This window comes from Pseudomonas sp. NIBRBAC000502773, assembly GCF_006517195.1.
Taxonomy (GTDB): Bacteria; Pseudomonadota; Gammaproteobacteria; order Pseudomonadales; family Pseudomonadaceae; genus Aquipseudomonas; species Aquipseudomonas marginalis.
In genome coordinates this window covers 1,822,591-2,048,288 of record NZ_CP041189.1, presented here as the reverse complement: position 1 = coordinate 2,048,288, position 225,698 = coordinate 1,822,591, and the positions used below count along the sequence as shown (strand labels likewise).

The window sequence follows — 225,698 nt, the reverse complement described above, 5'->3', positions numbered from 1 at the left end:
CCCACCACGAAGCCGTTTCCGCCGTAGTACCGGGTGAAGGGGGCTACAGCGCCGCCGTCGCCGTCAAGGCACTGGATGGCATGGGCGCCCCGCAGTTTCACAAGATCCTGGATGGACAGACGTTCAAGACCGCCTCCGACGCCGATGATGCAGCCACCGTGCAGCTTGAGCGGTTGATCGGTGTGGATGAAGAGGGTCAACTGACCTGGGCGAGCGCCGCCAGTTGAACAACGCCGACCCTCTAATGTGGGAGGGGGCTTGCTCCCGATAGCAGTGTGTCAGTCAACAATGATGTTGGATGTGCCATTGCCATCGGGGGCAAGCCCCCTCCCACTTTTTTGGTGTATTTCAGTCAGGGTTTGCTGGCGCCTGGGCGATACATCTTGAACAACGCCTCCGGGCCCAACTGGAAGTAATCCGCCGGGCCACCGCCGCGCAGGATCGGTTCGGCGGCGGCAGTGTCGTACACCCCATCCTTGAGCAGCCACTTGGCAATGTGCACCGCGACCACCTCGCCCAGTACCAGCCAGCTGGGCACCAACTGCTGGTCGGCGCGCTGCAGTTGGATGATCTGCGTCACCTTGCACTCGAACGACACCGGGCTCTCGCCCACTCGCGGCACGCCGACGATTTTCGACGCCACCGGTGTCAGGCCGGACAACTCGAACTCATTCACCTCCGGCGAGACGGCCGCGCAGCTCTGGTTCATCTGCTCGGCCAGCGGGCGGGTGGCCAGGTTCCACACAAACTCGCCGGTCTGTTCGATGTTGTTCAGGCTGTCTTTGCGCCCGACGCTGGAAAACCCAATGATCGGTGGAATGTAGTTGAACGCATTGAAAAAACTGTAGGGCGCCAGGTTCAGGCGCCCGCTACTGTCGTGGGATGAAATCCAGCCAATCGGCCGTGGCCCGACAATGGCATTGAACGGGTCGTGTGGCAGGCCGTGGCCGTTGGCCGGTTCGTAGAAGTGGATATCGTCAGGCATGGCCGGGTTCCTGCTGCGGGGGTCTGGGAGGCCGTCATAGTGCAATCCACGGCGACGAATTTCCATCGGCCCTATGGAATTTTCATTCAGCGGCCACCTATTTTTCACAGCGGCCCGTTCAGTCTGCGCCCAAGGTCGATACCCCCTATAAGACTGAGCCTCGGAGCCTTCTACCGCATGAATAAACTTCCTCAGATCACGCTGGCGTTCTGGGTCATGAAAATCTGCGCAACCACCCTGGGCGAAACCGCCGGGGACTTGTTGTCGATGACCCTGAACGTCGGTTACGCCATCAGCTCGATGATCCTCATCAGCGTGTTCCTGGTCACTCTGGTGACACAACTCTGGTCGAAAACCTACAACCCGGTGCTGTACTGGATCGTGATCCTGTCCACCAGCACCGCCGGCACCACCATGTCGGACTTCATGGACCGCACCCTGGGCCTGGGCTACGCCACCGGGTCGATGATCCTGATCGTGATCCTGATGATCATCTTTGCCTTGTGGCACCTCAGTGGTGACTCGCTGAACGTGAACAAGGTGCAGACTTTCCGAGGCGAGCTGTTCTACTGGATGGCGATCCTGTTCTCCAACACCTTGGGCACTGCGTTGGGCGACTTCCTGGCGGACGATTCGGGGCTCGGCTTTGCCGGTGGCGCCTTGTTGATTGGCTCGACCATTGCCGCGGTGGTGGCGCTCAAGTACTTCACCCAAATCTCGTCGGTGCTGTTGTTCTGGGTGGCGTTTGTACTGACCCGGCCGTTTGGTGCAACCCTGGGCGACTTCCTGACCAAGCCCCATGAAAAGGGCGGGTTGGATTTCGGCACCATTGGATCATCGGCGGTATTGGCGGCGGTGCTGGTGGTGATGATTGCCGGAGCGTCGTATGCACAGCGACGGTATGGCCGGAGCCCGGTAGCAGAGGTGTCCTGATTCAACAGGTGGGAGGGGGCAAGCCCGCTCCCACATTTGTTACTGCATCCAACCGTCAGTCCGTGGTGATGCGCGAATGCTTGCGTGTGTCCTTCATGGTCACATAGACCGCCAGCGACACGGCAATACACGCGGTCACATACCAGTAGTAACCGGTTTCCATCCCGATGCTCTTGAACCACAGCGCGATGTATTCAGCGGTACCGCCGAAGATCGACACGGTCAGTGCATAGGGCAGGCCCACGCCCAGGGCGCGGATTTCGGTCGGGAACAGTTCAGCCTTGACTACGGCGTTGATCGAGGTATAGCCGCTGACGATGATCAGCGCGGCCATGATCAGGAAGAACGCGCCCCACCAGGTCTGGATAGTGTGCAGGGTGGTGAGGATCGGTACGGTGAACAGGGTACCGAGGATGCCGAAGGCGATCAGGATCGGCCGACGCCCGACTTTGTCCGACAGCCCACCGACGATCGGTTGCAGGCACATGAACAGGAACAGCGTTGCCGCCGAGATCGTGGTGGAGTCGGAAATACTCATGCCGACGGTGTTCACCAGGTACTTCTGCATGTAGGTGGTGTAGGTGTAGAAAGCCAGGGTGCCGCCCATGGTCAGGCCGACCACGGTCATCAGTTCCTTGGGGTGGCGCATCAAGGTGCGCATGGCGCTTTCCTTGGCTTTTTCCTTCTTGGTGAACGACTCGGTTTCTTCCATGCCGCGACGCAGGTACAGCGCGACCACTGCGCACAGGGCGCCGATGGCGAACGGGATACGCCAGCCCCAGTCGTACAGTTGCTCGGTGGTAAGGATCTGCTGCAGCACGATCAGCACGGCCAGGGCGATAAGCTGGCCGGAGATCAGGGTCACGTACTGGAAGCTGGAGAAGAAACCGCGACGTTCCTTGGTGGCCATTTCACTCAGGTAGGTGGCCGAGGTGCCGTATTCGCCACCGACCGACAAGCCTTGCAGCAGGCGGGCGAACACCAGCAGGATCGGTGCGCCGACGCCGATGGTTTCGTAACCGGGGCTCAGGGCGATGATCAACGAGCCGAAGCACATCAGCAGGACCGACGCCATCAATGCTGCTTTGCGACCCGCACGGTCGGCGTACAGGCCCATCAGCCAGCCACCGATGGGGCGCATCAGGAAGCCTACGGCGAAGATCGCGGCGGTGTTGAGCAATTGGGCGGTGGTGTCGCCTTTCGGGAAAAAGGCTTTGGCGAAGTACAGCGAGAACGCGGCGTAGACGTACCAGTCGTACCACTCGACCATGTTGCCGACCGATCCGCTGAAGATCGATTTGATGCGGCTTGTGGTGGTACGTTCCTTGGCCGGCGCGGCCGCCGACCCCAGGGGCAAGGTGTTGGAGTTATCCATTGAAGGATCCTTCATCTAGTTGTTTTTATGGAGCGGCGCGAGCGCAGCCTGGCTGGGGCTATAGCAGGAGCTGTGCCAGGTAGATGAAGGCCCGGTCTAGAAGGGGCTGGGGTTTATTTTGAGCGGAAAGTCGCTGATGTTTTTGAGGGTGATGAGCGGAAATCCGCTCATTCATCTTTCAGGAACATGTCCCTGGCCAACCCATGGCGCTGCATCTTTTCGTTGAAGGTGCGCCGTGGCAGTTGCAACTCCGCCAGCACCGCCTTGATATCGCCTTTATGCCGGGTCAATGCAGCCTTCAGGCAATGGGCCTCGAACGCCTCCTGCTGCGCGGCCAGCGATTGCCCGGCTTCGATCCCTTCCGGCTCCGGCTCGCCAAGGCCCAGCACCTGGCGTTCGGCGACGTTGGCCAGCTCACGCACGTTGCCCGGCCAGTCATGGCTGAGCAGGCGGCCCAACTGCGCGCCGCTCAGCGGTTCCACGTTGCGGCCCAAGCGCTCGGCGGCGCTTTGGGCAAAGTGATCGAACAGCAGCGGGATGTCTTCGCGGCGCTCGCGCAGAGGCGGCAGGCGCAGTTGTGCAACGTTCAGCCGATAGGCCAGGTCTTCGCGAAAGCGCCCGGCGCGGGCTTCTTCCAGCAGGTCCGGCTTGGTCGCGGCAATGATGCGTAAATCCACATGAATGCTTTGATTGGAGCCCAGGCGTTCCAGCTTCTGATCCTGCAACACCCGCAACAGCTTCACTTGCTGGGCCAGGGGCATGCTTTCGATTTCATCGAGGAACAGCGTGCCGCCATGGGCGTACTCCAGTTTGCCGATGCGCTTGCCCTGGGCACCGGTGAAGGCGCCGCTTTCGTGGCCGAACAGTTCAGCCTCGAACAGCTGCTCGGGAATCGCCGCGCAATTGAGCGCCACAAACGGTTTTTTCGCACGGGGGCCGAAGTCATGCAGGCAGCGGGCGACCAGCTCCTTGCCGCTGCCGGTCTCGCCACGGATCAGCACGTTGACCGGCAAGGTCGCCAGGTCGAGTACCTGTCGGCGCAGGTTCTGCAAGCCACGGGACACGCCGAGCAGGCTGGACTCCAACTGCGCCCGATGATCGGCCTGTTGGTGCAGGCGGCGGTTTTCGAGGATCAGCCCGCGCTTGTCCAACGCGCGGCGCAGGCTGTTGAGCAAGGCATCGGGGCTGAAGGGTTTTTCCAGGAAGTCGTACGCACCGTCGCGCATGGCTTCGACGGCCATCGGTACATCGCCATGTCCGGTCAGCAGGATAACGGGCAGGTCGGCGTCACGGCGCTGCACTTCGGCCAGCAGCTCCAGGCCGCTGAGCCCGGGCATGCGCACGTCGCTCAGGATCACTCCGGGAAAGTCCTTGGGCAGTTGCGCCAGGCAGGCTTCGGCGCGGCTGAACAACTGCACCTCGAACCCCGACAAGCTCAGCCATTGCTCGACGGCCGTACGAATGCTGGCTTCGTCATCGACCACAATCACCGCGTTCAACATAAGTCGGGTGTCTCCAGCGCGATAGGCAAGGTCAGGGTGAATACCGCGCCGTCGCCACGGTTACTGGCGCTCAGGCGTCCGCCCAATTCGTGCACGATAGCGTAGGAAACCGCCAGGCCCAAGCCGAGCCCGTCGCCCACCGGCTTGGTGGTGAAGAACGGATCGAACACGCTGTTGAGGTGCTCCTCGGCAATCCCGCCGCCGCTGTCGCTGACCGTGAGTTGCCACAGTTGCTGGTCGGCATGCAGGCGGATTTCCAGGCGTTTGCGGGGTTTGTCGGCCATGGCGTCGAGGGCGTTGCGCAGCAGGTTGATCAGCACCTGTTCGAGGCGGATCGCGTCGCCGCGTACCCAGGCGGGGCGGGTCAGGTCCAGCACGCTGCCGATGGCTTCATCACGCAGGCGCGCGTCGAGCAGGTGCGGGGACTGGTCGACCACGGTGGCCAGGTCGAGGCGTTCGCGCAGGCCACTGGGGCTTTTGCGCGCAAAGGTCTTGAGATGGCCGGTCAGCGCGGCCATGCGTGTGAGCATGTCGTCCAGCGGGGTCAGGGCCTTGTAGGCGTCGTCCACCCGACCGTGGTCCAGCAGCAACCGCAGGGTCGCCAACTGCATGCGCTGGGCGGTCAGGGGCTGGTTGATCTCATGGGCGAGGGCGGCGGACATCTGCCCCAACGCCGCTAATTTCGCCGATTGCACCAGGCCATCCTGGGCCGTGCGCAGGGCCTGGGTGCGCTCTTCCACAAGCTGTTCGAGTTCTTCGCGGCTGCGCTGGCGCAAACGGGCCAGGCGCCAGCGTTGGCTGAGGAACAGCACCAGGAACACCAGCGCCAGCCAGGAACCGGCGGCGGCAAGGCCGGCGTTGCGCTGGTCTTCAAAGGCGAACTGGGGTTTGCGCAGCAGGTGCAGGGTCCAGCCCTCGGCTTTCAGCGGCAGGGACTCCCAGATGTAATTGGCGTTGCCATCGGGGCCGTTGACGCGCATCAGGTGGCTGTTTTCGTCGAAGCGTTGCAACGTTTGGGTGTCCAGCGGCTGCAGTTGTTTCTTGTCGTATTGGCGGGTGGCCTTGAGTTCGACCAGGTCGCTGGCCGACAACGGGTGCAGGTTGCGATAACGCCAGCCCGGTTGGTTGGCGATAAACACGATGCCGCGTGCGTCGCTGACCAGCAACAGGTCATCGCCCTGGGCCCATTCGCGCTCCAGCTCAGGGAATTCCAGTTTCACCACCATGGCGCCAAGGAACTGCTCGTGTTCATCCAGCACCGCGCTGGAGAGGAAATACCCCGGGATCCCGGTGGTTACGCCGACCGCGTAAAAGCGCCCGGTGCCCTGGCTCTTGGTCTGGCTGAAATACGGCCGAAACGCGTAGTTGTGCCCGACATAACTGCTTGGCAAGTTCCAGTTGCTGGCGGCCACAGCCAGGCCGGTGCGGTCCATCAACTCCAGGGTGGAGGACTGCGCCGCCCCATTGATGCGTTCGAGCTTGCGGTTGAGCAGGTCCTGGGTGCTGGCGTCCAACGGGCCTTTGAGCGCGTTGATCATTTCCGAGTCCAGCGCCAGCACGGCGGGCAGGGCGCGGTAGCGTTCGATCAGGGTGTGCAGGGAATTGGCGTACAGCGCCAACTGCTGGTTGGCGCGGGCCGCATCGTCCACCAATGCCTGGCGTTCGGCATGGCGCGTGGCCAAGGCCGCGGCCAGCAGCGCACCGGCGATGATCAGTAGGGAGTAGAAGGTCAGGCGCAGCGGGCGAGGGATCACGATCATACGGTGATGGGCAGGCACGGTAAGGGGAGTGCACCATAACATGAGCGGCTTGGGTCTTGTGGTGAGGGGCTGTCGTGGCTGAAGGGGAGAGTGGGCTTCTTGTGGTGAGCGGGCTTGCCATAGGTGAATCAGCAGGCAATAAAAAAGCGACCGGGCCATGGGCCGCGGTCGCCTCAGTCTTGGGGGAGGGTGCTTACTGCACTTCTACCGCCAGGCTTTCACTGATCTTTTTCTGCCAGATGGCAGGACCGGTGATGTGCACGGATTCGCCCTTGCTGTCCACCGCAACGGTGACCGGCATGTCTTTCACGTCGAACTCGTAGATCGCTTCCATGCCCAGTTCGGCGAAGGCCACCACACGCGACTTCTTGATGGCCTGCGCCACCAGGTAAGCGGCGCCGCCCACCGCCATCAGGTACACGGCCTTGTGGTCCTTGATCGCTTCGATCGCGGTAGGGCCGCGCTCGGATTTACCGATCATGCCCAGCAGGCCGGTTTGCTCGAGGATCTGGCGGGTGAACTTGTCCATCCGCGTCGCGGTGGTCGGACCGGCAGGGCCAACCACTTCTTCGCGCACCGGATCAACCGGGCCGACGTAGTAGATAAAGCGACCCTTGAGGTCCACCGGCAGGCTTTCGCCCTTGTTCAGCATCTCGACCATGCGCTTGTGCGCGGCGTCGCGACCGGTGAGCATCTTGCCGTTGAGCAGCACGGTTTCGCCCGGCTTCCAGCTCTGTACTTCTTCCGGGGTCAGGGTGTCGAGGTTGACGCGACGGGCCGATGGGCCGGCTTCCCAGACGATTTCCGGGTAGGCGTCCAGCGGTGGCGCTTCCAGCGACGCCGGGCCCGAACCGTCGAGCACGAAGTGCGCGTGACGGGTGGCGGCGCAGTTGGGGATCATGCACACCGGCAGCGAAGCGGCGTGGGTCGGGTAGTCCATGATCTTTACGTCGAGCACGGTGGTCAGGCCACCCAGGCCCTGGGCGCCGATGCCCAGTTGGTTGACCTTCTCGAACAACTCCAGGCGCATCTCTTCGATACGGTTCTGCGGGCCGCGCTTTTTCAGCTCGTGGATGTCGATGGATTCCATCAACACTTCCTTGGCCATCACCGCGGCTTTTTCGGCGGTGCCGCCGATGCCGATGCCGAGCATGCCCGGCGGGCACCAGCCGGCGCCCATGGTCGGAACGGTCTTGAGCACCCAGTCGACGATCGAGTCGGACGGGTTGAGCATGGCCATTTTCGACTTGTTCTCGGATCCGCCGCCCTTGGCCGCCACATCCACTTCCACGGTGTTACCCGGGACGATGGAGTAGTGGATCACGGCCGGGGTGTTGTCCTTGGTGTTTTTACGCGCACCGGCCGGGTCGGCCAGGATGGAGGCGCGCAGGACGTTTTCCGGCAGGTTGTAGGCGCGACGCACGCCTTCGTTGATCATGTCGTCCAGGCCCATGGTGGCGCCATCCCAACGAACGTCCATGCCCACGCGCACGAACACGGTGACGATACCGGTGTCCTGGCAGATCGGGCGATGGCCGGTGGCGCACATGCGCGAGTTGATCAGGATCTGCGCGATGGAGTCACGGGCTGCCGGCGATTCTTCGCGCAGGTAGGCCTCGTGCATCGCCTGGATGAAATCAACGGGGTGGTAGTAGGAAATGAATTGCAGGGCGTCGGCAACGCTCTGAATCAGGTCGTCTTGCTTGATCACGGTCATGAGTCGCGCTCCTCTATAAGGGAACATTCAATAAAGGTGGGCTCAGTGGGGTGCATCGGTCGGCTGAGTCCACCTTTCCAAGGCACGCCAAGTGGTGCAGGCGCGACGCTAAAAAGGCGCGGCAGTATAACCCGGCACGGTGGCCGATACACCCGACTATGGTCAAACTGTCGCAGGCATGATTCCCTGTGCGCACCCCTTGTGATTGAGTCCTTCCATGCCTGAACTGTACGTCGGCGAACGCCATTGGTCGGTAGCCACCGGCAGCAACCTGCTGGATGCCTTGAACCAGGCGGGTGTGGCCGTGCCCTACAGTTGCCGTGCCGGCAGTTGCCATGCGTGCCTGGTGCGGTGCCAGGGCGAGGTCGAGGACCGTCAGCCCGCTGCCTTGAGCCCGGCACAACGCCAGGAGGGCTGGCGCCTGGCGTGCCAGTGCCAGGTGATCGGCGATCTGCAGGTCGAGGCGTTCGACCCGCTGCGGGACGGCCTGCCGGCCCTGGTGGTGGGGGCCGATTGGTTGAATGCCTCGGTGCTGCGCCTGCGGCTGCAAGCGGAGCGTGGACTGCGGTATCGCGCCGGGCAGCACCTGGTGTTGTGGGCCGGGCAGGTGGCACGGCCTTATTCCCTGGCCAGCCTGCCTCAGGAGGATGCCTTCCTGGAGTTTCATATCGATTGCCGTCAGCCCGGCGCATTCAGTGATGCCGCGCGCGCGTTGTCGGTGGGTGATCGCCTGCGCCTGGGAGAACTGCGTGGCGGCGCACTGCAATACGATCCCGACTGGCAATCCCGGCCGCTGTGGCTGCTGGCTTCCGGTACCGGCCTGGGCCCTTTGTGGGGTGTGCTGCGCGAGGCGTTGCGCCAGGATCACCAGGGCGCCATCCGTATGATTCACCTGGCCCATGATGCCGACGGTCATTACCTGGCCGAGCCCCTGGCCGAACTGGCTGCGCGTCATCCGAACCTGACGGTGGAGCTGTGGACTGCGGCCGAGTCGGCCCAGGCATTGGCGCAACTGCGGCTTGTTTCCCGGCAAACCCTGGCCTTACTCTGCGGGCATCCTGTCAGCGTCGAGGCCTTCTCCAAGCGCCTGTTCCTGGCGGGGCTGCCGCGCAATCAACTGCTGGCCGATGTGTTCCTGCCCCGTGGTTGAGTGCTGAATTCCACTGCCGTGAGATTCGCCATGACCGACGCCATCCTGCTGCAACGCGAGCGCGGGCTGCTGACCCTGCAGCTCAATCGCCCGGATAAGAAAAACGCCCTGACCCGAGCCATGTACAGCCAATTGGCCGAGGCGTTGGAGCAGGCCGATGCGGACCCGCAGATCAATGCCGTGCTGATCCAGGGCAGCAGCGAGTGTTTTACCGCGGGCAACGACATCGGCGATTTTCTTGAACAGCCGCCCGGCGACCTCGACAGCCCACCGTTTCACTTTATGAAAAGCCTGCTCAACTGCCGCAAGCCGGTGATTGCAGCCGTAGCGGGTGCGGCGGTGGGGATCGGCACCACCCTGCTGCTGCATTGCGACCTGGTGTACATCAGCCGCGATGCACGTTTGCGCATGCCGTTCGTCAATTTGGGGCTGTGCCCGGAGTTTGGGTCGAGCCTGATCCTCCCCCGTTTGCTGGGACACGCGAAGGCGGCTGAACTGCTGTTGCTGGGTGAGGGCTTCAGCGGCGAACAAGCGGCCGCGTGGGGGATTGCGACCGAAGCGTTGGGCAGTGGCGAAGCGGCGTTGGCCAAGGCGCGGGAAATGGCCGAGCGCTTTGAAACCCTGGCGCCGGGAGCGGTGCAGGTCTGCAAGCAGTTGATGAAGAGCGTGGACCGTGAGCAGTTGCGGCAAGTGATCGAGGAAGAGGGGGCGTTGTTTGTGCAGCGCTTGAAGTCGCCGGAAGCGATTGCGGCGTTGTCGGGGTTTATGGATAGGCGCTAACCCCATGTGGGTGCGACGATTCGACATGCTCCCTGCCACACGGAAAGCAAAAAGCCCCGCCATTCACATGGCAGGGCTTTTGTTTTTCAGCCTGTCACTCAGACCATTGGGTCGCCAACGTGCAGGATCTTCATGCCGTTGGTGCCGCCGATGGTGTGGTAGCTGTCGCCTTTGGTCAGGATGACCCAGTCGCCTTTCTCCACTACGCCGCGCTTGATCAACTCGTCGATGGCCGCCTGGCTGACTTCATGGGGCGGCAACGACGCCGGGTCGAACGGCACGGTGTATACGCCACGGAACATGGCCGCACGGGCCTGGGTTTCGCGGTGCGGGGAGAACGCGTAGATCGGTACCGAAGAACGGATACGCGACATGATCAACGGCGTATAGCCACTTTCGGTAAGGGCAATGATCGCTTTCACGCCCGGGAAGTGGTTGGCGGTGTACATGGCTGCCAGGGCAATGCTCTGGTCGCAGCTTTCGAAGACTTTGCCGATGCGGTGGCTGGAGGTCTTGCTGGTCGGGTGCTTTTCGGCACCGACGCAGATACGCGCCATGGCCTGCACGGCTTCCAGTGGGTACGGGCCGGCGGCGCTTTCGGCCGAGAGCATCACGGCGTCGGTGTAGTCGAGCACGGCGTTGGCCACGTCGGACACTTCGGCGCGGGTCGGCATCGGGTTCTGGATCATCGACTCCATCATCTGGGTCGCGACGATCACCGCTTTGTTGTGGCGGCGCGCGTGCAGGATGATCTTTTTCTGGATGCCGATCAGCTCGGCGTCGCCGATTTCCACACCCAGGTCGCCACGGGCAACCATCACGGCGTCGGACGCCTTGATCAGGCCGTCGAGGGTTTCGTCATCGGCCACGGCTTCGGCGCGTTCGATCTTCGCCACCAGCCAGGCGGTACCGCCGGCTTCGTCGCGCAGTTTACGGGCGTATTCCATGTCGGCGGCATCGCGCGGGAAGGACACGGCGAGGTAGTCCACTTCCATTTCAGCGGCGAGCTTGATGTCGGCCTTGTCTTTTTCAGTCAGGGCTGGGGCGGTCAAGCCACCGCCGCGACGGTTGATGCCTTTGTGATCGGACAGCGGACCGCCGATGATCACGGTGCAATTCAGTTCGGTCGGGGTCGCGGTGTCGACGCGCATCACCACGCGACCGTCGTCCAGCAGCAGCTCGTCACCGACGCCGCAATCCTTGACCAGGTCCGGGTAGTCGATACCCACGACGTCCTGGGTGCCTTCGGTCAGCGGGTGGCTGGTGGAGAAGGTGAATTTGTCACCGATCTTCAGCTCGATACGCTTGTTGGCGAATTTGGCGATACGGATTTTCGGGCCTTGCAGGTCACCCAGCAGTGCGACGAAGCGGCCATGTTTGGCGGCCAGGTCACGCACCAGCTTGGCGCGAGCCTTGTGCTCGTCCGGGGTGCCGTGGGAGAAGTTCAGACGGGCAACGTCCAAACCAGCCAGAATCAGCTGTTCGAGGACTTCCGGCGAGTTGCTGGCCGGGCCAAGGGTGGCGACGATTTTGGTACGACGGACGGACATGCACAGACTCCTGAGTTCAAGCGCTGAGGAAGGCTACTATGCTCTTTGGTTGTAGTCATTGTTCGTTTGCACTACTTATCGACGATTCGCTTGTTTTCGCGCCGGTTGAATAGATGAACATCCTTGAAGATTTTTGACGAGGGGTCGATACACTGCACAAGACAGGAGAACCTTCATGCGAATTTTGCTCATTGCTGCCCTGGCCGTCAGTGTTGTCGGCTGCACCCGTTGGTCGATGGACCACCATTTGAACAATGCCTACCGTGCATACAAGGTCGGTGATTGCGAGCGCGTCACCTTGGAGCTATCCCAGGTCGACCGCGAGAGCCGTACACGGCGTTATGTACAACCGGAAGTTTCGATGTTGCGCGGGCAATGCCTGGAACGCCAGAAACTGTTCGTCGACGCCGTGCAAACCTATCAATTCATCATTAATCAGTACCCGTCGAGCGAGTATGCCTACCGTGCCCGCGCGAGGCTGGATACCCTGCAGCAACTGGGCCATTACCCCGGTGCGAGCGTGGCACAGCCGCGGCCCGCTTCTTTGTAATGGCATTCGTCATTTAATAACTGGCCCGTTGCCAGTCTTGGGCTATTCTTTCAACGTTCGTTTGTACAAGTTTCTATTCGAACGGATGCAGGGCCCGGATTCGGCAGCTGTCGAGTGACAAAATGTTGTCCGTTGTCACACCGAGATCCAGGGAGAGCGAGCAATTGCGCTCGTTCCGAATCACTGGCACGGCCAGAGTCATGGCCACTGGATGGCGATCTCACCATGTTTACCGACCGACGGATCGAGCGGCATCAACTACCGTATTTCCTGCAAGTGTTTAACCGTGTCACCGACAAGCCCATAGGTTTTCTGGGTAACGTCTCTGACGACGGGCTGATGTTGGTCAGCCAGTTACCCATGATGGTCGATGTGGACTTCGAGTTGCGCTTGAAGATACCCGGGGCTGACGACACGTTCCATGTCATTGACATCACGGCGACCTGCCTGTGGAGCCATGAAGATATCAACCCGCAGCACTACGATTCCGGGTTCAGCGTGCTTGAGGCTCCCGAGGAATATGGGCAACTGATCAACGTGCTGTTGCAGTACTTCAGTTTTGATCCCTTGCAGGCTTCGGCCTAGAAGCGGCGCGCTGTCGACGCGGCCGGGGTGCTGCTGTCCCTGCCGCAGTCGTGCGCTTTTTTAGAATACTCCGGCTTTCTTCCAACCCAGGTAGCGTGTTACCAGGGCCGCGCCCATTTCTGATGGCAACGTATCCAACGCCGACAGGCCGTGGGCGTTCATGCGGTCATGCAATTCATCCCGAGTATTGAGGTAGTCGACAGTGCCGCTGTAGGCCAGGGCTTCGGGCAAGGTTTGTACGGGGGATTGGCGCAGTCGATCGAGTACTTCCTCACGCATGCTCGCCACCAGCACCCGATGTTGACGACTGATGCGCTTGACGGCGGAGAGTAGGGCTTCGTCGTCCTCATCCCGCAGGTTGCTGACAATAATGACCAATGCCCGACGTTTTTGCCGGGCCAGCAGTTGGCTGGCCGCTGCCTGGTAGTCGGCGGTTCGGCGGCTGGTGTCCAGGTCATAGACCGTATTGAGCAACAGATTCAATTGGCTGCTGCCCTTGACCGGTGCCAGGTAGCGTGGCTGGTCAGTGGCAAAGGTGCACAACCCCACCGCATCGCCCTGGCGCAGGGCCACGTAGCTAAGCAGCAGGCAGGCATTGAGGGCGTGGTCGAAATGGGACAGCTCGTCATCCTGGCTGCGCATGCGTCGGCCGCAATCGAGCATGAACACGATCTGCTGGTCGCGCTCGTCCTGATACTCCCGGGCGATGGGGGTACGTTGCCGCGCGGTCGCTTTCCAATCGATTTGCCGCAGGCTGTCGCCCTCACGAAACTCGCGCAGCTGATGAAACTCCAGTCCCAATCCTCGTCGTTGCCGTTGACGGACCCCCAGTTGGCTCAGCCAGTTATCCACGCCCAGCAGTTGTGCCCCGTACAGGCGGGCGAAGTCCGGATAGACGCGGGTGGCGTCCTCGTCTTCGATAAAGCGCCGTGCAGACCAGAGCCCCAAGGGACTGGGCAGGTGGATTTCGCAGCGACTGAACGCGAAATGCCCACGCCGCAAGGGGCGCAGGCGATAACCCAGCTCACTGCGTTCACCAGGGCGCAATTCGATGGACTGGGGCAGGTTTTCCACGCTCAGTCCGTCGGGGACGTGATCGAACACCTGCACTGTCAGCGCCTGTGGGTAGTCATGTTCCAGGGACAGGCGGACTTCGCCCCAGCGCCCCAGCGCCAGGCTGCCGGGCATCTGCCGGTGCACGCGTGGTGAGGGTCGGCGGCGCAGTCGCAGCGCGTCGAGCATGGCCAGCAGCAACAGCGCCAGGAGCAAGCCCCACGTTATTGAGTGCAAGGTCTCGGGTACCTTGAACTGCAAGGCGGCCGCAGTGCCCAGCAGGATACTCAAGCCCAGCAGTACGCTGAGCCAGGCTAATAACAGACGGGTCGGTTTCATGAACGGGTCATTGCCGGGGGGCCGGAATCTGGTCCAGCAGCTGCTTGAGCACCTGGTCGACCTCCAGCCCGTCTATATCCAGTTCTGGCGCAAGACGTACCCGATGACGCAGTACCGCCAGGGCACAGCCCTTGATGTCATCCGGTGTGACGAACTCGCCTGCCCGTAACAATGCCCGTGCGCGGGCGCCGCGTACCAGGGCGATGGAGGCTCGCGGGCCGGCGCCTATGGCCAATCCCGGCCAACTGCGGGTTGCTCGCGCCAGGCGCACGGCATAGTCGAGCACGTGTTCATCCAGGGGCAGTTCACTGGCGACCAGCTGCAGCTGCAGCACGTCCTCGGCCTCCAGCACGGTGCGCAACGGTTGCACGTCCAGCATGTCGGCCCGTGATGAGCGTGTCACTTCGCGCACCATATCCAGTTCCTGCTGCGCATCGGGGTAGTCCATGCGTACCTTGAGCATGAAACGGTCCAGTTCGGCTTCCGGCAGCGGGTAGGTGCCTTCCTGTTCGATGGGGTTTTGCGTGGCAAGGACCATGAACGGCTGATCGATGGGCAGCGCCTCGCCTTCGAGGGTGACTTGCCGTTCCTGCATGGCTTCGAGCAGGGCTGCCTGGGTCTTGGCCGGAGCGCGGTTGATTTCGTCGGCCAGCAACAAGTGCGTGAATACGGGCCCCTTGCGCAGCTTGAACTGTTCGGTGTGAAGGTCGTACACCGCGTGGCCGGTGACATCGCTGGGCATCAGGTCCGGGGTGAACTGGATCCGCGCGAATTCGCCGTCAAAGCAACGGGCCAGGGCCCGCACCAGCAAGGTCTTGCCCAGCCCGGGAACACCCTCGAGCAATACGTGGCCGCCGGCGATCAGCGCGGTGAGTACATCATCAATCACCTGATCCTGGCCGATCACCGCCTTGCGCAGTTCAATGCGCAGGGCCTGGGCCTGCTGGCTGGCGCGTTGCAGAGAGTCGCCGGGCAGGGTGTTAGCGCTGGGAAATTCGCTCATAGGGCATTCCTGAGGGTTTGCAGGCACGCCACCTGCCGGCTGAAATCGGCACTGGAAAGCCGTTTCGTCGGGAGTGGGCCGAGGGCCTGGCTGATGACGTGAGAGGGTTGGCGCGTCAGGTGGGCAAGTACTCGCCCCTGTTCCGTGTTGTCGAGATGTTCAAAGCCGGGGTGACGCCGCCGTGCGGCGCGCAGGATGTCACGCTGCAAGGCCTGCAACAGTGTGCCTTGGCCGCTGCGACGCAGCAGGAAGTCGGCGCTGGCTTTCAGGTGCTCCTGCAATTGCCGGCGTGCCTTGGGGGCGAGCGCCTGGATTGGGCCCTGGCGCATACCTGCCTGCCAGAGTGCCAGGGCAATCAGGGCAATGAGCGCCACCAACGCCTGGGGGAAATAACGCAGCAGCAGGGTGAACAGGTCATCTACGTCGCCGTTGAACAACAAGGTTACGGCAGTGCCCTGGGTCAGATGCCACAGCAGCCAGGCATTGTCGTGTTTGCCAATGTCTGGCGTTTTCCACAGCTCGCTGTCGGTGATCACCGTTACGCGGCCTTGCCCGAGGTCGAGTTGCATCAAATGGCTCGACCTGGCGCTATTGGCTGAAAATTGTGCCAGGTGCTTGGGGTCGATGAGATTGAAGTCGGTGTCGAAACTGAAATAGACCGGGGCTGTGTCGTTGTCGACATAGAGTTTGGTCAGGTCCGGTGCTTTATTTTTGCGGGCCGGCGCGGGGGCATCGGGTTCATCGCTGAGGACTTGGTGGATAGGCAGGCGATCGAGCAGCAGGTCGCCGCTCTTGCCGGTTTCTTCGTCCCACAGGGCCTCGGCGACTACCAGTAGATGGCCGCCGGACCTGGCCCAGTCCAGGAGTTGCCCTACCTGGCGTGGCGACATGTTGCCGCGTTCACCCAGCAACAGCAGGCTGTTGCCCTTGGCGGGCAGGCTCGCCAGACGTTCCAGGCCGTTGGCATGCACCACGGCCAGGCCTTGCTGGCGCAGAAAGTGTTCGGCTGCCAGGTAAGGATTGGCCAGGGCTTCCGGGGAGGGGCCGCGGTCCACCACTTCTTCATAGGGAATCGCTTTGCTCCAGGCGTAAAAACCGCCCGCTCCAAGCAGGCACGCCAACAGCAGCCCCACCCACAGTAATGGCCGGTTCATCGGGCGCCTCCCGCACTGAACAGGGCACGCCAATCGTTGCACAGTTTCTGCTGGACTGAGACCGGGGGCAGGTGATGGCCATAGGCGAGGTTTTGCCAGTGCCGCGTCAATTCATCACTGAAGGCCAGCAACTGCGGCTGCTGCAATTGGTGAACCCGTTGCAGGACCTGGCCTTCGGTGTCAGCGCTTTTAAGGGGCAGGTTGAAGTCATGCAGCAACCTGCTCAGCAGGCCACGATACAAAAGGCCGAGGGCCTCCCGTGGCTGGGTCGACCAGAGTTGCTCGGCGGCGCTGGCGATATCCTCGGGCAGGGTCTCGGTGCCCAGTTCCAGGCCGAACAATTGCGCGGGTGGTGGTTTCGCTGCTTTGGGTGTACGTGCCCCGCGCAGGCTGACAAAGGTGCGCAACCAGTCCCGATAACGCCAGGCCACCAGGGCCACGCCACCGATCAGCAGGCTCCATAACAGTACTTCCAGGCCTTGGGCTACAGGCTTGAACGTGTTGCTGTTGAGGTTGTCCAGCAGTGCCTGCAACCACGACGGAAGTTTGCCGTCACTGTGTGCCTTGTTTTTAACGACGGACTTTTCTTCGCCAAAGCGGTAGCGGGTGACGGTTTCCGGATTTTTGAAGGGCGGCTTGTCCAGCAGCGACTTGATGGACTGGCTTGCGCTCTGGGGAGGCAGTGGCTTGGCGTCATCCGCCATGGCGGGCAGGTTGAATGGCAGCAAGGTCAGCCCGATCACCAGCACTAACAGTGGCACCACACTGCTCAGACGCTGGCGCAGGCGGCGGAATACCAGCTCCAGGTCCCACGCCTCCAGCAGGGTGCGGCGATTGAGATAAAGGCTGAAACCGCAGGCGACATAGATGGGCTCCCAAAATACCAGGATCAAGGCGTAGAAGGCGTTGCTCAAGTGTTCCAGCCAGACTCCCTCGGAGCCCGTCGCCAGCGCCAGCCGTTGCCAATCCCAATCCAGTTCAAGTTGTTGCGGAATGAATAGATAGAACAGCGCCATGCAGCCGAACCACAGGCCGATTTCCAGGTGCACCCCAACGGTGGTCAACCAGCGCGCGGCTCCTGCATTGCGCTGCTGCAGCACACCCAGGCGTTTCTGGCGCGCCTGGCCGTCCAGGCCTTCGAGCTGGCTGACCGGCATTACAAAACTGCGGCTGAGGCTAAGTCGGCGCCAGGTCAGGCTGGCCAGCAGTTGGTGGTTAAGCAGTCTTGGCCATTGGCGCACGGCCTGCTTAAGGCTGGGTGTTTCGCCGAACAGGGCTTTGGAGAGGATATATAAAGGCAAGCGGTCGAATGCCGGTTTGAGCCACCAGAACAGGAACATGGCTGTGGACGGGTATTTCCATAGCAACGCGGTAAGCAGGGCAAAAACCGGCAGGGTCACCAGCGCCCAGCTGCTCATCAACAGCAGGCGATGTTCCCGGGCCATTAATACCCCAAGGTCCATGGCCTCCCATGCGGTACGCGGGCGAATCGCCACGCTGGCATTACTCAGGCGCATGGCGAGTCCGTCCGGCAAGGGTCAGGTAAGTCGCCACCAGCAGCCAAAGTGCAGCACCCACCAGGTATTTGATCCAAGGGGCGATCTGGGTGGTGGAAGACCAGTAGGCCTCGATAAAAGCTGCGATCAGCAGGAACACCATGACACCGCATAGCAGTTGCACACTCTTGCGAGCGGCGAGCCGCAGGGATTCGCCACGGGTCAGTTGCCCCGGGGCGATCAACGCCCAGCCCAGTTGCAGGCCCGCGGCACCGGCGAGTGCAATGGCCGTCAACTCAAAGGCCCCATGGCCGACGACAAATGACCAGAAGGTCTGCCCATAGCCGATTTCTGTCAGGTGCCCGGAAATCGCGCCGATGATCAGCCCGTTGAATATCAGGAAAAACACACTGCCCAGGCCGAACAGCAAACCGGCGGCAAATGTCTGAAAGGCAATACCGATGTTGTGCATCACGTAGTAGCCAAACATCATCCAGTCTTCGCTCGAAGCACGTTCGGCAGCGCGCCCCAGCCGGCTGGCCTCGGGGTCATACATGCCCTGCATCTCGGCCACCTGCTGGGGGCTGACAATGCTGTAGATCAGGTCGGGAAACAGGTAGACCAGCAGGGCAATGCCCAGCAGGCTGCCAAAGAACAGCAGGCTGGCAATCAACACGAAACGCCACTGTTCTCGCACCAGACGCGGAAAGTCGGCCAGGACGAAACTCAGCACATTCGCCGCCAATTGGCTGCGGTGGCGATACAGTTGTTGATGGCCGCGCAATGCCAGTTGTTGCAGGGGATCCACCAGGTAACTGCTGTAGCCGCGCTCCTGGGCGAGGGCCAGGAGCTGGCATAGACGCCGGTATTGATGAGGGAAATCGGCCATATCACTGGCCTTGGCCTTGCCTTGTTCCAACTGCTTCAGTTGTTCGGCAAAAGCTTGCCATTGGTGTTGGTAACGGCTTTCGAAAAGACTCTGCTTCATGTCGGCCCCAGCAGGCCGCGGGCCACACCGTTGAGTTGCTCCACGGCGCGGGCCGGGGACACCTGCAGTGGCGTCGCAAGGATCGAGGCGAGCTCGTGTACCCTTTCGGCGGACAGTTCACCCTGGCGTTCCGCGAAGCCAAGAATCGCTCGCTGCTCACTCAGGTCCAGGGCAAACGGCAAGCGCAGTGCCGCGGCTTGAGGTACCTGGGGACGTGCCAGAGGCTGTTCGCGGTAAACCACCAAGGTGCCAGCGGCCAGGTCGCCAAGGCGTTTGAAGTGAGGATGTTGCAGGCAACTGATGGCGCCGAGAAAGTAGCCGAAAGGCAGCATGTCGACAAACCGCAGGAGGTTGCGGATCAGCGACGCCGACCAGCCTATGGGGGTGCCGTCGTCCTGCACGACCCGTAAGCCCATGACCTGTTTGCCCGGTGAGCAGCCTTGGTTGAGCACCTCGAACAGCACCATGTACCACCAACTGACCAGGAACAGCAGAAGCGATCCCAGGCCGATACCGATATTGCCGAGCAACGCCAATGGCACCAGCAGCACGCCCATGATCACTGCACGCGCGCCGAGGTCGAAGGCAAATGCCAGCGCCCGTGGCACCAAGCCGGCTGGGCGCAGCGGCAGGTCGATGCCCTCCGGGGTCTCGATCTGGTAGAGGGTGTCCAATGGGGCTGATGGCATCGCGATCCTTGGCAGTGCAGAGCGGCTGGAGACACGGATGCTAACAGTGTCCGTGATGGAAGCAACTACTCAAGGTTTTGCTGGATGTTTGTACAGTATAATTGGTGCTGGCCGCGAACACGGCTGAACGCCTAGACTTTGTCGATCTTCAGCACAGGAATAGCCCGTGACCTCCATTTTCTGGTACGACTATGAAACCACCGGCATCAACCCGCGCAGCGATCGCCCACTCCAGGTTGCCGGCATTCGTACGGACCTTGATCTCAACGAGGTCGGCCCGCCGGTCAATCTTTACTGCCAGCCCAGCGACGACATCCTGCCCCATCCCGCTGCCTGTGCCATTACCGGTATAACCCCTGGAATACTGGCGGAAAAAGGCCTGGCCGAGGCCGATTTCATGACCCGTGTACATGCCGAACTGGCGGCCCCGGGGACGTGCGGCGCAGGTTACAACACCTTGCGGTTTGACGACGAAATGACGCGCTACAGCCTGTATCGCAATTTTTTCGACCCCTACGCGCGGGAGTGGCAGGGCGGTAACAGCCGCTGGGACCTGATCGATGTGGTTCGCACTGCCTACGCCCTGCGCCCGGAAGGCATCGAGTGGCCGCAGCAGGATGGGCGCGTGACTCTCAAGCTTGAGCGCCTGACTGCCGCCAACGGCATTGACCATGGCCAGGCCCACGATGCGTTATCCGACGTGCGTGCCACCATCGCCCTGGCGCGCCTGGTGCGCGAGAAGCAGCCCAAGCTTTACGAATGGCTGTTTCAACTGCGCAGCAAGCAACGGGTGATGGACCAGGTGCGCCTGCTGCAACCCATGGTGCATATCTCCGGACGTTTTTCCGCCGAGCGTCATTACCTGGGTGTCGTGCTGCCCCTGGCCTGGCACCCGCGCAACCGTAATGCGCTGATTGTCTGCGACCTGGGGCTCGACCCCCAAGGGCTGCTGGACATGGATGCCGCGGCCTTGCGCCAACGCCTGTACACCCGTCGCGAGGACCTTGCCGAAGGCGAGCTGCCGGTGCCGCTCAAGTTGGTGCATATCAACCGTTGCCCCGTGGTCGCGCCCTTGAACGTACTGCGGGCTGAGGACCGTGGGCGCCTGCAATTGGATATGGATATTTGCCAGGCGCGAGCCCTGCGGCTAACTGACGCACAGGAACTTTGGCGCGATAAGTTGGCGGTTATTTACGCCGAGGAAGATTTTGCCCCGAGCGCAGACCCGGAACAGCAGCTTTATGAAGGTTTTATCGGGGATCGTGATCGACGGTTATGTGAGCAAGTCCGGGCGGCGGAACCTGCGCAGTTAGCCAGCCAGCAGTGGCCTTTTGATGATCACCGTTTGCCTGAATTATTGTTTCGTTACCGGGCGCGTAACTTCCCCGATACGCTGAACGGCGAGGAGCTACAACGTTGGAAACTTTTCTGTCAGCAACGTTTGGAAAATCCTGAATTCGGCGCGCCGAATACCTTGGAGGCATTTAATCAAGCCCGGCAGGAGTTGGCCGTTAGTGCGACGCCGTTTCAGCAGCAGGTGCTGGAGCAATGGCAGAGATATGCCGACTCTTTAGCCGCTCGTGTGAATCGGTAATAGCGGTTTGTAGAAAAGACGGTCAATAAAAAACGCCAGCAAGCTGGCGTTTTTAATGGGTTGCGTATCAAGCGCAGACCGGGTGAGGCTTAGCCCAGCAGGGTAGCCCAGCCTTCAACCACGTCACCGCCCCACTTGGCTTTCCACTCTTTCAGGGTTTTGTGGTTGCCGCCTTTGGTTTCAATCACTTCACCGTTGTGCGGGTTTTTGTATTGCTTGACCTTGCGCGCACGCTTGGTACCGGTAGTTTTCACGGCGCCACGGGGTGCTTTAACTTTCGACTCTGGATCCAGCAGCGCGATGATGTCACGCAGGGATTTGGAGTATTCACCCATGAGGGTGCGCAGTTTGCCTTCGAATTCCAGCTCGGTTTTCAGTTTGTCATCTTGGGACAGGTTCTTCAAACGAGCTTGCAGCTCTTTGATAGCTTCTTCGGTGGCACGGTATTCGTTGATCAGAGACATGTGGACTACCTTATGTAGAACGCTGATTGACAGGGATAGTGGCCCAATAATAGTCAGGCGGTTTCCCCAAGTAAACATTTAAGCGCGTATTCAGGTGAATTACTTTGAATGTTTGTGAAGACGCTAAGCAATCGAGTTAATTAGTAGGGGCTACCCCGAAAATAATCTCCTTGAAATTCGCATAATTGCTGCAGCGTGCGCTGTTCATTCATATAGCAATGGTAAAACCATGCGCTATTAAGGGATGTGGCCAGGGCAACGGATCAGAATAAGGCTCATCGAATACTGCAGTTTTTCTGCACAATCGCTAGAATGGCGGCCTTTGCGAAGTTCTGGAGTTCCCCCCTAATGCGCACTTTTCGGCTGGTGATTGCTTGCCCGGACCGGGTCGGCATCGTTGCCAAAGTCAGTAACTTTCTGGCCTCCCACAACGGCTGGATCACCGAGGCGAGCCATCACTCGGACAACCTCAGCGGTTGGTTCTTCATGCGTCACGAAATCCGTGCCGACACGCTGCCCTTTGGTCTTGAAGCGTTCCGCGAGGCATTTGCGCCCATCGCGGAAGAGTTTTCGATGACCTGGCACATCACCGACACCGAGCAGAAAAAGCGCGTGGTGTTGATGGCCAGCCGCGAATCCCACTGCCTGGCCGACTTGCTGCATCGCTGGCACAGCGACGAGCTGGACTGCGAGATCGCGTGCGTGATCTCCAACCATGACGACCTGCGCAGCATGGTCGAGTGGCATGGCATCCCTTACTACCACGTGCCGGTCAACCCGCAGGACAAGGAGCCGGCGTTCGCCGAGGTCTCTCGCCTGGTCAAGCAGCATGAGGCCGACGTGGTTGTGCTGGCGCGCTACATGCAAATCCTGCCGCCTGAGCTGTGCCGCGAATACGCAGGCAAGGTGATCAACATTCACCACAGCTTCCTGCCGTCGTTCGTGGGGGCCAAGCCTTACCACCAGGCTTCCCTGCGTGGCGTGAAGTTGATTGGCGCAACCTGCCATTACGTCACCGAAGAGCTGGATGCCGGTCCGATCATCGAGCAGGACGTGGTGCGTGTCAGCCACAGTGACAGCATTGAGGACATGGTGCGGTTTGGCCGTGATGTCGAGAAGATGGTGCTGGCCCGTGGCCTGCGCTATCACCTGGAAGACCGCGTGCTGGTGCACGGCAACAAGACGGTCGTATTCTGATTCAAGCGTCTTGGTTGAACAAAGAAGGGCCTGGGCGTTAAATCGCTGCAGGCCCTTTTTTCATTCCCCGCACTTTTCAGGACCAGGCCATGACCGACCCACTTGATAAAGCCACGTCCAAGGCACCTGCTACGTTGGGTGAGGGCTGCCTGAGTCGTTACGACCCGGATGCGTTGGAGCCGGAAGACGGTACGGACTTTCCGGGAGCCGCCGAGCTGTGGGAGCAGTTGCAGGAGGCCGATGAATTGCCCGGATCCCCTGGCCGAGGTGCTTGAGCGACCACCTGTTCAGCCAGCCAGGCAGCCTTGGTCAGCGGTGTTCGCCCTGCGTCGAGTAGGCGTTGTACGGTTTCAAGCCAATAGCAGCGAGAGAATGCGTAGCGCATGTCCACCGGGTGCACGCCCAGGCGAATCACCGGGGCGGCGTGCCAGCGCTGTTCGCGACGATCGCTGATGACTCTGGACACCCCCCGACGCCATGCACTGCGCGCACTCCAGGTCAGGCCCGGGGCTTCGATCGGCGTGAAATCGGGCAGTCGATACAGATGCTGTGGGCTGCTGGTGTAGCTCAGCGGTAGTTGGCGCAGGGCCTCGCGAGTGCCCTGGCTCATTAACCAGGCGGGTGCGACGAAGCCGTGCAACGGCCAGTCATGACGCCGGAATACTTCAATGCCATCCTGAAGACGATCAAGAGCCTGGGCTTGAGACAGTTGATAGAACTCAGCCTCATGGGTGTAGAGGCGGCGCATGAACCAGTCTTTGGGTGTGCGCGGTGCCGGTTGATCATCGCAATGGTAGTAACCGTGCAAGGCAAGTTCATCGCCCTTGGTCACGCGGCGATCCAGCAGGCGTTGAAAATCGCCGTGGGCAGTCAAGGCGTCGCGATGATGGAAGTCCGGCACCACCAACCATGTGATTGGCACGGCGCCCAGGGCATCGACGGCTTCGACAAAGGGCCGATAATCGGCCCAGTTGTGCGGCGCCACATCGTGCAGCACCAGTAATACCGAGCGCTCAGGCATGGGAAGGCATCGGCTTGTGACTGCCCAGTACCGCGTGGTAGTGGCCGAGCAGGCTGTCGACCACCGTATACCAGGCGTAATGTTGTTCTACGTGACGCCGAGCCTGCGCGCCCAGGCGCCTGCTGCCGAGGTTGAACAGCTCGCGCACCGTATCGGCCATCGCCCTTGGATTGTTTGGCGCGCACAGCAGGCCGCAGCGTTCGTCGACTATCTCCGTGAACGCGCCAGCCGCCACCGCGATTACCGGTATGCCGCAAGCCATGGCTTCGAGGATGACCAGGCCAAAGGTTTCCTGGTCGCCGCCATGCAGCAAGGCATCGGCACTGGCCATCAGCCGGGCGACATGCTGTGCCGGGCGAAACCCCTCGATGACGGTGACATTGGCCGGCACGCTGCTCGGCATGCCGGAGCCCACCAGCACCAAGTGATAGCCGTCCCCCAGGCGTTTCATGCAGCGAAGCAGGATCGGCAGGTTTTTTTCCTTGGAACCGCGCCCGGCAAAGATCAGCAGGCGGGTGTCTTCGCCGATCCCCAGCTCGGCGCGCAGGCCTGGGTCGCGGGCGTCAGGGGTAAAGGTTTGCAGGTCCACGCCCAGTGGTTGGACGAACACATTCTTCACGCCGAGCCCCATGAGCTTGTCGGCCATTACCTGGCTGGGCGCCAGTACCCGGTCGAAACTTCCATAGAGTTTGCTGACATAGGCTTCAACGTTCGGGGCAAGCCAAGACCCCATGCGGTTGCTCACCAGTAACGGTAAGTCGGAGTGGTAAAAGCCGATCACCGGTACATCAAGCTGGCGCCGGGCATCCAGCGCGGCCCAGGCGGTGAGATAAGGATCACCTACCTCGATCAGATCGGGCTGTAAATCGTGCAGGACATTTCGCCAGGGGGAGAGGCGAAGGGGGAAGCGGTAGCCTTTGCCGAAGGGCAGCGCGGGAGCCGGTACCTTGAAGATGCCATCCTGATTGCTCCATTGCGCGCCGGGAATCAGCAGGCTATGGCGAATGCCGGGCTTGAGCCTCAGGCGTCGGTGCTTGGCGTCCAGGTAAGTGCGCACGCCGCCGCTTGTCGGGGCGTAGAACATGGTTATGTCAGCGATATGCACGATGAACATCCCTCCGATCCATTGCTCTCCTAACGTGGACCTGAGCTAAGGATAGATGTTCGGTTGGCGTTCATCGTGAAAACAGTGCGGGAGCCTGACCGGCTCCTGCGGTAGTTCAGATCCGGAAGCTGCCCACCAGCTGTTTCAACCGTGCCGCCTGCTGTTCCAGGTCGGCGCAGGCGCGCAGCGTCGATTGCAGGTTTTCCACGCCTTCCTGATTGAGGGTGTTGATCTCGGTGATGTCCATGTTGATCGACTCCACGACCGAGGTCTGCTCTTCAGTGGCGGTGGCCACCGACTGGTTCATGCCGTCGATCTCGCCAATGCGCTGGGTCACGCTGTTCAAGCGTTCGCCGGCCAGGTTGGCGATTTCCACGCTGTCATGACTGTGGCGCTGGCTGTCGCTCATGGTGCTGACCGAGTCACGGGCACCGATTTGCAGTTCTTCGATCATCTTTTGTACCTGCTGTGCCGACTCCTGGGTGCGATGGGCCAGGTTGCGCACTTCATCGGCGACCACCGCAAACCCGCGCCCGGCTTCCCCGGCGCGTGCGGCTTCGATGGCGGCATTCAGTGCCAGCAGGTTGGTTTGCTGGGAAATACTGGTGATTACCTCAAGAATCTGGCCGATATTCACCGTCTTGCTGTTAAGTGCTTCGATATTGCTGCTTGAGGCACTGATCATTGCAGACAGCTGAGTCATCGCCTTGATATTGCGTTCAACCACCTGTTGACCGTCTTCGGCCAATTGCCGTGCATCACTGGCCTGGTTGGAGGCTTGTGCGGCGTTACGCGCGATTTCCTGCGCGGCGGCGCCCAGTTCGTTGATCGCGGCGGCAACGCTGTTGGTGCGGTTGGCCTGTTCGTCGGAGTTGACCATCGACGAGTTGGATGCACTGACAACCCGCAGTGCGACTTCATTCACCTGTTGGGTGGCTGAGGACACTTCGCGGATCGATGTATGAATGCGCTCTACGAAGCTGTTAAACGCGTTACCCAGGGTGCCAAACTCATCGTGATTCTGGATGGCCAGGCGGCGAGTCAGGTCGCCCTCGCCGTCGGCGATGTCCTGCATCGCGCGAGTCATCACGTGCAGCGGCTGCAGCAGCACGCGTATCAGCATGCCGAGCAGGGCGATGATGATCACCACGGCAATCACGGTGGCGATTACGGCGGAGGTGCGGAATTTGCTGAGCATTGCGTAGGCTTCGTCCTTGTCCACCGATACCCCGAGGTACCAGTTCACCGAGGGCAGCCCCTTGATCCGTGTGAAAGTAACGATGTTGTCCTTGCCGTTGGCTTCGACTTCGCTGAAGTCGCCGCTGATGGTGGGCGTGTGTTTTGGGTAGACATCGGAGAGGGACTTCATCACCAGGCTTTTGTCCGGGTGTACCAGCATCTTGCCGTCGGCACTGACCAGGAACGCATAGCCCATGCCACCGAAGTTCAGTGCACCGATGTTGTCCACCAGGGTCTGCAGGCTCAGGTCGCCGCCGACCACGCCGATGCTCTGGCTGCCCTTGGCACTGGGGGTGGCGATGGAGATGATCAATTGCCCGGTGGCTGCGTCGATGTAGGGCTCGGTCAGGGTCGAACCGTTGCTGCTCTGGGCGCCTTTGTACCAGGGGCGAACGCGTGGATCGAAGCCGTCCGGCATCTTGGTGTCGGGACGGATGGTGAAGGCGCCCTGACTGTCACCCACGTAGGTGGCCATGAACGATGACGTCAGGGTTTTCTGCTCCAGCAGGCTGGCAACCGCAGCGGGTTCAGGGTTGATGGCGATGTTCTGTGCGGCGTTTTCCACCAGTGCGATACGTCCGGTCAGCCAGGTCTGGATACTGCTGGCGGTGACGTCGCCCATCTCGTGCAGGTAGCTATTGAGGTCTTCGCGTATCGCGTTACGTTGCAAATAGTCGTTATAAAGGGTGAACAGCGTAAATGCCGCGATGACGATAAGGGAGGCTGCAAGCAGGATTTTATGGCTGAAGCGCAGATTTTTATTCATAGCTTGAAGGGTCCGCTAAGGTCTTAATATCCGAGGCGCGTCCTTGTGGAACACGCGGAAGGGTAGCGTCAAAAAAAGTTTGATATTTCCGTTGGTCCCTGTAGGAACTATCTGAGCGTTTTTTAGACTTTGTGGGTCTCACATCTTTCTTATCGACCTGGCGACACTAAAGATTAACCATGGGTGACGAAATGCCTGATTCCACGCAACTCCTTATCGGTGCCGGTCTTGACGGCCAGCCTATTGCCCAGGCCATGCGCCTGGCCAACCGTCACGGTTTGATCGCCGGCGCCACGGGCACAGGCAAGACGGTCACGTTGCAACGTCTGGCCGAAGCGTTCAGTGATGCGGGCGTCGCGGTATTTGCCGCAGATATCAAAGGTGACCTCTGTGGCCTGGGTGCCGCCGCCAACCCTCAGGGCAAAGTCGCAGAGCGCATCGCCGGCATGCCGTTCCTTAATTACACGGCCAAGGCGTATCCCGTCACGCTGTGGGATATCCACGGGCAGTCCGGTCATCCATTGCGCACCACAATCAGCGAAATGGGGCCGTTGTTGCTCGGCAGTTTGCTGGAACTCACGGACAGCCAGCAGTCGGCCCTTTACGCAGCGTTCAAGGTGGCGGATCGCGAAGGCCTGTTGCTGCTGGATCTCAAGGACCTCAAGGCCCTGCTCAATCACCTGCGTTATCACCCGGAGTTGCTCGGCGAGGATGCGGCGCTGATGACCACCGGTTCCAGCCAGGCGCTGTTGCGGCGTCTGGCAGTGTTGGAGCAGCAGGGCGCCGAGGCGTTGTTTGGCGAGCCGGCCCTGCAGCTTGAAGACATCTTGCAGCCCACCCGCGAGGGACGCGGGCGTATCCATCTGCTGGATGCCAGCCGCCTGGTGCATGAAGCCCCGAAAGTGTACGCGACGTTCCTGTTGTGGCTGTTGGCGGAATTGTTCGAGCAACTGCCAGAGCGCGGCGATGCCGACAAGCCGTTGCTGGCGCTGTTTTTCGACGAGGCGCATTTGCTGTTTGCCGACACGCCCAAGGCTTTGCAGGAGCGGTTGGAGCAAGTGGTGCGGCTGATCCGCTCCAAAGGGGTGGGGGTGTATTTCGTCACCCAATCGCCGGGCGACCTGCCGGACTCTGTGCTGGCGCAACTGGGTTTGCGCATCCAGCATGGCCTGCGGGCGTTCACCACGAAAGAACAGAAATCCTTGCGGGCGGTGGCAGACGGGTTCCGGCCGAACCCGGCGTTTGATGCGTTATCGGTGTTGACCGAGCTGGGCACGGGTGAGGCATTGGTGGGCACCTTGCAGGAAAAAGGTACGCCGGAAGTCGTCCAACGCGTACTGGTCGCGCCGCCGCAATCGCGAATCGGGCCGCTCAGCGCCGCTGAGCGCGCCGCGTTGGTGGCCAGTTCGCCTTTGCAGGGGCGCTATGACAAGCCGATTGATCGCGAGTCGGCCTATGAAGTATTGATGGCGCGCAAGGCGCTTGGACCGACCGAAGAGACCAGGCAGGCCGACGAGGAGCCGAGCTTTACTGAGAAGGCCGGGGCGTTTCTGGGAACCACCGCAGGCAAGGCGCTGAAATCCGCGATGCAGCAGGCCGCCAATCAGATGGGGCGCCAACTGGTGCGTGGTTTGCTGGGGTCTTTGCTGGGCGGCAGTAAGCGCAAGTAGCGGTTCAGGGCTTGGGCTTGCCATGGGCGGCCAGCCGCTCAAGCGCCGCGCGCAGGCCCGGATCGCTGATCCCGTCGGCCGTGGCCTGAATCGTCTCGGCCGCCGTCTCCGACAAGTCCATCGTGTGGCCCGCCGCGCCTTGCTGCACGGTCGGCGGCTGCACCTTGAACTGGATGCGCGTCAAGCTGGCGAACTCATCGAACGCCATCAATTGACGCTGCAGGCGTTTTTGCTGATAGCGCAGGCGGGTCGCCCAGTGGCCATCTGTGACAATCAGCAGCAGGTTGCCTTCACGCCAGGACGCCACGTGGCAGTGCTCACGGGCCGCCGGTTGAAGTTGGCTTTCGAGCAGGCGTTGCAAATGGCCCAAGCGTTGCGCATGGCCAAAGATGGCTTTCAACGGCTTGGCTTCGCGAAGCAACACGCTGGGCGCGCGGGCTGTAAGAGGGCGAAATGCCATGATTGGACACCTTAAGTAACAGAGCGGCCATCTTAGCAGAAAGCGTCTACGCGGCCCCGGGCAATGCATTGCCGGGGCTTTATCCACAAAATCAATGAGCTCCACGGGTTGAAGTTCGCGCAAAAGCCCTTATTTTAAACAAGCCCTCTCACAGCCCCATGCCAGCATCGGGAAACAACGCCACTTTCCTCACCCACGATTCCGGGTAGAATGCGCGTTCGCATGCGGCCGTGAGGGCTGCTCGGGCCACTCACGGTGCGCCCTCCATCCCTATGTGTGGAAGAACCTGCCGATATGTTTGCGCCTTTGTTAAAGAAACTTTTTGGAAGCAAGAATGAGCGCGAAGTCAAACGCATGCTCAAGACGGTGCAGCTGGTCAATGCCTTCGAAGAGCAGATGGTTGCCCTTTCGGACGAGCAATTGCGCGCCAAGACCGAAGAGTTCAAGGCCCGCATAGCCAAAGGTGAAACCCTCGACAAGCTGCTTCCCGAAGCCTTTGCGGTTGCCCGTGAAGCCGGTAAGCGTGTCATGGGCATGCGCCACTTCGACGTCCAGTTGATCGGCGGCATGACCTTGCATGAAGGCATGATTGCCGAAATGCGTACCGGTGAAGGCAAGACCCTGGTAGCAACCCTGGGTGTTTACCTCAACGCACTGTCCGGCAAGGGCGTGCACGTTGTAACGGTGAACGACTACCTGGCTCGCCGGGACGCCAACTGGATGCGCCCGCTGTATGAATTCCTCGGCCTGACCGTCGGCGTGGTAACGCCGTTCCAGCCGCCGGAAGAGAAGCGCGCCGCCTACGCCGCCGACATCACCTACGGTACCAACAACGAATTCGGTTTCGACTACCTGCGCGACAACATGGCGTTCAGCATGGAAGAAAAATTCCAGCGCGAACTCAACTTTGCCGTGATCGACGAAGTCGACTCCATCCTTATCGACGAAGCCCGTACCCCGCTGATCATCTCCGGCCAGGCCGAAGACAGCTCGCGCCTGTACACCGAGATCAACAAGTTGATCCCGCGCCTTGAGCAGCACATCGAGGAAGTGGAAGGCGTGGTGACCAAAGAAGGTCACTTCACCATCGACGAGAAGACCCGCCAGGTCGAACTCAACGAAGCCGGTCACCAGTTCGTCGAAGACATGCTGACCCAGATCGGCCTGCTGGCCGAAGGCGAGAGCCTGTACTCGGCCCACAACCTGGGCCTGCTGACCCACGTGTATGCCGGCCTGCGTGCCCACAAGCTGTTCCATCGCAACGTCGAATACATCGTGCAGGATGGCCAGGTTGTACTGGTCGACGAACACACCGGGCGTACCATGCCGGGCCGTCGTCTGTCCGAAGGCCTGCACCAGGCCATCGAAGCCAAGGAAATGCTCAACATCCAGGCCGAAAGCCAGACGTTGGCGTCCACCACCTTCCAGAACTACTTCCGCCTGTACAACAAGCTGTCCGGCATGACCGGTACCGCCGACACCGAAGCGTTCGAATTCCACCAGATCTATGGCCTGTCGGTGGTGGTCATCCCGCCGAACAAGCCGCTGGCCCGTAAAGACTTCAACGACTTGGTGTTCCTGACCGCCGAAGAGAAATACGCGGCGATCATCAACGACATCAAGGACGGCATGGCCCAGGGGCGTCCGATCCTGGTAGGTACCGCCACCATCGAGACTTCCGAGCACGTGTCCAACCTGCTCAACAAGGAAGGCATCGAGCACAAGGTCCTCAACGCCAAGTTCCACGAAAAAGAAGCCGAGATCATCGCCCAGGCCGGTCGCCCAGGCGCGCTGACCATCGCCACCAACATGGCCGGTCGTGGTACCGACATCCTGCTGGGCGGCAACTGGGAAGTGGAAGTGGCTTCGCTGGACGATCCGACCCCTGAGCAGATCGCCCAGATCAAGGCAGACTGGCAGAAACGCCACCAGGCCGTGCTGGAATCCGGTGGCTTGCAGGTGATCGCCTCCGAGCGCCACGAATCCCGTCGTATCGACAACCAACTGCGTGGTCGTGCCGGCCGCCAGGGTGACGCCGGTTCCAGCCGTTTCTACCTGTCCCTGGAAGATAGCCTGATGCGTATCTTCGCCTCGGATCGGGTGAAGAACTTCATGAAGGCCCTGGGCATGCAGTCCGGTGAAGCGATCGAGCACCGCATGGTGACCAACGCCATCGAGAAGGCCCAGCGCAAGGTAGAAGGCCGTAACTTCGACATTCGTAAGCAACTGCTCGAGTTCGATGACGTCAACAACGAACAGCGTAAAGTGATCTATCACATGCGTAACACGTTGCTGGCCGCCGACAACATTGGCGAAACCATCGCCGATTTCCGTCAGGACGTGCTCAACGCCACCGTCAGCGCACATATCCCGCCACAATCGCTGCCTGAACAGTGGGATGTCGCTGGCCTGGAAGCGGCGTTGAAGAGCGACTTCGGTGTCGACTTGCCGGTCCAGCAATGGCTCGACGAAGACGACCACCTGTACGAAGAAACCCTGCGCGAGAAGCTCATGACCGAGCTGCTGGCCGCGTACAACGAGAAAGAAGAGCAGGCGAGTGCCGAAGCACTGCGCACCTTCGAGAAGCAAATCGTACTGCGTGTGCTGGACGACCTGTGGAAAGACCACCTGTCGACCATGGACCACCTGCGTCACGGCATCCACCTGCGTGGCTATGCCCAGAAGAACCCGAAGCAGGAGTACAAGCGCGAGTCGTTCACGCTGTTCTCCGAGTTGCTGGATTCGATCAAGCGCGATTCGATTCGCGTGCTGTCCCACGTTCAGGTGCGTCGCGAAGACCCGATCGAGGAAGAGGCGCGCCTGCGCCAAGAGGCCGAGGCACTGGCTGCGCGCATGCAGTTCCAGCACGACGAGGCACCGGGTCTGGAAGCGCCTGAAGTTCTGGGTGAAGAGGTCGATGTAGTCCTGGCCCAGACCCCGGTTCGCAACGAGCAGAAGCTGGGCCGCAACGAACTGTGCTGGTGCGGTTCGGGCAAGAAGTACAAACACTGCCACGGCGAAATCAACTAAGATTTTTGCCTGACGCTGCTACACCCCGCGCCGCGACCGGCCCCTGCCGTCGCGGCGTTTTGCCATTAATTTCACCGTCGATCACGACGGCACAGACATCACCTATTTTTAAGGAGCGCATTCATGGCTGTTGGTCTTGGTCCTTTGCCCACATTGCACCCGGTTGCCGGTTTTGAGCTCGGTATCGCTTCGGCCGGCATCAAGCGCCCAGGGCGCAAGGATGTGGTGGTGATGCGCTGTGCCGAAGGCTCGACCGTTGCGGGCGTGTTCACCCTCAACGCCTTCTGCGCCGCGCCGGTGATCCTGGCCAAGCAGCGTGTTGCCGGCTCGATTCGTTACCTGCTGACCAACACCGGCAATGCCAACGCCGGTACCGGTGAGCCTGGGCTGGTCGCCGCCGCACGTACCTGCGCCAAGCTGGCCCAACTGGCCGGCGTGGACGCCAGCCAAGTGCTGCCATACTCCACCGGCGTCATCGGTGAGCCGCTGCCGGTCGAAAAAATCGAAGGCGCCCTGCAAGCCGCGCTGGACGACCTGTCTGTGGATAACTGGGCAGCAGCCGCCACCGGCATCATGACCACCGACACCCTGCCAAAAGGCGCGAGCCGCCAGTTCGTGCACGACGGTGTGACGGTTACCGTGACCGGTATCAGCAAGGGCGCGGGCATGATTCGCCCGAACATGGCCACCATGCTTGGCTACATCGCCACCGACGCCAAGGTTTCCCGCGATGTGCTGCACAGCCTGATCCTGGACGGCGCCAACAAGTCGTTCAACCGCATCACCATTGATGGCGATACGTCCACCAATGACTGCTGCATGCTGATCGCCACCGGCCAGGCCAACCTGCCGGAAATCACCGAAGCCAGCGGCCCGCTGTTCGCGGCGCTGAAGCAGGCGGTGTTCGAGGTGTGCATGGACGTGGCCCAGGCCATCGTGCGTGACGGTGAAGGCGCGACCAAGTTCGTGACCGTTGAAGTCAACGGCGGCGGCAACCACCAGGAATGCCTGGATGTCGGCTACACCGTGGCCCACTCGCCGCTGATCAAGACCGCGCTGTTCGCCTCCGACCCGAACTGGGGCCGTATTCTGGCTGCCGTCGGCCGTGCCGGCGTGCCGGACCTGGACGTGAGCAAGATCGACGTGTTCCTGGGCGACGTATGCATCGCCAGCCGTGGCGCCCGTGCCGAGACCTACACCGAAGCCCAGGGTTCGGCGGTGATGCAGCAGGAAGAAATCACTATCCGCATCGAACTCGGTCGCGGTGAGTGCAGCGAAACCATCTGGACCACCGACCTGTCCCACGAGTACGTGAAGATCAATGCGGAATACCGCACCTGATAGAAGAGGATAAGCGCGGTGAAACGAGTGCATGTAGCAGCAGCGGTGATCCGCGGTGTCGACGGCAGGATCCTGCTGGCGCGCCGTGCCGATACCCAGCATCAGGGCGGCCTTTGGGAGTTTCCCGGTGGCAAGGTGGAGGCCGATGAGTCGGTCGCCACGGCCCTGTCCCGTGAGTTGCAGGAAGAGCTGGGTATCCAGGTCACCACGGCGCGACCGCTGATCAAGGTGCAGCATGACTACCCGGACAAGCAGGTGTTGCTGGATGTCTGGGAAGTCTCGGCCTTTACCGGCGAGCCCCACGGTGCCGAGGGACAACCGCTGGAATGGGTGGCCCCGCGCGATCTGCCCCACTATGAGTTCCCGGCCGCCAATGCGCCAATCGTGGCGGCTGCGCGCTTGCCGGCCGATTACCTGATCACGCCGGGCGAGCTGGAAACGCCCACGCTCTTGCGCGGAATCCAGAAGGCTATCGCCGGTGGCATCAAGCTGATCCAGCTGCGGGCGCCCAACGGTTACGACCCTAAATACCGCGATCTTGCGGTAGATGCGGTGGGCCTGTGCGCCGGTAAGGCGCAGTTGATGCTCAAGGGTCCGTTTGAATGGCTCGGGGACTTCCCGGCGGCCGGCTGGCATATGACTTCGGCCCAACTGCGCAAATATGCGAGCAAGGGCCGGCCGTTGCCGAAGGACCGCTGGTTGGCGGCGTCATGCCATAACGCGGAAGAACTGGCGTTGGCGGAGTTGATGGACGTGGATTTTGTCACGCTGTCGCCGGTGCAGCCGACCCAGACCCATCCCGATGCGCAGCCGTTGGGCTGGGAACAGGCGGCAGAGTTGATCCGTGGGTTCAGCAAACCGGTGTTTCTGCTGGGTGGGGTAGGGCCTGCTGAGCGGGAACAGGCGTGGGAAGCTGGCGCTCAAGGTGTCGCAGGGATTCGGGCGTTCTGGCCTGAGGCTTGATGGTGCTCTGAAGGGCCCTATCGGGAGCAAGCCCCCCACATTCGACCGAGTTCCAACTTTGGAATGTGATCAAAATGTGGGAGGGGGCTTGCCCCCGATGAGACCCTATCAGTCACCGAATCATCATCAGTGTGGCTTCGCCGCCGCCTGCCACAACACTTCTGCAACACCCTGGCGCCTGGCGATCACCCTTGCCGCCACAAACAGCAAATCCGACAGCCGATTGATATACGCCAACCCCACCCCTTCCAACGGCTCGACAGCATTCAGGTGCTGACAGCGCCGCTCGGCACTGCGCGCCAGGCTGCGGCACACATGGGCCTGGGCAATCAGCGCTGAACCACCGGGCAGGATGAAATTCTCCAGGGGCCCGAGCTCTTCGTTCCAGCGATCGATCGCCGCTTCCAGCCGATCCACTTCCGCCGCGTTCAATGCCTTGTACTCCGGCATGGCCAACTCCCCACCCAGATCGAACAATCGATGCTGGCAAGGCGTAAGCACCTCGATCACGTCCTGTAAGCCTGGATGCTGCCCGCCGAGGGCTTCGAGATACGCCAGCAGTAACCCCAACTGGCTATTGAGCGTATCGACCTCGCCGATGGCCTCCACCCGGGGATGGTCCTTGGGCACGCGGCGGCCGTCGCCGAGGCCGGTTTCGCCTTTATCGCCGGTGCGGGTGTAAATCTTCGACAGGCGAAAGCCCATGGTCAGTGCTCCAGTTGGGTGAGTTCGTAAGGTGGCAGTTGGCCCGCCAGGGGCAGGCGCAAGGTGAAGCAGGTGCCTTGGCCGAGGGTGGAATGCACCTCCATCTGGCCCTTGTGGTTGTTGGTGATGATGAAGTACGACACCGACAGCCCAAGCCCGGTGCCCTGGCCGATTTCCTTGGTGGTAAAGAACGGCTCGAAGGTGCGTTTGCGCACGTTTTCGCTCATGCCGATGCCGTTGTCTTCCACCTGGATTTCCGCCCACGGCGGGTTAAGGCGCGTGCGCAGGATGATGCGCCCCGGTTCGCTGTCGTCCTCGCGCAGGTGAATGGCCTGGGCGGCGTTTTTCAGCAGGTTGAGCAGCACCTGTTCCAGTTCGTTGGCCGTGCCGGGCACGGGGCCCAGTTGCGGGTCGAACTGGCGGATGATTGCCTGGCCCTTGAAGTCGAAGCCAATGGCCAGGTCAAAGTCGTTACCGGCGATTTCTACCGCCTGGTCGATCAGCGCCGGCAGGTCGCAAGGCGCCATCTGCCGGTTGCTGCGGCGGCTGAAGCTGAGCATGTGGGTGACGATTTTCGCCGCCCGTGCCCCCGCCTGCTGGATACCGTCGAGCAGTTGCGGCACTTCGCGGCTTTGCAGGTAGCGGTTGACGGTGTCCAGCTCAACCCCCACCTGTTCGGCGTGTTCCAGGTTCTTGGGCAAGTCGGGGGACAGGCGCCGGCGAATGTTCTGCACGTTATGCAGGATCGCCCCCAGCGGGTTGTTGATCTCGTGGGCCATGCCGGCAGCAAGTCCGCCGACGGAGAGCATTTTTTCCGACTGCACCATCATCTCTTCCAGGGACAGGCGCTGGGTGATGTCGTCGATACGGATCACCACGCCGCGCCCGGCACCGCCCATCAGCGGGTAGAAGGTCAGGGCGTAATGCTTGGGTTCGTCGTCCTTGATCCAGGTGACGCGCTCGATGCGTTCCACCGTGTGCTGCTCCACCGTGGCCTTGATCTGCGGCAGGTACGGCTTGAGCGGCTGGAAGGCGAGGTAGATCGGTTGATTCAGCGCTTCATCCAGGCGCGTGCCGGACAGAGCCGTGGCTTCCTGATTCCATTGGGTGACGTAGAGCTGTTCGTCCAGGGCGATCAGTGCCGAAGGCATCGAGTCGATGATGCTGTTCAGGTAGTTCTGGAAACCGGTGAGCTTTTTCTCGATCTTGCTGCGCACCTGGACTTCCAGCTCCAGCTTGCGGTTGGTGTGGCGCGTCTCTTCGGCCAGGCCTTGTGCCTGGTCGTAGGCCGCCTGGGAATCGTCCCGCGCGCGCTTGAGCTGCTGCTCCCGGGCTTCGATGCGCGACAGCATGGTGTTGAAGGCTTCGGCCAGGCTGCCGATTTCGTCGTGGTTGCCTGGGCCGGCGCGCAGGGCGTAGTTCTCTTCGCGGGTGACCTGGCGTGACAGCTCTTCGAGTTCATGGATCGGCCGGGTGATCAGGCGTTTGATCTGCCGGGCGATGATCAACCACAGCAGCACACTGAAAATCAGGATGCCCAGGCTCGCCGTCAATGTGCCGGTATAGAAGGCCACCGGCAGCTCACTGCTGGCCACCAGCAGCAGGTGGCCGGACGGTTGGCCGGGACGGGGCAGGGTGATGACCTGGTTACTGCGAAATTCGGTCACTCGCCAGGCTTCGATATGCCGGTAGGTGTCCGGTAGGTGCAGGCGATCGCCGTGTTGCATCTGCGCCAGGCGGTTGCCTTCGCCGTCGTACAGGGCGGCGGCGCGCAGGGGCGAATAGCTGGTCAGTTCATTGAGCAGCGCATCGGCCTTGGCCGGGGATTCAAGGGCTTCGGCGGCGAGGGCCGGGTTGGACACCAGCCGGCCGATGGCCTGCAAGGCCTGGGGCGCCATGCTTTCCTGGGAGATCCAGTAGGCGGCGCTGATAAAGGTCAGGTTGGCCACCAGCAGGACGGTGGTCAGCAGCACCAGCAGGGCGGCCAGCAGTTTCTGCCCGACCGGTAGGTTTTCTAGACGCTGGCGCAGCGGCATCAGGGTTTTCCCAGGTGATAGACAGGCGGGCAGGGTAGCGCGTGCCTCAGTCGCGGGGCAATCCGCGTGCAAGTAACTGCTCGACCAGGCGCACTTGCAGTTGTTGCACATGGGGCAGGCTCAATTGGTGACGGGCGGCCGCCTGGCAAGCATAGCCCAACAAGTAGCTGATCTCGGTGCGGCGGGCGTTGGCCACGTCCTGGTACATGGAGGAATAATTGGCGGCCGTGGCCTGGATGACCCGTTCCACTTCCTGGTGCAGATCCCGCGCGGCGGCGGGTTGGCCGCAGCATTCCAGCAGTTCGCCAAGTTCGGCACACAGGGTCGCGACTTCACATTGATGGTTCTGCAGTTCGCCGTTGCGGCACTGGTAAAGCACCGTCAGCGGGTTGATCGCGCAATTGAGCGCCAGTTTGCGCCACAGGCGCGTCAGGATGTCGGTACTCCATTCGTGGGGGATGCTCGCAGCGTGCAGGTCATCCAGCCACAGCGGCGGAGTAGGGTGGCTCGCGTCTCCCAGCCAGGTATAGCCATGGCCGGCGAACACAACGCGCCAGTCACCGTCGCGAAACGCGCCTTCGGTGCTGGAGGCAAAAATGCAGCGCGCCTGGGGCAGTTGCGCGGCCACCGCGTCCTGGCTGCCTAGGCCGTTCTGCAGCAGGATCAGCTCGGCGTCCGGTGCCAGGCGGTGTTGCAGTTGTGCGACAGCGCCCTGGGCGTCGTAGGCCTTGCACGCTACCAGCAGGCGATGAATCGGCTCGGGGCTGTCGGGCGTTTCGGCGAACACCGGGTAGGTATGGGCGACGCCGTGTTCCACCAGGGTCAAGCCGGGTGAAGCCCGGTAGCTGGCCAGGCGCGCGGCATCGCGCAGGATCAACCTGACGGGCAAGCCGGCACGAGCCAGGCGGGTGGCCCACAGTGTGCCCAGGCTGCCCGCGCCGAGAATATGCCAGGTGGTCGACATCAGTTTTTGCTCCGTAGGGTCGCTCACAGTGAACGGGACGAAAGAACCGCTATAATGCCCCGGCATTTTAGCTCGGGCGCGCTCCATCTCTACTGAACCCGCCCCTTATATTGGAGAAATCACATGCCTTCGTTCGACGTGGTATCTGAACTGGACAAACACGAAGTCACCAACGCCGTCGAGAACGCCGTCAAGGAGCTGGACCGCCGCTATGACTTGAAAGGCAAGGGCAGCTTCGAATTCAAGGAAAAGGAACTGACCGTCAACCTGACCGCTGAAGCCGATTTCCAGCTGGAAGCGATGATCGAGATCCTCAAGTTGTCGCTGGTCAAGCGCAAGATCGACGCGCAGTGCCTTGAAATCAAGGACGCCTACGCCTCCGGCAAGCTGATGAAGCAGGAAGCCGTACTCAAGGAAGGTATCGACAAGGAGCTGGCGAAGAAGATCGTCGCCCATATCAAGGATGCCAAGCTGAAAGTCCAGGCTGCCATCCAGGGTGAGCAGGTTCGTGTCACCGGCAAGAAGCGTGATGACCTGCAGGAGGCCATTGCCGCCCTGCGCGCCAAGACCTTCGACATGCCGCTGCAGTTCAATAACTTCCGCGACTGATGGCACATTGGGGAACCTGTGGATGTTTTCGGCGTCCCACGCCCCAGAGCCAGCGCCTGCTCTTGAGCCCTACGGGGCTCATTTGCGTTTTCAGGCAGTCAATAAGCCGCACATCCGCCATACAGGAGAAGCTACATGGATTTAAACGCTGAAATGGATCACTTGATCAAGACCTCGCAGTCATGGATCCCGATGATCATGGAATACGGCAGCCGGGTGTTGCTGGCGGTGATCACCCTGGCCATTGGCTGGTGGCTGATCAACGTATTGACCCATCGCGTGGGCCGCCTGCTGGCCATGCGTAACGCGGACCTGGCGCTGCAGCACTTCATCACCAGCCTGGCGAACATTGCGCTGAAAGTCATGCTGATTGTCAGCGTGGCCTCGATGATCGGCGTGGCGACGACCTCGTTCGTGGCTGCCATCGGTGCCGCTACCCTGGCCATCGGCCTGGCGTTGCAAGGCAGCCTGGCCAACTTTGCCGGTGGCGTGCTGATCCTGTTGTTCCGCCCGTTCCGCATTGGTGACTGGATCGAAGCCCAGGGCACCTCCGGGACCGTCGATAGCATCCAAATCTTCCACACCGTGCTGCGTACCGGTGACAACAAAACCGTCATCGTGCCCAACGGCATCCTGTCCAACGGCATCATCACCAACACCAACCGTCAGCCGACCCGCAAGGTGGTGTTTGACGTGGGTGTGGACTACGAGGCGGATCTGCAAAAGGCCCGTGAAGTACTGCTGGACCTGGCAAAAGATCCGCGCGTACTGACGGATCCTGCTGCGGTGGCCGTGGTGTCGACCTTGGGCGATAGCTCGATCACGGTTTCCCTGCGCTGCTGGACCAATACCCCGGATTATTGGGATGTAGTGTTCATGCTGAATGAACTGGCGCGTGATCGTTTAAAGGCAGCGGGGATTGATATTCCATTTCCGCAGCGCGTTATTCGAGTGATGCAGGAAGCAGCTCCGAAGTAAGTGAAAGAAGCGCGTTTAACTTGGCCGAAAGGTCAGGTTAAACGTGTCACCTGAATCTAGTTAGTTAGCTTGCTAGTTATTTATTCGCTGAAATAAAACTGCAATAAAAAAGCCGCTCCCTTGTAAACAGGGGAGCGGCTTTTTTGTTTAAGGCCGAGGCCTTAAGTCATCGTTGTAATTGAACCGGCAATTACAAGATGTTCAGCGGGTAGTTTGCGATCAGACGCAGTTCGTCGATCGAAGGCGAACCGTAGTACACGCCATCGCCGGAGCGATAGGTCGCTTGACGCAGACGCAGGCTCAGGTTTTTGGCTGGACCGCTCTGGATCACGTACTTGGCTTCGATATCGCGTTCCCACTCTTTACCATTGTTAGTGGTGCCGGTGTCGGCGCCGCTACCGGTTATGTAACGAGTCATGAAGCTCAAACCAGGAACGCCAAAGGTTGCCATGTTGATGTCGTAACGTGCCTGGTAGGACTTCTCGCCTTCGGCGTTGAAGTCGGAACGGGCAACGGAGTTGGCCAGGAAGACCGTGCCGCCGCCGTCTACGCCGTAGCCGTAGTCGCCGTCGCCGGTAACCTTCTGGGCTGCCAGGGTGAACGTGTGAGCGCCGATGGTGTAGGCGCCCTGCAAGCTGAACGCGCGGTTGTCGAGCTTGGTCGTGCCATCTTTTTCGGCGCGCTGCAGGCCGGCACCGTCGCTCTTGGTGTCGTAGATGTTGAAGTCCAGAGCGAAGGACTGGTCATCGCTGAGCGCGTGGGTCCAGTTCACGTTGCTGTAGTACTTGCGGAAGTAGTCTTCGGTTTTAGCGTAGTACAGGCTGCCGGTGAGCTCTGGAGTGAACGAGTATACACCGCCGACAAAGTCGGTCTTGGTCAGGCCCAGGCTGTCATGAAACGTCTGGTTCTGCGCAACACTGGAAGTGAAGTGGCCGCCTTCCAGTTTCAGGCCCTTGATCTCGTTGCTGGTGATCGAGATACCTTGTGGCAGTTCCGGCAGCAGACGGCTGTCGTCGGAAGCGAACACAGGGGCTGTGGTGTATTGGTCACCGACTTTCAGCACGGTGTTGGAGAAGCGGAACTTGATGGCGCCGCCGCCTTTGGAGTAGTCGTCTTGCGAACGACCGTCGGAACCGGTGGGGAACAGCCCGGTGCCTGCGCGCCCCTTGCCACTGTCGAGCTTGACGCCCAGCAGGCCGATTGCATCGAAACCGACGCCGATAGTGCCTTGGGTGAAGCCCGATTCGAACAGTGCATTGAAGCCCAAGCCCGTTTCTTCAGCACGGCTTTTGCGCTTGCCGTTGACCGTGGCGTAGCCGTTCGCTGGTTCATTACGGAAATCGCGGCTGAAGTACAGCGCGCGAGTATTGATGCTGAACGTACTGTCTTCAACAAAGCCCTTGGAATCGTCCTGGGCGGACGCCATTGCGAACTGCGAGGTGCCTGCTGAAACAGCCAGGGCGATCATGCTCCACTTCATCACGCGCATCGTGATTTGCTCCTTTGGTTTTAGGAAGAGTACTGCCGTCCCACCTGTATTTTTATCTGGGCGGCTCTTTCTTTTTTGTGTCGGCGCAAAGTTATATCACGCAGACTCTATTGACGATACTTACCCATCTTTCCTTTCAGCTTCTTTACGAGGCTGTCGTAAATTGCTAGTTCCATGTCGCAAATTCACAGTCCGAATGTAACGGGACTGACAACTTCAATGCTGTTTTCAAACGCCTTTCAGCGTTTGTCGTCTTCCTTGGTATACATTGAAACGCCACTGTTATTTATCGCGAAACACTCACTTCCCTGCAGGTGCCGTTGTCGACGATAGGGGGGTGAATGCAACAAGCGCGCCCAAACCGGTAACTGAATGTCATTTTTTCGTGAAAAACGTTACGACGGGGTAAAAACCGCATAAGCACGGGCTTTTTACGCCGTTTGGTTTGGGCTTGACGCCCGTGTGTTACCGCTGTTCGGGGGTGCAAAAAAACCTTGCCCGAGAAAAACGTTACCGGTCCACCCCCATGAGTGGGTAGTTGGCGGATCTCTTTGAGGCACAAGTGGGTCATTTTGGTGCATCCCGGTGAGGCCCGAGTTAGCGTAGCTCAATTATTCGCCTGCATCGAAAGGGTGCGATTTTTTTCTCCGGATGCGCCGGGCTCCCCCGCATTCGCCGTGAAGCCGCCTGCATTCAAAGGTATGCTGGGCGCCAGAACTTGACCTGCCAAACGGAGTGCCCGTGGTGTTCGCCTTAGATCAACGCCTGCAACAAGACACACTGGTGATCGGGGACTTCCCGTTGTGCCGCCTGCTGCTGTCCAATGACTCGAATTACCCGTGGTTCATCCTGGTGCCACGCATCAACGGTATCAGTGAAGTGTTTCAGCTGGATGTCGTAGATCAACAGATCCTCTGGAAGGAAACTACGCTGCTGGCGCAGTTACTCAACGAAGGCCTGGACGCCGACAAGATGAATATCGGTGCGCTGGGCAATGTCGTCAGCCAGTTGCACGTGCATGTGATCGTACGCAAGCGTGATGACGCCGCGTGGCCTGCGCCGGTTTGGGGCAAGCATCCGGCCCAGCCGTACACTGAAGAACAAGTGGCGGCCATTCGTGTGCGCCTGCACGCGTTGCTGCCTGCCGACTTTATCTTTACCCAGGGTTGAACCATGGACTTGCAAGACCGCGTTACCGATCTGGAAAGCCGCCTGGCCTTTCAGGACGACACCATCGAGACCCTCAATGACATCCTGGTCGCCCAGCAGCGCGCGGTTGAACGCCTGCAGCTGCAGATGACCGCGCTGCTCAAGCGTCAGGAAGAAATGGGCGGCCAGTTCGAGACGTCCGAAGAAGAGGCGCCGCCACCGCACTATTAACCCGAGTGCAATAAAAAACCGCGACCCAGCCAAGGCTGGATCGCGGTTTTTTTGCTGCGACGGCTGGAATCAGCGACGCGGCAGGGCTGCGATCACGTCTTCGGCTTGCAGGCCTTTGTCGCGATTCATCACGGAGAACTCCACGCGCTGGCCTTCAACCAGGACGCGATGGCCTTCGCCACGGATAGCCCGGAAGTGGACGAAGATGTCGTCGCCCGAATCGCGGGAAATAAAGCCGAAGCCTTTGGAGGTGTTGAACCACTTGACGGTACCGGTATCCCGATTGGTCATGTCGTAGTTTTGCGACGCGGCCGCCGGGGACGAACGGTAGAAGCTGATGGCCAGGTGAAGAACGATGGCGACCACAGCAATCACCAGGCTGAGCAGGATGGCCGGATGGCCGCCCACTTCAGGCATAGGTGCCAGGAGGGTGAGGGTTTGTACGACAACGGTCAGTACCAGCAGCGCGCTGACCAGGTTTTGCAGTTGATGACGCGTGCCTTTGTTCCAGTAAGGGATTACGGGAGCGAGCGTCAGGTTAAGAAGGCCGAACAAGGCCAGGTACAGAGCGTCGTGTTGTTGCAGGTAGGGCAGGCTTTCAGGCTGCAGGCTCGGGATAAAGGACAGCAGCAACGCTGCAACGCCCGTTAGCAGGTGGACGATTTTCAACATTTTGATTAACTCACGTTAAGACGGATCACAAGGAAGAGCTGACTGGCACGGTTCGCTTCTGAACAATGGGAGGCGTTGGGCACGTGCACGGGTATCAGCCTATGCCGCTTGCCGTGGAAATTAACGACGGCGACACGCTGCCTATTTAACAGCAAAGGCCGTGCCTACTCAAATCGAGCATTTACCGGGCTTTAAAGGGCCTTGGCATTTATGCGGGAAATGCTTGTCCTAGACATGTGCAGGGGGTTCTTGCGGCCTTAAAAGAAATTTCCGACGTGCCCAAAGGCTTGTACTGCACGGGCTGACAGGTCGTGCAGGGGCGATTTGCCGCATGTCGCCCGAGGGTGTCGGGCTGCGTCTCTGCGCCGCTCTTGCTAGAGTGGTCGTGCACCTGATCAATGAATGCTTGTCAATTGAAGGGGATAAACATGGCAATCGATATCGGTATCAGTGAAGAAGATCGTAAATCCATCGTCGATGGGCTTTCACGACTGCTCTCCGATACCTATGTACTGTACCTGAAGACCCACAACTTCCATTGGAACGTCACGGGCCCCATGTTCCGTACGCTGCACCTGATGTTCGAAGAGCAGTACAACGAACTGGCGCTGGCGGTGGACGCCATAGCCGAGCGTATCCGTGCCCTGGGCTTCCCGGCACCGGGCGCCTATTCGATCTACGCCCGTCTTTCCTCCATCAAGGAAGAAGAGGGTGTTCCCAGCGCAGAAGAGATGATCAAGCAACTGGTGGCGGGCCAGGAGGCGGTCACGCGTACCGCACGCGGTATTTTCCCGTTGCTCGACAAGGTCAGTGATGAGCCGACCGCGGACCTGCTGACCCAGCGCATGCAGGTTCACGAGAAAACCGCGTGGATGCTGCGCTCCCTGCTCGAAAACCAGTAAACGTCACCCACAGTGGCGCCGTTGTGGCGCCACTTGCTTGTTTCCACGCATTTCCTGGCGTTGTCCTACGCCTATCAACGCCCCGTCTTCTGGCTGCCTGCTTCGTCCTGCTGTCTTATAGGGCCATTGTCCAATGGGAGAGCCCATGGGCTGTTGTTTGGCAATGGAGTGTCAGGTGTATGTCACGTGGAGTGGATGTGGGAGTGATGGAAACCGGTGGTTTCCACAAGATAAGCGTCGACCCCTTCGCCAAGGGGTTCGATATGGGGCTGGCCAAGCCATTGTCCCGATCGGTAAGGCTCAATGGGTTTTCCACTTGTCTTCGGCTTGAGCAGATCTATTGGAATATCCTCACGGAAATAGCCAGGATCAATGCCTGCTCTGTCAGCGCATTGCTGTCCTATGTCGATCGGGAAGTGCACCTCCGGTATGGAGGAGTGAAGAACTTCAGTGGGTTGGTCAGGGTGGTGTGTGTGGTTCATCTGTTAAAAGGCCGTGCCGTCTCAGCCAACCTTGAGTAATCGGCACGTCCCGGGGCAGGTCCGCCGTGGAGGTGGACCAGGCTCCGGGCAGAAAGCCGGCTGCGCTGCCTTGATTTACCAGATATAATCCCGCGCTTTGCTGCTGCCGGGGCTTTCTCCCTCTGCTCTCTATCAAGAGCGGGCGCGGCACAGTAACGATCGACCGCCGAGACATCGCCATGCCCATGTACGACTATCAATGTGCTTCCTGTGGACATCAGTTGGAAGCCATCCAGAAGATCAGCGCAGCGCCGCTGGTCGATTGCCCGGCCTGCCAGGCGCCCGAGCTCAAGAAGATGTTGTCCATGCCGGGCTTCCGCCTGAGCGGCAGCGGCTGGTACGAGACCGATTTCAAGACCGGTTCGAAGAAGAACCTGGCGGGCGGCGACAAAGCAGACTGAGTTGAACTCCATGCGCAGGCTCCTGCATTATCCGTCCCCTGCTTTAATGTACGGTGACGAGGCAGACCTCCACCGAATTTCGAATTACGAGAAGTGAAACCACTACCATGATGCGCAGCCACTATTGCGGCCAACTGAACGAGACCCTGGATGGTCAGGAAATCACCCTTTGCGGATGGGTTCACCGTCGCCGCGACCACGGCGGGGTGATCTTCCTCGATATCCGTGATTGTGATGGCCTGGCCCAGGTGGTATTCGATCCGGACCGCGCCGAGAGCTTCGCCGCCGCTGACCGTGTGCGCAGCGAGTACGTCGTGAAGATCACCGGCAAGGTTCGCCTGCGTCCGGCCGGTGCCGTGAACGCGAACATGGCGTCCGGTGCGATCGAAGTGCTGGGCTACGAGCTGGAAGTACTGAACGAATCGGAAACCCCGCCGTTCCCGTTGAACGAATACTCCGACGTCGGCGAAGAAACCCGCCTGCGCTACCGCTTCCTGGACCTGCGTCGTCCGGAAATGGCCGAGAAGCTGCGCCTGCGTTCGCGCATGACCACCAGCATCCGCCGCTTCCTCGACGAGAACGGCTTCCTTGACGTCGAAACACCTATCCTGACCCGGGCCACCCCGGAAGGCGCGCGTGACTACCTGGTGCCTAGCCGTACCCACGCCGGCAGTTTCTTCGCCTTGCCGCAGTCGCCGCAGCTGTTCAAGCAACTGCTGATGGTGGCCGGCTTCGACCGTTACTACCAGATCGCCAAGTGCTTCCGTGACGAAGACCTGCGCGCCGACCGCCAGCCGGAATTCACCCAGATCGACATCGAGACCAGCTTCCTCGATGAGAAAGAGATCATGGGCATCACCGAGCAGATGATCCGCAACCTGTTCAAGGAAGTACTGGACCTGGAGTTCGGCGAATTCCCGCACATGACCTTCGAAGAGGCCATGCGCCGCTACGGTTCGGACAAGCCAGACCTGCGTAACCCGCTGGAACTGGTGGACGTGGCCGACCAGCTCACCGAAGTTGATTTCAAGGTGTTCAGCGGCCCGGCCAACGACCCGAAATGCCGCATCGCCGCCCTGCGAGTGCCTGGCGGCGCGAGCATGCCGCGCAAGCAGATCGACGACTACACCAAGTTCGTCGGCATCTACGGTGCCAAGGGCCTGGCGTACATCAAGGTCAACGAGCGCGCGAAGGGCGTTGAAGGCCTGCAGTCGCCAATCGTGAAGAACATCCCGGAAGCCAACCTCAATGTGATCCTGGATCGCGTGGGCGCGGTCGATGGCGACATCGTGTTCTTCGGCGCCGACAAAGCCAAGATCGTCAGCGAAGCCTTGGGCGCTCTGCGGATCAAGCTGGGCCACGACCTGGACCTGCTGACCTGCAAGTGGGCTCCGATGTGGGTCGTCGACTTCCCGATGTTCGAAGAGAACGACGACGGCAGCTTCAGCGCCTTGCACCACCCGTTCACCGCGCCGAAGTGCTCGCCTGAAGAGCTGGAAGCCAACCCGGCAGGCGCGCTGTCCCGCGCCTATGACATGGTGTTGAACGGTACTGAGCTGGGTGGCGGTTCGATCCGTATCCACCGCAAAGAGATGCAGCAAGCGGTCTTCCGCCTGCTGGGCATCAACGAAGCGGAACAGGAAGAGAAATTCGGCTTCCTGCTCGACGCCCTGAAATACGGCGCGCCGCCCCACGGTGGCCTGGCTTTCGGCCTCGACCGCCTGGTGATGCTGATGACCGGTGCCCAGTCGATCCGTGAAGTGATCGCCTTCCCGAAAACCCAGAGTGCTGCGGACGTCATGACCCAGGCTCCGGGTGTGGTGGATGCCAAGGCATTGCGCGAGCTGCATATCCGCCTGCGCGAGACGCCGAAGGCTGAGTAAGGCTGCTGCGTGAAAGCGCACTGAGGTTTACGCAGTCTAAAAAGGCGCATCTTCGGATGCGCCTTTGCGTTACAAGGGGTGTATCCCACCCGGGGTGGGGTTGATAAGGTTTCTAGAGAATTTCGGAGTTGTGTTATGGCTGGCCATTCCAAGTGGGCGAACATCAAGCACCGCAAAGAGCGTCAGGATGCCAAGAAAGGCAAGATTTTTACCAAGTGGATCCGTGAGCTGACAGTCGCTGCCCGCCAGGGCGGTGGTGATCCGGGCTCCAACCCGCGTCTGCGCCTGGCCCTGGACAAGGCCCTCGGTGCGAACATGAGTCGCGACATTATCGACCGTGCCGTGGCCCGTGGGGCCGGCGCTGCCGACACCGATGACATGGTCGAGTTGACCTACGAAGGCTACGGCCCGGGTGGCGTGGCGGTGATGGTCGAATGCATGACCGATAACCGCAACCGTACAGCCGCCGCCGTGCGTCATGCGTTCAGCAAGTGTGGCGGTAACCTGGGGACTGACGGTTCGGTGGCCTACCTGTTCGAACGCAAGGGGCAGATCTCCTTCGCGCCGGGCGTGGATGAAGATGCGCTGATGGAAGCGGCGATGGAGGCGGATGCCGACGACGTGGTGACCAACGAAGATGGCTCCATCGACGTGTTTACCTCGTTCGCTGGTTTCTACGCCGTGCGTAACGCCCTGGAAGCGGCCGGTTTCAAAGGCTCCGACGCCGAGATCGTGATGCTGCCGACCACCAGTGCCGAACTGGACCTGGACGGCGCACAGAAGGTGTTGAAGATGCTCGATATGCTTGAAGACCTGGATGACGTGCAAAACGTGTATTCCAACGCCGACATCCCGGAATCCGTGGCCGAACAGCTAGGCTGAAGAATGACGTAGATCCAAATGTGGGAGGGGGCTTGCTCCCGATGGCGGTGTATCAGTCAGCCTATGTCTAACTGGACGATCGCCATCGGGAGCAAGCCCCCTCCCACATTAGAACTACGATGTATCAAAAAATGTGTTTATCCGACCTGCAGGCGTTATGACTTTAATCCTAGGTATCGACCCCGGTTCGCGCATCACCGGTTTTGGTGTGGTGCAACACACCCCGCGCGGCTGCGTCTACGTCGCTTCGGGTTGTATCCGTACCGGCGCGGGCGAGTTGGCTGAGCGACTGCAGATCGTCTATCGCGGCGTGCGTGAAGTGATCCAGACCTACGGACCGGTGACCATGGGCATCGAAAAGGTATTCATGGCAAAAAACGCAGATTCGGCGTTGAAGCTCGGCCAGGCCCGTGGCGCGGCCATCGTCGCCGGCGCCGAGGAGGGCATGGAGATCGCCGAGTACACCGCGACCCAGGTCAAGCAGTCCGTGGTCGGCACCGGCGCGGCCAATAAAGAGCAGGTGCAGATGATGGTCATGCACATGCTCAAGCTCACCTCAAAACCGCAGATCGATGCCTCCGACGCCCTGGCCATTGCCATTTGCCATGCGCACACGCGCTCCAGCCTGTTGCCTCACGGCTTGGGCACGGCACGCAGTCGTGGCGGGCGCCTGCGTCTCTGATAGCATCAGCGCAATCGTTATTTCCGGTCAGGCCTCGCTCTGACCCCAAGCTTTAAGGATCTGAACCGTGATTGGACGCTTGCGCGGCACCCTGGCTGAGAAACAGCCGCCGCACCTGATTCTGGATGTAAACGGGCTGGGGTATGAGCTGGAAGTGCCCATGACCACCCTGTATCGCCTGCCGTCGGTCGGTGAACCCATAACGCTGCATACCCATCTGGTGGTGCGCGAAGATGCGCAACTACTCTATGGTTTCATTGGCAAGCGTGACCGCGACTTCTTCCGCGAGTTGATTCGCCTCAATGGCGTGGGGCCTAAATTGGCCCTGGCGTTGATGTCGAGCCTGGAAGTGGATGAGCTGGTACGTGCCGTGTCGGCCCAGGACACCTCGGCGCTGACCAAGGTGCCGGGCGTCGGCAAGAAAACCGCCGAGCGCCTGCTGGTAGAACTCAAGGACCGCTTCAAGGCCTGGGAGGTGGTGCCGAGCATGTTCGCCCTGGTGCCGAACCAGCCGGATATGCCGGCGGGCCAGGTCGCGAGTGCTGAAAGCGACGCCGTCAGTGCGCTGATCTCCCTGGGTTACAAACCCCAGGAGGCCAGCAAGGCCGTCTCGGCCATCAAGGACAAGAACCTGAGCAGCGAAGATATGATCCGCCGAGCCCTGAAGGGAATGATTTAAGTGATTGAAGCTGATCGTCTGATCGCGGCCACCGGCCCGCGCGACCGTGAAGAAGTCCAGGACCGCGCCATCCGCCCCCTGAGCCTGGCCGAATACATCGGCCAGCCCACCGTGCGTGAACAGATGGAGTTGTTTATCCAGGCCGCGCGCGGGCGCAGTGAGTCCCTTGACCACACCCTGATCTTCGGTCCTCCAGGGTTGGGTAAAACCACCCTGGCCAACATCATTGCCCAGGAAATGGGCGTGTCGATCAAGTCCACCTCCGGCCCGGTGCTGGAGCGGCCAGGTGATTTGGCGGCGTTGCTCACCAACCTCGAGCCCCATGATGTGCTGTTCATCGACGAGATCCATCGGCTCTCGCCAATCGTCGAGGAAGTCCTGTACCCGGCGATGGAAGATTTCCAGCTCGACATCATGATCGGCGAAGGCCCGGCGGCGCGCTCGATCAAGCTCGACCTGCCACCGTTCACGCTGGTGGGCGCGACGACCCGTGCGGGCATGCTGACCAACCCGCTGCGAGACCGTTTCGGCATTGTTCAACGTCTTGAGTTCTACAGCACCGCAGATCTGGCGACCATCGTCAGCCGTTCGGCCAGTATTCTCGGCTTGCCCCTGGACCCGGAAGGCGCGTTCGAAATTGCCCGTCGGGCCCGGGGCACGCCACGGATTGCCAACCGCCTGCTGCGTCGCGTGCGTGACTTTGCCGAAGTCCGGGCCAAGGGGCATATCACCAAGGCCGTGGCGGACCTGGCCCTGAACCTGCTGGATGTGGACGAGCACGGCTTCGATCATCAGGATCGACGTCTACTCTTGACCATGATCGAGAAGTTCGACGGCGGTCCGGTGGGTGTCGACAGCTTGGCGGCGGCCATCAGTGAAGAGCGCCATACCATCGAGGATGTGCTGGAACCGTACCTGATCCAGCAGGGCTACATCATGCGCACGCCAAGGGGGCGAGTGGTGACGCGCCATGCCTATCTGCACTTCGGGCTAAACATTCCGTCACGATTGGGTGAGATGCCCGTGGTAGACGAATTCCTTGATGCAGTAGACGATTAAAAGCTTCACGCCAGTCGATTTATTCGATGTTTGTGCTGTCCTAGTGGCTGGTGTCGTCATTCAGTCACTGGATATGTTTTTCGAGAATGAAAAAACAGTTGCCCCAGCGGATTGGCAACCTGAGGAGTAAGCACTAGAGTATGCGCGCGCAAAACGGGGATCAGTCGTTCGCACATCGCTGTCGCGTTTATTACGAGGACACCGATGCCGGCGGCATCGTGTATTACGTCAACTATCTCAAGTTCATGGAGCGGGCTCGTACCGAGCGGCTACGGGAGCTGGGCTTTGCCCAATCCCTGCTGGCAGGGGAGGACCTGTTATTCGTCGTGCATTCCAGCGAGGCGCGCTACCACGCACCGGCGCGACTGGACGACGAGTTGCTGGTCAGCGCTGAAGTAATCGAATTGAACCGTGCCAGCCTGCGTTTCAAGCAGCAGGTCAGGCGGGCAACGGATGCAACGCTGCTCTGTGAGGGGCAGTTCCTGGTGGCGTGTGTGCGCACCAACAGTTTGAAACCTCGGGCCATTCCCGAAACTCTACGTGCGGCCTTTGCCGCCGTGAGCGGCGCGGGTAAACAATCAAAGCAGGAGATTTAGCGTGGAACCTACCGTCGTCGACCATTCCTCCATGTGGAGCCTGGTCAGCAATGCCAGTGTCGTGGTTCAACTGGTGATGCTGACCCTGGTAGCCGCATCGGTTACCTCTTGGGTCATGATTTTTCAGCGCAGCAACCTGCTGCGCGCCGGTCGACGTGCCCTGGAGAGCTTTGAAGAGCGCTTCTGGTCGGGTATCGACCTGTCCAAGCTGTACCGCCAGGCCGGCAGTAACCCGGACCCGGATTCGGGCGTCGAGCAGATCTTCCGCGCCGGCTTCAAGGAATTCTCGCGCCTGCGCCAGCAGCCCGGTGTTGATCCGGAAGCGGTCATGGAAGGCGTGGCCCGTGCCATGCGCGTCGCCATTTCCCGTGAAGAAGAGAAACTGGAGCAGAGCCTGCCGTTCCTCGCTACCGTCGGTTCCGTCAGCCCGTACATCGGCCTGTTCGGTACCGTGTGGGGGATCATGAACTCGTTCCGCGGCCTGGCCCAGGCCCAGCAAGCGACCCTGGCCACCGTGGCCCCGGGTATTGCCGAAGCCCTGATCGCCACCGCGATCGGCCTGTTCGCCGCTATCCCCGCAGTAATCGCCTACAACCGCTTTGCTGCCACCAGCGAAACGTTGATCGGCCGTTACTACACCTTCGCCGATGAATTCCAGGCGATCCTGCACCGTAAAGTGCACACCAGCGAAGAATAAGCAGGTAATTCCCAATGGCTTTAATCGCTCGAGCTCGCAAAAAGCGCAAGCCGGTCGCCGAGATGAACGTAGTGCCCTACATCGACGTGATGCTGGTGCTGCTGGTGATCTTCATGGTGACCGCGCCGATGCTCAACCAGGGCGTGAAGGTTGATCTGCCCAAGGTTTCCAGTGAAGCCTTGCCGCAGGACAACAACACTCAGGTCCTGACCATTTCGATCAAGGCTGACAAGACCTATTACTGGAACCTTGGCAGCGAAGTCGACACGCAGAAACAGCAGGACAAGGCCTTGACCCTGCCGGCGATGACCGATGCGGTGACCAAGATCATTCGCTCCGGCAACGAAGGCGGCAAGCACACCCAGGTGTTCATCCGCGGCGACAAGTCGGTCGACTACGGTTCCGTCATGGGCGCCATGGGCGGGCTGCAGAAGGCCGGCGTCGGTAACGTTGGCTTGATTACTGAGGCGCCCTGATGCACCAACAGCGAGAGCCGTCCGCCTCGGAAAGCTTCTTCTGGCCTAGCGTCTGGGCAATTGCCCTGCACGTCCTGGTCTTTGGCATGCTGTTCGTCAGCTTTGCCATGACCCCGGATCTGCCGCCAGCCAAGCCGATCGTGCAGGCGACCCTGTATCAGCTGAAATCGAAAAGCCAGGCCACCACCCAGACCAATCAGAAGATTGCGGGTGAGGCCCAGAAGTCGGCTGCGCGCCAGACTGAAGTCGAACAGATGGAACAGAAGAAGGTCGAGCAGGAAGCGGTGAAGGCTGCTGCGGAACAAAAGAAAGAAGAGGCGGCTCAAAAGGCCGAGGAATCGAAAAAGGCTGACGAAGCCAAGAAGGCCGACGAGGCGAAAAAGGCTGATGAAGCCAAGAAAGCCGAGAAAGCTGCCGAAGCTAAAAAAGCTGAAGAGAAACAATTGGCTGATATAGCCAAGAAGAAATCTGAAGAAGAAGCCAAGAAGGCTGCCGAAGAAGAGGCCAAGAAAAAGGCCGCTGAAGACGCCAAGAAGAAAATAGTCGAAGACGCGAAGAAAAAAGCCGCCGAAGACGCCAAGAAAAAAGCTGAAGCAGACGAGGCGAAGAAGAAAATCGCCGACGACGCGAAGAAGAAAGCTGCCGCCGATGCCACCAAGAAAAAGGCCCAGGAAGCAGCGCGTAAATCCGCCGAAGAGAAAAAGGCCCAGGCCTTGGCAGATTTGCTCTCCGACACGCCGCAGCGTCAGCAAGCCTTGGCCGATGAACGTGGCGATGAAGTCGCGGGCAGTTTCGACGACCTGATTCGGGCGCGGGCAGCAGAAGGCTGGACACGTCCACCTTCGGCACGCAAAGGCATGACAGTAGTGCTGCAGATCGGCATGTTGCCGGACGGTACGGTGACTTCGGTCAGCGTGGCCAAGTCCAGTGGTGACGGTTCGTTCGACAGTTCGGCGGTTGCCGCGGTCAAGAATATTGGCCGGTTGACCGAGATGCAGGGAATGAAACCAAGCGACTTCGCTCCCTATCGTTCATTCAAGATGACATTCACACCTGAGGATCTAGCCTTGTGAGAAACCTTCTTCGAGGAATGCTTGTCGTTATTTGCTGTATGGCAGGGATAGCGGCGGCGGATGAAAAGAACATCCTGGTCACCAGCGGCAGCGATCGGGCTACCCCGATCGCGGTAGTGCCGTTTGGCTGGCAGGGCGGCAGCGTGCTGCCGGACGACATGGCCCAGATCGTCAGCGACGACCTGCGCAACTCCGGTTACTACGCACCGATTCCGAAAGGCAACATGATCAGCCAGCCCACCCAGGCCAGCGAAGTCATCTTCCGTGATTGGAAAGCGGTGGGCGCGCAGTACCTGATGGTCGGCAGCATCACGCCGGCCGGCGGTCGCCTGCAGATCCAGTACACCTTGTTCAACGTGGCCACCGAGCAGCAGGTCCTGACCGGCAGCGTATCGGGTACCGCCGAACAACTGCGCGACATGGCCCACTACATCTCGGACCAGTCGTTTGAAAAACTCACCGGTATCAAGGGGGCGTTCTCGACACGCCTGCTTTATGTAACGGCCGAGCGTTTCTCCGTAGACAACACTCGCTACACCCTGCAGCGTTCGGACTACGACGGTGCGCGGGCAGTGACCTTGCTGCAATCCCGTGAGCCAATCCTGTCGCCGCGCTTCGCGCCGGACGGCAAGCGTATTGCCTACGTGTCTTTCGAACAGAAGCGTCCGCGTATCTTCGTCCAGCACATCGATACTGGCCGTCGTGAGCAGATCACCAACTTCGAAGGCCTCAACGGTGCACCGGCCTGGTCGCCGGATGGTTCGCGCCTGGCATTCGTACTGTCCAAGGACGGCAACCCGGACATCTACGTGATGAACATGGCTTCGCGCCAGATCAGCCGCGTGACCAGCGGTCCTGGTATCAACACCGAACCGTTCTGGGGCAAGGATGGTTCGACCATCTACTTCACCTCGGACCGCGGCGGCAAGCCACAGATCTACAAGACGAGCGTTGGCGGCGGGGGTGCGGAACGCGTGACCTTTATCGGTAACTACAACGCCAATCCTAAGCTTTCGGCTGATGAAAAGACGTTGGTGATGATTCACCGTCAGGATGGTTTCACTAATTTCCGGGTTGCGGCCCAGGATTTGCAGCGTGGAACGGTAAAAATCCTCACAGATACCAACCTTGATGAGTCAGCTACTGTTGCGCCCAACGGCACCATGGTAATCTACGCCACCCGCCAGCAGGGCCGGGGAGTCTTGATGCTCGTGTCCATTAATGGACGCGTAAGGCTCCCGCTTCCTACCGCACAAGGCGAAGTCAGAGAACCGTCCTGGTCCCCTTACCTGAACTGACGCGGCGCTACAAAAAGAAGTACTTAACACACTGGGGTTCATTAGGAGTTTCACGATGGAAATGCTGAAGTTTGGTAAGTTTGCTGCTCTGGCTCTGGCTCTGTCCGTAGCCGTTGGTTGCTCGTCTAAAGGCGGCGACAATGCCGGTGAAGGCGCAGCTGTTGATCCAAACGCTGGTTACGGCGCTAACACTGGTGCAGTTGACGGCTCCCTGAGCGAAGAAGCTGCTCTGCGCGCTATCACCACTTTCTACTTCGAATACGACAGTTCGGACCTGAAGCCAGAAGCCATGCGCGCTCTGGACGTTCACGCGAAGGACCTGAAAGCTAACGGCGCTCGCGTTGTTCTGGAAGGTAACACTGACGAACGTGGTACTCGTGAGTACAACATGGCACTGGGCGAGCGTCGTGCGAAAGCCGTTCAGCGCTACCTGGTACTGCAAGGTGTTGCTCCAGGCCAACTGGAACTGGTTTCCTACGGTAAAGAGCGTCCAGTTGCTACTGGCCACGACGAGCAGTCCTGGGCTCAAAACCGTCGCGTCGAACTGCGTAAGTAATTCGTCATGCGAACGTGCCGTCGTGCTCTAACTGTATTGGCTCTCAGCCTCGCCCCGCTTGCGGTGTGGGCTGCGGTTCCTGTGGAAGACAGCAACTCTGGCTATAACAATAGCGGGAGCAGCTATCCGCCAGCGGGTTATGGCACGAACGGCGCCTATGCTGGGGGGCGGCTACGTCCGCTCCCTCGGCACAGGGCGAACTGTTCAACCAGCTGCAACGCATGCAGGATCAATTGGCGCAGCAACAAGGCACCATTGAAGTTCTGCAAAATGAGGTGCGTCAGCTGAAGCAGGAAGGCCTGGAGCGTTACCAGGATCTTGATCGACGTATAGGAGCCGGTGTTACACCTGCCGCTACTCCTGATAATTCTTCTGCCGGTGGCGCGCCCAGCGCGGCTATCGGTGGTGCAGCAGCAGGGGCCGCCGCTGCGAGCCAAGCCCCTGCCGCCAGCAGTGAACCGGGTGATCCGGCGAAGGAAAAGCTGTATTACGATGCAGCCTTCGACCTGATCAAGGCCAAGGATTTCGATAAGGCCAGCAAAGCCTTTACCGCCTTCCTGGGCCGCTACCCAAACAGCCAGTACGCGGGCAATGCCCAATACTGGTTGGGCGAGGTGAATCTGGCAAAGGGTGATCTGCAGGGGGCGGGCCAGGCATTTGCCAAGGTCAGTCAACTGTACCCCAAGCACGCCAAGGTGCCCGACTCGCTGTATAAACTCGCTGACGTAGAACGCCGCCTGGGTCATACCGACAAGGTCAAAGGCATTCTGCAGCAGGTCGTAGCCCAATATCCGGGTACCTCCGCTGCACAGTTGGCCCAACGGGATCTGCAACGCTTGTAAGCGATGCAGCCGTTTAGAAGAAACCCGCGCCTGGCGCGGGTTTTTTCGTTAGAATCCACGCCCTTTTATGACACACGCTTCCTGGGGCCTACGCGTTGGCGGGGTTCTTTGAAGTGCCTGACGGAGGCGGACAGCCTGTTTAGCTGTTACGCCCGTGGCGACTATGCAAGACACATTACGCATCACCGAAGTTTTTTACTCGTTACAGGGTGAAACGCGAACCGCTGGCTTGCCCACGGTTTTTGTGCGCCTGACCGGTTGCCCCTTGCGTTGCCAATACTGTGACAGCGCCTACGCCTTCAGTGGCGGCACCGTGCGCACCCTCGAAGACATCCTGGAACAGGTTGCCGGCTACCGGCCCCGCTACGTCTGTGTAACGGGTGGCGAGCCCCTGGCCCAGCCCAACGCCATCCCCTTGCTCAAACAGCTGTGTGATGCCGGTTACGAGGTCTCCCTGGAAACCAGCGGGGCCCTGGATATTTCCGCGGTAGACCCGCGTGTCAGCCGAGTGGTTGACCTCAAGACGCCGGGCTCCAAGGAAGTGCACCGCAACCGCTACGAGAACATCGAACTGCTGACGCCCAACGATCAGGTCAAGTTCGTGATTTGTTCCCGTGAAGACTATGACTGGGCCAACTCCAAGCTGATCCAGTACGGCCTTGATCGCCGTGCCGGTGAGGTGTTGTTCTCTCCCAGCCACCACGACCTGAACGCGCGCGATCTGGCCGACTGGGTGGTTGCCGATAACCTGCCCGTACGCCTGCAATTGCAGCTGCATAAATACCTGTGGAACGACGAACCGGGGCGCTGAGATGACTGATCAAAAGCGCGCGGTCATCCTGCTGTCCGGTGGCCTCGACTCCGCAACGTTAGTGGCCATGGTTCGCGCCGAAGGCTACAGCTGTTACACCATGAGCTTCGACTACGGTCAGCGCCACCGTGCCGAACTGGAGGCAGCCGCCCGTGTGGCCCGAGACCTGGGCGTGGTCGAACACAAGGTGATTGGCCTGAACCTCGACGGCATGGGTGGCTCGGCCTTGACCGACAGCACTATCGACGTCCCTGAGAGCTCCACCCAAGGCATCCCGGTTACCTACGTACCGGCACGCAACACGGTGTTCCTGTCCCTGGCGCTGGGCTGGGCGGAGGTTCTGAATGCCCGGGACATCTTCATCGGGGTTAATGCCCTTGATTACAACGGCTACCCGGACTGCCGCCCCGAATACGTCGAGTCGTTCGAGCGTATGGCCAATTTGGCGACAAAAGCCGGGGTAGAAGGGCAGGGTTTCCGGATCCAGGCACCGCTGCAAAATCTGAGCAAGGCCGCTATCGTGAAGGCTGGCGTAGGACTTGGTGTCGATTACGCGCTGACAGTTTCCTGCTATCAGGCAGACGATGACGGCCGTGCCTGTGGGAAATGCGACAGCTGCCGACTGCGTGCAGAGGGCTTCCAAATGGCCGGAATTACGGACCCGACGCGTTATTTCTGATTTATTTCAAATAAGGTGTTGAATAATCCTTAGAAATCAGTATTATACGCGCCACCACACAGCGGGTCGTTAGCTCAGTTGGTAGAGCAGTTGGCTTTTAACCAATTGGTCGTAGGTTCGAATCCCACACGACCCACCATTTTTGGCGGTTTAGAAAATCCGGAAGGCCCACGCAAGTGAGGATTTCCGGGTTTTTTTTTGCCTGCGATTTGGTGCTTACCTGCCGGTGCGCAATGCACCCAAGCTATACCAGCATTTGGCAAACCTCCCTGTTGACTCTCCTGTTACGGGCACACCCTATCCTGCCCGCTCGACTTTTCAGGATGAAGTGATGATGAGCAAGCGAGTACTGGTGATTCTGGGACACCCCTCAACCGACAGTTTCTGTGGGGCATTGACCGACACCTATGTGAAGGCGGCCACAGAGGCCGGGCACGATGTGCGTCTGTTACGCCTGGATGCTCTGCGGTTTGATCCAGTGCTGCACGATGGTTACAAACAGGTTCAGTTGCTGGAGCCCGATCTGCTCAAGGCCCAGGCCGATATCACCTGGGCTGAGCACCTGGCGTTTATCTATCCCATCTGGTGGGGCGGAATTCCGGCCCTGATGAAAGGCTTCTTCGATCGGATATTCCTTCCCGGATTTGCCTTCAAGTACCGCGAAGGCAAAGCCTTTCCCGACAAGCTTTTGAAGGGGCGCACGGCTCACCTGCTGGTCACGATGGATACCCCGCCGTGGTACTACAAGTGGGTCTACTGCATGCCGGGCCTGCACCAGATGCGCAAGACTACCCTGGAGTTCTGCGGCATCAAACCATTGAAGACCCTCACGTTCGGGCCGATCCTCGGTTCCGGCGACTCCCAGCGCGAAGCCTGGCTCAAGCAAGCCCAGGCTATCGCTTGCCGCTGACATAGCCGTTGCACAGCATCGCCTTGCAGCAGGCGATGCCGGCTTTATCCCTGCCAAGTACACTGCCTTTTGCCACCTTCGGGTTTCCGACCCCGTAGACATGTGTGAAGATGCGGCGCGCCAAAGTACGCGCCTCTTCTGCGCCATAAAAAAGGACTTTTACATGTATATCGGCAAAGCTGCCCAGTTGTCGGGCACGACAGTCAAGACGATCCGCCACTATGAAGACATTGGTTTGCTGCCGCCGCCGGTGCGCGAAGGGAAGTATCGGGTCTATAGCCAGCAAAGCGTTGAGCTGCTGACGTTTATCAAATGCGCTCAGCAGTTGGGCTTCAAGCTCAAGGAAATGCAGGCGATCCTTCAGGATCACCGGGGCCAGGAGCTGCCGTGGGATTTGGCCAACCAGGCGATTGCGGATAAAAAGCTGGAACTGAAAAACCAGATCGAAGGCTTGCAAAGTATCTACGACGGCCTTGAACAGTTCGAGAGCAGCCTCAAGGACGCCCAGTATCAATGCCAGTTTGAACATCTTTCCAAAACGGCCTGAACGAACGTGCTGCATGACCTCATGAAGCGTTGTGTGCTGTTCGGAAACGCCGGCAACCCCTGGTTACTCAATGGCTATGGCCGGCGTCGTCCGTTCCAGCCTCTAGCTCAAGGCGCCCTCGCGTTCTGGGTACTCGCGTTCATCAGTCCGCTGCTCGGGCACAATGGCTGCAAAGAACCACGGAGATATCAAGGTCACTAACAGGATGGTCATGACGCCACTGGAGAAGAGGGCCAGCGCTACCAGTGTTCCCAAGTCAATGACCGGCTTGTAGGCGGAAAACAGCAGGGCAAGGAAGCCCACCGAGAAAATCACCACGTTGACCACTGTCGAACGCCCGACACTGTGCATCGCCGTCAGGATCGCCTCGTCCACGTGGATACCTTGCTGAACCAGCAGCTTGATGCGCGACAGCAGGTGTACCGCGTAATCCACCACGCCCACGACCAGGAACGTCACCAGTGTCGTGCCGATATTCAACTCGATGTCCAACAGGTACATAAAGCCATACACCGTCACCGACGTGGTCAGCAGCGTCAGCATGCCCAGAATGCCCAGCCGGACGGACTTCAGCCAGAACATCATCATCAGCGTGACTACCAGCAGCGCGAGCGAGAAGCTCAGGACCTGGCCCTGGGTGATCTCGGCCAATATGCCGGTCCATATTTTTGGCGTACCGGCATGGGTAACCTGCAGATTGGCCGGCTTGTTTACCAGCAGCCAGGCGTCCAGGCGATCGAGCATGGCCTTGTAGTCGCTGGCCACCGAAGAGGTCATGGTGTAGAGCGTCAAGGCCTTGGAGTAGTCGGCATTCAGTACGTTCTGCAAGTCTGAACCACCGCCGTTCTCGAACATCATGATGTGTTGCTCGATGAGCGAGTTACCGTCGACCTCAAAGGTTTCCGCCTGCCCCTCATCGTTGACCGATGTCACCTGCTCCAGGGCCTGTGGGACCCGCAGGTACTCAGGGTTCATATCATTGAGCACCAGGTTCATGCGCTTGACGTAAGCCGCCACCGAATAGGTGTAACTGACGTTTGGCTGAGACTTGAGAAAATGATCGAGCTTGTCGAGGAACTGCACGGTCTCGGTGGTCAACGCGCCACGCGGGGTCTTGGTGTCGAACGCAATCCAGCCGGGGGACGTGCCCGCGATCCGGGAGCGGTTGATGAACTCATCGGACACGCGCACCGGGCTGTCTTTCTTGAAGTAGGCGATGCCCGAGTCTTCGATATCGACCATGAAGGTAAACACCGTCATCAGTGCCAACAACGGCAAGCTGACCAGCAGCACCGGTTTGCGCCAGCGGATCAGGCGGGCACAAAAAGCCACCAGGTAGCGCGAGATGATCGACTCTTTGTGCACGGTTTTACGCGGCGGCTGATCTTTGCCCCAGATGGAAATCCACGCCGGAATCAACAGCAGCGAGATGATCAGGGCGGCCGTCAGCCCGATGGACATGAACACGCCGAAATTCCGGATGCTGACGATGTTGTTGGTGGTGGAGATCATAAAGGTGGCGATGGTGGTCACGGTGGTCAGCACCACCGGAACCACCATGCGGCGCATGGTCTCGCGGTTGGCCTCGCGGTACGTCTTGCCGGCATTGAGTTGCTCATAGTACTCAGCCATCACATGTATCGCGTCAGCGCAGCAGATGGTGAACAAAAATACCGGCAGCACACTGGTGAGCAGGTCGATGGGCACTTTTAACAAGGCCATCAGCCCCAGCGTCCAGATCGTGCAGAAGAGGATATTGAACAGCGGCAGGAACACACCCAGCGGCTTGCGAAAGAAAAACACCAGCATGGAAGTCACAAGCAGGAACACGATAGGAAACAGCAGCGCCAAGTCGTGATCGATGATCTCTTGTTGGGCAGCGATGAAAATCGGCGTCCCGGCAATAAACACTTCATCGGTGAATTGCGGATGTTTGCTCTGATAGTCGGCGACGATCTGGCGCACCTGCTGGTACGCCCGCAGTTGCGCCTGGGCGTCGTCCTGCTTGGTGCCCAGCTCGGCCACCACCACCGCGACTTTCTTGTCAGGGGAGACCACCCCGCCGACCATTTGCTCGTTGCCCATGATCTGCGCTTCGACGAGCTGCGGATCCATGTCCAGGCCGTGCAGGGTCTTGTGAATCCACAGTTCGCCATCGGCGCTCAGGCTGATGTTTTCCAGGTCGGCCATCGAGGCCATTTCCTGGATGGGGTTAATCCGTTCCGCCAGGAACGTCAGAAACTGCTGGTCTCGTTCTGCCCAGCCCTGGCCGCGGGCGTGATCGCGCAGGGCCTTGGCTTGGGCATAGTCGTTTTGGTTAAACCCGCCGCCGAGGATATCGCTGGCCAACAGTTGGGCGCGGCTGTCGTGTTCGTGCTGGCCGACAACACGGCGCAACTCGACTTCATCGTCGGCATTGGCCAGCATCAGCCGGCGAAGGGCCTGGGAGATTTCGAACTGCGCATTGAGCGACTGCGTGTTAAACACGCTGTGCGCATTGCTCTGGGCCACCATGACCGAGTCATAGGTGCCGGTGAACTCGTGCTGCAGGTCGATAATGGTTTTGCGCGCCGGGTGGCTTTCCTTGAGCAAGTAGGGGTTGGTGTCCGACATCAGCGAGCCGAGGGTATAGGTGAAGTAGGCCGTGATCGCCACCAGCACAAATACAATCGTGCGCGCATAGCGCTCAACGAAGTTCAGGTATCGTTCCATAGTTCAATCGGTTCCACGAAAGGCAGGCGCAGTATTCAGCGGGCGGATACGGTAAATTCAGGCAGGTCGCCGGTTTTCAGGCCGCGCTTGATTGCGGTCTGGTTGAACAGCCAATCGTCCAGTTCGACGTTGTACTGCAACTGGTTGAACCGCAGTTGGGAGCGCGTGCCGGCGATGAAGTCTTCGGTTTCGCTGAGGGTGATGCTGTCGATTTGATCGACCGTCTCGACTTTCAGCGTACGCATCTGCTTGAACATCACGCCTTTGACGTCGAAGAAATCCTGACGCATGACCAGGTTGTTTTGCTTGTCGATCCACACCTTGAGCTGGTTATAGCCAGTCTTGGCGAGAATCTGCGCAGACACCGGCGTGCGCTCGATGACGTAGCACTCGCGCCCGCCCATGGTCTCCTCGCCCACCAGTGTTTGGCGGTAGTCTTCGGCGCGGATCTTGTCCAAATCCGCGTAGGAGTAATCGCTGCCCATAAACGCGCCACGCTTATCGGTGGTCGAGATCCGACGGGTCTGTCGGCTGACCGGCAGGTACATCCACTGGCTGTCCTCGGCATTCAGTGCTTCGTGGGGGTTCTCGATGTGGAAGGCGACGTTGCGCACATCGTTGGGCGCCGAGAAGTACATGGTGAACTTGTCACTGTCCGGGTAATCCTTTTGCAGGTAGCTGAACTCCCGCACCCGGCTATTGCCTTGCTTGTCGAGCAGGATCAACGACACCTGCGACATGAAACTCTTGCCGTCATTGCGGTCACGGGCCTGACGAATGATGTCGTCGGCGTTCGGGGCGGCCAATGCCCCCATGCTGGTCAGCATCAGGAGGCTGGCGGTCAAGGCCTTGAGGGGCGGCAACATAGAATTTCCTTTTCTTGAAGAGGTTTTTATTGAGATCAGTTCGGGCTCAGAACAGGTAGCCGGCGGACACGCGCAGTTGATCGCGTTGGCGGTACTGGCCAAAAGTGCGGTCTTCCTTGCCAAAAAATACATCCACCTCCAGGCCCAACTTCAGCCAGTCCACTGGGGTGTAGGTGAAGATGCCTTGCAGCAAAGCGTCGTCTTTGGCCGGCGGTGACATGGCCAGGACCAGGCGGGACTTGAGGCGGTCACGCAGGTGATTGCCCTCGGCGGACAGGGTGAACAACGGCTGGCGTTTGTCCTGCACCATGCCCATTTGCCAGTCCAGCAACTGCTGCTCCTGCCATTGCACGGAAATCAGCCAGTTGCGCAGCAGGTAGTCGACCCCCAGCAATGACTTGACCATCGGGCTCTGGCTGCTGCCGTGGGTGCGGTAGGGGTTGGTGACGTGCCAGCGATCGAAGTAGGCCACCTCGCTGCGCACCACAAAGCTGTGGCCGGCATCGATCGCCAGGCCGGCGCCGCCCATGCTGTAACGTGGGAACTGGCGCTCCAGGAGCACGCGCTGATCGTCGGCGATGCCTTCGACCGCATACACCGGGTCCTGCTGGCGGGCGTTGAGGGCGACAAAACTGGCGTCCACCGAGCCGATCCTGCCGTTGGCGCTCATGCCATAGGAAAACCCTTTCTGCCCGCTGTAGTCCGGCTTCGAACCGATCACGAACAGGTCCGGGTCCGGGACTGCGAACAGCGGTGCGTCGAATTCGCTGCCCTGGGCCGGTGCCTGGTTTTTCAGGAAGTCGGTGATCCACAAGGCTTCCACTTCCCACTCGCCCACGGGCTGGGTCAGGCGCACCATCGGCACGGCAATGCGGCTGTCTTCAAGCAAGGCCGTGACCCCTTCGCGATAGTCGATGGGGTTGACCTGGTCCAGCACCCGCAGCTCGTCGGCGCGGCCCCAGACCACTTGCTGCCAACCTACGGTGACTTCACCGTCGCCCAGGTAATGGCCCCAGTAGAGGTGTCGCCAGTCGGCACTGAAGCGGTAGTCATCCCGTGCCTCCTGGCTGTAAGGGTTATGCCCGTCATAGCGCGCGTCGTAGCGCACCCGGCCCTTGGCCTTGTAGTAGCCGCTGTCCCAGTTGTCTTCCAGGTTGGCCTTGAAATACACCGCCTTCTGGGTGACAGGATCGTCGCCGTGCAGGCGCAAGGCACTGGCCAGTCCTACTTCCGCATCGGCATGGGCGGGCAACAGGTCTGCACCGGCCAGTCGCGGCGCCAGCGATACCAGGCCGAGCAACAGGCTGCGCGTGAACAATGCTGTGCTCATGACTACATCCCCAACCCGGCGCCGCCATCGATCATCAGGCTCTGGGCCGTGACCCCGGAGGCCTCAGGGCTGACCAGGTAACGCACCATGGCGGCGACTTCGTCGGCCTGGATAAACCGGCGCAAGGGCAGTTTTTTCTTGGCATTGCGCAGGATCTGCTCCTGGCTGATCCCGGCAATACTGGCTTGCGTCGCCAGCTCGCCCTGCAGCATCGGCGTATCGATCCAGGCTGGCAGAATCGCGTTCACGGTAATTCGGCGCGGCGCCAGGTCCAGTGCCAGTGCCTTGGTCATGCCGATAATGCCGTGCTTGGAGGCACAGTACGCGGTGTTGCGGACCTTGCCGATGCGACCCAGGATCGACGACAAGTTGATGATGCGGCCGCGATCCGCCAGCAGTGGCAGGCACAGCGAGGTGACATAAAAGGTACCGTTCAGATTGACGGAAATCACCTTGTGCCAATTGTCCAGGTCCTCTGGTTCATTCTCGTTGCAGACCCCGGCGCTGTTGACCAGTACATCGATAAAGCCGAGGCGCGCCGACAGGTCGTTGAATAACCCTTGCACGCTGGCAAGGTCGGCGATATCGACGCCATGGGTCTCGACGCTCGCGGCAAAGGTTGCGGCGCCGACCCAGTCCTGCAGCGATGCCACGTCACGGTCCACCAGGATCAGGCGGTGGCCCGGGTCGTTGGCGAAATGTTCCGCCACGGCCCGGCCGATACCGTTGGCGGCGCCGGTAATCAAAAACGTTCTGGGTGTATTCATGGCATTTTCAGCCCGCCATTGACCGACAGTACTTCGCCGGTCACATAGGTTGCGCGCTCGGCGAGGTACAGCACGGCTTCGGCAATGTCCCTCGGCACGGCGAAACGCTTGATCAACAGTCGCGACTGCACTTCCTGCTCGTGGGTTTCGAGCAAGGCGGCGGTCATGTCGGTGCTGACGATGCCCGGTGCGACCGCGTTGACGCGGATATTGCGCGGTGCCAACTCAACCGCCAGGGCGCGTGTCAGAGCCTCCACACCGCCCTTGGCGGCGGCGTAGCTGCTTTGCCCTTTGCCAGGCTTTTGCGCAGCCACTGAACTGAGGTTGATGATGCAGCCTTGACGCTGACGCATCATGCCGGGCACCACCTGCTGGCAGCAGAGCAGAGTGCCGATCAGGTTGGTCTGGATCACCTCGCAGATGGCCTCGGTGGAGAGTGTCGCCAGCAATCCATCGCGCGTGATGCCGGCGTTATTGACCAGCAGGTCGATGCGCTCGAAGCGCTGTTCAACCTGTTCGAAAAACACCTTGATGCTGTGGGCGTCGCTGATGTCGCACTGCGCCGTGAAGCATTCGCCGCCGAGTTTTTCGACTTCATCACGTACCGCCAGGGCCGCCGCTTCGTCACGCACGTAGTTGAACGCGACCTGGTAGCCGGCCTCGATCAGTGCCAGGACGACCGCTTTGCCGATGCCGCGACTGCCTCCGGTGACTACCGCTGTTTTAGAAGACATGGCCGTTCCTTAGAGTGAGTTGTGGGTCTTGAACTGCGCCAGGCCAAAGCCATGGATCGCCGCCAAGGCACGAATCTGCTGCACTTGCTCGCGGCTGATGTCGCCGTAGGAGTAATGCTGGGTGATCCCCGCCAGGCCCATCAGCACTGACTCGGCCATGCAGGCATACAACTGGCCCTGTTTCAGGTAGGCCCGCACATTCGGCGCCAACCCATCGTCGAATGGCGTCTGCACGATGCCGCCGTGCATGTACAGCACGTCGCTGCGCTGGCTGTTGATCGCTTGATCAACGTTCAACGGCACGGCGATGTCACAGATCACGCTGTGTTCGGCAAAATGCCCGGCGTCGAGAAACGGCTGCGCCGCGTTTGCCGCACACAGGACGATGCGGGCCTGCTTGAGGGCTTGCAGGTCATCGGTGACGGTAATGAACGCGTTGGCGCCAAGGCGCTCCTGCACCAGGCGCGAGACCTGCAACCCCAGTTGTGTGCTGTTGCCGTATTCGCGCAGCAGTGCACGGATACCGTCGATTTTGAGCAGGCGCTGCGCCAGCAGATCCTCGGTGGCCGTGCCCTTGATAATCGAGCGGGCTGCGTCGGCGTAAATCAGTTGAGCGGTTTTTTCCAGGCGGCGTACCGAGCCATCGCGGCCGCTGCCGATCAGGATCAAGTGGTCGACCGTGGCTGACAGCAGCGACGCATAGGTCGACGCCACGTTGCCGGCCGCGCCGACCACGGCGGCTGTCTGCGCCTGCAGCTCCAGCCCTTGCTGCTTGCAGCCTTGCTCGATGGCTTCCAGGCCCATGCCGATGGTCAAGGCGTTGCCGGAGGTCAGCGCCATGTCCGGGATTTTCAGGGCCTGGCAGTTGTTGGTCACGATGGAGGTATACATACCCAGGCCCGCGACGCGGTAGCCATCGGCGCGGGCATCCAGGATGCGATTGCCGACTTCTTTGCGAATCACGTCGAGGTCGCCGCTGATGATGTAGTCCGCCATGGCATTGGAGTCCATGCACAGCGGATACAACGTGAACTCCACGGCCATGCCCAATTGCGAGCGGATCACCACCGGGCCCACGGGGGCCGCCCGACGTTCCGGCGCAGTGCGTTGCATGAACACACGTTTTTGCTCGGTGCTCAATTGGCCCAGGGAAGGGTCGACGTCACCGAGGATGTCGGCATCGATCAAGTGATTGATAAAGGCCACGCGGGCGACGATGGGGGTGTCCTGCGGGGCATTGGCATGGGCGGTGACCTGGAAGGCGGTGTCGCGCGGCGCCACAGCCGGGATCAAGTCGTGACAAATGGTGGCGGCCAGCGGGAATGCATCCCCGCGTTGCAACAGGTCACAGACCTTCTGCAAGGCTTTGATCAACCCGTCGATCTCGGCAAAGCTGATGCAGGCGGGCGGCTCCAGGCGGATCACATTGGAGTTGCTGCCCGACGGCGCCACGCGCAGGGCTTCGAATTGCAGCAGGTAGCCGGCAATCAGGTAACCCAAGGCATCGTTGTATTGGGCCGATGCCTGTACCAGCGAGCTGTTGGTGCTCTGGTCGTGCAGTTCAATGCCGAGCAACAGCCCGCGACCTCGCACGTCGGCGATTACCCCGGGGTAGGCCGCCTTCAACTCAAGCAGCGAGGCCTTGAGGTATTCGCCCTTGGTGTGCACATCCTTGAGCATCGCCTGGTCATCGGCGAACAGACGATTGAGCGCCGCCAGTGCGATATGGCAGGAGGCGTCGTCTTCGGCGAAGGTCGAGCTGTGGATATAGCTGAAGTCTTTCTCATAGTGGCTGCTGCGAATCACGGTGGCCGCAATCTTCATCAAGCCACCCCCCAGAGCCTTGGACAGGCAGTAGTAGTCGCCTTGCAGATTGAAATGACTGCTGGCCAGGAAGGTGCCGGTACGACCGAAACCGGATTGCACCTCGTCGATGATCAGCGGGCACTGCTGCTCATTGCACAGGCGGCGCAGGGCTTTATAAAAATCGGCCGCGAACTCGATGATGCCGCCTTCGCCCTGGATAGGCTCCATCAATACGGCGGTGATTGCGCTGAACGCATCACGCTTGACCAGCAGTTGATCACCGCACCATTGCACGTTCAGCCAATGGCGGGTGTGGCGCGCCGGCAGCTCCTGGAGTTGATGGGGTTGCTGGGGGTCAATGAACTCCACGTTCAGGCCGAAGCGCGCGAATGGCTGGCGATACTGTCGGCCGTAAGTCAGTTGCACCGTGTTGACCAACTTGCCGTGAAAACTGCCGCGCAACGCGATGAACACCGGCTCGACGTGCAGCTCGGCGAGGTTGTGCTGACGCACTGCCTCAACCACCTGACGCACCGTGGCCGTGGTCAGGTGGGCAGGCAGCAGGCCTGCCGGCAAGTCGAGGTCAGCCACATCCACTTCGCGGTAGGCGCGGTCGCTGGAGGTCAGTTGGGCCAGGGTAAAGTCCAGTTCGTCGAACTGGCGCTGCAGGTTTTTCTGGCGGCGAAACTCGGCGTGCTTGACCGCAATTTCTACTGCTTCGGCACCGCTGTTGGAAAAGGTCGAGATGTACGCTTCGTTGTTCTTCAATTCACGATTGAAGGCTTCGCTCAACGCGCGGCCCAACGTACCGGCCGTGGCGCGGACCGACATCTGGGCGTTAAAGGGCACGTCATTGCGCAGCAGTGTGCAGAGCTGTTCGACAAACTGCGGGTCGTTATGGCCAAACAAGGCCGCGCCGTAGCCCCCGAGGAAATCGGTGACGGTCACCTCGTCACCCTGGCGGTTGCGGTAGAACAATTTGCTGCCCAGTGCCCGTTTGAACTCACACTCAAGCCCCAGGGCCTGAAGCAGGTCGACAAACTTGGGGCGAACAAAATCACGGTAATCCATCACAGCCATGTCCTTTAAAAGAGGGAGGGGGGTACACACACGTCAGGCGCTGTCAGCCTGTTCGCTGTACTTCAATTGGTAGCAAGCGCTGAAACCGTTGTCGTCGCGGTTGAGCACCACGCCATCGTCGAGCCGCGTCGAGCAGGGAGCCCCCAGCACAAACGGCAATTGCGCAGCCACGGGGTGGCTTAATCCGGCAATCGGTGGCACACGCTGGGCGAGCAGGGCGCAGCGGGCCAGGATCAGGTCCGCCAGGCTGGGAGCCGCACTCAGCAGGCCGGTCAGCGGTACGCCACTGGTGATGTGGGCGGCGCCGGTTCGGGCCAGTGTGTGGCTCAACTGTCGGTCTTTGTCGGGCGTGCCGGTGCCGCTGCACACCAGCACGTCGGCTTGCTGGTCTGGCAGGTTCAAGTGCTCGATCGCGGCGTCGGCGGTCATTGTCTGCAGGCAGACCTGGGGTTCATCGCCCAGGTCCTCGCGACGGCGCAGGACCAGGGCCGCCGCGCCTTCGCCAGCGATACCGCCGGTGCCGTGCGCATCGAAAGCGCGCAGGGTGTCCGAACCGTCGGCGCTGATCGTGCCGGCCTGCACCAGGGCGCTGAGTGCCAGCGCATCGAGTTCGCTGCCCGCACCGACGATGATCGCCACGTCAATTCGTCCGCTGTGCAACGCGGCGCACGCTTCGCGCAAGGCCGCCAGGTTGCCGGAGACCCCTTGCATGTAGGCGTTGCATTCACACTCAAGCTTGAGCGCCAGGCTGACCACGCCCAGCAGGATATTGCTCAGGCCCTTGAGCACCAGGAACGGGTCCTGTGCCCGCTCGTGCAAGATACGCCGGGCCAGGTGCCGCATGTCGGCACCTTCGCCCTGGCGGCATTCGTGGAGCAACTCGCCGTAGGACGCCAGTGACGGGTGGGTATAGCCACCCTGGCAGCAATAGAGGCCGTAGGTCAGGCCGTCGGCGCCCGGCGTCAGTTGGGCTTCGGCCAGTGCCTGTCGAACGGCGCTGACGCCCCAGATGACGGCGGGCGTGCAGTAACGTTGCAGATTTTGGGCGAGGTCCTGGCGACTGCGCTGGTGATCGTCATAGTGAATCTGCCCGAAAGCCGTGATCCGTTCACTGTGAAACTGCAAAGAGCGCAAGGGCTTGATCCCGCTGCGCGACTCACAGGCCGCCGACCAGAAGGCGTCCACGCCCCAGCCGCTGGCCAGGACACAGCCGCTGCCGGCAATGGCGATGGATGTCGGTACGCCGCTCATTGCGCGTGCCCCTGGTATTTGCCCAGCACCAGGCAGGTATTGAGCCCACCGAAGCCGAATGAATTGCTGAGCGCCACATCGACCCGGCGGTTGACGGTCTGATGGGCGCAGTAGTCCAGGTCACAGTCGTCGGCGGCACTGTGCAGGTTGAGGGTCGGGGTGATCCTGTCCTGTTGGCAGGCCAGTGCGGTGATGATGAACTCGGGGGCGCCGGCAGCCGCGATCAAGTGGCCGAATTGGGATTTATTGGCGCTGATCGCCAGCCGTCGATAGTGCTCGCCCTGAGCGAACACCGACTTGATCGCCAGGGTTTCGGCGGCATCGTTGAGCGGGGTGGAGGTGCCGTGGGCGTTGATCAGGTCCACCTGTTGAGGGCGGATGCCGGCGTCGTGCAAGGCGGTCTGCATCGCCAGGGCGGCGCCTCGCCCTTGCGGGTCGGGCGCGGTGACCTTGTAGCCGTCCAGGCTGCTGCCGAAACCCAGCACTTCGGCATAGGGCACGGCGCCACGGGCAAGTGCCCGCTCGAGGGTTTCGAGCACCACAAAGCCTGCGCCCTCACCGGCAACCAGGCCGCTGCGATGGCGATCGAACGGGCGGCAAAGCCCGGTGCCCCAGCGTTGCTCGCTGCTCGCCGCGCCCAATAGGTAAAGCGCGGTCATGGTGTCCAGGCTCAGCACCGAATCGGCGCCGCCAGCGATAGCGACGTCGACTTCTCCCCGGCGGATCATCTGGAATGCGTTACCGATGGCCTGGGACGCCCCGGCACAGGCGCTGCTGATGTTGATCACCGGGCCTTCGCAACCGATGTCGTCGGCGATCACCCGGGCCAGGCGGTCGTTGCTTTGGCACAACGAGTGGGCAGCATCGACCTGCTCAGCCTTGGCCATCAAGTAGCGCCAGGCCGGAGAGGCATTCGGCTCATCGGCGACGGTCAGCAGCATGTCCTGGATCTTGTGCGCCGGTGCGCCGGAGGCACACAGCACGGCGGCATCCCGCAACTGCGCGGGGCTCAGGCCGCTGTCGCTGATGGCTTGGCTGGCCGCCACCCAACCCAACTGGCTGCGTTTTTCCAGGGGCGTTTGCCAGGCGCGGTGGCCTTGCAGGTAGTCCGGCAGTTGGCGGGTGTCCACCGGCGCCGCGTAGCGCACCGGGAAGGTGCCGTCGGCCACGCCGTCGGGTTGCCAGGGGCGGATGCAGTGCTCACCGAGCAGCATCTGCGCCCACATGGTTTGCCATTCGAAACCGAAACCGGTCACGGCCCCGAGGCCAGTGATCACAATCCTTGGTGGGCTCATGCCTGTTTCTCCATGGCGTCATTGACCAGTAATACGGCGCCCCAATGGCCCGTACGGCTGTGATTGAGCAGCAGCGTGTAGCCATCGTGCAGATCGTGAAGGGCCAGGGCAATTTCAGTCAGCAGGGCGCTGGCCCCCAGGTTGCCGGTCATGGGCTGGCAGCTGTGGAGAATCGCCTGGGTGTCTGTGAGTAGACGCGCCAGGGATGGCGTGTCGGGCGCGGCGACAATATGGGCTACGTCGCGCAAACCCAGTTTTTCTCTGCTTAATGTCTGTTGGATGACCTTGCTCGCCACGGCGTGGGCACGTTCGGGCGTGGCGCTGTAGCCACGGGCGAAGCCGGCGATGCGCAGGGCGCGTGCACCGTTTGCAGGAGGGCAGGCGCTCAGCAACAGCGCTGCGGCGCCTTCGCCGTAAACGTCCGGGGTCGGGAGAGGAGGGCGTTCGGTGGTGTCGCGCAGGTACAGGGCCGGCGAGAGATTCGGGCTACTGCTGACCACGACCCCTGCATCGGCACGCCCTTCGGCGATATGTTCGACGGCCTCGATCAGCGCGTCGACCCCTGCATTACTCTGTGAGCAGAAACCGCCCATTGGACCATGGCAGTGCAACGCTTCGGCGACATAGGCCATGACACTGCTGTTGAGCATCATCAATGCATGCAGCGGCGGGGTATAGGCAAACAGTTGCGCGAGCAGCGCATCCGGTTGCTCGGCGATGGCCTGCACGGCCTCCCAGCAGGAACTGGGGCCGTCCACTTCCGGGATGGCAGCCATCAGCGCCACCCGCTCGCCAGGCAGCTGCAAGTCCTTCAACGGGCCGGCAATCTGCCCGGCGCAGTACAGCAGCCGGGCGCCCTGAGGTTCGACACTGCGTTGAATCTTGCGGTCGAACACCGTGGTCGGCAAGCGCGGTACGCTCACGGGGTACGCCAGCTGGTCCGGGGCAAAATCCAGCGGTTGTGCTGCCTGCACCGGGCCGTGCAAGTCGGCGCACTCGGTGCCGGCGTGGTTGAACACCGAAGCGGCGATCAGGTAGACGGGTTTTGCTTGAAGGCTGTTCATCTCATGCTTTTCCCAAAACCAGCGAACTGTTGACGCCACCGAAACCGAACGAATTGGACAGCACCACATCGATGGGCTGACGCTGCGTTTCGGTCAGGAAATTCAACTCAGGGAACTCGGCGTTTGCCGGGTCGTAGTTAAGGGTGGGTAGCAGCACGCCCTGTTGCAGGCTCATCAGTGACAGCACCGCCTCGATCGCGCCGCTGGCCGCCAGGGAGTGGCCGATCGCCGATTTGTTGGCTGTGAAGGTCATCGTGCTTACGCCGGTGCCGAATACCTGCGCAATCGCCAGGGCTTCACTGCGATCATTAGCCTGGGTCGACGTGCCATGGGTATTGACGTGATCGACCGCGTCGCAGCCCAGGCCTGCATGGGCGAGTGCTGCCTTCATGCAATGGGCGTAATGGCTGCCGTCGCGGCTGCTGGAGGTGATCTTCTGCGCTTCGCAATAGTTGGCGTAACCCAGGACGCGACCGATTGGCGTGGCCTTGCGGCGCTCGGCATGTTCCCTGGACTCCAGCACGATCATCGCCGCGCCCTCGCTGAGGACGAACCCGCAACGGTCGTTCATGAACGGGCGGCTCTGTTGTTCGGGCGCGAGGTCGGCACGTTGGCAAATGGCGCCCAGGCCGTCGAAGCTGTAATACGACAGTTCATGGGCCATCAGCTCGACGGCGCCACATAGGGCCAGGTCGATGTCACCGCGCTCGATGGCGCGAAACGCGGCGCCGATTGCCATGGTGCCGGCCGCGCAGGCATCGGAGTGGGTGCTGATATGGTCGCGAATGCCGAGCAGGCGGGCGATGTGCACCGTCTGCTGGTCGATCCGACGAGCGAATGGGCCGCCCACCAGGGTGTGGTTGTCCAGGTAGCGATCCAGGTCGACGCTGCCGACGTCGTCCATATAGCGGCTGGCCTCTTGCAGGTCACGGCTCACACAATGCTTGTTGGCGCCGAGGAACACGCCGCTGGGCACGCGGGCGAAGTCGTCGCGACCCAGGCCTGCCTGCTGGAGCGCCTGCCTGGCCACGAATTCGGCGAGCAGGCTCTGGCGCGGCAGGGGTGCGTCACCCATCGCCACTTGTGCACTGATGGTTTGCCATTGAACGGGGTCGATGTAACCCGCGGCGCTCGCCGCAAAACCCAACTCGGCAAACACCGGGTGTTGGCGAATGCACGAACGCTTTGCGCCGATCTGCGCAAACAGCGTTGCAGCGTCCAGTGCCGTGGGCGCTACCAACCCATAGCCCGTGACTAAAACCTCTCGCGGCCCCATGAAGAAACTCCTAGACCGCTTCCGGCAAGCGCGACGCGGCAAACTGCTCAACCAGATGGCGAGAAATGTCGTCGCCCTCCATCGGCGTCAAGCGCGCGCTGCAACCGCCGCACACCACCTGGCGACGCTCATTCAGACGCGCCTGGTCGGCATTGCATTCAGGGCAGGTCGCGGGGAGGTGGTCGAACATCCGGTAGCACTGCACGGCCCAGTTACGCACCGTGGTGGCCGCGAACACGTCCGCCGGCTGCATGCCGGCGCGCAGTTGCCCGGGTGCAAATGCGCTCAGGCTCTGCTCCAGGAGCGCTACCCCAGCGTGGGTGATACGGCCTTTTTCGACCAGTTCGCTGACGTCGCCAAACACCGCTACCGCATGGTCCAGCACGCTGGTTTTAGGCAGCGTGCAGCCATAGTTACGGCCAAGCTGAAAACTCAGGTCGACGATATCCAGGGAGTCGGCATTCAGATCCTCCACGATGCTGCTGTGCTCATCGACCTCTGCGAGGTCCATCACCAATAGCTGCGCGAGGATTTCGCGGGTGGTGGTAATGACGCTGTCCAAGTCCAGTGGATTATTCATCGGCTATTTCCCTATAACGCGTAAATGGGGGGGCAAGCAGTGGCCCTGACGGCTATTTGCTTGAGGTGATTTCTGAAGGCGGGGGAGCGTAAACCCTCCCCCGAGGGGGAGAGTCAATGTGCCATTACCGTTTTTTTTTGCCCGACAGGCGCACGCGTCAAAGCCAGATTAGGCTTTTGAAACCATTGGATATTCTGTAGCCTTGCGCAGCTTCACCTTTACCCGTGCTTGATGAACACAATCACTTCGTCCGGCGGCGCCCGAAGGGCTCCAGAGCCGGTGGTACACTCGACTTTCGCGCTACTGCGCCTGCAGGTCTTGCGAACATGACGCACATTTCCGAACGCCTACTGGTTCAAGCCCACCTCGACGCCAAGCAGCCCAAGGCCCTCAGCGCCGAGGAAGAGGCGAGCCTGCGTGCCGCCATTGCTGCCGAGCTCAAGGCTCAGGACGCGGTGCTGGTTGCCCACTTCTACTGCGATCCGGTGATCCAGGCCCTGGCCGAAGAAACCGGCGGCTGTGTCTCCGACTCCCTGGAAATGGCCCGCTTCGGCGCAGCCCACCCGGCCAAGACCGTACTGGTCGCCGGTGTACGTTTCATGGGCGAGACCGCCAAAATCCTCACCCCCGAAAAACGCATCCTCATGCCGACCCTGGAAGCCACGTGCTCCCTAGACCTGGGGTGTCCGGTGGATGAGTTTTCGGCTTTCTGCGACCAGCATCCCGAGCGCACCGTGGTGGTGTATGCCAACACTTCGGCGGCGGTCAAGGCCCGGGCCGATTGGGTGGTAACCTCCAGCTGCGCGCTGGAAATCGTCGAAAGCCTGATGGACAACGGCGAGACCATCATCTGGGGCCCGGACAAGCACCTGGGTACCTACATCCAGCGCCAGACCGGTGCCGACATGCTGCTGTGGGACGGTGCGTGCATCGTCCACGAGGAGTTCAAGTCCAAGCAGTTGGAAGACATGAAGGCGCTGTACCCGGACGCAGCGATCCTGGTGCACCCGGAATCGCCGACCTCGGTGATCGAACTGGCCGACGCGGTGGGCTCCACCAGCCAATTGATTGCGGCGGCACAGCGGTTGCCGAACAAGACCTTCATCGTGGCGACCGACCGCGGCATCTTCTACAAGATGCAGCAGCTGTGCCCGGACAAGGTCTTCGTCGAAGCGCCCACGGCCGGTAACGGTGCCGCGTGCCGCAGTTGCGCGCACTGCCCGTGGATGGCGATGAATACGCTGGAGCGCACGCTGCAGTGCCTGCGTGAGGGCAGTAACGAGATCTTCGTCGAGCCGTCGGTGATTCCTCACGCCGTGCGACCGCTCAAGCGCATGCTGGATTTCACCCAGGCTGCGCGCCTGAAGCTGGCGGGTAACGCCTGAATCGAGGCGAGCTCGGTTGAAAATGTGGGAGGGGGCAAGCCCCAATGCCAGTCAGTTAAGGTCGAACACCGTACCTGTGGCGAGGGAGCTTGCCCCCTTCCACATTTTGATTGCGTTCAGGCAGCGGGTTATTTCTTTTGCTTCGGGATGCGCACCAACTGCGTATCCGAGTAGATGTCATGCCAGCTGCGTTTGTGCTTGTCGAACAACGACCAGACAAACCCCAGCCCCACGCATAACCACGACGCAATCGACACCACAAAGCGCAACAGCGCCTGCCACAGGCTGATCCGCGAGCCGTCGGCGTTTTGCACGCGCACGCCCCAGACCTGCATGCCCAGGGTTTGCCCGGAATGGGTCCAGAACTTGGCAAAGAAACCAAACAGCACAAAGAACAGAATCGTCGACAGCAGCGGGTCACCGTCCAGTGCGCCGGATTCGGTGAGGGTGCGCATCCTGGCTTCGCCCACGAATGCGATCCACACCAGCTTGTAGATAAACGCGGTGACGATCAGCAGCGCGGTGCACAACAGGAAGTCATAGAACATCGCTGCCAGGCGACGGCCCAGGCCAACGGCGGGGAACTCGCCTTGGGGACTCAGCAAGGGTTTGGACATGGCAGGGCTCTCAGAGGAAAAAAATCATTTTACGGAATAGCGCCCATAAAAAAGCCCCTGATGTCATGTCAGGGGCTTTTTGTCGCAGGAAGGATCAGCCTTCTGCTTGTACTTCGTCAGCCTGCATGCCTTTCTGGCCTTGAACTGCAACGAAGGTGACCTTCTGGCCTTCCTTCAGGCTTTTGAAGCCGTTGCCTTGAATAGCGCGGAAATGCACGAACAGATCCGGACCGCTTTCTGGAGTGATAAAACCAAACCCTTTCTCGTCGTTAAACCACTTGACGGTACCGCTCTGACGATCAGCCATTTTCTTATTTCCTTGACGCTAAAAATTAATGACAGCCCCTTTCACATGAAAGAGTACTGGGCTGGGTTGCAGGAAAGTAAGAGACGTCGAACGGGTTGTAGCACAACTACTTCAGCTACTGCCCAGGTCCAGGTTCCAAGCGACCCATGCAAACACAGTGGGCAAACTCTACGCCAACTAATGGAGAAAAAACAAGCCCTGGCAAAAGCCCGGGTTTTGCTCGGTCGCATGACATTTCGTTGAATAATGTGAAACCGACTTATTCGATAGAATGGGTCACTTGTTATAGGTTAATTCTTATAATAATGCCTATCGTTGCTGCACTGTTTTATGGCGGTTGCGTTACAGATTAGTGCACGTTAACGCAACCGCGTTACTTATAGGAACAGTCAATCAGCCACGATAGTAACGTTGCGGCACAAATGGCATTTTGCTTACACGAAGTGGCACTTTTTTCCCACGCACCAACGCAGAGACTTCGGTGTCCAGTGCGGTGAATGCGCTGTCCAGGTAACCCATGGCCAGTGGGCCACCCAGGCTCGGGCCAAAACCACCGCTGCACACGCTGCCGATCACGCTGCCGTGTGCATCGACGATCTCTGCGCCTTCACGCACAGGCGTGCGCTCCTGGGGCAGCAGGCCTACGCGCTTGCGGCTTACACCGGTTTGCTGCTGGGTGAAGATGCGATCGGCTCCCGGGAAGCCACCGGCACGCGCACCGTCGGTGCGTCGGGCCTTGGAGATTGCCCACAGGAGGCTGGCTTCGATCGGTGTGGTCTCGGTGTTCATGTCGTGGCCGTACAGGCACAGGCCGGCTTCCAGGCGCAGCGAGTCACGGGCGCCCAGGCCGATGGCCTGCACTTCGTCCTCGGCCAGCAGGCTGCGCGCCAGGCTTTCGGCGCTGGCGGCAGGCACGGAGATTTCAAAACCGTCTTCACCGGTGTAGCCCGAGCGGCTGACGTAGCAATCCACGCCCAGCAGGCGCACCGGCGCGAATTGCATGAAGGTCATCCGGGTGACTTCCGGTGCCAGGCGCGCCAATACCTTCACTGCGGCCGGACCTTGCAGGGCCAGCAGCGCGCGTTCTTCGAACAGCGGCTCGATGCGGCACTGCTCGCCGATATGCTGGCGCAGGTGCGCCAGGTCCTGGTCCTTGCAGGCCGCGTTGACTACCAGGAACAGTTCGTCGTTACCCAGGTTCGCCACCATCAGGTCGTCGAGGATGCCGCCCTGGCCGTTGGTGAACATAGCGTAGCGCTGCATGCCGACCGGCAGGTCGATGATGTCGACCGGTACCAGGGTTTCCAGGGCCTTGGCGGCATTGGCGCCGGTCAGGCGGATCTGGCCCATGTGGGACACGTCGAACAACCCGGCCTGTTCACGGGTGTGCAGGTGCTCCTTCATCACGCCCAGTGGGTATTGCACCGGCATGTCGTAGCCGGCGAAGGGCACCATGCGTGCACCCAGCTCGAGGTGCAGGGCGTGCAATGGGGTTTTCAACAGGGTTTCGGTGGACATGTTCAGCTCCTGAAAAACGTGCCGGCGCGCCTTTAGGCGTCAGCACTCGATAATGTTGACCGCCAAACCGCCACGGGCGGTTTCCTTGTATTTGCTTTTCATGTCGGCGCCGGTCTGGCGCATGGTGCGGATGACCTTGTCCAGCGAGACGAAGTGTTGCCCGTCGCCACGCAAGGCCATGCGCACCGCATTGATGGCCTTCACCGAGCCCATGGCATTGCGCTCGATGCAGGGCACCTGCACCAGGCCGCCAATCGGGTCGCAGGTCAGGCCGAGGTTGTGTTCCATGCCGATTTCGGCGGCGTTTTCCACCTGGGAAACCGTACCGCCCAATACTTCGCACAACGCGCCGGCGGCCATGGAACAGGCCACGCCGACTTCACCCTGGCAACCGACTTCGGCACCGGAGATGGAGGCGTTTTCCTTGTAGAGAATGCCGATGGCGGCGGCGGTGAGCAGGAAGCGCACCACGCCGTCTTCATTCGCGCCGGGAATAAAGCGCATGTAGTAATGCAGCACCGCCGGCACAATCCCGGCCGCGCCGTTTGTGGGCGCCGTGACCACGCGCCCGCCGTTGGCGTTTTCTTCGTTGACGGCCAGGGCGTACAGGTTGACCCAGTCCAGCACCGACAACGGGTCGCGCAGGGCCGACTCCGGGTTCTTGCACAACTGGCGATGCAAGGCGGCGGCGCGACGCTTGACCTTCAAGCCGCCGGGCAAGATGCCTTCGTTGTGGCAGCCGGCCTCTACGCAGTCCTGCATCACCTGCCAGATCTTCAACAGGCCGGCACGGGTTTCCGCTTCCGGGCGCCAGGCACTTTCATTGGTCAGCATCACCTGGCTGATGGACAGCCCGTAGGTGGTGCAATGGCCGAGCAAGTCCTTGGCATGTTTGAACGGGAACGTCAGTGGGGTGGCGTCTTCGACGATCCGGTCGGCGCCGGCGGCATCTTCATCCACCACAAAACCGCCGCCCACCGAGTAGTACTCGCGGCTGCGGATCTGGATACCCGCCGCATCAAAGGCACGAAAAATCATGCCGTTGGGGTGGTAGGCCAGGGGTTTGCGAATCATCGCCAGGTGTTCTTTCTCGTTGAACGCAATGCTGTGTTCGCCGAGCAGGTTCAAGCGACCGTCGCCGCGCATCTGCGCCAGGCGTGCGGCCACGGTTTGGGTGTTCACGGTGTCCGGGTGTTCGCCTTCCAGGCCCAGCAGCACGGCCTTGTCGCTACCGTGGCCTTTGCCGGTGGCGCCGAGGGAGCCATAGAGTTCCACCTTGATGCCGGTGGTGGCGCTCAGCAGATTGTCACGCTTGAGGCCTTCGACGAATCGAGCGGCCGCGCGCATGGGGCCGACGGTGTGGGAACTGGAGGGGCCGATGCCAATCTTGAACAGGTCGAACACGCTTAAGGACATGAGTTGTTCTCCGGTTTCTTGTTATGTATTGGGTGTACTCGGTCAATGTGGGAGGGGCGGTGCGACGATTCGACTTGCCCCCGATAGCGGTGGGTCAGTAGAAAGTTCTGGTGACTGACACACCGCTATCGGGGGCGAGCCCCCTCCCACATTTTTGACCGCGCTCAGCCAGTCGGGTTATGCGTAACTCTCGATCGACGGGCACGCACACACCAGGTTGCGATCACCAAACACGTTGTCGACCCGGCCAACCGGTGGCCAGTACTTGCCTTCGATCAACGAAGCCACCGGGTACACCGCTTGTTCACGGCTGTATGGGTGGTTCCATTCACCAACCAGTTCCGCCGCGGTATGCGGTGCGTTTTTCAGCGGGTTGTCGTCCTTGTCCAGGGTGCCGTTTTCCACCGCGCGGATTTCCTCGCGGATGGCGATCATCGCGTCGCAGAAGCGGTCCAGTTCTTCCTTGGACTCGCTTTCGGTCGGCTCGATCATCAACGTACCCGCCACCGGGAACGACATGGTCGGGGCGTGGAAGCCAAAGTCGATCAGGCGCTTGGCCACGTCATCCACGCTGATGCCGCTGCTGTCCTTCAGCGGGCGCAGGTCGAGGATGCATTCGTGCGCCACCAGGCCGTTGCTGCCGGTGTACAGCACGGGGTAGTGCTCTTCGAGGCGACGGGAAATGTAGTTGGCATTCAGGATCGCCAACTGCGACGCGCGCTTGAGGCCTGCGCCGCCCATCATGCTGATGTACATCCAGGTGATCGGCAGGATGCTTGCACTGCCGAACGGGGCCGCACACACCGCGCCTTCCTTGCGCGCCATGGCCGCGTGGCCGGGCAGGAAGGGCGTGAGGTGGGACTTGACGCCAATCGGGCCAACGCCCGGGCCGCCACCGCCGTGGGGGATGCAGAAGGTCTTGTGCAAATTCAGGTGGGACACGTCGCCGCCGAACTTGCCCGGTGCGCACAGGCCAACCATCGCGTTCATGTTGGCGCCGTCGATGTACACCTGGCCGCCGTTGTCGTGGATGATCCCGCAGATTTCGCGGATACCTTCCTCGAACACGCCGTGGGTGGACGGGTAGGTAATCATCAGCGCGGCGAGGTGCTCGCGGTGCTCGATGGCCTTGGTGCGCAGGTCTTCGATGTCGACGTTACCGCGTGCATCGCAAGCGGTGACCACCACACGCATGCCGGCCATGTTGGCGGTGGCCGGGTTGGTGCCGTGGGCTGACGATGGGATCAGGCAGATGTCACGACGTGCTTCGCCACGGCTCTGGTGATAGGCACGGATGGCCAACAGGCCGGCGTACTCGCCCTGGGAACCGGCGTTCGGCTGCAGGGAGATCGCGTCATACCCGGTGGCCGCGCAGAGCATGGCCTCCAGGTCGGAGGTCAGTTGCAGGTAGCCGGCGCTTTGCTCGGCCGGGGCGAACGGGTGCAGGGCACCGAACTCGGCCCAGGTCACCGGGATCATTTCACTGGCGGCGTTGAGCTTCATGGTGCACGAGCCCAGCGGGATCATGGTGCGGTCCAGGGCCAGGTCCTTGTCCGCCAGCTTGCGCAGGTAACGCATCAGCTCGGTTTCCGAGTGATAACGGTTGAACACCGGATGGCTGAGGATCGGCGACTGGCGCAGTAATGCGTCGGGGAGGCGGCTGTCCACCGTGGCGTTGACGTCCGGCAGGGCTTTGCCATTGGCAAAGATCGCCCACAGGGTTTCGATATCGGCCTGGGTGGTGGTTTCGTCGACCGACAGGCCAACCCGCTCGGCGTCCACCACGCGCAGGTTGATGCGCTGGGCGCGGGCCTTGTCGTGCAGCGCAGCGGTGTCGGCGCCGGTGTGCAGGGTCAGGGTGTCGAAGAAGTGTGCCTGCTCGACCTTGAGGCCCAGGGCGGTCAAGCCCTTGGCGAGCATCGCGGTCAGCTGGTGAATGCGCTTGGCGATCTGGGTCAGGCCCTTGGGCCCGTGGTACACGGCATACATGCTGGCGATGTTGGCGAGCAGCACTTGCGCGGTGCAGATGTTGCTGGTGGCTTTCTCGCGGCGGATATGTTGCTCGCGGGTCTGCATGGCCAGGCGCAGGGCCGGCTTGCCGAAGCGGTCTACCGACACACCGACCAGACGCCCCGGCATGTCGCGCTTGAACGCATCCTTGGTGGAGAAGTACGCCGCGTGCGGGCCACCGAAGCCCAGCGGCACGCCGAAGCGTTGCGCGCTGCCGATGGCCACATCGGCACCGAACTCACCCGGCGGGGCCAGCAGGGTCAGGGCCAACAGATCGGCAGCCACGGCCACCAGGGCGTTGGCGGCATGGAAACGCTCGGTCAAAGCGCGGTAGTCGAACACGTCACCGTTGCTGGCCGGGTATTGCAGCAGGGCGCCGAAGAACGGGCTGACATCGGTCAGTTCGCGCTCATCGCCCACCACTACGTCGATGCCCAGCGGCTCGGCACGGGTGCGCAGTACGTCGAGGGTTTGCGGGTGGCTGTGGACCGAGGCGAAGAAGGCGTTGCTGCCCTTGTTCTTGCTCAGGCGCTTGCAGAAGGTCATGGCTTCGGCGGCGGCGGTGGCTTCATCGAGCAGCGAGGCGTTGGCGATCGGCAGGCCGGTGAGGTCGCTGATCAGGGTCTGGAAGTTCAGCAGCGCTTCCAGGCGGCCTTGGGAAATTTCTGGCTGATAAGGCGTGTAGGCGGTGTACCAGGCCGGGTTTTCCAGAAGGTTGCGCAGGATCGGCGACGGCGTATGGCAGTTGTAGTAGCCCTGGCCGATGTAGGTCTTGAACAGTTGGTTCTGGCTGGCGATGGCCTTGATCCTGGCCAGGGCCTCGGCTTCGCCCAGGCCGTCTTCCAGGCCGAGCACGCTGGTGCCCTTGATGCTTTCCGGGATCACGCTGGCGCTCAGGGCTTCCAGGGAATCGAAGCCCAGGCTGGCGAGCATCTGCTGCTCATCTTCCTGGCGCGGGCCGATGTGGCGGGCGATGAACTCATTGGCGGTGCTGAGATTGATGGTCATGGCGCGCTCCTCAGGCTTCGGCGTTGGCTTTGATCAGACGGTCGTACGCGTCCTGATCCAACAGTTTAGCGACTGCCCCGGCATCGGCCGGTTTAAAGCGGAAGAACCAGCCTTCGCCCAGCGGGTCTTCGTTGACCAGTTCCGGGTTGCCATCGAGTTTGGCGTTCACTTCCAGCACTTCACCGTCCAACGGCATGTACACGCCGCTGGCGGCCTTGACCGATTCAACCGTGGACGCTTCAGCGCCCTTGTCATAGGCCTGCAACTCCGGCAGTTGCACGAACACCACATCACCGAGCGCGTTCTGCGCGAAAGCGGTGATACCCACGGTGACGCTGCCGTCAGCTTCGGCGCGCAGCCATTCGTGATCTTCAGTGAAACGCAACTCGCTCATGGAAACTCCTCAGGGCCAGAATCGTCTGGTGGGCAGGATTGGAATAATGGGGAGTTGCTTAGCAATATCGCGGCCAATGTGATTAATCCTTTATTAATCAATAGCTTGTCAAAAACGGTTATAACGATAGCGTATTTGTGTGTAGCGATTTCGCTACAGTCCGGCCGTCGAAAAAAAGCCTATGCGGATCAAAGCCTTGCATGGCGCGCAAAAAACAAGGTTGTAGCGATATCGTTCCACTGTAGCGCTTTCAGTACGCATGGACGTCGTTTTTCGCGATTTATCTACCGTCCGGGAGGCCGGCCGGCGTTTTACCGTGCGCGCACTTCGTCATCAGGATGCGCCCCATGAGTGCTTCAAAGGTTATTCCCCCAGAGATTTCCCAGGCGCGGACGTCTCGCGACTATTTATCCAAGGTCTTCGCCCGACGCCTGGGCCTGACCCAAGTGGCCCGCGCAATGATCCAGGAATGGATCGGGCAGTGGTTTGCCGGTTCCGGCCTGCAGGCCGGTAACAGCTGGATCGGCGTGATCCAGCCAACCTCGAGCGGCCGCCGCCACATGCCGCTTATCACCTTGAGCGATGCGCTGATCCAGCGCTGCATGAAGGGTGACGCGCTGAACTACACGCCAGGCCATCATGTGCTGTTGGTGCAGTCTGCACCGCAGGTGTTCGAACCGGCGAGCGGCGCCATCACCGTGGACGATATCGAGTGGATGCTCAACACCCTGGCGCCCGATGTGCTGGCGGGTTTTGCCGAGCGCTTGGTGCAATACTGGAACGCGCGCGTGTCGGACGGTTCGGCCGACAGCCGTTGGCACGCGATCAGCAGCCAGTTACGTGCATGCCTGCTCACGGCGCGGCAGAACCCGCCATTGACGCCGGAGCAGGCGCGGCTGCTGGTGGGGCTGGGCGATGAGCAGGCACAGCAGCTTTGGGGGTATCGGGCGGATCGAGAGGCCTTGGGTGACGCCGATGCGCTGCATATCTATCAAGTCTATGCGGCCCAGGCCGGGGACCCGGGCGAATGGCTGCCGCTGTTGGTCTTGCAGCGTCGAGTCCAGGGGCAACAGGTCACCCTCGTCTATATCCCGGTGATGAACCTGTTGCAGCTCGAGTCCCTGGACGCCTTGGGTGACCTGCTGCCGCGCTATATGAGCCGTTACCGGCCAGGGGCGCCGCTGCAATGGGTACTGCGCGAGCCCGAGGGCGATGTGTTCGATGCGTTGGCCCAGGCCTTGCTCGAACGCCAACTTCGCGATGTGCGGCGGGTTGACTGGTCGGCACTGCCCGACATCGGCAGCTATGAACAGCTGTTCACCACGCTCACCTCGCCACTGGCCTGGTTCGACCCGGATGCTCTCGAACAACCTCATGAAGAACAGCTGCCGGTCTGGCTACAGCGGGCCAGCAGCGCGGATCGCCTGGCTTACGGTCAGTGGCTGGAGCGCCTGGCGCAGCTGCAGCGCAGCACCGGCGGTGCAACGTTCCTCGATGGCCTCGAGCCGATCGATGTGTATGCGCGCAAGGCGCTGCAACGGCAAATGCGCCTGGATCATCCAGCGCAGGCCCCCATCAACCCGGACGACTGCCTCCTGACCTTTGAGCGCACCCAGGGCGGCACGGTTGGCTGGACGCAACGGACCACCCGGACCTTGACCCAGTGGTCGCTGGAAAACCCCTTCGCCAGCGCCTATGCCAGTGTGCACATCAGCCACCAGGCCACGTCAGGTAACGTGCCGCGCTGGGTCACGCCGGCCTATCTCAAGGGGCTGATCGAACGGGTGGACGTGGGCAAGCACTATCCGCCGTTGCTGGAGCACGCACTGATCGCTGACCCGACGCAGTCTGCACGGCGGCGCCGTTTGTTTGTCGCTCAGATGGCGCTGCAACTGCCGATGCGCGCCCTTGAAAACAGCCTGCGCCAACGCAACGGCTTTACCCGCTCCGGTGCTCGGGTGGTGCACGCGTTGCTGCGGGAAGATCCGCTCCAGCGTGTGGTCGACGGTGAGGTGATCGTCGCCCGGCCCCTGGCGTTCCTGGCCCATGCAGGCGGGCTGGCCCATCAAGCGCACAACCTGTTTGTCATCGGTCCCCGCGACAACAGCACGCTGCCGCATATTCTCTACCGGCCGGATCAAACCGACGCGATGCTGCAACAGTTTCCCAGCCGCCAGGCATTGCTCGACGCGATCGCAACGGTGGGCAGCGATCTTCAACCCGTGGTGCTGCAGCGTTTACCGCAGGACAGCCGTGCCCTGTTTGCCAACGGCGGTTTTCTGCGCCCCCATGTCCAGCGTGTGCTGCAGGGCGATGAGTTCGACGTACTGCCCGCATCGAGCCCGGCGCTGCTGAGTGACGAACCGGTGCGTGGCGAGTTCCTTGAGAGCGTCTTCGATGAAAACGCCCGAGACCTGTGGCAGCGCGCCGTCAAACAGTCGGTTTCCAACGAGGCGCTGCGTTGGACCCTGTTCAAGAATGATCTGTGGCAAGTGTTCAATGCGCTTTTGCCGATGGTCAGGGGCCCGGTGGCGGTGGCGGGCTGGTTGTCCCAGACCTTCAGGACATTCCAGGCGGTGCTGGCGCTGCCGGCCGAGACGAGCCGCGAAGATTCCGCCAATGCCTTCGCCGAGCTGATCGGCAGCGTGGCCGGCCTGCTGATGAGCCCGGTGGTCACGCTGGATCAACGGCTGCGCTTGAGTTCGGGCGGTGCCCAGGCCCCTGACTTGATCCCGGCCAGCCACACGCGCCACTCGGCGTCGACGTTTGCCTGGCAGCCTTCATTCGCCGACGTCACGGCAATGGATTTTTCCTGGGCCAACTCAAGGTCCAGGCTTACGACCCAGCAGCGTGCCCAGCTCGAGACCTTCCAATGGTCACCCAGGCAGGGCGAACGCTGGCCCGACTCGCCGACACTGGCCTCGGCGGCCAGCCCGGTGCGTGGTCGGGTGCTGGTCCAGCGCGACGGCAGCGCGGCCCGTCACGAGCAGTACACCTTGATAGACAGCAAAGTCTATGGCGTGAGGGCGGTCAGGGATGGCTGGCGGGTCGTCGATCTGCGGCAACCCCAGCGTCTCGGCCCGTGGCTGGACAAGGATGCCCATGGGGTATGGAAAATCGACCTGGGCCTGCGCCTGGTTGGCGGGCAGCCAAAGAGCACGGTGGCCCAGCGGCGTGCCCACATCGAGCGGCAAAAGCTTGAGCTTGAGCACGAATACAGCGCGGCAAGCAGCGAATTACAGAGCCTCGAGCGTGTCGTGACCGCGGCCGAAGACCTGTGTGAGAAGGCGCACCTGACCTCCGAGGCGGCCTTTACCGAGCAGCACCGGCGCGATGCCAGGGCGCGTTACCTGCGCGAGTTGGAAAAAAAGGCCGATGCGCAACAGAAAAAACTCAATGTGCTGATGCGCAGAAACGCCAACAAGCCCCTGGACGGCTTTGAACGGGAACAGTGCCTGCAGTTGGAAGATATCGTGCTGAACATGCGCCGGCAGATGTTCGTGCTGACCTTCAGTCGCCGCGAGGAGCAGTTTTCCGAAGCGCATCTCGCGCAACTGTCGGAGCGAGTGGCGGGGGAGGACGCGATCGCGGCCCAGGCGGTGATCGGGACCTTGACCGAAGAGAGCCGCAGGATCGGCGAGTTTCACGACAAGATGGTCAACCTGAGCTTCTGGGAACGGGTCAATTACGAGCGGTTGCTCAGCATTCCTGCCTACAAGTCTTACATCGGCGAGTTGCAACCGTCCTCATACGGGCTGCCATTGGACTGGCGGACCGTGCAGTTGCAGGTGCTCAAGGAGCAGCTGTGGCGCCGGCTGCCGCTGCCTGAAGAACAGGATGATTACAGTCGGATCGACGCGGCCATGGATGAGGCGATCCAGTCGGCCCAGTCCCAGAAAACCATCGATGAGCCAGGCTTGCTGAGTGTGCAACAGCGCATCGACGGCACCCGGGCGGTGCTGCACGAATACGCGAAAACCCTGGCGCTCCTGGATGAATACCGTGCCGCCGCGCCGGAATTGATCCATGGGGATGTCGAGGTGCCGGTGCAAGCCACGATCCTCAGCCTGGAACAGGAGTCGAGAATAGCCCTGGCAAAGCTGCTGCGTGAGCACGAGCGCAACCCTCAGCCTGGCCGGGTACGCTCCCTTGAGGGCGATCAACGGTTGATCCGCGATTCGAAGAAACGCTATCAATTGGGACGGGTTCGCGCCCGCACGCCGGAGGCGACCGAAGACATCGTTGATGTTATCAACCCGATTGACCAGGCCGTGGTGGTCAGCCTGCATCAGCAGCCGGGTTCGGATGCGTTCGAAGCGATCACCGAGGCTGGCGCGGTGATGCCGCGGCCGACGCGTTCCCTGGAAAACCTCAAGGCCGACGCGCGTCGCTTGTTGGCCAGGGCACCGCTGGTGCTGCAGCAGGCCCGCGACGAAGCGCGCAGTGCCACGCTGCCGGCCAGCGTCGAAGCCCGGTTGACGCGGCAGTCCGAGGGTATCAAGGCGGTTGCCGAAAAGATCCGCAAGGCACTGCCGTCAACGCCGGATACCGCGGCCCAGGCGCTGCTCGATGAACTGGAACAGGCCGCCAGCCACTCTCTGGAGCAGGGGCGAGGATTACGCATCGAGATGATCAAGCGCTTGCCGCCCGATGAGGATGCGATTGCCTGGCTCCAGGCCCGGGATCAGGTGCAGATACTGCGCATCGAGGGGCGTATTGCGCTCAAGCGGGTGGATGATTTCCTGCAGGAGTATGTGGTCAAGGACAGGCAGGGCAAGGTCCTGGCGTATGCGCACTTTCATTACTCGTCGCCCACGGACCCCGATTTACCCTACAACGCCGGCCATCTGAAAAGGCCGGAGCAGCGTTTCATGAGCTTTCGCAGCCTGCTCGACAAAACCGACAACGAGGCCATCGCGATCTACTATTCGCGCATCAGCCCGCCCATGGCCACGCAACTGTTTTTCAGCGCCACCGGCGTTATCAAGCATCGTGGCCGGCGTGCGTTCTGGTGAGGCAGGCGCTCAGGGTTTTGCGGGAATGCCGTACTTGCGCAAGCGGTGGGCGATGGCGGTGTGTGAGGTTTGCAGGCGGCTGGCCAACTGCCGGGTCGAGGGGTAACTGACGTAGAGTTTCTCCAGCAGGCTGCGTTCGAAGTCCTCGACGGCCTGTTCCAGGCTATCGACTTCGCCGTCGTTCTGGCGGGCCACGGAGGTGCCGGCGATGTCCAGGTCACCGATGTCCACCAGGCTGCTTTCGCAGATGGCGGCGGCGCGGAAGATCACGTTCTGCAACTGGCGCACATTGCCCGGCCAGCGGTTGCCCAACAGCGCCGGATAGGTGCCGGGCGCCAGGCGGCACACCGGGCGCTGGATCTGCGCACAGGCCTGTTGCATGAAGTAGCGGGCCAACAGCAGGATGTCCTGGCCGCGCTCACGCAGGGGCGGCACCTCCACGTTGAGCACGTTGAGGCGGTAGAACAGGTCTTCGCGGAAGGTGCCTTCGCTGACCATTTTTTCCAGGTCGCGGTGGGTGGCGCTGAGGATGCGCACATTGACCTTCACTTCGCGGTCGCCGCCGACCCGGCGGAAGCTGCCGTCGTTGAGAAAACGCAGCAACTTGGCTTGCAAATAGGGCGACATTTCGCCGATCTCATCGAGAAACACCGTGCCCTGGTTGGCCAGCTCCATCAGCCCCGGCTTGCCGCCGCGTTGGGCGCCGGTAAAGGCGCCGGGGGCGTAGCCGAACAATTCACTCTCGGCGAGATTCTCCGGCAGCGCCGCGCAGTTCAGCGCCAAAAACGGCGCACTGTGGCGCGCGCTGATGGCGTGGCAGGCCCGCGCCACCAACTCCTTGCCGGTGCCGGTTTCGCCCTGGATCAACAGCGGCGCATCGAGCGCGGCCACCCGTTGTGCGCGTGCCTTGAGGGTACGGATCACCGGGGATTCGCCCAGCAGCGCATCAAAGCCTTCGGCATGATCGTGGTGCAGCGCCGACAGTTGTTCGCCGATGCGGTTGGGTTGGTACAGGGTGAGCAGGGCGCCGGCATGGGTGATCGGCGTGGCGTCGAGCAAAAACGTCTGGCCGTTGACGCTGATTTCACGCAAGGGCAGGCGAAAGCCGTTTTCCAGCAAGGTGTCCAGCAAGGCCGGGTCATTGAACAGCTCGGCGATACTTTCCCCGGCCGGTTCGCGACCGTACAGCGCGATCAGCGCCGGGTTGGCCAGCAGGATCTTGCCCGCGCTGTCCAGGGCCAGCACCGGGTCGGTCATGGCCGCCAGCAGGGCGTCGAGTTGCAGGTGGCGGCGCTGGCCGGGAAGGATGTCCACCACCGTCACCGCTTGTACGCCGTGCACGCTGAACAGCGCGTCACGCAGTTCTTCGAGCACGTCGGCGCTGAGGGTCGGCGCATCGATATAGACGTTGGGCGGCACCATTTCCACCGCATCCAGGTTGAGATTGCGCCCACCGAGCAAGGCCAGGACTTCCTGGGTGATACCGACGCGGTCGATAAAGCTGACGTGGATACGCATGGGGCGAATGTTGGTTCTGGCGTACTGAGGGTGGCCAGTATGCCTGACAGGTGATGGAGATCAAAAATGTGGGAGCGGGCTTGCTCCCACATTTGAGTGTTGGTGTCGGGGGCGTCGGGTTATTCCAGGTGTTCAGGCTTGATCGGGTCCCCGGATTTCACATCCAGTTGATGCCGCACATCCTCGAACATCAGGTCGTACTGTTTGTGCATCGAGCCATTCAACACCGCAATCTTCGGCATCCCATACTTCTGCGCGATGTTCATCGCATGCCGGGCAAAGTCGAATGCCTGGTCCTTGGGCAAGAAGAACTCTTCCTTGAGGTCCTTGCCCTGCACCGAGCCGTGCAGCTTGAACAGCATGCCCTTGCCTTCCTTTGGGTCCTGGCTGACTTCGTAGTCGATACACAGGTTGTAGCTGTAGTCGTCCTTGTTCAGCGCGTGACGTTCGACGTGCAGGTGACCGGGTTCAAAGGTGGCCATAGGCGTATCTCCTCTACTTCACAGATAGGTGATGCCAGGTGTCGCCGTGCTGATGCGTGTGCCGGCGCTGCCCTGGACGATGGCTTCGATGTCGGAGAGTGAACCGATCACCGCGGTTTTGCCAGTCTGGCGAGCGAACTCGCAGGCGGCTTGCACCTTGGGGCCCATGGAGCCGGCGGCGAAGCCGAGTTTTTCCATGTCGTCGGGGTGGGCCTGGCCGATGGCTTTCTGGGTCGGCTTGCCGAAGTCGATAAAGGCGGCGTTGACGTCGGTGGCGATCACCAGCAAATCGGCGTCCAGTTGCGTGGCCAGCAACGAGGAGCACAGGTCTTTGTCGATCACGGCTTCGATGCCCTTGAGCTTGCCGTCTTCACCGTACAGGGTCGGGATACCGCCACCACCGGCGCAGATCACGATGGCGCTTTTTTCCAGCAGCCATTTGATCGGGCGAATCTCGAAGATGCGTTTGGGCCGTGGGCTGGCCACGACGCGGCGATATTTATCGCCATCCGGGGCGATGGCCCAGCCTTTCTCGGCGGCGAGTTTTTCCGCTTCGGCCTTGGAATACACCGGGCCGATGGGCTTGGTCGGGTTCTGGAAGGCCGGGTCCTTGGCGTCCACTTCCACCTGGGTGAGCAGGGTGGCGAACGGCACTTCGAAGTCCAGCAGGTTGCCCAGTTCCTGTTCGATGATGTAGCCGATCATGCCTTCGGTCTCGGCACCGAGCACGTCCAGCGGGTACGGCGAAACGCTGGTGTAGGCCGCCGCCTGCAACGACAGCAGGCCGACCTGCGGGCCATTGCCGTGGGCGATGACCAGTTCGTTGCCGGCATGGATCTTGGCGATCTGTTCGGTGGCAATGCGGATATTGGCGCGTTGGTTGTCTGCGGTCATGGGTTCACCACGGCGCAGGAGGGCGTTGCCGCCCAGGGCTACGACGATGCGCATAATGCAATCCTTCTATAGGTGTGAACACAGAGGCCAATGTGGGAGGGGGGCAAGCCCTCCCACATTTGACCGTGTAGCCTTTAGATATCCGCGAGTGCCGACACCAGGATCGCCTTGATGGTGTGCATGCGGTTTTCCGCCTGCTCAAAGGCGATGTTGGCCGGCGACTCGAAGACGTCCTCGGTCACTTCCACACCATTGGCCAGGTTCGGATAACGTGCGGCGATGTCCTTGCCGACCTTGGTTTCGCTGTTGTGGAACGCCGGCAGGCAGTGCATGAATTTCACCCGAGGGTTGCCCGAGGCTTTCATCATCTTGGCGTTGACCTGGTACGGCAGCAGTTGCTCGATGCGTTCGTCCCACGCTTCCACCGGCTCACCCATGGACACCCAGATATCGGTGTGGATGAAGTCCACGCCTTTGACGGCTTCTTTCGGGTCTTCGGTGATGGTAATGCGCGCGCCGCTTTCCTCGGCGAAGGCCTGGCACTGTTTGATGAAGTCTTCATGGGGCCACAGGGCTTTCGGCGCGCCGATGCGCACGTCCATGCCGAGCTTGGCGCCGATCATCAGCAGTGAGTTACCCATGTTGTAGCGCGCGTCACCCAGGTAGGCGTAGCTGATGTCATGCAGCGGCTTGTCGCTGTGCTCGCGCATGGTCAGGGTGTCGGCGATCATTTGGGTCGGGTGGAACTCGGCGGTGAGGCCGTTGAACACCGGCACGCCGGCGAACTTGGCCAGCTCTTCGACGATTTCCTGCTCGAAGCCACGGTATTCAATGGCGTCGAACATGCGACCGAGTACGCGGGCGGTGTCTTTCATGCTTTCTTTGTGGCCGATCTGCGACGACACCGGGTCGATATAGGTGACGTGGGCACCCTGGTCGTGGGCCGCCACTTCGAAGGCGCAACGGGTGCGGGTCGAGGTTTTTTCGAAGATCAGCGCGATGTTCTTGCCTTGCAGGTGCGGACGCTCGGTGCCGGTGTATTTGGCGCGCTTGAGGTCGCGGGACAGGTCCAGCAGGTAGTGCAGCTCGCGGGTGGTGTGGTGCATCAGCGACAGTAGGCTGCGGTTGCGCATATTGAAAGCCATGATGGAATCTCCTTAATAGTCGATAGGGTCGCGGATGATCGGGCAGGTCATGCAGTGGCCGCCGCCACGGCCACGGCCGAGCTCACCGGCGCTGATGGTGATGACTTCCACGCCGGCCTTGCGCAGCAGGGTGTTGGTGTAGGTGTTGCGGTCGTAGCCGATCACTACGCCAGGCTCCACGGCCACCACGTTGTTGCCGTCGTCCCACTGCTCGCGTTCGGCGGCGAAGCTGTTGCCGCCGGTCTCGACCACGCGCAGGGCCTTGAGGTTGAGCGCGGCGGCCACGGTCTCGAGGAAGTTGGTTTTCTCCCGCTGAATGTCGATGCCGTGGGGCTTGCTTTCGTCAGGGCGCAGGGTGAAGGGCACGATCTGGTTGACCACTTCGGGGAAGATGGTCACCAGGTCGCGGTCGCAGAAGCTGAACACGGTGTCCAGGTGCATCGCCGCGCGGGATTTCGGCAGGCCGGCAACGATCACCCGTTCCACCGCTTTGTTCTTGAACAGGTTGCGCGCCAGTTGGCCGATGGCCTGGTGGGACGAACGCTCGCCCATGCCGATCAACACCACGCCATTGCCAATCGGCATGACGTCACCGCCTTCGAGCGTGGCGGCACCGTGTTCCTGGTCGGGGTCGCCGTACCAGATCTGGAAGTCCGCGTTGGTGAACTCGGGGTGGAATTTGTAGATGGCGCTGGCCAGCAGGGTTTCCTGGCGTCGCGCCGGCCAGTACATCGGGTTGAGCGTCACGCCGCCGTAGATCCAGCAGGTGGTGTCGCGGGTGAACTGGGTGTTGGGCAGCGGCGGCAGGATAAAACTGGCGTGGCCGAGGAAGTCGCGGAACATCTCGATGGTCTTGCCACCGAAGCTGCTCGGCAGGTCATCGGCCGACACGCCGCCAATCAGGAACTCGGCGATCTTGCGCGGCTCCAGGCTGCGCAGCCAGGAGCTGACTTCCTCGACCAGGCCCAGGCCCACGGTGTTGGAGGTGATCTTGCGCGCCAGGATCCAGTCCAGGGCTTCGGGGATGGCGACGATATCGGTCAGCAGGTTGTGCATTTCCAGCACATCAATGTCCCGCTCGCGCATCTTGGTGACGAAGTCGAAGTGGTCGCGCTTGGCCTGGGCCACCCACAACACGTCATCGAACAGCAGTTCATCGCAGTTATTGGGGGTCAGCCGTTGGTGGGCCAAGCCTGGGGAGCACACCATGACTTTGCGCAGTTTGCCGGCTTCGGAATGTACGCCGTACTTCACTTTTTCCGTGGTCATTACAGATCCTCCAAGGAACAACAATTACAGAGTCAGGAAGCCGTCGTAGAGGCCATAGGCAGCCACCAGGGCGCCAATGACGACTGCGGCGAAAATCAACTTCTCGACGTTGGTGAAAATCGGTTTGCCCAGTTCATGCTTGGCCTTGGCGAACAGGATCGCGCCGGGGGCATAGAGCAGGGCGGACAACAGCAAGTATTTGACGCCGCCGGCGTAGAGCAGCCAGACCGCGTAGATCAGTGCGATCGCGCCGATAAACAGGTCTTTCCTGCGCTCCTTGAGGGCGTTTTCGTAGGTTTCGCCGCGTACCGCCAGCAGTAGCGCGTAGGCCGCCGACCACAGGTACGGCACCAGGATCATCGAGGTGGCGAGGTAGATCAGCGACAGGTAGGTACTGGCGGAAAACAGCGTGATCACCAGGAATATCTGGACCATGGCGTTGGTCAGCCACAGGGCGTTGGCCGGCACATGGTTGGCGTTTTCCTTGCGCAGGAACTCCGGCATGGTGTGGTCCTTGGCGGCGGCGAACATGATCTCCGCACACAGCAGCACCCACGACAGCAGCGCACCCAGCAACGAGATGATCAAGCCGACGCTGATCAGCACCGCACCCCAGTGGCCCACCACATGCTCCAGCACGGCGGCCATCGACGGGTTCTGCAGCTTGGCCAGCTCCGGTTGGGTCATGATGCCCAGGGACAGCACGTTCACCAGCATCAGGAACAGCAGCACGGTGATAAAGCCGATCACCGTGGCCTTGCCGACGTCGGAGCGTTTTTCTGCACGGGAGGAGAAGATGCTTGCGCCTTCGATACCGATGAACACCCACACGGTGACCAGCATCATGTTGCGCACCTGGTTCATCACGCTGCCCAGGTCCGGGTTTTTCACGCCCCAGATGTCAGCGGTGAAGATGTCCAGCTTGAAGGCGAACACGGCGATCAACACGAACAGCACCAGCGGCACCACCTTAGCGACCGTGGTCACCAGGTTGATGAACGCCGCCTCCTTGATCCCGCGCAGCACCAGAAAGTGCACGGCCCACAGCAAGACCGACGCGCCAATCACTGCCGCAGGTGTATTGCCTTCGCCGAAGATCGGGAAGAAGTAACCGAGGGTGCTGAACAGGAGGACGAAGTAACCGACGTTGCCCAACCAGGCGCTGATCCAGTAACCCCAGGCCGACGAAAAGCCCATGTAGTCACCGAAGCCGGCCTTGGCGTAGGCGTAGACGCCGCCGTCCAGGTCAGGTTTGCGGTTGGCCAGGGTCTGGAAGACAAACGCCAGGGTCAGCATGCCCACGGCGGTAATTACCCAGCCGATCAATACCGCGCCAACATCGGCACTGGCGGCCATGTTTTGCGGCAGAGAGAAGATCCCGCCGCCAATCATTGAGCCGACGACAAGTGCAACCAGTGCACCCAATCGAAGTTTTCCGGGAGATTCAGACATCGCATAACTCCAATGCAGGAGAAGAGAGACCACAGAATAATTCCGTGCGCTAATCAAACAGCTGACTCAGATCACTTCATTGGCACATTCCATTGTGAATTAATGACTTAGACTGGGAAATCGTGGGCAATAGTTTTCCGCGCAAAGGCGCTTTCCAGAGCGATCTCTGCGGTTTGGTCAATCATTTAGTGCTGCGTATGGACGTTTGAAACTAGCCCGTTTTCCCGAATGTGCAAACTTTTCGCAACGGCGACAATAAATAGCTTGGAAGCGACAAAGTATTCGGCGTATTTAAAATCTAAATAAGCCTAAACTATAAAAACTGTCATGCCGTTGAGTTATGAGCGTGGCGGTTTTATCGCTGTCTTTAATAAACGCTACACTCGTTGAGTTAATTAGTTGAGTGCACGGTTGTCAGCTCAAATCTTATTCAGGAGTCTGCATGTCTCAACCGACCCAGAAACTTCGGCTTGGCGCCCTGATTGCCCTGGTGGTGGGCTCGATGATCGGCGGGGGGATTTTCTCGTTGCCGCAGAACATGGCCGCGCGCGCGGAGGTGGGCGCGGTGTTGATCGGTTGGGCGATCACCGCCGTGGGCATGCTGACCCTGGCGTTTGTCTTCCAGACCCTGGCCAATCGCAAGCCGGAACTGGATTCCGGGGTGTACGCCTACGCCAAGGCGGGTTTCGGCGACTACATGGGGTTCTCATCGGCCTGGGGTTACTGGATCAGCGCGTGGATGGGCAATGTCGGTTATTTCGTGTTGCTGTTCAGCACCCTCGGCTATTTTTTCCCGGTGTTCGGCCAAGGCAACACGCCGGTGGCCATCGGCTGCGCATCGTTGCTGCTGTGGGCCGTGCATTTCCTGGTGATGCGCGGGATCAAGGAAGCCGCGTTCATCAACCAGATCACCACCGTGGCCAAGCTGGTGCCGCTGCTGATGTTCGTGGTGATCGCCGCCGTGGCGTTCAAGGCCGATATCTTCACGGCTGACATCTGGGGCCTGGAAAAGCCGCAATTCGGCAGTGTGGTGGACCAGGTGCGCAATATGATGCTGGTCACGGTATTTGTGTTTATCGGCATCGAAGGCGCCAGTGTGTATTCGGCGCGGGCCGAGAAGCGCGCGGATGTGGGGCGGGCCACGGTGATCGGCTTTCTCGGCGTGCTGGCGCTGTTGGTGCTGGTGAATGTGTTGTCCCTGGGCATCATGAGCCAGGCGGAGCTGGCCGGCCTGCAAAACCCGTCCCTGGCCGGTGTGCTCGAGCATATCGTCGGTCCCTGGGGCGCGTTGCTGATCAGTATCGGCCTGGCCGTGTCGCTGCTGGGTGCCTTGTTGTCCTGGGCGCTGCTGTGTGCAGAGATCCTCTATGCCACCGCCCATGACAAGACCATGCCGGCCTTCCTGAAAAAGGAAAATGCCAACCAGGTGCCGGTCAACGCCTTGTGGCTGACCAATGTGATGATCCAGGTCTTCCTGGTGATCACGCTGTTTTCCCACAGCACCTACACCACCCTGATCTACCTGGCGTCGTCGATGATCCTCGTGCCTTACCTGTGGTCGGCGGCTTACGCGGTGTTGCTGAGCGGGCGTGGTGAAACCTATGAAGGTGCCCACCGCCATCGCATCAAGGACCTGCTGGTGGGGTTGATCGCCCTGGGTTATGCCGTATGGTTGCTCTACGCCGGGGGCCTTAAATACCTGCTGCTGTCGGCGCTGTTGTATGCGCCGGGCGTGATCCTGTTCGCCCTGGCCAAGCGCGAACAGGGCCAGCCGTTGTTTACCCACGTTGAGAAAGGCATTTTCAGTTGCGTGATCGCCGGCGCGGGGCTGGCGGCATATGGGTTGTACAGAGGGGTGTTGTCGTTGTGATGGGACTTGCTCCCGCTAGCGGCCGTCAAGTCACCATTGAGGCCGGTGGGAGCCCAATTCTCCCGCCGGCAAATCCCATTGCAATGGCGTACCGCTGATAGTCAGCGGGGGCAGCAGCCGATGGGCCTGGCCCCAGGCGGTCTGTTCGACGACCAGGCCTTGATCCCCTGGTTCTTCCTCGCGCAACGCCGGTTGGTCGGGCACTTGGCCTGCTTGCACCAGTAACGTTGCGGTGCGTGCCAACGACAACCGCGCCGAACCACCGCGCCCCGACTGAAACCGTTCGCCCAGCGCCTGAATCGCACTGGCCGCCATCAGATACCCGGTCGCGTGATCCAGCGCCTGCAACGGCAGCGGCAGCGGTTTATCCGCGTGTTTCCAGAGCATGCCGGCCTCGGCGATCCCGCTGCTCATCTGCACCAGGCTGTCGAAGCCCCGGCGATTACGCCACGGGCCGCTCCAGCCGTAGGCGTTGAGGCTGACGTCGATCAGGCCGGGGGCGAGGTGTTGCAATTCGGGAGCGGTGTAGCCCAGATGCTCCAGGGCGTCAGCGCGGTAACCGTGGAACAGGATGTCGGCGTCCCTGAGCAAACGCTCGAAAACCCGCCGGCCTTCGGGCGTTTTCAGGTCCAGGCGCGCGCAGCGTTTGCCCAGGGTCATTTCCGGGACCACGCCGGGTTCGTTCCAGGTGGGTGAGTCGATGCGCAGGACATCCGCGCCGAGGCCGGCAAGGAAACGACTGGCCACCGGGCCGGCCAAGACGCGGGTCAGATCCAGCACCTTGAGGCCGGCCAGCGGGCGTGCCAGCGAACCGTGCCAGGGTTTGTCGGTCGTGGTTTCGAAGGCCTGGCGTTGGACCAGCGCCTCGGCGTTCACCGCCAACCCCTGCGGGTGCTGCTGCCAGGCTTGCCAGGCACGCATCTGCGCGGCGCAGCCACCTTGGTCGACAATCGCCTGTTCCAGTTCTGCCGCGTTCCACGCCGCGACCTTGCCGGCCATCCCGGCGCGGTCGGCGACCTTGCCCAGCACCCGTTCGGCGGCGGCACGGTGATGAGGCGCGTTGGTATGCAGGCGAATCCAGCCATCGGCGCTGGCGTAATCGCCGGCCACCGGATCCCACAACGGCGGCACTTGCCAGCCCCGCGGGCGGATCGAGGACGAGAACCAGAAAGAGGCGAGGCGTCGGTCCACGGTCACGTCGGGCAGGCGCCCGGTCTGTTGCCGGATCAACTGAGCGACGGCCTGCCCGGCGCCGCCGATGCTGGCACTGGCCAGTTCGGTGACGGCGAAGGTCGAGGGCAGGGCGCCAGCCTCGGTGAAGGTCAGCGGGGTGTGGGGTAGATCGAGTGCGGCTTGGATGGGAGTCAGCAGGTCAGTCATCAAAGGCCCTCCGTAAGAGAAGGGCCACTATAGAAGATCATCACACCGGCGTGACAACTCCCGGTTCCAACGGCAGGTCGATGCTGGCGATAAAACCACCGGTTGGGTGATTGGCCAGGATCAGGCTGCCACCGTGGCGTTCGGCCGCGCGTCGCGCGATCGCCAGGCCCAGGCCGTGGCCTTGGGCGGTCTGGCCGGGAGCGCGGTAGAACGGTTCACCGAGTTGGCTCAGGTGTTCGGCGTCCACACCGGGGCCATGGTCGCGCACGCTGATCAGGATACGTTCGCCCTGGCGCTGTGCGTGCAATTCAATGGGTTGTCCCGGCGGGTTGAAGCGCTGGGCATTGCGCAGCAGGTTATCCACAGCCCGTTCGATCATGGTCGGCCAGCCCTTCAGTTGCAGGTCGGCATCGGTGCTCAGTTGCACCACCTGGTCCGGCGCGCTGAGTTGGGCATCCTTTTGCAGGGTTTTGAGCAGGGGGATGAGGTCGACGTCTTCGGCGCTGGCATTGTCGGCATCGACGCGGGCCAGCACCAGGATCTCGCTGATCAGCGCTTCCAGGCGGTCGCATTCGCGGGTCAGGCGTGGCCAGAGTTTTTCCCGTTCTTCGGGGCTGGCGCGTTCGGCCAGGGCCAGGGCGATGCGCAGGCGCGCGAGGGGCGAGCGCAGTTCATGGGACACGTCGCGCAGCAGTTGGCGTTGGCTGCCGATCAGGCTTTGCAGGCGTGCGCCCATGCGGTTGAAGTCGGTGGCGAGTACACCGAACTCATCGCGGCGGTTGGCCAGTTGCGCCAGGCTGTTCTGCTGGTAGGTGGCCTGGCCGAGGTCATGCACCGCGCCGCGCAGGCGGCTCAGTGGGCGGGTGATGGACAAGGTGACGAACAGGCTGAACAAGGTCAGCACCACCAGGGCAATCGTCAGTGCGCTCAAGGGCCATGTCAGGCTGCTGCGGTGCCACTCGTCCAGCTCCGGGTGCGGGATGCGGTAGATCAACAGGTAGGTGTCGCCGGTCTTCTCGCTGGTGTACTCGGCGGTCAGGCGTCGCCAGGGCAGATGACCTTCCTTGCTGTCGTTCTGTCGGGCTTCAAAGGCGGCGGCGCGGCGCGGGAAGGTGCCGCGCACCACCGGCTCGCCACTTTCGTTGAGCACTTGCACGTCGATGTGGTACTGGCGCTTGCGCTGTTGCAGCAGGTCCTGGGCGGCATCCTCGCCCTGGGCTTCGTAGAGTTGGGTCCACTCTTGCGCGAGGTTATTGAGGCCGGGGTGGCGGCTGAGAATCCAGGCATCCTGGTTAAGCATGTGCCCAAGCAGGATCGACAACCCGGCAACCAGGGCGATGGCCAGCCAGAAACTGGCCAGGATGCGCCAGAACAATGAACGCACAGGAAACCCTCAAACCGGAAAAGCCCAGTGGCGGTGGCCACTGGGCTGGGAGTGTTAACGCGGGTGCATTATTGCGCTTTTTGCGGCTGTTGCGCTTTCCAGGCCTGGAATTCCTTCCATTCGGCACGGCGCTGTTCTTGCTTCTTGACGATCTCGTCGAACTTCTTCTGCTGGTCAGGCTTGAGCACGGCGCGGATATCGGCCTGGGTCTTCTGCTTGCCGGCGGCGATTTCATCCTGCATAGCTTTCTGGTCGGCGGCCGGGAGTTTGTCCAGGTACTTTTTGACCAGGTCTTTGCGAGCGTGCCATTGGTCGCCCATCAGCTTGCCGATCTGTTCGCGCTGTTCGCGGCTCAGGTCCAGTTGGCTGAAGGGGCCGCCTTTGCCGCGCGGACCGTGTTCACCGCCGTGGCCCGGGCCACCCATCATGTGCCCTTCAGGGCCGCCCATCGGGCCTGGGCCTTCTGGCAGTGCGGCCATGGCAACGGTCGGCAGTGCGGCGGCGAACATCAAAGCGATAAGGGTCTTGCGCATGGTGATTCTCCTGTCTCTATTCCGGTGAGTCCGGATGTGAGTAGGTTACGGAGATCAAGGTCAGCGGCGGTCAGGTGTGGGTAAAGCTTGAGTAAAGAGGGTTTTGTTGTGAACTGACAAAACCCTGTAGGAGCGAGGGGCGGGTTAGAGGCTGTAGTAGTAGCCGCGGCTGCGCAACGCCACGATCCGTGGCCGGCCATCCGGGTGCGGGCCGATCTTCTTGCGCAGGTTGCTGACGTGCATGTCCAGGCTGCGATCGTAAAGGGTCAGCTTGCGGCCCAGGGCGATCTGCGCCAGTTCCTGCTTGTCCAGTGGCTCGCCGGGCTGGCGCAATAATGCTTCCAGCAGGCGGCTTTCGGAGACGGTGAGGGTGAACTCCTGTTCATCGATGCTGACCACGCCGCGCACCGGGCTGAAGCACAGGTCGCCCAGTTCCAGTTGGCTGGAGACGGCGGCCGGGTGGCTGCGGCGCAATACCGCGCGCAGCCGCGCGGTAAGTTCGCGTGGGTCGCAGGGCTTGGCCAGGTAGTCGTCGGCGCCCAATTCCAGGCCGAGGATGCGGTCCAGGGGTTCGCCCCGCGCCGAAAGCATCAGCACCGGCAGCTCCGGATGGTCGTTGCGCAATTGCTTGAGCAGCTCCAGGCCGCTGCCGTCGGGCAGCATCACGTCGAGCACCACCGCCGCCGGGGCGCTGTCGGCCAAGGCTTTGCGCGCGCTCAAGCCATCGTGGCAGGCGCGCACCTGGAAACCTTCCTGGCTCAGCCAACTGCTCAGCAGCTCGCAGAGTTCCTGGTCATCATCTATCAGTAACAGCTCGCTCATGACTCACTCAATTTAGCCATTGTCGACGGCGACGGTGCCCACCGCTGGCGAAGATCCCGCACAGCAGGGCGATCAGTGCGACGGCCCCACCGGTGACGAACCATTGCTGCTGCTCGGTCAGCCAGCGGGTCAAGGCGCCGCCCTGTGCATCTTTGAGTTGCTGGGCCAGGCGTTGGTTCTCCTGGCGAAGGCGACTCAATTGAGCGCTTTCGCGGGTGGCATCCGCGCTTTGCAGTTGCTTGCTCAGTTCTTCACGCTGCCGTTCGCTTTCTTTCAAACGTTGCTGCAACTCGGTGATCTGGGCGCCGGCGCTCAAGGACAGGGGCGTGGAACTGCCGGTGCTCGAGGTTTCTTCAGCGTGGGCCGTAGCCCCGATCATTAACACTGCCAACAGACACAACTGACGTAAGCGCATCGGAACTCCTGATTCCACACGAATATTCAGAACGTTGTCGGCAGGTTGCCGAGAATAATGAGCAATTAGGCGTGCGCCGCCCTCAATAGGTTCGGCGCCACCAGGATCAGGGCAGGACCTGCTTGAAGGGTTTGATCACTACGTCGGCGTAGACACCTGCGGCGACATAGGGGTCGGCCTTGGCCCAGGCCTGGGCATCGGCCAGCGAGGCGAACTCGGCGACGATCAGGCTACCGGTAAAACCGGCGTCGCCCGGGTCATTGCTGTCCACGGCCGGGTGCGGGCCGGCCAGCACGATGCGGCCTTCGGCTTGAAGGACTTTCAGGCGCTCGACGTGGGCCGGGCGCACGGACAGGCGTTTTTCCAGCGAGTTGGCGACGTCGGTGGCAATGATGGCGTAGAGCATGTCAGTCCTCGGTTTTCGGCGTAGTAGGCTCGGTGTCATGCAGGTGGCGCGACAGGTAGATGCCCTGGGCGACCAGGAACAGCACGGTCATGCCCAGGCTGCCGAACACTTTGAAGTCGACCCAGTAGTCCTGGAAGGTAAACGCCACGAACAGGTTGGCGGCGCCGCAGAAGATGAAAAACGCGATCCAGGCCAGGTTCAAGCGTGTCCACACCGGTTCCGGCAGGGTCAGCGCGTGGCCCATGATCCGCTTGATCAGCAGGCGATCACCGATGAAGTGGCTGCCGATGAACGCCAGGGCGAACAGCCAGTTCACCACCGGCGCTTTCCATTTCAGGAAGGTTTCGCTGTGGAAAGCCAGGGTCAGGCTGCCGAAGACCAGGCAGGCGACCAGGGTCAGCCACTGGCTTTTTTCCAGTTTGCGCTGGGAAATGAAGATGGCGCCGTAGACCACCACAGAGCTGATGATGAGCACGGCGGTGGCACTGTAGATGCCGCCGACAGTCAGCTCATGGCCGGCCAGGTCGATGACCCTGGGGTCGAGTTTGTAAACGATGAAAAACAGCAACAGCGGGATGAAGTCGATGAATTGTTTCACAGTAAGAGCCAGAAGCTGGATGTGGCGGCATAATAACAAACATCCTTGGTTGCGATAGCGCCAGCTGACTTGAGGTTACACCCCCCCGTGAATGTTGATTTGCACTGCCACAGCACGGCCTCCGACGGCGCCCTGGCGCCCGCGGTACTGGTTGCGCGTGCGTTTGAAAAAGGCGTGCGAGTCCTCTCGTTGACCGACCACGACACCCTCGAAGGCCTCGACGAAGCCCGTACAACGGCCCATGCCCTGGGCATGCAGCTGGTCAACGGGGTGGAATTGTCCTGCACCTGGGGCGGCGCCACCATTCATGTGCTCGGCTACGGCTTCGATCAAAAAGCGCCGCCGCTGGTGGAGGCTATCGCGCAATTGCACGATGGCCGCTGGCTGCGGTCCGAAGAAATAAGCCGAAAACTCAGCCTCAAAGGCATGCCCAACGCCCTCGACGGCGCCCGCGCCATCCAGCAGGAACTGGGTGACAGCGGCAACGCGCCGGCCCGTCCGCACTTTGCCGACTGGATGGTGCGTGAGGGTTTTGTCAAAGACCGTGCCGAAGCCTTTCGCAAGTGGCTGGGCGCCGGCAAATTGGGCGATGTGAAGCAACATTGGCCGACCCTCGAAGACACCGTCGAGACCCTGCGGGCCTCCGGGGCCTGGGTCAGCCTGGCCCATCCCTGGCATTACGATTTCACCCGCAGCAAGCGTCGCAAGCTGATTGGCGACTATATTGGAGCGGGTGGTCACGCGATTGAAGTGGTCAACGGCTTTCAACCCGCCGAACAGGTGGGCAGCCTGGCGATCCTTGCTCGCGAATTTGGTCTGCTGGTCAGCGCCGGCAGTGACTTTCATGGCCCTGGCGGCTGGTCCGAGATCGGCGAGTACCGCGCGGTCCCGGAAGATTTGCCGCTGTTGTGGGGGAGATTCAAGCATGACCCCATTATTGCCACCGTCTGAACAGGTAGAACCCGTGAGTCAATTCTTCCAGATTCATCCGGAAAACCCCCAGGCGCGCCTGATCAAGCAGGCCGTAGAGATCATTCGCGCCGGCGGTGTGGTGATCTATCCAACCGATTCGTCCTACGCCATCGGTTGCCAGATCGGTGACAAGGGCGCAGTCGAGCGTGTCAGACGCCTGCGCCAGTTGGATGACAAGCACAACTTTGCGCTGATCTGCAGCGACTTGTCCCAGCTGGGCCTGTTCGCCAAGGTCGACACCGGCACCTTCCGCCTGCTCAAGGCCCACACGCCAGGGCCCTACACTTTTATCCTCAACGCCACCCGCGAAGTGCCGCGCCTGCTGCTGCACCCGAAAAAACGCACCATCGGCCTGCGGGTGCCGGAGCATCCGATCGCCCTGGCGTTGCTGGCCGAGTTGGGTGAGCCGTTGATGAGTGTGTCGTTGATCATGCCCGGCGACACCGAGCCCCTGGAAGACCCATACGAAATGCGCCAATTGCTGGAAAAACAGGTCGACCTGATCATCGACGGCGGTTTCGGCGGCAACAAGGCCTCCACCGTAATCAACCTGGCCGACGGCGAACCTGAAGTGATCCGTGTCGGTTGCGGCGATCCTGCGCCCTTTATGGCCGAGGCCTGAATGTCAGCCGTGGAAACCGTCGACAGCCAGGCGGGCGCCCAGCAGGAGCTGCCGTTTGCCATGGTCTACGGCCAGGCGGTGCTGGAAATGCCGCTGGACCTGTACATTCCGCCGGACGCCCTGGAGGTCTTCCTTGAGGCTTTCGAGGGCCCGCTGGACTTGCTGCTGTACCTGATCCGCAAACAGAACATCAACATCCTCGACATCCCGGTGGCGGAAATCACCCGCCAGTACATGGGCTATGTCGAGTTGATGCAGTCGGTACGCCTGGAACTGGCTGCCGAGTACCTGGTGATGGCCGCCATGCTCGCCGAGATCAAGTCGCGCATGCTGTTGCCGCGCGCGGAGACGGTCGAGGCCGAAGAGGACGACCCGCGCGCCGAACTGATCCGCCGCCTGCAGGAATACGAGCGCTTCAAGGCCGCCGCCGAAGGTATCGACGGCCTGAGCCGCGTCGGCCGCGACGTGGTGGTACCCAAGCTCGACGCCCCCGAAGCCCGCGCGCGCAAGCTGCTGCCGGACGTGAGCCTGGAAGAGTTGCTGATGTCCATGGCCGAGGTGTTGCGCCGGGGCGATATGTTCGAACACCACCAGGTCAGCCGCGAGGCCCTGTCCACCCGCGAGCGCATGAGCGATGTGCTCGAACGCCTCAAGGGCGGCGGGTTTGTGCCGTTTGTGGAGCTGTTCACGGCAGAGGAAGGGCGCCTGGGGGTGGTGGTGACCTTTATGGCGGTCCTCGAGCTGGTCAAGGAGTCCTTGGTCGAGCTGGTCCAGAATGAGCCTTTTGCGGCTATCCACGTGCGGGCGCGAGCCGAATAAAGAGCTGAAACGATGAATCTGACTGAACCCCGCGAACTGGCCCCGTTGCTGGAGGCTTTTCTCCTGGCCTCGGGTAAGCCGCAATCCCTGGAGCGTCTGTTCGAACTGTTTGAGGAAGCCGAGCGCCCTGAACCGCCGGTGTTCAAGAAGGCACTGGAAATCCTGCGAAAATCCTGCGACGGCCGCGCCTTTGAACTGCGCGAGGTGGCGTCGGGTTATCGCCTGCAGATCCGTGAGAAGTTTTCCCCGTGGGTCGGCCGCCTCTGGGAAGAACGCCCGCAGCGCTATTCACGGGCGATGCTGGAGACTATGGCGCTGATCGCCTATCGCCAGCCCATCACCCGTGGCGAAATCGAGGACGTGCGGGGCGTGGCGGTCAACAGCCATATCGTCAAGACGCTGCTGGAGCGTGAGTGGATCCGCATCGTTGGCTACCGCGACGTGCCCGGCAAACCGGCGATGTTCGCCACCACCAAGGTGTTCCTCGACCATTTCAACCTGAAAAACCTCGACGACCTGCCGCCCCTGGCCGAATTGCGCGAGATGGAAGCCGAGCCGGTACTCGACTTCGACGACGCCCCGGTCCCGGCGAGCCTGCAGGAACTGGCCGACGCCACCGCCGAGCCGGAAGAGCCCAAGGACGAAACCAGTTTCCACACGTTGTTGCTGGAACTGGACGACATGGAGCAGGGCATCAAGACCGACTTTGATGACTTGCTGCGCGATGGTGCGGCCGAGCCGGACGCCCAGGTGAGTGTGGAGGTCGAACCTGAACCTGAGGACGATATCCTCGGCGTGGCCGAAGCCCGCGAAAAACTCCTGGCCGCCGTCGCCGCCCTCGAACAACCGCCCCTGAGCGACGAAGAAGACGAAGCCCGGGCCCTGGCCGAAGCCATCGAGAATGAACGCCGCCAGTTCGAAGACTGACGCAGTCCAATGTAGGAGGGGGCAAGCCCCCTCCCACAAGGGTTCAGTGGTGCCCTGGGCACCACCGGTCGGCGGAAAAACCAATGACCTCGCGCTTATCGACTAGTCTCTGATGCGCAATGCGCGCCATGGGCGTATGATTCGCGACCCTTTGCCGACCTATTCGGCCAAAGCCCCGCTTTCAACACTCTTCAGGCCACGCCTGAATCGACCCACCGGGAGGTGCTTAAGATGAACGACAAAGACCAGAACGACAGCCAGGAAATCGGCCCTGCAGGCGAAAAGCTGCAAAAGGTGCTGGCGCGTATCGGCGTGGGCTCGCGCCGCGACGTCGAAGCCTGGATCACCCAGAAGCGCATCAAGGTCAACGGCGTCGAGGCCACCCTCGGCCAGCGCGTCGACCTGCACGATGCAATCACCATTGATGGCAAGGTCATCAAGCGTGAAGAGGCCGCCGAATCGGTGCGCCGCGTGATCATGTACAACAAGCCCGATGGCGAGATCTGCACCCGTGACGACCCGGAAGGCCGTCCGACCGTGTTCGACAAGATGCCCAAGCCCAAGGAAGGCCGTTGGATCAACATCGGTCGTCTCGACATCAACACCACCGGCTTGCTGATGTTCACCACCGACGGTGAACTGGCCAACCGCCTGATGCACCCGTCCTACGAGATGGACCGCGAATACGCCGTGCGTGTGCGTGGTGAAGTCGATGACGAGATGATCGAACGCCTCAAGGCCGGCGTGGTGCTGGAAGACGGCCCGGCCAAGTTCACCGACATCAAGCAGGCGCCGGGCGGTGAAGGTTTCAACCACTGGTACCACTGCGTGGTGATGGAAGGCCGTAACCGTGAAGTGCGTCGCCTGTGGGAATCCCAGGGCCTGGTGGTCAGCCGCCTGAAGCGCGTGCGTTTTGGCCCGGTGTTCCTCAACTCCGACCTGCCGATGGGCCGCTGGCGTGAAATGAGCCAGTACGAAGTCGACATCCTCAGCGCCGAAGTCGGCCTGACGCCGGTCGCCATGCCGCAGATGAACGCCAAGAGCAAAGACAAGCTCGATCGTATGCAGCGTAAATCGTCGCGCCCCGTGGCCCGCACCGAACGTGTTGCCCGCACCCTGCGCCCGGCGCTGGATGCACCGGCTACTGGCGGGCGTATCTCGCGTCAACCGCATATCGAAGGCGAGCGTCGCCCCACCGCGCCATCGCGCCAGGAAGGCGAACGTGCGCCACGCACCCCACGCCCAGCCGGTCGTGGTGACGCGCCAAGCGGTGGTCGCAGCAACCGTGGTGACGCCGGTCGCGGTGCTCCGGCATCCGATCACCCAGCCGACAGCGCCAACACCAAGCGCCCGGCCAAGCCCGCGCCGAAAAAGCGCCCAGGCCTGAAGCTGGTAGCGGACGAGCCATCGGGCAAGCGCCGTGGCGCACCGGCCGGTTCGGGGCAGCGTCCAGGCTTCGGTCGCAAGAAGCCGCAGTGATGTAACCGCGGCACACAAACGCCAACCCTAGGGTTGGCGTTTTTTTGCCTTGGAATAGAGGTAAAGCATGTGGGAGGGGGCTTGCTCCTTCCCACAGTTGGATCTCCATCATTTTCAAGGTCGGTGTTCAGAACGCAAAAGTGCCGTCAAACACCGGTTTGTCATCCAGCGCCAACACCCCGCTGGCAAAGATCAGGTCCAGGTGATGGCTGCCTTTCTGACCGCCGCCCAAGCCCAGGTGCAAGCCGCAATGGCGCTCCTCGAACCCGGCATTGCGCGCATACAGGTCCTTCACCCCTTCATTGGTGCCAATCCCCAGCTCCTCCACCCGGCGGTTGGACGGGTTGGCATTCAGGTATTTATTGAAGTCGTCGGCCAGCCCCGGCACGTCACTGGCCACGCTGCAGATGGTCGAGTTTTCGATCCACAGTTCCAGCGGTGATTGCAGCACGCCGTACTTGCGCGCGAAGGGGATGGTGCTGAGAAAGGTGCCGACGAACCGCACCTGGCCATTGATGGCTTCGCTGTGGGTGGCGATTTCGCCGGGGGCCAGGTCGTGGTTGCCGATGCCGTTGATATTGGTCCACTTCTTGATGCTGCTCATGGGCGCCTGCAGGCGTGAGCCGTGTTTGTCGGTAAAGCTCAGCACAGCGGCTTGGGACATGCGCCGGATCAGCGTGGCGTTGAGGTCGGCGATGCGCTGCGGCTCGACGCTGAAAGTGTCGTAGAAGTAGTCGCCGTAATCCTTGAACAGCAGGGATTTCTTCCAGTGTTCGGCCATCACGCCCTGCAGGGCGCGGATAAAGTCCGGGCCTTCTGCGCGCGGGTTGGGCAGGGTGGAGGAATCGTAGAGGAACAGGTACAGGTCGCAGGTTTCGATGGCCTGCGCCAGGCGGTCGCTGTCGGCCAGGTCCAGACGCTGCACCTGGAAGTTGAAACGGGCGGCGCTGCTCTGGGCGATCGCCTGGGCGATGGCGTCGTAGCGCTCGGTGTGGCCCAGCAGCACAGTGGGGCAGTTCAGGCCGCTGAGGGCCGGATGGTGTGCAAGGTAGTAGAGAAAGTGTTCAACGGCGCGGGCCTTGTCCATGACGTATGTCCTTGTGTGCCTTGGGTAAGGAGGCAGGTGCCGTGCACAGCACCTGCCGAATACGTGCCGGGTGTCAGAAAGGCCACATCGCCGTGCCAAATGGCACCACGGCATCGGCTTGCATCATTTCAACGGCGGCCTCGTGGGTCGGCGCTTCAAACCAATCGTCAAGTTGCAGTTCGGTTTCCAGGTCGTTTTCCAGTGCTTGCATGGTGTATCTCCTAGAGGACGTTGTTTGAGAACGGCTTGCCAGCGGGCTTCGCTGGGCAAGTGAAAGAACCTAGGTGAGAGTGTTTGGTAATGCAAAAATTTTATTGACACGGTCTCATTTGGATTTTTTCTTCTGTTTTTTCGCCGGCTTTTTTTCTTCAGGAAATACAGTGAGCTGGCTTCGCTAATGGTGATGAATTTTCCTACCGCCATTTTTTCAAAAACTTACAGCTGTAACGCCGATTTTCCATGCTGTAACGATTAATTTACGTGTAGCTCGCGGCATGGTTGGCCTATTTACCGCTGTAAGGAATACCTGACAGATCGTCGCACGTGCGCTGCGGGTGCGGCTTGAAGCTGTCGAGCGGTGTACAATGCGCCGCGTTTTACTGTGACCCCCTTGCGTAACCACGCAAAAGGCCAAGACCTCAGGGTTTACCCACCCTGATCACTCCGCCTGGCCACGAGCCCGGCGGGTTCGATTTCGTCACAGATAAAAACAAACAGGTGACGCATGACCGTTAGAAAGACGCTGTACTCCTGGTGCCTGCGCTGGGGTTTGAGCGGCGCTGCTTGAGTCGGTAATTCAAGGCAGCAACCTGCATTCAACATCATCAAACCTTGCGTGAGACCCTTTTCATGAGTGAACCCCATTCCTCTTCAGGCGAGCTGAAACGCGGCCTGAAAAATCGGCATATCCAGTTGATCGCCCTCGGTGGCGCCATCGGCACCGGCCTGTTCCTGGGCTCGGCCGGCGTGCTCAAATCCGCCGGCCCGTCGATGATCCTGGGTTATGCCATCTGCGGCTTCATTGCCTTCATGATCATGCGCCAGCTTGGCGAAATGATCGTCGAAGAGCCGGTCGCCGGTTCCTTCAGCCACTTTGCCCACAAGTACTGGGGCGGTTTCGCCGGCTTCCTATCGGGCTGGAACTGCTGGATCCTGTACATTCTGGTGGGCATGTCCGAGCTGACAGCCGTCGGCAAATACGTGCACTACTGGTGGCCGGAGATCCCGACCTGGGTCTCGGCGGCGGCGTTTTTCGTGCTGATCAACCTGATCAACCTGGCCAACGTCAAAGTCTTTGGTGAAGCGGAGTTCTGGTTCGCCATCATCAAGGTGGTGGCCATCGTCGGCATGATCGCCCTGGGCAGCTACCTGCTGGTCAGCGGCAGCGGCGGCCCGCAAGCCTCGGTGAGCAACCTGTGGGAACACGGCGGCTTCTTCCCCCATGGCGTGGGCGGCTTGGTGATGGCCATGGCGATCATCATGTTCTCCTTCGGCGGCCTGGAAATGCTCGGCTTTACCGCCGCCGAAGCCGACCAGCCACGCACCGTGATCCCCAAGGCGATCAACCAGGTGATCTACCGCATCCTGATCTTCTACATCGGCGCCCTGGTGGTGTTGCTGTCGCTGACGCCATGGGACAGCCTGCTGGCCACCCTCAACGCCTCCGGCGATGCCTACAGTGGCAGCCCGTTCGTGCAGGTGTTCTCCATGCTGGGCAGCAACACCGCCGCGCATATCCTCAACTTCGTGGTGTTGACGGCGGCGCTGTCGGTGTACAACAGCGGCACCTACTGCAACAGCCGCATGCTGCTGGGCATGGCCGAGCAGGGTGATGCGCCCAAGGTGCTGGCCAAGATCGACAAGCGCGGCGTGCCGGTGCGTTCGATCCTCGCATCGGCGGCGGTCACGCTGGTGGCGGTGTTGATGAATTACTTCATCCCGCAACACGCCCTGGAACTGCTGATGTCCCTGGTCGTGGCCACGCTGGTGATCAACTGGGCGATGATCAGCTTCTCCCACTTCAAGTTCCGCCAGCACATGAACCGCACCGGCCAGGTGCCGTTGTTCAAGGCGCTGTGGTACCCGTACGGCAACTACGTGTGCCTGGCGTTCGTGGTGTTTATCCTGGTGATCATGCTGATGATTCCGGGGATCCAGGTGTCGGTGTACGCGATCCCGCTGTGGGTGGCGTTTATGGCGGTGTGTTACTGGATCAAGAACAAGCGCAGTGCTGAAGCGGCGTTGAGCACCGCGAGTGCAGCATTGAAGTAAACAGGCGCCTACCTGGAAAACCCCGCATCCTGCATAGGGCGCGGGGTTTTTTGCGGTTTGAAGCCGTCAACTTTTTGAAATCACACCGCTCATGTATTCATTCAAGTCGCGAAAGTCCTTAACGTTCCAGGCATGCGGCGCGACCTTCACCCCATTCTCGCGCAGCGTTTTTGGGATCAGGTCTCCATTCGGGCGAAGTATGACCGAAGACACAATCACGCCCGGGTAAGCCGCCAGCCGTTTTTTGAAGGCTGGGGTTGTCAGGTCAGGTGTAGGCGGGTTGCTTTTATTGGCCAACGGCCCCGTTGCCTTGAGGTCTGGCCCGTGGCACATGGCGCAGCGCTGTGAATAGAGGTTTTTGCCATTGGCATTATCTGCAAAGGACAGTGACGTTTGAATGAGTGATAAGGTGCCGAGCAAAGAGACCAACAGTATTTTCATTGTTATGCGTCCTTGTTGTTGAGGTTGTTGTCCTGATTGGGCGTGTCTGTTGCCTAGGGTTTATTGAGTGATGCTGGTTATTTCCAACAATGTGCACCTGGCCGATGCCGAAATCGAGCTGACCGCCATCCGCGCCCAGGGTGCCGGCGGGCAGAACGTCAACAAGGTGTCGAGCGCGGTGCACCTGCGCTTTGATATCCCGGCGTCGTCGCTGCCGGAGTTCTATAAGGAGCGCTTGCTGGCGCTGCGCGACAGTCGTATCACCAGTGAGGGCGTGCTGGTGCTCAAGGCCCAGCAGTACCGGACCCAGGAACAGAACCGCGCCGACGCGCTGGAGCGCCTGGTGGAGCTGATCCTCAGTGCCACCAAGGTCGAGAAGAAGCGTCGCCCGACCAAGCCCACCCTGGGCTCGAAAAAGCGTCGCCTGGAATCCAAGACCAAGCGCGGCAGCATCAAGGCCGGGCGCGGCAAGGTCGACTTCTAGGCATCGCGCGTTTCGCGGGCCTTGGGTGCTTGCCGGTACAGGTAGACACTCAGCAGCAGCCCACCGAGGGCGGCAAGGGCGGCGAACAGGAAGATCGACGCAAAGCCGAAGCCGGCTGCCACAGCCCCGGCCAGCGGCCCGGTAATGCCCAGCGACAGGTCGATAAACAGCGAATAGGCGCCCACCGCCGAACCACGGCTGGACGCGGGCACCAAGTTGACCGCCTCCACTCCCAGCGCCGGAAACACCAGGGAAAAGCCGAACCCACTCAACGCCGCGCCGGCCAGGGCCAGGTTGGCATCCGGCGCCAGCCACAACAGCAGCAGGCCGAGGATCTCCACCGACAGGCAGGCGATCGCCACGCGAAAGCCGCCGATACGGTTGATCAAGTTGCCGAACAGCAGGCGCGCACCGATAAAGCTGGCGCCGAACAGGCTCAATGCCCACACCGCGTTATCCCAATGCTGGGTGGTGTAATACAGGGTGATAAAGGTGGCGATGGTGCCAAAGCCGATGGAGCCCAGGGCCAGCGCGCAGCCGTGGGGCAGGACTCGGCCCAGGACGTTCATGAAGGGCAGGCGCACACCGGCCACAATCGGCGCGGCCACTTTGTTCCAGGCCAGCAGCACGCCGACGACCGCCAGCAGGATAATGCTGACACCCATGCTCCACAGTCCGAAATGCCTCACCAGCAATACGCCCAGTGGTGCGCCGACGGCCAGCGCGCCGTAACTGGCGATGCCGTTCCACGAAATGACCTTGGCGGTATTGGCCGCGCCCACCCGGCCGATTCCCCAGCCGATGGCACCTGAGCCCACCAGGCTTTCTGCGCTGCCCAGTACCAATCGACCGATGAGCAGGCTGGCCAGGCTGACGGCCGGCACGCTTGAAAACCACGCCGCAAGCAACATGAACACGCCGCTCGCGCCGCAGCCCACCAGGCCGATCAGCACCGCCCGCTTGCTGCCCAGGTTATCGATGATTTTGCCGGCATAGGGGCGGCTGAGCAGCGTGGCCAGGTACTGCACGCTGATCACCAGGCCGGCAATCACTGCGCCGTAGCCCAGTTCGCTGTGGACATAGCCCGGCAACACGGCCAGGGGAATGCCGATATTCAGGTAGCCGATAAAGGTGAACAACACGATGGAAACAACTTGCAGCGTGACCGCCATGGGGCGCTGGGTATCTGGCATGGGAGAGGTCCACTGTCGCAGCAGGTAAAGATAGGCTGCTAATGATACCGGGGCTTGGGCGTGCGCAGGGCGGTAAAACGCAAAAACGTCAGATCAAAAAGACGTCAGGCTTGAAGGGGGGCGAGTAACTGGGTGGTGACCAGAGCGGCCAGGGCGTTTTCCTGGGTGCCGAAGCGCTTGAGCAGCAAGGCTTGTTTGTCCGCGCTGAGACGGTTCCACACGTCGACCATCTGCAGGGCAGTGTCGAGTACGGCGGTGTCCGGGAGGGTGTCTGTCATGGCGGGTACCTCGGGGGTGATTCAGGCAGTGTGGAAAGCGTTCAAAGGTACGCTTTCCACACGGTCTGGTACGGCGTCAGTCCTGGCTCTTGCTGTCGACTGGTTTTGCTTCTTTGGCCTCAGGCTGCTTCGCGCTGGCCTGCTGCGGTGTTGGCTGCTCAGTTTCGTGCAGGCTTGGGAAGGGGAGATTAGGTATCTCGTGCATCGTCGTCGCTCCTCGCAAAGTCTGTTTTTTCAATCGCAGGTGATTCCGCGCTCTCAAAAAGCCTTGGCAGGATACAGCACTGTAAATGACAAAAAGACTTTTATATCGCCGGGTGTACGAACCTTTTATCGTTTTTACGCAAGTGACAAGAGGTCACATCGCTCAGAACGGCACCTTACCGAGGATCATGTCGCGGTACATCACAAAATCCCCCAGCAAGCTGTAGAACGGGTGCTGGAAGGTCGCCGGACGGTTCTTTTCGAAGAAGAAGTGCCCGATCCAGGCAAAACTGTAACCGGCAATCGGCACGGCCAATAACAGCCCCAGTGAGCCTCGGCCGATGGCATAGGCCAGTATGCCGATCACCAGGGTAGTGCCGATAAAGTGCAGGCGCCGGCAGGTGCTGTTGCCGTGCTCGGTCAGGTAATAGGGGTAAAACTCGGCAAAGCTGTTGAATCGCTTGAGGTTTTCCACTGTGGCCGGCCCTTTGATTGTTGTGCCGCCCAACAGATGTTCGGCGGGGAGCTTATTTGAGTCTAGAGTGATCAGTGGTAACAGCCAGTGACAATAGATGCCACTTTAGTATCCTTGGCTTTCCTGGCTGCCGTTTTGAGCCTGCTTTATTAAGAAGACGCCATGAGCGAACGAACAACTTCTGCAAGCTGGGCGATGGGGATAGTCAAGGCACTGGAAATGGACGGCCTGGATTGCCGCGCCTTGTTCAAGCAACTGGGCCTGGACTACGCCGCGCTGAGTGACCCCGATGCGCGGTTCCCGCAGGACTCCATGACCCGCCTGTGGCAGCGCGCAGTCGAGCTGTCGGGCAACCCGGCGATTGGCCTGAACATGGGCAAGGTGGTGCGCCCGGCGTCGTTTCATGTGGCCGGTTACGCCTTGATGTCCAGCAACACCCTGGCCGAGGGCTTTATGCGCCTGGTGCGTTACCAGCGGATCATCGCCGAAAGTGCCGACTTGAGTTTCCGACTATTACCTGAAGGCTATGCGCTGATTCTGACGGTGCATGGCGATCATCTTCCGCCGACCCGACAAAGCGCCGAAGCCTCCCTGGCCTGTGCGTTGGCGCTGTGCGGCTGGCTCACCGGGCGGACCCTGCAACCCCGCAAAGTGCTGTTGCAGGGCGATCAACCGGAAGACCTGGCCCCCTATAAACAAGCGTTCCATGCCCCGCTGGAATTCAATGCGCCGTATGACGCGCTGATCTTTGAGCGCGCCGACATGGACGCGCCCCTGCCCACGGCCAACGAGGCCATGGCGCTGTTGCACGATCGATTTGCCGGTGAGTACCTGGCGCGGTTCTCCGAAAGCCGTGTGACCCACAAGGCGCGGCAGGTGCTGTGCCGACTGCTGCCCCAGGGCGAGCCCAAGCGCGAAGTGGTGGCCCAGACCCTGCACCTGTCCCAGCGCACCTTGCAGCGGCGCCTGCAGGAAGAAGGCACGAGTTTCCAGACCCTGCTCGACGACACCCGCCGCGAACTGGCCGAGCAGTACCTGGCGCAGCCGAGCATGACCCTGTTGGAGATCGCCTACCTGCTGGGCTTTGCCGACCCGAGCAACTTCTTTCGCGCGTTTCGCCGCTGGTTCGATGCTACGCCCGGCGAATACCGGGCGCGACTGCAGGACGCGTCGACGGTCAGTGACGCCAGAACGCCGGAATGCACAGAACAAAGACTGTGATGATTTCCAGCCGGCCCAGCAGCATGCCCAGGGACAGGATCCACTTGGCCGCATCCGGCAGGCTGGCGAAGTTGCCGGCCGGGCCAATGGTTTCCCCCAGGCCCGGGCCGACGCCGGACACTGTGCTGGCGGCGCCGGTGAGTGCGGTCATCCAGTCCAGGCCAAGCAGCGACAAGGCCAGGGCGATGGCGCAGATGGTGATGGCGAAGAAAAACGAAAAGGTCAGGATCGAACGCACGATCTCTTCGTCGAGGCGGTGGCCGTTGTACTTCTGCTTGATCACCGCGCGCGGGTGAATCAGCTGGTTCAAGTTGGCCTTGAGCAGGATATAGGCGACCTGGAAGCGGAAAATCTTGATCCCGCCCGCCGTGGAGCCGGAACAGCCGCCGATGAAGCCCAGGTAGAAAAACAGCATCAGTGAGAAATTGCCCCACAGGCTGTAGTCCCCCAGTGCAAAACCGGTGGTGGTTACTACCGATGTGACGTTCAACGCCACATGGCGCAGGGCATCCAGCCAATGCAGATTGGTGGTCCACCAGTACCAGGTGCCGAGCACCAGCCAGGTCACCAGTAGCAGGCCGAGCAAGCCTTGTACTTGCTGATCCTTGATCAATGCCTTGCGATTACCCCGCAAGGTGGCCACGTACAGGGTGAACGGCAAGCTGCCGAGGATCATCACCACCACCGCCACCCAGTGCACCGCCGGTTGTTTCCAGTGCGCCAGGGATTCGTCCGAGGTGGAGAAGCCACCGGTGGAAATCGCCGACATCGCATGGTTGATCGCATCGAACAGGCCCATGCCGGCCCACCAGAACGCCAGGCTGCCGAGGATGGTGATGCCGACGTAGGCCGCCACGATCAGCCGCGCCACCATGTGCGAGCGGGGCATGACCTTCTCCGAGCGGTCCGAGGATTCGGTCTGGAACAGGCGCATGCCACCGATACGCAGCAGCGGCAGGATCGCCACCGCCATGCCGATAAAGCCGATGCCGCCGAGCCAGTGCAGCAGCGAGCGCCACATCAGAATACCGGGTGACAGGGTGTCCAGGCCGCTCAGCACCGTGGAGCCGGTTGCGGTGATACCGGACATGCTTTCGAAAAACGAGTCGGTGTAGCTGATGTGCTGGGTCAGCAGGAACGGCAGCGCGGCGAACACGCATACCACCACCCAACTGCTGACCGTGAGCAGGTACATGTCTCGCGGACGCAGGTGCACGTGTTCGGGACGACCGGGAATCACCAGGGCAAGCCCGGCGACAAAAGTGATCAGGCTGGCCCAGAGGAACGAGGGCAGGTCGCTGGTCCGTTCGAAAATCACCAGGGTGGCCATGGGCACGACCATGGCGATCGCAAGGGTGATCAGGAAGATGCCGATGATGAAACCGATGATGCGTAGGGTCGGCAACGCCATGAAGTGAGCTCGAAATAGGGCAGAGGCGCCATTCTACCTGGGGTGCCGGGCATGTAAACCGGGCCTTGAAAGCGACGCAAATCAAATGTGGGAGGGGTGGTGGTCCTACTGTGAAAGGCAGGTAAAAAAAAGGCGGCCCGAAGGCCGCCTCATTCAACACCGCACTGATCAGAATTCGTGATCAGCGTTATCCGGGTTCAGGTCGCTGATGCCCAGCTTGCCGGCAGCGGCTTCGATCGAACCGGTCTGCTTGACCAGGGCGGCGATGGCGTCACGCACGATCTGGTTGCCTGCGTCGTTACCGGCCGCGATCAACTGGTCGTAGTGTTCACCTTTCTGAGCGTGATCAACCATGACCTGGATTTTCGCTTCGGTCGCCGCCAGGTCCGCTTTCAGCGCGGTGTCGGCAGCCGGGTCGGCCTTGGCCACCAGGGACGACAGGCTGGCGCCGGTCAGTTTGGTGCCGTCGACGCGGGTGTACTCGCCCAGGTAGACGTTGCGGATGCCCTTGGCGTCGTAGAAATGCGAGTAATGGGTGTTGTCGCTGAAGCAGTCCTGTTCGTCTTCCGGCGAGTTGGCTTCCAGGGAAACCTTCATGCGTTCACCGGCCAGTTCGCCCAGGGACAGGCTGCCCATGCCGAACAACATTTTGCGCAGGCCGTCGGTGGCAGGTTCTGCCTCCAGGGTGGCGCGGTAGTTGTCTTCGACGTTGGGTTTCCAGTTGCCGACCATTTCCTGCAGGTCGCTGACCAGCAGTTGGGTCACGGCGGTCAGGTAGGCGCGACGGCGCTCGTTGTGGCCGCCGGTTGCGCCGTCGCCGGTCAGGTAATCCGACGCAGGGCGGTTGCCGGCGCCTGGGCCGGTGCCGTTCAGGTCCTGGCCCCAGAGCAGGAATTCGATGGCGTGGTAGCCGGTGGCGACGTTGGCTTCGGAACCGCCCAGCTCATTGAGGCTGGCGAGTTTTTCCGGGGTGATGTCCTTCACGTCGACCTTGTCTTCGCCGACCTGGATCTCGGTGTTGGCGATGATGTTGGCGGTAGCGCCCGGGTTACCCAACGCGTGCTCGTAGGATGTGTCGACGTAGTCGATCAGGCCTTCGTCCAGGGGCCAGGCATTCACCTGGCCTTCCCAGTCGTCGATGATGGTATTACCGAAGCGGAACACTTCGCTCTGCAGGTACGGAACGCGCGCGGCAACCCAGGCGGCGCGGGCGGCCTTCAGGGTTTCGTCGTTCGGTTTGGCGAGGAAGGCGTCGATTGCGGTTTGCAGGGTTTTTGCCGTGGACTCGGCATCGCTGTACACCGCGAAGACCATGTCGGCGTAATGCGCAACCACGGCCTTGGCGGCCGCTTCGTCGACCTGGCCGGCAGGGGTGGCAGCCGCTGGAGCGGTAGTGCTGGCAGCCGGGGTCGGCGCCTGGTTTGCTGCGGGCTTGTCTTTACCTTCGCCGCAACCGGCGAGAGAAATGGCAATGGCCAGCAGACTGGCGGTGGCCAGGGGCATACGAATCATGGCGAACATCCTGCTTCGGTTGTTGATGGGCGCGCGGGGGTCGCGCAAAACTGCGACATAATGCGAAAGATTTGCATTTTGTGTAAAGAGTTATACGCGGGAAATATTCAGTATCGTTTTGCCCGGTCAGAGAATGGCCGCGCCATTGCGCTCGGCCTGCTTCAAAAAAGCCGCCAACTCTCGGGCCGGCAGGGGTTTGCTGTAGTAGTAACCCTGACCTTCATGGCAACCCTCGGAGATGATGTAGGCCTCCTGCTCCGCGGTTTCCACGCCTTCCGCGATGACCTGCATGCCCAGGCTTTTGCCCAGTTGGATAATGGCGCGAACGATGGTGGCATCGTCATCGTCGTCCAGCAGGTCCTGGACGAAGCTTTTGTCGATCTTGATCTTGTCCAGGGGCAGGCTTTTCAAATAGCTCAAGGAGGAATAGCCGGTGCCGAAATCATCAATCGCGATCAATGCCCCGGAGCGGCGCAGGCTCAACAGGTGTTGGGCGGCGGTGCTGATGTCTTCCATCAGGCCGGTCTCGGTGACTTCCAGCTCCAGGCTGCGCGGCGGCAGGCGGTAGATCTGCATCAGGTTGTTGACCACCCGTGGCAGCTCGGTGTGGTGCAACTGCACGGTGGACAGGTTGACCGCCATGCGCAGTTCGGTGAAGCCCAGGTCATGCCATTCGCGCAATTGTCGACAGGCCTGGTCCAGTACCCATTCGCCGATCGGAATAATGGTGCCGTTCTGTTCTGCCAGCGGGATGAACAGGTCGGGCGGCACCAGGCCGTGTTCCGGGTGCTGCCAGCGGATCAGGGCTTCCACGCCTACCACACGCTGGTCGCGATAGCTGATCTGCGGCTGGTAGACCAGGTGGAACTGGTCGCGGCTGAGAGCGTCGCGCAGGTCTTTTTCCAGCTCGCGGCGACGGCGCATTTCGCTGTCGACGCTGGCGATATAGAACTGATAGCGGTTGCGAGAGCGGCTCTTGGCCAGGGTCATGGTCTGTTCGGCTTTTTGCAGCAGCTTCTCGGTGCTGTCGCCATCTTCGGGAAACAAGGTGATGCCGATAGTGGCGCGCAGGCGAATTTCCTCGTGGTCGAGAGCGAACTCCGCCTCCAGGTCGTCGAGGATGCTTTGCGCCAGTTCGGCCGCTTCGTAGGGCTGGTCGATATCGGCCTGTACCAGCGCGAACTGGTCGCCCCCCAGGCGGGCGAGGGCGCCGAGGCGACCGCTGTGGGCGCGCAGGCGATCGGCCAGGGCCAGCAGCAATTTGTCGCCGGCCTGGTAGGTGAACTGCTCGTTGACACTTTTGAAGTCATCCAGTCCCACGCACAGCACCGCTACGCGGCGCTGGCGGCGGCCGGCGTCGATGAGGATCTTGTCCAATTGCTCCTGCAGTTTCTGGCGGTTGGGCAGGCCGGTGAGAAAATCGTACTGGGCCATGCGCAGCAGGCTGGATTCCGCCTCATGGCGCAGGTGGGTGTTGCGCTCGATGGATTCGAGCAACTGGTTGGCGGTGTTGATCCACAACCCCAATTCGTTGCGCTCGTGGCCCTTGAGTTGCGGGATCTTGTGCTCGCTGGGGCGGTCCGGGTTGATCGATGTCAGGTGTTCGATAATCCGCGACAGCGGCTTGGTCAGCAGCCAGTGGTACACCAGGTACAACACCAGGCCCATGGCCAAGGCGCGTAACACGCCGGAAATGAAGATGATCACCGAACTGATAATAAAGCCCTGGCCGTACGTGGCGGTGTCGAGGGTAATGCTCAGGTCGCCGTAATACTCGCTGTAGGGGCCTTTGCCGACCAAGGCGGTGGTAAAGGTGCGTTCCTGGCCAAGAATCAGGTCGGTGAGCCAGCGGCTGGGGGAGTGCTGCAAGGCGCGGCTTTTTTCTGCCAGCATGGTTTCGTTGGGATGGCCGATGGAGGCCATGCGCACCGCCTCGTCCTGGAACAGCCCCTCTATCACCTGCATGCCCATCTCGCGGTCCAGGCTATAGACGGCCTGGGTCGAGGGGTCACGAAACATGTCGAGGATGCGCTGGGCATCACCGGCCACGGCCTGGCGCGTCTTGTAGGCATCGAAAACGATCTGCGCCACGCTCAGCGTCACGCCCACGATCAACGCCGACAGCAGCACGACCCGTAGCAACTTCACCGACAAGCTGTTCTTGAGTTCCAGCTTCAAAGGGGCATTCCTTGTCTCATGCGGGTGGCCTTCAATATGCCATGAGTATTGGCAATCTGGTGATGGCAGTCAAAGGGACATTGCGGCTGGGGGGCTGTAGTCTATCGAAGGGCGTTCGGGAGGGGAGAGGGCGGATCATATCCGCCGCTCTCTTGCACAACACAGGGTTCAGGCGATTGCCTGATAGGCACTCTGCGCGGGATCGTCAGCAGGTTTATTAACCATTGTATCGCTCTGACGGCTGATGGACATCCTCACCTGGTTTTCCGGAGGCTCCCCCTTGGCCGCCGCCCCCGCCCGCCAAACTTGTGAGCAGTTGCATCCCCATTTTCAGCCCCATTTCTATCCCATCTCCCAATAGTGGGGTGGTCGCTGAGAGGGCCCTCTGCAACAAGTCATCACCACCACCCATTCCGGGCATACCGGCACCAGCCATAATTGCTACTCCTGAAAATAAACGAGAGAGTTATTTCTCTCACCGCTTGGGTGGCAGGTTCGTGCCGGTGAGTTCCACCTTTCCTGAATGGGGTTCTTTTTTCAGGCATAAAAAAGCCCGGCAATCGCCGGGCTCTTTCTACTGCAAGCGTCGCTTAGGCAGTGAAGGTCTTGCCTTCGAACTGCTCAGCCACGAACTTCCAGTTGACCAGGTTCCAGAACGCTTCCACATACTTTGGACGTACGTTGCGGTAGTCGATGTAGTAGGCGTGTTCCCACACGTCGCAGGTCAGCAGCGGGGTGTCGCCGCTGGTCAGCGGGTTGCCGGCGCCGATGGTGCTGGCCAGGGCCAGGGAACCGTCAGCCTTTTTCACCAGCCAGCCCCAACCGGAACCGAAGGTGCCGACGGACGTCTTGGTGAATTCTTCCTTGAACTTGTCGAACGAACCGAACGCGGCGTTGATGGCTTCAGCCAGCGCGCCGGTAGGTTGGCCGCCGGCGTTTGGTGCCAGGCAGTTCCAGTAGAAGGTGTGGTTCCAGACCTGAGCGGCGTTGTTGAAGATGCCGCCCGAAGAAGACTTGACGATTTCTTCCAGGGTCTTGCCTTCGAACTCGGTGCCTGGCACCAGGTTGTTCAGGTTCACGACATAGGTGTTGTGGTGCTTGTCGTGGTGGTATTCCAAGGTTTCCTTGGAGATGTGCGGCTGCAGGGCATCGTGTGCGTAGGGCAGCGGCGGCAATTCGAAAGCCATGATGATTCTCCTAATCAGGTCAGTTGCGGTGAGCGCAAGGCCGATCACGGGCGGCCAAACAAGCGCCGGGGAGTTTGTACTCTTTGCGGCGCAGGGTCCGGATCATAGCACCGGGGGTGCGGCAAAACCACGCAACAACTGTGTGGGATAGAGGTTCCAGAGCGTTTTGGAATATTCATCAGGCGCTGATCAATTGATAGGCCACGCTGAACATCATCACCGCTACCAACAGGTCCAACAGGCGCCATGTCGCCGGGCGTGCCAGCCACGGCGCCAACCAGGCCGCGCCGAGCGCCAGGGTGGCGAACCACAGGAACGATGCACTCGCGGCCCCGGCCACGTAGGCACCGGGTTCGGTTTGTTGCGCGCCCAGTGAGCCGATCAGCAGCACGGTATCCAGGTACACATGAGGATTGAGCAACGTGACCGCCAACGCGCTGAGCAACACGGCGCGCAATGAACGGACCTTGAGATTGCCGCCTTGCTCCAGGCCCTGTGTCGAAAACGCCCGGCGCAACGCCAGGGTGCCGTACCACAGCAGGAACGCGGCGCCGCCCCAGCGGGCAATTGCCAGCAGCAGCGGGTTTTGGGCCAGCACCGTCGCCAGGCCGAATACCCCGGCGGCCACGAGCAAGGCGTCGCACACCACGCACAACGCCGCTACCGGCAGGTGATGTTCACGGCGCAGGCTTTGCGCCAATACAAATGCGTTTTGTGTGCCGATGGCCATGATCAACCCCAAGGCCACCAATAATCCGTTCAGATAGCTTTGCCACATAACCATTACTCCGAAGTCGCTGCCAGTTGCCGCAATACGTCCATGGCTCGCTCGGCATCCGCGCGGCCGACGAACAGGTGGTCGTGGTAGTAGCCGGCGATCACGTTGCAACTGATCCCGGCCTTGCCGAGTGCGCTGGCGAAGGCGGCCGTCAGGCCCACGGCTTGCAGCGCTGAATGCACATTCAGGGTGATCCACGCGGCGATGTAGTCGAACGCCAGCCCTGCCTGTTCCGCCTGCCGGCGCTCCAGAATCAGGGTCAGGCCTTCCTGTTCGCGAAAGCTGCCGATGGCCTCGCAACCGGCCGGTATACGATGCTCAGGCAGGGTGCAGAACACGTAGTCACCGTCATTGAGCTGCGGGCTCATGCTGCGCAGTAGGGTTGCCAGGGCGGTTTCGCCAGCCATGGTGAAGGGTCCTTATAAAGAGAGAAGCGATGCTGGCTATTCTCATGGCCCAGGCTGTATAAGAAAAACCAATAGTGCTGATCGCTCATTAGAGAAACTGATGTTCGACTATAAATTGCTTTCTGCCCTGGCGGCGGTGGTGGAACAGGCCGGCTTCGAGCGCGGTGCCCAGGTATTGGGGCTGTCGCAATCGGCGATTTCCCAGCGCATCAAGTTATTGGAAGCACGCATCGGCCAGCCGGTGCTGGTGCGGGTTACGCCGCCGACGCCCACCGATATCGGTCGACGTTTGCTTAACCATGTGCAGCAGGTGCGGCTGCTGGAGCGCGACCTGCAAAGCCAGGTGCCGGCGCTGGACGAAGAAGGCATGCCTGAGCGCCTGCGCATCGCCCTGAATGCCGACAGCCTGGCCACTTGGTGGGCCGAGGCGGTGAGCGATTTTTGTGCCGAGCAGCATTTGCTGCTGGATCTGGTCGTAGAAGACCAGACGGTGGGGCTCAAGCGCATGCGCGCCGGCGAGGTGGCCGCCTGCATTTGCGCCAGTGAGCGCCCGGTGGCCGGAGCCCGCAGTCTGTTGCTCGGCGCCATGCGTTATCGAGCGTTGGCCAGCCCTGCGTTTGTTGCACGGCATTTCCCCAACGGTGTGCGTGCCGAGCAACTGGCGCGCACACCGGCACTGGTGTTTGGCCCGGATGATTTCCTGCAGCACCGCTACCTGGCCTCTCTGGGCGTGGACGGCGGTTTCGAACACCATTTATGCCCATCGTCCGAAGGCTTTATCCGCCTGGCGGAAGCCGGGCTCGGCTGGGGGCTGGTGCCTGAATTGCAGGTGCGCGACCAGCTGGAAAAAGACGTGCTGGTCGAGTTGATGCCAGATAAGCCCATCGATGTGCCGTTGTACTGGCATCATTGGCGCAGCGGCGGGCAGCTGTTGGGCCTGTTGACCGACCACCTGGCCCAAGCCTGTGGACAATGGTTGGTGCCGTTGGACTGATGGCGGTCGTCAAGGCAACAGCGATGAAAAATGAAAGAACACGGGGTAATACATGAAGATTCTGGTCACCGGCGCAAGCGGCTTCATCGGCGGGCGCTTTGCGCGTTTCGCTCTGGAGCAGGGCCTGGACGTGCGGGTCAACGGGCGGCGCGCCGAGGGGGTGGAGCACCTGGTTCGACGTGGTGCCGAGTTTATCCAGGGTGACTTGAGTGATGCCGACCTGGTGCGCGACCTGTGCCGCGATGTCGAAGCCGTGGTGCATTGTGCAGGCGCCGTGGGCTTGTGGGGAAAGTATCAGGACTTCCATCAAGGCAACGTGCTGGTGACTGAAAACGTCGTGGAAGCCTGCCTCAAGCAGCGCGTGGGCCGTCTGGTGCACCTGTCGTCGCCGTCGATCTACTTCGACGGGCGCGATCACCTCGGGTTGACCGAAGAGCAAGTCCCCAAGCGCTTCAAGCATCCCTATGCGGCCACGAAGTACCTGGCCGAACAGAAAGTGTTCGGCGCCCAGGAGTTCGGCCTCGAGGTGCTGGCCCTGCGCCCGCGTTTCGTCACCGGTGCCGGTGACATGAGTATTTTTCCGCGCCTGCTGAAAATGCAGCGCAAGAACCGCCTGGCCATCGTCGGCGACGGTCTCAACAAGGTCGACTTCACCAGTGTGCACAACCTCAACGAAGCGCTGCTCAGCAGCTTGCTGGCCACCGGTTCGGCCCTGGGCAAGGCCTACAACATCAGCAACGGCACGCCGGTGCCGGTGTGGGATGTGGTCAATTACGTGATGCGCCAAATGGAGTTGCCCCAGGTGACCCGTTATCGCTCCTACGGCTTGTCCTACAGCGTGGCGGCGCTTAACGAAGCCTTTTGCGCAATGTGGCCCGGTCGTCCGGAGCCGGCGTTATCGCGCCTGGGCATGCAGGTAATGAACAAAGATTTCACCCTCGACATCAGCCGGGCCAGGCATTATCTGGATTACGAGCCCAAGGTCAGCCTGTGGACCGCCCTCGACGAGTTCTGCGGTTGGTGGAAGGCCCAGGATCCCGGGTTCAAATAAGGTCACAACAGGCAACACATCGGGAACCGAATTCCAGGTTCCGGGTCGATCAACGCGACGGGCTTGGGGTTTATACTCCCGTCGCTCGGCTTTCCAGCCAGCTAACTCACCGATTCAGGGTTGATTCATGCGTAACGATGCCAAAGACGATTTCGACAACATTCCCAGCCTGCGGGCCGATCTTGGGGATGACGATGATTTCGAACCTTCCCCGGCCACCTCGGTGCGTTCGCGCAATACGCCCGTGGTCAAGGTCAAGGGCGCCAGCACCGGCCCGCTGTGGGCATTGATCGGTGCGCTGCTGATCGCCTTCGCCGGCCTGGCCTGGTGGAGCTTCCAGCAGATTTCCCTGATGGGTCAGCAGTTGGTTGCCACCCAGGAAAGCTTTGCGCGCATCAGCGAAGAAGCGGCAGGGCGCCTGCAGGACATTTCCGGCAAGGTCGTAGCCAGTGAAGCCAATGTGAACAACGGCAGCGAAGCACTGAAACTGCAGATCAAACAGCTGGAAACCCAGTTGCTGGAGCAGGGCAAGCAGCAGCTCGGCGTTGCCGGCCAGGCCACCGAGCTGGACAAGCGCCTGGCGCAAATGACTGCCAGCACCACTGAGCTGTCGGGCGCCAATGCCAAGCTGCAGGGCCAGGTGCAAGCCTTGACCGATGCAGTGGCCACCCTGAAGGCTGCGCAGGGCGATGCCGGCAAGCGCGATACCGAGATAAAGGAATTGGTCGCTGATGTGGCGGCCTTGAAAAAGCAAGGTAACCCGAGTGCAGCCATCGCCCGTCTTGAGCAGGACCTCGTGGTACTCAAAAGCGCCCAGGACAGCCAGCCGGCCAACAGCGATGCGCCGACCAACAAGGAGTTCGACGTGTTCCGCATCCAGACCACCCGCAATATCACCACCTTGCAGAGCCAGGTGCAGAACCTGAATCAGCGCCTGAATGCGCCGGCGGCGGCAACGCCGCTCGGCCAGTAATATCGGGCCTGTGGCAAGCTTGCTCGCCACAGGCCGCCTAGCGGCTTGAATGTCACCGTCTGGTGACATTTCCCATCCCCTTCGTTACTTGCCCCCACCTTGCCCTTGTTTAGACTCCGGTCATCCCACAAACAATAATAAGGGCCACCCATGACCACGCGACCACTGCCTGCCAGCAGTTGGCTGAATGCACCTGTCCATCACGCCTGGCTCGCCGCCGAAGGGCAGCGCCTGCTGGCCTTCGCCAAGGCCTCCCGTCTGCCTGAGGGGTTTGGCAACCTCGACGACAAAGGCCAGTTGCCGGCCGATGCCCACGCCGAAACCATGAATACCGCGCGCATGACCCACAGCTTCGCCATGGCCCATGCCATGGGCTTGCCGGGTTATGCCGAATTGGTGGCGCACGGTGTTGCGGCCCTGGGCGGACCTTTGCGTGACAGCGAACACGGTGGCTGGTTCGCCGCGCCCCAGGCCCTGGACGGCAACACCGGCAAGGCGGCCTACCTGCATGCGTTTGTCGCCCTGGCTGCCAGCTCGGCCGTGGTAGCGGGCGCGCCTGGCGCGCAAAATCTGCTGAGCGACGCCATTCATATCATCGACCAGTTCTTCTGGAGCGAAGAGGAGGGCGTGATGCTCGAATCCTTCGCCCGGGACTGGAGCGGCGTCGAAGCCTATCGCGGCGCCAACAGCAACATGCACGCCACCGAAGCCTTCCTGGCCCTGGCCGATGTCACCGCCGACACACGTTGGTTGGACCGCGCCCTGCGCATCGTCGAGCGAGTGATTCATACCCACGCCGCCGCCAACCAGTTCATGGTGATCGAGCATTTCGACGCGCAATGGCAACCCCTGTTCGATTACAACGAAGATAACCCCGCCGATGGCTTCCGCCCGTATGGCATCACCCCTGGCCATGGCTTTGAGTGGGCGCGGCTGGTGCTGCACCTGGAAGCCGCGCGCCTGCAGGCCGGGCTGGCCACGCCGGACTGGCTGCTGAGCGCCGCCAAGGGTCTGTTCGCCAGCGCCTGCGACTATGCCTGGGCCGTGGATGGCGCCCCCGGTATCGTCTACACCCTGGACTGGAACCACCGCCCGGTCGTGCGCGAGCGCCTGCACTGGACCCACGCCGAAGCCAGCGCCGCTGCCCAGGCCTTGCTCAAACGCACGGGTGAGCTGCATTACGAAACCTGGTACCGGCGTTTCTGGGAATTTTGCGACACCCATTTCATCGACCGCCTCCACGGCAGCTGGCACCACGAACTCAGCCCGCATAACCAGCCCAGCAGCACCATCTGGGGCGGTAAACCGGACCTGTACCATGCCTGGCAAGCGGTCGTGCTGCCTGCACTGCCCCTGGCCCCGAGTATGGCCAGCGCTTTAGGCGCTGGGTGTTATGTCACCAAGTGGTGACATTTGTGCATCCCTTTGTTACCTGTGCTCGAAAAAACCATGTTTAAACTCCGTGCAGCGCAAGCTCCAGACTTGCATGCATAACAACAAGAAAAGGTATTCAGATGAACGCGATTAATCGCCTCGCCGTAGCTATTTCCGTTGCCTCGTTGTTTCCCCTCAGTGCATTTGCCGCCGACTCCAAAGGGACGGTTGAAGTTGTGCATTGGTGGACCTCGGGTGGCGAAAAAGCGGCTGTAGATGTCCTGAAGGCCCAAGTCGAGAAAGACGGCTTCACCTGGAAAGACGGCGCCGTCGCAGGTGGCGGTGGCGCTACTGCCATGACCGTGCTGAAAAGCCGCGCGGTCGCCGGCAACCCGCCAGGCGTTGCCCAGATCAAAGGCCCCGACATCCAGGAGTGGGCATCTACCGGCCTGCTCGACACCGACGTCCTGAAGTCCGTCGCCAAAGACGAAAAATGGGATTCCCTGCTCGACAAGAAAGTCTCCGACACCGTGAAGTACGACGGCGACTACGTTGCCGTACCGGTCAACATCCACCGCGTGAACTGGCTGTGGATCAACCCGGAAGTCTTCAAGAAAGCCGGTATCACCAAGAACCCGACCACCCTCGAAGAATTCTACGCCGCCGGCGACAAGCTCAAAGCCGCAGGCTTCATCCCGCTCGCCCACGGTGGCCAGCCTTGGCAGGACAGCACCGTGTTCGAAGCGGTGGTCCTGTCGGTAATGGGCGCCGATGGCTACAAGAAAGCCCTGGTCGACCTCGATAACGCTGCGCTAACCGGCCCGGAAATGGTCAAGTCCCTGACCGAGCTGAAGAAAGTCGCGACCTATATGGACGTCGACGGCAAAGGCCAGGACTGGAACCTCGAAGCAGGCAAGGTCATCAACGGCAAGGCCGGTATGCAGATCATGGGTGACTGGGCCAAGTCCGAATGGACCGCCGCCAAGAAAGTCGCCGGCAAAGACTACGAGTGCGTAGCCTTCCCGGGCACCGACAAAGCCTTCACTTACAACATCGACTCCCTGGCGGTGTTCAAGCAGAAAGACAAAGGCACTGCCGCTGGCCAGCAGGACATCGCCAAAGTCGTGCTGGGTGAAAACTTCCAGAAGGTGTTCAGCATCAACAAGGGCTCGATACCTGTTCGCAACGACATGCTGAACAAAATGGACTCGTACGGTTTCGACTCCTGCGCCCAGACTGCAGCCAAGGACTTCCTGGCTGACGCCAAGACCGGTGGCCTGCAGCCAAGCATGGCGCACAACATGGCCACCACCCTGGCGGTGCAAGGTGCGTTCTTCGATGTCGTGACCAACTACATCAACGACCCGAAAGCCGACCCGGCCGACACCGCCAAGAAACTCGGCGCTGCGATCAAGTCTGCCAAGTAACGGTTGACCTTGTGAGGGGGATCCCTGACCCCTCACAAGGCGTGCTTCTGTAGTCCTTTTTCCCTGTATTGGATTTCCCCATGAGTTCTGTTGCTGTGTTCAGCAAAGCCTCGCCGTTCGATGCACTGCAGCGCTGGCTACCCAAACTGGTGCTGGCGCCCAGCATGTTCATCGTGTTGGTGGGTTTCTACGGCTACATCCTGTGGACGTTTGTGCTCTCGTTCACCACCTCTACGTTCCTGCCAAGCTACAAATGGGCGGGTCTTGCGCAATACGAGCGGTTGTTCGACAACGACCGCTGGTGGGTAGCGAGCAAGAACCTGGCGCTGTTCGGCGGGATGTTCATCGGCATCACCCTGGTGATCGGCGTGACGCTGGCGATTTTCCTCGACCAGAAAATCCGCCGCGAAGGCTTTATTCGCACCATTTACCTGTACCCGATGGCGCTCTCGATGATCGTCACCGGTACAGCCTGGAAATGGCTGCTCAACCCGGGCATGGGCCTGGACAAACTCCTGCGTGACTGGGGCTGGGAAGGCTTCCGTCTCGACTGGCTGATCGACCCGGACCGCGTGGTTTACTGCCTGGTGATTGCCGCCGTGTGGCAAGCCTCCGGTTTCATCATGGCGATGTTCCTCGCCGGCCTGCGTGGCGTTGATCAGTCGATCATCCGTGCCGCCCAGATCGACGGCGCAAGCCTGCCGCGCATCTACTGGAGCGTGGTGCTGCCGAGCCTGCGTCCGGTGTTCTTCAGTGCGGTGATGATCCTGGCGCACATTGCGATCAAGAGCTTCGACCTGGTGGCGGCCATGACGGCCGGTGGCCCGGGCTATTCGTCCGACCTGCCCGCCATGTTCATGTACTCGTTCACCTTCAGCCGTGGCCAGATGGGCATGGGCTCGGCCAGTGCAATCCTGATGCTCGGTGCGATCCTCGCGATCATCGTGCCTTACCTCTACTCCGAGCTGAGGACCAAGCGTAATGACTAGTCTCACTGCCAAACCTGCCATCAGCCTGAGCCGCATCGCGATCTACGCGGTGTTGATCCTCGCTGTGCTGCTTTACCTGGTACCGCTGGTGGTGATGTTGCTCACCAGCTTCAAGACCCCGGAAGACATCAGCACCGGCAACCTGCTGAGCTGGCCGACCGTGGTCAGCGGCATCGGCTGGGTCAAGGCCTGGGCCACCGTGGATGGCTACTTCTGGAACTCGCTCAAGATCACCGTGCCGGCCGTGCTGATTTCCACCGCCATCGGTGCATTGAACGGTTATGTGCTGTCGTTCTGGCGCTTCCGTGGTTCGCAGCTGTTCTTCGGCTTGCTGTTGTTCGGCTGCTTCCTGCCGTTCCAGACCGTGCTGCTGCCCGCGTCGTTCACCCTCGGCAAGATGGGCCTGGCCAGCACCACCACCGGCCTGGTGTTTGTGCACGTGGTGTACGGCCTGGCGTTCACCACGCTGTTCTTCCGTAACTACTACGTGAGCATCCCGGATGCGCTGATCAAGGCGGCACGCCTGGACGGGGCCGGTTTCTTCACCATCTTCCGTCAGATCATTCTGCCGATGTCCACGCCGATCATCATGGTCTGCCTGATCTGGCAGTTCACCCAGATCTGGAACGACTTCCTGTTCGGTGTGGTGTTCTCCAGTGGCGACTCCCAGCCCATCACGGTGGCGCTGAACAACCTGGTCAACACCAGCACCGGGGCCAAGGAATATAACGTGGATATGGCGGCGGCGATGATCGCCGGGCTGCCGACCCTGCTGGTCTATGTGATCGCAGGCAAGTATTTCGTGCGCGGCCTGACGGCCGGCGCGGTCAAGGGGTAATCATGGCTACGCTTGAACTTCGCAATGTAAACAAGACCTATGGCGCCGGCCTGCCCGACACCTTGAAGAACATCGAACTGTCGATCAAGGAAGGGGAGTTCCTGATCCTGGTCGGCCCTTCGGGTTGCGGTAAGTCCACGCTGATGAACTGCATCGCCGGCCTGGAGACCATCACCGGCGGCGCGATCATGATCGGCGACCAGGACGTCAGCGGCATGAGCCCCAAGGATCGTGACATCGCCATGGTGTTCCAGTCCTACGCGCTGTACCCGACCATGAGCGTGCGCGAGAACATCGAGTTCGGCCTCAAGATCCGCAAGATGCCCCAGGCCGACATCGACGCCGAAGTGGCGCGCGTGGCCAAGCTGCTGCAGATCGAACACCTGCTCAACCGCAAGCCGGGCCAGCTCTCCGGCGGCCAGCAACAGCGCGTGGCCATGGGCCGGGCCCTGGCGCGTCGGCCGAAGATCTACCTGTTCGACGAACCGCTGTCGAACCTCGACGCCAAGCTGCGCGTCGAAATGCGTACCGAAATGAAGCTGATGCACCAGCGCCTCAAGACCACCACCGTCTACGTGACCCACGACCAGATCGAAGCGATGACCCTGGGCGATAAAGTGGCGGTGATGAAGGACGGCATCATCCAACAATTCGGCACGCCGAAAGAAATTTACAACGACCCTGCTAACCTATTTGTGGCAAGCTTTATCGGTTCACCACCGATGAACTTCGTGCCTATGCGCCTAAAACGCAAGGACGGGAAGTTGGTGGCGCTGCTCGACAGCGGCCAGGCGCGATGCGAATTGCCGCTGGGTATGAACGACGCCGGCCTGGAAGACCGTGATGTGATTCTGGGCCTGCGCCCGGAGCAGATCGTGCTGGCGGCGGGTGAGGGTAATGGTTCGTCGAGCATTCGTGCCGAGGTCCAGGTCACCGAGCCGACCGGCCCGGACACACTGGTGTTTGTGCAGCTCAATGACACCAAGGTCTGCTGCCGTTTGGCGCCTGATGTGGCGCCGCAGGTGGGCGAGACCCTGACACTGCAATTCGATCCATCCAAGGTATTGCTGTTCGACGCCAACACGGGCGAGCGCCTCGGCACTGCTTCTTCATTGCCCGCACAGGGGCATGCGGACAACGTGGCCCAATTCAAAGGTCGCTGAAGTAGATAAGTTGTTGTTTTAGATGAAAAAAAGTAACCCGCGTTAGATAAAAACAGTTTAATAACAATAAAGACGAGGATGTAGGGATGAAAAAGCAACACAACAACACTCGGCTGATCTGCCAACTGTCAGCAGCAGCAGCCCTTGTACTGTCCGCCAATGCGATGGCGGCCGATGCATTCAGTGCCGACTCCAAGTGGATGACCGGTGATTGGGGCGGCGAGCGTACCAAGCTGATCGAACAAGGTATCGACATCAAGGCTGACTACGTAGGGGAAATGGGCGCCAACCTGCGCGGCGGCTACAACGACGACAAGACCGGCCGTTACTCCGACCAGTTTGGGTTGGGCGTGGCGCTGGACCTGCAAAAGCTGTGGGGCTGGGATAACACCCAGGCCAAGATCCAGCTGACTAACCGTAATGGCCAGAACATCTCCAACGACCGCATTGGCGACCCGCGTGCCGGCACGCTGAGCTCGTCCATGGAAGTCTACGGTCGTGGCCACATGGTGCGTCTGACCCAGTTCTGGATTCAGCACCAGATGTTCGACAACAAGCTGGACGTGAAGCTCGGCTACTTCGGTGAAGGCGAAGACTTCAACACCTTCCCGTGCGACTTCCAGAACCTGTCGTTCTGTGGCTCCCAGGTCGGCAACTATGTAAATACCTGGTACAACTGGCCGGTCAGCCAGGCCGCGATCCGCGTGAAGTACAACATCACGCCTGAGCTGTATGCGCAAATCGGTGCGTACAACCAGAACCCGTCGCAGCTGGAGCACGGCAACGGCTTCAAGCTCAGCGGCAGCGGCACCAAGGGCACCGTGATTCCGGTGGAGTTGGTCTGGTCGCCGAAGGTGAATAACCTGCCGGGCGAATACCGTGTGGGTTACTACAAGAGCGCCGCCGATGCTGCTGACGTTCGTGAAGACGTCAATGGCAACGATGCTGCCACCACCGGTGCGGCCTACCGTACCCGCAGCAGCAAAAAAGGCTACTGGTTCGTTGCCCAGCAGCAGCTCACCACCCATAACGGCGACGCTTCCCGTGGCTTGAACATCGCTGCCAACGCGACCTTCCACGACAAGGAAACCAACCTGGTCGACAACTACCAGTCGTTGATGCTGGTGTACAAAGGCCCATTCGACGCGCGTCCAAAAGATGACGTCGGCATTGGTGCTGCGCGTCTGCACGTCAACGATGACGTGAAGAAAAACGCCGAACTGCTGAATGCCGCCAACGGCGTGGCCGACTACGACAACCCGCTGTTCTCGCCGATCCGCGAAACCGAGTACAACTTCGAAATCAACTACGGCTTCCACGTCACCAACTGGCTGACCGTGCGTCCCAACCTGCAATACGTTGTCCAACCGGGCGGCGTGGATAAAGTCGACAACGCGCTGGTGGCGGGCCTGAAAATTCAGTCTACGTTCTAACGCTGTTGCGATAAGCTCCTTCTCTCTGTGCGCATTTTGCGGGTAGCCATGGCTATCCGCTTTTTTTTGAGTGGCACTGTGACGATATTCAGGACCGTGGCACATGCATGAGCAACCGCTGCAACGCTTTTTCAAATCCCTGCGCGAGCGTCCGGTGTTCGCCTGGGAGCGCTTTCAGATGCGCGACGTGTTGGTGATCGACCATCCGCTGTGCCAGGCGGTATTCAGTCGCCAGGGCGCGCAACTGCTGCACTTTCAGCCCCGTGGCCAGAAACCCTGGCTGTGGTGCGCGGCCAAGTGGCCGCAAGTCGGCGCCATCCGTGGCGGCATACCGGTGTGCTGGCCGTGGTATGGCCGCCATCCGAGCGAAAACGCTTGGCCGTCCCATGGTTGGGCGCGGTTGATCGACTGGAAGCTGCTCGACAGCAGCAGCGACGACGACGGCGTGCGCCTGCACTGGCAATTGCAGCTGTGTGACTGGCAGGTCGACCTGTACGCGCACCTGGGCGACACGCTGGAACTGCGCCTGAGCACCGAGCATCAGGACGAGTTGCCGTGCCAGTTGAGCCATGCTTTGCACGCTTACTGGCGTATTGGTCACGTCGATGAGATAGCGCTGTCTGGGCTCGACGGCGCGCACGGTTACGACCAGCTCAATCGCCAGGCGTGCCAGCAGGAAGGCGAGTTACGAGTGGATGGCGGGTGCCAGCGGGTGTTCCAGCACGATGGCGAACTGCACCTCAAGGATCATGCCTGGCAACGTGAACTGTGCATCGATACCGGCGACAGCGCCGACACCGTTGTATGGCATCCGGGCAGCCGGCCGCTGCTGGGGGTGAGTTTCAACGAGGCGTCGGGGTTTGTGTGCGTGGAGTCGGCAATGGCGGGGGCGAGTCTGGCGCCGGGGGAGAGGGCGCATCTCAGTTTGCAGGCACGGGCTGGGGTTTAGCGGTGTGGTTGATGGCCTCATCGGGGGCAAGCCCCCTCCCACAGTTTGATTTGTGAATACCTTCATAATGTGGGAGGGGCGGTGCGACGATTCGACTTGCCCCCGATGAGGCCAGTGAAGCCAGCACACAGGCTGGCTTAGTTGAACTCATCCCCCACCGGATACCGGCTGTCATTCAAGCTCTCTTTGATCTTGCGCAAATGCGGCTGGAAATCCACCCCGCGGCGCAAGGTCATGCCGGTGGCCAGCACATCCAGCACCGTCAACTGAATGATCCGTGAGGTCATCGGCATATAGATGTCGGTGTCTTCGGGCAGCGGAATGTTCAGGCTTACGGTACTGGCCTTGGCCAGCGGCGAGTTCTCGGCGGTTACGCCCAGCACCGACGCACCGTTTTCCCGGGCGATACGCGCCACTTCCACCAGCTCACGGGTGCGCCCGGTGTAGGAAATAATCACGAACAGCTCGCCCGTGTGGGCCACCGAGGCGATCATGCGTTGCATCAGCACGTCGGCGTGGGCGGTGACCGCCAGGTTGAAGCGGAAAAACTTGTGCAGCGCGTCCATGGCCACCGGCGCCGAAGCGCCCAGGCCGAAGAAGTGGATCTGCCGCGCCTGGATCAACAGGTCCACGGCCTTGCTGATCAGGGCCGGGTCCAGGGCCTGGCAGGCGGCGTCCAGCGAGGCGATGGCGCTGCCAAAGATCTTCTGGGTGTAGGCCTCGGGGTTATCATCGGCCTCCACGGCGCGGCTGACATACGCTGCGCCACTGGCCAGGCTTTGCGCCAACTGCAATTTAAGTTCAGGGTAACCGCTGACGCCGAACGAACGGCAGAAACGGTTGACCGTCGGTTCACTGACCGAGGCGGCCTGGGCAAGGGCTGCGATGGAGAAGCGGGTCGCCTGCTGCGGGTTGAGCAGGATGACCTCGGCCACTTTTTTCTCAGCCTTGTTCAATTCTTCGAGGCGGTTCCGGATCTGTTCCAGAAGATTTCGCACGCGGTCCATTCAGTCTTTCCTTCGGGCGACGATGCAAATAAAGGGTGGCAACCAATCGACGAGTGGCCTTTTGCGGTGGCCTATCCTACTGAGGGTAGCTGAACACCACCACTCGGAATGCGTATTTCGGGAAAATGTTGTGGTTATTACTACATTTTTCCTTGAGTGATGCCTTGAAAAAAGGTATTTGTAGCTTAACTTGATAAAAGAACAAACATCATGCCTTCGATAACCGTAGAACCCTGCACCTTTGCCCTGTTTGGCGCCTTGGGTGATCTGGCGCTGCGCAAGTTATTTCCTGCCCTCTATCAACTCGATGGCGCCGGGCTCCTGCACGACGATACCCGTATCCTGGCCCTGGCCCGGGAAGCCGGTTCCGAGCAGCAACACCTGGCCCATATCGAAAAAGAATTGCGTAAATATGTCGGCAAGGAACTGGACGAGAGCATCGCCCAGCGTTTCCTGGCGCGCCTGACCTATGTCCACGTCGACTTCCTGAAAGCCGATGACTACGTGGCCCTGGCGGAAAAGGCCGGCACCGAGCAACGCCTGATTGCCTACTTCGCCACGCCTGCGGCGGTGTACGGTGCGATCTGCGAGAACCTGTCCAAGGTCGGACTGGCGGAAAACACCCGCGTCGTGCTGGAGAAACCCATCGGGTCGGACCTGGAATCCTCGCGCAAGGTCAACGATGCCGTGGCGCAGTTCTTCCCGGAAAACCGCACCTACCGTATCGACCACTACCTGGGCAAAGAGACCGTCCAGAACCTGATCGCCCTGCGTTTCGCCAACAGCCTGTTCGAAACCCAGTGGAACCAGAACTACATTTCCCATGTGGAAATCACCGTGGCCGAGCAGGTCGGCATCGAAGGCCGTTGGGGCTATTTCGACAAGGCCGGCCAGCTGCGCGACATGATCCAGAACCACCTGCTGCAACTGCTTTGCCTGATCGCCATGGACCCGCCGGCCGACTTGTCCGCCGACAGCATTCGTGACGAGAAGGTCAAGGTGCTCAAGGCCCTGGCGCCGATCAGCCCGGATGGCCTTACCACTCAAGTGGTGCGTGGCCAGTACATCGCCGGCTACAGCGCCGGCAAGCCGGTGCCGGGTTACCTGGAAGAAGAGAATTCCAACACCCAGAGCGACACCGAAACCTTCGTCGCCCTGCGCGCCGATATCCGTAACTGGCGTTGGGCCGGGGTGCCGTTCTACCTGCGTACCGGCAAGCGTATGCCGCAGAAGCTGTCGCAGATCGTCATCCACTTCAAGGAACCGTCTCATTACATCTTCGCCCCCGAACAGCGCCTGCAGATCAGCAACAAGTTGATCATCCGCCTGCAGCCGGACGAAGGCATTTCCTTGCGCGTGATGACCAAGGAGCAGGGCCTGGACAAGGGCATGCAACTGCGCAGCGGGCCATTGCAACTGAATTTTTCCGATACCTATCGCAGCGCGCGCATCCCCGATGCCTACGAGCGTTTGCTGTTGGAAGTGATGCGCGGCAATCAGAACCTGTTTGTTCGCAAAGATGAAATCGAAGCCGCGTGGAAGTGGTGTGACCAGTTGATCGCCGGGTGGAAAAAATCCGGTGATGCGCCCAAGCCGTATGCGGCGGGGTCCTGGGGGCCGATGAGCTCGATTGCACTGATCACGCGGGATGGGAGGTCTTGGTATGGCGATATCTGAATTGAAACTGCCTCGGGGCGTGACTGCCCACGAGTACCGCACGCCTGTGCTGCTGGCGGACGGCCTGGCCAACGACGTGGCCGAACAACTGCGCGCGGCCATCAGTGCCCGTGGCGAAGCGACCCTGGTGGTGTCCGGTGGCCGCAGCCCCGTGGCGTTTTTCCAGAACCTGGCCAAGCAAGGCCTGGACTGGTCCAAGGTCACCATCACCCTGGCCGATGAGCGCTGGGTGCCGGTGGAACACGCCGACAGCAATGCCGGCCTGTTGAAGCAGCACCTGTTGCAAGGCCCGGCGGCCAAGGCCAGGTTCCTCAGCCTGTACAGCGCCGCCGCCAACCTTGAAGACGCTGCCGAGCAGGCCGATCGCCTGCTGGCCGAGCTGCCGGCCATTGATGTGCTGGTGCTGGGCATGGGCGATGACGGCCACACCGCATCGCTGTTTCCCAACAGCCCGAACCTCGCCGCTGCACTGCAGGCCGACGGTACCCGCCGTTGCTGGCCGATGCTGGCGCCGACCGTGCCGCACCAGCGCCTGACCATGAGTCGCGCATTGCTGGCCACGGCCCACTACACCGCGCTGTCGATTTCCGGCAGTTCGAAATTGACCACCTTGAGCGCCGCGCTGGCCAGTGACGACGTCGCTGCCATGCCGATTCGCGCGTTTTTGCAACCTACTTTAGAGATTTACTGGTGCCCATGAGCCAAGGATCAGCCGCTATGAAAAGCCCTCAACCGACCGTGTCCATGGCGGATAAAGTTGCCCTGATCGACAGCCTCTGCGCCAAGGCGCGGATCCTGCCGGTGATCACCATCGCCCGCGAGCAGGACATCCTGCCGCTGGCCGATGCCCTGGCAGCCGGTGGTTTGACCGCATTGGAAGTGACCTTGCGTTCCGAGTTCGGCCTCAAGGCCATTCAGGTGCTGCGTGAGCAGCGGCCTGAACTGTGCACCGGCGCCGGCACCGTACTCGACCGCCACATGCTTGAAGCGGCGGAAGTCGCCGGTTCGCAATTTATCGTCACCCCCGGCATTACCCGTGACCTGCTGGAAGCCTCGGTGCACAGCCCGATCCCGCTGCTGCCAGGCATCAGCAACGCCTCCGGCATCATGGAAGGCTACGGCCTGGGCTACCGTCGCTTCAAACTGTTCCCGGCCGAAGTCAGCGGCGGTGTTGCCGCGATCAAGGCCCTGGGCGGCCCGTTCGGCGAAGTGAAATTCTGCCCGACCGGCGGCGTCGGCCCGGCCAATATCAAGAGCTACATGGCGTTGAAAAACGTGATGTGCGTGGGCGGTAGCTGGATGCTTGACCCGGAGTGGGTCAAGAACGGCGACTGGGCCCGTATCCAGGAAGTCACCGCGCAGGCGCTGGCGCTGCTGGATTGATCTGATTCATCGAATCGTTGTTGCTGTGCTTAACGGCATTTTTGCGGTGCACTTGGTCGGTGTACCGCTTTTTTTTGCCGGTAAAAACCTGAGGCCCACCTTTAGTCTCTGCTTAGCTCGGTAATGGCATTGACCAGGACATTGATGTCCTCTGCCGACGTCACCAACCCCGGTGTCACGCGGATACAGGTACCAAACGCCGCACCGGTGCGCGTGGTGGTAAACAGCCCATAGTCCTTGAGCATGCGATCCACCATCACCTGCTGATCCCGCCCGCTGAACTTGAATGCCGTGATCCCGCAATACAGCCGTGGATCATCCGGCGTCAGCACCTCAATCCCCGGCAACAGTCGCACCTGGCTCACCCATACATCCCGCAGGTAACTGACCCGCGCACCCTTGGCCGCCGCGCCGCCCATGGCGCGATGTTCTTCAAACACCAGCGGCAACGTCATTAACGCGGGGAAATTCGGCGTGCTGTACGACGTACGCGCACGCACGTCGGTGGCGGGGTAGTGGAACTCGCCCATGTCCGGATCAATATCTGCAAGGCGTTCGGGGGCGATATAGAGGAACCCCAGGGTCAGCGGCGCGCCGATCCATTTGTGCAGGTTGAAGCCGGCGAACGCAATGCCCAGTTCGGCGAGGTTGAACTCGATCTGGCCCAGTGCATGGGCGCCGTCGAGGATCACGTCGATGGCATGCTCACGCGCGGTCTTGGCGATGGCCTCTACGGGCATCACCAGGCCGGTGCGGTGGGTCACATGGGTGAGTGCCATCAGCTTCAGGCGCGGGTATTGGGCGAACGCATCGCGATAGGTCTGCACCAGGCTGTCGAAACTGGCCGGATGAGTGTGGGACAACTCGATCACTTCCACACCGCGAACACCCGCCAACCAGCGCATCGCACCTTTGACGGTGTCGTATTCCAGGTCGCTGATCAGCACCTGATCGCCGGGGTGCAGGCGGTTGTAGTTGCGGATCAGCGACTGCAAGGCTTCGGTGGCGTTGCGGGTAAAGGCGACTGCCTCGGGGTCGACGTCGATCAGGCCCGCCAGTTGGCGACGGATCTCGACATTTTCACCTTGCTCGAAGCGCTGGCGCACATACAGCGAGTTGCTGCGGTTGATAAACGCCACGTGCTCCAGGTACTGCGCCTGCACCTCGCGGCTCATACGCCCGAAGTAGCCGTTCTCCAGGTTGATCGGGCCGGGCTCCAGCGCATAGCGCTGGGCGATGGCCTGCCAGTGAGGTTCGTTGTCAGCATTCCTTGGCATGGCGAGTCTCTTAATGGCGGGGGGCGGGTTTGCCGTGTTTAGCGCGCAGCGGTTCCAACAATTCAGATAAACCGTTGTGGTCGATTTCCTGCATCAATGCCAGCAACCCGCCCAGTTCGCCGTGGGGAAAGCCTTCGCGGGCGAACCAGTTCAGGTAGGGACCCGGCAGGTCGGCGATGATCCGGCCCTTGTACTTGCCGAAGGGCATTTCGCGGGTGATCAGCAGTTCGAGTTTTTCGGGATTCATGGGCTTCGTGTTGAGTGAGGCGAGGTCTTCGAAAATACAGGCATTCTGCATGAAGGCCAAATGACAGATCATGCAAATAACGTACATACAGATGGTTCAAATATTTTTAAGTCATTGAAAATAAACATAAAAGTAATTTTTCAAAACCTGGCACGAGCGCTGCAATCATTAATACAACCCTTCTTCACCTGCCTAAGGAATTGAAAAATGACTGACATCAACAAAGAATCGATCTCCGTACTGAACGACCTGATCGAGACCAGCATCGACGGCCAGAAAGGCTTCAAGGAATGCGCAGAAGACATCAAGCATCCGGAACTCAAGGCGCTGTTTGCCAAGCGCTCCGCTGACTGCGCTACCGCCGCCGCCGAATTGAAGACCGCGGTGCGTGCCCTGGGCGGTGATCCGGAAGACTCCGGCAGCGTAGCCGGCGCCCTGCACCGTGGCTGGGTCGACGTGAAGTCGATGCTGACCGGTAAGGACGAAGAGGCTGTGCTGAACGAAGCCGAGCGCGGCGAAGACCACGCACTGAAGGCTTACAAAGAAGCCATCGAGAAGATCAACAAGCACAACCTGCTGGGCATTCGTGACCTGGTTGAGCGTCAGTACCACGGCGTGCAACGCAATCACGACCAGGTAAAAGCCCTGCGTAACCAGGCTCGCGCTCAGTCCTAAGCGCTGCTGTGTAACACATGTGGGAGGGGGCTTGCGCCCGATAGCGGTGGATCAGTCGATATTTCAATGACTGACACACCGCCATCGGGGGCAAGCCCCCTCCCACATTTGCAGGGTGTTGGCCCTGAAAACCGTACTCAGCCGATGCTGATCGGCGGCAACTCGGTCAAGGTCACGACCTGCTGCTTGCGTGGTGCAAGAATTTCCGCCTCGCCATCCACGACCAGCTCATCGCGCTGGTTGAAAACACGGGTGGCAATGCGTACGCGAAACTTCGGCAGCTTTTCGAGGATTTCCAGGCGCACGGTCAGGGTATCGCCGATTTTCACCGGCTTCTGGAAGCTCATCTGCTGGCCGATATAGATAGTGCCCGGCCCGGGCAGCTCACACGCAACGGCTGCGCTGATCAGGGCGCCGCTGAACATACCGTGGGCGATACGCTCCTTGAACATGGTCGCCTTGGCGTATTCGGCATCCAGGTGCACCGGGTTGTGGTCGCCGGACATGGCGGCAAACAGCTGGATATCACGCTCTTCGACGGTCTTGCTGTAGCTGGCGGTCTGGCCGACTTCAAGGGCTTCGTACGGGGTGTTGGTTACCTGGGTCATCTAAAGGTGCATCCTGTGGCTAATCGGTAATTTAACTGTCTGATTTTAAAGTAAATTTATTCGCAGTGGGCCGGCCTGCGCAAGGTCAGGGCCTGGTCGAGCCACCTCAGCACATCGGCGGTGACTTCATCGCGATTGGTTTCGTTGAACACTTCGTGACGCGCCTGCGGGTAGATATTCAGTTGCAGGTGCTGGCTGCCGGCCTCTCGCAGGGCATCGGCCAGGCTTTTGAGACGCTTGCCCTCACTGACCGGATCACATTCGCCGCCCATCACCAGGATCGGCAGGCCCGGATCGATCTGGGCGAGATTGGACGCTTTGCTGATTTGCTGCAAGCCGCCGAGCAGATCGATCCATAGTTGGTTGGTACAGCGGAAGCCGCAGAGTGGATCGTTGATGTATTTGTCGACTTCGTTCGGGTCACGGCTGAGCCAGTCGAACGCGGTGCGATTGGGCTTGAATGCCTTGTTGAACGAGCCGAAGGACAGGAACTCGATCAACGCGCTGCGCCCGCGCACACCCTGGCGCAGGCGTTCGGCGCGAGCGATCAGCCGAGCGGCACGGTACAGCGCCACCGGCTGGAAATTCGAACCGCTGAGAATCGCTCCATGCAGGCTGGCGCTGTGGTGCAGCAGGTAGGCCTGGGCGAGATAGCTGCCCATGCTGTGGCCGAGCAAAATGATCGGCAGCCCCGGATGCTGCTGGCCGATGTGCTGGTTGAGGCTGGCCAGGTCGCCCACCACTTTGTTCCAGCCGTCCTTTTCGGCATACAGGCCCAGCGTGCCTTCGTCGGCGGTGCGGCCGTGGCCACGCTGGTCCGGCGCATACACACCATAGCCGGCACTGCCCAGGGCTTCGGCCAGCCGCGCATAGCGCCCGCTGTGCTCCGCCATGCCGTGGGACAGCATGACCACCGCCTTGGCCGGGCCGTCGGGCATCCAATGATTGACGTACAGGCGGCTGCGGTCATTCGCGGTCAGCCAGAAGGTGCTGTGGTTCATGGGGTTCCCTTTCTCAAGGTCTGCTCAAGGTCTGCTCGACGTTGTTGCAGTGTATAGCTCATCTGTCAGGCGACGGGGTATCTGCCTGCGCATCAGGGACAAGATTCATACAATCAATGACGCAATTTGCTGTATTTGCCTGTTTGGCCATAGCTGCTAACGTCCCCCAAGCTCCGCTTTCTATAAAAGCGGCCGGACACCTTCAGGTAAGGGGACAAGAATAATGCAACCTGATTTCTGGAATGACAAACGCGCGGCGGGCGTTCCCAATGACATCGACCTTTCGGCCTACAAGTCGGTAATCGAAGTCTTCGAGCGCTCGTGCAAGGCCTTTGCCGACCGTCCGGCATTCAGCAACATGGGCATCACCCTGACCTACGCCGAGCTTGAGCGCCAGAGTGCGGCGTTCGCCGGCTACCTGCAGCAGCACACCGACCTCAAGCCCGGCGAGCGCATCGCCGTGCAGATGCCCAACGTGCTGCACTACCCGATTGCCGTGTTCGGCGCACTGCGCGCCGGGCTGATCGTGGTCAACACCAACCCGCTGTACACCCCGCGCGAGATGCGCCACCAGTTCAAGGACGCCGGCGTGCGCGCCCTGGTCTACCTCAACCTGTTCGGTTCGCGGGTGCAGGACGTGTGCACCGACACCGAGATCGACTACCTGATCGAAGCCAGGATGGGCGACTTCATGCCCGCCGCCAGAGGCTGGCTGGTCAACACCGTGGTCGACAAGGTCAAGAAGATGGTCCCGGCCTACCACCTGCCGCGTGCGGTGTCGTTCAAGCGCGCCCTACGCATGGGCGCGGGCCTCGGCGTGACGCGCCATCCGGTGAACCTGAACGATATTGCCGTGCTGCAATACACCGGCGGCACCACCGGCCTGGCCAAGGGCGCGATGCTCACCCATGGCAACCTGGTTGCGAACATGCAACAGGTGCGCGCCTGCATGTCCCAGACCGGCGATGACGGCCACCCGCTGATCAAGGAAGGGCAGGAGGTGATGATCGCGCCGCTGCCGCTGTACCATATCTATGCCTTCACCGCGAACTGCATGTGCATGATGGTCTCGGGTAACCACAATGTACTGATCACCAACCCCAGGGACATCGGTGGGTTTATCAAGGAGCTGAAAAAGTGGCGCTTTACCGGGCTGCTGGGGCTCAACACGCTGTTTGTGGCGTTGATGGACCACCCGGAGTTCAAGAACCTGGATTTCTCCCACCTCAAGCTCACCAACTCCGGCGGTACGGCCCTGATCAAGGCCACGGCCGAACGCTGGGAGCAGATCACCGGCTGCTCGATCGGCGAGGGCTATGGCCTGACGGAAACCTCGCCGGTGGCCAGCACCAACCCCTATGGCAACAAATCACGCCTGGGCACCGTGGGCATCCCGGTGCCCGCCACCGCGATGAAGGTAATTGATGACGAAGGCACCGAGTTGCCCCTGGGCGAGCGTGGCGAGTTGTGCATCAAGGGCCCGCAGGTGATGAAGGGCTACTGGCAGCAACCGGCCGCCACCGCAGAGGCCCTGGACGCCGAAGGCTGGCTGAAGACCGGTGACATCGCGGTGATCGACGAAGATGGGTTTGTGCGCATTGTCGACCGCAAGAAGGATTTGATCATCGTCTCGGGCTTCAACGTGTACCCCAATGAGATCGAGGACGTGGTGATGGCCCACCCGGCCGTGGCCAATTGCGCGGTGATCGGCGTACCGGACGAGCGCACGGGGGAGGCGGTGAAGCTGTTTGTGGTGGCGCGGGCGGAAGGGGTGAGCCTTGAGGAATTGAAGGCGTACTGCAAGACCAACTTCACGGGTTACAAGGTGCCCAAGCACATTGTGTTGCGCGACTCGTTACCGATGACGCCGGTAGGGAAGATCCTGCGCAGGGAACTACGCGACATCGCCTGATGTGAAATGCGGTAAAAATGTGGGAGTCGCGGTGCGACGATTCGGCTTGCCCCCTCCCACATTTATCGTGTGTCGTCCTGAAGGCCTTATTCCAGAGCCTTTCATCAAGGAATTTCAGTTCTGTTTAAAGTGTGACCAAATATTGTAGGACAGTCGTGATTATGACTGCGGGGCCCTCTTTAGGCTCTAGTCGGCCTTTGGCAAAGCTGCTACTCTCGGCGCGCTTTGTGACGTCTAGGCCTGCTTGAAAGCGCCAGATTCACCTAAAAAAACATACACCAATAATAATCGCATCAAATGCGATGATGAATTCGCGTCGCTGAGGAGTGGGCTTCCATGCACGAAGACTTTTGGAAGGATAAGTACCCCGCCGGGATTGCTGCAGAAATCAATCCAGACGAGTATCCGAATATTCAGGCGGTATTGAAGCAGTCCTGCCAGCGCTTTGCCAACAAACCGGCCTTCAGCAACCTGGGCAAGACGATCACCTACGGTGAATTGTACGAATTGTCCGGCGCCTTCGCCGCGTACCTGCAACAGCATACCGACTTGAAGCCCGGCGATCGCATTGCCGTACAGTTGCCCAACGTCCTGCAATACCCGGTCGCCGTGTTCGGCGCCATCCGTGCCGGCCTGATCGTGGTCAACACCAACCCGCTGTACACCGCGCGGGAAATGGAACACCAATTCAATGATTCCGGCGCCAAGGCGCTGGTCTGCCTGGCCAACATGGCCCATCTGGCGGAAAAGGTCGTGCCCAAGACCGCCGTCAAGCATGTGATCGTCACCGAAGTCGCCGACCTGTTGCCGCCGCTCAAGCGCCTGCTGATCAACAGCGTCATCAAGTACGTGAAGAAAATGGTCCCGGCCTATCACTTGCCCAAGGCGATCAAGTTCAACGACGTACTCGCCAAGGGCCAGGGGCAAGCGGTCAACGAAGTCTGCCCGGCCAGCGGCGATGTTGCCGTATTGCAATACACCGGTGGCACCACCGGCGTGGCCAAGGGCGCGATGCTCACCCACCGCAACCTGGTCGCCAACATGTTGCAATGCAAGGCGCTGATGGGCTCCAACCTCAATGAAGGTTGCGAGATCCTGATCACGCCGCTGCCGCTGTACCACATCTATGCGTTCACCTTTCATTGCATGGCGATGATGCTGATCGGCAACCACAACATCCTGATCAGCAACCCGCGCGACCTGCCGGCGATGGTCAAGGAACTGTCGAAGTGGAAGTTCAGCGGCTTTGTCGGCCTGAACACTCTGTTCGTGGCGCTGTGCAACAACGAAGCCTTCCGCAAGCTGGACTTCTCCGCGCTGAAAGTCACCCTGTCGGGCGGCATGGCCCTGCAACTGGCGGCGGCCGAGCGTTGGAAAGCGGTGACCGGTTGCGGCATCTGCGAAGGCTACGGCATGACCGAAACCAGCCCGGTGGCGACGGTGAACCCGATCCAGCATATCCAGATCGGTACCATCGGCATTCCGGTGCCGTCGACCCTGTGCAAGGTCATCACCGACGACGGTGTCGAGCTGGCCCTGGGTGAAGTCGGCGAACTGTGCGTCAAGGGCCCGCAGGTGATGAAGGGCTACTGGCAGCGTGAAGACGCAACCGCCGAGATCCTCGACAGCGAAGGCTGGCTGAAGACCGGCGACATCGCGATCATCCAGCCGGATGGCTACATGCGCATCGTCGATCGCAAGAAGGACATGATCCTGGTCTCCGGCTTCAACGTGTACCCCAACGAGCTGGAGGACGTGCTGGCGGGCCTGCCGGGCGTACTGCAGTGCGCGGCCATCGGTGTGCCGGATGAAAAGTCCGGGGAACACATCAAGCTCTTCATCGTGGTCAAGCCGGGCGCCACCCTGACCAAGGAGCAGGTCATGGAGCACATGCGCGCCAACGTCACCGGCTACAAGGTGCCCAAGGCCGTGGAGTTCCGCGATGCGTTGCCGACCACCAACGTGGGCAAGATCCTGCGCCGCGAGTTGCGCGATGAAGAACTGAAGAAACTCGGTCTTAAAAAGTAATCCGATCCAAATGTGGGAGGGGCTTGCCCCCTCCCACATTTTTTTGACCGCGTTCTTACACGGCGAACTGCGCGAAGCTCACACCCGCACCCGCCGGCCGCACGTCCTTCAAGAACGAATCCTTATCCGCGCTCAGCTCCAGGGTAATCTCCGGCTTGCGCTTGCCCGCGTTGCGCACCACCAGCCCCTCGAGCTTTTCACGCAGGAACACGGTCGGCACCTTCAGGTGCAGCAGCTGGTCGGTCTCGGCGTTGTGCATCAACAGGTGAATCCACTCGTACTGGCCGACGGCAATACGCCCCACCGGCAGATCGAACCACCAGATGTTGCGTTTGCGGTCCAGGTCGGTGAAGTGGCAGTTGTTGACGCCGAGTACGGCACCGCCCAGTTCCTGGTTTCTGCGGGCGATGGCCTGTGCTTTATTGAGTTTCATAACCTTCCTACGGGATCTGTTATTCAGCGTTGGCGCCTGAATGTGCCGGGCATTCTCGTGGGTTGGCTGCAAAACATAAAGCCAAACCTGTCGTTGGCGATGAAATGTTCACCGAAAAATAATTGAAACTCTGCCGAACGGCCTCGGGTCAATCTCTACGTAATGACCAAAACCCTTTGATTGTTCTTTCGGAGAAATACCATGGGCAGCACAGCGGATAAGGCAAAAGGTTTGAAAGACGAAGCCGTCGGTAACATCAAGCAAGGCGTCGGCAAAGTCACCGGCAACGACAAACTGCGCGCTGAAGGTGTCGTGCAGGAAAAGAAAGGCCAGGTTGAAAAAGCCGTGGGCGACACCAAGGACGCGGTGAAAAAAGCGACCAAGTAAGACTGCCATCGTGCAGCCGGACGGCCATCCACGGATGGCCGTTTTTATGTCACATGCAGTGATTAAAGTTTCGAAATTGTTTCAAGGTCGCCAAATAGGCTACCTTGATGTAGAAAACGGCCCCTGAGTCGCCCATGAACCCCCTTTTTGCGGCGAAAGGAGACGCTATGATTTTTCCGGTTCTCGATGGTCTCAAGCTCCACACAGTGCTGGTGCGCACCGTCAAGGAATTCGTCGATGACGAGATGTCCACCTACGCCTCGGCACTGGCCTACCAGATGCTGTTTTCGTTGTTTCCCTTCCTGCTGTTCCTTATCGCCCTGATCGGTTTCCTGCACCTGCCGGACTTTTTCACCTGGCTGCGCCTGCAGTCGGAGCTGGTGCTTCCGCCCCAGGCCCTGGAGCAGGTCAACCCGGTGATCGACCAGTTGCAGCAATCCAAGGGTGGCCTGCTCTCGGTGGGTATCGTGATTGCCCTCTGGACCGCCTCCGCTGGCGTGCGCCTGATGATGAGCGCCATGAACGCCGCGTACGACGTCGTGGAAGGCCGGCCGATCTGGAAGCGTTTTCCGCTGTCGATTTTCTACACCATCGGCATCGCCGGCATGCTGCTGGCTGCTGCCGCGTTGATGGTGCTCGGTCCGCAGGTGATGGAATGGCTGGCCGGCCAGATCGGCATGCAGGAATTCGTGGTGACCTTGTGGACCATCGTGCGATGGCCGCTGATCGTGATCCTGCTGATGTTTGCCGTGGCCCTCATGTATTACGTGATGCCGGACGTCGAGCAGAAATTTCGCTTTATTACCCCAGGTTCGGTGCTTGCGGTGGTGGTGTGGATCGTCGCCTCTCTCGGTTTTGGCTACTACGTCAAAACCTTCGCCGACTACAACGCCATGTATGGCAGCATCGGTGCGATCATCGTGTTGCTCCTGTACTTCTACATTTCCGCCGCCGTGCTGTTGCTGGGGGCGGAGATGAATGCCGTGATCGAGCACATGTCGGCCGAAGGCAAGGAGCCAGGCGCAAAGGATTTCGATGAGCCCGCGCCCGCGCCCGCGCATGAAAAACAACATGTCTCCGGCCTCGGCCGCGACCACTCCAAACCCACTACCGATGAAGTCTGATCGATGATCCGTGAAATCCTGAAAATGGGCGATGAACGCCTGCTGCGTATCGCCCCGCCGGTACCGCCGGAAATGTTCGACAGCCCCGAGCTGTGGCAATTGATCGACGACATGTTCCAGACCATGGAGCACGTGGGCGGCGTCGGCCTGGCCGCGCCGCAGATTGGCGTCGACCTGCAACTGGTGATCTTTGGGTTCGAAGCCAGCGAGCGCTACCCGGATGCGCCGCCGGTGCCGCAGACCATCCTGATCAACCCATTGATCACGCCGCTCAGCCCGGTGCTGGAAGAAGGCTATGAAGGCTGCCTGTCGGTGCCCGGACTGCGTGGTGCGGTGGACCGTTACCAGCAGATTCGCTACGAGGGGTTTGATCCGAAGGGCGAGCCGATCGTCCGTTTTGCCGATGGCTTCCACGCGCGGGTGGTGCAGCATGAATGCGATCACCTGATCGGCCGGCTGTACCCCTCGCGCATTACCGACTTCAGCAAGTTCGGCTTTATTGAAGTGATGTTTCCCGACATGGACCCAACCGCTGACGAGTAATCGCCGGCCCGTTGAGAACATAATCTGGGAGGGAGCAGGTTATTTGGCCGGTTTGACGAACCGTAACGTCATCCGGTCCGACTCGCCAATCGCCACATATTTTGCCTTGTCCTGCTCCCCCAATTTCAACGTCGGCGGCAACGTCCACACGCCGGCGGGATAATCCTTGGTGTCCTTCGGGTTGGCGTTGACCTCGCTCTGGCCTGCCAGCTTGAACCCCGCGTCGGTGGCCAGTTTCACCACCTGGGCGGTGGTCAGGTAACCGCTGTCCTTGATCGCCTCCAGCTCGGCCCCGTCCTTGGCCCGGTGATCTTCCACGCCCAGCACGCCACCCGGTTTCAACACCGTGTAGAACGCGCGGAACGTGGCCTCGGCGGTATCGGCCAGCACCCAGTTATGCACATTACGGAACGTCAGCACGGCATCCGCCGAAGCAGGTTTGCCGAACACCGGTGCCTTGGGGTCGAACTCGACCACGTCTGCCTTGGCATAGCGCGTCGGGTCGGCGGCGAATTTGTTTTTCAGGTTCTCTTCGGACGTGCGCGCATAGGCGCTGCTGCTTGGCGCTTGCACGGCGGCGATGTAACGCCCGTGCTCCTTGAGCAACGGTGCCAGCAGTTCGCTGTACCAACCGCCCCCTGGGGTAATTTCGATCACGGTCTGCCTGGCGCCCAGGCCAAAGAATTCCAAGGTCTGCTGCGGGTGGCGATAGCCGTCGCGGGCGCTGTTGGCCGGGTCGCGCCAATTGCCGGCCAACACACTGGCGTATTGCTGGGCGCTGATCGGTGCGTCGGCGGCCTGGCTGAACGTGGGAACGAGGAGGGCGGTAAGGGACAGAGCTGCAAAGGTCGCTTTCATGATCATCCGAAAAGTGGGCCACTGTGTCGCCGAGGCTAGCATGGGGCCCATACGGGGCGATCACACATTATCCGAGGACGACCTCACTAAACGATCTAAGCCCATGGCGATCATCGGTTTGTTGCGCTTGTAGCGCACCAGCCGCTCGCTGAGGGATTGCGGCAATAGCGTGTCCTGGGTGAAACCCATGCGCTGATACAAACCTTCCAGGTCCGGATGGCACAACAACCACAGCGTGCCTTGCACCTCGGCCGCCGCCGCCGCTATCAATCGCCCCGCCAACCCCTGGCCGCGATACGCCGGGTCGACAAACACGCCGGTCAACCACTGTCCGCCGACCACGGGTGTCAGGCACAGACCGGCGACAATCTCGCTGTCGCGCGCTACCCACAAACGCCCGCCCTTGAGCGCCTTCATCGGTGAGTCATGACGGCGATAAAACTTGTTCAGCAGCGGCCATAGCGGCTCAGCCAGGGGGGCGATGTGCAGTTCGGGCATGGTGTTTGGGCAACATAATCAAGGGCCGGGGATTATAAGCGCCTTCTGTGCGGCAATAGGTGGTATACCCAGTGTTACATCCCCTGTAAGTGGAGCATGCATCATGGCCAAAGGTATGGATTCAAAGAAAGCCGCGAAGAAGAAACCGGCAAAGACCGCCGACGAAAAACGCGCCGACAAGAAAGCCAAGAAAACCGAGACCGGCCTGTTCGGTCACTGAGTTAATGATCATTCCCACGCACCCGCGTGGGAATGCCGCCAGGGACGCTCGGCGCCCCACCTGTGACTTAGATCGCCGCCAGGGTTTCTTTCACTGCCCGCGCCTGCGGGTCAGTGGTCTTCGCCGCTACCTGCTGCTCTTGCTGCTGCTTCAAACGCTCGGCCACTTGCTTGGAAATGGCGTCCTGCTTTTCCTGCGACATGTTCTGCACATCCGCCTCGGTCAACCCTTGTTCCTTGAGCAATTGCTCACGGATACGCTCGGCCGGGGTTTTGCTCATGTAATCGGTGAAGTCTGCGCGGGCGGAGCTTGTGGCGGGTACATCCGTCGTCGCCGTGGTGGCCGCTGTGCTGGCCTGCAACTGCACGCGGGTCTTGGCGAAAGCTTCGTCGATGCGATCTCCCGCCTTGTCCAGATCCTTCTGCGCGGCCGGCAGGGTCACGCTTTGCTGCGCCGCTTGCAGGGCACCGCTGTACAGCGTGCTGGCGGCGGCGTTGGCCGGGTCCATGTCGGGACGCGTGATCTTTTGAAGGGTCGACACGGCTTGGGGGTTTTTGTTAACCAGCATGATCGGTCACCTGGGAAAATGTTCGGTGCCATAGCGGGAGCAAATAACATGCCGAGTCCGATAACCCCCGGTTTGATTGGATTTGGCCTGGCCGCCGCGGCAAACATTGTCCTGCCGGCGGCCAACCGTTGCCGTCAATGGGCGATATTTTCCAAGGCCAGGTTGCGCGTACGCGGGCCGAACCAACTGATGGTGATCATCACGATCAGCATGCTGCTGGCAATAAACGCCAACACACCGGGTGTGCCCAGGTGTTCGAGGATAAAACCGATCAACAGGCTGCTGAACACCGTCGACAAGCGGCTGAACGAATAGCAGAACCCCACCGCCCGCGCGCGGATATTGGTCGGGAACAGCTCGCTCTGGTAGGAGTGGTAACTGAAGCTCAGCCAGGCGTTGCAGAAGGTGATCATCACTCCGCAGATCACCAGCCCCACCGCCGTGGTTTGCAGGGCGAACAGGCTGCCGAAGATCACCGCACCCATGGCGGAGCCGACGATCTGCCATTTGTTTTCAAAGCGGTTGGCCACCTTCACAAACAGCAATGGCCCCAGCGGGTAGGCGAGGGTGATGATAAAGGCGTACAGCAAGCTGTGGGTCACGCTGACACCCTGGCCCGAAAGCAGCGCCGGCAACCAGTTGCCGAAACCAAAGAAGCCGATGGCCTGGAACACATGGAACACAATCAGCATCAACGCGCGGCGGCGGTACGGCGGTTGCCAGATGTCGGCAAAACGGCCACTGCCTTGCACGCTGACGGCTTCGGGTTCGGGTTCATCCAGCGGTTTGCCATGGTCTTTCCGGCAGCGTGCCTCCAGGGTGTCCATGATCCTGCCGGCTTCTTCGAAGCGGCCTTTCTGCGCCAGCCAGCGCGGTGATTCCGGCAGGCGCTTGCGCAGTTGCCAGATAAACAGCGCAAACACCGCACTGCTCAGCACCACCCAACGCCAGCCCGACACCCCGAACGGTGCCTGGGGCACCAGCCACCATGACATCAACGCCACGGCCGGCACCGACAGGAATTGGATGAAAAACGCAAAGGCAAACGCCGAACTGCGCATGCGCTTGGGCACCAGTTCCGATAGGTAGGCGTCGATGGTCACCAGCTCGATGCCCAGGCCGATGCCCACCAGGAAACGCATGCAGATAATGCCCAGCGCGGATGTCTGAATGCCCATCAACACCGTGGCGACGGTGTACCAGATCAAGGCAAAGGTGAAGATCGCTCGGCGCCCGAAGCGGTCGGCAATCGGGCTGAGCAGGCTGGCGCCGAGGAACAGGCCGAGGAAGGTCGCCGAGGCGAACGCCGCCTGGTCGGAGAAGCCAAACACGCCCTCGCTGCCGGTGTGGAAAATCCCGTCACTGATCAGGCCGGGGCTGATGTAGGCGGTCTGGAACAAATCATACAGCTCGAAAAAACCGCCGATCGACAGCAGCGCCACCAGGCGCCAGACCGTGGCAACGGCGGGCAGGCGGTCGATACGCGCGCTGATATGGGCGGCGCGGATCGGGTCGATGCCGTCTGTAGCGGGGAGTGCAGGCATGGCGGGGAAAACTCAGTCAGTGATGGGGATATCGAAGGTCTGAAATGCATCGTCCAACGGATGGTAACCCAACACCCGCGTGGTTTCGCTCAGGTCCAGGCGCTTGAAACGGTTATTGGAAATGCCATGGGCGATCAGGTGTTTCACGCCCTTGGCCTCCACTGCACGCTGCAGCAGCTGCACGGCATCCCGCGGGCTGAGCCAGGCGCTGAGGTCGCGGGCGTTGTTCAGGTCGTGGGTTTCAACGAATTCGAACGCGCCGATGCGCAGGGCAATCGTCGACAGCGGGGTTTTCGCCGCGTAGTAGCCACACAGCGCTTCGCCGTAGCATTTGCTCACGCCATACAGGTTGCCCGGCATCACCTGCATGCCTGGGGTGATCTGCCGGTCTACCGGGTAGCCTTCGATGGTTTGCGCGCTGCTGGCGAACACCACGCGTTGCACGCCCGCAGCCACGGCGGCTTCGAACAGGTAGGTGGTGGCGAGGATATTGTTTGGTAGCAATTCGTCGAACGTGGCGCTGGCGTGGGGGATGCCCGACAGGTGCACGATCACATCGATGCCTTCGAGCAGGCTGGCCAGGCTGGCTTTGTTGCTGAGGTCGGCGTGCACGAAGCGGTGTTCGCCCAGGTCGAAATCAGGCGCGATGCGGTCGGTGAGGGTGAAACGGTAGCGGTCTCTCGAGGCTTCGAAAAACGTCTTGCCGATTCTGCCGCAGGCGCCAGTGAGCAGTACGTTGAGTCCTTTCACGTGCGTCTCCTCAGTTGTGTCCGTCGAGGGCGAAGAGCTGGAAGCCCTGGTGCTGGCCGAGGCGCTGATAATAGGCCGCAATGGCCGGGTAGGCCGGGCGCGCCATGGGCGTCATCTGCCAGCGGTGCACCGAGAGGCCGATGAGGATGTCGGCGAGGGTGAATTCATCGCCGGCAACAAAGGCCCCGGTTTTGGCCAGTTGTTGCTCGAGGATGCCCATCTTGTCGTTCCAGCGTTGCACGGCGGCTTCAATCTGCGCCGCGTCCAGGCCGTCCGGGTTATTGCGTACCAGGGCGGTGAAGGCATCGCCCCAGGCACGGTTGAGCTCGACGGCCTGCCAGTCGATCCACTGCTCCACCCGGGCCCGTGGTGCGGGCTCGATGGGCAGCAGGTCGTGGCGTTGGTAAAGCCCCACGAGGTAGCGGCAGATGGTATTGGACTCCCACAGCACGCCGTGGTCGTCGATCAGCACGGGTATCTGCGCGTTGGGGTTCAGGGCAAGGAATTCGGCGGACTGGGTGGGCTGGAAGCCGATGCCCCAGTCTTCGCGCACGTAGTCGATGCCCAGTTCCTGGCAGGTCCAGAGCACTTTGCGCACGTTGATGGAGGACGTGCGACCCAGGATTTTCAGTGAATGTGCCATGGTGCTTTCCTTGCGATGGAGAACAGCCAATCTAGCAGGCGGGAGAAGCTACGGCGATGCCTCCGAGCGGGCGGGGTCAAAATGTGGGAGGGGGCTTGCCCCCGATAGCCATGGGTATCTACACAACTTGCAGATCCTGACAAATCTCTCTGTGGTGAGCGGGCTTGTCCCGCGTTGGGCTGCGTAGCAGCCCCAGTAAAGAAGAATGCGGTGTATCAGACACTCTGTAGAGGCTGGTTTTGGGGCTGCTACGCAGCCCAGCGCGGGACAAGCCCGCTCGCCACAACAGCCCTGTCTGCCGGACGTTCAGTGTTGAGCCAAAGGTGTGTGGATACCTAAGCCCCGATAGCGTGTCAGCCACCAAATGTTCTGGCTGACATTCTGCTTTCGGGGGCAAGCCCCCTCTCACATTTTGACCGCGTAGGGACTACGTGCTCTCGCGAACCTGCAACTCAAACCCCATGTCCACCACCGGCTTAGCGATCCTGTTGCCCGCCATGATCGTCAACAAATGCTCCGCCGCCCGCCGCCCGATCGCTTCCCTGGGGGTACTGATGCTGCTCAGGCGCGGCACCATGAAGGACGAGGCCGGCAAGTCGTTGAAGCCCAGCACCGCGACACGTTCTGGGACTTTGATGCCGTGGCGCATGGCTTCCAGCAGCGCGCCCTGGGCCAGGTCGTCGTTGCCGAAGAAGATCGCATCCACATCCGGATGGGTGGCCAGCAGTTGCAGGAACAGTTCGCCGCCCAGGCCGACCGAGGAAGGGCGTGGTGTCAGCAGTTCCAGCGCCGGGTCGTACAGGCCCGCCTGTTGCAGCGCACGGCGGAAGCCTTCGCCACGCAGCAGGGTGCGTTGGTCCAGTTGCGCGCCGATATACGCCAGGCGCTTGCGCCCGCGGGAGATCAAATGTGCGGCCGCGGTTTCACCCGCCGCCAGTTGCGAGAAGCCCACGCAGTTCACGCCGGCGTTGGGGTCGAGGTCCATCATGTACACACACGGCACATTACTTGCCTCGACCATCCGTCGGGCGCTTTCGGTGCGATCAAAGCCGGTCAGCAGCAAACCCCGTGGCTGATAGGCCATGTAGTTGCGTAGCAGGGTTTCCTCTTCGTCGCGCGAATAGTGGGAGTTGCCGATCAGTACTTCAAAGCCCTTTGGCCGCAGCACCTGGTGGATGGCTTCGAGGGTTTCGATAAACAGCAGGTTGGACAACGACGGCACCAATACCACCACCGAATGGCTCTGGGCCGAAGCCAGGGCGCGGGCGGCGGGGTTGACCACGTAGTTGAGTTCGGCAGCGGCGTGCTGGACTTTTTCCACCAACTCGGTGGCCACGGTGCTGATGCCGCGCAACGCGCGGGAGGCGGTAATCGGGCTGACGCCGGCCAGGCGGGCAACTTCGTTGAGGGTAGGGCGACCGGTGGTGCGGGTATTTTTATCGTTCTTGGAGGTCATCAGGCGGCTTGCCAAACAAAAATCGAGGCACTAAGGTAGCGCTGTCTCCAAAAGGCTGCAAATTATTGAACTATGGGTTGCCTGATCCGGTTCAAATGATTGGAGCGGATGCACGCGTCACTCCATAAAAATGACAAGACGGCGCGGGAAAAGCCTGTTTTTGCACTTGCCTCACCGCGTGCAAAGGTAGCGCTATCTGCGTCTTGAGGTGTTTCATGAGTCAACCTGTTACCGCCCTGGTCATCATGGGTGTTGCCGGCTGTGGCAAAACCAGCGTCAGCGAGGCCCTGTGCCGCCTGAACGGTGCCACCGCCATTGAAGGCGACAGCTTTCACCCCGCCGCGAACATCGAAAAGATGAGCGCCGGCCACCCCCTCAACGACGACGACCGCGCCGGTTGGCTCGACATCCTGTGCGATGAACTGCGCCGTTCGCTCAAAGCCGGTGAACATCCGGTACTCACCTGCTCCGCGCTGAAAAAGAAATACCGCGACCACCTGCGCGAAGCCGCGCCGGGCCTGGGCTTTGTATTCCTGGAGCTGACCCGCGAAGTCGCCGCCGACCGCGTGTCCCATCGGCCGGGCCATTTCATGCCGGCCAGCCTCATCGACAGCCAGTTCGCCACCCTTGAATCGCCCAAGGGCGAGCCGCTGACCCTGGCCCTCAACGCCAGCGAAGACAGCGTCGAGGAGTTGGCCAGGCAGACCAACGCCTGGTGGCTGACACACGGTTTTGAACCATCCAACTGATTTTTTGCCGGAAAAGATAGCGCTATCCCCGGCAGGAAATTCAACACCCGCTTTAATAACAACAACAAACAGGAGAGACCCCCCATGTTTGGCATGTCCCACGAGTCGTACCTGCTGTTAGATGCAGTCGTTACCATCATCGGGCTGATCGTCTTGATCACCCGCTTCAAGGTTCACCCGTTTATCGCGCTGATCATCGCGGCCGGCTTCCTTGGCCTGACCTCGGGCATGCCGGTGGACAAGATCATCAAGGCGTTCCAGGACGGTTTCGGCGGGGTGCTTGGCTTTGTCGGCATCATCCTCGCGCTGGGCACCATGCTCGGCAAGATGATGGCCGAATCCGGCGGTGCCGATCAGATCGCCCAGACCCTGATCCGCGCCTTTGGCAAGGACAAGGTCCAGTGGGCCATGATGTTCGCCGCGTTCCTGGTGGGCATTCCGTTGTTCTTCGAGATCGGCTTTGTACTGCTGATCCCGCTGGTGTTTATCGTTGCGCGCCGCACCGGCGTGTCGCTGATCAAGATCGGCATCCCGCTGCTCGCCGGCCTCTCGGCAGTCCACGGCCTGGTACCGCCGCACCCGGGCCCGCTGCTGGCCATCGGCGTGTTTGGCGCTGACATCGGCAAGACCATCCTGTACGGCCTGATCGTCGCGCTGCCGACGGCCATTATCGCTGGCCCGATCTTCGGTACGTTTATCGCCAAGTACATCCCGGGCAACCCGTCCCAGGAACTGGTCGATCAACTGGCCCGCGAGCCTGAGAACAAAAACCTGCCGAGCTTCAGTATCACCCTGGTCACCGTGCTGCTGCCGGTGTTCCTGATGCTGCTCAAAACCTTCGCCGACATCGCCTTTGCCGAAGGCAACGTGGTGCGCAACTGGATGGACATGATCGGTCACCCGATCACCGCCTTGCTGCTGGCGTTGCTGCTGTCGCTGTACACCTTTGGCAGTCGCCAGGGCATCCATTCCAAGCAGATCCTCAAGCTGCTTGACGCCAGCCTTGCACCGACCGCCGCGATCATCCTGATCATCGGTGCCGGTGGTGGCTTCAAGCAGATGTTGGTGACCAGCGGCGTGGGTGACGTGATCGGCCACATGGCGGTGAACGCACAGATCAACCCGATCCTGCTGGCGTGGCTGGTGGCGGCGGTGATTCGCGTAGCGACCGGTTCGGCCACCGTGGCGACCATTACCGGCGCGGGCATCGTAGTGCCGGTGGTGGGGATGATTCCCGGAGTTAACCGTGAGCTGCTGGTGTTGGCGACGGGGGCGGGTTCGTTGATTCTGTCTCACGTCAACGATGCGGGGTTCTGGCTGGTGAAGCAGTACTTCAACATGACCGTGGCCGAGACCTTCAAGACCTGGACGGCGATGGAGACCATCCTGTCCGTTGTGGCACTGATCTTTATCATGTTGCTGTCGTTGGTGGTCTAACAGACACGCTACAAGGCAAGGGTGAAAACCCAATGCAACTGTGGGAGGGGGCAAGCCCCTCCCACAGTTTGACCACATTTGTTCAGGTGGATCGGGTCAGGCTTTAGCGACCAGCCCATCCGCCCGGAACATCCCGCGAATCCCCCGCACCGCCTGGCGAATCCGGTCCTGGTTCTCGATCAGCGCGAAGCGCACATGATCATCCCCATACTCGCCAAACCCAATCCCCGGCGACACACAGACCTTCGCTTCCAGCAGCAGCTTCTTGGCAAATTCCAGCGAGCCCATGGCGGCATACGCCTCGGGGATCTTCGCCCAGACGTACATCGACGCCTTGGGATTCTCCACCATCCAGCCCAGCTCATGCAGGCCCTTGACCAGCACATTGCGGCGCTGGCGGTACTGCTCGGCAATGTCCTTTACGCACTGTTGGTCGCCTTCCAGTGCGGCAATCGCGGCGACTTGCAGCGGGGTGAAGGTGCCATAGTCGTGGTAGCTCTTGATCCGCGCCAGGGCGTTGACCAGTTCCGGGTTGCCCACCATGAAACCGATACGCCAGCCGGCCATGTTGTAGCTCTTGGACAGGGTGAAAAACTCCACCGCAATGTCCTTGGCGCCCGGCACCTGCATGATCGACGGGGCTTTCCAGCCGTCGTAGACGATGTCGGCGTAGGCCAGGTCATGCACCACCAGCACGTCGTACTGCTTGGCCAGGGCGATCACCCGTTCGAAGAAATCCAGCTCCACGCACTGCGCGGTCGGGTTGGACGGGAAGCCGAGGATCATCATCTTCGGCTTGGGGATCGACCCACGGATTGCCCGTTCCAGCTCGGCGAAGAAGTCCACGCCTGGAATCAGCGGCACCGAACGCACCTGGGCGCCGGCAATCACGGCACCGTAGATATGAATCGGATAACTCGGGTTGGGCACCAGCACCGTGTCGCCCTGGTCCAGGGTGGCCAGCATCAAATGCGCCAGGCCCTCCTTGGAACCGATGGTCACGATGGCTTCGGTCTCGGGGTCGATGTCCACTGCGTAGCGATCCTTGTACCAGCGCGAAATTGCCCGGCGCAGACGTGGAATGCCTTTGGAGGTGGAATAGCCGTGGGTGTCTTCACGCTGGGCGACGGTGACCATCTTCTCCACGATATGGGGAGGCGTGGCGCCGTCGGGGTTACCCATGCTCAAGTCGATGATGTCTTCGCCGCGCCGACGCGCAGCCATCTTCAGCTCGGCAGTGATATTGAAAACGTAAGGGGGGAGTCGATCTATGCGCGCAAAGCGGCGCGGCGAACCTTGGTCGGCCATTGTTGCCTCGAGAGTACGTAAGCGCCCGGAACCGTCCGAGCGACGTCGGCCACTGCGGTGGCCTGCGGGGCAGACAATACGGTCGATGATGGCCAGTTGTCCAGATGTGTCGGGAAATTTTCTGCATGGAGTACTGCAAGGATATGCCCCTATACTCGATACGGGTTTGTTCCCTCATAAGAAGGAGACTGTTCAGATGGACCAGCAGACAAAACAACCGTTAGAGCCGCGCATGGAAGACGGCAAGACCTTGGTGATCGCCGGGGTGCAAGGGCGTTATTCGAAGGCCACCGTGGGGGATATCCCCAAGTTGTGGAGCGTGTTCGACGAAAGCGTAAAACACATCAAGAAACGCGTCGGCGGGGTGACCTACGGCGTTTGCCATAACCCCAGCCACGGTGAATTCGATTACATGGCCGGGGTGGAAGTACCGTCCAAGGGCGATGTGCCGAGCAACTTCGAGTGCGTCGAACTGCCTGCGCACCACTACGCCGTGTTCCCGCACTATGGCCCGGTGCAGGCACTGGAGCAGACCTATGAGCGCATCATGTTCGAGTGGTTGCCGCACTCGGGCTACAAGGTGGCGGGGGCGGATTTCGAGCGCTACAGCGCGGATTTTGATGGGCGCAAGGGGACGGGGACGGTGGAGATCTGGTTGCCTGTAGAACCCAAGTAAGCACTGGCTGGACCCTTCCTTTGTGGCGAGCGGGCTTGTCCCGCATTGGGCTGCGCAGCAGCCCCCCAAACCTACCGCTGCGCAGCAGCCCCCCAAACCTACCGCTGCGCAGCCCGTCAGCAGAGCCATGGTTAAGACGCATACACCCACCTCAACCTCCGCTCATACCCAACCCGCCCCTTATACGCCTCCCCGCTGTCCACCCATCCTGCGCCCAGATACAACCCCATCGCCGCCACATTGTCCGTGTCCACCGACAACTCCAGCGCCTTGATCTGCGGCCACGCCTGCAATGCCGCCGCCGGCAAGGCTTGCAGGCAGGCCTTGCCGAATCCACGCCCTTGCTGCTGCCGATCCACCTGCAACGCATGCAGCGTTGCGCTGTGTTCATCGGCCCAGTGGGGCAGGCAGGGTGGGCGTTTAAGCAGGAGGAAGGCTACCGGAATGTCGTCGGCCAGCAGGGCAAAGCCTTTGACGCCGGGGCTGGGCTTGGCCAGGAGAGAATTGAGGGCGCAGTACATGTCGCCGCAAAACGGCAACTGTTCAGGGTGAACTTCGATGGCGCTGACGTGCTGTTGTTGCACGGCATTCAGGGTTTCGTAGGCGACAAGGCGGGTTTGCATCGGCGTGTCCGAACAGCGGCAAGGAAGGGCGCAGTCTATCGGGTTTGTGCTGGACAACATTATTTTTCAACGGGCTGTCGATTTGCCCGAGGGCCGTTCGACTAAGGGTGTCTTCCGTGATTTCCAACCCGAAGGAGTATCGCCATGAGTACCGCAATCAACACCCTGATCGAGCAATGGAAGCAAGCCGTGCTTTCCCGGAATATCGATAAAATTGTCAGCTATTACGCCGACGATATCGTCTCGTTCGACGCCGTGACCGCCCTGCAGTTCAAAGGCAAGGCGGCCTACCGTGCGCACTGGGAGGCCTGCATGGAGCACTGCCCCGGCCCGGGCATTTTCGAGTTCCACGAACTGCGTATCGTCGAGTCCCAGGACAGCGCATTCGCCCACTGGCTCGCCCACTGCGGCGGCGCCGGGCCGGACGGTGAAGTAAAGGCTTGCTGGATGCGCGTGACCGCTGGTTATCAACGCTTCAACGGCGACTGGAAGGTGGTGCATGAGCACTGGTCGGCGCCGTTCGACATGGCCAGCGGCACAGCACTGTTCGACCTGAAACCTTGAGCGCCGCGAACTATAGTCAATAGTCCGAAGACGGAGACGCACATGAAATACCTCTGCCTGATCTACAGCAACGAGCAGGTGCTGCACACCTCGCCGGACAGCCCCGCAGACCCGGAATGTCTTGCATACGCGCAGTCCATCCAAAAAAGCGGGCGGATGCTCGCCGCCGAGCCGCTGGAGTCGGTAACCACGGCCACCACGGTGCGCATGCGCAATGGCAAGCTGTCGATCACCGACGGGCCGTTTGCCGAAACCAAGGAGCAGCTCGCCGGGTTCTACCTGATCGAGGCGCGGGACTTGAATGAAGCGATCCAGGTGGCCGGTGGCATTCCGGCCGCCCGGGTCGGCAGTGTGGAAGTGCGCCCTGTGCGCCAATTGAATCTCTGAGCACAACAACCATAAGACTTGAGGAGGTTTAGTCATGCCTACGCAACCTGCCGAATTTGAACTGTCCATCAGCCGCTTGATCGATGCACCGCGCAGCCGGGTGTTCCGCGCCTGGACCGAGCCCGCCTTATTGCAACAATGGTGGGGCCCCCACGGCATGACCACCCCCGAGTGCGAAATGAACCTGTGGGTCGGTGGTCTGTTTCGCACCCTGATGCGTGCGCCGGATGGCAGTGAGTACCCGACCCAGGGCGTGTTCCTGGAAATCGTCGCCCCTCGACGCCTGGTGTTTACCGACGCCTATACGCCGGGCTGGATCCCCTCGGGCAAACCGTTCATGACCGCCGAAGTGATCCTGCAGGAAGTCGAAGGTAACAAGACCCTCTATACCGCCCGCGCCATGCACTGGAGTGCTGAAGACAAACAGGCCCACGAAGCCATGGGCTTTCACGACGGCTGGGGCCAGAGCCTGGACCGCCTGGTGACGCTGGTGACCCAGGGCATGCCTGATTGACGTCGGCAATCGAGGCCATTTACCGCAGCGAATCCCGGCGCGTCCTGGCTACGCTGATCCGCCTGCTCGGGGATTTCGACCTCGCCGAAGAAGCCTTGCACGAGGCGTTCTTCGTCGCGGTCGAGCGCTGGCCGCAAGAGGGCGTGCCGGACAACCCACGGGCCTGGCTGGTGTCGACCGGACGCTTCAAGGCCATCGACCGCCTGCGCCGCCAAGCCCGTTTTGCGCCCTTGTTGCAGGCGCAGGCCGACGCACTGGAAGCCGCCGACTGGAGCGTTGAGGACGTGGAAGACGACCGCCTGCGCCTGATCTTCACCTGCTGCCACCCAGCGTTGGCGGCCGACGCCCAGGCGGCGCTGACCTTGCGTGAGATCTGCGACCTCACCACCGAGGAAATCGCCCGCGCCTTTCTGGCCACCCCGACCACCATCGCCCAACGCATCGTGCGCGCCAAGGGCAAGATTCGCGAAGCCAAAATCCCTTATCAGGTGCCGTCGCTGGCCGAGCTGCCCGAGCGCCTCGACAGCGTGCTGCGGGTGATTTACCTGGTCTTCAACGAAGGCTATTCGGCGTCCATGGGCGCGGACCTCACGCGCGAGGACCTGACCCGCGAAGCCATTCGCCTCGGCCGCCTGCTGCTGGAGTTGCTGCCGGAGCCGGAAGTGATGGGCCTGCTGGCGCTGATGCTGTTGCACGAGTCCCGCCGCGCGGCGCGCACCTCAGCCAGCGGCGAGCTGGTGTTGTTAGATGAACAGGATCGTTCGCTGTGGGACGCGTCCCTGATGGTCGAAGGTTGTGGGCTGGTGGAACAGGCCCTGAGCCGTCGCGGCTTTGGCCCGTACTGCCTGCAAGCGGCGATTGCAGCGGTGCATGCCGAAGCGCCCAGCGCCGGGGAAACGGATTGGCCGCAGATTATCGGGCTCTACGATGTGTTGCTCAGTGCCGTGCCGTCGCCGGTGATCGAGTTGAACCGCGCCGTGGCGGTGGCCATGGGCGAAGGGCCGCTGGCGGGGCTGCAGTTGGTGGAAGGCATTCTGGCGCGCGGGGCGTTGCTGGATTACCACTTGGCGTATTCGGCGCGGGGCGAGTTTTGTCGGCAATTGGGGCAGGTGGAAGAGGCCCGGGCAGCCTACGAAAAAGCCTTGTCACTGACCCGGCAAATTCCGGAAAAGCAATTCCTGGAACGCCGCCTGGCCGAACTCAATCCCCCCAAGCAATGAAGATCACTCCAGCATCTTCCCCAACAACCAACTCCCCGCCGGCCCCGGCGGATGGTGTCGGGACCACAGTGCATCCACGGCCACCGAACGCGGCCAACCCCGGGCCTTGAGTTCGACCAGTTGCCCCCCACCAAAGCGCTCCACCAGCCAGCGCGGAATCGGTGCCCAGCCAAACCCTAACTGGGCCATCTCCAACAGCATCAGGTAACTGGGGGCCGACCAGACACGGCCGTTGGCGCGGGTTTCGTTCGGGTTGATGATGCTGGCCAAACGCAATTCGCGGTGCTGTTGCAGGGTGTGCGCGGTGAGGGTCCCGACGCCCGCCAGCGGATGTCTGGGTGACACGAACAGGGCAATTTCCGTGCGCTCGTCCACGGGCGCGCGGGTCAGGTCCGGCGGATACTCTTCCTGGTGTTCAATAAACGCAATCTGCGCGCGACCGCTTTGGACCAGGGCGATCAGGTCTTCGCATTCGGCGATCAGGCATTCCAGCTCCAGGTCCGGGTAGCGCTGTTCAAAGGCGCTGAGGGCGACCTCGAAACGGTCGGACTGGTAGGTGTCGGACATGGCGATACTCAGCTTCGGCTCCAACCCCTGGGCCAACTGGCTCGCCGCCAATTCCAGCCGGCTGCTGGCCTCCAGCACCTGCTCGGCGCGTTGCAGCAACACATGGCCCGCCGGCGTCAGCGTCGGCTTGCGGCTGCTGCGATCGAACAGCACCACATCCAGGTCAATCTCCAGGCTCGCCACGGCCGCGCTGACGGTGGACTGGCTCTTGCCGAGCTTGCGCGCCGCCGCCGAAAACGAGCCTTGGGTGGCCGCCTGCACAAACGCCTGCAGCACTTCGTTAGAGGCCATGACTATCGCCTTGATCGATGGTTATTGGTTATGAAGTATCGAGTCAAAGGCTAATGATGACAACCATCGTCACTCACGGAGCCGGGTCATGAACCCTACCAAGTCGCTTACTGAACGCGTTTGCCAGGCCATTGGTTTCGAAGCCCTGGCGTTGTTGATCTGCACCCCGTTGCTGGCGTGGATCATGGACAAGCCTGCCCTGGAGATGGGCATGGTCACCCTGGCGATCAGCCTGTTGGCGCTGGCCTGGAACGTGATTTTCAACGGCCTGTTCGACCGCCTCAAGGCGCGCCTGCAACTGGCCAGCAACGGCTGGACCCGCGTGCTGCACGCCTTGATGTTTGAAGGTGGGTTGATCCTGGTGTGTGTACCGCTGATTGCCGCCTGGCTGAACATCAGCCTGGTGCAGGCGTTTATCCTCGACATAGGCGTACTGCTGTTTTTCCTGCCGTACACCTATGTGTATCACTGGGGGTATGACGTCCTGCGCGACAAGCTCCTACAGAAACATGCCGCCCGACGCCTCGATACGCTGGCCGGTGATCCAGGCACTACCGTCGGCGAGCAGGCTGGCAATCGCGCCGCCGATATCGTCCGGTAACCCGGCGCGGCCCAAGGCGGTATTGCTGGCGACCATGGCGTTGAGGTTGGCGTTGTCGCGCACGGCACCACCGCCGAAGTCGGTTTCAATGGCGCCGGGGGCCAGGATGTTGACGCTGATGCCACGGCCGCCCAGCTCTTTGGCCTGGTAGCGGGTCAGCACTTCCATCGCGCCTTTCATGGCGGCGTAAGCGGCGTAGCCGGGCAGGCTGAAACGCGCCAGACCGCTGGAAATATTGACGATGCGCCCACCGTCGCGGATCAACGGCAACAGCTGTTGGGTCAGGAAAAACGGACCCTTGAACTGGATCGCCACCAATTGATCGAACTGCGCTTCGGTGGTCTCGGCGAAGCTGGCGTGAATGCCGATACCGGCATTGTTGATCAGAAAATCGAAGCGGTCCTGTGCGAAAACTTCCTTGAGCACGCCAGCAACCTCGCCGACGAAATCAGCAAACGTCGCGCTCTGGCTCACGTCCAGTTTCAGCATCGCGGCACGGCCGCCCAGTTGTTCGATCTGTGCGACCAATGCCTGCGCTTCATCGGCCTTGCTGTGGTAGGTGCCAATGATGTCGACGCCTTGTGCCGCCAGGTGCAGGGCGGTGTTTTTGCCCAAGCCACGGCTGGCACCGGTGATCACTGCGATTTTACGGGTCATGGTGATGTCCTCGGTGATTGAGTGTGGGAAGCAGTGTATTTGTCCGGTCGTAACGTGATAAACAGCGCTATACCGGAATCACTGGCCGAATAAGGCGAACAATCCCCATGAATAAACTGGAGCTGCTGCGCACCTTCGTGCGCGTTACCGAGCTGTCGAGTTTCACGGGTGCCGGCGAGAGCCTGGGCCTGCCGCGCTCCACGGTGTCGGAACATGTGCAGGCGCTGGAAGAGCTGCTCGGCGCCCGCCTGCTGCAGCGCACCACGCGCAAGGTGCAGGCCACCCAGGATGGCCGCGTGCTGTATGAGCGCAGTAAGGATTTGCTCGCGCACATGGAGGAGTTGGAAGGGCTGTTTCGCCAGGACGAAGCGCAACTGGCCGGGCGGATTCGGGTGGACATGCCCAACATGATGGCGCGGGACCTGATCCTGCCGCGTCTGCCGCAATTCATGGACGCGCATCCGCTGATCGAACTGGAGATCAGCACCACCGACCGCCAGGTCGACCTGCTCGCCGAAGGCTTCGATTGCGTGCTGCGCGTGGGCGCGCAGCCGGACCAGAGCGTGGTGGCGCGGCTGTTGTGCAGCATGCCGATGATCAACTGCGCGAGCGCCACCTACCTGCAACGCTACGGCGTGCCCCGGACACTGGCCGACCTGGCCGACCATCACCTGGTGCATTACGTGCGGCCGTTGGGTTCACGCTCGGCGGGGTTTGAGTACGTGCAGGGCAACAAGGTGCTGCGCATTCCCATGGGCGGGCGGGTCACGGTCAACAGCACCGATGGCTACAAGTCTGCCTGCCTGGGCGGTTTCGGGATTATTCAGGTGCCGGCCCTGGGCATGGGTGACGAATTGGCCAGCGGGGAGCTGGTGGCGGTCCTGCCGGACTATCCGGCCCCGCCGCTGGATGTGTCCCTGCTCTACGCCGGTCAGCGGCATTTGCCGCTGCGGGTGCGGGTGTTCATGGACTGGTTGGCGGCCATTCTGCATTCGCAGCTTTAACGCCGCGCCGACAGCTGTTGCGGCGCGAGGAAGGCGTCGTGGAAGTAATCGCGAAACGCCTGCATTGCCGGGGTAAAGGCGCGTTCGCGGTGCCAGGCCAGGCCGACGCTCATGGGCGTGACGGGGTCGGTGACGGTCAGGGTTTCGATGCGCTTGCCTTCCAGCGACCAGGGCCGGTGCACCAGGTCCGACAGGATCGCCACGCCGCTGCCATTGGCAACCATGCTGCGCACCGCCTCCACCGAACTGGTGCGCAGCCGCACCTTGGGCGTTTGCCCGGCCTGTTCCCAGTACCGCATGGCGCTGTGTTCGGCCTCATCGACGGTGAGCAGGATGTACGGCTCCTGCGCCACATCCGCCAGGCTCACCGCACCGCGTTCGCACAATGGGTGATGGCTGGGCAGCCATAAACGACGTTCCGAGTTGAACAGGATTTCCGAGACGATCGCCGGGTGGGTGAGGTTCGCGGTGAGGACCACGGCCATGTCGAACTGGCCATCGAGCAGACCCTGTTCGATGGCCTGGCGCTCCTGCTCGAACACCTCCAGGGTCACATCCGGGTGCCAGTGCTCCATGCGCTGCAAGTGGTGCGGCAGGAAGTAACCCAGCACCGTGTAGCTGGCCGCCAGGCGCAGCACGCCGCTGGCGCGGTAGTCGGGCAACGGGCTGTTCAGCGCATCGTCGACACTGCGCACAATCACGTAGGCGCGGTTGAGAAAGTGCCGCCCGGCATCGGTCAGGTTCATGCCCTGGGCCGAGCGCACAAACAGCTGCACGCCGAGCAGCGCTTCCAGCTCCTTGATCGCCGTGGTCACCGCAGACTGGGAGATGTTCAGGTGAATCGCCGCCTGGGAAATCTGGCCGATTTCGGCGGTGGCCACGAAGTAGCGGATTTGGCGCAAGGTCAGGGACATGGCTTTATCTGATTTTCAGAAGATGAGCCATCTGATAATAGATCTTCCCAAGGGGTCAAGCCGCAGCCTACTTTCGAGCATCACCTTTTGGCGGAGCGTTCCCGATGCAGGCAGTGGATTTCAATTCAGACATGGGCGAAGGCTTCGGTCCCTGGACCATCGGCGACGGCGTCGACGCGGAGCTGATGGCCTATATCAGCTCGGCCAATATCGCCACCGGCTTCCATGCCGGCGACCCCGGCACCATGCGCCGCACCGTCGCGCGGGCCAAGCAATTGGGGGTGGCCATCGGCGCGCATCCGGGCTTTCGCGACCTGGTGGGTTTCGGTCGTCGGCATATCCATGCGCCGGCCCAGGAACTGGTGGACGACATGCTCTACCAATTGGGCGCCCTGCGCGAAATCGCCCGCGCCCAGGGCATGACCCTGCAACACATCAAGCCTCACGGCGCGCTCTACATGCACCTGGCCCGTGACGAAGAAGCCGCGCGCCTGCTGGTACAGAACCTGCAAATCATCGAGCCGACGCTGTTGCTGTACTGCATGCCCAACTCGGTGATCTGGCGCGTGGCCAAGGAACTCGGGCAGCCGGTGGTGCGCGAATTCTATGCCGACCGTGAGTACGATCTGACGGGCTCCATTGTGTTTACCCGCAACGTACGTGCACTGGACCCGGCCACGGTCGCGGCCCGCGTCCTGCGCGCATGTCAGACGGGGCTGGTGCGTACCGTAGAAGGCGAAGACCTGTTTATTGAATTCGACTCCATCTGCCTGCACAGCGACACCCCCGGCGCCCTGGAGTTGGTGGAGGCCACCCGTGAAGCATTGGACCAGGCCGGCATCACAGTCAAAACCCCCTAATAAGATCGAACATTTACTTTTTTGCCTGCCTTTCTATAACGATTCCAAGAGGAACAGACATGGCTGAAACGTCCCCCATCCGCTACAGCTTCGGCGGTGATGAACACTTGTTCGCCGAAGTCAGCGAGAGCATGTCCCTTGAGGCTTTTTTCAAGGGCATGGCCGTGACCCGTGCCGTGGAACGCCTGGCGCTGGAGGGCGTGCTGGATGTGTGCCTGGCCAATGCCTCGTTCCAGATTCGCTTCGACCCCGACCGCATCGCCCCCCATGTGCTGCTCGACGCCGTGCAGAGCGCCGAAGCCCAGGCCGTGGCCGAACGCACCCTGCACACGCGCATCATCGAAATCCCGGTGCTCTATAACGACCCCTGGACCCATGAAACCCTGATGCGGTTTCGCGACCGCCATCAAGACCCCGCTGGCACCGACCTGGAATACGCCGCGCGCATCAATGGCCTGGCCGATGTCGAAGCGTTTATCGCCGCCCACAGTGGTGCGCCGTGGTTTGTCTCGATGGTGGGTTTTGTCGCGGGCTTGCCGTTCATGTTCCAGATGGTCGAGCGCGAGCGGCAGTTGCAGGTGCCCAAGTACCTGCGCCCGCGCACCGACACGCCGAAACTGACCCTCGGCCATGGCGGTTGCTTCGGTTGCATCTACTCGGTGCGCGGCGCCGGCGGCTACCAGATGTTCGGCGTGACCCCGGCACCGATCTACGACCCGGCGCAGCAGCTGGCCTACCTCAAGGCGCATATGGTGTTTTTCCGGCCGGGTGACATCGTGCAATTCAAACCCATCGACCGGGACGCCTACGACCTGGCGGTTGCCGAGGTGGAGGCAGGACGTTTCGACCTGCGCATTCGCCCGGTGGATTTTTCCCTCGATGCGTTTCTCGCCGACCCCATTGGCTATCCGAAAACCCTGCAGGAGGCGCTGGCATGATCAAGGTCCTCAAACCCGGCCTCGCCACCTCTGTGCAGGACCTGGGCCGCGAAGGTTATTACCACCTGGGCATTCCGCCATCGGGTGCTTTGGACCAATACGCCCTGAGTGCGGCCAACCATCTGGTGGGTAACCCGGTAGGCGCTGCCGGCCTGGAATGCACTTTGATCGGGCCGGAACTGGAGTTTCAGCGCGATACCCTGGTCGCACTCAGCGGTGCGTTGATGTCACCGCGCCTGGACGGCGAAGTGGTGCATCAGGACACCGCCTTTGAGGTGCGCGCCGGGCAGGTGCTGCGTTTCGAATTTCCCAAGGCCGGTGCCCGCACTTACCTCGCCGTCGCCGGTGGCATTGACGTGCCGTTGGTGCTTGGCAGCCGTTCCACCTACACCCTCGGCGCCCTGGGTGGTTTCCACGGGCGACGCTTGCAGGCAGGCGATGAGCTGCCCATCGGTGAAGCCAGCGGTCTCGGGCGGGCAGGCAACAGTTTGCCGATGGCATTGCGCCGCTCGGTGGGCGGTGATGTCACCTTGCGCATGGTGCCGGGGCTGTATTACGAGCGCTTGACCGCGGGTGCCAAGCGCAGTTTTTTTGCCGAACCGTGGACGGTCGGCTCCGAGGCGGACCGCATCGGCTACCGCTTCAAGGGCGGCAGTGCGCTGAGCTTTGAACCGCGTGAGCAGCCGTTCGGCGCGGGGTCGGATCCGTCGAATATCGTCGACAGTTGCTACCCCATCGGTTCGATACAGGTACCGGCGGGGCTGGAGCCGATTGTGCTGCATCGGGATGCGGTATCCGGCGGTGGCTACGCGATGATTGGCACGGTGATCAGTGCCGACCTGGACTTGATCGGGCAGATGCAGCCCAACCAGCGGGCGGGGTTTGTGGCGGTGACGTTGGAGGAGGCGCTGGAGGCGCGGCGGGTGTACAAGAAGCGGCTCAAGGCCATGGCGGGACTCTTCAACAACTGACACGACACACATCCAAATATGGGAGGGAGCAAGCCCCTCCCACATTTTCAATCTTGGGTTGGTCAGAAGAGTTGGGTGAACAGCCAGTAGAGGCTGCCGGACAGCAGAATCGCCGCCGGCAAGGTGAGCACCCACGCCATCAGCAAATTGCGGATGGTCCGCATCTGCAACCCACCCCCATTGGCCACCATGGTCCCCGCCACACCCGACGACAACACATGGGTGGTCGACACCGGCAGCCCGAACATATCCGCTGCGCCAATGGTCAGCATCGCCACGGTCTCGGCCGAGGCGCCCTGGGCGTAAGTCAGGTGGGTCTTGCCGATCTTCTCGCCCACGGTGACCACGATGCGCTTCCAACCGACCATGGTGCCAAGCCCCAGGGCGATGGCCACGACAATCTTCACCCACAGCGGAATAAAGCGCGTGGCATCGTCGATCTGTTGCTTGAACAGTTGCAGCTTGCCTTGGGTGTCGGCGTCGAAATTGCCGACCTTGCCTTTGTCCATCAGGCGAATGGTTTCGCTGCTCAGGTACATATCGTTACGCACGTTGCCCACGGCTTCGGCGGGGACTTTGGCCAGGGAACCGTAGCCTTTGACCTGGTCACCGATCTGGCCGGCGAGGGCGGCGAGAGCGGGAATCAACTCGGGCGTGGCTTCCTTGGTGCGCATGTAGGTCGACAGCACCGGCCGAGGGTCACCCGCCAACGCCCGCGGCGCTGTTTTCATCAGCGCCACCTGGGTCACTTCGGCGACTGCGGCGAACTGCAACGACTGTTCGGCCGGCATGGCGCGGTTCAGCGCATAGGCCATCGGCAGGGTACCCACCAGGATCAGCATGATCAGGCCCATGCCTTTTTGCCCATCGTTGGAACCGTGGGCAAAGGACACGCCGGTGCAGGTGGCGATCAGCATGCCGCGAATCCACCAGGGCGGCGGGGTGTCGCCCTTGGGGGCCTTGTACAACGCACGGTTTTTCACAAAGGCGCGCAGGGCCAGCAACAGCAAGGCGGCGAAGGCGAAGCCGATCAGTGGCGAGAGCAGCAGCGCATAACCGATCTTGATCGCCTGGCTCCAATCCACACCGCTGGTGCCGTCACGCCCGTGCATCAAGGCATTGGCCACGCCGACGCCGATGATCGAACCGATCAGGGTGTGGGACGACGAGGCCGGCAAACCCAGCCACCAGGTGCCGAGGTTCCACAGGATCGCGGCGATCAGCAACGCGAAGATCATCGCGAAGCCGGCCGATGAACCCACCTGCAGAATCAGCTCCACCGGCAGCAAGGCAATGATGCCGAACGCCACCGCACCGCTGGACAGCAGCACACCGAGGAAATTGAAGAAGCCCGACCACACCACCGCAAACTGCGGCGGCAGCGAGTTGGTGTAGATCACCGTCGCCACCGCGTTGGCAGTGTCGTGGAAACCGTTGACGAACTCGAACCCCAGGGCAATCAACAGCGCCACACCCAGCAGCAGGAACGGCGTCCACGTGGTGAGCTGGGCGCCCATTTCGTGCATGTCGTGCATGAGGCTGTAGGCGGTAAACAACAGGCCCATGGCAAGCACGGCGAAGAAAACGATCACCGTCACCAGGCCGGGTTTCTTGTCCAGGCGTGGTTTTGAGTCGACGGAGGATGAGTGCGTGGAGGCAGTCAGGGAAGGGGTGGCCATGCCGGGGCATCCGTGTGGGGAGGATGCCGCTCATATTCATTGCAGAATGTTACAGCGATGCTGCCGCAAATCATTGTTTAGGTAATTGGATCTGCCACTGGTCTACAAAACACCGGAGTACTCATATGAGCGGCGGTGCGACGATTCGACCGTTGGTTTCATTTCAATTTGAAAACTTGCGAAACGCCCAGCGCCCGGCGATCAGCGTGAAGGTCGCGACCAACGCCACCAGGATCCAGAACCCCTCCGGGTCCTGTGAAAGCGGCACACCGCCCACGTTCATGCCGAAAAAACCGGCGATGATGTTGATCGGCAACGCCAGCACCGTCACCACGGTAAGGGTGAACAGCGTGCGGCTGCTTTGCTCGTTGAGGTTGGCGGCGATCTCTTCCTGCAGCAGCTTGATCCGTTCGCCCAGCGCCGTCAGGTCGTTGATGATCAGCGCAAACTCCTCGGTGGATTTGCGCAACTCCTTCACGTCTTCCTTTTGCAGCCATTGCGGCGGGCGGTTGAGCAGGCGCAGCAGCGAACCCGGTTCCAACGCGAGCAGGCGTTGCAGGCGCACCAGCACCCGGCGCGCCGCGCCCAGTTCCGCGCGGTTGGTGGACAGGCGCGAGGACAGCAACTGGTCCTCGATATGGTCGACGCTGATGCTGGTCTTGCGCACGATCTGGGTCAGCACTTCCCCCTGGTCGCGCAGCAGGTGCACCAGCAACTCCAGCGGCGAACGAAAGCGTTCGCCGGCCTTCACCGACGAGCGCAACTTGTCCACCGAGTGCAAAGGTTGCAGGCGTGCGCTGATCAACAGCCGGCTGCGGGCGCAGACCCACAGCGTAGAAATATCCGACGAAACCATGCTGCTGAAGTTGAACACCACGTCGTTGACCACCGCCAGCAAGGCTGAGTCGACGTGTTCGATACGGGTGGAGCGCGAGCCTTCGTGCAGGGCCTCGAAGAATTCTTCGGGTAAATCCAGGTTGGCCTGCATCCAGCGTTCGCAGGCGGCGTGGGCCAGGTTCAGGTGCAGCCACAGGAACTCTTCCGGGTCGGCGGGTTGCTGCAAGGCCGCGAGGGCCGCGGCCGAATCAATCTGTTCGCCCTTTTCACCGGGACGAAAACGAAAACCGTAAAGCAAGCCAAACAGGTCGGAGTCCTGGTGGCTGTGGTCGAGGCTGTGGTTCATGGAGACTCGCAGAGAAAGCGCCTGTAGGACGTTTCACAGGTTCGCGTGGGCGAATCATTGCAAGGAGGTATGACAGTTATATGACGTTTTAACGGTGCGCATAAAAAAACGCGCCACCCGGAGGTGGCGCGTTTTTTCGAGGTTCAACTCAAGTGTCTTGCTTGTTTTCCAGCACCGCGCCGGTCTTGGCGTCGAGCTTCACTTCAAAGCGCTTGCCGGCGGTGTCGGTCAGGTCGACTTCGTAGACCAGTACCCCGTTTTTGTGGTCCAGCTCGGTGTCGGTGATGCTGCTACCGGCGTGGGTGGCCACGGCGGCGGCATTGAGTTTCTCGAACGGCATCACGGCGCCGGACTTGAGCAGGCCTTCAATCTGGTCCGGGCGAACATCGGCCTGGGCCAGGCCGGCGGTCAGGGTCAGGGCGGTGGCGGCGAACAGGGCGGTCAGGGTTTTCATGGTGTGTGTCCTTCTCTGGTGAGCTGTTTAAGTGGCGCCAGATTAACCGGCGCAACTTAACTCATCCTTAATGGCGCACTGACACCAATGCCCGACTCACTCAGTACTTATAGTCGTTCAGCAGGTCCTGAACGCTGGACGACGGCCAGCGCTTGTAGAACTTCAGCAGCTCGGCGGCGCGGTTGGTGAAGATGCCGTCGACGCCGGCCTTCATCACTTTGTCGAAATCGACCGGCTCATCCACGGTGTAGACGTGTACCAGCAGGCCCTTGTCGTGGGTCAGCTTGTTCATTTCAGGTTTCACCAGGTCGGTGTAGCTCTGGTCGCCATGGGCGGTCAGCTCAGCCGATGGGCCGGTGCCGATGGCGCCGAGGCGCTTGGCTTCGTCGACCCACTTTTCGAACTCGGCGGCGTCTTTCGGCTCTTGCTTGGCGTAATAGGCGGCCTTGGTCGGTTCGCCGGATTCGGCAAAGGTCTGCGTGGATTTCGGCTCGATGCTGCCCGGGCCAACCCATAACAGCAGGATTTTCGGGGTGTTCGGCATCTCTTTCTGCAGCTCTTTCAAGCTGTCTTTTTCAAACGTCTGCAGCACCACACGGCCCTTGCCCTGGCCGACGCCGGTGTTGCTCTTGCCCAGCTTGGAGCCGGCGGAGCTCAACCAGCCTTTATCCAGCAGCTTGTTTTTCAGGTCGGCTTCGATACCCGGGAATTGCTTGGGCTCCTTGGTTTCGATGTACAGGCCGGGTTTGTGCTGCGGGTTGCCTTCGGCGATCTTGATGATGTCGTCCAGGCTCAGGATCTTCAGGCCAACGAAACCTGGACGCGCACGGTCCGGGTATGCAGCGTTGAACCAGCTGCCGGCGTCGAGGGTTTGCAGTTCTTTCCAGGTGAACTCGTTGGCCGGGGCGTCCTTGCGCTCAGGGAACTTGGTGGCCACGTCGGTGGTGCGCTGCAGGTTGTTGTCATGCAGGGCGAACAGCACGCCGTCCTTGCTGCGCTGCAGGTCCAGTTCCAGGTAGTCGGCACCCAGGTCGCGCGCGACTTTGTAGGCGGCGGCGGTGGATTCCGGCGCGTCGTAGGACGCGCCACGGTGAGCGATCACGGCGGGGTAGGGAATGCCTTCGTTTGTCGCCAATTCAGCCGGGCTGATCGGTTCGGCAGCCTGTGCCTGGCCGAGGCCAAGCGCCAGTGCGAGCAGCAGGGCGCTCTTGGAAAACGTGACAGGCATATGCGAAGTCCTTTCGTGGAGGTAGCTTTGAGAAGGCCTCCTTTTTAACAATTGATTGCGAAAGGCGCTATCACCAAACCGACATTAACGTGCGCACGTGCCAATTTTCTCGGTTTTTTTGCGCGGCATTGCAGTACTCTTGCTCGCAGCCGCCCCGCTAGAGGACGGTATTTTCTGCCACGCGTGTAAACCATCTTTCCAGTCCCTGTGGGACTTTTCAGTGAGGTTTACCATGCGCATCACCTCCGAGCTTATCTGCCAGGCCGCCGACCAACTCCACGGTTTTGTTGGCCTCAACCGCAAGACCGGCCAGTACATCGTGCGTTTCAGCGAAGACTCCTTCGGCATGGATGTGGCCGACGACGGCATTATCCCCACCGCTGAATTTGTCTGGCTGCCGGCCCCCGAGCAGACCATGACCCTGTCCCGCGAGCGTATCCAGTTGCTGCTCGACCAGAATATCGACGACCGCATCAACATCAGCGAGCCGTTGCGCGTGTACATGAAACGGGTGGAAATTCCACAGATCAGTGCGCTGCGCAGTCTGGTGAGCTAGACGGCATAGGCGGTGAGCGAGCGTTCTGTGGCAGGCCGGCTTTTTAGGGCAGCGGGCCTGTTGTGGTGAGCGGGCTTGCCCCGCGCTGGGGCGCGAAGCGGCCCCTGAACCAGACGCTGCGGTTAGTCAGGAGAACCGCGTCAACTGAATTGGGGCTGCTTCGCAGCCCAGCGCGGGGCAAGCCCGCTCACCACAACGGGCCCACTCACCACAACGGGCCTGCTCACTACAACAGACCCGCTCACCACAACAGGCCTGCTCGCCACAGAGGGCCAGGCGATACGACGGTTACTGGCCTTGGAATGTGTAGGCCCGTTCCACCTTGCACACCCGTGTTTGAAACGCCGAGTACCAGGTGGCGCGTCCTTGTTCGCGCACCGCCCGGTGCTCGGCCTGCTGCTTCCAGGCCAGGATCGCCGCCTCGCTGCTCCAGTAGGACACGGTAATCCCCAGGCCATCCTCCCGCGCCGATTCCACCCCGAGAAACCCCGGTTGATCGCGAGCCAACTCCAGCATGCGGGCGGCGGCCTGGCCGTAGCCTTGATCGCCGTCGGTGCGCAATGAGCTGAAAATCACCGCGTAGTAGGGTGGGGCCGGGGTCTTGGCGATCATGCGTATTGCTCCTGGCAGGCCTTGAGCAAGGCAATCGCTAAAGGCGGCGTGACGTCCTTGAGGGCGGTACGTTCAGGCTGGAACAGGGTGGCAACGAAAAATGGATGGTCGAGCAACTCCACCGCGCGCAGATCGCCGACTGCATCATGCCCGCTGGGAATCATCTCGCGCTCGAGCAGGGCATCGGCGAATTCGGGGTTGATGCCGTAGCGGCAGCGGTAACCTTCCTCGATGTCAAGACGACCGTAGGCCTCGGCGATGCGCGTGTAGGGTGTCAGGCGCAGGCTGTCGGTGGCGTCAACCAGTGCGCAGCTCAGGGGGGTGATCACTGCGCGTTCAGCGCCCGGCGCCAGCTCGCCATGTTCGGCATCGGCCCAGCCCAGCACGTTGCGGGCGTATTCCAGCACCGTGTGTTGAAAACCACCGCAAGTGCCGAGGAAAGGTCGCCGCTGTTCGCGGGCAAAACGGATCGCCCGCAACGCGCCGTCGGTGTCGCGGTAGGGGCTGGCGGGCACGCACCAGAAGCCGTCGAAGCCGTGCAATGCTGTGGTGGGAGTGAGGGTGTCGGTGTCGAGCCATTGCATTTGAACCTGCAAACCGAGGGTTTCGCCGGCCCGTTGCAGCGCGACGGGAATGGCCTGGTGCGCGATGACATCGGGGTTGTAATCGCCGATCAGGGCGAGGTGCAGGGTGGTGGCTTTCATCGTGTGCGTCCCATGGCTTGTGGTGTCCTGATGCGCACTATAGATTGGCGCGCACGCAATCAATATTGGCATTTGCCCACATGCTCAATGCAGCCACGCACTATCAACTCGATTACCCCGACCTGTCGCTGATCCTCGCCCTGGTGCGTGGCGGCACCCTGGCGCGGGCGGCGGCATTGTTGCGGGTGGATGTGTCCACGGTGTTCCGCGCGGTGCGACGGCTGGAGGCCGCATTGGGCCAAACGCTGTTTGAAAAAAGCCGCGCCGGCTACCTGCCCACCAACCTGGCGAGCAACCTGGCGCAGCAGGCCGAACGTGCCGAACAAGCGCTGGAGGCGGCGCGCATCGGCGTGGAGCAGGGCGGCGAGGTGATCAGCGGCACGGTGCGCCTGACCTGTACCGACTCGGTGCTGCAAGGGCTGCTGCTGCCGGCGCTGGCGCAGTTCATGCCGGACTACCCGGCGCTGACCCTGGAGCTGAGCACGTCGAATGATTTCGCCAACCTCAGCCGCCGCGATGCCGACATCGCCCTGCGCCTGACCAGGACTCCGCCGGCGCATCTGGTCGGCCGTTGCCTGGGGGCCGTGGCGTATCAGGTGTGTGCCAGCCCCACGTACGCGGATCAACACGCCGCACGCTCACTGGCGGACCTGGCCTGGATCGCGCCGGACGACTTCCTGCCCGACCACCCCACGGTGACCTGGCGCCGCGAACACCTGCCCGGCGTACGTCCCAGCTATCGCTGCAACAGCATGTTGTCGGTAACCGAACTGGTGCGGGCCGGGTTGGGGGTGGCGGCGCTGCCGGATTTTCTGCTGGATGACGGCCTGCAACCCCTGGGCCCCGCGTTGGCCGGGCACGACACCGCGTTATGGCTGCTGACGCGCCCCGATTGCCGCGCGTTGCGCTCGGTGGTGACGCTGTTCGATGAGTTGGGCCGGCATGTGCAGATGAAACCCTGACACACCCTCCCTCCCACATGGCATTCGCGTTGTTATTGAGGTTTCCGCACGTAATGCTCATGCATTTCGCACGTCAGGGTTTCGATGTGTTCGGTCAGTTGCTTGGTCATTTCCGTCAGCCGGGTGTTTTGCTCCAGCAATTCGAGCAACTGTCTGGTGGTTTGCGCGGCCTGGGCCTGGCGTTCGGTATTGGCGATGGCCAGGGCTTCACGGTGTTGCGCGTCGGCGTCGGACTGGGCTTTGTCGCGGGCCGCCTGGCGCGTCTGGGCCAGCAGGATCAGCGGCGCGGCATAGGCGGATTGCAGGCTGAAGGCCAGGTTGAGGAGGATGAACGGGTACACGTCGAAGTGGGTGATGCCGGTTACGTTCAGCACCACCCACAAGATCACGATCGCGGTTTGCGCACCGAGGAAGGTCGGTGTACCAAAGAAGCGCGCAAAGGCCTCGGCCTTGAGGGCAAAGGTATCGTTGCCGAAGGTCGGCGCCAGGTGGGCGTGGCGGCGGTGAAAACGCAGGTGATCGACGGGGGCGGTTTCGGGCTTGTCGGGGGTCATGGTCGGCTCGGGTCATCAACGTTAAGACAGTGAATCACTATAGTCCTGGCGACCTGTCTTACACATGAATAACCCGTGGCCTACTTAGTGGGCACCCCGCTCATTGGCAAACGCACTTACCGCGTGCACCGCCTCGCTGGTGCCTTCGCGAATCTGCAGCATCACCGTACCGGCCTGGTCGGCCAACTCCACGCCCTGGGCGGCGCGGTCGCGGGTCGCGTCCATGCTGTCGATGGCTTGACGGGTTTCAGCCTGGATCACCGCGATCATGCTGGAAATCTCCGTGGTGGACCCGCTGGTGCGCGCCGCCAACTGCCGCACTTCATCGGCCACGACGGCAAAACCGCGGCCTTGTTCACCCGCGCGCGCCGCTTCGATAGCGGCATTGAGCGCCAGCAGGTTGGTTTGTTCGGCAATGCCGCGAATGGTGTTGACGATGGTGGTGATCTGCTGCGAGCGCTCGCCCAGCTTGGCGATCAGTTGCGAGGAGTTGTCGATGTCCGAGGAAATTTCACGCATGCCGCTGGCTGTTTTCTGGATCACGTCGGCGCCTTTTTCCGCCATGTCCTGGGTGTGCAGCGACAGGTGATAAGCCTGGGCGGCGCTCTGCGCGTCAGCGGCATGTTGTTGCACGCGCGCGGTGATGTCCGAGGCGAACTTCACCACTTTGCGCAGGCGCCCGCTGGCGTCGTACACCGGGTTGTAGCTGGCTTCGAGCCAAACGGGCCGGCCGTTTTTATCCACGCGCTCGAACTGGCCGCTGAACAATTCACCCTGGTTCAGGCGTCGCCAGAACTCGCTGTAGGCTGAGCTCGCGGCGGTCTCTGGGGTACAGAACAGACGATGATGCTGGCCCTGGATCTGCGCCAGGCTGTAGCCCATGCGCTGCAGGAAGTTGGCGTTGGCGGTGATGATCGTGCCGTCGAGGTTGAACTCGATGACGGCCATGGCCCGGCCGATGGCTTCCAACTTGGCGTTGGCCTCGCTTTCGGCCTGCAGGCGCGGGGTAACGTCCAGGGCGTACTTCACCACTTTGATCACACGGCCCGCGTTATCACGCACCGGGGTGTAGCTGGCTTCCAGCCACACCGACTGACCATTGCCGCCCACCCGTTCGAAGGTACCTGATTGGAACTGACCCTTTTGCAGGTTGGCCCAGAGTTGCTGGTACTCGGCGCTGCGGGCGAAGGCGGGCGTGCAGAACATCCGGTGGGATTGGCCTTCGATCTGCTCGGCGCGGTAGCCCAGGGTATTGAGGAAGTTGTCATTGGCCCGCAGCACGAGGCCTTGCGGATCGAATTCGATCACCGCCATGGAGCGTTCGATGGCGTCCAGCAGGCTGGCCTGATGAGCCACGGTGTATTGCAGGGTATCGATGGTTTTCTTGTGGGCGTTGAATAGCATGTTCGGGGGCTCGGGCAAGCACGCGTCTGGGAGGATCCATGTATAGGCGCCTGCCTCCGTAAGGCATTTGCCCTACGGTTGACCTGCTCATTGTCAGCTCCCTTGTGCTGACAGCGGGGGGTGGAACAACGGGTTAAGAGTCATCAGCCTGACAAGAAGTTCGCTCCATGGGCAGGACCATTTTTGGGTAGGCGACCAATGGAGGCATTGTGCTATCTCGTGCGGGGCTGCACGGAGGATTCAGACCGGTGTCGCAGGACAACGTCAGGCGGAACAGGCTATCCGGTCGTCGTTGACACTGACTCGATTACGCCCGGTGTCCTTGGCGGCATAAAGTGCCCGGTCCGCCGCGTTCAGCCACATGGCTGCGTCGGTGAAGCGCGGCTGGAAGTCCGCCAGGCCGATGCTCAGGCTGACGCGCAATTCCGGTATGTGCGGGGTGCGGTAGTTGCCGAATGTTTCGCGCATCTGCTCCATGATCTGCGCCGCTTGCTCCAGAGGCATTTGCGGAAGAATCACACAGAACTCATCGCCACCGTAACGTCCGGCCAGGTCGTTTTCCCGCAGGTTGCGCCGCAGTTCCAGGCTCAGTTGCCGCAGCACCGTGTCGCCGACGATATGGCCGTGGGTATCGTTGATCCGCTTGAAGTGGTCAATATCGATCAATGCGATGGTGGCGTGGCTTTGTTGCTGCTGGCACTTGTGGAACTTGAGGTGCAGCAGGTCTTTCCACGAGCCGTGGTTGAGCAGGCCGGTGAGGCTGTCGGTGCGGCTCAGGGCACTGAGGGCGCGTTTATGTTCCGAGAGCTTGATCGCCAGTTGATAACAGACCATGCCGATGGCCATGGGGTAGAGGGTCAGCATCGGCAGGCAGGAGTAGACCTGCAGCAGGCTGACGTCGGGGTTGAACTGTATGCCGAACAGCGCCCATGCCACGCCGATCCCCAGCCCCTGGGCGAGCAGGCCACGCAGGAACAGGCGCCGGCCGCCGGCGGCGACGTTGTTCATGGTCATCATCGACAGGATGGTCACGGCTGTCAGCGGCGTGAACTGCGTGGCCGCCGCCCAGAACCCGCCGAGTACCGAGTCATACAGGAAGTTGCGCTGTTCAGCCTGGTAAGGGAACGGCGAGCGGGTGGACAGCTGGTACGCCAGGTGCGCCCAGGCAAACCCATTGAACAGCAGTAATGCCCAGACCCAGCCCGGCATGGCGAGCGGGTACAGGGCGCCGGTAACGCTGATGCTGCCGACACCCAGGCCGATGATCCTTGGCTGGTAGATACGCCGGGCAAATGATAGCCCTTTGCCTCGTCTGTTTTCCATAAATTCCTGGTTCAGCTGTTTTCCACATTTACCGCGGCGCGCGGTCACCGGATCGACCGTTGATCGCATAAGGCCTGTGAATATTGTCAGTTATTCCCATAGGAATAATCAGTGGCCTTCCAGGCCATTTGCGCAAAACAGAGGGCGAATGCGTCAAAAGCGACCAGGAATGTCGCTCCTGCAATGGTTTTTACTGGGGGCGGGGGGCGCTGACTTCATAGCCGGCCAGGAACAGGTCAATGGCTGACTCAATGACGCGCGCCTGGTGAGCGGCATCCAGGGTCGGCTGGCCCAACGTGATCTGCGGCCAGAACGCGAAGGCCTTGAGCAGGCTTTGGATCTGGTGGGCGGCAAACGCCGGGTCGGTGCAGGAGAGGCGGCCGTCTTCCTGGGCGGCGCGTACCCACTGGGTAAAACCTTCTTCGCGCTGGCTCAGGCGGGTGACCATGTCTTGCGCGCGTTCCGGTGAGTGGATGGTGGCGGCGATGGCTACCCGGGCCAGATCGAGGAAATTGGTGTCCGACATCATCTTCATCTTGGCTTCCAGCAACCCGCGCAATTGTTCGCGCAGCGGGCGCTCGCTGGTGTAGCTGACGTCGAGTTGGGCGGCGCTGCTGGCCCAGAGCTGGTGAAGGATTTCGGCGAACAGTTCTTCCTTGCTGGGGAAATGGTTATACACCGTGCGCTTGGACACCCCAGCGGTGGCGGCGACCTTGTCCATGCTGGTGACCTCGAAGCCGTTATCGCGAAACTCAGCGATGGCCGCTGCCACGATGGCTTGGCGTTTGCGGTCAGTGAGGCGTTGAGGGGCAGTCATGGGTGGCGTTCGGCTCTTGAGGGTAAATTACACTGGGTAGTTTACTTGCTGCGGATTTTGTTGCAATCTTGAAACTACACTGTGCAGTGTAACTTATGAGCGGACCGTAGGAGTCACTCTGTAATGGCCACCATCTCAACCCGCCTCCAGTCTCCACCTGCGGCGCCCAAGCCTGCCGAACAGGACCTGGGGCGCTTCAGCAACGAGGCCCCCGTGCAGCACGGTGGCTTTGGCAAGACCTTGCGTATTTTCTGGAACATGCTGTTTAACAAACCACGCAGCACGCGCCCGGTGGGGCAGATCCCGGTGCAACCGCTGACCCGCGAGCAATTGTTGGCGGCGCCTGATCACAGCGTGTTCCGCCTGGGGCATTCCACCGTATTGCTGAAAATGCGCGGCAAGTTCTGGCTGACCGACCCGGTGTTCGCCGAGCGTGCTTCGCCATTCAGTTGGGCTGGCCCCAAGCGTTTCCACCAGCCGCCTATCCGTCTTGAAGAGCTGCCGCCCCTGGAGGCGGTGATTCTTTCCCACAACCACTACGACCATCTTGACCATAAGGCTGTGGTCCAACTGGCCGGCAAGACCCGTTACTTTCTCGCGCCGCTGGGCGTGGGCGACATCCTGGTCAAGTGGGGTGTCGACGCCAGCAAAGTGCGGCAGCTGGATTGGTGGCAAGGCACCGAGGTGGATGGCATTCGCTTTGTCGCCACGCCGGCGCAGCACTTTTCCGGGCGCGGCCTGTTTGATGCCAACCAGACCCTCTGGTGTTCCTGGGTGATGATTGACGGCACGCGCCGCATCTTTTTCAGCGGCGACACCGGCTACTTCGACGGCTTTAAACGCATCGGCGAACAGTACGGCCCGTTCGATCTGACGTTGATGGAAACCGGTGCTTACAACGTCGACTGGCCCCATGTGCACATGCAGCCGGAGCAAACCCTGCAAGCGCATATCGACCTCAGGGGCCGTTGGCTGCTGCCGATCCACAACGGCACTTTCGACCTGGCGTTCCATGCCTGGCACGAACCTTTCGACCGCATCATGGCGCTGGCGTGGGAGCGCAATGTGTCGATTACCACACCGCCGATGGGCCAGGCGTTCAGCTTGAACCAGCCGGAGCGTGGATATGCATGGTGGCTGGAAGTGGAAACCCAAGGTGCACAAGAGCACCTTGTGGGCTGAGGGCGCAGAGGTAATGGAAAAGGAGTTTTCAAGTTGTTTCGGGTCTGCGACAGGCTCCGACGAGGATGCGATGATCCCCGGAAAATGATTTCAGGGGAGACGTTCCGATGGACAGCAAATGCAGAAAGTTTTCTCGAGCGGATGCGGTTTGCCAGGTGGGCCAGCCGTTGCCTGCGCTCTTGGATATGACCAATTCGGCGCCTTCATGCCTGCGCCCTTCCACCGATCAAGCGCCCCCCCGCAGTATCGCGTTTGATGTCGATCCCCACCCTCAAACCCACCCCAATGGTGGGGGCCTGATCCCCGGGTATAACGTACCGGCACTTCCCATCAGACCCATGCGTGATCCCTCGTTGATGCTGATTGCCTTAAGCGGTATCGAACCAGAGGGCCAGGTGATGGTGGAGGTTCCGCTGGTGCAGAACAACAGTCCCTTTACCGCCATGCAAGTGTTGGCCGGCAGGCGCGTGGGGTATGCCGACCGATACGGACGTGGCGATGGTCACGAACCGATTCAACACCGTGCGCCCTTCATACGGGCGCTGGACGTTTTGCGCCGGGCCGGGGCGCAACTGATACCGGTGCCGGCGCAACGGGTCGACGGCACCCTCACGTTCAACCTGCACACGCATAATGAAATCGATGAACTTGTAAATGAGTACCGGCTGGATGCTCTCGTGTCGGACAGCCAAAGTGCTGCATTCCATGGTGCGTGCTGGAGTGGTTACCCGAGGTTTGGCGAGGCTCTCGATGGCGGCGGGACGTTGTGGCTCTACGGTGCACGATGGTCGAAGGAATCGTTGGCGGCGCTGGCGCAGGGTTATCGCAATGCTTGTTGCCTGGAAAATGCACAGCATGGGCTACCGGGTGTGTTGAACAATCCCACGGGTTGAACTGCCTGCATCAGGCAGGATGGGGAGAGGGAAGTTTTTAGACTGGCGCACGGCTCAATGATGGTCCTTCGTCATTTCTTACTCTTCTCCCGAGGTGGTTCATGTTTGGAATTGGATATGGTGTGAATGCGTTTGTCAGCCATGCGGCGTCTTGGATGGGGTTGCCGTTGACAGCCGATACCTCCAAACCGGTACCGCCGGGAACGGAATGGGCCAGTGTTCGCGCGCTCAGTGAACAAATGGCCAGGCCAGGCGGGCTCACGTCGGAAGATCTGGTCACTTTCCTGCAGGAGCGCATTCGCAAACGCGACCCTGGATTAAACGCCATCATCGAGCTCAACCCGCAGGCGCTGGAGATTGCTCGCGAGCTGGATCGCGAGCGCGCCAGCGGCAAGGTCCGAGGACCGCTGCATGGCATTCCCGTGCTCATCAAGGACAATATCGAGACGGGCGACACCCAGCAAACCAGCGCAGGCGCCTTCGGATTGGTGGGGGCTGCGGCGATCAAGGACGCGTTTATCGTCGAACGCCTGCGCCAGCAAGGCGCAGTGATCCTGGGTAAAACCAACCTGACCGAACTGGCCGGCTTTCGCGGCAGCCCCGACGGTTTCAGCCAGCGGGGCGGGCAAACGCTCAATCCACATCAAGCGGACGCAGAGGTGGGTGGGTCAAGCTCGGGCTCGGCTGTAGCGGTCGCGGCTGGTTTGGCGCCCTTGGCCGTCGGCACCGAAACCAATGGTTCGATCGTAGTCCCGGCGGCGTTTAACGGGGTGGTCGGTTTCAAGCCGAGCGTGGGCGTGCTGAGCCGCAGCGGCATTATTCCTGCCAGCCATCGACAGGACACGCCGGGGCCCATGACGCGTTCGGTGTTTGATGCCGCATTGTTGCTCAACGCCATGTCGGGCAGCGACCCTCAGGATTCAGCCAATGTGGATGCCCCCCAAGGCATTGACTACACCGCGTTGCTCAAGCCAGGCGCCTTGAAGGATAAACGTATTGGTTATCCCGCAACCTTTTCCGTGAATGATGAAAAACTGCCGGTGGACAATAGCCCTCAGTTTCAAAAAACCCTTGATGTGCTTCGCGCACAAGTTGCAGTACTCGTACCGGTGAACATGCGGCTGGCGGATGCATCACGCTATGGCGAACTATTGTTTGCTGATGTGAAGAGTGAGTTGAATGATTACTTGGACAAGCGCGGTGGGCTGCCGGTCAAGTCAGTTTCCGAGTTGATCGCGTTCAATGAAAAACGCGATGGCAGCGACACCGACCACCAGCCGCTGCTCAAGGAAATTGACGCATCCACCCTGACATCCGAGGAGCGCAAGCCGCTATGGGATGCACTTATCCAGGATTTTCGCAGCACAGTGGATGAGCTGATTGACGGTGAAAAGCTCGATGCCGTGGTGTCGGACTTTGAAACGAACAGCTATTTTGCAGTCGCAGTGGCCGGTTATCCGGGGATCTCGGTACCTTCCGGCAAAGACGAGCACGGCATGCCGGCCAGTGCATACTTCTTTGGTGCCCGCTGGACCGAACCCACACTGCTTGCCGTAGCCCATGGCTACGAGCAAGCCGCGAAGGCAGGTTCCAGGACCGGGCGTTGAACAACAGGCGGTTGTTGGGCGTTGGCGTTTACAAACGCAAGGGCTGACGCCTTCAAAAGATACACTCAATGCGATGGAGGGACGCCATGGCCTATCGAATTCATATCCTCGGTGCTGCGGGGGCGGGCACTACCACCCTGGGCAGGGCCTTGGCAGAGAGTCTGAACGTCGCTTACTTCGACACTGACGACTACTACTGGCAGCAAACCGACGCCCCCTTCACCGTTGCCCGGCCCAAGGATGAACGCATCCGCCTGCTGCAGGAGCAGACTGCGGGCCTGGAAGGCTGGGTGCTGTCCGGTTCACTGTGCGGCTGGGGCGACGCGATGATCGCGCAGTTCACCCACGTGGTGTTCCTGCGCCTCGACCCGCACGTGCGCCTGCACCGCCTGCGCCTGAGGGAAGTGCAACGCTACGGTGATGAAATCCTGGAAGGTGGCAGCCGCCACGAGAACAGCGTCGCCTTCCTGGCCTGGGCCGCTCGTTACGACAACGGCAACCACAGCCTACGCAGCCTGCGTCGGCATGAAACCTGGTTGACGGCACTGACCTGTCCGGTGATCCGCTTGGACTCTACGCACCATGGGGTTGGGGCGCTGGTGAATCAATTGATGCCGCTGTTGAGCCCATCAACCGCGACATAATGTTTTGTGCTGCGGGTTCGGCAGGGGCGGTGTCAAACCGCCGTACACTCATGCCCCACCCCGGCGCAAACCCCGGAAAAAACACCAGCCCCTGCGCCTCAAACCGAAACGCCAATGCCAGGCGGGCTTCATCAGCCACGTCGCCCTGGCTTTCGAACTGTTGGATGGCATCCACCGTTACACCCGCCTGGCGGGCCAGCTCCTCGCGGCTCCAGCCCAGCATCGCGCGGGCCTGTACGCTGTGTTTGGCGGTGAATTGATGCAGGACGATCTGCTGTTCTACGAAAGAGCTCATTGCCAGAGAGGACATGGGGTTTCTCCAGGGTTCGACGGGGGAGGACAAACTATACTGTGTTTTTGTACAGTTGTTTTGACCGCTCATCAACTGGATGTTTATCGACCCACTATTCCAACCCCGGCGCCTCACGAATGATCAGGTGATCGAGGTTCTCGATATTCGCGCTGAACACCCCGAAGGTCTGCTCGGGGTTTTTCTTGCTGGGCACGTGTTTCAGCTCCGGTGTGACCCCGTAGAAGAAACAATACAACGCCCGTTCACTGTCCGCCGCAGCCCTGATCTGCTCCAGGAACGCCTTGCGCTTGCGGTAGTTCTCGATGAGCTTTTTGCTCAGGTAGACGTTGACCGAGTAGGGCTTTTTGTCGAGCCACACCTTCTTTTCGAAGTCGATGCGAAAGCTGCTGGTGTAGTCCTTGATCGCTTTGACCTTGCCCCAATAGATCAGGCCCTTGTTGTCTTGCAGGTATTCGATCTTCTTGAAAAACGCCGCGTAAGTCGCGGTGTGCTCGCCGATTTTCAGCGGCATGCTTTTCAGCTTTTCCTTGTCGTGGATGTTCGACACAAAACACTCCACCGGGTGGGCGAACACGCTGGTTTTGTCCGGGGTGGTGTCGCTGGCACTGACAGATTCGCCGCTGCGGGTTGAAGGTGTTTTGGCTGAATCTTGTGGGACCAGCCCCTCGGTGCCGACCTCCGCGGTTTTACGCTCGTACGTACGACGTGTCAGTACAAACTCCGATGGGAAATTATCCTCACGCTCATCGTCGTTTTCGCCTGCTGCACCCTTGTGGAGGCTGGCATAGCGGCAGCCGTCGATATGCCGGGTGCTCGGCGTGTTTTTGAAGTGCGGGGTGCGTTGGTAGTTGACATTCCTGGCGTTGAACGTGCTCAGCACATTGCCTGCTTCGAAGGCGGCACGACAGGCATCGTTGGGGCACAGGAAACTGTCCTGGTCGGAATCGTAGGCGGCGGTTTCGTCGAAATTCAGGTCTCGTACGTCGTAGATCGACAGCTTGTCATCGAGACTCAGGCTGTAGGCCGTGTCGAATTTCATGGGGCTCGGGTCCGTGAGAGGTTTCGCTATTAATAGCGGGAACCCGCGCAAATATCAGCAAGAACCTGCAACCCGGCGTCCGCTGAGGAAGCACAAGGTCCCACCTATCGCTGTGAGTGTACCCAAGGCATAGAACATGCTGGCCGGCGCTGCGTTGATCAGCAGATACCCGCATATCACCGGGCTCATTGCCCCGCCGAACGCCGCCAGGTTCTGCGCCCCCCGCATCACCGCTGCAACCGAGCCCGCTTTTTCTTCTTGGCATGAAAATGCCGAAAATGCGCATCCTGTGCCGCCGCCAACAACTCCTGATCCCCACGCGTATCGCCCCAGGCCCGCAGCCGATACTCGCCCAAATCGCCATACACCGCTTCCAGCCTTAGCACCTTATTTTCACACCGGCAGTTATTCCCGGTGAGCTTGCCGGTCAACACCCCGTCGACCACCTCAAGCTCAGTGCCAATCAACTTGATCCCAAGCCGATCGGCAAACGGCTGCAGCACCAACGCCGGCGACGCCGAACACAGCGTCACCACCGCCCCCGAGCCCAACTCCTGCTCCACCGACAACACCCCCGCCGGGCGCATCAACCGTGCCCAATTGCGCTGGCAATACTCCTCGGCCTTCTGCTGCACCCACGTCTTCTCCACCCCGGTCATAAAGGTGCGGATCAACTGCGCCTTCAACTCATCCCGGCTTATCTGCCGCACCAAAAAGCGCAGCCCGGGCACCGCCAGCTTGACCATCCGGCCATAAAACTCGCCGGTGCCAAAGGCAAACTTGAGGAAGGGCACGAAACTGTCGTGGTGGGTCAGGGTGCCGTCGAAGTCAAAGACGGAGAGTACTTTGGCATCCACAGGGCCGGCTTCGAGCATGTCTGGGTTCACGGGTTGGCCTCGGTCCTATCTAGTATTTTTTGAGCGTGCATCAGGTGTGACAGCAGGAGTCTACTCCCGTGCCAATCTTCCGACCTTGGCGTAAAGCCCCTCGGTGAAAGCCTCCCGGTCACTCGACCGGTGACAACGCTGATGGCAATTGGGGCACAAGGCTACAGCATTGGTGATGCGATCCGAACCCTTCTGGGCCAGGTGCTTGACGTGATGTACTTCAAGAAATGGCAAACCTTACGGATAGTCCATTTTTTCCAGTCGTTCAAGGGCCTTGTCCAGCGCTGTTCGTTGTTCGTATAACCTCAAGCGCAGGTCGAGACGCTGTTCTTCTTGCTTTGCGATTGTCAGCGCCGTGGGATTATCCCGTAGCTGTAGCGCCTGCTGATGGATCATTTCAATGTTGTTGGCAACGATGTTTACTGCTCTCTTCGCAGAAATTTTGTCTGCTTTGGCCATATGTTGGGCTTTCAACAAAATACCGCTTGCAATCAAACTACCGCCGGCTGCGGCGATGGTGTAGCTGACAAGTGCGGCGGCTAGTTTAAGGTCAGTAAAGTATTTAGCCGCTTCGCCATTAGCAGCGATCTCTTGCAAACTATAGGAAAGATATCCACCCACGAGTGCTAGAACAAAACCTGTGATGTAGAGGACGAACGGATTTCTGAAGACAAATCCACCGAGAAACATCCAGGCAGCCATTCCGAGTATCGTGATAATTAATAGCGTGGCGTAGAGCAGTTCCATTTGCTGATGTGACCTTCTAAATGCTATTTGCAAAAAAAGAGCTGCCCTTGGGCAGCTCTCTTTGGTGGTACTGACTTTAATCCCAGCTCAGCGCACCGCCCGTCTGATACTCAATAACCCGAGTCTCAAAGAAATTCTTCTCTTTCTTCAAGTCCATAATCTCGCTCATCCAAGGGAACGGGTTAGTCGTCCCCGGATACTCTTCCTTCAACCCAATCTGCGACAGGCGACGGTTAGCGATGAACTTGAGGTAATCCTCCATCATCGCCGCGTTCATCCCCAGCACCCCACGCGGCATGGTATCCCGCGCATATTCAATCTCCAGTTGCGTCCCCTGCAGAATCATCTGGGTCGCTTCTTCCTTCATCTCGGCATCCCACAGGTGTGGGTTTTCGATCTTGATCTGGTTGATCACATCGATACCGAAGTTCAGGTGCATCGACTCATCGCGCAGGATGTACTGGAACTGCTCCGCCACGCCGGTCATTTTGTTGCGGCGGCCCATGGACAGGATCTGGGTGAAGCCGCAATAGAAGAAGATGCCTTCCAGCACGCAGTAGTAGGCGACCAGGTTGCGCAGCAGTTCCTTGTCGGTGTCGACGGTGCCGGTTTCGAACTTCGGATCGGAGATCGAACGGGTGTACTTCAGGCCCCACGCCGCTTTCTTGGCCACCGATGGAATCTCGTGGTACATGTTGAAGATCTCGCCTTCATCCATGGCCAACGATTCGATGCAGTACTGGTAGGCGTGGGTGTGGATCGCTTCTTCGAAGGCCTGGCGCAGGATGTACTGGCGGCACTCCGGGTTGGTGATCAGGCGGTACACGGCCAGCACCAGGTTGTTGGCGACCAGGGAGTCGGCGGTGGAGAAGAAGCCGAGGTTGCGCATGACGATGCGGCGTTCGTCGTCGGTCAGGCCTTCGGGGTTTTTCCACAGGGCGATGTCGGCGGTCATGTTGACCTCCTGCGGCATCCAGTGGTTGGCGCAGCCGTCGAGGTATTTCTGCCAGGCCCAGTCGTACTTGAAGGGCACGAGTTGGTTGAGGTCGGCGCGGCAGTTGATCATGCGCTTTTCGTCAACGGCGACGCGGGCGGAGGCGCCTTCGAGTTCGGCGAGGCCTTCGGCGACGTCGAGTTTGTCCAGGGCGGCCTTGGCGCGCACGATGGCGGCGGAGTCACTGGCGGTGACGGCGCGGGCTTCGATGGCGGCAGCGGCGCCGGCACCGTCGAGGCGGTCCATGTTGGCTTCGGTGGCGTGGCCGGCGTTGGCGCCTTTGGTGGCTACTTCGCCGTCTTCTTCTTTGTCGAATTCGTCCCAGCTCAGCATGACGTGTCGTCTCCTGCGTGAGGGCTCAAAGGTGCCCGTGTGAAACCGGATGGTTGGGTGTTCACACGGCCCTGAGGCCGCGGTGGATCTTAAGGAATCGTTTGTTGCAGCTAGCGCACGCATTAAACGGAATAGGCTAACGGGTGCTCTGCGTGAGGCTTGAGGGGCGGAGCGACAGGTACATGCTCCAGCGCAGGCTCAAGGTCTGGCTCTTCGTCCCTGTGTAAAGGGATATTGCAGGCCCGATTTACCCGCGCATTATAGGGAAAAATTCGGCTTTGTGTTGCGGCGGATGGCCTCAGCGGTCGGCCAAAATGCGTGGGGTTACGGCCAGAGTGTTGGTTTGTAAGGGTTTGCTGCTTGAGGATTTTTTTAGCGGCGAGTGGTGGTGTCCAGTCGTCGGGAAATCGCCTTGTGGCTTGTATGCGGCTGTTGTGGCTAGCGGGCTTGCCCGCGCTGGGCTGCCAAGCAGCCCCAGTCAAGGCGCTGAGGTTTTCCTGAGAGAACTCGGCGCCTGATTGTGGGGCCGCTTCGCTGCCCGACGCGGGGCAAGCCCGCTCGCCACAGGGGAGTGTGGCGGCTTTGACGGTTGTTTAGATAGCGGATTACTGGGCCGCCGCTTTAATGCTGGCGAACATCTGCTTACCCGCCTTGGCCGGGTCCGCATCTTTATTGCTCATGAAGTTGCTTACCACATCAAACACCGCGCCCTGCACGGCTTGGGACGTTGACATGTTGAACGCCATGCTCGGCGCCAGCGTGCCGGCCTTTTCCGCCTCGGCGAAATCCTTGGCGGAAGCTTGGGCGCAGCTGTCGAATGGGCTCATGTCGAGGCCCTTGATGACCGGGATCGAGCCTTTGTTCTGGTTGAACACCGTTTGGAATTGCGGCTCCAGGGCGATCTTGGCCAGGTCGTCGCGGGCGGCGTTGTTACCGGGCGTGTCGTTTTTGCTCGACAGCTTGAACATCGCCAGTGAGTCGATGGTGTAGCTATAGATGCCTTGAGTGCCGGGGAAGGGCGCGCATTCATAGTCGGGGCCGGCCTTTTTGCCGACGGCGCTCCATTCGCTCTTGGCCCAGTCGCCCATGAGTTGCATGCCAGCCTGGCCGTTGATGACCTTGGCGGTTTCCATGTTCCAGTCCTGGCCGGCGCCGTTGGGGTCCATGTAGGTCTTCAGTTTGCGCAGGGCGACGAACACTTCGGTCATTTTCGGATCGGTGAAGGTGGCTTCATCGTTGTCGATAAAGGCCTTTTTGAAGCCATCGGCGCCAAGGATGCTCAGTACCAGGCCTTCGAATACGGTGGTGTCCTGCCATGGCTGGCCGCCGTGGGCGATCGCGATAAAACCGGCGGCCTTGAGCTTGTCGCCGGCGGCGTAGAGTTCTTCCAGAGTGGTAGGGGCATGGGCGACCCCGGCTTTGCGCAGCACGTCGGGGTTGGTCCAGAGCCAGTTGATGCGGTGGATATTCAGCGGCACGGCAACGTAGTGGCCGTCGAATTTCATCAGCTCGGCGATGCTCGGCGGCAGCAGGGTGTCCCAGTGGTTGGCCTGGGCGACGTTGTCGATGCTGGTCAGCAGGCCCAGCTTGCCCCATTCCTGGATGTCCGGCCCTTTGATCTGCGCGGCGGAGGGTGGGTTACCGGACACTGCGCGAGTCTTGAGCACGGTCATGGCCGCCGCGCCACCGCCACCGGCGACGGCGCTGTTTTGCCAGGTGAAGCCGTCTTTTTCGATCAGTTGCTTGAGCACGTCGGCTGATTTGGCTTCGCCGCCCGACGTCCAGTAGTGGACGACTTCGACGCTGCCTTTGCTCTCAGCCGCCTGGGCGGTGAGCGTACAGAGGCTGGCGAAAGAGACTGCAAGGGCAAGGCGATTTAGGAGATTCATAGGGGATACCTTTTTTTGTTGTTATGGGCAGGGTTTATTCCAATCCCAGGCCTTTGCGGCCCAGGCTGTTGAGTTGTCGAGGGGTGAAGCGGTCTTGCCACTGTTGCTCGTAGTCTTCCCGGGGGAAGTCGTCCGGCGAGACACCTTGCTCGAATGCCCTGAACACGTCCTTGGCGTAACGCAGATTTTTCGGACACATGGGGGCGGCCGGGACATACATCACATTGCCCCAGCCCTGCTGGTTTTCCACCGGGGCGACGCTGTGGATTACGTCGCAGTGCCACCACACCGAGTCGCCGGCGTGCACGTCCGGAATGGGTGTCATGCCCTGTACCAGCAACGGGTGCCATTTCTCTGAGATGGGCAGCACTTTGCCGGGCGCCACGCCGCACAATTCATCCTCGGGTACGTCGTCCAGCAGCGGGCGCAGAAGCATATAAGCCATGGCCTTGGGGATCGGCAGCGTATGCAGCACACCCTGGTCGGCACGCATATCGCACAGTGCCGTCCAGCCCTGGAAGGTGCGGAAGGCCGAGCATTTCACCGTGTCCTTGTAGGCATATTCGTCGACCTCGGTGCGATGCGCGGCATCCCATGGGTCGTACGCCTGGAAGTCATTGCGGTAGATCTTGTCGAAGACCTTCAGGTAGGCCGGATGCAGCCAGCGTTCCAGCGCCCCGGAGTCGGTATGCGGTCCAAGGCCTTTGGATGTGGTGCCCGGTGGGCGCCGGCGGACGCGGTCCGGGTACAGCGCGTTGATGTCCGGATCGAACCATTGCTGGCCTTGGGAATGGGTGGTCCACAACCGGTTGAGGAAGGATTGCGCAGCGCCCATGCGCGGGTGCTGACGCACTTGCATCTGGGCGTCGGACCAGTAGATCGGAAATATCTCCGGGCGGGAGGCGTCGAGGTTGCCGAAAAAGGTGTCAGCCGGGCCGCGATACACCCTGTCGAAATGGTTGTTGTCGAGGTAGTCCAGCAGGCTCTTGTCCCACCCCAGCACTTGCTCGCGCGCGAAGTGATTGCGGATCACCAGGCAGCCCCTGCGCTTGATCAGGGCGCGTTGCGCGTCTGTCACTTGGCCGTTGGCGATCGTGTCGAAATCCAGTTCCGGCCAAGCCGAACCGCTCAGCGCCTGCTGGGCTTTGATCGAGGCGATTTCATCGGCAATGAAAGCGCTGACCTCGGCAAACAAGGCGTTCACATCGCCGATCTGCGCGCGCAGGGTTTTCTTCATGTTGACGATGTTGCGCCGGTAGTCGTCCGGCAGCTCGGCACTTTCGAAGGCGTGATAATTACTCATGGGGTGGCCTGTATTGTTGTTATGCATACAGGTATGGAATCACCGGGGCTGCCTGGGCAGCAGTCCGGTTAGACGCGTTGAGCAGTACGATTGTGGCGTTTGTTGCGTCGTGAATGGAAGAATCGGCTTGGTTACTGGAAGTGATGCCCGTGCTGGGCGCGAAATTGCGAAGGCGTGAGACCTTTTAGCGCTCTGAACTGGCGATTGAACAACGCCTGGGAGACATAGCCGACCTGCTCGGCTATGGCACTGACCGCCAGGTTGCCCTGCATCAGCAGTGCACAGGCATGTCCGATGCGCAGGCGCACGATGTAGTCCAGCACCGTGCAGCGTGTGTGTTTGCGAAACATGCGATGGAGGGCCGACACGCTGACGCACGCCATCTGCGCCAATTGCGGAATGCCCACGGGCTGGGCGTAGTGGGCATGCAGATAATCCAGCACGCGACGTATGCGCGGGTCTTCGATTACCTGAGGCGCGGCGTTTTCCACCGCAATACGCTGCGCGGCGACGTCTCGTGACAACAGGTTGAGCACGGTCAGCAAAGAGATCAGCCGCTGCGATGCATCCTGCTCGACCATGGCTTCGATCACGGGGCGCAGGACCCTTGAGGTGCTGTCACTGAAACTTAGCGCCTGCTGGGCTGCGGCCAGCAACGCGCGGGTCGGGGCCATTTCGGGAAACAGGCGCACCAGCGATTCCGCCCAGGCTTCGGAAAACCAGATGACGAGTGCGACGTGCGGCTGGGTCGGGTCAATACGTTCGGCAGACGACCAGCTGTGTGGCACGTTCGGGCCCACCAGAACCAGGTCGCCGTCGTCGTAGAGCGCCACATCGTTGCTGATATAGCGATGCCCGCGGCTATTGAGGGTGAGGGTCAGTTCGTATTCGGGATGGTGATGCCACTCAAACGGGATCGCCTCCGGCAGCCTGCGGTTCAGCAGGGTCCAGGAGGTATTGGCCTCGGTGGGGATCTTCTCGAAACTGGCTCGCATGAATGCATCCTGCCGTACAGGAAAGGTAGCGACGCCACAATCGTAGCATTCGATTCAAGCGAGGGGAGGGGGCCTCGCCGCAAGAACGATTTCTTGCGGCAAATAAGATCACGCGCAGATCACACTAACTAAGTTGTTATCCGTTCGAACAGCCATTGCCCATTACATGGTAGTTAAGAATATGACGCTGACCCTGTGAGTCTTCATATTCCATCTTTACCGGCACAACTTCGCAAACTTCCGGGATCGTGCTCATGGACAATACTTTGGCCACATCCAGCTTGGTGCTATAGGTGTAGTCCTCAACAATCGGGGCGTTCTGGCCGGCCAGCTCGGTCGGGGCCTCGTCGGCCAGGGCGGCGGTGGCGCACAAGCTGCTGAGGGCCATAACTACGAGAGCTTTCATTTCTTTACTTACCTTCTTCAGGGCGAAAGGGGTCACGGGGCCCTTGTGAGGCCACGTGTATAACTTAGGATTGGTTAGTTCGGATTAACGTGCCTTCGTGGGGGCTGTTACGTTGTTAATCACTGTTGTGTTAATCACAATGCCTTGGTTGGCGGAAGTGATTCTAGGCCTGCGGGTTATATTCATATACCCGTGCTTTTGATAAAGACTGTTGGCGGTTTTTGTAACAATCCCGTGGTAAAGGTTTTTTCACCCACCCGCAAAGCCCCGCAGGCTGCGGGCCAGAGCGGCAAACGGGGATAGCAGGGCATTTTGTAGGGTCTTGTTACTACCATCGTCGAATGGTTCTATAGGCCCACCCCGGATACAACTGGGTCATACAACAACAACTATGTCACCGAGGTAAGAAAGATGAGTGCGGCTTCCCTGTACCCCGTTCGCCCCGAAGTAGCAGCCAACACGCTGACCGACGAGGCAACCTACAAGGCCATGTACCAGCAGTCGGTGGTCAACCCCGACGGTTTCTGGCGCGAGCAAGCCAAGCGCCTTGACTGGGTCAAGCCTTTCACCGCGGTGAAGCAGACCTCTTTCGACGATCACCATGTCGACATCAAGTGGTTCGCCGATGGCACCCTGAACGTTTCCTACAACTGTCTGGACCGTCACCTCGCCGAACGTGGCGACCAGGCGGCGATCATCTGGGAGGGCGATGACCCGGCCGAGAGCCGCACCATCACTTACCGCGAGCTGCACGAGGAAGTCTGCAAGTTCGCTAACGCCCTGCGTGGCCAGGATGTGCATCGCGGCGACGTGGTGACCATCTATATGCCGATGATCCCCGAAGCCGTGGTCGCCATGCTGGCGTGTACCCGCATCGGTGCGATCCATTCGGTGGTGTTCGGCGGTTTCTCGCCGGAGGCCCTGGCCGGTCGCATCATCGACTGTAAGTCGAAGGTGGTGATCACTGCCGATGAAGGCATTCGCGCCGGTAAGAAAATTCCGCTGAAGGCCAACGTCGACGACGCGCTGACCAACCCGGAAACCAGCAGCATCCAGAAGGTCATCGTGTGCAAGCGCACCAATGGCCAGATCAAGTGGAACCAGCATCGCGACATCTGGTACGAAGACCTGATGAAGGTGGCGGGCACCGTGTGTGCGCCCAAGGAGATGGGCGCCGAAGAAGCGTTGTTCATCCTCTACACATCGGGCTCCACCGGCAAGCCTAAAGGCGTGCAGCACACCACCGGCGGCTACCTGTTGTACGCGGCCCTGACCCACGAGCGTGTATTCGACTACCGCCCGGGCGAAATCTACTGGTGCACCGCCGACGTCGGTTGGGTCACCGGCCACACCTATATTGTCTACGGCCCGCTGGCCAATGGCGCGACCACCTTGCTGTTCGAAGGTGTGCCGAACTACCCGGACATTACCCGGGTGGGCAAGATCGTCGACAAGCACAAGGTCAATATCCTCTACACCGCCCCGACCGCGATCCGCGCGATGATGGCGTCCGGCACCGCTGCCTGCGAAGGCGTCGATGGCAGCAGCCTGCGCCTGTTGGGGTCGGTGGGTGAGCCGATCAACCCGGAAGCGTGGGACTGGTACTACAAGAACGTCGGCCAATCCCGTTGCCCGATCGTCGACACCTGGTGGCAGACCGAAACCGGCGCCACCCTGATGAGCCCGCTACCGGGCGCCCATGCACTCAAGCCGGGTTCTGCCGCGCGGCCGTTCTTCGGCGTGGTACCGGCGTTGGTGGACAACCTGGGCAACATCATCGAAGGCGCCGCCGAAGGCAACCTGGTGATTCTCGACTCGTGGCCAGGCCAGGCCCGTACCCTGTACGGCGACCATGACCGTTTTGTCGACACGTACTTCAAGACCTTCCGTGGCATGTACTTCACCGGTGACGGCGCCCGTCGCGATGAAGATGGCTACTGGTGGATCACCGGCCGTGTGGATGACGTGTTGAACGTATCCGGCCACCGCATGGGCACTGCCGAGATCGAAAGCGCCATGGTTGCCCACCCTAAAGTCGCCGAAGCGGCGGTGGTGGGTGTGCCGCACGACATCAAGGGCCAGGGCATCTATGTGTATGTGACCCTGAAGAATGGCGAAGAGCCCAGCGAAGCCCTGCGCCTGGAGCTGAAGAACTGGGTGCGCAAGGAAATCGGGCCGATTGCCTCGCCGGACGTGATCCAGTGGGCACCGGGCTTGCCGAAGACGCGCTCGGGGAAAATCATGCGCCGTATCCTGCGCAAGATTGCCACGGCCGAGTACGACGGGCTGGGCGATATTTCCACCCTGGCGGACCCGGGGGTAGTGGCGCATTTGATTGAGACCCACAAGACCATGAACGTCGCGTAAGACGGGCTGGTCAGACAAAGCCCCATTCGGTGTGAGCCGGGTGGGGCTTTTTTGTGAGTGCTTGAAATCGAAGGAGATCCAAATAAATATCGGTTTTTCGCGTAGGAGGTTTCTGAATGTTACCGAGTGGCACAAATGTGTAACCCATCGCCCAAACCTGAGGCAAAGGGCTACGCTTATGCCCCGAAAAACCGCGCTTTAGACACCCCGAGCCATAAGATTAAACGCCACACTTGCCGTGCTAGAAGGGTTTGCGAATAATAGGCCCGCAATTTGCAGCATCAACAGGTTTAATATCTTTTGTCTCTGCATAAAATTCAGAGGCTGTCAATGTGCTGGAACCGCTTTCTCAGTGCTTCTGTAAATTGTTGTCGCATTGAGGAAATATCGGCTTCCGGCCTGTCGTTAGAATGCCGATCACTCGCTCGTCGTCTCCACTGTTGAATTGGTGTAGGACGCAGCACCGCTATTCGGTTTCACTCAGTCGCATCGTGGGCCATGGCTCATACTGCTGTTTTGCCCTATACCGATGGAGTCCCAAGATGAAGAAACTCGTGCTGTTGGGCGCCCTGGCGCTGTCCGTGCTGTCCATGCAGGCTTTCGCTGAAGGCAAGCCTCTGAAAATTGGTATCGAAGCGGCTTACCCTCCGTTTGCCTCGAAGGCGCCGGATGGCAGCATCGTCGGGTTTGACTACGACATCGGCAACGCCCTGTGCGAAGAGATGAAGGTCAAGTGCACCTGGGTCGAGCAAGAGTTCGACGGCCTGATCCCTGCGCTCAAAGTGCGCAAGATCGACGCGATCCTGTCGTCCATGTCCATCACCGAAGACCGCAAGAAGTCCGTGGACTTCACCAACCGCTACTACCTGACCCCGGCACGCCTGGTATTGAAGGAAGGCACCGCCGTCAGCGACAGCCTGGATGAACTCAAAGGCAAGAAGATCGGCGTACAGCGCGGTTCGATCCACGACCGTTTCGCCAAGGAAGTCCTGGCACCTAAAGGCGCCACCGTTGTGCCTTACAGTTCGCAGAACGAAATCTACCTGGACGTGGAAGCCGGTCGCCTCGACGGCACCGTGGCCGACGCCACCCTGTTGCAGGAAGGTTTCCTCGATACGCCAGCCGGTAAAGGCTATGCGTTCACCGGCCCGGCCTTCACCGACGTCAAGTACTTCGGAGACGGCGTAGGCATCGCCGTACGCAAGGGCGACAAGGAAAACCTGGACCGCATCAACGCTGCCATCGCCGCGATCCGTGCCAACGGTAAATACAAAGAAATCGAGAAAAAGTACTTCAACTTCGATATTTACGGCCCAGAAGCCAAGTAAGTACTCGCAGCTGTCTGTCCGAAATGGCGCAAGCAACAGAATTCCTGCGGTTTGCGCCATTTTTTCATCCCCCTTTTCGAGGACCTGAATCATGTTGAAAGGCTACGGGGCCGTCATCCTCGATGGCGCATGGTTGACGCTTCAGCTCGCCTTGTCGTCCATGGCCTTGGCCATTGTTCTGGGTCTGATCGGGGTCGCGTTACGCCTGTCGCCGGTGCGCTGGTTGGCCTGGCTGGGTGACTTGTACTCCACGGTGATCCGCGGGATCCCCGACCTGGTGCTGATCCTGCTGATTTTCTACGGTGGTCAGGACCTGCTCAACCGCGTCGCGCCGATGCTCGGCTATGACGACTATATCGACTTGAACCCCTTGGCCGCCGGTATCGGCACCCTGGGTTTCATCTTTGGCGCCTACCTGTCGGAAACCTTCCGTGGTGCCTTCATGGCCATCCCCAAGGGCCAGGCCGAGGCCGGCCTGGCGTATGGCATGAGCAGCTTCCAGGTGTTTTTCCGGGTGATGGTGCCGCAGATGATCCGGCTGGCGATCCCCGGGTTTACCAACAACTGGCTGGTACTCACCAAGGCCACCGCGCTGATCTCGGTGGTGGGCCTGCAAGACATGATGTTCAAGGCCAAGCAGGCGGCTGATGCCACCCGCGAGCCTTTTACCTTCTTCCTCGCAGTGGCGGCGATGTACCTGGTGATCACCAGTGTGTCGTTGCTGGCCCTGCGTCATCTTGAGAAGCGCTACTCGGTAGGCGTAAGGGCGGCTGATCTATGATCTTCGACTACAACGTCATCTGGGAGGCCATGCCGCTGTACCTTGGCGGCCTGCTGACCACCCTGAAACTGCTCGCCATCTCGCTGTTCTTCGGCCTGCTCGCCGCCTTGCCCCTGGGCTTGATGCGTGTGTCCAAGCAACCGGTCGTCAACGGTGCGGCCTGGCTCTACACCTACGTGATCCGCGGCACGCCGATGCTGGTGCAGCTGTTTTTGATCTACTACGGCCTGGCGCAGTTCGAAGCGGTGCGCGAGAGCTTCCTGTGGCCGCTGCTGTCCAGCGCGACCTTCTGCGCGTGCCTGGCCTTTGCGATCAACACCAGCGCCTACACCGCCGAGATCATTGCCGGTAGCCTCAAGGCCACCCCCAATGGCGAGATCGAAGCGGCCAAGGCCATGGGCATGTCGCGCTACAAGCTGTACCGCCGCATCCTGCTGCCGTCGGCCCTGCGCCGCGCGCTGCCGCAGTACAGCAACGAAGTGATCATGATGCTGCAGACCACCAGTCTCGCGTCCATCGTCACCCTGATCGACATCACCGGTGCCGCGCGCACGGTCAACGCGCAGTTTTACCTGCCGTTCGAAGCCTACATCACCGCCGGCGTGTTCTACCTGTGCCTGACCTTTATCCTGGTGCGCCTGTTCAAGTTGGCCGAGCGCCGCTGGCTGAGCTATCTGGCTCCACGGAAGCACTGATATGGAACGTATCGATCATCTGTTGCCCTGGGGCCACCTGGGCTGCGAGCGCCAGCTGAGCGTGTTCCGTTTCGGCAGCGGCGAGCGCAAGGCCTATATCCAGGCCAGCCTGCACGCCGATGAATTGCCCGGCATGCGCGCCGCGTGGGAGCTGAAAAAACGCCTCGCTGAACTTGAAGCGCAAGGTGCCCTCAACGGCGTGATCGAGCTGGTGCCGGTGGCCAACCCGATGGGCCTGGGCCAGTTGCTGCAAGGCAGTCACCAGGGCCGTTTCGAAGTGGGCAGCGGCAAGAATTTCAACCGCGATTTCGTTGAGTTGAGCGAGCCGGTGGCCGAGTTGCTCACCGGCAAGCTGGGGGATGATGCTCACGCCAACGTGCGCATGATTCGCCAGGCGATGGTCGATGTGCTCAACGCATTGCCCGAGCCGAGCAGCCAGTTGCAAGGCATGCAGCGCATCCTGCTGAGCCATGCGTGCAGCGCCGACATCGTCCTCGACCTGCACTGCGACGCCGAAGCCGCGCTGCACATGTACGCGCTGCCCCAGCATTGGCCGCAGTGGCGTTCGCTGTCGGCGCACTTGAATGTGAAAGTCGGTCTGCTCGCGGAAGATTCCGGTGGCAGCTCGTTCGATGAGGCCTGCTCGTTGCCGTGGCTGCGGTTGTCCCGCGCCTTCCCCGACGCACAGATTCCGCTGGCCTGCCTGGCGACAACGCTGGAGTTGGGCGGTCAGGCGGACACCGGCCGTGACGAAGCGATCTTCCACGCCGAAGGCATCCTCGCGTTTCTCGCCGAGCAAGGCCTGATCAAGGGCGAATGGCCGGCGCCGCAACACGAACCGTGCGAAGGCGTGCCCTTCGAAGGCACCGAATTGCTGTTTGCGCCCCACGCCGGGGTGATCAGTTACCTGCGTAAAGCCGGCGACTGGATCGAGAAGGGCGAGCCGATTTTTGAAGTGATTGATCCCCTGGAAGACCGCGTGAGCATTATCTGCGCAGGTACCTCGGGGGTGTTGTTTGCCGTTGAACGGCTACGTTATGCCCAAGCGGGTTTCTGGCTGGCCAAGGTGGCGGGGCGCGAAGCGCTGCGTCACGGGCGCTTGCTCAACGACTGACCACCTGTTTTTGTGAGAACCGACCGCATGTACAAACTTGAAGTCCAAGACCTGCATAAACGCTATGGCAGTCATGAAGTGCTCAAAGGCGTGTCCCTGGCCGCCGCAGCCGGTGATGTGATCAGCATCATCGGTTCCAGTGGTTCGGGCAAAAGTACCTTTTTGCGCTGCATCAACCTGCTGGAGCAACCCCACGCCGGCAAGATCCTGCTCAATAACGAAGAGCTGAAACTGGTGGCCAACAAGGACGGCGCCATGAAGGCCGCCGACCCTAAGCAGCTGCAACGCATGCGCTCGCGCCTGTCGATGGTGTTCCAGCATTTCAACCTGTGGTCGCACATGACGGCGCTGGAAAACGTGATGGAAGCCCCGGTGCACGTGCTGGGCATGTCGAAAAAAGACGCCCGTGAAAAGGCCGAGCACTACCTGGCCAAGGTCGGCGTGGGCCATCGCAAGGATGCGTTCCCGGGCCATATGTCCGGTGGCGAGCAGCAGCGCGTGGCGATTGCCCGAGCCCTGGCGATGGAACCGGAGGTGATGCTGTTCGACGAACCCACCTCGGCCCTCGACCCCGAGCTGGTGGGCGAAGTGCTCAAGGTCATGCAGGACCTGGCCCAGGAAGGCCGCACCATGGTGGTGGTGACCCACGAAATGGGCTTTGCCCGTGAAGTGTCGAACCAGCTGGTGTTCTTGCACAAAGGCATCGTCGAAGAGCGTGGCAACCCGCGGGAAGTGCTGGTCAACCCGCAGTCCGAGCGGTTGCAGCAGTTCCTGTCCGGCAGCTTGAAATAATCAAGGCCGCTGCTTTACCCCTGTAGGAGCGAGCTTGCTCGCGAAGATCGTCAACGATAACGCGGGAAGCCTGATGCCCCGTGATGTTCTCAGGTTTTTTCGCGAGCAAGCTCGCTCCTACAGGAAAGCAGGTCTTTATTGTTTTTGAGCTTTGTGTTGGTTTACGGGCTAGCATTGGCCCTTGTCTTCATTACCGTTCTTCGCTTCGGATAGCACTCCATGACCGCCCACAAAATTGGTTTCCTGATTTGGCCCAGCACAAAAGCACTCACGCTTGCGCTGGCTGAGGAGGCCTTGCGCGTTGCTCAGCGGGTGCATCCGGAGGTGGTCTACGAGCTGTCGTTTTTGCTCGCAGAGCCGGCCGCCGAAGGCGCCTGGCAACTGCCGGGTGAACCGTGGGCCGGCAAGCTGGAAGGCTTCCAGAAACTGTTCCTGCTGGCGGACGAGCCGCCTGCCGTGATCGCCTCGCAACTGAGCACCGCCCTCAAGCAGTTGGTGCGCGCCGGTTGTGTGATCGGCGGCTTGTCGGCCGGTGTCTACCCGTTGGCCCAGCTCGGCCTGCTCGACGGCTACCGTGCCGCCGTGCATTGGCGTTGGCAGGATGATTTTGCCGAGCGTTTCCCCAAGGTCATCGCCACCAGCCATCTGTTCGACTGGGACCGTGATCGCCTGACCGCCTGCGGCGGTATGTCGGTACTCGACCTGTTGCTGGCGGTGCTGGCCCGTGACCACGGTGCCGAACTGGCCGGTGCGGTGTCGGAAGAGCTGGTGGTGGAGCGCATTCGCGAAGGCGGCGAGCGCCAGCGCATCCCGCTGCAGAACCGCCTGGGCTCCAGCCATCCGAAGCTGACCCAGGCAGTGTTGCTGATGGAAGCCAATATCGAAGAGCCGCTGACCACCGACGAAATCGCCCAGCATGTGTGCGTGTCGCGACGACAACTGGAGCGGATCTTCAAGCAATACCTCAATCGCGTTCCCAGCCAGTACTACCTGGAACTGCGCCTGAACAAGGCCCGCCAGATGCTCATGCAAACCAGCAAGTCGATCATCCAGATCGGCCTGTCCTGCGGCTTCTCCTCGGGGCCGCACTTCTCCAGCGCCTACCGCAACTTCTTTGGCGCCACCCCTCGCGAAGACCGCAACCAGCGCCGCAGCAGCAGCCCGTTCGAACTCTCGTCGGTGCCGTCCGAGCGTGGTTGACGTGGGGTGAATACGATTGGCGCGGTGTGTCGCGTCCATCGCGCAACTTCCCTGCATACTGCCGAAAACCCCTGCATCCGTTTAAACTGCGCCATTGCGACGCTATTTGTCGCATTGGCGTAAACCCGCGTAAAACGGGGGTTGGCGCTATAAGAAGTTGTCGCTTGGCGGCAAGGCCGCGCTGAAAACTGTCCTTACAATCCCTGCATCGCCCGCCAGTTCCAGGCAGGCGTTCCTCTTCAGGAGACTCCGATGTCCGTTGAGCAAGCCCCGGTGCAACGTGCCGATTTCGACCAGGTCATGGTTCCCAACTACGCACCTGCCGCATTCATCCCCGTGCGTGGCGCAGGTTCCCGTGTGTGGGACCAGGCGGGTCGCGAGCTGATCGACTTTGCCGGCGGCATCGCGGTCAACGTGTTGGGCCACGCCCACCCGGCGCTGGTCGGTGCACTGACCGAACAGGCCAACAAGCTGTGGCACGTCTCCAACGTCTTCACCAACGAGCCGGCCCTGCGCCTGGCCCATAAGCTGATCGACGCCACGTTTGCCGAGCGTGTGTTCTTCTGCAACTCCGGCGCCGAAGCCAACGAGGCCGCGTTCAAGCTGGCCCGTCGCGTGGCGTTCGACCGTTTCGGCAGCGAGAAGTACGAGATCATTGCCGCGCTGAACAGCTTCCACGGCCGTACCCTGTTCACCGTCAACGTCGGTGGCCAGTCGAAGTACTCCGATGGTTTCGGGCCTAAAATCACCGGCATCACCCACGTCCCTTATAACGACCTGGAAGCGCTAAAAGCCGCCGTATCGGACAAGACCTGCGCCGTGGTGCTGGAACCGATCCAGGGCGAAGGCGGCGTACTGCCGGCCGAGCTGGCTTACCTGCAAGGTGCCCGCGAACTGTGCGACGCCAACAATGCGCTGCTGGTGTTCGACGAAGTGCAGACCGGCATGGGCCGCAGCGGCCATCTGTTTGCCTACCAGCACTACGGCGTGGTGCCCGACATCCTCACCAGCGCCAAGAGCCTGGGCGGCGGTTTCCCGATCGCGGCGATGCTCACCCGTGAAGACCTGGCCAAGCACCTGGTGGTCGGTACCCACGGCACCACCTACGGCGGCAACCCACTGGCGTGCGCAGTGGCCGAAGCGGTCATCGACGTGATCAACACCCCTGAGGTGCTGGCCGGCGTCAACGCCAAGCACGACCTGTTCAAGGCGCGCCTGGAGCAGATCGGCAAGCAGTACGGCATCTTCACCGAAGTGCGTGGCATGGGCCTGCTGATCGGTTGCGTACTGAGCGATGCGTTCAAAGGCAAGGCCAAGGACGTGTTCAACGCGGCCGAAAAAGAAAACCTGATGATCCTGCAAGCCGGCCCTGACGTGGTGCGTTTTGCACCAAGCCTAGTGGTGGAAGACGCGGACATCAACGAAGGCCTGGATCGTTTCGAGCGTGCGGTAAAAACGCTGACCCAAGCCTGATACATATCTGTCTGTCGGACCGGATCAAATGTGGGAGGGGGCTTGCCCCCGATAGCAATCTGTCAGTTGATGCATCTGGTGACTGATACACCGCTATCGGGGGCAAGCCCCCTCCCACACTGGAATATGCCCCACATGAAGATATGGGGTGTTCCTGACCTGTTCGGTATTTTTTTCCTGTGAGTTCTAGAGTTAAGGAGTGACACCATGCTGGTGATGCGCCCCGCGCAAATGGCTGATCTGGGCGAGGTACAGCGTCTGGCTGCGGATAGCCCGATTGGTGTCACCTCCTTGCCGGATGATGTGGAACGCCTGAGCGACAAGATCGCCGCCAGCGAAGCGTCCTTCGCGGCCGAGGTGAGTTTCAACGGTGAGGAAAGCTATTTCTTCGTGCTCGAAGACACCGAGACCGGCAAGCTCGCCGGCTGCTCGGCCATCGTCGCCTCGGCCGGTTACTCGGAGCCTTTCTACAGTTTTCGTAACGAGACCTTCGTGCACGCCTCCCGCGAGCTGAAGATCCACAACAAGATTCACGTGCTTTCCCAGTGCCACGACCTCACCGGCAACAGCCTGCTCACCAGCTTCTACGTGGTGCCGGAGCTGGTCGGTTCGCCGTGGTCGGAACTCAATTCCCGTGGCCGCCTGTTGTTCGTCGCCAGCCACCCCGAGCGCTTTGCCGATTCGGTGGTGACCGAGATTGTCGGCTACAGCGACGAGAACGGTGATTCGCCGTTCTGGGATGCCATCGGCCGCAACTTCTTCGACCTCAATTACGCCGCCGCCGAGCGCCTGTGCGGGCTGAAAAGCCGTACGTTCCTCGCCGAGCTGATGCCGCATTACCCGATCTACGTGCCGTTGTTGCCGGACGAAGCCCAGGAAGCCATGGGCCAGGTGCACCCGCGTGCCCAGATCACCTTCGACATCCTGATGCGCGAAGGCTTCGAGACTGACCACTACATCGACATCTTCGACGGCGGCCCGACGCTGCACGCACGGGTCTCGGGCATTCGCTCGATCGCCCAGAGCCGCGTGGTGCCGGTGAAGATCGGCGAGATGGTCAAGGGTGTCGGCCGCCAGTACCTGGTGAGCAACGCGCAGTTGCAGGATTACCGCGCGGTGATGCTGGAGCTGGACTACGCGCCGGGCAAACCGGTGACCCTGGACCTGGCAGCCGCCGAAGCCCTGGGCGTTGGTGAAGGCGCGAGTGTGCGCCTGGTAGCGGTATAAACAGAGTGTCGCGGGTGGCTGGCAGCAGCGGCCCGTCTGAGGAGATAGCATGATCGTTCGTCCCGTACGCAGCAGCGATTTACCGGCCCTGATTGATCTGGCGCGCAGCACCGGCACCGGCCTCACCACCTTGCCGGCCAACGAAGAGCGCCTGACCCATCGGGTAGGCTGGGCGGAAAAAACCTTTCGCGGCGACGCCGGGCGCGGTGATGCCGACTACCTGTTCGTGCTGGAAAACGACGAAGGCCGCGTGGTGGGGATTTCCGCCATCGCCGGTGCCGTCGGCCTGCGCGAGCCGTGGTACAACTTCCGGGTCGGCCTGACGGTCAGCGCCTCCCAGGAACTGAATATCTACCGTGAGATTCCGACGCTGTTCCTGGCCAACGACCTCACCGGCAATTCCGAACTGTGCTCGTTGTTCCTGCATGCCGATTACCGTAACGGCCTCAACGGCCGCATGCTGGCCAAGGCGCGCCTGTTGTTTATCGCCGAGTTCCCGCAACTGTTCGGCAACAAGATCATCGCCGAGATGCGTGGCGTGTCCAACGACGCCGGGCGTTCGCCGTTCTGGGAAAGCCTGGGCCGGCACTTCTTCAAGATGGAATTCAGCCAGGCCGATTACCTCACAGGCGTGGGCAACAAGGCGTTTATCGCTGAGCTGATGCCCAAGTTTCCGTTGTACAGCTGCTTCCTTTCCGAAGACGCGCGCAACGTGATCGGCAAGGTCCATCCGGACACCGAGCCGGCGTTGAGCATGCTCAAGAGCGAAGGCTTCAGCTACCAGGGCTACGTCGATATTTTCGACGCCGGCCCGGCCGTGGAGTGTGAAACCAGCAAGATCCGTGCGGTGCGTGACAGCCAGTCGCTGGTGTTGGCCATCGGCACACCGGGGGACGACGCCACGCCGTTCCTGATCCATAACCGCAAACGCGAAGATTGCCGCATCACCGCCGCACCGGCACGCCTGGCGGCCGGCACGCTGGTGGTCGATCCGCAAACCGCCAAGCGCCTGCAACTGGTGGTGGGTGATCAAGTGCGTGCCGTACCGTTGTCTGCTGCTCGGGAGTCGAAATAATGAATTCGCTGTATATCGCAGGTAGCTGGCTGGCTGGCCAGGGGGAACTGTTTGAATCGCGTAACCCGGTGACACAGCAGGTGCTGTGGGCCGGTAATGGCGCCACGGTCGAGCAGGTCGAGTCGGCCGTGCAGGCCGCGCGCCAGGCGTTTCCGGCCTGGGCCCGGCGTCCGCTGGAAGAACGCATCAGCGTGCTGGAAGCCTTCGCCGCGAGCCTGAAAAGCCGCGCCGATGAAATCGCCCGCTGCATCGGCGAGGAGACCGGCAAGCCGCTGTGGGAGTCGGCCACCGAAGTCACCAGCATGGCCAACAAGATCGCAATCTCGGTGCAAAGCTACCGCGAGCGTACCGGCGAGAAGAGCGGCCCACTGGGCGACGCCACCGCCGTATTGCGCCACAAGCCCCACGGCGTGGTCGCGGTGTTTGGTCCTTACAACTTCCCCGGCCACCTGCCCAACGGGCATATCGTCCCGGCGTTGCTGGCGGGCAATACCGTGCTGTTCAAGCCCAGCGAGCTGACCCCGAAAGTCGCCGAGCTGACCGTGCAGTGCTGGATCGACGCCGGTTTGCCGGCGGGCGTGTTGAACCTGCTGCAAGGCGCGCGCGAGACCGGCATTGCGTTGGCCGCCAACCCCGGTATCGATGGGTTGTTCTTCACCGGGTCCAGCCGTACCGGCAATCATCTGCACCAGCTGTTCTCCGGGCGTCCGGACAAGATCCTGGCCCTGGAAATGGGCGGCAATAACCCACTGGTGGTGGACGAGGTGGCCGATGTGGATGCGGCGGTCTACACCATCATCCAGTCGGCGTTTATCTCCGCCGGCCAGCGTTGCACCTGTGCCCGTCGCCTGCTGGTGCCGGAAGGCGCCTGGGGCGATGCGCTGCTGGCGCGGCTGGTGGCGGTGAGTGCGACGATTGAAGTCGGCGCGTTCGACCAGCAACCGCCGCCGTTCATGGGCTCGGTGATATCCCTGGCAGCGGCAAAAGCCTTGATGGAGGCTCAGGAATTGATGTTGGCCAATGGCGCCGTGGCGCTGTTGGAGATGACCCAGCCCCAGGACCAGGCTGCCTTGCTGACCCCAGGCATCATCGATGTGACCGGCGTGACCGAGCGCGAAGACGAAGAACTGTTCGGCCCGCTGTTGCAGGTGATCCGCTACGCTGATTTCGCGGCGGCGATTGCCGAAGCCAACAACACCCAGTACGGCCTGGCCGCGGGCCTGTTGTCCGATTCCGAGGCGCGTTACCAGCAATTCTGGCTGGAAAGCCGTGCCGGCATCGTCAACTGGAACAAACAGCTGACCGGCGCCGCCAGCACCGCGCCATTTGGTGGGGTAGGGGCCTCGGGCAACCATCGCGCCAGTGCGTATTACGCGGCGGATTATTGTGCGTACCCGGTGGCGTCGTTGGAGACCCCGAGCCTGGTGATCCCCGCCACACTGACCCCCGGCATTACGCTGATCTAAATGTGGGAGGGGGCTTGCTCCCGATAGCGGTGAATCAGTCACCTGATTTATCAACAGACAGATTGCTATCGGGGGCAAGCCCCCTCCCACAGGGGGTCAGTGGTGTATTCAAGTAATTTGAAGCCTATAAAAACAGATGTTCGTGGAGCCTCGCCGATGAAATCCTATGAAGTCAATTTTGACGGTCTAGTGGGGCCGACCCATAACTACGGCGGTTTGTCCTTCGGCAACGTCGCGTCCCAGAGCAACAGCCAGCAGCATTCCAACCCCAGGGAAGCGGCGTTGCAGGGCCTGCAGAAAATGAAAGCCCTGATGGACATGGGCTTTGTGCAAGGCGTGCTCGCGCCCCAGGAACGTCCGGACGTAGCGGCGTTGCGCAACCTCGGTTTCAGCGGCACCGACGCCCAGGTCATCCAGCAGGCGGCCAAGCAGGCCATGCCGTTGTTGGTCGCCAGTTGCTCGGCATCGAGCATGTGGGTGGCCAACGCCGCCACCGTCAGCCCGAGCGCCGACACGGCAGATGGCCGCGTGCATTTCACCGCCGCCAACCTCAATTGCAAATACCACCGCAGCATCGAACACCCCACCACCAGCCGCGTGCTGGGGGCGATGTTTGCCGACCAGAAACACTTTGCCCACCACGCCGCGTTGCCGGCGGTGGCGCAGTTCGGCGACGAAGGCGCGGCCAACCACACGCGTTTCTGCCGTGAGTATGGCGAAGCGGGGGTGGAGTTTTTCGTGTTCGGGCGCAGCGCGTTCGACCCCCGTTACCCGGCCCCGCAGAAGTACCCGGCGCGCCAGACCCTCGAAGCCTCCCAGGCCGTCGCCCGCCTGCATGGCCTGAAGGATGAAGGCGTGGTCTACGCCCAGCAGAACCCGGCGGTGATCGATGCCGGCGTGTTCCACAACGACGTGATCGCGGTGGGCAACGGCGAGGTGCTGTTCTATCACGAGGACGCGTTCCTCAATACCGAGCAGATGCTGGCCGAGTTGCAAGGCAAGTTGGGCGCGCTGGGCGGCAACTTCCAGGCGGTGTGTGTGCCGCGTGCCCAGGTCAGCGTCGAGGACGCGGTGCGTTCCTACCTGTTCAACAGCCAGTTGCTGACCCGTGCCGACGGTTCGATGCTGCTGATCGTGCCGGAGGAATGCCGCGCCAACGAGCGCGTCTGGCAGTACCTGCAAGGCCTGACGGCGTCCGCTGGGCTGATCCGCGAAGTCAAAGTCTTCGACCTCAAGCAAAGCATGCAGAACGGCGGCGGCCCGGCGTGCCTGCGCCTGCGCGTGGCCCTCAACGAAACCGAGCTGGCAGCGGTGAACCCAGGGGTTATCATGACCGCGCCGTTGTACGACACACTGACCCAATGGGTCGACAAGCACTACCGCGACAGCCTGCGCGAAACCGACCTGGCTGACCCGCAATTGCTGCTTGAGTGCCGGACGGCACTGGATGAACTGACGCAAATCCTTAAACTGGGCTCGGTTTATCCTTTCCAGATCAATTAACGCCACCTCTTTTTACACCCTATGGCTGAGAATTATTTATGACCACCGACACCCTGCAACTGATCCTTGAAGACACCGACGGCACCCAGCTGGAAACCTCCTGCACCCGCGTCGCCGTGGTCTGGCAGGGTAAGGAAATCTGGATCCAGCACGACGGCCGTGGCCAACTGCTGATCGGCGTGGACGTGGAAGAAGGCGACGCCGAATACGCCAACCTGTTGATGCGCCCACTGGCCACCAACCTGATGAGCCTGCAACTGGAAATGGAACCGGCCGACGTTGAAGGTGATGATGATCACGTCCACGGCCCAGGCTGCAACCACTAAGGAAGCTGCGTATGCTCGCCCTTGGCAAACTGCTTGAACTGACCCTCGCCGGTCGCGAACCGGCGCAAAAAATTCAACTGACTGTCGACGGCGTGCAGATGCGCTGGCTCAGCGAGGGCGCACTCGAAGTGCGCCCGCCGCAGGCAACGGACAATGGCCGCGACCTGCTGCTGTCGTCCGGCATCCATGGCAACGAAACCGCGCCGATCGAATTGCTCGACCGCCTGTTGCATGGCATCGCCCGTGGGGAGATCAAGCCCCGCACCCGGATTCTGTTCCTGTTCGGCAACCCCGAGGCCATGCGCCGCGGCGAGCGTTACCTTGAACTGGACGTCAACCGGCTGTTCAACGGCCGGCATGAAAAAAACATCGGCCCCGAAGCCATGCGCGCCGCCGAGCTTGAACAGCTGGCCCGCAGCTTCTTCAGCCAGCCTGGCCGTTCGCGCCTGCATTACGACCTGCACACCGCCATCCGCGGCTCGAAGATCGAGCAGTTTGCGCTGTACCCCTGGAAGGAGGGGCGCCAGCATTCACGCCACGAACTGGCGCGCCTGAACGCTGCCGGCATGGAAGCGGTGCTGCTGCAGAACAAGAGCTCGATCACCTTCACCGCGTTTACCTACGAGCAGCTGGAGGCCGAGGCCTTCACCCTGGAACTGGGCAAGGCGCGACCGTTCGGGCACAACCAGGGCGTGAATGTTTCCCGCCTGGAGCTGCGCCTCAAGCAGATCATCGAAGGCACCGAGCCTGAGACTGACAGCCTGGACGGGTTGAAACTGTTCGCCGTGTCGCGGGAAGTCATCAAGCACAGCGATGCATTCCTGCTGCACTTGCCGGCGGACGTGGAAAACTTTTCGGAGTTGGAAAAGGGTTATCTGCTGGCCGAAGACGTGGCCAAGACGCGTTGGGTGATCGAGGAGGAGGGGGCGCGCATCATTTTCCCCAACCCGAAGGTGAAGAACGGCTTGCGGGCGGGGATATTGATTGTGCCGACCACAGAGGCCGGGCTGGCGTAAATCTGAGCCTTAACCTGGTCCAAATGTGGGAGGGGGCTTGCCCCCGATAGCAGTGTGTCAGTCAGCTCATCTGGAGCTGAGACACCGCCATCGGGGGCAAGCCCCCTCCCACATATTGTTTTGCAGTGTTGCTTAAACAGCTACCGCCCGTGGCTCGCTGCGACGGATCGCCCGCACCTTGTGCAGGGTGTCGGCGCATGTACGTGCAGCTTCCTGGCCCTTGTGCACGAAGTGCTCATGGAAGAACGCGGTGTGTTCGCTGCCGGCATGGAAGTGATGCGGCGTCAGGGACACCGAGAACACCGGCACTTCGGTTTCCAGCTGCACCTGCATCAGGCCGCTGACCACCGATTGGGCCACGAACTCGTGACGGTAGATCCCGCCGTCCACCACCAGCGCGGCGGCCACGATACCGGCGTAACGACCGGTCTTGGCCAGCAGCTTGGCGTGCAGGGGCATTTCAAAGGCGCCGCCGACTTCGAAGAAATCGATGTCCGATTCCTGGTAGCCCTGGGCGATCATTTCGGCGAGGAAGCCTTTGCGCGATTGGTCGACAATATCCTTGTGCCAGCAGGCCTGGATAAACGCGACGCGCTCGCCGTGATGGTTTTTGCTTTTGCTGTCGATTGCGGTGGGTTGCATGTTCTGACTCCTGTTTAAGAAAAAAACAGGGCGTTATGAATCGAATGGGATTTAAGGGTACGAACCGCCGAGTCATGCAGGCATGCGCTCAGCGTGCGGCCCTTAGGTGCCAATCCCGTTCTCTCTTCATCCGGACTATGACCGTCGGCCCCGGGATCACACCGGGTCTGCTGACCTTGTCGCCGTCCTGCGTGAGCAGTTCGAGGCGCCAAGCGCTCGCGGGCTATGCACATTGCGTGCAATTACCGCCGGTGGGGAATTGCACCCCGCCCTGAGAACGTTGCCACCAGAACCCTGGCGGCGGAGAGTTTTTAACATGGTTTTTCATAAACTGCACGAGCGTCGTATCGATAAGCTATATCGGTTTGTTTGGTTGGTATTCGATTGAGAACGCGTGGGGCTTGATATTCCGCGGCTTTGCCCGCAGTAATCATCCTCATAAGAATCTTAATGAACCCCTTCGAGGCTTGTTTCATGTCTGTGATCGACCTGCGCAGCGACACCGTGACCCAACCCACCGCCGGCATGCTCAACGCCATGGCCAATGCCGCCAGCGGCGATGACGTCTACGGCGAAGACCCCAGCGTCAACCATCTGGAAGCCGAGCTGACCAAGCGCCTGGGCTTTGCGGCCGCGCTGTTCGTGCCCACCGGCACCATGAGCAACCTGCTGGCACTGATGGCCCACTGTGAGCGTGGCGAGGAGTACATCGTCGGCCAGCAGGCCCACACCTACAAATACGAGGGTGGCGGGGCGGCCGTGCTGGGTTCGATCCAGCCGCAGCCGCTGGACGTGCAGGCGGATGGCTCCCTCGACCTGAATCAGGTGCTCGAGGCCATCAAGCCCGACGACTTCCACTTCGCCCGCACCCGCCTGCTGGCCCTGGAAAACACCATGCAGGGCAAGGTGCTGCCGCTGGACTACCTGGCGAAGGCGCGGGCGTTTACCCGCGAACATGGCCTGGCCCTGCACCTGGATGGCGCGCGACTCTACAACGCGGCGGTCAAGCTTGGGGTCGATGCACGGGAGATCGCCCAGCATTTCGACTCGGTGTCGGTGTGCCTGTCCAAGGGCCTTGGTGCACCGATTGGCTCGGTGCTGTGCGGCTCCACGGCATTGATCGCCAAGGCGCGCCGTTTGCGCAAGATGGTCGGCGGTGGCATGCGCCAGGCCGGCTCCCTGGCGGCAGCAGGGCTGTACGCCCTGGATCACCAGGTGCAGCGCCTGGCCGACGACCACGCCAATGCGCAATGGCTGGGCGATGAGCTGCGTAACGCCGGTTACGCGGTGGAGCCGGTGCAGACCAACATGGTCTATGTGCAGATCGGCGACCAGGCCCAGGCCTTGAAGACGTTTGCCGCCGAGCGTGGGATCAAGTTGAGTGCTGCGCCGCGCCTGCGCATGGTGACGCATCTGGATGTGAGCCGGGCGCAGATCGAGCAAGTGCTCAAGGCATTCGTCGATTTTTCGCGCAAATGAGTGTGCAGACCGTCTAATTGAGCCTCTCTATCGCATAAACACGCTGTACCACCGGCAAAGGGCCGATATAATGCGGCCTTTTGCCGTCGCTCCGTCTGATGATGTTGCGCACTGGCCTTTGGCCGCAGCCTCCGTGGAAGAACCTATGAAAAGCGCAGAAATCCGTGAAGCCTTCCTTCGCTTCTTCGAAGAGCAAGGTCACACCCGTGTCTCCTCCAGCTCCTTGATCCCAGGCAATGACCCCACCCTGCTGTTCACTAACGCGGGGATGAACCAGTTCAAGGACTGCTTCCTGGGCCAGGAAAAACGCGCCTACACCCGCGCCACCAGCAGCCAGAAGTGCGTGCGTGCCGGCGGCAAGAACAGTGACCTGGAAAACGTCGGCTACACCGCCCGCCACCACACGTTCTTCGAGATGCTGGGTAACTTCAGCTTTGGTGATTATTTCAAGAAAGACGCGATTACCTTCGCCTGGACCTTCCTGACCGGCGTGTTGAAGCTGCCCAAGGAAAAACTCTGGGTGACCGTCTACGCGACGGACGACGAAGCGTATGACATCTGGACCAAGGAAATCGGGGTGCCCGTCGAGCGCATGATTCGCATCGGCGACAACAAGGGCGCGCCTTACGCTTCCGACAACTTCTGGACCATGGGCGACACCGGCCCATGCGGCCCCTGCACCGAGATTTTCTACGATCACGGCGCCGACATCTGGGGTGGCCCACCGGGCTCGCCGGAAGAAGACGGCGACCGTTACATCGAGATCTGGAACAACGTGTTCATGCAGTTCAACCGCACCGCCGATGGCGTGCTGCATCCGCTGCCAGCGCCGTCGGTGGACACCGGCATGGGCCTGGAGCGGATCAGTGCGGTGATGCAGCACGTTCACTCCAACTATGAGATCGACCTGTTCACTAACCTGCTGAGCGCGTCGGCCGCAGCCATTGGTTGTGCCAATGAAAGCCAGTCGTCCCTCAAGGTGGTGTCGGACCACATCCGTTCCTGCGGTTTCCTGATCGCCGACGGGGTCCTGCCGTCCAATGAAGGCCGTGGCTACGTGCTGCGTCGCATCATCCGTCGCGCCTGCCGTCACGGTAACAAGCTGGGCGCCACCGGCAGCTTCTTCTACAAGATCGTCGCCGCACTGGTTGCCGAGATGGGCGATGCCTTCCCGGAACTCAAGCAGCAGCAGGACAACATCGAGCGTGTGCTCAAGGCTGAAGAAGAACAGTTCTCCAAGACCCTGGAGCACGGCCTGAAGATTCTGGAACAGGACTTGGCCGAGCTCAAAGGCACCGTGGTGCCGGGCGATGTCGTGTTCAAGCTGTACGACACCTATGGCTTCCCGATGGACCTGACCGCCGACATTGCCCGTGAGCGCGAGCTGACCATCGACGAAGCCGGGTTTGAGCGTGAAATGGAAGCCCAGCGCGTGCGCGCCCGTTCCGCCAGTTCCTTTGGCCTGGACTACAACACCCTGGTCAAGGTTGACGTGCCTACCGAATTCACCGGTTACAAGGCGACCGTTGGCGCGGCCAAGATCGTTGCCATTTATAAAGACGGCAAGTCGGTCGACGTGTTGAGCGAAGGCGAAGAGGCAGTTGTGGTCCTGGACCAGACGCCGTTCTACGCCGAATCCGGTGGCCAGGTCGGTGACTGTGGTTTCCTGAGTTCGACCTCCGGTCGTTTCGAGGTGCGCGACACCACCAAGACCGGCGGTGCGTTCCTGCATCACGGCGTGCTGGTGCTGGGCAACCTGACTGTCGGTGCGCCGGTGGACACCCAGGTCGATGCCGACGTACGCCATGCCACCGCGCTGAACCACTCGGCCACGCACTTGCTGCACGCCGCGCTGCGCCAGGTGCTGGGCGAGCACGTCCAGCAGAAGGGGTCGTTGGTCGACAGCCAGCGCCTGCGTTTCGACTTCAGTCACTTCGAAGCGATCAAGCCTGAGCAGATCAAGGCCTTGGAAGACATCGTCAACGCTGAGATTCGCAAGAACTCCCCGGTAGAAACCGAAGAGACTGACATCGAGACGGCCAAGGCCAAGGGCGCCATGGCGCTGTTCGGCGAGAAATACGGCGACAGCGTGCGCGTGCTGAGCATGGGCGGCGACTTCTCGGTGGAACTGTGTGGCGGTATCCACGCCAACCGTACCGGCGACATCGCCCTGCTGAAGATCATCAGCGAAGGCGGCGTGGCGTCGGGTGTGCGTCGTATTGAGGCGGTGACCGGCGCTGCGGCCCTGGCCTACCTGAATGCGGCTGAAGAACAACTCAAGGAAGCGGCCAGCCTGGTCAAGGGCAGCCGCGACAACCTGATCGACAAGTTGTCCGCCGTTCTGGAGCGCAACCGTGCGCTGGAGAAACAGCTGGAGCAGTTGCAAGCCAAGGCGGCCAGCGCTGCGGGCGACGACCTGTCGGCTTCGGCCGTTGACGTCAAGGACGTGAAAGTCCTGGCTGCACGCCTGGACGGCCAGGACGGCAAGGCGCTGTTGGCCCTGGTCGATCAGTTGAAGAACAAGCTCGGCCGCGCAGTGATCCTGCTCGGCAGTGTCCATGAGGAGAAGGTCGTGCTGGTTGCCGGTGTAACCAAGGACCTGACTGGCCAACTCAAGGCCGGTGATTTGATGAAGCAAGCCGCTGCGGCAGTGGGCGGGAAGGGCGGCGGTCGTCCGGACATGGCGCAAGGCGGTGGTGTAGACGCCAGTGCCTTGGACGCGGCCCTGGCCCTGACCGTGCCATTTGTCGAGGCAGGTATTTAAGGCACTGTTAACCCGCCCGTGGTCTAGTCACGGGCTGTTCTGTGCTGGTTGATTGGATATTAGGCGCCCCTTTACGGGCTGAGGCGGCTTGGAAATGGCTTTGATCGTACAGAAATTTGGAGGCACCTCGGTCGGCTCTGTCGAAAGAATCGAGCAGGTGGCCGACAAGGTTAAGAAATTCCGCGATGCCGGTGACGACCTGGTCGTGGTGCTGTCGGCCATGAGCGGCGAGACCAATCGCCTGATCGAACTGGCCAAGGCCATCAGTGGCGAGCAACAGCCGCTGCCGCGTGAGCTGGATGTGATCGTGTCCACCGGCGAGCAGGTGACCATCGCCTTGCTGGCCATGGCCCTGAACAAGCGTGGCGTGCCTGCCGTGTCCTACACTGGCAGCCAGGTGCGCATCCTCACCGACAGCGCGCACACCAAGGCGCGGATCCTGCAGATTGACGACCAGAAAATTCGCAGTGATCTGAAAGCCGGGCGCGTGGTAGTTGTAGCGGGCTTCCAGGGTGTGGACGAGCACGGCAACATCACCACCCTCGGGCGTGGCGGTTCTGATACCACCGGTGTGGCCCTGGCTGCGGCCCTCAAGGCTGACGAGTGCCAGATCTACACCGATGTGGATGGCGTCTACACCACCGACCCGCGTGTGGTGTCCGTGGCCCAGCGCCTGGACAAGATCACCTTTGAAGAGATGCTGGAAATGGCCAGCCTCGGCTCCAAGGTGTTGCAGATCCGCGCGGTGGAGTTCGCCGGCAAGTACAACGTTCCGCTGCGCGTATTGCACAGCTTCAAGGAGGGTCCGGGCACCCTCATTACTATTGATGAAGAGGAATCCATGGAACAGCCGATCATTTCCGGCATCGCTTTCAACCGCGATGAAGCCAAGCTGACGATCCGTGGCGTGCCAGACACCCCGGGTGTGGCCTTCAAGATTCTGGGCCCTATCAGCGATGCGAATGTTGAAGTCGACATGATCGTGCAGAACGTCTCGCACGATAACACCACCGATTTCACCTTCACCGTGCACCGCAACGAGTACGATGCGGCGTTGAAAATCCTGGAGAACACCGCGAGCGAAATTGGCGCCCGTGAAGTGGTCGGCGATACCAAGATTGCCAAGGTCTCGATCGTAGGTGTGGGCATGCGTTCCCATGCCGGCGTTGCCAGCCGCATGTTCGGGGCTTTGGCCAAGGAAAGCATCAATATCCAGATGATCTCTACCTCGGAAATCAAAGTCTCGGTGGTGATTGAAGAGAAGTACCTGGAACTGGCTGTACGCGCGCTGCATACCGCTTTTGAGCTGGATGCTCCGGCCCGACAGGGCGAGTGACGCAATGCCAGGAAGGCGCGGTTTACCGCGCCTTTCATTTTTTTGTAGGGCGCATGGTCTTTTGCGTGGGCTCGACAATACTTAGGCCGTTAGGGCTATGGCTATCGAGTCGTAGGTCGAACGCCTTTTTTTTGCAGACTGTTGTTCCTGAAATGAAATGCGTGAGGAGAAAGGTATGCTGATTCTGACTCGTCGGTGCGCAGAAAGCCTGATTATCGGTGATGGCGAAATCACCGTGACCGTGCTCGGCGTCAAAGGCAATCAAGTGCGTATCGGGGTTAACGCTCCGAAAGAGGTGGCGGTCCATCGCGAGGAAATCTTCTTGCGGATCAAGAAAGAGAAGGACGAAGAACCAAGCCTTTAATTTTTATCGTTTTTTATGTTTGCAAACGGGGATGAACGTGGTTAATATACGCCCCGTGTTGCGGAGAGCTGGCCGAGTGGCCGAAGGCGCTCCCCTGCTAAGGGAGTACACCTCAAAAGGGTGTCGGGGGTTCGAATCCCCCGTTCTCCGCCATTATTTGCTTAGTACGTTGCAATCTGGTTTTTTCGTTAAGTTGTTGAAATTAAACGAAAAAATAGCTTTACATAGAGATTGAACGGCCTATAATGCGCGGCAACAAATGCACTCGTAGCTCAGCTGGATAGAGTACTCGGCTACGAACCGAGCGGTCACAGGTTCGAATCCTGTCGAGTGCACCATTTAAGAGTTAGTTGCAGCAATGCAGGTGGCTTGGCTTCAACCAGTTGTGATCTGGTCTAAAAACACAATCTGCACTCGTAGCTCAGCTGGATAGAGTACTCGGCTACGAACCGAGCGGTCACAGGTTCGAATCCTGTCGAGTGCACCATACAAACAAAAAGCCCGCCTAGTGCGGGCTTTTTGCCGTCTGGGGTTTGTGTAGATCCTTATCTTTTTCTCCTCCCTCGTGTGTTTTTCATTCCGGTGATGGCGTCGCAGTTGAATAGGTGTGGCCAATACTCAACTTTGGCTCGCAAGCGCTTGTTCTTTCCAGTTTTTTGACGTTAAAAACGGACGCACGGTGTATCATTGCGCCCGTCAGCCCCGCCGGGGCTTATGGAATACCTCCATGGACTTACCCAGTAGTTACTCAGTACCCCGTTTTACCAATCATGAATTGACTGATTGATCCTTCCGGCGTGCCCCGCTGCTGGGAGTGGAGTTCGCCTATGACCGAAGTAGAAGTAAAGAAAACACAAGAAAGCCTGCAGGATCGCCTGGCTCAAGTCATCGAGCTGCTGCAGCGCCAGCGTGTGGTCGAAGATTTCACGCACCGCCAGGATGGTCCGAATAACGACCTGGTGGAAAACCTGGTTCACCGCCAGAACCTCGTCGAGTTGCAACGCAAGCTCGACGACCTGCACTCCGCCGACGTTGCCTACATTCTCGAAGCCTTGCCGCTGGATGATCGACTGACCCTCTGGCAGTTGGTCAAGGCCGACCGTGACGGCGACATCCTGCTCGAAGTATCCGACTCGGTTCGTGAAACCCTGATCGCCGACATGGACGATCACGAGCTGCTGGCGGCCGCCAGGGAGATGGACGCTGACGAACTCGCCGACCTGGCTCCTGAGTTGCCGCGTGATGTTGTCCATGAATTGATGGAGGCCCTCGACGGCCAGCAGCGTGAGCGCGTGCGCTCCGCGTTGTCCTATGATGAGGATCAGGTCGGCGCGCTGATGGACTTCGAGATGGTCACCATCCGCGAAGATGTCAGCCTGGAAGTGGTATTGCGTTACCTGCGCCGGCTGAAAGAGCTGCCGAGCCATACCGACAAACTGTTCGTGGTCGACTATGAAGGCATTCTCAAGGGCGTGCTGCCGATCAAGCGCCTGTTGGTCAATGATCCGGAGAAAAAAGTTGCTGACCTGATGGCCAGCGATACCGTGAGCTTTCATCCCGATGAAGATGCCTACGACGCAGCGCAGGCCTTTGAGCGTTACGACTTGATCTCCGCCCCGGTCGTCGACAAGAACGGTAAGCTGATCGGCCGTCTGACCATCGATGAAATCGTCGACTTGATTCGTGAAGAGAGTGAAACCGAAGTCCTCAACATGGCGGGTTTGCGTGAAGAGGAAGATATTTTTGCGTCAGTCTGGCGTTCCCTGCATAACCGCTGGGCCTGGCTGGCCGTTAACCTGATTACCGCGTTTATCGCCTCCCGTGTGATCGGGCTGTTCGAAGGATCCATCGAGAAGCTGGTGGCCCTGGCGGCGTTGATGCCGATTGTGGCAGGCATTGGTGGTAACTCGGGCAACCAGACCATCACCATGATCGTACGCGCCATGGCGCTGGACCAGGTCAGTACCGCTAACTCTTCGCGCTTGCTGCGCAAAGAGCTGGCAGTGGGCCTGATCAATGGCCTGGTGTGGGGTGGGGTGATTGGCGTGGTGGCCTACTTGCTGTACGGCAGTTGGTCCCTGGGGGTGGTGATGACCGCTGCCATGACCCTCAACTTGCTGCTGGCGGCCCTGATGGGGGTGCTGATCCCCATGACCCTGGCACGCCTTGGGCGCGACCCGGCCATGGGCGCCAGCGTGATGATCACGGCCATGACCGACAGTGGTGGCTTCTTCATCTTCCTCGGTTTGGCGACGATCTTTTTGCTCTGATCTGTCTCGGGCGGGCGCCCTCTGCATAGCAGTTGTCGAGCCTTGGCGAGGCTGGGTCAGCGGTGTGCCAGGCAGGGCGCAAACGCAGCCTCGCCAAGGCTCGACAGCTGCGGCGTGATAAAAATGTCGAGACCTGTATAAATCCCAGGCAAAAAAAAGCCAGCACACGGCTGGCTTCGGCTTTCAGTGGCGGATCAATTGGCTTCTGCGGCCGCCTCGACGTCGTGCGCGATAAGCGAGACGAGGGCATTTTGCTGGCGATGGGAGAGCTGACGAAAACGCTGCAGCAGTTCGCGTTCGTGCAGCGACAGCTCAGGGCTGTCCAGGCGCATGCTCAGTTCGTCACCCAGCGCACCTTCCTGAATAAGGCTCTGCTCCAGGCGCGCGATGATTTCGGAGTTCATGCTGCGGTGATGATTGCGAGCCACCTCGGCAATGCGTTCCCGCATTCCGTCTGGCAGACGTACGACGAACTTGTCAGCCGTACGGCTGGAATAAATTGCCTGTTTCAATGGGCGCATATATTTAACCGGTTAGTTCAGGGGAGCGGTTATTGGAATTGGCCGCAAGATGAGTGTTAAGACAAGACTCACGACCAAAGTTCAACCCGAATTGCAAAGAGGCCGCATCATGCCTCAGATTTGCCAGTTCCTTGGCGTCAATTCTGTGACAAATATTGAACTGCCTAAAGGCTTTATGCCAGCACTCATTTGTATTTTTGCGGACTGGTTGGAAAACTTTTCCATGCGTGATTCCGCAACGGAACTTTCCGTAAGTCCAGGCCAGCACAGGGTTTGAGGCCGCACATCCTATAGCAAAGTGGCCTTTTGCCCTTAGTTTTAAGACTAGTGGCAATTTGCCGATTTACTAGGGCGAGGCGACATAAGGTAGGGGGAGGGCAGAGCAGAGAAGGGAGGTGTCAGCGTAAAACCGGGTCAAATTTGATTCGGCGACCCACGACGAGCGTCAACAGAAGCAGGCTTGCGAAAACGCCGGCAGCGACGAATGCGCTGGTTTGCCCATCCTGGGAGCTTGCACTCAGTCCCATAAGGCCAGTGGCGATGGTGAGGCACAGAAACAGCCAGGCAAATTTGCTCATCATCAGTGTCCTTAAAAAACCCAGTGTTCAGATGCGGGCGCGGCCTGGGTGCCTTGAGTCAGGCGTACTGGCGCTTGTGCATTCGGTGTCATCACGGCCAGTTGCGGACGTTGTTGCAAGTGGTGGGGGACTGCCTGCTGGCTAATCTGAGCGGGGTCGTTGCTGCCCGTCGATTGAAAGTGGAACATCACCAGTGCAGCCAGGGCGACGGTGTTGAGAGCTAACAGAATGGCACTGTTCATGGTCGTGTTCTCCGTTTAATGCCTTGGCTGAATGGGGCTTGCAGGAGAACTGTTGCAGGTGTCGTGCCAAAATATAAATTCATTAAAATCAAGGGCTTGAGTTTGCTTTAGCAGGGTGCGGGGTTGCAATTTGCAATGCTGGCATTTTGGAGGAGTGCATTTTGCACGATCAGGCCAAGTGCCCGTATTTGTGGGGCGAAACCGCCATCGTTTCGGTAAGGCTCGGCCTACACTCAAAAAGCCCACGGACGACATGACAAAACCCAGTTCGGCCGTTAACATGCACGCCGTCTGTCGCAGTGCCCTTGGCCTGATGGCTGTCATTTGTCCCAGTAGCTCAATTGGATAGAGCATCCCCCTCCTAAGGGGAAGGTTGGCCGTTCGAACCGGCCCTGGGACACCATATATTTAGGCGCTTCGCGCAATACTGTCGTTTTCCATTTTGCGCTGTGGGTGCAGGATGGGTGCAGTTTGAGAATGCCGGTACGGTTTCCGGCTCGTTTATCAAGGAGGAGCCAGGTCATGGCGCTATTCGATATTTTCTCAAAGCGCCAAAAGAAACTTCGAGGCGAAGCGTCAGACGTTTACCAATATGATCAGTTGCCAGATCCTCTGCGTGTTCAGATAGTGCACGTGATGTGTGATGCTTTGGGCCGTCCTGGGGAATTTGCTCAAATCGACTGCTGGAGATCTATTTCAGATGCCCTCTGCAGGGAGTACGGAATGTTCTCTTTGCCCACTGCACAAAAAGGCAGGCAGCGGCATTTCTTTCAAGAAGTCGCTGACTTCCTTTTGCAAACTGATGATCTGGAGCAGGCGTTAGATGTCGTGGAGCTTTGCTTTCGCGCTGTCGACACCACAAGTCGTCACTTTACGTTCATGGGACGGCATGACGCGGATCAAATCGCTGATAGGGCGATCGATGAGCTGAATCAGCGGTTCAAGGAGCATGCAGTTGGCTATCAATTCGTGAACGGTGAAGTTCTACGGGTTGACTCGCAGTTATTGCACGCCGAGGTGGTAAAGCCAGCTCTTAGGCTTTTGGAGAGTAAATTCTACGCCGGACCGCAAGAGGAATTCTTGAGAGCCCACGAGCATTACCGGCACGGGAACTCTAAGGAGGCACTGAACGAGTGCTTGAAATCCTTCGAAAGCCTAATGAAAGCAGTTTGTGTAAAACGAGGGTGGGCTCTTTCTGGCAAGGAAACAGCAAGCTCGCTGATCAAAGTTTGTATGGAAAATGGCTTGATCCCAGCCTTTTGGCAAACTCAATTTACCTCGCTCAAAAGCTTGCTTGAGGCCGCGGTGCCTACTGGACGAAATAATCTTGCCGGTCACGGGCAGGGTGCGGAACCAATTGTCGTTCCAGATTACCTCGTAGCCTACATGCTTCATATGACTGGAGCCTGTCTGGTCTTTTTGGCCACTGCCGAACAGCATCTGTGAGCGCTAAATCCGTTCTTCTCTGATTCGCAGGACGGTTGTAGTCGAACACTTCGCGTGCCTGGCCGTGGCCCGAATGCCTAGCCCCGCGCCAAGAAGCTCTTTGACTCGCTTATGGAGCTCCTCGTTTACTGGCCGGCCTTGATACTTGCCGGCAGCCTTGGCTTTCTCAATCCCCTGCGCCTGGCGCTCGCGGCGCTGTTCGTAGTCCTTGCGAGCGATGGCCGCCATCATTTCCACCAGCATTGAGTTGATGGCACCCAGCATCCGCCCTGTGAACTCGTCGCCCTTCGTGTCCTGCATTCCCTGATGGCTGGTCGGCAGGTCGAGCGCGACGATGCGCAGGCCCTTGGAGTCGATAGCCGCCTTGAGCTTTTGCCAGTCCTCCACCGGGAGACGGGATAGCCGATCTATTGACTCCACCAGCAGCACGTCACCCTTGCGTGCATCTTTCAGCAGGCGCAGCAGCTCCGGCCGGTCGGCGGTGGCGCCGCTGGCGTTCTCCAAATACACGCTGGCGATGACCTTGTTGTGTTCGCTGGCGAACTGCTCGAGCGAGGCGCGGGCGCGGCCGGCGTCTTGTTCTTCGGTGGATGCTCGGAGGTATGCGCGGATGAACATGAGGAGTGCCTGTATCAGTTAGGGCGTTCTACTAATACTGTTGCACTTTGGGTGTTACTTATCAAGCGGAAAGCCAGAAAAAGGCAAAATAAGCCTGTATCTGGATAGGCATACCCAAATTTACTTAAATCCGACTGTAGTAGTAGGTTTCTTCACTGAGAGCTGGCAATGGCGCTAAACTGAATTCCACTTATAGCGGCAGCATCGCCATCATCTGCTTGCATGCTGTAATTCGGGTATGGCATTTTGCTGGCTAGTGCCGAGCTAGCCAGTATATCGGTTGTGGGCCGTGCAAATCGGGCGCACGGCTAGCACCAGCAGTCACCCCTTGAGAACTTTAGGATGTGTGACCAACCAGAAAGGATGATATGGAAAACGGTATGAAACCCCTAGAGGCTCAGCTCGCCTACTGGCTTTCTCGCCAAACAGCACGTACTAGTGTGCGGCGTGTAGGCCAACTCGGTGCGGCTGTAGGTAGCGATATCGGAGTCGTTCGCACAGAAAATCAAGATAGAGCCGTTGTAGTTCAAGGCTGGGAGGCTAATGGAGGTCGGTTTTCCGTAGCCGTGGTTGCGGATGGCATCGGAGGTATGAGAGCGGGTGGCGCGTGCGCCTCTCTAGCTGTAAGTGGATTTATAGCTTCTATATGTGAATCCGCAAATTTTCGTGATTCATCATCAGATTGGATGATGAATGCAGCGCTGAGTGCAAACGAAGCGGTTTATAATAAATACTATGGCGATGGGGGGGCAACGCTAGTAGCCGCTCTAATACGACATGGCAAGGCTCCATGTTGGATGAGCGTTGGTGACAGCCGAGTCTATCTCGAAACCGAGCAAAAGCTTCAAAAGCTTTCGACAGATGACACTATTGCTGGACAATTAGGAAGAAACGCAATAGAGAGTCCCGAGCAAGGTAGGCTACTCCAGTTTGTAGGTATGGGGTCCGATCTTCAACCACATGTACATGAGCTTGAATCGAAACTATCTGGTAGGTTTATATTAGTTACAGACGGAATTCATTATTTAAGCAAGTACTCCTCGTGCATGGACAAAATTGTATCGATTGCTAGTGATTCCGGAGTCTGTGCTAAGCGGTTGCTAGAGCTGTCTAACTGGTGTGGCGGACATGATAATGCCAGTGTTGTGATAATTCCATTGTCTGACGAGGAGGACTCAATAAGTGCACCTAGCGCTGGATTTATTGAGATTTCGGATTCGTTTGGTGACGGACAATTCTTTTTAGGTGATTTAGCCTCTAGCTCGTTGCGTAATTACAGTAAAAGCCGGGCGCTGCCTAACAAGACGTTAAGCAATGGTGCTGCCGGCGATCTTTCAGAAAAAGAAAAGGTTGTTACAACGGCGAAAAAAGTACGCTCTAAAAATAGTGCCGTTAAGAAAAGCAGTATTGCTAAATCTAATGTTGCAAATGAGCCGCAGCTAATAATGGAATTCCCGAACAAAAGAAAGTAACAGGAAGTTGTCATGCTGATAGATTATCGCTATGAGTTCGGTGATGATGTTTTTTACGGCGGTATGGGGCAGGTTCTTAATTGTATTGACTTGGTGCTTGAGCGGCCGGTCGCAATAAAGTTTATGCCGGGTGATGTCAATCGCCGACGGATGAATGATGAAGTTGCTGCGCTGTTCAAAATGCGCTCAAAGAATGTTGTGCAGGTATACGATGTTCTAGAGTTTAAAGGTGAAGTAGGCATTGTGATGGAGTATATATCCGGCAATGACCTTTTCCATGTCCGTACAGCGCCTATGTCCTCAAGTGAGTATATTAAGCTCTTGTGGCAAATCGCTTCCGGTATAGCAGATATTCATGAAGTTAAAATAATTCATCGTGATATCAAACCTAATAATATGAAAATCGATCCAGAAGGCTTGGTAAAGATTTTTGATTTTGGCCTAGCCCGGGATGCTGTGGATGGCGCTGCTACAGTGGGATTCGTGGGAACCCATGGATTTGCTGCTCCGGAATTGTACGGCTATTCGGTCAGCTTCACGCCAGCGATAGACACATATGCGTTCGGCGCTACTGCTTTGTACATTGGGGCTAGAAATCTTCCTAATGAGCTCACGCAGCATCCTCCCCAGCCTTTACTACATAACTACTTCCAGGGGTTCGCTTGGTCATTGACTCAAGATGTGGCTGAGACGCTCTTAAGCTGCCTAAACCCAGATCCAATGCTGCGTCCTACAATGAGCTATGTACGTGACGTTTTAGCAAAGCACCTGCTGCAAGGTCGTCACCGAGCCTTGGTTGTTTATAATTCTAGACCATCTTACTTGGATGCTTCAAATCGATCGGTGCTATTGGATCTTCCAAGTCTAGGGTCTGTCGAAATCGCCTATAATGATTTTGACTTTGTTGTCACTGCTACGTCTGGTCAGGTGTTCATTAATAACAGAGCCGTGTATGTTGGATTTAAGTTGCCGGGAGCATGTGTGGTTGCGCTGGGTGGGCCAGAGCACGGGAACCGACGTCGTTACATTACATTTGACCTCTCTCATCCGGAGATAGTACTGTGATTGATATGTTGCAGCCAGGTGTTCTTATTGGAAATAGATACGAGATTGAACGATATCTGGCAGAGGGAGGTATGCAGTATGTATTTATTGCTAGAGATACTTATACAGATCGGAAAGTTGCTCTAAAGACCCCGAAAAACAAGTCTGCCGAGAAAAGATTTCAAAGAAGTGCAATAGTTTCCGCAAAAGTCAATCATCCCAACGTTGCAAAGACCCTCGATTATCTTGTTTTTGAAGAGCGCCAATTCCTGGTGGAGGAGCTAATTTACGGCCTCGATATGCGAGCTGCGTTACTTAATGACTCTGCCTTTATAGATCCTTACCTTGCGGCAAAAGTATTTCATCATCTAGCAAAAGGAGTCGCTGCCGCTCACCATGTCGGTGTTGTGCATAGGGATCTCAAGCCCACCAACATAATGGTGGTGGGTGATTACTCTTTTAGTGAAATTAAAGTTACAGATTTCGGCATTGCCAAAATGGCAGCAGAAGAGATGGTTGCAGCGGTGGAAGGGGGGAGGAAAGTTTGACAACTTCCCAGACAGCGGTAGGCGCGCTTCCGTACATGGCTCCCGAAGCCATAGAAACTCCTCGAAGTGTGGGGACTTCAGCAGATATCTGGTCGCTTGGTGCGATGATGTATCATTTGTTAACAGGAGACTATCCGTTTGGGCAAGGCCTAAACGCAGTGCCCAAAATTATAAATGCTGTGCTACCACAACCGCCAGCATTTCTCTTTAGTAATCCACAGTTTTCTCCGTTAGCTGCCGAGTTGATACAGATCGCTAGAGAATGTATGACTAAAAATCCTCGAAATAGGCCCACCGCAGATCAGCTTGTCGATAAGTTTAGTAATCTTTGTTATTCAGTAGCAGTCCGGGCGCGTGGAACTGTAGAAGATTTCCTGTTTAATGCCTATGGATATATTTCTTCTGAAAATGGTAGGGTTTTCTTTCATAAAGAATGTGTATATGGTGTCATGCCGAAAGTTGGCGAAAACGTCTTGTTTTCATGCTATAACGGCGGAGGGGCACCTCGAGCGCTACCTGTAGTAAAACTTAGATGATTATTTTTTCGGGAAGATGTTAGTTTTCTGTCTTGGAAAGTAGAACTTTCGTAATTAGTCAGGATATGGGACGCCCTTAGGCAGCAGGGTGTAGCTATTTTTATGCTGTTGGATGCGACAAGTCGTGATAGTGAAATGGCTCGGTACAGCTTAGCTCCGAGCCGTTAAGAAGCGTCAAAGTGCGTCTGATGAGGAGTCCAGAACGACACAGTTCAAGTAACCCGTAAACTTTCGGTTGTCATATTCGGCCGCATAGATGGGCTGGGTGTTATTTAGCCTATTTTGGCACATTGCAGAAGCGTGCTCTCCATAGAACGTTGCTATGTCTTGCGCCTCGCACTCAGCGCTACCTTGCTTTTTGATGCGGCCACTTCTCTCATCGAGGGGGCAAGTCTCGAGAAACATAATCGTCTGTGGGGCGTCAGATATATAAAGCTGGCGACCCTCATTCTTCGGATCATTATTATCCAGGCAGCGGAACAGTGCGTCTCGCTCTTTATCTTGTCGAGTTCTATCTGTCATTAGAACGTTTGAAAGCGCGGAACACATGCTGCTACCGTAGTTTTTGTTATGGAGCTCTGCGACCTTATATTCTTCGTAGTCACATCCAGCACCCGCTGCGCACGCGAGCGATAGAATTAGAGTAAACATAAAAATCCTCTTGATTTCATGATTCAAAGACGTGGTTGTAGTTTATATTTAGTGCTTGCGGTTAATGAATATTCTATTCGACACCATTTCGGTAGAGCCATTCAAGTGCGTCGGCACGTTCTTTTGTCATGCTAAGCTCGCAGCCGGACCCATTGAGAGAGTCCATCGTTCCACCTGAGAGATTGTAGTAAATTCCACAGTCAGCATCTCTAAACTTAATCCAAAGCCGCTGAGCTCCACGGAGCCTGGATTTACTCTCGTCCGATAAAACACCCATCGCATTTTTGAATGCAAGATTCAATCGTGAGTCTTGTCGTGAAAGCTCAGCACTTGAACACTCAATCATGTCAATTGTCACACCTCCGGCCTTGTCCATGCAGGTGTTATACGCTGGCGAGTAGTTGTCTTTGGCCTGCACATTAATAGATACTCCGCAAAGGATTGCTGTTATTGAGAAAATATAATGTCGCACAG

The 225,698-nt window shown here is 60.5% G+C and carries 212 protein-coding genes, 5 tRNA genes, 8 pseudogenes and 1 riboswitch (1 of these 226 running past the window's edge); of the genes and pseudogenes, 114 read left to right on the top strand and 111 right to left on the bottom strand.

Going from position 1 to position 225,698, the window contains the following annotated elements:
- Nucleotides 1-227, top strand: the 3' portion of a protein-coding gene (locus tag NIBR502773_RS09430; RefSeq protein WP_027605503.1) for a hypothetical protein. The gene continues 19 nt to the left of window position 1, outside the view; 227 of the gene's 246 nt are visible here — the last part of the coding sequence; its start codon lies beyond the left edge, outside the window; its stop codon occupies nt 225-227.
- Nucleotides 228-352: 125 nt separating this feature from the next.
- Here the strand turns inward: NIBR502773_RS09430 and NIBR502773_RS09425 are convergent, their stop codons facing one another.
- Nucleotides 353-985 carry a flavin reductase family protein gene (locus tag NIBR502773_RS09425; RefSeq protein ID WP_141155913.1) on the bottom strand — a complete coding sequence of 211 codons (633 nt, stop codon included), beginning with the start codon at nt 983-985 and terminating at the stop codon, nt 353-355.
- 177 nt (nt 986-1,162) lie between these two features.
- On the opposite strand from NIBR502773_RS09425, the gene NIBR502773_RS09420 reads away from it, so the two are divergent.
- Nucleotides 1,163-1,918, top strand: coding sequence for a membrane protein (locus tag NIBR502773_RS09420; RefSeq protein ID WP_027605505.1), 756 nt, complete (start codon nt 1,163-1,165; stop codon nt 1,916-1,918).
- A gap of 55 nt (nt 1,919-1,973) precedes the next feature.
- On the opposite strand, the gene NIBR502773_RS09415 is transcribed toward NIBR502773_RS09420, so the two are convergent.
- The 4 genes from NIBR502773_RS09415 to NIBR502773_RS09400 form a co-directional block, all read right to left on the bottom strand.
- Nucleotides 1,974-3,293, bottom strand: a complete 1,320-nt coding sequence (locus tag NIBR502773_RS09415; protein WP_065939189.1) for an MFS transporter — start codon at nt 3,291-3,293, stop codon at nt 1,974-1,976.
- Nucleotides 3,294-3,460: 167 nt separating this feature from the next.
- Nucleotides 3,461-4,795: a sigma-54 dependent transcriptional regulator gene (locus NIBR502773_RS09410; protein WP_065939188.1), complete on the bottom strand. Its 1,335-nt coding sequence runs from the start codon at nt 4,793-4,795 to the stop codon at nt 3,461-3,463.
- Nucleotides 4,789-6,555, bottom strand: a complete 1,767-nt coding sequence (locus tag NIBR502773_RS09405; RefSeq protein WP_141155912.1) for an ATP-binding protein — start codon at nt 6,553-6,555, stop codon at nt 4,789-4,791. Before NIBR502773_RS09405 ends, NIBR502773_RS09410 begins: the two co-directional genes overlap by 7 nt.
- Nucleotides 6,556-6,748: 193 nt before the next feature.
- Nucleotides 6,749-8,272: a fumarate hydratase gene (locus NIBR502773_RS09400; RefSeq protein WP_027605509.1), complete on the bottom strand. Its 1,524-nt coding sequence runs from the start codon at nt 8,270-8,272 to the stop codon at nt 6,749-6,751.
- A 217-nt stretch (nt 8,273-8,489) separates the two neighbouring features.
- Here NIBR502773_RS09400 and NIBR502773_RS09395 point away from each other — a divergent pair, with 217 nt between their 5' ends.
- Nucleotides 8,490-9,422, top strand: a complete 933-nt coding sequence (locus NIBR502773_RS09395; protein ID WP_141155911.1) for an iron-sulfur-binding ferredoxin reductase — start codon at nt 8,490-8,492, stop codon at nt 9,420-9,422.
- Nucleotides 9,423-9,452: 30 nt separating this feature from the next.
- Nucleotides 9,453-10,202 carry an enoyl-CoA hydratase-related protein gene (locus tag NIBR502773_RS09390; RefSeq protein WP_092358372.1) on the top strand — a complete coding sequence of 250 codons (750 nt, stop codon included), beginning with the start codon at nt 9,453-9,455 and terminating at the stop codon, nt 10,200-10,202.
- Nucleotides 10,203-10,300: 98 nt separating this feature from the next.
- On the opposite strand, the gene pyk is transcribed toward NIBR502773_RS09390, so the two are convergent.
- A complete protein-coding gene (pyk, locus tag NIBR502773_RS09385; RefSeq protein WP_027605512.1) occupies nt 10,301-11,752 on the bottom strand; it encodes a pyruvate kinase in 1,452 nt (483 codons plus the stop codon).
- A gap of 175 nt (nt 11,753-11,927) precedes the next feature.
- Between pyk and NIBR502773_RS09380 the strand changes: the two genes are divergently transcribed.
- On the top strand, nt 11,928-12,302 hold the full coding sequence (locus tag NIBR502773_RS09380) for a hypothetical protein (RefSeq protein ID WP_025854787.1): 375 nt from the start codon (nt 11,928-11,930) through the stop codon (nt 12,300-12,302).
- 225 nt (nt 12,303-12,527) lie between these two features.
- Nucleotides 12,528-12,887, top strand: a complete 360-nt coding sequence (locus NIBR502773_RS09375) for a PilZ domain-containing protein (RefSeq protein WP_092358374.1) — start codon at nt 12,528-12,530, stop codon at nt 12,885-12,887.
- A 60-nt stretch (nt 12,888-12,947) separates the two neighbouring features.
- Here the strand turns inward: NIBR502773_RS09375 and NIBR502773_RS09370 are convergent, their stop codons facing one another.
- Genes NIBR502773_RS09370 through NIBR502773_RS09345 form a run of 6 tightly spaced genes read right to left on the bottom strand, consistent with a single transcriptional unit; the run spans nt 12,948 to nt 19,609 of the window.
- Nucleotides 12,948-14,279: a DUF58 domain-containing protein gene (locus NIBR502773_RS09370; protein ID WP_141155910.1), complete on the bottom strand. Its 1,332-nt coding sequence runs from the start codon at nt 14,277-14,279 to the stop codon at nt 12,948-12,950.
- A gap of 7 nt (nt 14,280-14,286) precedes the next feature.
- Entirely contained in the window at nt 14,287-15,282 is a 996-nt protein-coding gene (locus NIBR502773_RS09365; protein ID WP_065939181.1) for a MoxR family ATPase, read from the bottom strand.
- On the bottom strand, nt 15,279-16,436 hold the full coding sequence (locus tag NIBR502773_RS09360) for a DUF4350 domain-containing protein (RefSeq protein ID WP_141155909.1): 1,158 nt from the start codon (nt 16,434-16,436) through the stop codon (nt 15,279-15,281). The genes NIBR502773_RS09365 and NIBR502773_RS09360 overlap by 4 nt, the downstream gene beginning before the upstream one ends.
- Nucleotides 16,433-17,953 (bottom strand): DUF4129 domain-containing protein, encoded by a 1,521-nt coding sequence (locus NIBR502773_RS09355; RefSeq protein ID WP_141155908.1) that lies wholly within the window; start codon nt 17,951-17,953, stop codon nt 16,433-16,435. The genes NIBR502773_RS09360 and NIBR502773_RS09355 overlap by 4 nt, the downstream gene beginning before the upstream one ends.
- Nucleotides 17,940-18,920 carry a stage II sporulation protein M gene (locus NIBR502773_RS09350; RefSeq protein ID WP_065939260.1) on the bottom strand — a complete coding sequence of 327 codons (981 nt, stop codon included), beginning with the start codon at nt 18,918-18,920 and terminating at the stop codon, nt 17,940-17,942. Before NIBR502773_RS09350 ends, NIBR502773_RS09355 begins: the two co-directional genes overlap by 14 nt.
- Nucleotides 18,917-19,609: an RDD family protein gene (locus tag NIBR502773_RS09345; protein WP_065939178.1), complete on the bottom strand. Its 693-nt coding sequence runs from the start codon at nt 19,607-19,609 to the stop codon at nt 18,917-18,919. The genes NIBR502773_RS09350 and NIBR502773_RS09345 overlap by 4 nt, the downstream gene beginning before the upstream one ends.
- Nucleotides 19,610-19,775: 166 nt before the next feature.
- Here NIBR502773_RS09345 and sbcB point away from each other — a divergent pair, with 166 nt between their 5' ends.
- On the top strand, nt 19,776-21,203 hold the full coding sequence (gene sbcB / locus NIBR502773_RS09340; RefSeq protein ID WP_141155907.1) for an exodeoxyribonuclease I: 1,428 nt from the start codon (nt 19,776-19,778) through the stop codon (nt 21,201-21,203).
- An 89-nt stretch (nt 21,204-21,292) separates the two neighbouring features.
- On the opposite strand, the gene mvaT is transcribed toward sbcB, so the two are convergent.
- Entirely contained in the window at nt 21,293-21,667 is a 375-nt protein-coding gene (gene mvaT, locus NIBR502773_RS09335; RefSeq protein WP_003175830.1) for a histone-like nucleoid-structuring protein MvaT, read from the bottom strand.
- Between the two features lie 348 nt (nt 21,668-22,015).
- Between mvaT and purU the strand changes: the two genes are divergently transcribed.
- Together purU and NIBR502773_RS30915 are read left to right on the top strand one after the other, a co-directional pair.
- Nucleotides 22,016-22,864, top strand: a complete 849-nt coding sequence (gene purU / locus NIBR502773_RS09330) for a formyltetrahydrofolate deformylase (protein ID WP_015885632.1) — start codon at nt 22,016-22,018, stop codon at nt 22,862-22,864.
- A gap of 89 nt (nt 22,865-22,953) precedes the next feature.
- Nucleotides 22,954-23,139 carry a hypothetical protein gene (locus tag NIBR502773_RS30915; protein ID WP_083236364.1) on the top strand — a complete coding sequence of 62 codons (186 nt, stop codon included), beginning with the start codon at nt 22,954-22,956 and terminating at the stop codon, nt 23,137-23,139.
- A gap of 8 nt (nt 23,140-23,147) precedes the next feature.
- Here NIBR502773_RS30915 and NIBR502773_RS09320 read toward each other — a convergent pair.
- The 4 genes and pseudogenes from NIBR502773_RS09320 to NIBR502773_RS31270 all read right to left on the bottom strand — a co-directional run.
- Nucleotides 23,148-23,885, bottom strand: a pseudogene (locus NIBR502773_RS09320) (DUF2334 domain-containing protein); the annotation flags it as partial.
- Complete coding sequence (locus NIBR502773_RS09315; protein WP_141155905.1) at nt 23,878-24,999, bottom strand: glycosyltransferase family 1 protein; 1,122 nt, start codon at nt 24,997-24,999, stop codon at nt 23,878-23,880. The gene NIBR502773_RS09315 and the pseudogene NIBR502773_RS09320, both read right to left, overlap by 8 nt.
- Before the next feature lie 106 nt (nt 25,000-25,105).
- Nucleotides 25,106-25,870, bottom strand: coding sequence for a methyl-accepting chemotaxis protein (locus NIBR502773_RS31275; protein ID WP_370671262.1), 765 nt, complete (start codon nt 25,868-25,870; stop codon nt 25,106-25,108).
- Nucleotides 25,871-26,011: 141 nt separating this feature from the next.
- A pseudogene (locus tag NIBR502773_RS31270) lies at nt 26,012-26,851 on the bottom strand (cache domain-containing protein); the annotation flags it as partial.
- Nucleotides 26,852-27,186: 335 nt separating this feature from the next.
- Here NIBR502773_RS31270 and NIBR502773_RS09305 point away from each other — a divergent pair.
- Nucleotides 27,187-28,665 (top strand): helicase HerA-like domain-containing protein, encoded by a 1,479-nt coding sequence (locus NIBR502773_RS09305; protein WP_141155903.1) that lies wholly within the window; start codon nt 27,187-27,189, stop codon nt 28,663-28,665.
- 4 nt (nt 28,666-28,669) lie between these two features.
- Here NIBR502773_RS09305 and NIBR502773_RS09300 read toward each other — a convergent pair whose 3' ends face one another.
- Complete coding sequence (locus tag NIBR502773_RS09300) at nt 28,670-29,125, bottom strand: DUF721 domain-containing protein (RefSeq protein ID WP_027605525.1); 456 nt, start codon at nt 29,123-29,125, stop codon at nt 28,670-28,672.
- 294 nt (nt 29,126-29,419) lie between these two features.
- Between NIBR502773_RS09300 and secA the strand changes: the two genes are divergently transcribed.
- The 3 genes from secA (at nt 29,420) to NIBR502773_RS09285 (ending at nt 34,459) form a co-directional block, all read left to right on the top strand.
- Nucleotides 29,420-32,155, top strand: a complete 2,736-nt coding sequence (gene secA, locus NIBR502773_RS09295) for a preprotein translocase subunit SecA (protein WP_065939173.1) — start codon at nt 29,420-29,422, stop codon at nt 32,153-32,155.
- Between the two features lie 123 nt (nt 32,156-32,278).
- Nucleotides 32,279-33,496: a bifunctional glutamate N-acetyltransferase/amino-acid acetyltransferase ArgJ gene (argJ, locus tag NIBR502773_RS09290; RefSeq protein WP_027605527.1), complete on the top strand. Its 1,218-nt coding sequence runs from the start codon at nt 32,279-32,281 to the stop codon at nt 33,494-33,496.
- Between the two features lie 18 nt (nt 33,497-33,514).
- Nucleotides 33,515-34,459, top strand: coding sequence for a Nudix family hydrolase (locus tag NIBR502773_RS09285; protein WP_065939171.1), 945 nt, complete (start codon nt 33,515-33,517; stop codon nt 34,457-34,459).
- A 126-nt stretch (nt 34,460-34,585) separates the two neighbouring features.
- Here the strand turns inward: NIBR502773_RS09285 and NIBR502773_RS09280 are convergent, their stop codons facing one another.
- Genes NIBR502773_RS09280 through NIBR502773_RS09270 form a run of 3 tightly spaced genes read right to left on the bottom strand, consistent with a single transcriptional unit; the run spans nt 34,586 to nt 38,164 of the window.
- Nucleotides 34,586-35,164, bottom strand: a complete 579-nt coding sequence (locus tag NIBR502773_RS09280; RefSeq protein WP_027605529.1) for a cob(I)yrinic acid a,c-diamide adenosyltransferase — start codon at nt 35,162-35,164, stop codon at nt 34,586-34,588.
- Nucleotides 35,165-35,166: 2 nt separating this feature from the next.
- Nucleotides 35,167-37,200 (bottom strand): PAS domain-containing sensor histidine kinase, encoded by a 2,034-nt coding sequence (locus tag NIBR502773_RS09275; protein ID WP_115487178.1) that lies wholly within the window; start codon nt 37,198-37,200, stop codon nt 35,167-35,169.
- Between the two features lie 46 nt (nt 37,201-37,246).
- Nucleotides 37,247-38,164, bottom strand: a complete 918-nt coding sequence (locus NIBR502773_RS09270; protein WP_141155902.1) for a putative 2-dehydropantoate 2-reductase — start codon at nt 38,162-38,164, stop codon at nt 37,247-37,249.
- A 123-nt stretch (nt 38,165-38,287) separates the two neighbouring features.
- Here NIBR502773_RS09270 and NIBR502773_RS09265 point away from each other — a divergent pair, with 123 nt between their 5' ends.
- Both NIBR502773_RS09265 and NIBR502773_RS09260 read left to right on the top strand, forming a co-directional pair.
- Nucleotides 38,288-38,773 carry a YajQ family cyclic di-GMP-binding protein gene (locus NIBR502773_RS09265; protein WP_003175814.1) on the top strand — a complete coding sequence of 162 codons (486 nt, stop codon included), beginning with the start codon at nt 38,288-38,290 and terminating at the stop codon, nt 38,771-38,773.
- 135 nt (nt 38,774-38,908) lie between these two features.
- Nucleotides 38,909-39,751, top strand: coding sequence for a mechanosensitive ion channel family protein (locus NIBR502773_RS09260; RefSeq protein ID WP_027605532.1), 843 nt, complete (start codon nt 38,909-38,911; stop codon nt 39,749-39,751).
- A 190-nt stretch (nt 39,752-39,941) separates the two neighbouring features.
- Here the strand turns inward: NIBR502773_RS09260 and NIBR502773_RS09255 are convergent, their stop codons facing one another.
- Nucleotides 39,942-41,240: an OprD family porin gene (locus NIBR502773_RS09255; RefSeq protein ID WP_065939168.1), complete on the bottom strand. Its 1,299-nt coding sequence runs from the start codon at nt 41,238-41,240 to the stop codon at nt 39,942-39,944.
- Nucleotides 41,241-41,984: 744 nt separating this feature from the next.
- Between NIBR502773_RS09255 and NIBR502773_RS09250 the strand changes: the two genes are divergently transcribed.
- Nucleotides 41,985-42,410: an HIT domain-containing protein gene (locus NIBR502773_RS09250; protein ID WP_141155901.1), complete on the top strand. Its 426-nt coding sequence runs from the start codon at nt 41,985-41,987 to the stop codon at nt 42,408-42,410.
- 3 nt (nt 42,411-42,413) lie between these two features.
- Nucleotides 42,414-42,620, top strand: a complete 207-nt coding sequence (locus NIBR502773_RS09245) for a SlyX family protein (protein ID WP_027605535.1) — start codon at nt 42,414-42,416, stop codon at nt 42,618-42,620.
- A gap of 69 nt (nt 42,621-42,689) precedes the next feature.
- Here the strand turns inward: NIBR502773_RS09245 and NIBR502773_RS31145 are convergent, their stop codons facing one another.
- Nucleotides 42,690-43,292 carry a cold-shock protein gene (locus NIBR502773_RS31145; protein WP_005790922.1) on the bottom strand — a complete coding sequence of 201 codons (603 nt, stop codon included), beginning with the start codon at nt 43,290-43,292 and terminating at the stop codon, nt 42,690-42,692.
- Between the two features lie 428 nt (nt 43,293-43,720).
- On the opposite strand from NIBR502773_RS31145, the gene NIBR502773_RS09235 reads away from it, so the two are divergent.
- From NIBR502773_RS09235 to NIBR502773_RS09140, 20 genes and pseudogenes are all read left to right on the top strand, one after another.
- Nucleotides 43,721-44,194 (top strand): Dps family protein, encoded by a 474-nt coding sequence (locus NIBR502773_RS09235; protein WP_027605536.1) that lies wholly within the window; start codon nt 43,721-43,723, stop codon nt 44,192-44,194.
- A gap of 179 nt (nt 44,195-44,373) precedes the next feature.
- The gene (locus tag NIBR502773_RS09230) at nt 44,374-44,715 is read left to right on the top strand and encodes a ribbon-helix-helix domain-containing protein (RefSeq protein ID WP_065939167.1); all 342 of its coding nucleotides are present in this window, start codon (nt 44,374-44,376) and stop codon (nt 44,713-44,715) included.
- 179 nt (nt 44,716-44,894) lie between these two features.
- Nucleotides 44,895-45,116 carry an FmdB family zinc ribbon protein gene (locus tag NIBR502773_RS09225; protein ID WP_010208103.1) on the top strand — a complete coding sequence of 74 codons (222 nt, stop codon included), beginning with the start codon at nt 44,895-44,897 and terminating at the stop codon, nt 45,114-45,116.
- Nucleotides 45,117-45,223: 107 nt separating this feature from the next.
- Nucleotides 45,224-46,999: an aspartate--tRNA ligase gene (gene aspS / locus NIBR502773_RS09220; protein ID WP_141155900.1), complete on the top strand. Its 1,776-nt coding sequence runs from the start codon at nt 45,224-45,226 to the stop codon at nt 46,997-46,999.
- Between the two features lie 135 nt (nt 47,000-47,134).
- A complete protein-coding gene (locus NIBR502773_RS09215; protein WP_027605539.1) occupies nt 47,135-47,881 on the top strand; it encodes a YebC/PmpR family DNA-binding transcriptional regulator in 747 nt (248 codons plus the stop codon).
- A 157-nt stretch (nt 47,882-48,038) separates the two neighbouring features.
- On the top strand, nt 48,039-48,563 hold the full coding sequence (ruvC, locus tag NIBR502773_RS09210; protein ID WP_027605540.1) for a crossover junction endodeoxyribonuclease RuvC: 525 nt from the start codon (nt 48,039-48,041) through the stop codon (nt 48,561-48,563).
- A 67-nt stretch (nt 48,564-48,630) separates the two neighbouring features.
- Nucleotides 48,631-49,242 carry a Holliday junction branch migration protein RuvA gene (ruvA, locus tag NIBR502773_RS09205; protein WP_003175802.1) on the top strand — a complete coding sequence of 204 codons (612 nt, stop codon included), beginning with the start codon at nt 48,631-48,633 and terminating at the stop codon, nt 49,240-49,242.
- Entirely contained in the window at nt 49,243-50,301 is a 1,059-nt protein-coding gene (gene ruvB, locus NIBR502773_RS09200; protein ID WP_003193867.1) for a Holliday junction branch migration DNA helicase RuvB, read from the top strand.
- Nucleotides 50,302-50,441: 140 nt separating this feature from the next.
- Complete coding sequence (gene ybgC, locus NIBR502773_RS09195) at nt 50,442-50,897, top strand: tol-pal system-associated acyl-CoA thioesterase (RefSeq protein WP_124364183.1); 456 nt, start codon at nt 50,442-50,444, stop codon at nt 50,895-50,897.
- A 1-nt stretch (nt 50,898) separates the two neighbouring features.
- Nucleotides 50,899-51,594 (top strand): protein TolQ, encoded by a 696-nt coding sequence (gene tolQ / locus NIBR502773_RS09190; protein WP_015885609.1) that lies wholly within the window; start codon nt 50,899-50,901, stop codon nt 51,592-51,594.
- A 23-nt stretch (nt 51,595-51,617) separates the two neighbouring features.
- A complete protein-coding gene (tolR, locus tag NIBR502773_RS09185; protein ID WP_161793227.1) occupies nt 51,618-52,070 on the top strand; it encodes a protein TolR in 453 nt (150 codons plus the stop codon).
- Nucleotides 52,070-53,143: a cell envelope integrity protein TolA gene (gene tolA / locus NIBR502773_RS09180; RefSeq protein ID WP_053135848.1), complete on the top strand. Its 1,074-nt coding sequence runs from the start codon at nt 52,070-52,072 to the stop codon at nt 53,141-53,143. Before tolR ends, tolA begins: the two co-directional genes overlap by 1 nt.
- A 17-nt stretch (nt 53,144-53,160) precedes the next feature.
- Nucleotides 53,161-54,441 carry a Tol-Pal system beta propeller repeat protein TolB gene (tolB, locus tag NIBR502773_RS09175; RefSeq protein ID WP_043293513.1) on the top strand — a complete coding sequence of 427 codons (1,281 nt, stop codon included), beginning with the start codon at nt 53,161-53,163 and terminating at the stop codon, nt 54,439-54,441.
- 55 nt (nt 54,442-54,496) lie between these two features.
- Complete coding sequence (pal, locus tag NIBR502773_RS09170) at nt 54,497-54,997, top strand: peptidoglycan-associated lipoprotein Pal (protein ID WP_003209827.1); 501 nt, start codon at nt 54,497-54,499, stop codon at nt 54,995-54,997.
- A gap of 6 nt (nt 54,998-55,003) precedes the next feature.
- Nucleotides 55,004-55,839: pseudogene (gene ybgF, locus NIBR502773_RS09165) on the top strand (tol-pal system protein YbgF).
- Nucleotides 55,840-56,002: 163 nt separating this feature from the next.
- Nucleotides 56,003-56,650 (top strand): 7-carboxy-7-deazaguanine synthase QueE, encoded by a 648-nt coding sequence (gene queE / locus NIBR502773_RS09160; protein ID WP_027605545.1) that lies wholly within the window; start codon nt 56,003-56,005, stop codon nt 56,648-56,650.
- A gap of 1 nt (nt 56,651) precedes the next feature.
- Complete coding sequence (gene queC / locus NIBR502773_RS09155) at nt 56,652-57,329, top strand: 7-cyano-7-deazaguanine synthase QueC (protein WP_115487173.1); 678 nt, start codon at nt 56,652-56,654, stop codon at nt 57,327-57,329.
- A 63-nt stretch (nt 57,330-57,392) separates the two neighbouring features.
- Nucleotides 57,393-57,468, top strand: a tRNA-Lys gene (locus NIBR502773_RS09150).
- Nucleotides 57,469-57,660: 192 nt separating this feature from the next.
- Nucleotides 57,661-58,239, top strand: coding sequence for an NAD(P)H-dependent oxidoreductase (locus tag NIBR502773_RS09145; protein ID WP_115487172.1), 579 nt, complete (start codon nt 57,661-57,663; stop codon nt 58,237-58,239).
- A 163-nt stretch (nt 58,240-58,402) separates the two neighbouring features.
- Nucleotides 58,403-58,786, top strand: a complete 384-nt coding sequence (locus NIBR502773_RS09140; protein ID WP_074847541.1) for a MerR family transcriptional regulator — start codon at nt 58,403-58,405, stop codon at nt 58,784-58,786.
- A 102-nt stretch (nt 58,787-58,888) separates the two neighbouring features.
- On the opposite strand, the gene NIBR502773_RS09135 is transcribed toward NIBR502773_RS09140, so the two are convergent.
- From NIBR502773_RS09135 to NIBR502773_RS09085, 11 genes are read right to left on the bottom strand one after another with little or no spacing between them, the layout of a single operon-like run.
- Nucleotides 58,889-61,498: an RND family transporter gene (locus tag NIBR502773_RS09135; RefSeq protein ID WP_141155899.1), complete on the bottom strand. Its 2,610-nt coding sequence runs from the start codon at nt 61,496-61,498 to the stop codon at nt 58,889-58,891.
- 35 nt (nt 61,499-61,533) lie between these two features.
- Nucleotides 61,534-62,364: an outer membrane lipoprotein-sorting protein gene (locus NIBR502773_RS09130; RefSeq protein ID WP_115487170.1), complete on the bottom strand. Its 831-nt coding sequence runs from the start codon at nt 62,362-62,364 to the stop codon at nt 61,534-61,536.
- Between the two features lie 46 nt (nt 62,365-62,410).
- Entirely contained in the window at nt 62,411-63,694 is a 1,284-nt protein-coding gene (locus tag NIBR502773_RS09125; protein ID WP_141155898.1) for a DUF1302 family protein, read from the bottom strand.
- Between the two features lie 2 nt (nt 63,695-63,696).
- Nucleotides 63,697-64,461 carry an SDR family NAD(P)-dependent oxidoreductase gene (locus NIBR502773_RS09120; protein WP_115487168.1) on the bottom strand — a complete coding sequence of 255 codons (765 nt, stop codon included), beginning with the start codon at nt 64,459-64,461 and terminating at the stop codon, nt 63,697-63,699.
- Nucleotides 64,458-65,195 carry a 3-oxoacyl-ACP reductase family protein gene (locus NIBR502773_RS09115; protein WP_141155897.1) on the bottom strand — a complete coding sequence of 246 codons (738 nt, stop codon included), beginning with the start codon at nt 65,193-65,195 and terminating at the stop codon, nt 64,458-64,460. Before NIBR502773_RS09115 ends, NIBR502773_RS09120 begins: the two co-directional genes overlap by 4 nt.
- Nucleotides 65,196-65,204: 9 nt before the next feature.
- Entirely contained in the window at nt 65,205-68,072 is a 2,868-nt protein-coding gene (locus tag NIBR502773_RS09110) for an aminotransferase class III-fold pyridoxal phosphate-dependent enzyme (RefSeq protein ID WP_141155896.1), read from the bottom strand.
- 42 nt (nt 68,073-68,114) lie between these two features.
- Complete coding sequence (locus tag NIBR502773_RS09105; protein WP_141155895.1) at nt 68,115-69,332, bottom strand: beta-ketoacyl synthase N-terminal-like domain-containing protein; 1,218 nt, start codon at nt 69,330-69,332, stop codon at nt 68,115-68,117.
- Entirely contained in the window at nt 69,329-70,627 is a 1,299-nt protein-coding gene (locus NIBR502773_RS09100) for a beta-ketoacyl synthase (RefSeq protein ID WP_141155894.1), read from the bottom strand. The genes NIBR502773_RS09105 and NIBR502773_RS09100 overlap by 4 nt, the downstream gene beginning before the upstream one ends.
- Nucleotides 70,624-71,691, bottom strand: coding sequence for a beta-ketoacyl synthase (locus NIBR502773_RS09095; protein ID WP_227451429.1), 1,068 nt, complete (start codon nt 71,689-71,691; stop codon nt 70,624-70,626). The genes NIBR502773_RS09100 and NIBR502773_RS09095 overlap by 4 nt, the downstream gene beginning before the upstream one ends.
- A 1-nt stretch (nt 71,692) precedes the next feature.
- The gene (locus NIBR502773_RS09090) at nt 71,693-72,967 is read right to left on the bottom strand and encodes a beta-ketoacyl-[acyl-carrier-protein] synthase family protein (RefSeq protein WP_115487164.1); all 1,275 of its coding nucleotides are present in this window, start codon (nt 72,965-72,967) and stop codon (nt 71,693-71,695) included.
- 10 nt (nt 72,968-72,977) lie between these two features.
- Nucleotides 72,978-73,547, bottom strand: a complete 570-nt coding sequence (locus tag NIBR502773_RS09085) for an acyl carrier protein (protein WP_115487163.1) — start codon at nt 73,545-73,547, stop codon at nt 72,978-72,980.
- A gap of 326 nt (nt 73,548-73,873) precedes the next feature.
- Here NIBR502773_RS09085 and nadA point away from each other — a divergent pair, with 326 nt between their 5' ends.
- Nucleotides 73,874-74,932, top strand: coding sequence for a quinolinate synthase NadA (gene nadA / locus NIBR502773_RS09080; protein WP_027605549.1), 1,059 nt, complete (start codon nt 73,874-73,876; stop codon nt 74,930-74,932).
- Between the two features lie 128 nt (nt 74,933-75,060).
- On the opposite strand, the gene NIBR502773_RS09075 is transcribed toward nadA, so the two are convergent.
- The 6 genes from NIBR502773_RS09075 to gcvH all read right to left on the bottom strand — a co-directional run bounded on the left by NIBR502773_RS09075 (nt 75,061) and on the right by gcvH (nt 82,202).
- Nucleotides 75,061-75,549, bottom strand: coding sequence for an RDD family protein (locus NIBR502773_RS09075; protein WP_065925902.1), 489 nt, complete (start codon nt 75,547-75,549; stop codon nt 75,061-75,063).
- Nucleotides 75,550-75,643: 94 nt separating this feature from the next.
- Nucleotides 75,644-75,856 carry a cold-shock protein gene (locus tag NIBR502773_RS09070; protein WP_014339904.1) on the bottom strand — a complete coding sequence of 71 codons (213 nt, stop codon included), beginning with the start codon at nt 75,854-75,856 and terminating at the stop codon, nt 75,644-75,646.
- Nucleotides 75,857-76,249: 393 nt separating this feature from the next.
- Nucleotides 76,250-77,374, bottom strand: coding sequence for a glycine cleavage system aminomethyltransferase GcvT (gcvT, locus tag NIBR502773_RS09065; protein ID WP_065939161.1), 1,125 nt, complete (start codon nt 77,372-77,374; stop codon nt 76,250-76,252).
- A 39-nt stretch (nt 77,375-77,413) separates the two neighbouring features.
- Nucleotides 77,414-78,790, bottom strand: coding sequence for an L-serine ammonia-lyase (locus NIBR502773_RS09060; protein WP_141155893.1), 1,377 nt, complete (start codon nt 78,788-78,790; stop codon nt 77,414-77,416).
- A gap of 177 nt (nt 78,791-78,967) precedes the next feature.
- On the bottom strand, nt 78,968-81,808 hold the full coding sequence (gene gcvP / locus NIBR502773_RS09055; protein WP_141155892.1) for an aminomethyl-transferring glycine dehydrogenase: 2,841 nt from the start codon (nt 81,806-81,808) through the stop codon (nt 78,968-78,970).
- A 10-nt stretch (nt 81,809-81,818) separates the two neighbouring features.
- Entirely contained in the window at nt 81,819-82,202 is a 384-nt protein-coding gene (gene gcvH / locus NIBR502773_RS09050) for a glycine cleavage system protein GcvH (RefSeq protein WP_065939158.1), read from the bottom strand.
- Nucleotides 82,203-82,549: 347 nt separating this feature from the next.
- Between gcvH and NIBR502773_RS09045 the strand changes: the two genes are divergently transcribed.
- The gene (locus NIBR502773_RS09045; RefSeq protein ID WP_141155891.1) at nt 82,550-87,217 is read left to right on the top strand and encodes a hypothetical protein; all 4,668 of its coding nucleotides are present in this window, start codon (nt 82,550-82,552) and stop codon (nt 87,215-87,217) included.
- A 9-nt stretch (nt 87,218-87,226) separates the two neighbouring features.
- Here NIBR502773_RS09045 and NIBR502773_RS09040 read toward each other — a convergent pair whose 3' ends face one another.
- The 6 genes from NIBR502773_RS09040 to arcD (NIBR502773_RS09015) all read right to left on the bottom strand — a co-directional run bounded on the left by NIBR502773_RS09040 (nt 87,227) and on the right by arcD (NIBR502773_RS09015) (nt 93,977).
- Nucleotides 87,227-88,735, bottom strand: a complete 1,509-nt coding sequence (locus tag NIBR502773_RS09040; protein WP_141155890.1) for a sigma-54-dependent transcriptional regulator — start codon at nt 88,733-88,735, stop codon at nt 87,227-87,229.
- A gap of 119 nt (nt 88,736-88,854) precedes the next feature.
- Complete coding sequence (locus NIBR502773_RS09035) at nt 88,855-89,217, bottom strand: DUF5064 family protein (RefSeq protein ID WP_027605557.1); 363 nt, start codon at nt 89,215-89,217, stop codon at nt 88,855-88,857.
- Nucleotides 89,218-89,235: 18 nt separating this feature from the next.
- Complete coding sequence (gene arcC / locus NIBR502773_RS09030) at nt 89,236-90,165, bottom strand: carbamate kinase (protein ID WP_065925908.1); 930 nt, start codon at nt 90,163-90,165, stop codon at nt 89,236-89,238.
- 80 nt (nt 90,166-90,245) lie between these two features.
- Nucleotides 90,246-91,256, bottom strand: a complete 1,011-nt coding sequence (locus NIBR502773_RS09025) for an ornithine carbamoyltransferase (protein WP_141155889.1) — start codon at nt 91,254-91,256, stop codon at nt 90,246-90,248.
- Between the two features lie 12 nt (nt 91,257-91,268).
- Nucleotides 91,269-92,525: an arginine deiminase gene (arcA, locus tag NIBR502773_RS09020; RefSeq protein ID WP_141155888.1), complete on the bottom strand. Its 1,257-nt coding sequence runs from the start codon at nt 92,523-92,525 to the stop codon at nt 91,269-91,271.
- A gap of 24 nt (nt 92,526-92,549) precedes the next feature.
- Nucleotides 92,550-93,977, bottom strand: coding sequence for an arginine-ornithine antiporter (arcD, locus tag NIBR502773_RS09015; RefSeq protein WP_065939154.1), 1,428 nt, complete (start codon nt 93,975-93,977; stop codon nt 92,550-92,552).
- Nucleotides 93,978-94,419: 442 nt separating this feature from the next.
- On the opposite strand from arcD (NIBR502773_RS09015), the gene arcD (NIBR502773_RS09010) reads away from it, so the two are divergent.
- Nucleotides 94,420-95,847, top strand: coding sequence for an arginine-ornithine antiporter (gene arcD, locus NIBR502773_RS09010; RefSeq protein ID WP_141155887.1), 1,428 nt, complete (start codon nt 94,420-94,422; stop codon nt 95,845-95,847).
- Between the two features lie 30 nt (nt 95,848-95,877).
- On the opposite strand, the gene NIBR502773_RS09005 is transcribed toward arcD (NIBR502773_RS09010), so the two are convergent.
- The 7 genes from NIBR502773_RS09005 to NIBR502773_RS08975 all read right to left on the bottom strand — a co-directional run bounded on the left by NIBR502773_RS09005 (nt 95,878) and on the right by NIBR502773_RS08975 (nt 101,385).
- The gene (locus tag NIBR502773_RS09005; protein ID WP_141155886.1) at nt 95,878-97,227 is read right to left on the bottom strand and encodes a CoA transferase; all 1,350 of its coding nucleotides are present in this window, start codon (nt 97,225-97,227) and stop codon (nt 95,878-95,880) included.
- Nucleotides 97,228-97,267: 40 nt separating this feature from the next.
- Nucleotides 97,268-98,611, bottom strand: coding sequence for a HAMP domain-containing sensor histidine kinase (locus NIBR502773_RS09000; RefSeq protein WP_092488927.1), 1,344 nt, complete (start codon nt 98,609-98,611; stop codon nt 97,268-97,270).
- A gap of 68 nt (nt 98,612-98,679) precedes the next feature.
- Nucleotides 98,680-99,144 (bottom strand): LTXXQ domain protein, encoded by a 465-nt coding sequence (locus tag NIBR502773_RS08995; RefSeq protein ID WP_027605565.1) that lies wholly within the window; start codon nt 99,142-99,144, stop codon nt 98,680-98,682.
- Between the two features lie 144 nt (nt 99,145-99,288).
- Nucleotides 99,289-99,966, bottom strand: coding sequence for a response regulator transcription factor (locus tag NIBR502773_RS08990; RefSeq protein WP_027605566.1), 678 nt, complete (start codon nt 99,964-99,966; stop codon nt 99,289-99,291).
- 7 nt (nt 99,967-99,973) lie between these two features.
- Entirely contained in the window at nt 99,974-100,381 is a 408-nt protein-coding gene (locus NIBR502773_RS08985) for a translation initiation factor 2 (RefSeq protein WP_027605567.1), read from the bottom strand.
- Nucleotides 100,382-100,487: 106 nt separating this feature from the next.
- Nucleotides 100,488-100,787, bottom strand: coding sequence for a YciI family protein (locus tag NIBR502773_RS08980; RefSeq protein ID WP_027605568.1), 300 nt, complete (start codon nt 100,785-100,787; stop codon nt 100,488-100,490).
- A gap of 1 nt (nt 100,788) precedes the next feature.
- Nucleotides 100,789-101,385 carry a septation protein A gene (locus NIBR502773_RS08975; protein WP_027605569.1) on the bottom strand — a complete coding sequence of 199 codons (597 nt, stop codon included), beginning with the start codon at nt 101,383-101,385 and terminating at the stop codon, nt 100,789-100,791.
- 87 nt (nt 101,386-101,472) lie between these two features.
- Between NIBR502773_RS08975 and NIBR502773_RS08970 the strand changes: the two genes are divergently transcribed.
- The 5 genes from NIBR502773_RS08970 (at nt 101,473) to rluB (ending at nt 106,204) form a co-directional block, all read left to right on the top strand.
- Nucleotides 101,473-102,336: a PHP domain-containing protein gene (locus tag NIBR502773_RS08970; RefSeq protein ID WP_141155885.1), complete on the top strand. Its 864-nt coding sequence runs from the start codon at nt 101,473-101,475 to the stop codon at nt 102,334-102,336.
- Nucleotides 102,337-102,349: 13 nt separating this feature from the next.
- Complete coding sequence (locus tag NIBR502773_RS08965; RefSeq protein WP_027605571.1) at nt 102,350-102,979, top strand: L-threonylcarbamoyladenylate synthase; 630 nt, start codon at nt 102,350-102,352, stop codon at nt 102,977-102,979.
- 120 nt (nt 102,980-103,099) lie between these two features.
- Nucleotides 103,100-103,798 carry a ScpA family protein gene (locus tag NIBR502773_RS08960; protein WP_169898658.1) on the top strand — a complete coding sequence of 233 codons (699 nt, stop codon included), beginning with the start codon at nt 103,100-103,102 and terminating at the stop codon, nt 103,796-103,798.
- A 12-nt stretch (nt 103,799-103,810) separates the two neighbouring features.
- Nucleotides 103,811-104,725 (top strand): SMC-Scp complex subunit ScpB, encoded by a 915-nt coding sequence (gene scpB / locus NIBR502773_RS08955; protein ID WP_092488925.1) that lies wholly within the window; start codon nt 103,811-103,813, stop codon nt 104,723-104,725.
- Nucleotides 104,726-104,956: 231 nt separating this feature from the next.
- Nucleotides 104,957-106,204 carry a 23S rRNA pseudouridine(2605) synthase RluB gene (gene rluB, locus NIBR502773_RS08950; protein WP_027605574.1) on the top strand — a complete coding sequence of 416 codons (1,248 nt, stop codon included), beginning with the start codon at nt 104,957-104,959 and terminating at the stop codon, nt 106,202-106,204.
- A 127-nt stretch (nt 106,205-106,331) separates the two neighbouring features.
- Here rluB and NIBR502773_RS08945 read toward each other — a convergent pair whose 3' ends face one another.
- The gene (locus NIBR502773_RS08945) at nt 106,332-107,291 is read right to left on the bottom strand and encodes a leucyl aminopeptidase (RefSeq protein ID WP_141155884.1); all 960 of its coding nucleotides are present in this window, start codon (nt 107,289-107,291) and stop codon (nt 106,332-106,334) included.
- A gap of 73 nt (nt 107,292-107,364) precedes the next feature.
- Nucleotides 107,365-107,502 carry a hypothetical protein gene (locus tag NIBR502773_RS30630; RefSeq protein ID WP_003175756.1) on the bottom strand — a complete coding sequence of 46 codons (138 nt, stop codon included), beginning with the start codon at nt 107,500-107,502 and terminating at the stop codon, nt 107,365-107,367.
- A gap of 638 nt (nt 107,503-108,140) precedes the next feature.
- Here NIBR502773_RS30630 and NIBR502773_RS08940 point away from each other — a divergent pair.
- Nucleotides 108,141-109,562 carry an amino acid permease gene (locus tag NIBR502773_RS08940; RefSeq protein WP_141155883.1) on the top strand — a complete coding sequence of 474 codons (1,422 nt, stop codon included), beginning with the start codon at nt 108,141-108,143 and terminating at the stop codon, nt 109,560-109,562.
- 66 nt (nt 109,563-109,628) lie between these two features.
- Here the strand turns inward: NIBR502773_RS08940 and NIBR502773_RS08935 are convergent, their stop codons facing one another.
- Complete coding sequence (locus NIBR502773_RS08935) at nt 109,629-110,003, bottom strand: cytochrome c (protein ID WP_141155882.1); 375 nt, start codon at nt 110,001-110,003, stop codon at nt 109,629-109,631.
- Nucleotides 110,004-110,073: 70 nt separating this feature from the next.
- On the opposite strand from NIBR502773_RS08935, the gene arfB reads away from it, so the two are divergent.
- Complete coding sequence (arfB, locus tag NIBR502773_RS08930; RefSeq protein ID WP_099239996.1) at nt 110,074-110,487, top strand: alternative ribosome rescue aminoacyl-tRNA hydrolase ArfB; 414 nt, start codon at nt 110,074-110,076, stop codon at nt 110,485-110,487.
- Here arfB and NIBR502773_RS08925 read toward each other — a convergent pair.
- The 3 genes from NIBR502773_RS08925 to NIBR502773_RS08920 form a co-directional block, all read right to left on the bottom strand.
- Nucleotides 110,484-111,680 (bottom strand): MFS transporter, encoded by a 1,197-nt coding sequence (locus NIBR502773_RS08925; protein ID WP_065939143.1) that lies wholly within the window; start codon nt 111,678-111,680, stop codon nt 110,484-110,486. The two genes, arfB and NIBR502773_RS08925, sit on opposite strands and share 4 nt — an antisense overlap.
- Nucleotides 111,681-111,784: 104 nt before the next feature.
- Nucleotides 111,785-111,958: a hypothetical protein gene (locus NIBR502773_RS30625; protein ID WP_162844272.1), complete on the bottom strand. Its 174-nt coding sequence runs from the start codon at nt 111,956-111,958 to the stop codon at nt 111,785-111,787.
- 367 nt (nt 111,959-112,325) lie between these two features.
- The gene (locus NIBR502773_RS08920) at nt 112,326-112,637 is read right to left on the bottom strand and encodes a DUF962 domain-containing protein (protein WP_027605580.1); all 312 of its coding nucleotides are present in this window, start codon (nt 112,635-112,637) and stop codon (nt 112,326-112,328) included.
- Between the two features lie 162 nt (nt 112,638-112,799).
- On the opposite strand from NIBR502773_RS08920, the gene NIBR502773_RS08915 reads away from it, so the two are divergent.
- On the top strand, nt 112,800-113,858 hold the full coding sequence (locus NIBR502773_RS08915) for an AraC family transcriptional regulator (RefSeq protein ID WP_141155881.1): 1,059 nt from the start codon (nt 112,800-112,802) through the stop codon (nt 113,856-113,858).
- Here NIBR502773_RS08915 and NIBR502773_RS08910 read toward each other — a convergent pair.
- From NIBR502773_RS08910 to NIBR502773_RS08885, 6 genes are all read right to left on the bottom strand, one after another.
- The gene (locus NIBR502773_RS08910; protein ID WP_027605582.1) at nt 113,815-115,269 is read right to left on the bottom strand and encodes a TrkH family potassium uptake protein; all 1,455 of its coding nucleotides are present in this window, start codon (nt 115,267-115,269) and stop codon (nt 113,815-113,817) included. The genes NIBR502773_RS08915 and NIBR502773_RS08910 overlap by 44 nt on opposite strands.
- A gap of 168 nt (nt 115,270-115,437) precedes the next feature.
- On the bottom strand, nt 115,438-116,781 hold the full coding sequence (locus NIBR502773_RS08905) for an imelysin family protein (RefSeq protein WP_141155880.1): 1,344 nt from the start codon (nt 116,779-116,781) through the stop codon (nt 115,438-115,440).
- A gap of 126 nt (nt 116,782-116,907) precedes the next feature.
- Complete coding sequence (locus NIBR502773_RS08900; protein ID WP_141155879.1) at nt 116,908-118,959, bottom strand: bifunctional diguanylate cyclase/phosphodiesterase; 2,052 nt, start codon at nt 118,957-118,959, stop codon at nt 116,908-116,910.
- A 590-nt stretch (nt 118,960-119,549) separates the two neighbouring features.
- Complete coding sequence (locus NIBR502773_RS08895) at nt 119,550-120,146, bottom strand: superoxide dismutase (RefSeq protein ID WP_003212997.1); 597 nt, start codon at nt 120,144-120,146, stop codon at nt 119,550-119,552.
- Between the two features lie 178 nt (nt 120,147-120,324).
- The gene (locus NIBR502773_RS08890) at nt 120,325-120,924 is read right to left on the bottom strand and encodes a LysE/ArgO family amino acid transporter (protein ID WP_141155878.1); all 600 of its coding nucleotides are present in this window, start codon (nt 120,922-120,924) and stop codon (nt 120,325-120,327) included.
- Nucleotides 120,925-120,929: 5 nt separating this feature from the next.
- Nucleotides 120,930-121,331, bottom strand: coding sequence for an ACT domain-containing protein (locus NIBR502773_RS08885; protein WP_141155877.1), 402 nt, complete (start codon nt 121,329-121,331; stop codon nt 120,930-120,932).
- A 100-nt stretch (nt 121,332-121,431) separates the two neighbouring features.
- Between NIBR502773_RS08885 and NIBR502773_RS08880 the strand changes: the two genes are divergently transcribed.
- The 10 genes from NIBR502773_RS08880 (at nt 121,432) to NIBR502773_RS08835 (ending at nt 132,522) form a co-directional block, all read left to right on the top strand.
- The gene (locus NIBR502773_RS08880; RefSeq protein ID WP_141155876.1) at nt 121,432-122,325 is read left to right on the top strand and encodes a LysR family transcriptional regulator ArgP; all 894 of its coding nucleotides are present in this window, start codon (nt 121,432-121,434) and stop codon (nt 122,323-122,325) included.
- Nucleotides 122,326-122,377: 52 nt separating this feature from the next.
- Entirely contained in the window at nt 122,378-123,376 is a 999-nt protein-coding gene (locus NIBR502773_RS08875) for an NAD(P)-dependent oxidoreductase (protein WP_141155875.1), read from the top strand.
- 127 nt (nt 123,377-123,503) lie between these two features.
- The gene (locus NIBR502773_RS08870; protein WP_141155874.1) at nt 123,504-124,349 is read left to right on the top strand and encodes an ATPase; all 846 of its coding nucleotides are present in this window, start codon (nt 123,504-123,506) and stop codon (nt 124,347-124,349) included.
- Nucleotides 124,350-124,499: 150 nt separating this feature from the next.
- On the top strand, nt 124,500-125,759 hold the full coding sequence (locus tag NIBR502773_RS08865; protein WP_141155873.1) for an AGE family epimerase/isomerase: 1,260 nt from the start codon (nt 124,500-124,502) through the stop codon (nt 125,757-125,759).
- A gap of 104 nt (nt 125,760-125,863) precedes the next feature.
- A complete protein-coding gene (locus tag NIBR502773_RS08860) occupies nt 125,864-127,150 on the top strand; it encodes an ABC transporter substrate-binding protein (protein WP_027605591.1) in 1,287 nt (428 codons plus the stop codon).
- A gap of 80 nt (nt 127,151-127,230) precedes the next feature.
- Nucleotides 127,231-128,139, top strand: coding sequence for a carbohydrate ABC transporter permease (locus tag NIBR502773_RS08855; RefSeq protein ID WP_003175732.1), 909 nt, complete (start codon nt 127,231-127,233; stop codon nt 128,137-128,139).
- Entirely contained in the window at nt 128,132-128,977 is an 846-nt protein-coding gene (locus NIBR502773_RS08850) for a carbohydrate ABC transporter permease (protein ID WP_092358420.1), read from the top strand. The genes NIBR502773_RS08855 and NIBR502773_RS08850 overlap by 8 nt, the downstream gene beginning before the upstream one ends.
- 2 nt (nt 128,978-128,979) lie before the next feature.
- Entirely contained in the window at nt 128,980-130,140 is a 1,161-nt protein-coding gene (locus NIBR502773_RS08845) for an ABC transporter ATP-binding protein (RefSeq protein ID WP_065939136.1), read from the top strand.
- An 86-nt stretch (nt 130,141-130,226) separates the two neighbouring features.
- The gene (locus tag NIBR502773_RS08840; RefSeq protein WP_027605594.1) at nt 130,227-131,573 is read left to right on the top strand and encodes a carbohydrate porin; all 1,347 of its coding nucleotides are present in this window, start codon (nt 130,227-130,229) and stop codon (nt 131,571-131,573) included.
- Nucleotides 131,574-131,676: 103 nt separating this feature from the next.
- Nucleotides 131,677-132,522 carry a D-hexose-6-phosphate mutarotase gene (locus NIBR502773_RS08835; protein ID WP_141155872.1) on the top strand — a complete coding sequence of 282 codons (846 nt, stop codon included), beginning with the start codon at nt 131,677-131,679 and terminating at the stop codon, nt 132,520-132,522.
- 137 nt (nt 132,523-132,659) lie between these two features.
- Here NIBR502773_RS08835 and NIBR502773_RS08830 read toward each other — a convergent pair whose 3' ends face one another.
- Nucleotides 132,660-133,520, bottom strand: coding sequence for a MurR/RpiR family transcriptional regulator (locus tag NIBR502773_RS08830; RefSeq protein ID WP_169898656.1), 861 nt, complete (start codon nt 133,518-133,520; stop codon nt 132,660-132,662).
- A 219-nt stretch (nt 133,521-133,739) separates the two neighbouring features.
- Here NIBR502773_RS08830 and zwf point away from each other — a divergent pair, with 219 nt between their 5' ends.
- From zwf to NIBR502773_RS08815, 3 genes are read left to right on the top strand one after another with little or no spacing between them, the layout of a single operon-like run.
- Nucleotides 133,740-135,206 carry a glucose-6-phosphate dehydrogenase gene (zwf, locus tag NIBR502773_RS08825; protein ID WP_065939134.1) on the top strand — a complete coding sequence of 489 codons (1,467 nt, stop codon included), beginning with the start codon at nt 133,740-133,742 and terminating at the stop codon, nt 135,204-135,206.
- Entirely contained in the window at nt 135,193-135,906 is a 714-nt protein-coding gene (gene pgl, locus NIBR502773_RS08820; RefSeq protein WP_027605597.1) for a 6-phosphogluconolactonase, read from the top strand. The genes zwf and pgl overlap by 14 nt, the downstream gene beginning before the upstream one ends.
- 17 nt (nt 135,907-135,923) lie before the next feature.
- Nucleotides 135,924-136,589, top strand: a complete 666-nt coding sequence (locus tag NIBR502773_RS08815) for a bifunctional 4-hydroxy-2-oxoglutarate aldolase/2-dehydro-3-deoxy-phosphogluconate aldolase (protein WP_026067364.1) — start codon at nt 135,924-135,926, stop codon at nt 136,587-136,589.
- Nucleotides 136,590-136,690: 101 nt separating this feature from the next.
- Here the strand turns inward: NIBR502773_RS08815 and NIBR502773_RS08810 are convergent, their stop codons facing one another.
- Both NIBR502773_RS08810 and NIBR502773_RS08805 read right to left on the bottom strand, forming a co-directional pair.
- Nucleotides 136,691-137,866: an aminotransferase class V-fold PLP-dependent enzyme gene (locus NIBR502773_RS08810; protein ID WP_141155871.1), complete on the bottom strand. Its 1,176-nt coding sequence runs from the start codon at nt 137,864-137,866 to the stop codon at nt 136,691-136,693.
- 10 nt (nt 137,867-137,876) lie between these two features.
- Nucleotides 137,877-138,113 (bottom strand): DUF3820 family protein, encoded by a 237-nt coding sequence (locus NIBR502773_RS08805; RefSeq protein ID WP_003213031.1) that lies wholly within the window; start codon nt 138,111-138,113, stop codon nt 137,877-137,879.
- 207 nt (nt 138,114-138,320) lie between these two features.
- On the opposite strand from NIBR502773_RS08805, the gene NIBR502773_RS08800 reads away from it, so the two are divergent.
- Entirely contained in the window at nt 138,321-138,788 is a 468-nt protein-coding gene (locus tag NIBR502773_RS08800) for a PA2169 family four-helix-bundle protein (protein WP_010208206.1), read from the top strand.
- A 137-nt stretch (nt 138,789-138,925) separates the two neighbouring features.
- On the opposite strand, the gene NIBR502773_RS08795 is transcribed toward NIBR502773_RS08800, so the two are convergent.
- Both NIBR502773_RS08795 and NIBR502773_RS08790 read right to left on the bottom strand, forming a co-directional pair.
- The gene (locus NIBR502773_RS08795) at nt 138,926-139,396 is read right to left on the bottom strand and encodes a MaoC family dehydratase (RefSeq protein ID WP_003175719.1); all 471 of its coding nucleotides are present in this window, start codon (nt 139,394-139,396) and stop codon (nt 138,926-138,928) included.
- A 56-nt stretch (nt 139,397-139,452) separates the two neighbouring features.
- On the bottom strand, nt 139,453-140,397 hold the full coding sequence (locus NIBR502773_RS08790; protein ID WP_141155870.1) for an alpha/beta hydrolase: 945 nt from the start codon (nt 140,395-140,397) through the stop codon (nt 139,453-139,455).
- Between the two features lie 223 nt (nt 140,398-140,620).
- Here NIBR502773_RS08790 and fadD2 point away from each other — a divergent pair, with 223 nt between their 5' ends.
- Both fadD2 and fadD1 read left to right on the top strand, forming a co-directional pair.
- On the top strand, nt 140,621-142,309 hold the full coding sequence (gene fadD2 / locus NIBR502773_RS08785) for a long-chain-fatty-acid--CoA ligase FadD2 (protein ID WP_141155869.1): 1,689 nt from the start codon (nt 140,621-140,623) through the stop codon (nt 142,307-142,309).
- Between the two features lie 336 nt (nt 142,310-142,645).
- Nucleotides 142,646-144,337 carry a long-chain-fatty-acid--CoA ligase FadD1 gene (gene fadD1 / locus NIBR502773_RS08780; RefSeq protein ID WP_115487128.1) on the top strand — a complete coding sequence of 564 codons (1,692 nt, stop codon included), beginning with the start codon at nt 142,646-142,648 and terminating at the stop codon, nt 144,335-144,337.
- 55 nt (nt 144,338-144,392) lie between these two features.
- Here the strand turns inward: fadD1 and NIBR502773_RS08775 are convergent, their stop codons facing one another.
- Nucleotides 144,393-144,770 (bottom strand): hypothetical protein, encoded by a 378-nt coding sequence (locus tag NIBR502773_RS08775; protein WP_027605603.1) that lies wholly within the window; start codon nt 144,768-144,770, stop codon nt 144,393-144,395.
- Between the two features lie 201 nt (nt 144,771-144,971).
- On the opposite strand from NIBR502773_RS08775, the gene NIBR502773_RS08770 reads away from it, so the two are divergent.
- The 3 genes from NIBR502773_RS08770 (at nt 144,972) to def (ending at nt 146,824) form a co-directional block, all read left to right on the top strand.
- On the top strand, nt 144,972-145,157 hold the full coding sequence (locus NIBR502773_RS08770) for a CsbD family protein (protein ID WP_016973106.1): 186 nt from the start codon (nt 144,972-144,974) through the stop codon (nt 145,155-145,157).
- Nucleotides 145,158-145,324: 167 nt separating this feature from the next.
- Nucleotides 145,325-146,281 (top strand): YihY/virulence factor BrkB family protein, encoded by a 957-nt coding sequence (locus tag NIBR502773_RS08765; protein WP_115487127.1) that lies wholly within the window; start codon nt 145,325-145,327, stop codon nt 146,279-146,281.
- A 3-nt stretch (nt 146,282-146,284) separates the two neighbouring features.
- Nucleotides 146,285-146,824 carry a peptide deformylase gene (def, locus tag NIBR502773_RS08760; RefSeq protein WP_027605605.1) on the top strand — a complete coding sequence of 180 codons (540 nt, stop codon included), beginning with the start codon at nt 146,285-146,287 and terminating at the stop codon, nt 146,822-146,824.
- A 39-nt stretch (nt 146,825-146,863) separates the two neighbouring features.
- Here def and NIBR502773_RS08755 read toward each other — a convergent pair whose 3' ends face one another.
- The 7 genes from NIBR502773_RS08755 to NIBR502773_RS08725 form a co-directional block, all read right to left on the bottom strand.
- Complete coding sequence (locus NIBR502773_RS08755) at nt 146,864-147,682, bottom strand: class I SAM-dependent methyltransferase (RefSeq protein ID WP_141155868.1); 819 nt, start codon at nt 147,680-147,682, stop codon at nt 146,864-146,866.
- Between the two features lie 60 nt (nt 147,683-147,742).
- Nucleotides 147,743-148,180 (bottom strand): GNAT family N-acetyltransferase, encoded by a 438-nt coding sequence (locus NIBR502773_RS08750; protein ID WP_027605607.1) that lies wholly within the window; start codon nt 148,178-148,180, stop codon nt 147,743-147,745.
- A gap of 287 nt (nt 148,181-148,467) precedes the next feature.
- A complete protein-coding gene (locus tag NIBR502773_RS08745) occupies nt 148,468-148,968 on the bottom strand; it encodes a hypothetical protein (RefSeq protein WP_141155867.1) in 501 nt (166 codons plus the stop codon).
- A gap of 134 nt (nt 148,969-149,102) precedes the next feature.
- Entirely contained in the window at nt 149,103-150,512 is a 1,410-nt protein-coding gene (locus NIBR502773_RS08740; protein ID WP_141155866.1) for an MFS transporter, read from the bottom strand.
- A gap of 12 nt (nt 150,513-150,524) precedes the next feature.
- On the bottom strand, nt 150,525-151,262 hold the full coding sequence (locus tag NIBR502773_RS08735) for an NAD(P)-dependent oxidoreductase (RefSeq protein WP_141155865.1): 738 nt from the start codon (nt 151,260-151,262) through the stop codon (nt 150,525-150,527).
- 10 nt (nt 151,263-151,272) lie between these two features.
- The gene (locus NIBR502773_RS08730; protein WP_141155864.1) at nt 151,273-151,905 is read right to left on the bottom strand and encodes a glutathione S-transferase family protein; all 633 of its coding nucleotides are present in this window, start codon (nt 151,903-151,905) and stop codon (nt 151,273-151,275) included.
- Nucleotides 151,906-152,332: 427 nt separating this feature from the next.
- Entirely contained in the window at nt 152,333-153,364 is a 1,032-nt protein-coding gene (locus tag NIBR502773_RS08725; protein WP_168209035.1) for a LacI family DNA-binding transcriptional regulator, read from the bottom strand.
- Nucleotides 153,365-153,576: 212 nt separating this feature from the next.
- Between NIBR502773_RS08725 and NIBR502773_RS08720 the strand changes: the two genes are divergently transcribed.
- On the top strand, nt 153,577-154,110 hold the full coding sequence (locus NIBR502773_RS08720; protein ID WP_027605613.1) for a gluconokinase: 534 nt from the start codon (nt 153,577-153,579) through the stop codon (nt 154,108-154,110).
- Between the two features lie 84 nt (nt 154,111-154,194).
- Nucleotides 154,195-155,547: a GntP family permease gene (locus NIBR502773_RS08715; protein WP_027605614.1), complete on the top strand. Its 1,353-nt coding sequence runs from the start codon at nt 154,195-154,197 to the stop codon at nt 155,545-155,547.
- Between the two features lie 96 nt (nt 155,548-155,643).
- On the opposite strand, the gene alaC is transcribed toward NIBR502773_RS08715, so the two are convergent.
- A complete protein-coding gene (alaC, locus tag NIBR502773_RS08710; RefSeq protein WP_141155862.1) occupies nt 155,644-156,855 on the bottom strand; it encodes an alanine transaminase in 1,212 nt (403 codons plus the stop codon).
- A gap of 196 nt (nt 156,856-157,051) precedes the next feature.
- Here alaC and NIBR502773_RS08705 point away from each other — a divergent pair, with 196 nt between their 5' ends.
- Nucleotides 157,052-157,531: a GyrI-like domain-containing protein gene (locus tag NIBR502773_RS08705; protein ID WP_141155861.1), complete on the top strand. Its 480-nt coding sequence runs from the start codon at nt 157,052-157,054 to the stop codon at nt 157,529-157,531.
- A 131-nt stretch (nt 157,532-157,662) separates the two neighbouring features.
- Here the strand turns inward: NIBR502773_RS08705 and NIBR502773_RS08700 are convergent, their stop codons facing one another.
- A complete protein-coding gene (locus tag NIBR502773_RS08700) occupies nt 157,663-158,154 on the bottom strand; it encodes a GNAT family N-acetyltransferase (protein ID WP_141155860.1) in 492 nt (163 codons plus the stop codon).
- Nucleotides 158,155-158,298: 144 nt separating this feature from the next.
- On the opposite strand from NIBR502773_RS08700, the gene NIBR502773_RS08695 reads away from it, so the two are divergent.
- The 5 genes and pseudogenes from NIBR502773_RS08695 (at nt 158,299) to NIBR502773_RS31260 (ending at nt 160,839) form a co-directional block, all read left to right on the top strand.
- On the top strand, nt 158,299-158,718 hold the full coding sequence (locus NIBR502773_RS08695; RefSeq protein ID WP_065925269.1) for a nuclear transport factor 2 family protein: 420 nt from the start codon (nt 158,299-158,301) through the stop codon (nt 158,716-158,718).
- A gap of 42 nt (nt 158,719-158,760) precedes the next feature.
- Nucleotides 158,761-159,105, top strand: a complete 345-nt coding sequence (locus NIBR502773_RS08690; protein WP_141155859.1) for a YciI family protein — start codon at nt 158,761-158,763, stop codon at nt 159,103-159,105.
- Nucleotides 159,106-159,139: 34 nt separating this feature from the next.
- Nucleotides 159,140-159,619 (top strand): SRPBCC family protein, encoded by a 480-nt coding sequence (locus NIBR502773_RS08685; RefSeq protein ID WP_141155858.1) that lies wholly within the window; start codon nt 159,140-159,142, stop codon nt 159,617-159,619.
- Nucleotides 159,616-160,374: pseudogene (locus NIBR502773_RS31265) on the top strand (RNA polymerase sigma factor); the annotation flags it as partial. The gene NIBR502773_RS08685 and the pseudogene NIBR502773_RS31265, both read left to right, overlap by 4 nt.
- A gap of 309 nt (nt 160,375-160,683) precedes the next feature.
- Entirely contained in the window at nt 160,684-160,839 is a 156-nt protein-coding gene (locus NIBR502773_RS31260; RefSeq protein ID WP_373682388.1) for a tetratricopeptide repeat protein, read from the top strand.
- A 3-nt stretch (nt 160,840-160,842) separates the two neighbouring features.
- On the opposite strand, the gene NIBR502773_RS08675 is transcribed toward NIBR502773_RS31260, so the two are convergent.
- Nucleotides 160,843-161,697, bottom strand: coding sequence for a LysR family transcriptional regulator (locus NIBR502773_RS08675; RefSeq protein ID WP_065925265.1), 855 nt, complete (start codon nt 161,695-161,697; stop codon nt 160,843-160,845).
- Nucleotides 161,698-161,785: 88 nt separating this feature from the next.
- Here NIBR502773_RS08675 and NIBR502773_RS08670 point away from each other — a divergent pair, with 88 nt between their 5' ends.
- Nucleotides 161,786-162,298 carry a multidrug/biocide efflux PACE transporter gene (locus NIBR502773_RS08670; protein WP_141155856.1) on the top strand — a complete coding sequence of 171 codons (513 nt, stop codon included), beginning with the start codon at nt 161,786-161,788 and terminating at the stop codon, nt 162,296-162,298.
- Here the strand turns inward: NIBR502773_RS08670 and NIBR502773_RS08665 are convergent.
- Nucleotides 162,197-162,955, bottom strand: coding sequence for an SDR family NAD(P)-dependent oxidoreductase (locus NIBR502773_RS08665; RefSeq protein ID WP_115487113.1), 759 nt, complete (start codon nt 162,953-162,955; stop codon nt 162,197-162,199). The genes NIBR502773_RS08670 and NIBR502773_RS08665 overlap by 102 nt on opposite strands.
- Before the next feature lie 107 nt (nt 162,956-163,062).
- Between NIBR502773_RS08665 and NIBR502773_RS08660 the strand changes: the two genes are divergently transcribed.
- Complete coding sequence (locus tag NIBR502773_RS08660) at nt 163,063-163,959, top strand: LysR family transcriptional regulator (RefSeq protein ID WP_027605625.1); 897 nt, start codon at nt 163,063-163,065, stop codon at nt 163,957-163,959.
- Here the strand turns inward: NIBR502773_RS08660 and NIBR502773_RS08655 are convergent.
- Nucleotides 163,956-164,873, bottom strand: a complete 918-nt coding sequence (locus NIBR502773_RS08655; protein WP_027605626.1) for a LysR family transcriptional regulator — start codon at nt 164,871-164,873, stop codon at nt 163,956-163,958. The two genes, NIBR502773_RS08660 and NIBR502773_RS08655, sit on opposite strands and share 4 nt — an antisense overlap.
- Nucleotides 164,874-164,977: 104 nt before the next feature.
- Between NIBR502773_RS08655 and NIBR502773_RS08650 the strand changes: the two genes are divergently transcribed.
- Genes NIBR502773_RS08650 through NIBR502773_RS08640 form a run of 3 tightly spaced genes read left to right on the top strand, consistent with a single transcriptional unit; the run spans nt 164,978 to nt 167,642 of the window.
- Complete coding sequence (locus tag NIBR502773_RS08650) at nt 164,978-165,733, top strand: 5-oxoprolinase subunit PxpA (protein ID WP_027605627.1); 756 nt, start codon at nt 164,978-164,980, stop codon at nt 165,731-165,733.
- 59 nt (nt 165,734-165,792) lie between these two features.
- A complete protein-coding gene (locus NIBR502773_RS08645) occupies nt 165,793-166,671 on the top strand; it encodes an allophanate hydrolase subunit 1 (protein WP_115487110.1) in 879 nt (292 codons plus the stop codon).
- Nucleotides 166,668-167,642, top strand: a complete 975-nt coding sequence (locus NIBR502773_RS08640; protein WP_141155855.1) for a biotin-dependent carboxyltransferase family protein — start codon at nt 166,668-166,670, stop codon at nt 167,640-167,642. Before NIBR502773_RS08645 ends, NIBR502773_RS08640 begins: the two co-directional genes overlap by 4 nt.
- 62 nt (nt 167,643-167,704) lie before the next feature.
- Here the strand turns inward: NIBR502773_RS08640 and NIBR502773_RS08635 are convergent, their stop codons facing one another.
- From NIBR502773_RS08635 to NIBR502773_RS08620, 4 genes are all read right to left on the bottom strand, one after another.
- Nucleotides 167,705-169,321: an inorganic phosphate transporter gene (locus NIBR502773_RS08635; RefSeq protein WP_027605630.1), complete on the bottom strand. Its 1,617-nt coding sequence runs from the start codon at nt 169,319-169,321 to the stop codon at nt 167,705-167,707.
- Nucleotides 169,322-169,484: 163 nt separating this feature from the next.
- The gene (locus NIBR502773_RS08630; RefSeq protein ID WP_027605631.1) at nt 169,485-170,504 is read right to left on the bottom strand and encodes a transporter; all 1,020 of its coding nucleotides are present in this window, start codon (nt 170,502-170,504) and stop codon (nt 169,485-169,487) included.
- Between the two features lie 148 nt (nt 170,505-170,652).
- Entirely contained in the window at nt 170,653-170,958 is a 306-nt protein-coding gene (locus tag NIBR502773_RS08625; RefSeq protein ID WP_027605632.1) for a PepSY domain-containing protein, read from the bottom strand.
- A gap of 100 nt (nt 170,959-171,058) precedes the next feature.
- A complete protein-coding gene (locus NIBR502773_RS08620) occupies nt 171,059-172,186 on the bottom strand; it encodes a glycerophosphodiester phosphodiesterase family protein (RefSeq protein ID WP_115487107.1) in 1,128 nt (375 codons plus the stop codon).
- A 232-nt stretch (nt 172,187-172,418) separates the two neighbouring features.
- On the opposite strand from NIBR502773_RS08620, the gene NIBR502773_RS08615 reads away from it, so the two are divergent.
- Nucleotides 172,419-172,742, top strand: coding sequence for a DUF2025 family protein (locus NIBR502773_RS08615; RefSeq protein WP_027605634.1), 324 nt, complete (start codon nt 172,419-172,421; stop codon nt 172,740-172,742).
- A 288-nt stretch (nt 172,743-173,030) separates the two neighbouring features.
- Here NIBR502773_RS08615 and NIBR502773_RS08610 read toward each other — a convergent pair whose 3' ends face one another.
- The gene (locus NIBR502773_RS08610; RefSeq protein ID WP_027605635.1) at nt 173,031-173,354 is read right to left on the bottom strand and encodes an antibiotic biosynthesis monooxygenase; all 324 of its coding nucleotides are present in this window, start codon (nt 173,352-173,354) and stop codon (nt 173,031-173,033) included.
- A complete protein-coding gene (locus NIBR502773_RS08605; protein WP_141155854.1) occupies nt 173,351-174,058 on the bottom strand; it encodes a CTP synthase in 708 nt (235 codons plus the stop codon). Before NIBR502773_RS08605 ends, NIBR502773_RS08610 begins: the two co-directional genes overlap by 4 nt.
- An 80-nt stretch (nt 174,059-174,138) precedes the next feature.
- Here NIBR502773_RS08605 and NIBR502773_RS08600 point away from each other — a divergent pair, with 80 nt between their 5' ends.
- Entirely contained in the window at nt 174,139-175,020 is an 882-nt protein-coding gene (locus NIBR502773_RS08600) for a LysR family transcriptional regulator (RefSeq protein ID WP_141155853.1), read from the top strand.
- A gap of 32 nt (nt 175,021-175,052) precedes the next feature.
- On the opposite strand, the gene NIBR502773_RS08595 is transcribed toward NIBR502773_RS08600, so the two are convergent.
- The 5 genes and pseudogenes from NIBR502773_RS08595 to NIBR502773_RS08580 form a co-directional block, all read right to left on the bottom strand.
- Nucleotides 175,053-175,574 (bottom strand): DUF1003 domain-containing protein, encoded by a 522-nt coding sequence (locus NIBR502773_RS08595; RefSeq protein ID WP_065925253.1) that lies wholly within the window; start codon nt 175,572-175,574, stop codon nt 175,053-175,055.
- 84 nt (nt 175,575-175,658) lie between these two features.
- A pseudogene (locus NIBR502773_RS31255) lies at nt 175,659-176,096 on the bottom strand (methyl-accepting chemotaxis protein); the annotation flags it as partial.
- 159 nt (nt 176,097-176,255) lie between these two features.
- Nucleotides 176,256-176,888, bottom strand: a pseudogene (locus NIBR502773_RS31250) (PAS domain-containing protein); the annotation flags it as partial.
- Between the two features lie 354 nt (nt 176,889-177,242).
- Nucleotides 177,243-178,301: a diguanylate cyclase gene (locus NIBR502773_RS08585; protein ID WP_092488883.1), complete on the bottom strand. Its 1,059-nt coding sequence runs from the start codon at nt 178,299-178,301 to the stop codon at nt 177,243-177,245.
- A 190-nt stretch (nt 178,302-178,491) separates the two neighbouring features.
- Nucleotides 178,492-179,118, bottom strand: coding sequence for a TetR/AcrR family transcriptional regulator (locus NIBR502773_RS08580; protein ID WP_141155851.1), 627 nt, complete (start codon nt 179,116-179,118; stop codon nt 178,492-178,494).
- A 123-nt stretch (nt 179,119-179,241) separates the two neighbouring features.
- Between NIBR502773_RS08580 and NIBR502773_RS08575 the strand changes: the two genes are divergently transcribed.
- The 4 genes from NIBR502773_RS08575 to NIBR502773_RS08560 all read left to right on the top strand — a co-directional run bounded on the left by NIBR502773_RS08575 (nt 179,242) and on the right by NIBR502773_RS08560 (nt 183,444).
- Nucleotides 179,242-180,300, top strand: coding sequence for an MBL fold metallo-hydrolase (locus tag NIBR502773_RS08575; protein ID WP_141155850.1), 1,059 nt, complete (start codon nt 179,242-179,244; stop codon nt 180,298-180,300).
- Between the two features lie 107 nt (nt 180,301-180,407).
- Nucleotides 180,408-181,193 carry a hypothetical protein gene (locus NIBR502773_RS08570; protein WP_257228226.1) on the top strand — a complete coding sequence of 262 codons (786 nt, stop codon included), beginning with the start codon at nt 180,408-180,410 and terminating at the stop codon, nt 181,191-181,193.
- Between the two features lie 101 nt (nt 181,194-181,294).
- Entirely contained in the window at nt 181,295-182,800 is a 1,506-nt protein-coding gene (locus NIBR502773_RS08565) for an amidase family protein (RefSeq protein ID WP_141155849.1), read from the top strand.
- 86 nt (nt 182,801-182,886) lie between these two features.
- Entirely contained in the window at nt 182,887-183,444 is a 558-nt protein-coding gene (locus NIBR502773_RS08560) for an AAA family ATPase (RefSeq protein ID WP_141155848.1), read from the top strand.
- Here NIBR502773_RS08560 and NIBR502773_RS08555 read toward each other — a convergent pair.
- From NIBR502773_RS08555 to NIBR502773_RS08505, 11 genes and pseudogenes are all read right to left on the bottom strand, one after another.
- Entirely contained in the window at nt 183,374-183,754 is a 381-nt protein-coding gene (locus tag NIBR502773_RS08555) for a helix-turn-helix transcriptional regulator (protein WP_065939105.1), read from the bottom strand. The two genes, NIBR502773_RS08560 and NIBR502773_RS08555, sit on opposite strands and share 71 nt — an antisense overlap.
- A gap of 94 nt (nt 183,755-183,848) precedes the next feature.
- Nucleotides 183,849-184,796 carry a hypothetical protein gene (locus NIBR502773_RS08550; RefSeq protein WP_141155847.1) on the bottom strand — a complete coding sequence of 316 codons (948 nt, stop codon included), beginning with the start codon at nt 184,794-184,796 and terminating at the stop codon, nt 183,849-183,851.
- A 54-nt stretch (nt 184,797-184,850) separates the two neighbouring features.
- Nucleotides 184,851-185,018, bottom strand: a pseudogene (locus NIBR502773_RS30905) (MFS transporter); the annotation flags it as partial.
- 5 nt (nt 185,019-185,023) lie between these two features.
- Nucleotides 185,024-185,671: an HAD-IB family hydrolase gene (locus tag NIBR502773_RS08540; RefSeq protein WP_141155846.1), complete on the bottom strand. Its 648-nt coding sequence runs from the start codon at nt 185,669-185,671 to the stop codon at nt 185,024-185,026.
- Between the two features lie 72 nt (nt 185,672-185,743).
- Nucleotides 185,744-185,920: pseudogene (locus NIBR502773_RS08535) on the bottom strand (HNH endonuclease); the annotation flags it as partial.
- Nucleotides 185,921-186,430, bottom strand: coding sequence for a hypothetical protein (locus tag NIBR502773_RS08530; protein WP_141155845.1), 510 nt, complete (start codon nt 186,428-186,430; stop codon nt 185,921-185,923).
- A gap of 76 nt (nt 186,431-186,506) precedes the next feature.
- Entirely contained in the window at nt 186,507-187,757 is a 1,251-nt protein-coding gene (locus tag NIBR502773_RS08525; RefSeq protein ID WP_024077017.1) for a ribonucleotide-diphosphate reductase subunit beta, read from the bottom strand.
- Nucleotides 187,758-188,362: 605 nt separating this feature from the next.
- Nucleotides 188,363-189,646 carry an ABC transporter substrate-binding protein gene (locus tag NIBR502773_RS08520; protein WP_141155844.1) on the bottom strand — a complete coding sequence of 428 codons (1,284 nt, stop codon included), beginning with the start codon at nt 189,644-189,646 and terminating at the stop codon, nt 188,363-188,365.
- A 34-nt stretch (nt 189,647-189,680) separates the two neighbouring features.
- Nucleotides 189,681-190,949, bottom strand: a complete 1,269-nt coding sequence (locus NIBR502773_RS08515) for a DUF1479 domain-containing protein (protein WP_141155843.1) — start codon at nt 190,947-190,949, stop codon at nt 189,681-189,683.
- A 131-nt stretch (nt 190,950-191,080) separates the two neighbouring features.
- Nucleotides 191,081-191,944 carry an AraC family transcriptional regulator gene (locus NIBR502773_RS08510; RefSeq protein ID WP_141155842.1) on the bottom strand — a complete coding sequence of 288 codons (864 nt, stop codon included), beginning with the start codon at nt 191,942-191,944 and terminating at the stop codon, nt 191,081-191,083.
- 136 nt (nt 191,945-192,080) lie between these two features.
- Entirely contained in the window at nt 192,081-192,350 is a 270-nt protein-coding gene (locus NIBR502773_RS08505) for a DUF2790 domain-containing protein (protein ID WP_027607759.1), read from the bottom strand.
- A 411-nt stretch (nt 192,351-192,761) separates the two neighbouring features.
- On the opposite strand from NIBR502773_RS08505, the gene acs reads away from it, so the two are divergent.
- The 14 genes from acs (at nt 192,762) to astE (ending at nt 208,713) form a co-directional block, all read left to right on the top strand.
- Nucleotides 192,762-194,717 (top strand): acetate--CoA ligase, encoded by a 1,956-nt coding sequence (gene acs, locus NIBR502773_RS08500; protein WP_027607760.1) that lies wholly within the window; start codon nt 192,762-192,764, stop codon nt 194,715-194,717.
- A gap of 542 nt (nt 194,718-195,259) precedes the next feature.
- Entirely contained in the window at nt 195,260-196,045 is a 786-nt protein-coding gene (locus NIBR502773_RS08495; protein WP_027607761.1) for an ABC transporter substrate-binding protein, read from the top strand.
- Between the two features lie 91 nt (nt 196,046-196,136).
- A complete protein-coding gene (locus NIBR502773_RS08490; protein WP_010208305.1) occupies nt 196,137-196,826 on the top strand; it encodes an ABC transporter permease in 690 nt (229 codons plus the stop codon).
- The gene (locus tag NIBR502773_RS08485; protein WP_141155841.1) at nt 196,823-197,521 is read left to right on the top strand and encodes an ABC transporter permease; all 699 of its coding nucleotides are present in this window, start codon (nt 196,823-196,825) and stop codon (nt 197,519-197,521) included. The genes NIBR502773_RS08490 and NIBR502773_RS08485 overlap by 4 nt, the downstream gene beginning before the upstream one ends.
- 1 nt (nt 197,522) lies before the next feature.
- Nucleotides 197,523-198,635 (top strand): succinylglutamate desuccinylase/aspartoacylase family protein, encoded by a 1,113-nt coding sequence (locus NIBR502773_RS08480; protein ID WP_141155840.1) that lies wholly within the window; start codon nt 197,523-197,525, stop codon nt 198,633-198,635.
- Between the two features lie 27 nt (nt 198,636-198,662).
- Nucleotides 198,663-199,427 (top strand): ABC transporter ATP-binding protein, encoded by a 765-nt coding sequence (locus tag NIBR502773_RS08475; protein ID WP_003214336.1) that lies wholly within the window; start codon nt 198,663-198,665, stop codon nt 199,425-199,427.
- A gap of 219 nt (nt 199,428-199,646) precedes the next feature.
- A complete protein-coding gene (gene argR / locus NIBR502773_RS08465; RefSeq protein ID WP_065939096.1) occupies nt 199,647-200,627 on the top strand; it encodes a transcriptional regulator ArgR in 981 nt (326 codons plus the stop codon).
- Between the two features lie 252 nt (nt 200,628-200,879).
- Nucleotides 200,880-202,100, top strand: coding sequence for an aspartate aminotransferase family protein (locus NIBR502773_RS08460; RefSeq protein WP_027607765.1), 1,221 nt, complete (start codon nt 200,880-200,882; stop codon nt 202,098-202,100).
- 207 nt (nt 202,101-202,307) lie between these two features.
- A complete protein-coding gene (gene aruF / locus NIBR502773_RS08455) occupies nt 202,308-203,327 on the top strand; it encodes an arginine/ornithine succinyltransferase subunit alpha (protein ID WP_003175655.1) in 1,020 nt (339 codons plus the stop codon).
- Nucleotides 203,328-203,376: 49 nt separating this feature from the next.
- Nucleotides 203,377-204,402 (top strand): arginine N-succinyltransferase, encoded by a 1,026-nt coding sequence (astA, locus tag NIBR502773_RS08450; protein WP_065939094.1) that lies wholly within the window; start codon nt 203,377-203,379, stop codon nt 204,400-204,402.
- Nucleotides 204,399-205,868: a succinylglutamate-semialdehyde dehydrogenase gene (astD, locus tag NIBR502773_RS08445; protein ID WP_168209034.1), complete on the top strand. Its 1,470-nt coding sequence runs from the start codon at nt 204,399-204,401 to the stop codon at nt 205,866-205,868. The genes astA and astD overlap by 4 nt, the downstream gene beginning before the upstream one ends.
- A gap of 156 nt (nt 205,869-206,024) precedes the next feature.
- Nucleotides 206,025-207,371 carry an N-succinylarginine dihydrolase gene (gene astB / locus NIBR502773_RS08440; protein ID WP_141155838.1) on the top strand — a complete coding sequence of 449 codons (1,347 nt, stop codon included), beginning with the start codon at nt 206,025-206,027 and terminating at the stop codon, nt 207,369-207,371.
- Between the two features lie 38 nt (nt 207,372-207,409).
- Nucleotides 207,410-207,697, top strand: a complete 288-nt coding sequence (locus NIBR502773_RS08435) for a topoisomerase II (RefSeq protein WP_141155837.1) — start codon at nt 207,410-207,412, stop codon at nt 207,695-207,697.
- A gap of 11 nt (nt 207,698-207,708) precedes the next feature.
- Nucleotides 207,709-208,713 carry a succinylglutamate desuccinylase gene (astE, locus tag NIBR502773_RS08430; protein WP_141155836.1) on the top strand — a complete coding sequence of 335 codons (1,005 nt, stop codon included), beginning with the start codon at nt 207,709-207,711 and terminating at the stop codon, nt 208,711-208,713.
- 132 nt (nt 208,714-208,845) lie between these two features.
- On the opposite strand, the gene NIBR502773_RS08425 is transcribed toward astE, so the two are convergent.
- Nucleotides 208,846-209,355, bottom strand: coding sequence for a 6,7-dimethyl-8-ribityllumazine synthase (locus NIBR502773_RS08425; protein ID WP_065926190.1), 510 nt, complete (start codon nt 209,353-209,355; stop codon nt 208,846-208,848).
- Between the two features lie 113 nt (nt 209,356-209,468).
- Nucleotides 209,469-209,638: riboswitch (FMN riboswitch) on the bottom strand.
- Nucleotides 209,639-209,829: 191 nt separating this feature from the next.
- Between NIBR502773_RS08425 and ltaE the strand changes: the two genes are divergently transcribed.
- The 8 genes from ltaE to mgtE all read left to right on the top strand — a co-directional run bounded on the left by ltaE (nt 209,830) and on the right by mgtE (nt 217,568).
- Entirely contained in the window at nt 209,830-210,834 is a 1,005-nt protein-coding gene (gene ltaE / locus NIBR502773_RS08420) for a low-specificity L-threonine aldolase (RefSeq protein ID WP_141155835.1), read from the top strand.
- Between the two features lie 145 nt (nt 210,835-210,979).
- Nucleotides 210,980-213,598: an alanine--tRNA ligase gene (alaS, locus tag NIBR502773_RS08415; RefSeq protein WP_141155834.1), complete on the top strand. Its 2,619-nt coding sequence runs from the start codon at nt 210,980-210,982 to the stop codon at nt 213,596-213,598.
- Between the two features lie 94 nt (nt 213,599-213,692).
- Nucleotides 213,693-214,934, top strand: a complete 1,242-nt coding sequence (locus NIBR502773_RS08410) for an aspartate kinase (RefSeq protein ID WP_065939088.1) — start codon at nt 213,693-213,695, stop codon at nt 214,932-214,934.
- Nucleotides 214,935-215,109: 175 nt separating this feature from the next.
- Complete coding sequence (csrA, locus tag NIBR502773_RS08405; RefSeq protein ID WP_003233512.1) at nt 215,110-215,298, top strand: carbon storage regulator CsrA; 189 nt, start codon at nt 215,110-215,112, stop codon at nt 215,296-215,298.
- 62 nt (nt 215,299-215,360) lie between these two features.
- Nucleotides 215,361-215,451, top strand: a tRNA-Ser gene (locus tag NIBR502773_RS08400).
- 108 nt (nt 215,452-215,559) lie between these two features.
- Nucleotides 215,560-215,636, top strand: a tRNA-Arg gene (locus NIBR502773_RS08395).
- Nucleotides 215,637-215,708: 72 nt separating this feature from the next.
- A tRNA-Arg gene (locus NIBR502773_RS08390) sits at nt 215,709-215,785 on the top strand.
- Between the two features lie 340 nt (nt 215,786-216,125).
- Nucleotides 216,126-217,568: a magnesium transporter gene (gene mgtE, locus NIBR502773_RS08385; protein WP_065926188.1), complete on the top strand. Its 1,443-nt coding sequence runs from the start codon at nt 216,126-216,128 to the stop codon at nt 217,566-217,568.
- Between the two features lie 194 nt (nt 217,569-217,762).
- On the opposite strand, the gene NIBR502773_RS08380 is transcribed toward mgtE, so the two are convergent.
- From NIBR502773_RS08380 to NIBR502773_RS08365, 3 genes are all read right to left on the bottom strand, one after another.
- Nucleotides 217,763-218,089 carry an Arc family DNA-binding protein gene (locus tag NIBR502773_RS08380; protein ID WP_003175643.1) on the bottom strand — a complete coding sequence of 109 codons (327 nt, stop codon included), beginning with the start codon at nt 218,087-218,089 and terminating at the stop codon, nt 217,763-217,765.
- A 398-nt stretch (nt 218,090-218,487) separates the two neighbouring features.
- Complete coding sequence (locus tag NIBR502773_RS08370) at nt 218,488-218,667, bottom strand: PA3371 family protein (protein ID WP_065939101.1); 180 nt, start codon at nt 218,665-218,667, stop codon at nt 218,488-218,490.
- An 11-nt stretch (nt 218,668-218,678) separates the two neighbouring features.
- On the bottom strand, nt 218,679-218,909 hold the full coding sequence (locus tag NIBR502773_RS08365) for a hypothetical protein (protein WP_065926187.1): 231 nt from the start codon (nt 218,907-218,909) through the stop codon (nt 218,679-218,681).
- A 326-nt stretch (nt 218,910-219,235) separates the two neighbouring features.
- Here NIBR502773_RS08365 and NIBR502773_RS08360 point away from each other — a divergent pair.
- Together NIBR502773_RS08360 and NIBR502773_RS08355 are read left to right on the top strand one after the other, a co-directional pair.
- A tRNA-Arg gene (locus tag NIBR502773_RS08360) sits at nt 219,236-219,312 on the top strand.
- A gap of 119 nt (nt 219,313-219,431) precedes the next feature.
- A complete protein-coding gene (locus tag NIBR502773_RS08355; protein WP_141155832.1) occupies nt 219,432-220,355 on the top strand; it encodes an STM4504/CBY_0614 family protein in 924 nt (307 codons plus the stop codon).
- A gap of 3 nt (nt 220,356-220,358) precedes the next feature.
- On the opposite strand, the gene NIBR502773_RS08350 is transcribed toward NIBR502773_RS08355, so the two are convergent.
- Nucleotides 220,359-220,973, bottom strand: coding sequence for a recombinase family protein (locus NIBR502773_RS08350; RefSeq protein ID WP_141155831.1), 615 nt, complete (start codon nt 220,971-220,973; stop codon nt 220,359-220,361).
- Between the two features lie 380 nt (nt 220,974-221,353).
- On the opposite strand from NIBR502773_RS08350, the gene NIBR502773_RS08345 reads away from it, so the two are divergent.
- Genes NIBR502773_RS08345 through NIBR502773_RS30895 form a run of 4 tightly spaced genes read left to right on the top strand, consistent with a single transcriptional unit; the run spans nt 221,354 to nt 224,573 of the window.
- The gene (locus NIBR502773_RS08345; RefSeq protein WP_168208998.1) at nt 221,354-222,445 is read left to right on the top strand and encodes a PP2C family serine/threonine-protein phosphatase; all 1,092 of its coding nucleotides are present in this window, start codon (nt 221,354-221,356) and stop codon (nt 222,443-222,445) included.
- A gap of 12 nt (nt 222,446-222,457) precedes the next feature.
- A complete protein-coding gene (locus tag NIBR502773_RS08340) occupies nt 222,458-223,510 on the top strand; it encodes a serine/threonine-protein kinase (protein ID WP_141155829.1) in 1,053 nt (350 codons plus the stop codon).
- 5 nt (nt 223,511-223,515) lie between these two features.
- Nucleotides 223,516-224,037 (top strand): serine/threonine-protein kinase, encoded by a 522-nt coding sequence (locus tag NIBR502773_RS30900; RefSeq protein ID WP_257228289.1) that lies wholly within the window; start codon nt 223,516-223,518, stop codon nt 224,035-224,037.
- Nucleotides 224,038-224,072: 35 nt separating this feature from the next.
- Nucleotides 224,073-224,573 (top strand): protein kinase, encoded by a 501-nt coding sequence (locus NIBR502773_RS30895; RefSeq protein ID WP_257228225.1) that lies wholly within the window; start codon nt 224,073-224,075, stop codon nt 224,571-224,573.
- Between the two features lie 724 nt (nt 224,574-225,297).
- Here the strand turns inward: NIBR502773_RS30895 and NIBR502773_RS08330 are convergent.
- Complete coding sequence (locus tag NIBR502773_RS08330) at nt 225,298-225,570, bottom strand: lysozyme inhibitor LprI family protein (protein WP_257228287.1); 273 nt, start codon at nt 225,568-225,570, stop codon at nt 225,298-225,300.
- Nucleotides 225,571-225,698: the final 128 nt, after the last annotated feature.

Bases quoted from the DNA above. Each gene is read 5' to 3' on its own strand.
- NIBR502773_RS09425 (WP_141155913.1), bottom strand. From the start codon at position 985: ATGCCTGACGATATCCACTTCTACGAACCGGCCAACGGCCACGGCCTG.
- NIBR502773_RS09420 (WP_027605505.1), top strand. From the start codon at position 1,163: ATGAATAAACTTCCTCAGATCACGCTGGCGTTCTGGGTCATGAAAATC.
- NIBR502773_RS09415 (WP_065939189.1), bottom strand. From the start codon at position 3,293: ATGGATAACTCCAACACCTTGCCCCTGGGGTCGGCGGCCGCGCCGGCC.
- NIBR502773_RS09410 (WP_065939188.1), bottom strand. From the start codon at position 4,795: ATGTTGAACGCGGTGATTGTGGTCGATGACGAAGCCAGCATTCGTACG.
- NIBR502773_RS09405 (WP_141155912.1), bottom strand. From the start codon at position 6,555: ATGATCGTGATCCCTCGCCCGCTGCGCCTGACCTTCTACTCCCTACTG.
- NIBR502773_RS09400 (WP_027605509.1), bottom strand. From the start codon at position 8,272: ATGACCGTGATCAAGCAAGACGACCTGATTCAGAGCGTTGCCGACGCC.
- NIBR502773_RS09395 (WP_141155911.1), top strand. From the start codon at position 8,490: ATGCCTGAACTGTACGTCGGCGAACGCCATTGGTCGGTAGCCACCGGC.
- NIBR502773_RS09390 (WP_092358372.1), top strand. From the start codon at position 9,453: ATGACCGACGCCATCCTGCTGCAACGCGAGCGCGGGCTGCTGACCCTG.
- pyk (WP_027605512.1), bottom strand. From the start codon at position 11,752: ATGTCCGTCCGTCGTACCAAAATCGTCGCCACCCTTGGCCCGGCCAGC.
- NIBR502773_RS09380 (WP_025854787.1), top strand. From the start codon at position 11,928: ATGCGAATTTTGCTCATTGCTGCCCTGGCCGTCAGTGTTGTCGGCTGC.
- NIBR502773_RS09375 (WP_092358374.1), top strand. From the start codon at position 12,528: ATGTTTACCGACCGACGGATCGAGCGGCATCAACTACCGTATTTCCTG.
- NIBR502773_RS09370 (WP_141155910.1), bottom strand. From the start codon at position 14,279: ATGAAACCGACCCGTCTGTTATTAGCCTGGCTCAGCGTACTGCTGGGC.
- NIBR502773_RS09365 (WP_065939181.1), bottom strand. From the start codon at position 15,282: ATGAGCGAATTTCCCAGCGCTAACACCCTGCCCGGCGACTCTCTGCAA.
- NIBR502773_RS09360 (WP_141155909.1), bottom strand. From the start codon at position 16,436: ATGAACCGGCCATTACTGTGGGTGGGGCTGCTGTTGGCGTGCCTGCTT.
- NIBR502773_RS09355 (WP_141155908.1), bottom strand. From the start codon at position 17,953: ATGCGCCTGAGTAATGCCAGCGTGGCGATTCGCCCGCGTACCGCATGG.
- NIBR502773_RS09350 (WP_065939260.1), bottom strand. From the start codon at position 18,920: ATGAAGCAGAGTCTTTTCGAAAGCCGTTACCAACACCAATGGCAAGCT.
- NIBR502773_RS09345 (WP_065939178.1), bottom strand. From the start codon at position 19,609: ATGCCATCAGCCCCATTGGACACCCTCTACCAGATCGAGACCCCGGAG.
- mvaT (WP_003175830.1), bottom strand. From the start codon at position 21,667: ATGTCTCTGATCAACGAATACCGTGCCACCGAAGAAGCTATCAAAGAG.
- purU (WP_015885632.1), top strand. From the start codon at position 22,016: ATGCGCACTTTTCGGCTGGTGATTGCTTGCCCGGACCGGGTCGGCATC.
- NIBR502773_RS30915 (WP_083236364.1), top strand. From the start codon at position 22,954: ATGACCGACCCACTTGATAAAGCCACGTCCAAGGCACCTGCTACGTTG.
- NIBR502773_RS09315 (WP_141155905.1), bottom strand. From the start codon at position 24,999: ATGTTCATCGTGCATATCGCTGACATAACCATGTTCTACGCCCCGACA.
- NIBR502773_RS31275 (WP_370671262.1), bottom strand. From the start codon at position 25,870: ATGGTCAACTCCGACGAACAGGCCAACCGCACCAACAGCGTTGCCGCC.
- NIBR502773_RS09305 (WP_141155903.1), top strand. From the start codon at position 27,187: ATGCCTGATTCCACGCAACTCCTTATCGGTGCCGGTCTTGACGGCCAG.
- NIBR502773_RS09300 (WP_027605525.1), bottom strand. From the start codon at position 29,125: ATGGCATTTCGCCCTCTTACAGCCCGCGCGCCCAGCGTGTTGCTTCGC.
- secA (WP_065939173.1), top strand. From the start codon at position 29,420: ATGTTTGCGCCTTTGTTAAAGAAACTTTTTGGAAGCAAGAATGAGCGC.
- argJ (WP_027605527.1), top strand. From the start codon at position 32,279: ATGGCTGTTGGTCTTGGTCCTTTGCCCACATTGCACCCGGTTGCCGGT.
- NIBR502773_RS09280 (WP_027605529.1), bottom strand. From the start codon at position 35,164: ATGGGCTTTCGCCTGTCGAAGATTTACACCCGCACCGGCGATAAAGGC.
- NIBR502773_RS09275 (WP_115487178.1), bottom strand. From the start codon at position 37,200: ATGCCGCTGCGCCAGCGTCTAGAAAACCTACCGGTCGGGCAGAAACTG.
- NIBR502773_RS09270 (WP_141155902.1), bottom strand. From the start codon at position 38,164: ATGTCGACCACCTGGCATATTCTCGGCGCGGGCAGCCTGGGCACACTG.
- NIBR502773_RS09265 (WP_003175814.1), top strand. From the start codon at position 38,288: ATGCCTTCGTTCGACGTGGTATCTGAACTGGACAAACACGAAGTCACC.
- NIBR502773_RS09260 (WP_027605532.1), top strand. From the start codon at position 38,909: ATGGATTTAAACGCTGAAATGGATCACTTGATCAAGACCTCGCAGTCA.
- NIBR502773_RS09255 (WP_065939168.1), bottom strand. From the start codon at position 41,240: ATGCGCGTGATGAAGTGGAGCATGATCGCCCTGGCTGTTTCAGCAGGC.
- NIBR502773_RS09245 (WP_027605535.1), top strand. From the start codon at position 42,414: ATGGACTTGCAAGACCGCGTTACCGATCTGGAAAGCCGCCTGGCCTTT.
- NIBR502773_RS31145 (WP_005790922.1), bottom strand. From the start codon at position 43,292: ATGTTGAAAATCGTCCACCTGCTAACGGGCGTTGCAGCGTTGCTGCTG.
- NIBR502773_RS09235 (WP_027605536.1), top strand. From the start codon at position 43,721: ATGGCAATCGATATCGGTATCAGTGAAGAAGATCGTAAATCCATCGTC.
- NIBR502773_RS09230 (WP_065939167.1), top strand. From the start codon at position 44,374: ATGTCACGTGGAGTGGATGTGGGAGTGATGGAAACCGGTGGTTTCCAC.
- NIBR502773_RS09225 (WP_010208103.1), top strand. From the start codon at position 44,895: ATGCCCATGTACGACTATCAATGTGCTTCCTGTGGACATCAGTTGGAA.
- aspS (WP_141155900.1), top strand. From the start codon at position 45,224: ATGATGCGCAGCCACTATTGCGGCCAACTGAACGAGACCCTGGATGGT.
- NIBR502773_RS09215 (WP_027605539.1), top strand. From the start codon at position 47,135: ATGGCTGGCCATTCCAAGTGGGCGAACATCAAGCACCGCAAAGAGCGT.
- ruvC (WP_027605540.1), top strand. From the start codon at position 48,039: ATGACTTTAATCCTAGGTATCGACCCCGGTTCGCGCATCACCGGTTTT.
- ybgC (WP_124364183.1), top strand. From the start codon at position 50,442: ATGCGCGCGCAAAACGGGGATCAGTCGTTCGCACATCGCTGTCGCGTT.
- tolA (WP_053135848.1), top strand. From the start codon at position 52,070: ATGCACCAACAGCGAGAGCCGTCCGCCTCGGAAAGCTTCTTCTGGCCT.
- tolB (WP_043293513.1), top strand. From the start codon at position 53,161: ATGCTTGTCGTTATTTGCTGTATGGCAGGGATAGCGGCGGCGGATGAA.
- pal (WP_003209827.1), top strand. From the start codon at position 54,497: ATGGAAATGCTGAAGTTTGGTAAGTTTGCTGCTCTGGCTCTGGCTCTG.
- queE (WP_027605545.1), top strand. From the start codon at position 56,003: ATGCAAGACACATTACGCATCACCGAAGTTTTTTACTCGTTACAGGGT.
- queC (WP_115487173.1), top strand. From the start codon at position 56,652: ATGACTGATCAAAAGCGCGCGGTCATCCTGCTGTCCGGTGGCCTCGAC.
- NIBR502773_RS09145 (WP_115487172.1), top strand. From the start codon at position 57,661: ATGATGAGCAAGCGAGTACTGGTGATTCTGGGACACCCCTCAACCGAC.
- NIBR502773_RS09140 (WP_074847541.1), top strand. From the start codon at position 58,403: ATGTATATCGGCAAAGCTGCCCAGTTGTCGGGCACGACAGTCAAGACG.
- NIBR502773_RS09135 (WP_141155899.1), bottom strand. From the start codon at position 61,498: ATGGAACGATACCTGAACTTCGTTGAGCGCTATGCGCGCACGATTGTA.
- NIBR502773_RS09130 (WP_115487170.1), bottom strand. From the start codon at position 62,364: ATGTTGCCGCCCCTCAAGGCCTTGACCGCCAGCCTCCTGATGCTGACC.
- NIBR502773_RS09125 (WP_141155898.1), bottom strand. From the start codon at position 63,694: ATGAGCACAGCATTGTTCACGCGCAGCCTGTTGCTCGGCCTGGTATCG.
- NIBR502773_RS09120 (WP_115487168.1), bottom strand. From the start codon at position 64,461: ATGAATACACCCAGAACGTTTTTGATTACCGGCGCCGCCAACGGTATC.
- NIBR502773_RS09115 (WP_141155897.1), bottom strand. From the start codon at position 65,195: ATGTCTTCTAAAACAGCGGTAGTCACCGGAGGCAGTCGCGGCATCGGC.
- NIBR502773_RS09110 (WP_141155896.1), bottom strand. From the start codon at position 68,072: ATGGATTACCGTGATTTTGTTCGCCCCAAGTTTGTCGACCTGCTTCAG.
- NIBR502773_RS09105 (WP_141155895.1), bottom strand. From the start codon at position 69,332: ATGAGCGGCGTACCGACATCCATCGCCATTGCCGGCAGCGGCTGTGTC.
- NIBR502773_RS09100 (WP_141155894.1), bottom strand. From the start codon at position 70,627: ATGAGCCCACCAAGGATTGTGATCACTGGCCTCGGGGCCGTGACCGGT.
- NIBR502773_RS09095 (WP_227451429.1), bottom strand. From the start codon at position 71,691: ATGAACAGCCTTCAAGCAAAACCCGTCTACCTGATCGCCGCTTCGGTG.
- NIBR502773_RS09090 (WP_115487164.1), bottom strand. From the start codon at position 72,967: ATGGGGCCGCGAGAGGTTTTAGTCACGGGCTATGGGTTGGTAGCGCCC.
- NIBR502773_RS09085 (WP_115487163.1), bottom strand. From the start codon at position 73,547: ATGAATAATCCACTGGACTTGGACAGCGTCATTACCACCACCCGCGAA.
- nadA (WP_027605549.1), top strand. From the start codon at position 73,874: ATGACGCACATTTCCGAACGCCTACTGGTTCAAGCCCACCTCGACGCC.
- NIBR502773_RS09075 (WP_065925902.1), bottom strand. From the start codon at position 75,549: ATGTCCAAACCCTTGCTGAGTCCCCAAGGCGAGTTCCCCGCCGTTGGC.
- NIBR502773_RS09070 (WP_014339904.1), bottom strand. From the start codon at position 75,856: ATGGCTGATCGTCAGAGCGGTACCGTCAAGTGGTTTAACGACGAGAAA.
- gcvT (WP_065939161.1), bottom strand. From the start codon at position 77,374: ATGTCCACCGAAACCCTGTTGAAAACCCCATTGCACGCCCTGCACCTC.
- NIBR502773_RS09060 (WP_141155893.1), bottom strand. From the start codon at position 78,790: ATGTCCTTAAGCGTGTTCGACCTGTTCAAGATTGGCATCGGCCCCTCC.
- gcvP (WP_141155892.1), bottom strand. From the start codon at position 81,808: ATGACCATCAATCTCAGCACCGCCAATGAGTTCATCGCCCGCCACATC.
- gcvH (WP_065939158.1), bottom strand. From the start codon at position 82,202: ATGAGCGAGTTGCGTTTCACTGAAGATCACGAATGGCTGCGCGCCGAA.
- NIBR502773_RS09045 (WP_141155891.1), top strand. From the start codon at position 82,550: ATGAGTGCTTCAAAGGTTATTCCCCCAGAGATTTCCCAGGCGCGGACG.
- NIBR502773_RS09040 (WP_141155890.1), bottom strand. From the start codon at position 88,735: ATGCGTATCCACGTCAGCTTTATCGACCGCGTCGGTATCACCCAGGAA.
- NIBR502773_RS09035 (WP_027605557.1), bottom strand. From the start codon at position 89,217: ATGGCCACCTTTGAACCCGGTCACCTGCACGTCGAACGTCACGCGCTG.
- arcC (WP_065925908.1), bottom strand. From the start codon at position 90,165: ATGCGCATCGTCGTAGCCCTGGGCGGCAACGCCCTCCTGCGCCGTGGT.
- NIBR502773_RS09025 (WP_141155889.1), bottom strand. From the start codon at position 91,256: ATGGCTTTCAATATGCGCAACCGCAGCCTACTGTCGCTGATGCACCAC.
- arcA (WP_141155888.1), bottom strand. From the start codon at position 92,525: ATGACCACGGAAAAAGTGAAGTACGGCGTACATTCCGAAGCCGGCAAA.
- arcD (WP_065939154.1), bottom strand. From the start codon at position 93,977: ATGTCTGAATCTCCCGGAAAACTTCGATTGGGTGCACTGGTTGCACTT.
- arcD (WP_141155887.1), top strand. From the start codon at position 94,420: ATGTCTCAACCGACCCAGAAACTTCGGCTTGGCGCCCTGATTGCCCTG.
- NIBR502773_RS09005 (WP_141155886.1), bottom strand. From the start codon at position 97,227: ATGACTGACCTGCTGACTCCCATCCAAGCCGCACTCGATCTACCCCAC.
- NIBR502773_RS08995 (WP_027605565.1), bottom strand. From the start codon at position 99,144: ATGCGCAAGACCCTTATCGCTTTGATGTTCGCCGCCGCACTGCCGACC.
- NIBR502773_RS08990 (WP_027605566.1), bottom strand. From the start codon at position 99,966: ATGAGCGAGCTGTTACTGATAGATGATGACCAGGAACTCTGCGAGCTG.
- NIBR502773_RS08985 (WP_027605567.1), bottom strand. From the start codon at position 100,381: ATGCGCTTACGTCAGTTGTGTCTGTTGGCAGTGTTAATGATCGGGGCT.
- NIBR502773_RS08980 (WP_027605568.1), bottom strand. From the start codon at position 100,787: ATGCTCTACGCCATCATTGCCACCGACGTCGCCAACTCGCTGGAAAAA.
- scpB (WP_092488925.1), top strand. From the start codon at position 103,811: ATGAATCTGACTGAACCCCGCGAACTGGCCCCGTTGCTGGAGGCTTTT.
- rluB (WP_027605574.1), top strand. From the start codon at position 104,957: ATGAACGACAAAGACCAGAACGACAGCCAGGAAATCGGCCCTGCAGGC.
- NIBR502773_RS08945 (WP_141155884.1), bottom strand. From the start codon at position 107,291: ATGGACAAGGCCCGCGCCGTTGAACACTTTCTCTACTACCTTGCACAC.
- NIBR502773_RS30630 (WP_003175756.1), bottom strand. From the start codon at position 107,502: ATGCAAGCACTGGAAAACGACCTGGAAACCGAACTGCAACTTGACGAT.
- NIBR502773_RS08940 (WP_141155883.1), top strand. From the start codon at position 108,141: ATGAGTGAACCCCATTCCTCTTCAGGCGAGCTGAAACGCGGCCTGAAA.
- NIBR502773_RS08935 (WP_141155882.1), bottom strand. From the start codon at position 110,003: ATGAAAATACTGTTGGTCTCTTTGCTCGGCACCTTATCACTCATTCAA.
- arfB (WP_099239996.1), top strand. From the start codon at position 110,074: ATGCTGGTTATTTCCAACAATGTGCACCTGGCCGATGCCGAAATCGAG.
- NIBR502773_RS08925 (WP_065939143.1), bottom strand. From the start codon at position 111,680: ATGCCAGATACCCAGCGCCCCATGGCGGTCACGCTGCAAGTTGTTTCC.
- NIBR502773_RS30625 (WP_162844272.1), bottom strand. From the start codon at position 111,958: ATGACAGACACCCTCCCGGACACCGCCGTACTCGACACTGCCCTGCAG.
- NIBR502773_RS08915 (WP_141155881.1), top strand. From the start codon at position 112,800: ATGAGCGAACGAACAACTTCTGCAAGCTGGGCGATGGGGATAGTCAAG.
- NIBR502773_RS08910 (WP_027605582.1), bottom strand. From the start codon at position 115,269: ATGGCGTTGCCGACCCTACGCATCATCGGTTTCATCATCGGCATCTTC.
- NIBR502773_RS08905 (WP_141155880.1), bottom strand. From the start codon at position 116,781: ATGATTCGTATGCCCCTGGCCACCGCCAGTCTGCTGGCCATTGCCATT.
- NIBR502773_RS08895 (WP_003212997.1), bottom strand. From the start codon at position 120,146: ATGGCTTTCGAATTGCCGCCGCTGCCCTACGCACACGATGCCCTGCAG.
- NIBR502773_RS08890 (WP_141155878.1), bottom strand. From the start codon at position 120,924: ATGTGGCAAAGCTATCTGAACGGATTATTGGTGGCCTTGGGGTTGATC.
- NIBR502773_RS08885 (WP_141155877.1), bottom strand. From the start codon at position 121,331: ATGGCTGGCGAAACCGCCCTGGCAACCCTACTGCGCAGCATGAGCCCG.
- NIBR502773_RS08880 (WP_141155876.1), top strand. From the start codon at position 121,432: ATGTTCGACTATAAATTGCTTTCTGCCCTGGCGGCGGTGGTGGAACAG.
- NIBR502773_RS08875 (WP_141155875.1), top strand. From the start codon at position 122,378: ATGAAGATTCTGGTCACCGGCGCAAGCGGCTTCATCGGCGGGCGCTTT.
- NIBR502773_RS08870 (WP_141155874.1), top strand. From the start codon at position 123,504: ATGCGTAACGATGCCAAAGACGATTTCGACAACATTCCCAGCCTGCGG.
- NIBR502773_RS08865 (WP_141155873.1), top strand. From the start codon at position 124,500: ATGACCACGCGACCACTGCCTGCCAGCAGTTGGCTGAATGCACCTGTC.
- NIBR502773_RS08860 (WP_027605591.1), top strand. From the start codon at position 125,864: ATGAACGCGATTAATCGCCTCGCCGTAGCTATTTCCGTTGCCTCGTTG.
- NIBR502773_RS08855 (WP_003175732.1), top strand. From the start codon at position 127,231: ATGAGTTCTGTTGCTGTGTTCAGCAAAGCCTCGCCGTTCGATGCACTG.
- NIBR502773_RS08850 (WP_092358420.1), top strand. From the start codon at position 128,132: ATGACTAGTCTCACTGCCAAACCTGCCATCAGCCTGAGCCGCATCGCG.
- NIBR502773_RS08845 (WP_065939136.1), top strand. From the start codon at position 128,980: ATGGCTACGCTTGAACTTCGCAATGTAAACAAGACCTATGGCGCCGGC.
- NIBR502773_RS08840 (WP_027605594.1), top strand. From the start codon at position 130,227: ATGAAAAAGCAACACAACAACACTCGGCTGATCTGCCAACTGTCAGCA.
- NIBR502773_RS08835 (WP_141155872.1), top strand. From the start codon at position 131,677: ATGCATGAGCAACCGCTGCAACGCTTTTTCAAATCCCTGCGCGAGCGT.
- zwf (WP_065939134.1), top strand. From the start codon at position 133,740: ATGCCTTCGATAACCGTAGAACCCTGCACCTTTGCCCTGTTTGGCGCC.
- pgl (WP_027605597.1), top strand. From the start codon at position 135,193: ATGGCGATATCTGAATTGAAACTGCCTCGGGGCGTGACTGCCCACGAG.
- NIBR502773_RS08815 (WP_026067364.1), top strand. From the start codon at position 135,924: ATGAAAAGCCCTCAACCGACCGTGTCCATGGCGGATAAAGTTGCCCTG.
- NIBR502773_RS08810 (WP_141155871.1), bottom strand. From the start codon at position 137,866: ATGCCAAGGAATGCTGACAACGAACCTCACTGGCAGGCCATCGCCCAG.
- NIBR502773_RS08805 (WP_003213031.1), bottom strand. From the start codon at position 138,113: ATGAATCCCGAAAAACTCGAACTGCTGATCACCCGCGAAATGCCCTTC.
- NIBR502773_RS08800 (WP_010208206.1), top strand. From the start codon at position 138,321: ATGACTGACATCAACAAAGAATCGATCTCCGTACTGAACGACCTGATC.
- NIBR502773_RS08795 (WP_003175719.1), bottom strand. From the start codon at position 139,396: ATGACCCAGGTAACCAACACCCCGTACGAAGCCCTTGAAGTCGGCCAG.
- NIBR502773_RS08790 (WP_141155870.1), bottom strand. From the start codon at position 140,397: ATGAACCACAGCACCTTCTGGCTGACCGCGAATGACCGCAGCCGCCTG.
- fadD2 (WP_141155869.1), top strand. From the start codon at position 140,621: ATGCAACCTGATTTCTGGAATGACAAACGCGCGGCGGGCGTTCCCAAT.
- fadD1 (WP_115487128.1), top strand. From the start codon at position 142,646: ATGCACGAAGACTTTTGGAAGGATAAGTACCCCGCCGGGATTGCTGCA.
- NIBR502773_RS08775 (WP_027605603.1), bottom strand. From the start codon at position 144,770: ATGAAACTCAATAAAGCACAGGCCATCGCCCGCAGAAACCAGGAACTG.
- NIBR502773_RS08770 (WP_016973106.1), top strand. From the start codon at position 144,972: ATGGGCAGCACAGCGGATAAGGCAAAAGGTTTGAAAGACGAAGCCGTC.
- NIBR502773_RS08765 (WP_115487127.1), top strand. From the start codon at position 145,325: ATGATTTTTCCGGTTCTCGATGGTCTCAAGCTCCACACAGTGCTGGTG.
- def (WP_027605605.1), top strand. From the start codon at position 146,285: ATGATCCGTGAAATCCTGAAAATGGGCGATGAACGCCTGCTGCGTATC.
- NIBR502773_RS08755 (WP_141155868.1), bottom strand. From the start codon at position 147,682: ATGAAAGCGACCTTTGCAGCTCTGTCCCTTACCGCCCTCCTCGTTCCC.
- NIBR502773_RS08750 (WP_027605607.1), bottom strand. From the start codon at position 148,180: ATGCCCGAACTGCACATCGCCCCCCTGGCTGAGCCGCTATGGCCGCTG.
- NIBR502773_RS08745 (WP_141155867.1), bottom strand. From the start codon at position 148,968: ATGCTGGTTAACAAAAACCCCCAAGCCGTGTCGACCCTTCAAAAGATC.
- NIBR502773_RS08740 (WP_141155866.1), bottom strand. From the start codon at position 150,512: ATGCCTGCACTCCCCGCTACAGACGGCATCGACCCGATCCGCGCCGCC.
- NIBR502773_RS08730 (WP_141155864.1), bottom strand. From the start codon at position 151,905: ATGGCACATTCACTGAAAATCCTGGGTCGCACGTCCTCCATCAACGTG.
- NIBR502773_RS08720 (WP_027605613.1), top strand. From the start codon at position 153,577: ATGAGTCAACCTGTTACCGCCCTGGTCATCATGGGTGTTGCCGGCTGT.
- NIBR502773_RS08715 (WP_027605614.1), top strand. From the start codon at position 154,195: ATGTTTGGCATGTCCCACGAGTCGTACCTGCTGTTAGATGCAGTCGTT.
- alaC (WP_141155862.1), bottom strand. From the start codon at position 156,855: ATGGCCGACCAAGGTTCGCCGCGCCGCTTTGCGCGCATAGATCGACTC.
- NIBR502773_RS08705 (WP_141155861.1), top strand. From the start codon at position 157,052: ATGGACCAGCAGACAAAACAACCGTTAGAGCCGCGCATGGAAGACGGC.
- NIBR502773_RS08700 (WP_141155860.1), bottom strand. From the start codon at position 158,154: ATGCAAACCCGCCTTGTCGCCTACGAAACCCTGAATGCCGTGCAACAA.
- NIBR502773_RS08695 (WP_065925269.1), top strand. From the start codon at position 158,299: ATGAGTACCGCAATCAACACCCTGATCGAGCAATGGAAGCAAGCCGTG.
- NIBR502773_RS08690 (WP_141155859.1), top strand. From the start codon at position 158,761: ATGAAATACCTCTGCCTGATCTACAGCAACGAGCAGGTGCTGCACACC.
- NIBR502773_RS08685 (WP_141155858.1), top strand. From the start codon at position 159,140: ATGCCTACGCAACCTGCCGAATTTGAACTGTCCATCAGCCGCTTGATC.
- NIBR502773_RS08675 (WP_065925265.1), bottom strand. From the start codon at position 161,697: ATGGCCTCTAACGAAGTGCTGCAGGCGTTTGTGCAGGCGGCCACCCAA.
- NIBR502773_RS08670 (WP_141155856.1), top strand. From the start codon at position 161,786: ATGAACCCTACCAAGTCGCTTACTGAACGCGTTTGCCAGGCCATTGGT.
- NIBR502773_RS08665 (WP_115487113.1), bottom strand. From the start codon at position 162,955: ATGACCCGTAAAATCGCAGTGATCACCGGTGCCAGCCGTGGCTTGGGC.
- NIBR502773_RS08660 (WP_027605625.1), top strand. From the start codon at position 163,063: ATGAATAAACTGGAGCTGCTGCGCACCTTCGTGCGCGTTACCGAGCTG.
- NIBR502773_RS08655 (WP_027605626.1), bottom strand. From the start codon at position 164,873: ATGTCCCTGACCTTGCGCCAAATCCGCTACTTCGTGGCCACCGCCGAA.
- NIBR502773_RS08650 (WP_027605627.1), top strand. From the start codon at position 164,978: ATGCAGGCAGTGGATTTCAATTCAGACATGGGCGAAGGCTTCGGTCCC.
- NIBR502773_RS08645 (WP_115487110.1), top strand. From the start codon at position 165,793: ATGGCTGAAACGTCCCCCATCCGCTACAGCTTCGGCGGTGATGAACAC.
- NIBR502773_RS08640 (WP_141155855.1), top strand. From the start codon at position 166,668: ATGATCAAGGTCCTCAAACCCGGCCTCGCCACCTCTGTGCAGGACCTG.
- NIBR502773_RS08635 (WP_027605630.1), bottom strand. From the start codon at position 169,321: ATGGCCACCCCTTCCCTGACTGCCTCCACGCACTCATCCTCCGTCGAC.
- NIBR502773_RS08630 (WP_027605631.1), bottom strand. From the start codon at position 170,504: ATGAACCACAGCCTCGACCACAGCCACCAGGACTCCGACCTGTTTGGC.
- NIBR502773_RS08625 (WP_027605632.1), bottom strand. From the start codon at position 170,958: ATGAAAACCCTGACCGCCCTGTTCGCCGCCACCGCCCTGACCCTGACC.
- NIBR502773_RS08620 (WP_115487107.1), bottom strand. From the start codon at position 172,186: ATGCCTGTCACGTTTTCCAAGAGCGCCCTGCTGCTCGCACTGGCGCTT.
- NIBR502773_RS08615 (WP_027605634.1), top strand. From the start codon at position 172,419: ATGCGCATCACCTCCGAGCTTATCTGCCAGGCCGCCGACCAACTCCAC.
- NIBR502773_RS08610 (WP_027605635.1), bottom strand. From the start codon at position 173,354: ATGATCGCCAAGACCCCGGCCCCACCCTACTACGCGGTGATTTTCAGC.
- NIBR502773_RS08605 (WP_141155854.1), bottom strand. From the start codon at position 174,058: ATGAAAGCCACCACCCTGCACCTCGCCCTGATCGGCGATTACAACCCC.
- NIBR502773_RS08600 (WP_141155853.1), top strand. From the start codon at position 174,139: ATGCTCAATGCAGCCACGCACTATCAACTCGATTACCCCGACCTGTCG.
- NIBR502773_RS08595 (WP_065925253.1), bottom strand. From the start codon at position 175,574: ATGACCCCCGACAAGCCCGAAACCGCCCCCGTCGATCACCTGCGTTTT.
- NIBR502773_RS08585 (WP_092488883.1), bottom strand. From the start codon at position 178,301: ATGGAAAACAGACGAGGCAAAGGGCTATCATTTGCCCGGCGTATCTAC.
- NIBR502773_RS08580 (WP_141155851.1), bottom strand. From the start codon at position 179,118: ATGACTGCCCCTCAACGCCTCACTGACCGCAAACGCCAAGCCATCGTG.
- NIBR502773_RS08575 (WP_141155850.1), top strand. From the start codon at position 179,242: ATGGCCACCATCTCAACCCGCCTCCAGTCTCCACCTGCGGCGCCCAAG.
- NIBR502773_RS08570 (WP_257228226.1), top strand. From the start codon at position 180,408: ATGGACAGCAAATGCAGAAAGTTTTCTCGAGCGGATGCGGTTTGCCAG.
- NIBR502773_RS08565 (WP_141155849.1), top strand. From the start codon at position 181,295: ATGTTTGGAATTGGATATGGTGTGAATGCGTTTGTCAGCCATGCGGCG.
- NIBR502773_RS08560 (WP_141155848.1), top strand. From the start codon at position 182,887: ATGGCCTATCGAATTCATATCCTCGGTGCTGCGGGGGCGGGCACTACC.
- NIBR502773_RS08555 (WP_065939105.1), bottom strand. From the start codon at position 183,754: ATGTCCTCTCTGGCAATGAGCTCTTTCGTAGAACAGCAGATCGTCCTG.
- NIBR502773_RS08550 (WP_141155847.1), bottom strand. From the start codon at position 184,796: ATGAAATTCGACACGGCCTACAGCCTGAGTCTCGATGACAAGCTGTCG.
- NIBR502773_RS08540 (WP_141155846.1), bottom strand. From the start codon at position 185,671: ATGCTCGAAGCCGGCCCTGTGGATGCCAAAGTACTCTCCGTCTTTGAC.
- NIBR502773_RS08530 (WP_141155845.1), bottom strand. From the start codon at position 186,430: ATGGAACTGCTCTACGCCACGCTATTAATTATCACGATACTCGGAATG.
- NIBR502773_RS08525 (WP_024077017.1), bottom strand. From the start codon at position 187,757: ATGCTGAGCTGGGACGAATTCGACAAAGAAGAAGACGGCGAAGTAGCC.
- NIBR502773_RS08520 (WP_141155844.1), bottom strand. From the start codon at position 189,646: ATGAATCTCCTAAATCGCCTTGCCCTTGCAGTCTCTTTCGCCAGCCTC.
- NIBR502773_RS08515 (WP_141155843.1), bottom strand. From the start codon at position 190,949: ATGAGTAATTATCACGCCTTCGAAAGTGCCGAGCTGCCGGACGACTAC.
- NIBR502773_RS08510 (WP_141155842.1), bottom strand. From the start codon at position 191,944: ATGCGAGCCAGTTTCGAGAAGATCCCCACCGAGGCCAATACCTCCTGG.
- NIBR502773_RS08505 (WP_027607759.1), bottom strand. From the start codon at position 192,350: ATGAAAGCTCTCGTAGTTATGGCCCTCAGCAGCTTGTGCGCCACCGCC.
- acs (WP_027607760.1), top strand. From the start codon at position 192,762: ATGAGTGCGGCTTCCCTGTACCCCGTTCGCCCCGAAGTAGCAGCCAAC.
- NIBR502773_RS08495 (WP_027607761.1), top strand. From the start codon at position 195,260: ATGAAGAAACTCGTGCTGTTGGGCGCCCTGGCGCTGTCCGTGCTGTCC.
- NIBR502773_RS08490 (WP_010208305.1), top strand. From the start codon at position 196,137: ATGTTGAAAGGCTACGGGGCCGTCATCCTCGATGGCGCATGGTTGACG.
- NIBR502773_RS08485 (WP_141155841.1), top strand. From the start codon at position 196,823: ATGATCTTCGACTACAACGTCATCTGGGAGGCCATGCCGCTGTACCTT.
- NIBR502773_RS08480 (WP_141155840.1), top strand. From the start codon at position 197,523: ATGGAACGTATCGATCATCTGTTGCCCTGGGGCCACCTGGGCTGCGAG.
- NIBR502773_RS08475 (WP_003214336.1), top strand. From the start codon at position 198,663: ATGTACAAACTTGAAGTCCAAGACCTGCATAAACGCTATGGCAGTCAT.
- argR (WP_065939096.1), top strand. From the start codon at position 199,647: ATGACCGCCCACAAAATTGGTTTCCTGATTTGGCCCAGCACAAAAGCA.
- NIBR502773_RS08460 (WP_027607765.1), top strand. From the start codon at position 200,880: ATGTCCGTTGAGCAAGCCCCGGTGCAACGTGCCGATTTCGACCAGGTC.
- aruF (WP_003175655.1), top strand. From the start codon at position 202,308: ATGCTGGTGATGCGCCCCGCGCAAATGGCTGATCTGGGCGAGGTACAG.
- astA (WP_065939094.1), top strand. From the start codon at position 203,377: ATGATCGTTCGTCCCGTACGCAGCAGCGATTTACCGGCCCTGATTGAT.
- astB (WP_141155838.1), top strand. From the start codon at position 206,025: ATGAAATCCTATGAAGTCAATTTTGACGGTCTAGTGGGGCCGACCCAT.
- NIBR502773_RS08435 (WP_141155837.1), top strand. From the start codon at position 207,410: ATGACCACCGACACCCTGCAACTGATCCTTGAAGACACCGACGGCACC.
- astE (WP_141155836.1), top strand. From the start codon at position 207,709: ATGCTCGCCCTTGGCAAACTGCTTGAACTGACCCTCGCCGGTCGCGAA.
- NIBR502773_RS08425 (WP_065926190.1), bottom strand. From the start codon at position 209,355: ATGCAACCCACCGCAATCGACAGCAAAAGCAAAAACCATCACGGCGAG.
- ltaE (WP_141155835.1), top strand. From the start codon at position 209,830: ATGTCTGTGATCGACCTGCGCAGCGACACCGTGACCCAACCCACCGCC.
- alaS (WP_141155834.1), top strand. From the start codon at position 210,980: ATGAAAAGCGCAGAAATCCGTGAAGCCTTCCTTCGCTTCTTCGAAGAG.
- NIBR502773_RS08410 (WP_065939088.1), top strand. From the start codon at position 213,693: ATGGCTTTGATCGTACAGAAATTTGGAGGCACCTCGGTCGGCTCTGTC.
- csrA (WP_003233512.1), top strand. From the start codon at position 215,110: ATGCTGATTCTGACTCGTCGGTGCGCAGAAAGCCTGATTATCGGTGAT.
- mgtE (WP_065926188.1), top strand. From the start codon at position 216,126: ATGACCGAAGTAGAAGTAAAGAAAACACAAGAAAGCCTGCAGGATCGC.
- NIBR502773_RS08380 (WP_003175643.1), bottom strand. From the start codon at position 218,089: ATGCGCCCATTGAAACAGGCAATTTATTCCAGCCGTACGGCTGACAAG.
- NIBR502773_RS08370 (WP_065939101.1), bottom strand. From the start codon at position 218,667: ATGAGCAAATTTGCCTGGCTGTTTCTGTGCCTCACCATCGCCACTGGC.
- NIBR502773_RS08365 (WP_065926187.1), bottom strand. From the start codon at position 218,909: ATGAACAGTGCCATTCTGTTAGCTCTCAACACCGTCGCCCTGGCTGCA.
- NIBR502773_RS08355 (WP_141155832.1), top strand. From the start codon at position 219,432: ATGGCGCTATTCGATATTTTCTCAAAGCGCCAAAAGAAACTTCGAGGC.
- NIBR502773_RS08350 (WP_141155831.1), bottom strand. From the start codon at position 220,973: ATGTTCATCCGCGCATACCTCCGAGCATCCACCGAAGAACAAGACGCC.
- NIBR502773_RS08345 (WP_168208998.1), top strand. From the start codon at position 221,354: ATGAAACCCCTAGAGGCTCAGCTCGCCTACTGGCTTTCTCGCCAAACA.
- NIBR502773_RS08340 (WP_141155829.1), top strand. From the start codon at position 222,458: ATGCTGATAGATTATCGCTATGAGTTCGGTGATGATGTTTTTTACGGC.
- NIBR502773_RS30900 (WP_257228289.1), top strand. From the start codon at position 223,516: ATGTTGCAGCCAGGTGTTCTTATTGGAAATAGATACGAGATTGAACGA.
- NIBR502773_RS30895 (WP_257228225.1), top strand. From the start codon at position 224,073: ATGGCTCCCGAAGCCATAGAAACTCCTCGAAGTGTGGGGACTTCAGCA.
- NIBR502773_RS08330 (WP_257228287.1), bottom strand. From the start codon at position 225,570: ATGATTGAGTGTTCAAGTGCTGAGCTTTCACGACAAGACTCACGATTG.